At 31.4% G+C, this 230,686-nt stretch carries 246 protein-coding genes and 3 tRNA genes (1 of these 249 cut by a window edge); 124 read left to right on the plus strand and 125 right to left on the minus strand.

Features of this window, described 5'->3' with window-relative positions; genetic code table 11:
• The first annotated feature begins 143 nt into the window (after window positions 1–143).
• From dnaN to purF, 4 genes are read left to right on the plus strand one after another with little or no spacing between them, the layout of a single operon-like run.
• On the plus strand, window positions 144–1,301 hold the full coding sequence (gene dnaN / locus HA144_RS00005) for a DNA polymerase III subunit beta (protein WP_209042504.1): 1,158 nt from the start codon (window positions 144–146) through the stop codon (window positions 1,299–1,301).
• A gap of 1 nt (window position 1,302) precedes the next feature.
• Window positions 1,303–2,010, plus strand: a complete 708-nt coding sequence (locus HA144_RS00010; protein WP_209041280.1) for a PRC-barrel domain-containing protein — start codon at window positions 1,303–1,305, stop codon at window positions 2,008–2,010.
• Window positions 2,011–2,013: 3 nt separating this feature from the next.
• Window positions 2,014–4,353, plus strand: coding sequence for a phosphoribosylformylglycinamidine synthase subunit PurL (purL, locus tag HA144_RS00015; RefSeq protein ID WP_209041283.1), 2,340 nt, complete (start codon window positions 2,014–2,016; stop codon window positions 4,351–4,353).
• 46 nt (window positions 4,354–4,399) lie between these two features.
• Window positions 4,400–5,860 (plus strand): amidophosphoribosyltransferase, encoded by a 1,461-nt coding sequence (purF, locus tag HA144_RS00020; protein ID WP_209041286.1) that lies wholly within the window; start codon window positions 4,400–4,402, stop codon window positions 5,858–5,860.
• Here the strand turns inward: purF and HA144_RS00025 are convergent.
• From HA144_RS00025 to queG, 3 genes are all read right to left on the minus strand, one after another.
• Window positions 5,857–8,298 (minus strand): DNA gyrase/topoisomerase IV subunit A, encoded by a 2,442-nt coding sequence (locus tag HA144_RS00025; RefSeq protein ID WP_209041289.1) that lies wholly within the window; start codon window positions 8,296–8,298, stop codon window positions 5,857–5,859. The genes purF and HA144_RS00025 overlap by 4 nt on opposite strands.
• Window positions 8,299–8,375: 77 nt before the next feature.
• Window positions 8,376–9,239, minus strand: coding sequence for a tetratricopeptide repeat protein (locus HA144_RS00030; protein WP_209041293.1), 864 nt, complete (start codon window positions 9,237–9,239; stop codon window positions 8,376–8,378).
• Window positions 9,240–9,243: 4 nt separating this feature from the next.
• On the minus strand, window positions 9,244–10,188 hold the full coding sequence (gene queG, locus HA144_RS00035; RefSeq protein WP_209041295.1) for a tRNA epoxyqueuosine(34) reductase QueG: 945 nt from the start codon (window positions 10,186–10,188) through the stop codon (window positions 9,244–9,246).
• A gap of 147 nt (window positions 10,189–10,335) precedes the next feature.
• Between queG and HA144_RS00040 the strand changes: the two genes are divergently transcribed.
• The 6 genes from HA144_RS00040 (at window position 10,336) to HA144_RS00065 (ending at window position 16,657) form a co-directional block, all read left to right on the plus strand.
• Window positions 10,336–11,070, plus strand: coding sequence for a DUF502 domain-containing protein (locus HA144_RS00040; RefSeq protein WP_209041298.1), 735 nt, complete (start codon window positions 10,336–10,338; stop codon window positions 11,068–11,070).
• Between the two features lie 3 nt (window positions 11,071–11,073).
• Window positions 11,074–11,703: a transcription antitermination factor NusB gene (nusB, locus tag HA144_RS00045; RefSeq protein WP_209041300.1), complete on the plus strand. Its 630-nt coding sequence runs from the start codon at window positions 11,074–11,076 to the stop codon at window positions 11,701–11,703.
• Between the two features lie 58 nt (window positions 11,704–11,761).
• Window positions 11,762–13,051 carry a signal recognition particle-docking protein FtsY gene (ftsY, locus tag HA144_RS00050; RefSeq protein ID WP_209041303.1) on the plus strand — a complete coding sequence of 430 codons (1,290 nt, stop codon included), beginning with the start codon at window positions 11,762–11,764 and terminating at the stop codon, window positions 13,049–13,051.
• Window positions 13,052–13,118: 67 nt separating this feature from the next.
• The gene (locus HA144_RS00055) at window positions 13,119–14,462 is read left to right on the plus strand and encodes a PP2C family protein-serine/threonine phosphatase (RefSeq protein ID WP_209041305.1); all 1,344 of its coding nucleotides are present in this window, start codon (window positions 13,119–13,121) and stop codon (window positions 14,460–14,462) included.
• Window positions 14,463–14,523: 61 nt separating this feature from the next.
• Complete coding sequence (gene argH, locus HA144_RS00060) at window positions 14,524–15,903, plus strand: argininosuccinate lyase (protein ID WP_209041309.1); 1,380 nt, start codon at window positions 14,524–14,526, stop codon at window positions 15,901–15,903.
• Between the two features lie 115 nt (window positions 15,904–16,018).
• On the plus strand, window positions 16,019–16,657 hold the full coding sequence (locus tag HA144_RS00065; RefSeq protein ID WP_209041312.1) for an RNA recognition motif domain-containing protein: 639 nt from the start codon (window positions 16,019–16,021) through the stop codon (window positions 16,655–16,657).
• Here HA144_RS00065 and dusA read toward each other — a convergent pair.
• Window positions 16,654–17,658, minus strand: coding sequence for a tRNA dihydrouridine(20/20a) synthase DusA (gene dusA, locus HA144_RS00070; RefSeq protein WP_209041315.1), 1,005 nt, complete (start codon window positions 17,656–17,658; stop codon window positions 16,654–16,656). The two genes, HA144_RS00065 and dusA, sit on opposite strands and share 4 nt — an antisense overlap.
• Before the next feature lie 22 nt (window positions 17,659–17,680).
• Here dusA and msrB point away from each other — a divergent pair, with 22 nt between their 5' ends.
• The 5 genes from msrB (at window position 17,681) to rsgA (ending at window position 21,261) form a co-directional block, all read left to right on the plus strand.
• Complete coding sequence (gene msrB, locus HA144_RS00075; protein ID WP_209041318.1) at window positions 17,681–18,175, plus strand: peptide-methionine (R)-S-oxide reductase MsrB; 495 nt, start codon at window positions 17,681–17,683, stop codon at window positions 18,173–18,175.
• A 75-nt stretch (window positions 18,176–18,250) separates the two neighbouring features.
• Window positions 18,251–18,970: a nucleotide exchange factor GrpE gene (grpE, locus tag HA144_RS00080; protein WP_209041321.1), complete on the plus strand. Its 720-nt coding sequence runs from the start codon at window positions 18,251–18,253 to the stop codon at window positions 18,968–18,970.
• A 29-nt stretch (window positions 18,971–18,999) separates the two neighbouring features.
• Window positions 19,000–20,124 (plus strand): molecular chaperone DnaJ, encoded by a 1,125-nt coding sequence (gene dnaJ / locus HA144_RS00085; protein WP_209041324.1) that lies wholly within the window; start codon window positions 19,000–19,002, stop codon window positions 20,122–20,124.
• Entirely contained in the window at window positions 20,124–20,354 is a 231-nt protein-coding gene (locus HA144_RS00090; protein ID WP_209041327.1) for a sulfurtransferase TusA family protein, read from the plus strand. Before dnaJ ends, HA144_RS00090 begins: the two co-directional genes overlap by 1 nt.
• On the plus strand, window positions 20,344–21,261 hold the full coding sequence (gene rsgA / locus HA144_RS00095; protein ID WP_209041330.1) for a ribosome small subunit-dependent GTPase A: 918 nt from the start codon (window positions 20,344–20,346) through the stop codon (window positions 21,259–21,261). Before HA144_RS00090 ends, rsgA begins: the two co-directional genes overlap by 11 nt.
• Here the strand turns inward: rsgA and HA144_RS00100 are convergent.
• Genes HA144_RS00100 through murC form a run of 3 tightly spaced genes read right to left on the minus strand, consistent with a single transcriptional unit; the run spans window position 21,227 to window position 23,913 of the window.
• The gene (locus HA144_RS00100) at window positions 21,227–21,577 is read right to left on the minus strand and encodes a YbaB/EbfC family nucleoid-associated protein (protein ID WP_209042506.1); all 351 of its coding nucleotides are present in this window, start codon (window positions 21,575–21,577) and stop codon (window positions 21,227–21,229) included. The genes rsgA and HA144_RS00100 overlap by 35 nt on opposite strands.
• A 16-nt stretch (window positions 21,578–21,593) precedes the next feature.
• The gene (gene murB / locus HA144_RS00105) at window positions 21,594–22,487 is read right to left on the minus strand and encodes a UDP-N-acetylmuramate dehydrogenase (RefSeq protein WP_209041335.1); all 894 of its coding nucleotides are present in this window, start codon (window positions 22,485–22,487) and stop codon (window positions 21,594–21,596) included.
• 16 nt (window positions 22,488–22,503) lie between these two features.
• Window positions 22,504–23,913: a UDP-N-acetylmuramate--L-alanine ligase gene (murC, locus tag HA144_RS00110; protein WP_209041338.1), complete on the minus strand. Its 1,410-nt coding sequence runs from the start codon at window positions 23,911–23,913 to the stop codon at window positions 22,504–22,506.
• Window positions 23,914–24,106: 193 nt separating this feature from the next.
• Between murC and gap the strand changes: the two genes are divergently transcribed.
• Window positions 24,107–25,129, plus strand: a complete 1,023-nt coding sequence (gap, locus tag HA144_RS00115) for a type I glyceraldehyde-3-phosphate dehydrogenase (RefSeq protein ID WP_209041340.1) — start codon at window positions 24,107–24,109, stop codon at window positions 25,127–25,129.
• On the opposite strand, the gene thiL is transcribed toward gap, so the two are convergent.
• Entirely contained in the window at window positions 25,130–26,116 is a 987-nt protein-coding gene (thiL, locus tag HA144_RS00120) for a thiamine-phosphate kinase (protein WP_209041343.1), read from the minus strand.
• Complete coding sequence (locus tag HA144_RS00125) at window positions 26,109–27,200, minus strand: peptidylprolyl isomerase (protein ID WP_209041345.1); 1,092 nt, start codon at window positions 27,198–27,200, stop codon at window positions 26,109–26,111. Before HA144_RS00125 ends, thiL begins: the two co-directional genes overlap by 8 nt.
• Window positions 27,201–27,243: 43 nt before the next feature.
• Here HA144_RS00125 and efp point away from each other — a divergent pair, with 43 nt between their 5' ends.
• Both efp and accB read left to right on the plus strand, forming a co-directional pair.
• The gene (efp, locus tag HA144_RS00130) at window positions 27,244–27,804 is read left to right on the plus strand and encodes an elongation factor P (RefSeq protein WP_209041347.1); all 561 of its coding nucleotides are present in this window, start codon (window positions 27,244–27,246) and stop codon (window positions 27,802–27,804) included.
• Window positions 27,804–28,307 (plus strand): acetyl-CoA carboxylase biotin carboxyl carrier protein, encoded by a 504-nt coding sequence (gene accB, locus HA144_RS00135; protein ID WP_209041350.1) that lies wholly within the window; start codon window positions 27,804–27,806, stop codon window positions 28,305–28,307. The genes efp and accB overlap by 1 nt, the downstream gene beginning before the upstream one ends.
• Here the strand turns inward: accB and pdxA are convergent.
• The 5 genes from pdxA to HA144_RS00160 all read right to left on the minus strand — a co-directional run bounded on the left by pdxA (window position 28,284) and on the right by HA144_RS00160 (window position 32,066).
• Window positions 28,284–29,318: a 4-hydroxythreonine-4-phosphate dehydrogenase PdxA gene (gene pdxA / locus HA144_RS00140; protein ID WP_209041353.1), complete on the minus strand. Its 1,035-nt coding sequence runs from the start codon at window positions 29,316–29,318 to the stop codon at window positions 28,284–28,286. The two genes, accB and pdxA, sit on opposite strands and share 24 nt — an antisense overlap.
• Window positions 29,319–29,340: 22 nt before the next feature.
• Entirely contained in the window at window positions 29,341–30,219 is an 879-nt protein-coding gene (locus HA144_RS00145) for an NAD-dependent epimerase/dehydratase family protein (RefSeq protein ID WP_209041356.1), read from the minus strand.
• 263 nt (window positions 30,220–30,482) lie between these two features.
• Window positions 30,483–30,881: an HNH endonuclease gene (locus HA144_RS00150; RefSeq protein WP_209041358.1), complete on the minus strand. Its 399-nt coding sequence runs from the start codon at window positions 30,879–30,881 to the stop codon at window positions 30,483–30,485.
• Window positions 30,882–31,045: 164 nt separating this feature from the next.
• Entirely contained in the window at window positions 31,046–31,498 is a 453-nt protein-coding gene (locus HA144_RS00155) for a DUF6554 family protein (RefSeq protein WP_209041360.1), read from the minus strand.
• Between the two features lie 55 nt (window positions 31,499–31,553).
• Window positions 31,554–32,066: an AbrB family transcriptional regulator gene (locus HA144_RS00160; RefSeq protein ID WP_209041363.1), complete on the minus strand. Its 513-nt coding sequence runs from the start codon at window positions 32,064–32,066 to the stop codon at window positions 31,554–31,556.
• 133 nt (window positions 32,067–32,199) lie between these two features.
• On the opposite strand from HA144_RS00160, the gene HA144_RS00165 reads away from it, so the two are divergent.
• Window positions 32,200–32,397, plus strand: a complete 198-nt coding sequence (locus HA144_RS00165) for a hypothetical protein (RefSeq protein ID WP_209041365.1) — start codon at window positions 32,200–32,202, stop codon at window positions 32,395–32,397.
• 1 nt (window position 32,398) lies between these two features.
• Here the strand turns inward: HA144_RS00165 and HA144_RS00170 are convergent, their stop codons facing one another.
• Window positions 32,399–33,535: a pyridoxal-phosphate-dependent aminotransferase family protein gene (locus HA144_RS00170; protein WP_209042508.1), complete on the minus strand. Its 1,137-nt coding sequence runs from the start codon at window positions 33,533–33,535 to the stop codon at window positions 32,399–32,401.
• A gap of 87 nt (window positions 33,536–33,622) precedes the next feature.
• Here HA144_RS00170 and cbiD point away from each other — a divergent pair, with 87 nt between their 5' ends.
• Both cbiD and guaA read left to right on the plus strand, forming a co-directional pair.
• Entirely contained in the window at window positions 33,623–34,741 is a 1,119-nt protein-coding gene (cbiD, locus tag HA144_RS00175) for a cobalt-precorrin-5B (C(1))-methyltransferase CbiD (RefSeq protein WP_209041367.1), read from the plus strand.
• A 48-nt stretch (window positions 34,742–34,789) separates the two neighbouring features.
• The gene (gene guaA / locus HA144_RS00180) at window positions 34,790–36,376 is read left to right on the plus strand and encodes a glutamine-hydrolyzing GMP synthase (protein WP_209041370.1); all 1,587 of its coding nucleotides are present in this window, start codon (window positions 34,790–34,792) and stop codon (window positions 36,374–36,376) included.
• A gap of 112 nt (window positions 36,377–36,488) precedes the next feature.
• On the opposite strand, the gene HA144_RS00185 is transcribed toward guaA, so the two are convergent.
• Window positions 36,489–36,806, minus strand: coding sequence for a hypothetical protein (locus tag HA144_RS00185; RefSeq protein WP_209041373.1), 318 nt, complete (start codon window positions 36,804–36,806; stop codon window positions 36,489–36,491).
• A gap of 161 nt (window positions 36,807–36,967) precedes the next feature.
• On the opposite strand from HA144_RS00185, the gene HA144_RS00190 reads away from it, so the two are divergent.
• From HA144_RS00190 to mrdA, 5 genes are all read left to right on the plus strand, one after another.
• On the plus strand, window positions 36,968–37,150 hold the full coding sequence (locus tag HA144_RS00190) for a hypothetical protein (protein WP_162482323.1): 183 nt from the start codon (window positions 36,968–36,970) through the stop codon (window positions 37,148–37,150).
• A gap of 227 nt (window positions 37,151–37,377) precedes the next feature.
• Window positions 37,378–38,091 carry a PD-(D/E)XK nuclease family protein gene (locus tag HA144_RS00195; RefSeq protein WP_209041376.1) on the plus strand — a complete coding sequence of 238 codons (714 nt, stop codon included), beginning with the start codon at window positions 37,378–37,380 and terminating at the stop codon, window positions 38,089–38,091.
• An 80-nt stretch (window positions 38,092–38,171) separates the two neighbouring features.
• On the plus strand, window positions 38,172–38,780 hold the full coding sequence (locus tag HA144_RS00200; RefSeq protein WP_209041378.1) for a hypothetical protein: 609 nt from the start codon (window positions 38,172–38,174) through the stop codon (window positions 38,778–38,780).
• Between the two features lie 114 nt (window positions 38,781–38,894).
• A complete protein-coding gene (locus tag HA144_RS00205; RefSeq protein WP_209041381.1) occupies window positions 38,895–39,038 on the plus strand; it encodes a hypothetical protein in 144 nt (47 codons plus the stop codon).
• Between the two features lie 122 nt (window positions 39,039–39,160).
• The gene (gene mrdA, locus HA144_RS00210) at window positions 39,161–40,840 is read left to right on the plus strand and encodes a penicillin-binding protein 2 (RefSeq protein WP_373921930.1); all 1,680 of its coding nucleotides are present in this window, start codon (window positions 39,161–39,163) and stop codon (window positions 40,838–40,840) included.
• A gap of 22 nt (window positions 40,841–40,862) precedes the next feature.
• On the opposite strand, the gene HA144_RS00215 is transcribed toward mrdA, so the two are convergent.
• The 3 genes from HA144_RS00215 to HA144_RS00225 are packed head-to-tail and all read right to left on the minus strand — an operon-like array spanning window position 40,863 to window position 45,000.
• Window positions 40,863–41,387 carry an NAD(P)H-dependent oxidoreductase gene (locus HA144_RS00215; protein WP_209041386.1) on the minus strand — a complete coding sequence of 175 codons (525 nt, stop codon included), beginning with the start codon at window positions 41,385–41,387 and terminating at the stop codon, window positions 40,863–40,865.
• 17 nt (window positions 41,388–41,404) lie between these two features.
• The gene (locus HA144_RS00220; protein WP_209041388.1) at window positions 41,405–43,207 is read right to left on the minus strand and encodes a diflavin flavoprotein; all 1,803 of its coding nucleotides are present in this window, start codon (window positions 43,205–43,207) and stop codon (window positions 41,405–41,407) included.
• Window positions 43,208–43,224: 17 nt separating this feature from the next.
• On the minus strand, window positions 43,225–45,000 hold the full coding sequence (locus HA144_RS00225) for a diflavin flavoprotein (protein ID WP_209041390.1): 1,776 nt from the start codon (window positions 44,998–45,000) through the stop codon (window positions 43,225–43,227).
• Between the two features lie 120 nt (window positions 45,001–45,120).
• Here HA144_RS00225 and alaS point away from each other — a divergent pair, with 120 nt between their 5' ends.
• The gene (alaS, locus tag HA144_RS00230; RefSeq protein WP_209041392.1) at window positions 45,121–47,766 is read left to right on the plus strand and encodes an alanine--tRNA ligase; all 2,646 of its coding nucleotides are present in this window, start codon (window positions 45,121–45,123) and stop codon (window positions 47,764–47,766) included.
• On the opposite strand, the gene speA is transcribed toward alaS, so the two are convergent.
• Entirely contained in the window at window positions 47,767–49,713 is a 1,947-nt protein-coding gene (gene speA, locus HA144_RS00235) for a biosynthetic arginine decarboxylase (RefSeq protein WP_209041394.1), read from the minus strand.
• A gap of 122 nt (window positions 49,714–49,835) precedes the next feature.
• On the opposite strand from speA, the gene ndk reads away from it, so the two are divergent.
• Window positions 49,836–50,294 (plus strand): nucleoside-diphosphate kinase, encoded by a 459-nt coding sequence (gene ndk, locus HA144_RS00240; RefSeq protein ID WP_209041397.1) that lies wholly within the window; start codon window positions 49,836–49,838, stop codon window positions 50,292–50,294.
• 3 nt (window positions 50,295–50,297) lie between these two features.
• Here ndk and thiO read toward each other — a convergent pair whose 3' ends face one another.
• Window positions 50,298–51,407 carry a glycine oxidase ThiO gene (gene thiO / locus HA144_RS00245; protein ID WP_209041399.1) on the minus strand — a complete coding sequence of 370 codons (1,110 nt, stop codon included), beginning with the start codon at window positions 51,405–51,407 and terminating at the stop codon, window positions 50,298–50,300.
• A gap of 79 nt (window positions 51,408–51,486) precedes the next feature.
• Here thiO and gatB point away from each other — a divergent pair, with 79 nt between their 5' ends.
• Window positions 51,487–52,959 carry an Asp-tRNA(Asn)/Glu-tRNA(Gln) amidotransferase subunit GatB gene (gene gatB, locus HA144_RS00250; RefSeq protein ID WP_209041401.1) on the plus strand — a complete coding sequence of 491 codons (1,473 nt, stop codon included), beginning with the start codon at window positions 51,487–51,489 and terminating at the stop codon, window positions 52,957–52,959.
• Between the two features lie 3 nt (window positions 52,960–52,962).
• On the opposite strand, the gene coaE is transcribed toward gatB, so the two are convergent.
• Window positions 52,963–53,580, minus strand: coding sequence for a dephospho-CoA kinase (coaE, locus tag HA144_RS00255; RefSeq protein ID WP_209041404.1), 618 nt, complete (start codon window positions 53,578–53,580; stop codon window positions 52,963–52,965).
• A gap of 76 nt (window positions 53,581–53,656) precedes the next feature.
• Between coaE and argJ the strand changes: the two genes are divergently transcribed.
• Complete coding sequence (argJ, locus tag HA144_RS00260; protein ID WP_209041407.1) at window positions 53,657–54,895, plus strand: bifunctional glutamate N-acetyltransferase/amino-acid acetyltransferase ArgJ; 1,239 nt, start codon at window positions 53,657–53,659, stop codon at window positions 54,893–54,895.
• Window positions 54,896–55,063: 168 nt separating this feature from the next.
• On the opposite strand, the gene HA144_RS00265 is transcribed toward argJ, so the two are convergent.
• Window positions 55,064–55,735 carry a ParA family protein gene (locus HA144_RS00265; protein ID WP_209041410.1) on the minus strand — a complete coding sequence of 224 codons (672 nt, stop codon included), beginning with the start codon at window positions 55,733–55,735 and terminating at the stop codon, window positions 55,064–55,066.
• Between the two features lie 150 nt (window positions 55,736–55,885).
• Here HA144_RS00265 and HA144_RS00270 point away from each other — a divergent pair, with 150 nt between their 5' ends.
• Together HA144_RS00270 and HA144_RS00280 are read left to right on the plus strand one after the other, a co-directional pair.
• Window positions 55,886–56,848, plus strand: coding sequence for an aldo/keto reductase (locus HA144_RS00270; RefSeq protein WP_209041413.1), 963 nt, complete (start codon window positions 55,886–55,888; stop codon window positions 56,846–56,848).
• A 626-nt stretch (window positions 56,849–57,474) separates the two neighbouring features.
• On the plus strand, window positions 57,475–58,599 hold the full coding sequence (locus HA144_RS00280) for a THUMP domain-containing class I SAM-dependent RNA methyltransferase (RefSeq protein WP_209041415.1): 1,125 nt from the start codon (window positions 57,475–57,477) through the stop codon (window positions 58,597–58,599).
• 1 nt (window position 58,600) lies between these two features.
• Here the strand turns inward: HA144_RS00280 and HA144_RS00285 are convergent, their stop codons facing one another.
• Window positions 58,601–58,987: a phage holin family protein gene (locus HA144_RS00285; RefSeq protein WP_025932891.1), complete on the minus strand. Its 387-nt coding sequence runs from the start codon at window positions 58,985–58,987 to the stop codon at window positions 58,601–58,603.
• A gap of 1 nt (window position 58,988) precedes the next feature.
• Entirely contained in the window at window positions 58,989–59,450 is a 462-nt protein-coding gene (locus tag HA144_RS00290) for a DUF883 C-terminal domain-containing protein (RefSeq protein ID WP_209041418.1), read from the minus strand.
• 188 nt (window positions 59,451–59,638) lie between these two features.
• On the opposite strand from HA144_RS00290, the gene HA144_RS00295 reads away from it, so the two are divergent.
• The 4 genes from HA144_RS00295 (at window position 59,639) to HA144_RS00310 (ending at window position 64,989) form a co-directional block, all read left to right on the plus strand.
• Complete coding sequence (locus HA144_RS00295; RefSeq protein ID WP_002806908.1) at window positions 59,639–59,776, plus strand: hypothetical protein; 138 nt, start codon at window positions 59,639–59,641, stop codon at window positions 59,774–59,776.
• A gap of 82 nt (window positions 59,777–59,858) precedes the next feature.
• Window positions 59,859–60,221 (plus strand): hypothetical protein, encoded by a 363-nt coding sequence (locus HA144_RS00300; protein WP_209041421.1) that lies wholly within the window; start codon window positions 59,859–59,861, stop codon window positions 60,219–60,221.
• A 76-nt stretch (window positions 60,222–60,297) separates the two neighbouring features.
• Window positions 60,298–63,888, plus strand: a complete 3,591-nt coding sequence (smc, locus tag HA144_RS00305) for a chromosome segregation protein SMC (protein WP_209041423.1) — start codon at window positions 60,298–60,300, stop codon at window positions 63,886–63,888.
• A 45-nt stretch (window positions 63,889–63,933) separates the two neighbouring features.
• Window positions 63,934–64,989, plus strand: coding sequence for a PRC-barrel domain-containing protein (locus HA144_RS00310; protein ID WP_209041425.1), 1,056 nt, complete (start codon window positions 63,934–63,936; stop codon window positions 64,987–64,989).
• 3 nt (window positions 64,990–64,992) lie between these two features.
• On the opposite strand, the gene HA144_RS00315 is transcribed toward HA144_RS00310, so the two are convergent.
• Both HA144_RS00315 and HA144_RS00320 read right to left on the minus strand, forming a co-directional pair.
• Complete coding sequence (locus HA144_RS00315; protein WP_209041426.1) at window positions 64,993–66,258, minus strand: glycosyl transferase; 1,266 nt, start codon at window positions 66,256–66,258, stop codon at window positions 64,993–64,995.
• A gap of 25 nt (window positions 66,259–66,283) precedes the next feature.
• A tRNA-Leu gene (locus tag HA144_RS00320) sits at window positions 66,284–66,365 on the minus strand.
• A 261-nt stretch (window positions 66,366–66,626) separates the two neighbouring features.
• On the opposite strand from HA144_RS00320, the gene accC reads away from it, so the two are divergent.
• Window positions 66,627–67,976, plus strand: a complete 1,350-nt coding sequence (accC, locus tag HA144_RS00325; protein ID WP_209041427.1) for an acetyl-CoA carboxylase biotin carboxylase subunit — start codon at window positions 66,627–66,629, stop codon at window positions 67,974–67,976.
• Window positions 67,977–67,996: 20 nt separating this feature from the next.
• On the opposite strand, the gene HA144_RS00330 is transcribed toward accC, so the two are convergent.
• A complete protein-coding gene (locus HA144_RS00330; protein WP_209042510.1) occupies window positions 67,997–68,299 on the minus strand; it encodes a YggT family protein in 303 nt (100 codons plus the stop codon).
• Window positions 68,300–68,390: 91 nt separating this feature from the next.
• Here HA144_RS00330 and psbX point away from each other — a divergent pair, with 91 nt between their 5' ends.
• The gene (gene psbX, locus HA144_RS00335) at window positions 68,391–68,576 is read left to right on the plus strand and encodes a photosystem II reaction center protein PsbX (RefSeq protein ID WP_209041428.1); all 186 of its coding nucleotides are present in this window, start codon (window positions 68,391–68,393) and stop codon (window positions 68,574–68,576) included.
• A 79-nt stretch (window positions 68,577–68,655) separates the two neighbouring features.
• Entirely contained in the window at window positions 68,656–69,579 is a 924-nt protein-coding gene (locus tag HA144_RS00340; protein WP_209041429.1) for a Ycf66 family protein, read from the plus strand.
• Here HA144_RS00340 and HA144_RS00345 read toward each other — a convergent pair whose 3' ends face one another.
• The 5 genes from HA144_RS00345 to def are packed head-to-tail and all read right to left on the minus strand — an operon-like array spanning window position 69,580 to window position 73,164.
• A complete protein-coding gene (locus HA144_RS00345; protein ID WP_209041430.1) occupies window positions 69,580–69,855 on the minus strand; it encodes a chlorophyll a/b-binding protein in 276 nt (91 codons plus the stop codon).
• Between the two features lie 8 nt (window positions 69,856–69,863).
• Entirely contained in the window at window positions 69,864–71,846 is a 1,983-nt protein-coding gene (locus tag HA144_RS00350; RefSeq protein WP_209041431.1) for an ABC transporter ATP-binding protein/permease, read from the minus strand.
• 41 nt (window positions 71,847–71,887) lie between these two features.
• A complete protein-coding gene (locus HA144_RS00355) occupies window positions 71,888–72,166 on the minus strand; it encodes a hypothetical protein (RefSeq protein ID WP_209041432.1) in 279 nt (92 codons plus the stop codon).
• Window positions 72,167–72,212: 46 nt separating this feature from the next.
• A complete protein-coding gene (locus HA144_RS00360; RefSeq protein ID WP_209041433.1) occupies window positions 72,213–72,554 on the minus strand; it encodes a histidine triad nucleotide-binding protein in 342 nt (113 codons plus the stop codon).
• Between the two features lie 4 nt (window positions 72,555–72,558).
• On the minus strand, window positions 72,559–73,164 hold the full coding sequence (def, locus tag HA144_RS00365; protein WP_209041434.1) for a peptide deformylase: 606 nt from the start codon (window positions 73,162–73,164) through the stop codon (window positions 72,559–72,561).
• 77 nt (window positions 73,165–73,241) lie between these two features.
• Here def and HA144_RS00370 point away from each other — a divergent pair, with 77 nt between their 5' ends.
• Window positions 73,242–75,167, plus strand: a complete 1,926-nt coding sequence (locus tag HA144_RS00370; RefSeq protein ID WP_209041435.1) for an alpha/beta hydrolase family protein — start codon at window positions 73,242–73,244, stop codon at window positions 75,165–75,167.
• Here HA144_RS00370 and HA144_RS00375 read toward each other — a convergent pair.
• Genes HA144_RS00375 through sufB form a run of 4 tightly spaced genes read right to left on the minus strand, consistent with a single transcriptional unit; the run spans window position 75,164 to window position 79,888 of the window.
• Complete coding sequence (locus tag HA144_RS00375; RefSeq protein WP_209041436.1) at window positions 75,164–76,417, minus strand: aminotransferase class V-fold PLP-dependent enzyme; 1,254 nt, start codon at window positions 76,415–76,417, stop codon at window positions 75,164–75,166. The two genes, HA144_RS00370 and HA144_RS00375, sit on opposite strands and share 4 nt — an antisense overlap.
• The gene (locus tag HA144_RS00380; RefSeq protein ID WP_209041437.1) at window positions 76,417–77,634 is read right to left on the minus strand and encodes a SufD family Fe-S cluster assembly protein; all 1,218 of its coding nucleotides are present in this window, start codon (window positions 77,632–77,634) and stop codon (window positions 76,417–76,419) included. Before HA144_RS00380 ends, HA144_RS00375 begins: the two co-directional genes overlap by 1 nt.
• A 4-nt stretch (window positions 77,635–77,638) precedes the next feature.
• Entirely contained in the window at window positions 77,639–78,424 is a 786-nt protein-coding gene (sufC, locus tag HA144_RS00385) for a Fe-S cluster assembly ATPase SufC (protein ID WP_209041438.1), read from the minus strand.
• Between the two features lie 21 nt (window positions 78,425–78,445).
• Window positions 78,446–79,888 (minus strand): Fe-S cluster assembly protein SufB, encoded by a 1,443-nt coding sequence (gene sufB, locus HA144_RS00390; RefSeq protein WP_209041439.1) that lies wholly within the window; start codon window positions 79,886–79,888, stop codon window positions 78,446–78,448.
• Between the two features lie 96 nt (window positions 79,889–79,984).
• Here sufB and HA144_RS00395 point away from each other — a divergent pair, with 96 nt between their 5' ends.
• The 5 genes from HA144_RS00395 to HA144_RS00415 all read left to right on the plus strand — a co-directional run bounded on the left by HA144_RS00395 (window position 79,985) and on the right by HA144_RS00415 (window position 84,878).
• Window positions 79,985–80,338, plus strand: coding sequence for a hypothetical protein (locus HA144_RS00395; RefSeq protein WP_209041440.1), 354 nt, complete (start codon window positions 79,985–79,987; stop codon window positions 80,336–80,338).
• 268 nt (window positions 80,339–80,606) lie between these two features.
• The gene (locus HA144_RS00400) at window positions 80,607–81,707 is read left to right on the plus strand and encodes a DUF4912 domain-containing protein (RefSeq protein WP_209041441.1); all 1,101 of its coding nucleotides are present in this window, start codon (window positions 80,607–80,609) and stop codon (window positions 81,705–81,707) included.
• Window positions 81,708–81,714: 7 nt separating this feature from the next.
• Entirely contained in the window at window positions 81,715–81,885 is a 171-nt protein-coding gene (locus tag HA144_RS00405; protein WP_209041443.1) for a hypothetical protein, read from the plus strand.
• Between the two features lie 32 nt (window positions 81,886–81,917).
• Window positions 81,918–83,555: an alpha-D-glucose phosphate-specific phosphoglucomutase gene (locus HA144_RS00410; RefSeq protein ID WP_209041445.1), complete on the plus strand. Its 1,638-nt coding sequence runs from the start codon at window positions 81,918–81,920 to the stop codon at window positions 83,553–83,555.
• Between the two features lie 33 nt (window positions 83,556–83,588).
• Window positions 83,589–84,878, plus strand: a complete 1,290-nt coding sequence (locus HA144_RS00415) for a replication-associated recombination protein A (RefSeq protein ID WP_209041447.1) — start codon at window positions 83,589–83,591, stop codon at window positions 84,876–84,878.
• On the opposite strand, the gene HA144_RS00420 is transcribed toward HA144_RS00415, so the two are convergent.
• A complete protein-coding gene (locus HA144_RS00420) occupies window positions 84,875–85,531 on the minus strand; it encodes a 4'-phosphopantetheinyl transferase family protein (RefSeq protein ID WP_209041449.1) in 657 nt (218 codons plus the stop codon). The two genes, HA144_RS00415 and HA144_RS00420, sit on opposite strands and share 4 nt — an antisense overlap.
• On the opposite strand from HA144_RS00420, the gene bcp reads away from it, so the two are divergent.
• Window positions 85,531–85,998, plus strand: coding sequence for a thioredoxin-dependent thiol peroxidase (gene bcp / locus HA144_RS00425; RefSeq protein WP_209041451.1), 468 nt, complete (start codon window positions 85,531–85,533; stop codon window positions 85,996–85,998). The genes HA144_RS00420 and bcp overlap by 1 nt on opposite strands.
• On the opposite strand, the gene HA144_RS00430 is transcribed toward bcp, so the two are convergent.
• Both HA144_RS00430 and HA144_RS00435 read right to left on the minus strand, forming a co-directional pair.
• On the minus strand, window positions 85,990–86,685 hold the full coding sequence (locus tag HA144_RS00430) for a type III pantothenate kinase (RefSeq protein WP_209041453.1): 696 nt from the start codon (window positions 86,683–86,685) through the stop codon (window positions 85,990–85,992). The genes bcp and HA144_RS00430 overlap by 9 nt on opposite strands.
• Before the next feature lie 14 nt (window positions 86,686–86,699).
• Window positions 86,700–87,422 (minus strand): phosphoadenylyl-sulfate reductase, encoded by a 723-nt coding sequence (locus HA144_RS00435; protein WP_209041455.1) that lies wholly within the window; start codon window positions 87,420–87,422, stop codon window positions 86,700–86,702.
• A 96-nt stretch (window positions 87,423–87,518) separates the two neighbouring features.
• Here HA144_RS00435 and HA144_RS00440 point away from each other — a divergent pair, with 96 nt between their 5' ends.
• From HA144_RS00440 to HA144_RS00455, 4 genes are read left to right on the plus strand one after another with little or no spacing between them, the layout of a single operon-like run.
• Window positions 87,519–88,712, plus strand: a complete 1,194-nt coding sequence (locus tag HA144_RS00440) for an NAD(P)/FAD-dependent oxidoreductase (RefSeq protein WP_209041458.1) — start codon at window positions 87,519–87,521, stop codon at window positions 88,710–88,712.
• 49 nt (window positions 88,713–88,761) lie between these two features.
• A complete protein-coding gene (locus HA144_RS00445; RefSeq protein ID WP_209041460.1) occupies window positions 88,762–90,570 on the plus strand; it encodes an SLC13 family permease in 1,809 nt (602 codons plus the stop codon).
• Window positions 90,571–90,576: 6 nt separating this feature from the next.
• Complete coding sequence (locus HA144_RS00450) at window positions 90,577–91,980, plus strand: potassium transporter TrkG (protein WP_209041462.1); 1,404 nt, start codon at window positions 90,577–90,579, stop codon at window positions 91,978–91,980.
• Between the two features lie 18 nt (window positions 91,981–91,998).
• Entirely contained in the window at window positions 91,999–92,703 is a 705-nt protein-coding gene (locus HA144_RS00455) for a potassium channel family protein (protein WP_209041464.1), read from the plus strand.
• Between the two features lie 6 nt (window positions 92,704–92,709).
• On the opposite strand, the gene HA144_RS00460 is transcribed toward HA144_RS00455, so the two are convergent.
• Complete coding sequence (locus HA144_RS00460; protein WP_209041466.1) at window positions 92,710–93,012, minus strand: ribbon-helix-helix domain-containing protein; 303 nt, start codon at window positions 93,010–93,012, stop codon at window positions 92,710–92,712.
• A gap of 117 nt (window positions 93,013–93,129) precedes the next feature.
• Here HA144_RS00460 and HA144_RS00465 point away from each other — a divergent pair, with 117 nt between their 5' ends.
• Together HA144_RS00465 and HA144_RS00470 are read left to right on the plus strand one after the other, a co-directional pair.
• Complete coding sequence (locus HA144_RS00465) at window positions 93,130–93,468, plus strand: hypothetical protein (protein ID WP_209041468.1); 339 nt, start codon at window positions 93,130–93,132, stop codon at window positions 93,466–93,468.
• A 34-nt stretch (window positions 93,469–93,502) separates the two neighbouring features.
• Window positions 93,503–93,733 (plus strand): hypothetical protein, encoded by a 231-nt coding sequence (locus HA144_RS00470; protein ID WP_209041470.1) that lies wholly within the window; start codon window positions 93,503–93,505, stop codon window positions 93,731–93,733.
• Here the strand turns inward: HA144_RS00470 and HA144_RS00475 are convergent.
• A complete protein-coding gene (locus tag HA144_RS00475; protein ID WP_209041472.1) occupies window positions 93,711–93,887 on the minus strand; it encodes a hypothetical protein in 177 nt (58 codons plus the stop codon). The genes HA144_RS00470 and HA144_RS00475 overlap by 23 nt on opposite strands.
• Window positions 93,888–93,960: 73 nt before the next feature.
• Here HA144_RS00475 and HA144_RS00480 point away from each other — a divergent pair, with 73 nt between their 5' ends.
• Together HA144_RS00480 and HA144_RS00485 are read left to right on the plus strand one after the other, a co-directional pair.
• Complete coding sequence (locus tag HA144_RS00480; protein ID WP_209041474.1) at window positions 93,961–95,571, plus strand: ABC-F family ATP-binding cassette domain-containing protein; 1,611 nt, start codon at window positions 93,961–93,963, stop codon at window positions 95,569–95,571.
• A gap of 142 nt (window positions 95,572–95,713) precedes the next feature.
• Window positions 95,714–95,857 (plus strand): hypothetical protein, encoded by a 144-nt coding sequence (locus HA144_RS00485; RefSeq protein ID WP_209041475.1) that lies wholly within the window; start codon window positions 95,714–95,716, stop codon window positions 95,855–95,857.
• A gap of 5 nt (window positions 95,858–95,862) precedes the next feature.
• On the opposite strand, the gene HA144_RS00490 is transcribed toward HA144_RS00485, so the two are convergent.
• A complete protein-coding gene (locus tag HA144_RS00490) occupies window positions 95,863–97,017 on the minus strand; it encodes a trypsin-like peptidase domain-containing protein (protein ID WP_209042513.1) in 1,155 nt (384 codons plus the stop codon).
• 145 nt (window positions 97,018–97,162) lie between these two features.
• Between HA144_RS00490 and HA144_RS00495 the strand changes: the two genes are divergently transcribed.
• From HA144_RS00495 to HA144_RS00505, 3 genes are all read left to right on the plus strand, one after another.
• On the plus strand, window positions 97,163–97,426 hold the full coding sequence (locus tag HA144_RS00495) for a DUF2973 domain-containing protein (RefSeq protein ID WP_209041477.1): 264 nt from the start codon (window positions 97,163–97,165) through the stop codon (window positions 97,424–97,426).
• A 26-nt stretch (window positions 97,427–97,452) separates the two neighbouring features.
• Window positions 97,453–97,836 carry a hypothetical protein gene (locus HA144_RS00500; protein ID WP_209041479.1) on the plus strand — a complete coding sequence of 128 codons (384 nt, stop codon included), beginning with the start codon at window positions 97,453–97,455 and terminating at the stop codon, window positions 97,834–97,836.
• Between the two features lie 67 nt (window positions 97,837–97,903).
• Window positions 97,904–98,050 carry a high light inducible protein gene (locus tag HA144_RS00505; protein ID WP_209041481.1) on the plus strand — a complete coding sequence of 49 codons (147 nt, stop codon included), beginning with the start codon at window positions 97,904–97,906 and terminating at the stop codon, window positions 98,048–98,050.
• A 6-nt stretch (window positions 98,051–98,056) separates the two neighbouring features.
• Here HA144_RS00505 and HA144_RS00510 read toward each other — a convergent pair whose 3' ends face one another.
• From HA144_RS00510 to HA144_RS00530, 5 genes are all read right to left on the minus strand, one after another.
• Window positions 98,057–98,395 (minus strand): hypothetical protein, encoded by a 339-nt coding sequence (locus tag HA144_RS00510; RefSeq protein WP_209041483.1) that lies wholly within the window; start codon window positions 98,393–98,395, stop codon window positions 98,057–98,059.
• A 10-nt stretch (window positions 98,396–98,405) separates the two neighbouring features.
• Entirely contained in the window at window positions 98,406–99,320 is a 915-nt protein-coding gene (locus tag HA144_RS00515) for a YihY/virulence factor BrkB family protein (RefSeq protein WP_209042515.1), read from the minus strand.
• 87 nt (window positions 99,321–99,407) lie between these two features.
• Entirely contained in the window at window positions 99,408–100,208 is an 801-nt protein-coding gene (locus HA144_RS00520) for an inositol monophosphatase family protein (protein ID WP_209041485.1), read from the minus strand.
• Window positions 100,205–101,638: a TolC family protein gene (locus tag HA144_RS00525; RefSeq protein WP_209041486.1), complete on the minus strand. Its 1,434-nt coding sequence runs from the start codon at window positions 101,636–101,638 to the stop codon at window positions 100,205–100,207. Before HA144_RS00525 ends, HA144_RS00520 begins: the two co-directional genes overlap by 4 nt.
• The gene (locus HA144_RS00530; protein ID WP_209041488.1) at window positions 101,631–103,043 is read right to left on the minus strand and encodes a TIGR03279 family radical SAM protein; all 1,413 of its coding nucleotides are present in this window, start codon (window positions 103,041–103,043) and stop codon (window positions 101,631–101,633) included. Before HA144_RS00530 ends, HA144_RS00525 begins: the two co-directional genes overlap by 8 nt.
• Before the next feature lie 186 nt (window positions 103,044–103,229).
• Between HA144_RS00530 and HA144_RS00535 the strand changes: the two genes are divergently transcribed.
• Entirely contained in the window at window positions 103,230–103,997 is a 768-nt protein-coding gene (locus HA144_RS00535; protein ID WP_209041490.1) for a DUF3120 domain-containing protein, read from the plus strand.
• Entirely contained in the window at window positions 103,997–105,664 is a 1,668-nt protein-coding gene (nadB, locus tag HA144_RS00540) for an L-aspartate oxidase (RefSeq protein WP_209041492.1), read from the plus strand. The genes HA144_RS00535 and nadB overlap by 1 nt, the downstream gene beginning before the upstream one ends.
• On the opposite strand, the gene HA144_RS00545 is transcribed toward nadB, so the two are convergent.
• A complete protein-coding gene (locus HA144_RS00545) occupies window positions 105,654–106,589 on the minus strand; it encodes a vitamin K epoxide reductase family protein (RefSeq protein ID WP_209041494.1) in 936 nt (311 codons plus the stop codon). The genes nadB and HA144_RS00545 overlap by 11 nt on opposite strands.
• A 104-nt stretch (window positions 106,590–106,693) precedes the next feature.
• Between HA144_RS00545 and rimO the strand changes: the two genes are divergently transcribed.
• Complete coding sequence (gene rimO / locus HA144_RS00550) at window positions 106,694–108,058, plus strand: 30S ribosomal protein S12 methylthiotransferase RimO (RefSeq protein WP_209041496.1); 1,365 nt, start codon at window positions 106,694–106,696, stop codon at window positions 108,056–108,058.
• 5 nt (window positions 108,059–108,063) lie between these two features.
• Here rimO and petL read toward each other — a convergent pair whose 3' ends face one another.
• The 5 genes from petL to HA144_RS00575 all read right to left on the minus strand — a co-directional run bounded on the left by petL (window position 108,064) and on the right by HA144_RS00575 (window position 111,413).
• Complete coding sequence (gene petL, locus HA144_RS00555; RefSeq protein WP_011375671.1) at window positions 108,064–108,156, minus strand: cytochrome b6-f complex subunit PetL; 93 nt, start codon at window positions 108,154–108,156, stop codon at window positions 108,064–108,066.
• A gap of 64 nt (window positions 108,157–108,220) precedes the next feature.
• Window positions 108,221–108,607 carry a DUF4346 domain-containing protein gene (locus HA144_RS00560; RefSeq protein WP_209041499.1) on the minus strand — a complete coding sequence of 129 codons (387 nt, stop codon included), beginning with the start codon at window positions 108,605–108,607 and terminating at the stop codon, window positions 108,221–108,223.
• A 60-nt stretch (window positions 108,608–108,667) separates the two neighbouring features.
• Entirely contained in the window at window positions 108,668–109,822 is a 1,155-nt protein-coding gene (locus HA144_RS00565) for a peptidogalycan biosysnthesis protein (RefSeq protein WP_209041501.1), read from the minus strand.
• Window positions 109,823–109,839: 17 nt separating this feature from the next.
• Window positions 109,840–110,490 carry a dihydrofolate reductase family protein gene (locus tag HA144_RS00570; protein WP_209041503.1) on the minus strand — a complete coding sequence of 217 codons (651 nt, stop codon included), beginning with the start codon at window positions 110,488–110,490 and terminating at the stop codon, window positions 109,840–109,842.
• Entirely contained in the window at window positions 110,487–111,413 is a 927-nt protein-coding gene (locus HA144_RS00575; protein ID WP_209041505.1) for a 6-pyruvoyl trahydropterin synthase family protein, read from the minus strand. The genes HA144_RS00570 and HA144_RS00575 overlap by 4 nt, the downstream gene beginning before the upstream one ends.
• Window positions 111,414–111,463: 50 nt before the next feature.
• On the opposite strand from HA144_RS00575, the gene HA144_RS00580 reads away from it, so the two are divergent.
• Complete coding sequence (locus HA144_RS00580) at window positions 111,464–112,021, plus strand: shikimate kinase (protein ID WP_209041507.1); 558 nt, start codon at window positions 111,464–111,466, stop codon at window positions 112,019–112,021.
• Here the strand turns inward: HA144_RS00580 and HA144_RS00585 are convergent.
• Complete coding sequence (locus HA144_RS00585) at window positions 112,018–112,275, minus strand: chlororespiratory reduction protein 7 (RefSeq protein ID WP_209041509.1); 258 nt, start codon at window positions 112,273–112,275, stop codon at window positions 112,018–112,020. The two genes, HA144_RS00580 and HA144_RS00585, sit on opposite strands and share 4 nt — an antisense overlap.
• 1 nt (window position 112,276) lies before the next feature.
• Between HA144_RS00585 and HA144_RS00590 the strand changes: the two genes are divergently transcribed.
• Entirely contained in the window at window positions 112,277–112,984 is a 708-nt protein-coding gene (locus HA144_RS00590) for a DUF6816 family protein (RefSeq protein ID WP_209041511.1), read from the plus strand.
• Here HA144_RS00590 and HA144_RS00595 read toward each other — a convergent pair.
• A complete protein-coding gene (locus HA144_RS00595; RefSeq protein WP_209041513.1) occupies window positions 112,971–113,696 on the minus strand; it encodes a glutathione S-transferase family protein in 726 nt (241 codons plus the stop codon). The genes HA144_RS00590 and HA144_RS00595 overlap by 14 nt on opposite strands.
• A gap of 54 nt (window positions 113,697–113,750) precedes the next feature.
• Between HA144_RS00595 and HA144_RS00600 the strand changes: the two genes are divergently transcribed.
• From HA144_RS00600 to HA144_RS00610, 3 genes are read left to right on the plus strand one after another with little or no spacing between them, the layout of a single operon-like run.
• The gene (locus tag HA144_RS00600; RefSeq protein WP_032515879.1) at window positions 113,751–113,960 is read left to right on the plus strand and encodes a DUF751 family protein; all 210 of its coding nucleotides are present in this window, start codon (window positions 113,751–113,753) and stop codon (window positions 113,958–113,960) included.
• Window positions 113,960–114,352 (plus strand): 30S ribosome-binding factor RbfA, encoded by a 393-nt coding sequence (gene rbfA / locus HA144_RS00605; RefSeq protein ID WP_209041515.1) that lies wholly within the window; start codon window positions 113,960–113,962, stop codon window positions 114,350–114,352. The genes HA144_RS00600 and rbfA overlap by 1 nt, the downstream gene beginning before the upstream one ends.
• On the plus strand, window positions 114,339–115,136 hold the full coding sequence (locus HA144_RS00610; RefSeq protein ID WP_209041517.1) for a uroporphyrinogen-III synthase: 798 nt from the start codon (window positions 114,339–114,341) through the stop codon (window positions 115,134–115,136). Before rbfA ends, HA144_RS00610 begins: the two co-directional genes overlap by 14 nt.
• On the opposite strand, the gene HA144_RS00615 is transcribed toward HA144_RS00610, so the two are convergent.
• Both HA144_RS00615 and zds read right to left on the minus strand, forming a co-directional pair.
• Window positions 115,129–115,599, minus strand: a complete 471-nt coding sequence (locus HA144_RS00615) for an SRPBCC family protein (protein ID WP_209041519.1) — start codon at window positions 115,597–115,599, stop codon at window positions 115,129–115,131. The two genes, HA144_RS00610 and HA144_RS00615, sit on opposite strands and share 8 nt — an antisense overlap.
• Before the next feature lie 3 nt (window positions 115,600–115,602).
• The gene (gene zds / locus HA144_RS00620) at window positions 115,603–117,057 is read right to left on the minus strand and encodes a 9,9'-di-cis-zeta-carotene desaturase (protein WP_209041520.1); all 1,455 of its coding nucleotides are present in this window, start codon (window positions 117,055–117,057) and stop codon (window positions 115,603–115,605) included.
• 99 nt (window positions 117,058–117,156) lie between these two features.
• Here zds and HA144_RS00625 point away from each other — a divergent pair, with 99 nt between their 5' ends.
• From HA144_RS00625 to HA144_RS09485, 4 genes are read left to right on the plus strand one after another with little or no spacing between them, the layout of a single operon-like run.
• A complete protein-coding gene (locus tag HA144_RS00625) occupies window positions 117,157–117,549 on the plus strand; it encodes a HesB/IscA family protein (RefSeq protein WP_209041522.1) in 393 nt (130 codons plus the stop codon).
• A gap of 6 nt (window positions 117,550–117,555) precedes the next feature.
• Window positions 117,556–117,984 carry a tetratricopeptide repeat protein gene (locus HA144_RS00630; protein WP_025880236.1) on the plus strand — a complete coding sequence of 143 codons (429 nt, stop codon included), beginning with the start codon at window positions 117,556–117,558 and terminating at the stop codon, window positions 117,982–117,984.
• Window position 117,985: 1 nt separating this feature from the next.
• On the plus strand, window positions 117,986–119,185 hold the full coding sequence (locus HA144_RS00635) for a lipid-A-disaccharide synthase-related protein (protein WP_209041524.1): 1,200 nt from the start codon (window positions 117,986–117,988) through the stop codon (window positions 119,183–119,185).
• Window positions 119,182–119,451 carry a hypothetical protein gene (locus HA144_RS09485; RefSeq protein WP_025890277.1) on the plus strand — a complete coding sequence of 90 codons (270 nt, stop codon included), beginning with the start codon at window positions 119,182–119,184 and terminating at the stop codon, window positions 119,449–119,451. Before HA144_RS00635 ends, HA144_RS09485 begins: the two co-directional genes overlap by 4 nt.
• Here the strand turns inward: HA144_RS09485 and HA144_RS00640 are convergent.
• Window positions 119,402–120,328 (minus strand): TIGR01777 family oxidoreductase, encoded by a 927-nt coding sequence (locus tag HA144_RS00640; protein WP_209041526.1) that lies wholly within the window; start codon window positions 120,326–120,328, stop codon window positions 119,402–119,404. The genes HA144_RS09485 and HA144_RS00640 overlap by 50 nt on opposite strands.
• 136 nt (window positions 120,329–120,464) lie before the next feature.
• Here HA144_RS00640 and HA144_RS00645 point away from each other — a divergent pair, with 136 nt between their 5' ends.
• On the plus strand, window positions 120,465–120,701 hold the full coding sequence (locus tag HA144_RS00645) for an NAD(P)H-quinone oxidoreductase subunit O (protein WP_209041528.1): 237 nt from the start codon (window positions 120,465–120,467) through the stop codon (window positions 120,699–120,701).
• Between the two features lie 11 nt (window positions 120,702–120,712).
• Here the strand turns inward: HA144_RS00645 and HA144_RS00650 are convergent, their stop codons facing one another.
• Both HA144_RS00650 and cysK read right to left on the minus strand, forming a co-directional pair.
• Complete coding sequence (locus HA144_RS00650) at window positions 120,713–121,390, minus strand: J domain-containing protein (protein WP_209041530.1); 678 nt, start codon at window positions 121,388–121,390, stop codon at window positions 120,713–120,715.
• Window positions 121,391–121,406: 16 nt separating this feature from the next.
• Window positions 121,407–122,375 carry a cysteine synthase A gene (gene cysK, locus HA144_RS00655; RefSeq protein ID WP_209041532.1) on the minus strand — a complete coding sequence of 323 codons (969 nt, stop codon included), beginning with the start codon at window positions 122,373–122,375 and terminating at the stop codon, window positions 121,407–121,409.
• Between the two features lie 153 nt (window positions 122,376–122,528).
• Between cysK and HA144_RS00660 the strand changes: the two genes are divergently transcribed.
• From HA144_RS00660 to HA144_RS00670, 3 genes are all read left to right on the plus strand, one after another.
• A complete protein-coding gene (locus HA144_RS00660) occupies window positions 122,529–122,801 on the plus strand; it encodes a hypothetical protein (RefSeq protein WP_209041534.1) in 273 nt (90 codons plus the stop codon).
• Between the two features lie 8 nt (window positions 122,802–122,809).
• A complete protein-coding gene (locus tag HA144_RS00665) occupies window positions 122,810–123,484 on the plus strand; it encodes an ABC transporter ATP-binding protein (protein WP_209041536.1) in 675 nt (224 codons plus the stop codon).
• Window positions 123,485–123,531: 47 nt separating this feature from the next.
• Window positions 123,532–123,603 (plus strand) — tRNA-Asn (locus HA144_RS00670).
• 324 nt (window positions 123,604–123,927) lie between these two features.
• On the opposite strand, the gene HA144_RS00675 is transcribed toward HA144_RS00670, so the two are convergent.
• A complete protein-coding gene (locus HA144_RS00675) occupies window positions 123,928–124,287 on the minus strand; it encodes a DUF7326 family protein (RefSeq protein ID WP_209041538.1) in 360 nt (119 codons plus the stop codon).
• Window positions 124,288–124,669: 382 nt separating this feature from the next.
• Here HA144_RS00675 and HA144_RS00680 point away from each other — a divergent pair, with 382 nt between their 5' ends.
• Entirely contained in the window at window positions 124,670–125,452 is a 783-nt protein-coding gene (locus tag HA144_RS00680; protein WP_209041541.1) for a response regulator transcription factor, read from the plus strand.
• On the opposite strand, the gene HA144_RS00685 is transcribed toward HA144_RS00680, so the two are convergent.
• Genes HA144_RS00685 through HA144_RS00695 form a run of 3 tightly spaced genes read right to left on the minus strand, consistent with a single transcriptional unit; the run spans window position 125,449 to window position 129,350 of the window.
• The gene (locus HA144_RS00685; protein WP_209041543.1) at window positions 125,449–126,417 is read right to left on the minus strand and encodes a DNA polymerase III subunit delta'; all 969 of its coding nucleotides are present in this window, start codon (window positions 126,415–126,417) and stop codon (window positions 125,449–125,451) included. The genes HA144_RS00680 and HA144_RS00685 overlap by 4 nt on opposite strands.
• The gene (gene tmk, locus HA144_RS00690; protein ID WP_209041545.1) at window positions 126,414–127,052 is read right to left on the minus strand and encodes a dTMP kinase; all 639 of its coding nucleotides are present in this window, start codon (window positions 127,050–127,052) and stop codon (window positions 126,414–126,416) included. The genes HA144_RS00685 and tmk overlap by 4 nt, the downstream gene beginning before the upstream one ends.
• Window positions 127,053–129,350: a heavy metal translocating P-type ATPase gene (locus tag HA144_RS00695; RefSeq protein ID WP_209041547.1), complete on the minus strand. Its 2,298-nt coding sequence runs from the start codon at window positions 129,348–129,350 to the stop codon at window positions 127,053–127,055.
• Between the two features lie 120 nt (window positions 129,351–129,470).
• Between HA144_RS00695 and HA144_RS00700 the strand changes: the two genes are divergently transcribed.
• Window positions 129,471–129,992 (plus strand): photosystem I assembly protein Ycf3, encoded by a 522-nt coding sequence (locus HA144_RS00700; RefSeq protein WP_209041549.1) that lies wholly within the window; start codon window positions 129,471–129,473, stop codon window positions 129,990–129,992.
• Between the two features lie 6 nt (window positions 129,993–129,998).
• Here the strand turns inward: HA144_RS00700 and radA are convergent, their stop codons facing one another.
• Window positions 129,999–131,351 carry a DNA repair protein RadA gene (radA, locus tag HA144_RS00705; protein WP_209041551.1) on the minus strand — a complete coding sequence of 451 codons (1,353 nt, stop codon included), beginning with the start codon at window positions 131,349–131,351 and terminating at the stop codon, window positions 129,999–130,001.
• Window positions 131,352–131,459: 108 nt separating this feature from the next.
• Between radA and rpaB the strand changes: the two genes are divergently transcribed.
• Genes rpaB through HA144_RS00730 form a run of 5 tightly spaced genes read left to right on the plus strand, consistent with a single transcriptional unit; the run spans window position 131,460 to window position 136,227 of the window.
• Window positions 131,460–132,206: a response regulator transcription factor RpaB gene (gene rpaB, locus HA144_RS00710; protein WP_209041553.1), complete on the plus strand. Its 747-nt coding sequence runs from the start codon at window positions 131,460–131,462 to the stop codon at window positions 132,204–132,206.
• On the plus strand, window positions 132,207–133,625 hold the full coding sequence (plsX, locus tag HA144_RS00715; protein WP_209041555.1) for a phosphate acyltransferase PlsX: 1,419 nt from the start codon (window positions 132,207–132,209) through the stop codon (window positions 133,623–133,625).
• Between the two features lie 53 nt (window positions 133,626–133,678).
• Window positions 133,679–134,686: a beta-ketoacyl-ACP synthase III gene (locus HA144_RS00720; protein WP_209041557.1), complete on the plus strand. Its 1,008-nt coding sequence runs from the start codon at window positions 133,679–133,681 to the stop codon at window positions 134,684–134,686.
• An 18-nt stretch (window positions 134,687–134,704) separates the two neighbouring features.
• Window positions 134,705–135,601 carry an ACP S-malonyltransferase gene (gene fabD, locus HA144_RS00725; protein ID WP_209041559.1) on the plus strand — a complete coding sequence of 299 codons (897 nt, stop codon included), beginning with the start codon at window positions 134,705–134,707 and terminating at the stop codon, window positions 135,599–135,601.
• A gap of 5 nt (window positions 135,602–135,606) precedes the next feature.
• Complete coding sequence (locus tag HA144_RS00730) at window positions 135,607–136,227, plus strand: lysophospholipid acyltransferase family protein (protein WP_209041561.1); 621 nt, start codon at window positions 135,607–135,609, stop codon at window positions 136,225–136,227.
• A gap of 4 nt (window positions 136,228–136,231) precedes the next feature.
• Here the strand turns inward: HA144_RS00730 and HA144_RS00735 are convergent, their stop codons facing one another.
• On the minus strand, window positions 136,232–136,885 hold the full coding sequence (locus tag HA144_RS00735) for a molecular chaperone (protein ID WP_209041563.1): 654 nt from the start codon (window positions 136,883–136,885) through the stop codon (window positions 136,232–136,234).
• A gap of 9 nt (window positions 136,886–136,894) precedes the next feature.
• The gene (locus HA144_RS00740) at window positions 136,895–137,146 is read right to left on the minus strand and encodes a Ycf34 family protein (protein ID WP_209041565.1); all 252 of its coding nucleotides are present in this window, start codon (window positions 137,144–137,146) and stop codon (window positions 136,895–136,897) included.
• Between the two features lie 85 nt (window positions 137,147–137,231).
• On the opposite strand from HA144_RS00740, the gene HA144_RS00745 reads away from it, so the two are divergent.
• Both HA144_RS00745 and HA144_RS00750 read left to right on the plus strand, forming a co-directional pair.
• On the plus strand, window positions 137,232–138,377 hold the full coding sequence (locus tag HA144_RS00745) for a CCA tRNA nucleotidyltransferase (protein WP_245152784.1): 1,146 nt from the start codon (window positions 137,232–137,234) through the stop codon (window positions 138,375–138,377).
• A gap of 58 nt (window positions 138,378–138,435) precedes the next feature.
• Window positions 138,436–138,855: an RNA recognition motif domain-containing protein gene (locus tag HA144_RS00750; RefSeq protein WP_209041569.1), complete on the plus strand. Its 420-nt coding sequence runs from the start codon at window positions 138,436–138,438 to the stop codon at window positions 138,853–138,855.
• Here the strand turns inward: HA144_RS00750 and HA144_RS00755 are convergent, their stop codons facing one another.
• Together HA144_RS00755 and pds are read right to left on the minus strand one after the other, a co-directional pair.
• Window positions 138,856–139,764, minus strand: a complete 909-nt coding sequence (locus HA144_RS00755; protein ID WP_209041571.1) for a phytoene synthase — start codon at window positions 139,762–139,764, stop codon at window positions 138,856–138,858.
• A gap of 37 nt (window positions 139,765–139,801) precedes the next feature.
• On the minus strand, window positions 139,802–141,199 hold the full coding sequence (gene pds, locus HA144_RS00760; RefSeq protein WP_209041573.1) for a 15-cis-phytoene desaturase: 1,398 nt from the start codon (window positions 141,197–141,199) through the stop codon (window positions 139,802–139,804).
• A gap of 90 nt (window positions 141,200–141,289) precedes the next feature.
• Here pds and ndhM point away from each other — a divergent pair, with 90 nt between their 5' ends.
• Together ndhM and HA144_RS00770 are read left to right on the plus strand one after the other, a co-directional pair.
• Window positions 141,290–141,637 carry an NAD(P)H-quinone oxidoreductase subunit M gene (gene ndhM / locus HA144_RS00765; RefSeq protein WP_209041575.1) on the plus strand — a complete coding sequence of 116 codons (348 nt, stop codon included), beginning with the start codon at window positions 141,290–141,292 and terminating at the stop codon, window positions 141,635–141,637.
• Window positions 141,634–142,257 (plus strand): DUF3172 domain-containing protein, encoded by a 624-nt coding sequence (locus HA144_RS00770; protein WP_209041577.1) that lies wholly within the window; start codon window positions 141,634–141,636, stop codon window positions 142,255–142,257. The genes ndhM and HA144_RS00770 overlap by 4 nt, the downstream gene beginning before the upstream one ends.
• 5 nt (window positions 142,258–142,262) lie before the next feature.
• On the opposite strand, the gene HA144_RS00775 is transcribed toward HA144_RS00770, so the two are convergent.
• Entirely contained in the window at window positions 142,263–143,207 is a 945-nt protein-coding gene (locus HA144_RS00775; RefSeq protein WP_209041579.1) for a LysR family transcriptional regulator, read from the minus strand.
• 83 nt (window positions 143,208–143,290) lie between these two features.
• On the opposite strand from HA144_RS00775, the gene HA144_RS00780 reads away from it, so the two are divergent.
• From HA144_RS00780 to HA144_RS00800, 5 genes are all read left to right on the plus strand, one after another.
• Window positions 143,291–144,019, plus strand: coding sequence for an NnrU family protein (locus tag HA144_RS00780; RefSeq protein ID WP_209041582.1), 729 nt, complete (start codon window positions 143,291–143,293; stop codon window positions 144,017–144,019).
• A 34-nt stretch (window positions 144,020–144,053) separates the two neighbouring features.
• On the plus strand, window positions 144,054–146,075 hold the full coding sequence (locus HA144_RS00785) for an NAD(P)H-quinone oxidoreductase subunit 5 (protein ID WP_209041584.1): 2,022 nt from the start codon (window positions 144,054–144,056) through the stop codon (window positions 146,073–146,075).
• Between the two features lie 120 nt (window positions 146,076–146,195).
• On the plus strand, window positions 146,196–147,800 hold the full coding sequence (locus HA144_RS00790) for an NAD(P)H-quinone oxidoreductase subunit 4 (protein ID WP_209042516.1): 1,605 nt from the start codon (window positions 146,196–146,198) through the stop codon (window positions 147,798–147,800).
• Window positions 147,801–147,923: 123 nt separating this feature from the next.
• Window positions 147,924–148,745: a segregation/condensation protein A gene (locus HA144_RS00795; protein WP_209041586.1), complete on the plus strand. Its 822-nt coding sequence runs from the start codon at window positions 147,924–147,926 to the stop codon at window positions 148,743–148,745.
• Between the two features lie 48 nt (window positions 148,746–148,793).
• On the plus strand, window positions 148,794–149,972 hold the full coding sequence (locus HA144_RS00800) for a nucleotidyltransferase family protein (RefSeq protein ID WP_209041588.1): 1,179 nt from the start codon (window positions 148,794–148,796) through the stop codon (window positions 149,970–149,972).
• Here HA144_RS00800 and HA144_RS00805 read toward each other — a convergent pair.
• A complete protein-coding gene (locus tag HA144_RS00805) occupies window positions 149,956–150,846 on the minus strand; it encodes a methylenetetrahydrofolate reductase (RefSeq protein ID WP_209041590.1) in 891 nt (296 codons plus the stop codon). The two genes, HA144_RS00800 and HA144_RS00805, sit on opposite strands and share 17 nt — an antisense overlap.
• A 77-nt stretch (window positions 150,847–150,923) precedes the next feature.
• Between HA144_RS00805 and HA144_RS00810 the strand changes: the two genes are divergently transcribed.
• On the plus strand, window positions 150,924–151,202 hold the full coding sequence (locus HA144_RS00810; protein ID WP_025914016.1) for a helix-turn-helix domain-containing protein: 279 nt from the start codon (window positions 150,924–150,926) through the stop codon (window positions 151,200–151,202).
• Here the strand turns inward: HA144_RS00810 and HA144_RS00815 are convergent.
• From HA144_RS00815 to HA144_RS00855, 9 genes are all read right to left on the minus strand, one after another.
• Complete coding sequence (locus HA144_RS00815) at window positions 151,165–151,350, minus strand: hypothetical protein (RefSeq protein ID WP_209041591.1); 186 nt, start codon at window positions 151,348–151,350, stop codon at window positions 151,165–151,167. The two genes, HA144_RS00810 and HA144_RS00815, sit on opposite strands and share 38 nt — an antisense overlap.
• Window positions 151,351–151,449: 99 nt before the next feature.
• Window positions 151,450–151,914 (minus strand): CYTH domain-containing protein, encoded by a 465-nt coding sequence (locus HA144_RS00820; RefSeq protein ID WP_209041593.1) that lies wholly within the window; start codon window positions 151,912–151,914, stop codon window positions 151,450–151,452.
• Complete coding sequence (locus tag HA144_RS00825; protein ID WP_209041595.1) at window positions 151,915–152,826, minus strand: NAD(+) kinase; 912 nt, start codon at window positions 152,824–152,826, stop codon at window positions 151,915–151,917. It lies immediately after the preceding gene.
• Between the two features lie 9 nt (window positions 152,827–152,835).
• Window positions 152,836–153,156 (minus strand): NADH-quinone oxidoreductase subunit NuoK, encoded by a 321-nt coding sequence (gene nuoK / locus HA144_RS00830; protein ID WP_032526545.1) that lies wholly within the window; start codon window positions 153,154–153,156, stop codon window positions 152,836–152,838.
• An 18-nt stretch (window positions 153,157–153,174) separates the two neighbouring features.
• Window positions 153,175–153,774 carry an NADH-quinone oxidoreductase subunit J gene (locus HA144_RS00835; RefSeq protein ID WP_209041597.1) on the minus strand — a complete coding sequence of 200 codons (600 nt, stop codon included), beginning with the start codon at window positions 153,772–153,774 and terminating at the stop codon, window positions 153,175–153,177.
• A gap of 13 nt (window positions 153,775–153,787) precedes the next feature.
• Entirely contained in the window at window positions 153,788–154,414 is a 627-nt protein-coding gene (gene ndhI / locus HA144_RS00840; protein WP_209041599.1) for an NAD(P)H-quinone oxidoreductase subunit I, read from the minus strand.
• A gap of 68 nt (window positions 154,415–154,482) precedes the next feature.
• Complete coding sequence (nuoH, locus tag HA144_RS00845; protein ID WP_209041600.1) at window positions 154,483–155,601, minus strand: NADH-quinone oxidoreductase subunit NuoH; 1,119 nt, start codon at window positions 155,599–155,601, stop codon at window positions 154,483–154,485.
• 75 nt (window positions 155,602–155,676) lie between these two features.
• Window positions 155,677–156,822 carry a citrate synthase gene (locus tag HA144_RS00850; protein ID WP_209041602.1) on the minus strand — a complete coding sequence of 382 codons (1,146 nt, stop codon included), beginning with the start codon at window positions 156,820–156,822 and terminating at the stop codon, window positions 155,677–155,679.
• 124 nt (window positions 156,823–156,946) lie between these two features.
• Window positions 156,947–158,407 (minus strand): hypothetical protein, encoded by a 1,461-nt coding sequence (locus tag HA144_RS00855; protein ID WP_209041604.1) that lies wholly within the window; start codon window positions 158,405–158,407, stop codon window positions 156,947–156,949.
• Between the two features lie 89 nt (window positions 158,408–158,496).
• Here HA144_RS00855 and HA144_RS00860 point away from each other — a divergent pair, with 89 nt between their 5' ends.
• Complete coding sequence (locus HA144_RS00860; RefSeq protein WP_209041606.1) at window positions 158,497–158,847, plus strand: rhodanese-like domain-containing protein; 351 nt, start codon at window positions 158,497–158,499, stop codon at window positions 158,845–158,847.
• Here HA144_RS00860 and trpB read toward each other — a convergent pair whose 3' ends face one another.
• Window positions 158,848–160,092 carry a tryptophan synthase subunit beta gene (trpB, locus tag HA144_RS00865; RefSeq protein WP_209041608.1) on the minus strand — a complete coding sequence of 415 codons (1,245 nt, stop codon included), beginning with the start codon at window positions 160,090–160,092 and terminating at the stop codon, window positions 158,848–158,850.
• 47 nt (window positions 160,093–160,139) lie between these two features.
• Here trpB and HA144_RS00870 point away from each other — a divergent pair, with 47 nt between their 5' ends.
• The gene (locus HA144_RS00870; RefSeq protein ID WP_209041610.1) at window positions 160,140–160,451 is read left to right on the plus strand and encodes a translation initiation factor SUI1; all 312 of its coding nucleotides are present in this window, start codon (window positions 160,140–160,142) and stop codon (window positions 160,449–160,451) included.
• Between the two features lie 30 nt (window positions 160,452–160,481).
• Entirely contained in the window at window positions 160,482–161,117 is a 636-nt protein-coding gene (gene cysC / locus HA144_RS00875) for an adenylyl-sulfate kinase (RefSeq protein WP_245152786.1), read from the plus strand.
• A gap of 14 nt (window positions 161,118–161,131) precedes the next feature.
• Here the strand turns inward: cysC and purE are convergent, their stop codons facing one another.
• A complete protein-coding gene (purE, locus tag HA144_RS00880) occupies window positions 161,132–161,623 on the minus strand; it encodes a 5-(carboxyamino)imidazole ribonucleotide mutase (RefSeq protein ID WP_209042521.1) in 492 nt (163 codons plus the stop codon).
• A gap of 134 nt (window positions 161,624–161,757) precedes the next feature.
• On the opposite strand from purE, the gene bchM reads away from it, so the two are divergent.
• Window positions 161,758–162,456 carry a magnesium protoporphyrin IX methyltransferase gene (bchM, locus tag HA144_RS00885; protein WP_209041611.1) on the plus strand — a complete coding sequence of 233 codons (699 nt, stop codon included), beginning with the start codon at window positions 161,758–161,760 and terminating at the stop codon, window positions 162,454–162,456.
• A 4-nt stretch (window positions 162,457–162,460) separates the two neighbouring features.
• On the opposite strand, the gene HA144_RS00890 is transcribed toward bchM, so the two are convergent.
• Window positions 162,461–163,189 carry a response regulator transcription factor gene (locus HA144_RS00890; protein WP_209041613.1) on the minus strand — a complete coding sequence of 243 codons (729 nt, stop codon included), beginning with the start codon at window positions 163,187–163,189 and terminating at the stop codon, window positions 162,461–162,463.
• A 59-nt stretch (window positions 163,190–163,248) separates the two neighbouring features.
• On the opposite strand from HA144_RS00890, the gene HA144_RS00895 reads away from it, so the two are divergent.
• Window positions 163,249–164,394: a cysteine desulfurase family protein gene (locus HA144_RS00895; protein WP_209041615.1), complete on the plus strand. Its 1,146-nt coding sequence runs from the start codon at window positions 163,249–163,251 to the stop codon at window positions 164,392–164,394.
• Between the two features lie 14 nt (window positions 164,395–164,408).
• Here HA144_RS00895 and rsmH read toward each other — a convergent pair whose 3' ends face one another.
• The gene (gene rsmH / locus HA144_RS00900) at window positions 164,409–165,311 is read right to left on the minus strand and encodes a 16S rRNA (cytosine(1402)-N(4))-methyltransferase RsmH (protein ID WP_209041617.1); all 903 of its coding nucleotides are present in this window, start codon (window positions 165,309–165,311) and stop codon (window positions 164,409–164,411) included.
• Window positions 165,312–165,349: 38 nt separating this feature from the next.
• On the opposite strand from rsmH, the gene HA144_RS00905 reads away from it, so the two are divergent.
• Complete coding sequence (locus HA144_RS00905; protein WP_032519718.1) at window positions 165,350–166,537, plus strand: NAD(P)H-quinone oxidoreductase subunit H; 1,188 nt, start codon at window positions 165,350–165,352, stop codon at window positions 166,535–166,537.
• Between the two features lie 9 nt (window positions 166,538–166,546).
• Window positions 166,547–166,999, plus strand: a complete 453-nt coding sequence (locus HA144_RS00910; RefSeq protein ID WP_209041619.1) for an acyl-CoA thioesterase — start codon at window positions 166,547–166,549, stop codon at window positions 166,997–166,999.
• 1 nt (window position 167,000) lies between these two features.
• On the opposite strand, the gene HA144_RS00915 is transcribed toward HA144_RS00910, so the two are convergent.
• The 3 genes from HA144_RS00915 to menA are packed head-to-tail and all read right to left on the minus strand — an operon-like array spanning window position 167,001 to window position 170,079.
• Entirely contained in the window at window positions 167,001–168,203 is a 1,203-nt protein-coding gene (locus HA144_RS00915; RefSeq protein WP_245152787.1) for an AMP-binding protein, read from the minus strand.
• Window positions 168,200–169,165, minus strand: coding sequence for an o-succinylbenzoate synthase (locus HA144_RS00920; RefSeq protein ID WP_209041623.1), 966 nt, complete (start codon window positions 169,163–169,165; stop codon window positions 168,200–168,202). The genes HA144_RS00915 and HA144_RS00920 overlap by 4 nt, the downstream gene beginning before the upstream one ends.
• Window positions 169,162–170,079 carry a 2-carboxy-1,4-naphthoquinone phytyltransferase gene (gene menA / locus HA144_RS00925; protein WP_209041625.1) on the minus strand — a complete coding sequence of 306 codons (918 nt, stop codon included), beginning with the start codon at window positions 170,077–170,079 and terminating at the stop codon, window positions 169,162–169,164. The genes HA144_RS00920 and menA overlap by 4 nt, the downstream gene beginning before the upstream one ends.
• A gap of 101 nt (window positions 170,080–170,180) precedes the next feature.
• Here menA and HA144_RS00930 point away from each other — a divergent pair, with 101 nt between their 5' ends.
• Window positions 170,181–171,593, plus strand: a complete 1,413-nt coding sequence (locus HA144_RS00930) for a chorismate-binding protein (protein WP_209041627.1) — start codon at window positions 170,181–170,183, stop codon at window positions 171,591–171,593.
• On the opposite strand, the gene gshB is transcribed toward HA144_RS00930, so the two are convergent.
• Both gshB and grxC read right to left on the minus strand, forming a co-directional pair.
• Complete coding sequence (gshB, locus tag HA144_RS00935; RefSeq protein WP_209041629.1) at window positions 171,586–172,509, minus strand: glutathione synthase; 924 nt, start codon at window positions 172,507–172,509, stop codon at window positions 171,586–171,588. The genes HA144_RS00930 and gshB overlap by 8 nt on opposite strands.
• A gap of 5 nt (window positions 172,510–172,514) precedes the next feature.
• Window positions 172,515–172,769 (minus strand): glutaredoxin 3, encoded by a 255-nt coding sequence (grxC, locus tag HA144_RS00940; RefSeq protein ID WP_209041631.1) that lies wholly within the window; start codon window positions 172,767–172,769, stop codon window positions 172,515–172,517.
• A gap of 76 nt (window positions 172,770–172,845) precedes the next feature.
• On the opposite strand from grxC, the gene prfB reads away from it, so the two are divergent.
• The 6 genes from prfB (at window position 172,846) to HA144_RS00970 (ending at window position 176,475) form a co-directional block, all read left to right on the plus strand.
• Window positions 172,846–173,968, plus strand: a protein-coding gene (gene prfB, locus HA144_RS00945; protein ID WP_209041633.1) for a peptide chain release factor 2 whose coding sequence is annotated in 2 segments (ribosomal slippage) — window positions 172,846–172,920 and window positions 172,922–173,968 — 1,122 coding nt in all. Because the reading frame shifts where the segments join, the coding sequence is not laid out codon by codon here.
• Window positions 173,969–173,971: 3 nt separating this feature from the next.
• The gene (locus HA144_RS00950) at window positions 173,972–174,154 is read left to right on the plus strand and encodes a DUF3285 domain-containing protein (RefSeq protein ID WP_209041635.1); all 183 of its coding nucleotides are present in this window, start codon (window positions 173,972–173,974) and stop codon (window positions 174,152–174,154) included.
• Between the two features lie 6 nt (window positions 174,155–174,160).
• Window positions 174,161–174,700, plus strand: coding sequence for an rRNA maturation RNase YbeY (ybeY, locus tag HA144_RS00955; protein WP_209041637.1), 540 nt, complete (start codon window positions 174,161–174,163; stop codon window positions 174,698–174,700).
• Between the two features lie 6 nt (window positions 174,701–174,706).
• On the plus strand, window positions 174,707–175,126 hold the full coding sequence (locus tag HA144_RS00960) for a diacylglycerol kinase family protein (protein ID WP_209041639.1): 420 nt from the start codon (window positions 174,707–174,709) through the stop codon (window positions 175,124–175,126).
• 2 nt (window positions 175,127–175,128) lie between these two features.
• A complete protein-coding gene (locus tag HA144_RS00965) occupies window positions 175,129–175,725 on the plus strand; it encodes an anthranilate synthase component II (protein ID WP_209041641.1) in 597 nt (198 codons plus the stop codon).
• Between the two features lie 24 nt (window positions 175,726–175,749).
• The gene (locus HA144_RS00970; protein ID WP_209041642.1) at window positions 175,750–176,475 is read left to right on the plus strand and encodes an MBL fold metallo-hydrolase; all 726 of its coding nucleotides are present in this window, start codon (window positions 175,750–175,752) and stop codon (window positions 176,473–176,475) included.
• Here the strand turns inward: HA144_RS00970 and HA144_RS00975 are convergent.
• The 4 genes from HA144_RS00975 to mnmE all read right to left on the minus strand — a co-directional run bounded on the left by HA144_RS00975 (window position 176,472) and on the right by mnmE (window position 181,754).
• Complete coding sequence (locus HA144_RS00975; protein WP_209041644.1) at window positions 176,472–177,581, minus strand: pyridoxal phosphate-dependent aminotransferase; 1,110 nt, start codon at window positions 177,579–177,581, stop codon at window positions 176,472–176,474. The two genes, HA144_RS00970 and HA144_RS00975, sit on opposite strands and share 4 nt — an antisense overlap.
• Entirely contained in the window at window positions 177,581–179,395 is a 1,815-nt protein-coding gene (gene argS / locus HA144_RS00980) for an arginine--tRNA ligase (RefSeq protein ID WP_209041646.1), read from the minus strand. Before argS ends, HA144_RS00975 begins: the two co-directional genes overlap by 1 nt.
• Window positions 179,396–179,422: 27 nt before the next feature.
• Window positions 179,423–180,289: a carboxylating nicotinate-nucleotide diphosphorylase gene (nadC, locus tag HA144_RS00985; RefSeq protein WP_209041648.1), complete on the minus strand. Its 867-nt coding sequence runs from the start codon at window positions 180,287–180,289 to the stop codon at window positions 179,423–179,425.
• An 82-nt stretch (window positions 180,290–180,371) separates the two neighbouring features.
• A complete protein-coding gene (mnmE, locus tag HA144_RS00990; protein WP_209041650.1) occupies window positions 180,372–181,754 on the minus strand; it encodes a tRNA uridine-5-carboxymethylaminomethyl(34) synthesis GTPase MnmE in 1,383 nt (460 codons plus the stop codon).
• A 61-nt stretch (window positions 181,755–181,815) separates the two neighbouring features.
• On the opposite strand from mnmE, the gene HA144_RS00995 reads away from it, so the two are divergent.
• Window positions 181,816–182,259, plus strand: coding sequence for a DUF2062 domain-containing protein (locus tag HA144_RS00995; RefSeq protein WP_209041652.1), 444 nt, complete (start codon window positions 181,816–181,818; stop codon window positions 182,257–182,259).
• Between the two features lie 18 nt (window positions 182,260–182,277).
• Here HA144_RS00995 and HA144_RS01000 read toward each other — a convergent pair whose 3' ends face one another.
• Complete coding sequence (locus HA144_RS01000) at window positions 182,278–184,587, minus strand: RelA/SpoT family protein (RefSeq protein ID WP_209041654.1); 2,310 nt, start codon at window positions 184,585–184,587, stop codon at window positions 182,278–182,280.
• Between the two features lie 54 nt (window positions 184,588–184,641).
• Here HA144_RS01000 and HA144_RS01005 point away from each other — a divergent pair, with 54 nt between their 5' ends.
• Complete coding sequence (locus HA144_RS01005; protein ID WP_209041656.1) at window positions 184,642–186,240, plus strand: ABC transporter ATP-binding protein; 1,599 nt, start codon at window positions 184,642–184,644, stop codon at window positions 186,238–186,240.
• Here HA144_RS01005 and HA144_RS01010 read toward each other — a convergent pair.
• Both HA144_RS01010 and ylqF read right to left on the minus strand, forming a co-directional pair.
• Window positions 186,233–187,192 (minus strand): RluA family pseudouridine synthase, encoded by a 960-nt coding sequence (locus HA144_RS01010; RefSeq protein WP_209041658.1) that lies wholly within the window; start codon window positions 187,190–187,192, stop codon window positions 186,233–186,235. The genes HA144_RS01005 and HA144_RS01010 overlap by 8 nt on opposite strands.
• Window positions 187,183–188,055 (minus strand): ribosome biogenesis GTPase YlqF, encoded by an 873-nt coding sequence (gene ylqF, locus HA144_RS01015; protein ID WP_209041660.1) that lies wholly within the window; start codon window positions 188,053–188,055, stop codon window positions 187,183–187,185. Before ylqF ends, HA144_RS01010 begins: the two co-directional genes overlap by 10 nt.
• A 212-nt stretch (window positions 188,056–188,267) precedes the next feature.
• On the opposite strand from ylqF, the gene HA144_RS01020 reads away from it, so the two are divergent.
• A complete protein-coding gene (locus tag HA144_RS01020) occupies window positions 188,268–189,476 on the plus strand; it encodes a phosphoglycerate kinase (RefSeq protein ID WP_209041662.1) in 1,209 nt (402 codons plus the stop codon).
• Window position 189,477: 1 nt separating this feature from the next.
• On the opposite strand, the gene HA144_RS01025 is transcribed toward HA144_RS01020, so the two are convergent.
• A complete protein-coding gene (locus HA144_RS01025; RefSeq protein ID WP_209041664.1) occupies window positions 189,478–190,203 on the minus strand; it encodes a hypothetical protein in 726 nt (241 codons plus the stop codon).
• Window positions 190,204–190,244: 41 nt separating this feature from the next.
• On the opposite strand from HA144_RS01025, the gene murG reads away from it, so the two are divergent.
• Window positions 190,245–191,336 carry an undecaprenyldiphospho-muramoylpentapeptide beta-N-acetylglucosaminyltransferase gene (gene murG, locus HA144_RS01030; RefSeq protein ID WP_209041666.1) on the plus strand — a complete coding sequence of 364 codons (1,092 nt, stop codon included), beginning with the start codon at window positions 190,245–190,247 and terminating at the stop codon, window positions 191,334–191,336.
• On the opposite strand, the gene HA144_RS01035 is transcribed toward murG, so the two are convergent.
• From HA144_RS01035 to HA144_RS01080, 10 genes are all read right to left on the minus strand, one after another.
• Complete coding sequence (locus HA144_RS01035) at window positions 191,315–192,439, minus strand: pyridoxal phosphate-dependent aminotransferase (protein WP_209041668.1); 1,125 nt, start codon at window positions 192,437–192,439, stop codon at window positions 191,315–191,317. The genes murG and HA144_RS01035 overlap by 22 nt on opposite strands.
• A gap of 16 nt (window positions 192,440–192,455) precedes the next feature.
• Window positions 192,456–193,625, minus strand: coding sequence for a quinone-dependent dihydroorotate dehydrogenase (locus tag HA144_RS01040; RefSeq protein WP_209041670.1), 1,170 nt, complete (start codon window positions 193,623–193,625; stop codon window positions 192,456–192,458).
• 6 nt (window positions 193,626–193,631) lie between these two features.
• Window positions 193,632–194,351, minus strand: a complete 720-nt coding sequence (locus HA144_RS01045) for a ribonuclease H family protein (RefSeq protein ID WP_209041672.1) — start codon at window positions 194,349–194,351, stop codon at window positions 193,632–193,634.
• A 47-nt stretch (window positions 194,352–194,398) separates the two neighbouring features.
• Window positions 194,399–194,794, minus strand: a complete 396-nt coding sequence (rplL, locus tag HA144_RS01050; protein WP_209041674.1) for a 50S ribosomal protein L7/L12 — start codon at window positions 194,792–194,794, stop codon at window positions 194,399–194,401.
• A gap of 28 nt (window positions 194,795–194,822) precedes the next feature.
• Complete coding sequence (rplJ, locus tag HA144_RS01055) at window positions 194,823–195,350, minus strand: 50S ribosomal protein L10 (RefSeq protein ID WP_209041676.1); 528 nt, start codon at window positions 195,348–195,350, stop codon at window positions 194,823–194,825.
• A 191-nt stretch (window positions 195,351–195,541) separates the two neighbouring features.
• Window positions 195,542–196,249: a 50S ribosomal protein L1 gene (gene rplA / locus HA144_RS01060; RefSeq protein WP_209041678.1), complete on the minus strand. Its 708-nt coding sequence runs from the start codon at window positions 196,247–196,249 to the stop codon at window positions 195,542–195,544.
• 64 nt (window positions 196,250–196,313) lie between these two features.
• Window positions 196,314–196,739: a 50S ribosomal protein L11 gene (rplK, locus tag HA144_RS01065; protein ID WP_209041680.1), complete on the minus strand. Its 426-nt coding sequence runs from the start codon at window positions 196,737–196,739 to the stop codon at window positions 196,314–196,316.
• Between the two features lie 66 nt (window positions 196,740–196,805).
• On the minus strand, window positions 196,806–197,417 hold the full coding sequence (nusG, locus tag HA144_RS01070; RefSeq protein WP_011817697.1) for a transcription termination/antitermination protein NusG: 612 nt from the start codon (window positions 197,415–197,417) through the stop codon (window positions 196,806–196,808).
• Window positions 197,418–197,471: 54 nt separating this feature from the next.
• Window positions 197,472–197,714: a preprotein translocase subunit SecE gene (gene secE / locus HA144_RS01075; RefSeq protein ID WP_209041681.1), complete on the minus strand. Its 243-nt coding sequence runs from the start codon at window positions 197,712–197,714 to the stop codon at window positions 197,472–197,474.
• A 60-nt stretch (window positions 197,715–197,774) separates the two neighbouring features.
• Window positions 197,775–200,531: an ATP-dependent Clp protease ATP-binding subunit gene (locus HA144_RS01080; protein WP_209041683.1), complete on the minus strand. Its 2,757-nt coding sequence runs from the start codon at window positions 200,529–200,531 to the stop codon at window positions 197,775–197,777.
• Between the two features lie 260 nt (window positions 200,532–200,791).
• Here HA144_RS01080 and eno point away from each other — a divergent pair, with 260 nt between their 5' ends.
• Window positions 200,792–202,084, plus strand: coding sequence for a phosphopyruvate hydratase (eno, locus tag HA144_RS01085; protein ID WP_209041685.1), 1,293 nt, complete (start codon window positions 200,792–200,794; stop codon window positions 202,082–202,084).
• Between the two features lie 3 nt (window positions 202,085–202,087).
• Here eno and HA144_RS01090 read toward each other — a convergent pair whose 3' ends face one another.
• Together HA144_RS01090 and HA144_RS01095 are read right to left on the minus strand one after the other, a co-directional pair.
• Window positions 202,088–203,755 (minus strand): ABC1 kinase family protein, encoded by a 1,668-nt coding sequence (locus HA144_RS01090; protein WP_209041687.1) that lies wholly within the window; start codon window positions 203,753–203,755, stop codon window positions 202,088–202,090.
• Window positions 203,752–204,069, minus strand: coding sequence for a hypothetical protein (locus HA144_RS01095; RefSeq protein ID WP_209041689.1), 318 nt, complete (start codon window positions 204,067–204,069; stop codon window positions 203,752–203,754). The genes HA144_RS01090 and HA144_RS01095 overlap by 4 nt, the downstream gene beginning before the upstream one ends.
• Before the next feature lie 252 nt (window positions 204,070–204,321).
• Here HA144_RS01095 and HA144_RS01100 point away from each other — a divergent pair, with 252 nt between their 5' ends.
• Window positions 204,322–205,278, plus strand: coding sequence for an NAD(P)/FAD-dependent oxidoreductase (locus HA144_RS01100; RefSeq protein WP_209041691.1), 957 nt, complete (start codon window positions 204,322–204,324; stop codon window positions 205,276–205,278).
• Window positions 205,279–205,300: 22 nt separating this feature from the next.
• Here the strand turns inward: HA144_RS01100 and HA144_RS01105 are convergent, their stop codons facing one another.
• From HA144_RS01105 to HA144_RS01115, 3 genes are read right to left on the minus strand one after another with little or no spacing between them, the layout of a single operon-like run.
• Window positions 205,301–205,582, minus strand: a complete 282-nt coding sequence (locus tag HA144_RS01105; RefSeq protein ID WP_209041693.1) for a P-II family nitrogen regulator — start codon at window positions 205,580–205,582, stop codon at window positions 205,301–205,303.
• A 2-nt stretch (window positions 205,583–205,584) separates the two neighbouring features.
• Window positions 205,585–206,583, minus strand: coding sequence for a sodium-dependent bicarbonate transport family permease (locus HA144_RS01110; protein WP_209041695.1), 999 nt, complete (start codon window positions 206,581–206,583; stop codon window positions 205,585–205,587).
• 6 nt (window positions 206,584–206,589) lie between these two features.
• Window positions 206,590–208,242 carry a SulP family inorganic anion transporter gene (locus HA144_RS01115; RefSeq protein WP_209041697.1) on the minus strand — a complete coding sequence of 551 codons (1,653 nt, stop codon included), beginning with the start codon at window positions 208,240–208,242 and terminating at the stop codon, window positions 206,590–206,592.
• A gap of 223 nt (window positions 208,243–208,465) precedes the next feature.
• Between HA144_RS01115 and hemB the strand changes: the two genes are divergently transcribed.
• The 5 genes from hemB (at window position 208,466) to HA144_RS09490 (ending at window position 213,636) form a co-directional block, all read left to right on the plus strand.
• Entirely contained in the window at window positions 208,466–209,467 is a 1,002-nt protein-coding gene (hemB, locus tag HA144_RS01120; RefSeq protein WP_209041699.1) for a porphobilinogen synthase, read from the plus strand.
• A gap of 62 nt (window positions 209,468–209,529) precedes the next feature.
• A complete protein-coding gene (locus tag HA144_RS01125) occupies window positions 209,530–209,916 on the plus strand; it encodes a VOC family protein (protein WP_209041701.1) in 387 nt (128 codons plus the stop codon).
• Between the two features lie 14 nt (window positions 209,917–209,930).
• A complete protein-coding gene (locus HA144_RS01130; RefSeq protein WP_209041703.1) occupies window positions 209,931–212,342 on the plus strand; it encodes an endonuclease MutS2 in 2,412 nt (803 codons plus the stop codon).
• Between the two features lie 41 nt (window positions 212,343–212,383).
• Window positions 212,384–213,367: a GTPase ObgE gene (gene obgE / locus HA144_RS01135; RefSeq protein ID WP_077141841.1), complete on the plus strand. Its 984-nt coding sequence runs from the start codon at window positions 212,384–212,386 to the stop codon at window positions 213,365–213,367.
• Between the two features lie 86 nt (window positions 213,368–213,453).
• Window positions 213,454–213,636 carry a hypothetical protein gene (locus tag HA144_RS09490; protein WP_011862263.1) on the plus strand — a complete coding sequence of 61 codons (183 nt, stop codon included), beginning with the start codon at window positions 213,454–213,456 and terminating at the stop codon, window positions 213,634–213,636.
• Between the two features lie 70 nt (window positions 213,637–213,706).
• On the opposite strand, the gene HA144_RS01140 is transcribed toward HA144_RS09490, so the two are convergent.
• The gene (locus tag HA144_RS01140) at window positions 213,707–213,925 is read right to left on the minus strand and encodes a CP12 domain-containing protein (RefSeq protein ID WP_209041705.1); all 219 of its coding nucleotides are present in this window, start codon (window positions 213,923–213,925) and stop codon (window positions 213,707–213,709) included.
• A 119-nt stretch (window positions 213,926–214,044) separates the two neighbouring features.
• The gene (locus HA144_RS01145) at window positions 214,045–214,998 is read right to left on the minus strand and encodes a glutathione S-transferase family protein (RefSeq protein WP_209041707.1); all 954 of its coding nucleotides are present in this window, start codon (window positions 214,996–214,998) and stop codon (window positions 214,045–214,047) included.
• Window positions 214,999–215,021: 23 nt separating this feature from the next.
• On the opposite strand from HA144_RS01145, the gene HA144_RS01150 reads away from it, so the two are divergent.
• Window positions 215,022–215,927, plus strand: a complete 906-nt coding sequence (locus HA144_RS01150) for an aspartoacylase (protein ID WP_209041709.1) — start codon at window positions 215,022–215,024, stop codon at window positions 215,925–215,927.
• Window positions 215,928–216,044: 117 nt separating this feature from the next.
• On the opposite strand, the gene HA144_RS09540 is transcribed toward HA144_RS01150, so the two are convergent.
• The gene (locus HA144_RS09540; RefSeq protein WP_011817716.1) at window positions 216,045–216,173 is read right to left on the minus strand and encodes a hypothetical protein; all 129 of its coding nucleotides are present in this window, start codon (window positions 216,171–216,173) and stop codon (window positions 216,045–216,047) included.
• A gap of 188 nt (window positions 216,174–216,361) precedes the next feature.
• Here HA144_RS09540 and psbA point away from each other — a divergent pair, with 188 nt between their 5' ends.
• Window positions 216,362–217,444 (plus strand): photosystem II q(b) protein, encoded by a 1,083-nt coding sequence (gene psbA, locus HA144_RS01155; protein ID WP_002805533.1) that lies wholly within the window; start codon window positions 216,362–216,364, stop codon window positions 217,442–217,444.
• 108 nt (window positions 217,445–217,552) lie between these two features.
• Window positions 217,553–218,650 (plus strand): chorismate synthase, encoded by a 1,098-nt coding sequence (gene aroC / locus HA144_RS01160; protein ID WP_209041711.1) that lies wholly within the window; start codon window positions 217,553–217,555, stop codon window positions 218,648–218,650.
• Window positions 218,651–218,684: 34 nt separating this feature from the next.
• Here aroC and HA144_RS01165 read toward each other — a convergent pair whose 3' ends face one another.
• The 6 genes from HA144_RS01165 to HA144_RS01190 all read right to left on the minus strand — a co-directional run bounded on the left by HA144_RS01165 (window position 218,685) and on the right by HA144_RS01190 (window position 224,955).
• Window positions 218,685–219,311: a bifunctional 4-hydroxy-2-oxoglutarate aldolase/2-dehydro-3-deoxy-phosphogluconate aldolase gene (locus tag HA144_RS01165; protein ID WP_209041712.1), complete on the minus strand. Its 627-nt coding sequence runs from the start codon at window positions 219,309–219,311 to the stop codon at window positions 218,685–218,687.
• Between the two features lie 19 nt (window positions 219,312–219,330).
• Complete coding sequence (ftsH, locus tag HA144_RS01170) at window positions 219,331–221,184, minus strand: ATP-dependent zinc metalloprotease FtsH (protein WP_209041715.1); 1,854 nt, start codon at window positions 221,182–221,184, stop codon at window positions 219,331–219,333.
• 46 nt (window positions 221,185–221,230) lie between these two features.
• Window positions 221,231–222,406, minus strand: a complete 1,176-nt coding sequence (gene sat / locus HA144_RS01175) for a sulfate adenylyltransferase (protein ID WP_209041716.1) — start codon at window positions 222,404–222,406, stop codon at window positions 221,231–221,233.
• A gap of 71 nt (window positions 222,407–222,477) precedes the next feature.
• Window positions 222,478–223,272, minus strand: a complete 795-nt coding sequence (locus HA144_RS01180; RefSeq protein WP_209041718.1) for a photosystem II manganese-stabilizing polypeptide — start codon at window positions 223,270–223,272, stop codon at window positions 222,478–222,480.
• A gap of 215 nt (window positions 223,273–223,487) precedes the next feature.
• Window positions 223,488–224,744, minus strand: a complete 1,257-nt coding sequence (gene coaBC / locus HA144_RS01185) for a bifunctional phosphopantothenoylcysteine decarboxylase/phosphopantothenate--cysteine ligase CoaBC (RefSeq protein ID WP_209041720.1) — start codon at window positions 224,742–224,744, stop codon at window positions 223,488–223,490.
• The gene (locus tag HA144_RS01190) at window positions 224,734–224,955 is read right to left on the minus strand and encodes a DUF2555 domain-containing protein (RefSeq protein ID WP_209041722.1); all 222 of its coding nucleotides are present in this window, start codon (window positions 224,953–224,955) and stop codon (window positions 224,734–224,736) included. The genes coaBC and HA144_RS01190 overlap by 11 nt, the downstream gene beginning before the upstream one ends.
• Before the next feature lie 216 nt (window positions 224,956–225,171).
• On the opposite strand from HA144_RS01190, the gene HA144_RS01195 reads away from it, so the two are divergent.
• Window positions 225,172–225,372 (plus strand): hypothetical protein, encoded by a 201-nt coding sequence (locus tag HA144_RS01195; RefSeq protein ID WP_209041724.1) that lies wholly within the window; start codon window positions 225,172–225,174, stop codon window positions 225,370–225,372.
• A gap of 10 nt (window positions 225,373–225,382) precedes the next feature.
• Window positions 225,383–225,724: a DUF565 domain-containing protein gene (locus HA144_RS01200; RefSeq protein ID WP_209041726.1), complete on the plus strand. Its 342-nt coding sequence runs from the start codon at window positions 225,383–225,385 to the stop codon at window positions 225,722–225,724.
• A gap of 2 nt (window positions 225,725–225,726) precedes the next feature.
• Here the strand turns inward: HA144_RS01200 and HA144_RS01205 are convergent, their stop codons facing one another.
• Window positions 225,727–226,743 (minus strand): aspartate carbamoyltransferase catalytic subunit, encoded by a 1,017-nt coding sequence (locus tag HA144_RS01205; RefSeq protein ID WP_209041728.1) that lies wholly within the window; start codon window positions 226,741–226,743, stop codon window positions 225,727–225,729.
• Window positions 226,744–226,764: 21 nt separating this feature from the next.
• Window positions 226,765–227,412 carry a DNA-3-methyladenine glycosylase gene (locus tag HA144_RS01210; RefSeq protein WP_348535040.1) on the minus strand — a complete coding sequence of 216 codons (648 nt, stop codon included), beginning with the start codon at window positions 227,410–227,412 and terminating at the stop codon, window positions 226,765–226,767.
• A gap of 111 nt (window positions 227,413–227,523) precedes the next feature.
• Here HA144_RS01210 and gatC point away from each other — a divergent pair, with 111 nt between their 5' ends.
• Window positions 227,524–227,817, plus strand: coding sequence for an Asp-tRNA(Asn)/Glu-tRNA(Gln) amidotransferase subunit GatC (gene gatC / locus HA144_RS01215; RefSeq protein ID WP_209041729.1), 294 nt, complete (start codon window positions 227,524–227,526; stop codon window positions 227,815–227,817).
• A gap of 1 nt (window position 227,818) precedes the next feature.
• On the opposite strand, the gene HA144_RS01220 is transcribed toward gatC, so the two are convergent.
• Entirely contained in the window at window positions 227,819–228,736 is a 918-nt protein-coding gene (locus tag HA144_RS01220; RefSeq protein ID WP_245152788.1) for a fatty acid desaturase, read from the minus strand.
• 269 nt (window positions 228,737–229,005) lie between these two features.
• Here HA144_RS01220 and HA144_RS01225 point away from each other — a divergent pair.
• The 3 genes from HA144_RS01225 to ileS form a co-directional block, all read left to right on the plus strand.
• Window positions 229,006–229,087 (plus strand) — tRNA-Leu (locus HA144_RS01225).
• A gap of 69 nt (window positions 229,088–229,156) precedes the next feature.
• The gene (locus tag HA144_RS01230) at window positions 229,157–229,624 is read left to right on the plus strand and encodes a hypothetical protein (RefSeq protein WP_209041731.1); all 468 of its coding nucleotides are present in this window, start codon (window positions 229,157–229,159) and stop codon (window positions 229,622–229,624) included.
• A gap of 101 nt (window positions 229,625–229,725) precedes the next feature.
• Window positions 229,726–230,686, plus strand: partial view of an isoleucine--tRNA ligase gene (gene ileS, locus HA144_RS01235; RefSeq protein WP_209041733.1) — the 5' end (the start) only. 1,946 nt of this gene lie beyond the right edge of the window; 961 of the gene's 2,907 nt are visible here — the first part of the coding sequence; its start codon is at window positions 229,726–229,728; its stop codon lies beyond the right edge, outside the window.

Raw genomic sequence — 230,686 nt, forward strand, 5'->3', positions numbered from 1 at the left:
ATTCCACAGTTTCCACAAAAACTACTACTACTAATTTTTTTTAATTATTTAATTAATTATTTATATTAGAAGGTAAAAAAATAATTTATTGAATTTAATTAACGATAAAAGTATATTGAGTGTGTAAAGAAATCCGATTGAAGATGGAGATTATTTGTAATCAAAATGAGTTAAATAATGCTATTCAATTAGTAGGCAAAGCAGTTGCTTCAAGACCAACACATCCTATTCTGGCCAATATACTTCTAACTGCTGATCAAGGCATAAATAAAATTAGCTTGACAGGATTTGATCTGAATTTAGGTATTCAGTCTTCTTTTGATGGAACTGTCAACAAAAGTGGGGCTATTACCATACCTTCAAAACTTTTATCTGAAATAGTAAATAAGCTACCTAATGAAACTCCAGTCTCTATAGAAGTTGAAGAGAATTCGGATAATGTTTTAATAAAAAGTGATAGAGGTTCTTTTAATCTTAAGGGTATACCATCAGATGACTATCCTAATTTACCATTTGTAGAAAGTGGTACTTCTTTAAATATTGATCCTAGTTCTTTTTTAAAAGCTTTAAAGTCTACAATTTTCGCAAGTAGTAATGATGATTCAAAGCAATTACTTACGGGAGTCAATTTTACTTTTAAAAAAAATTACTTAGAGTCTGCTTCTACAGATGGCCATAGATTAGCTGTCGCGTTAATTGATAATGAAGAAATTGTAGAAAATAACGATAATTTATATTTGGATGAAAGTGATTTATCAGTAACTATTCCAACTAGATCATTAAGAGAAATTGAAAAACTAGTTACTTTAAAGAATTCAGAAAATTCAATAAAGCTTTTCTATGATAAAGGTCAAGTCGTTTTTATTTCTTCTAATCAAATTATTACAACAAGAACTCTTGAAGGTACTTATCCAAATTATTCACAATTAATCCCAGATAGTTTTTCAAAGATTTTTAATTTTAATACTAAAAAATTAATCGATGCTTTAGAAAGAATTGCTGTTTTAGCTGATCAGCAGAGTAGTGTGGTTAAAATTAAATTAGGAAATGATGATTTAGCTTCAATAAGTGCAGATGCACAAGATATCGGAAATGCAAATGAATCAATCCCAGTTTCTCATTCAGGAGAGGATTTTGATATTGCATTTAATGTTAGATATCTTTTAGAGGGTTTAAAAGTTATTGTGTCTGAAAATGTACTTTTAAAGTGTAATCTTTCAACTACTCCAGCCGTTTTAGTACCAGAAGATAATCTTAATTCTTTTACCTATTTAGTTATGCCTGTTCAGGTTCGTTCTTAATTTGAAATTACCTAAAGAAATTTTATTAAGTGAATTACTAAATTATACTGTTAAGGGTAATACGGCCCTTAATTATGGGAATGGTGAAAATGTTTGGATGCATCCCCCAGTCCATCGTATTTTAGGATGGTATTCTCGTCCTTCAAATTTTGATTTAAAAAGAAATGTTTGGAAATTAAATCAAATTAGTCAGATAATCGATAATGAAATCTATGTTAAAGGTGACCCTGCTATTTCTGATTTAGCAACTCTAAATAGATTTCCAACTTTAATAGAAGCAAATTTAATAAATATAAATGGTTCAAAAATAGGTGTCATAGCAGATTTTTTATTTGAAATGAAAACGGGTAAAATTAAATATTATTTAGTGTCTCGATCGAATCCTAAGATTCCTGGTTCTAGTAGATGGCAACTAAATATAGAAAACATTAATGATCAACAACCAGGTTTAGTATTTTGTGAAAGCGATTCTTTAGATGATTTATCTTTAGTAAAATCAAGTATTAAGAATGAATTTTTGCAAAAAGGAAAAAAAATTATAGATAGATTTGATGATATGAAAAATATAGCTTCAAATAGACTAGAGGATTGGCTTGAAGAAGATGAAGATATAAACCAAAACTTAGATTTTGAACAAAAAAGTTTTTATAATAACGGGAGAACACCGAAATCTTTCAGTGATAAAAGAGAAGATGACCCTTGGATCTAAATAATGATAAATTCAGAAAATAACGATTTTTATGATCTTAATGAAGTACTCAAAGTTGAAAATTTAAAAATTAATGATTACGAAGAAATTTGCAAAAGATTGAAGAGAAAACCAAATAGGACTGAATTAGGGATGTTTGGAGTTATGTGGTCTGAACATTGTTGTTATAGAAATTCAAAACCTTTACTATCTAAGTTTCCTACTAAAGGGAAAAACGTTTTGGTTGGTCCTGGAGAAAATGCCGGAGTTATTGATGTTGGAAATAATCAAAAACTTGTTTTTAAAATTGAAAGTCATAATCACCCTTCTGCTATTGAACCTTTTCAAGGGGCGGCAACAGGTGTGGGAGGAATATTAAGAGATATTTTCACAATGGGAGCAAGACCAATAGCTGTATTGAATTCATTGCGATTCGGAAATCTTGATAAATCATCAAATGTTGATTTGCTGCGGGGAGTGGTATCTGGTATTTCACATTATGGAAATTGTGTAGGTGTGCCTACCGTTGGAGGAGAAATTGACTTCGATGATAGTTATTCTGGAAATCCTTTGGTCAATGTGATGGCTTTAGGACTTTTAGAAACTAATGAGATCGTTTGTTCGGGAGCTAAAAATGTAGGATCACCAGTTTTATATGTTGGCAATACTACTGGCAGAGATGGAGTTGGTGGCGCAAGTTTCGCAAGTTCAGAATTAACTACCGCTTCATTAGATGATAGACCTGCAGTACAAGTAGGGGATCCGTTTATCGAGAAAAGTCTAATAGAAGCTTGTTTAGAAGCTTTTAAAACAGGAGATGTAATTGCAGCTCAAGATATGGGTGCAGCAGGTTTAACCTGTAGTAGTGCAGAAATGGCTGCAAATGGAAATTTAGGAATATCTATTAATTTAGATTTAGTACCCTCTAGAGAAGATAATATGTCTTCATATCAATATTTACTATCAGAATCGCAAGAGAGAATGTTGTTTGTTGTAAAAGAAGAAAAGATTAATGACCTAATTGAAAAATTTAAAAAATGGGGATTATATGCGAATGTAATTGGTGAAGTAATAGAGTCTAATGAGGTAATTATTTCGCAGAATAATAAAATTGTTGCTCAAATCCCTACTTCTGCTTTATCCGATGATACTCCTGTTAATTATCATACTGTGATTAAAAATCCACCTGATTATTTGTTAGAAAAATGGGAATGGAAAGAAAGTAATTTACCGGAAATTAAAGATCATAAAATATTGTCATTGAAGGATAATAAAATTTTTTCTTATTCACAAATCATTTTAAAACTGCTATCTAATCCTTCAATAGCTTCTAAAAGATGGATTTATAAACAATATGACTCTCAAGTGCAGTCAAATACAGTCTTTAAGCCTGGAGAATCAGATGCAGCTGTAATAAGATTAAGAGAACAAAATGAAAAAAATAAAAATAAAGTATTTTCTGGGGTTGCCGCTTCAGTTGACTGTAATAGCAGATGGGTTTCTCTTGATCCTTTTAGAGGAGCTGTAGCTGCAGTTGCAGAATCATCAAGAAACGTTAGTTGTGTTGGAGCTGAACCAGTAGCTATTACTAATAACTTAAATTTTTCTTCTCCTCACACTGAAATTGGGTATTGGCAACTTTCATCTTCATGTAATGGAATTTCTGAAGCTTGTAGAACTTTGGAAACTCCCGTTACAGGAGGAAATGTTTCCCTATACAATGAATCGAAAAATGAAGATAATAAAATAACTCCTATTAATCCTACTCCAGTTATTGGAATGGTTGGGACGATTGATAATGTTGAAAAAGCTATAAGCAGCGAATGGAAAAATATTGACGATCAAATCTGGTTAATTGGCTCTAATAAATCAGAAACAACAATTTCGGCCAGTTCTTATTTGGAATATTTTCATGGAGAAATTACAGGTCGACCCCCCCAAATAGATTTGTTAGATGAAAAGTTTTGCCAGAGTTTTTTAAGAAATGCGATCTTAAATAGCTTTGTAGTCTCTTCACACGATATTAGCGATGGTGGTTTAGCTATAGCCTTAGCAGAGTGCTGCATTTTGTCCTCAAAAGGTGCAACGATAGAATTAAACACAGATATTAATAGGTACGATAATTTATTGTTTGCAGAAGGAGGTTCTAGAATTATTTTTTCAATTGATAAAACGAAAGAAAATCAATGGCTCGATTATCTTAAAAAAATCAATATATATACCAAATCAAGTATATACGTAAAAAAAATTGGATATGTTTCTACTGAAACCTTTAAAATAAAAATTCAAGACAAAAATATATGCAATATTAGGGTTGAGGAATTAACTCAAAAATTTAATAATAGTATTTCAGATCGCTTTTAATATGAAAACCATTTCTCAATTATCAAAATTTTCAAGAAATTAAGTTATGTGTGGAATAGTTGGAATCGTTTCTTCAGATGATGTAAATCAACAAATTTATGATAGTCTTTTGCTTCTCCAGCATAGAGGTCAAGACTCAACTGGTATAGCTACAATGGAAAATAATTTTTTTCATATACATAAGGCTAAAGGTCAGGTTAATACTGCTTATAGAACTAGAGATATGAGGAATTTAATTGGAAAAGTTGGATTGGGTCATGTTAGGTACGCAACAAAAGGATCAGCAGAAAGTGTTGAGGAAGCACAGCCTTTTTATGTTAATGCTCCTTATGGGATTGTTTTAATACACAATGGCAATTTGACTAATACTAGAGATTTAGAAAAACAATTATTTAATATTGATAAGCGACATACGAATTCGTCAAGCGATACTGAAATGTTGTTAAATGTATTTGCGACAGAATTACAAGAACAAATTCATAATCAAGAATTGCAGCCTGATATTATTTTTGATGCTGTAAAATCTTTACATACAAGAATTCAGGGATCATATGCTTCAATTGCATTAATTTCAGGACATGGTTTATTAGCATTTAGAGATCCTTTCGGTATTCGACCTTTAGTTATAGGAAAAAGACTTTCACTAACTACAAAAAAAGATGAGTGGATGGTTGCTAGTGAATCTCTTGTGCTTGAGAATAATGATTATCAAATAGTTAGAGATGTAAATCCTGGAGAAGCTATTTTTATAAACCTTAATGGCGAATTTTTTTCTAAACAATGTTCTGAAAATCCCATTTTATTTCCATGTGCTTTTGAATACGTTTATCTAGCTAGGCCTGATTCAATTATGAATGGAATTTCCGTTTATAAAGCACGTTTAAAAATGGGAGATTATTTATCTGAAACAATAAAACAAACAATTGATTCTGGAGATATTGATGTTGTAATGCCTATTCCTGATTCTTCTCGACCAGCGGCTATGCAAGTTGCTAGACAATTAGGTATTGAGTATAGAGAAGGTTTTTTTAAAAATAGATATGTTGGTAGAACTTTCATAATGCCTGGTCAACAGAAACGTAAGAAATCTGTAAGACAAAAATTGAATGCTATGAGTGCAGAGTTTAAAAATAAAAATGTTTTAATAGTAGATGACTCTATAGTAAGAGGTACTACTTCAAAAGAAATTGTCCAAATGGCAAAAGATGCAGGAGCAAATAAAGTTTTTTTCACTTCAGCAGCACCTCCTGTTCGTTTCCCTCATGTTTATGGAATTAACATGCCTAATAGAGATGAATTAATAGCTCATGATAGAACAATTAGTCAAATTGCTGATAAACTTGAAATTGATAAATTGGTTTATCAAAATGTTGAAAATTTGCGAAAATCAATAATTAGTGATTCTCCAATAAAAGATTTGGAAATGAGTTGTTTTACTGGTTCATATGTAACAGGAACAGTAAATCAAGAGTATTTAGATTGGGTAGAAAATGAATATAAGTCTTAGTCAAGAAAACTTTCGAGTCTAAAACAATTTTCAAGATACTCGCCTTTATCTAATTTTAAAAAGTCAATTAAAAATGTTGTTTTATTAGACTTGAAATTTATTTTTTTAAAATCTAACCTAGCAGATTTATTTTTATTGGTTTCAATATCAAGGTAATAGTTACTAGGTAAAACTTTAAGAAAGTAATCGTTTTTTAGTTGGAATTTTTCATTTAGGTATCCCAAACTGTATTCATTTGCGTAATAAATTTCATCACTATTTATACAAAAGACTTTACCTTGCCTAGAAACTAAATAAATATTATCTCCATTTTGATACGGACAACAAGAAACAATTTTTTCAGTTGGTAAAAGTTTTGCAAGCAATAATCCTTGAGATTGTTTCGTGGTTGGCGTTAAAAATTTATTTGATAAATTGAATTTAAACATTCTTCCTATTGAGGTTAGGATAATTAAATTTTTTTCTTCGTTAGAAATAAATGAATCAATTGTTTTAATATTATTTTTTAATTTTGTTACCGAGAAAGATCTATTGCTTTTAATCATTTCACCATCAAATAAAACTTTTTTAAATCTTCCATCAGAATTCAAAATACATAAATAATTCTTTACTCCTTTTTTAATTGAATGAAAATTTATTATTTCATTTGGATTAATATTCCCAAGGTTTTTATTGTCCAATTTATAGTCATTATTAATATTAGTTTCCCAATCAATGTGAAAAACCTTTCCATTAACAGTTAGTCCAATTATTTTTATTTTTTTTTCGATATTACATATAAATTTTTGAATATTTTTATTATCAATGATTTTGTTTACATCTTCAAAGGATTTTTTGTAGTTATTTAAAATCATTTTTTTTAAATATAATCTATTGTCTATAAATAGTTTTGTTTTTTTATTGATAAGCTCTTCTAATATTTGATTATTGATAGTTTCTAATTCTTCATTTTGATCTATATTTTTAAGGATTTTTGTCCTTCTTTTAACATTAAATTTTTTCTTTAATATTATTAATTCTTCTGTTAGTAATTTAAGTAGTATTTTTCTATCAGTTAATAATTTTTGAAAATAATCCTTTTTTTCTTTTAATTTTTTTATATCAAGAATTATTTGATTTCTTTCTAGATTTGTTAGCCTTTTGAGGGGCATATCTAAAACTGAATTTGCCTGTTTTTCACTTAAAAAGAAATGATTAATTAATTTTGATTTAGCTTCTGCAGAATTTTCTGAGCCTTCAATAATCTCAATTACTTTTTTTATGTCTTTTGTCGCTTTTGATAAACCATTCAATATCTCAAGTTTTTCAAGAGTATTTATTAGAAAGTAATTAGTTCTTTTTCTAATTGTTTCTTCTCGAAATTCTAGAAAATAGCTAAGGTATTCTTTTAAGTTTAGTTGGACAGGTTTCCCTTTAATTAATGCTAAAAAAATGGCACCAAAGTTGGTTTGTAAAGTTGTTTTTTTATATAAATTAGAAATTACGAGTTCACTATTAGAATCTTTTTTTAACTCTATTACAATTCTCATTCCATCTCTGTCACTTTCATCCCTAATATCAGAGATCCCATTAATTTTGCCTGAATTAACAAGTTCTGCTAGTTTTTCAATCCAACCTGCTTTACTGATTTGAAAAGGAAGTTCTGTAATTATTAATGCATTTTTTTTATGTTTGCCCTTGCCTAAATTTATTTCTTCTGTATTTATAACTCCTCTTATTGTTACCGAACCTTTTCCTGTTTCATAAAGTTCTTCTATTGCTCGATTGAAAATTAATTCTCCTCCAGTTGGAAAATCAGGTCCCTTAATAATGTTAGAAAGTTTTTTATTAGTTAAATCTTTATTTTCTATTAAAGCAATTAAAGCATCCACTATTTCTTCAAGGTTATGAGGGGGAATGTTTGTTGCCATTCCAACAGCAATACCTGATGAGCCGTTTAACAATAAAAATGGAAGTTGGGCTGGTAGGACCTCTGGTTCTTTTTGTGAACCGTCAAAGTTATTTGAAAAATTTACTGTCTCTAATCCAATTTCTTCTAGAAAGCCTTTGTGTGCAATTGGTGCTAATCTTGTTTCGGTGTATCTCATTGCGGCTGGTGGATCATTATCCACAGATCCAAAATTTCCATGACCGTCAAGGGTAGGATATCTAGTAGAAAAATTTTGTACTAGTCTTACCAACGCATCATATACTGCTTGATCTCCATGAGGATGGTACTTCCCTAGTACATCTCCAACAACTCTTGCACATTTTCTAAATGGTTTATCGGGCGTTAAACCTAATTCATACATTGCAAAAAGTATTCTTCTCTGTACAGGTTTAAGACCGTCTCTTGCATCAGGAAGAGCTCGACCAACTATTACACTCATTGCATACTCTAGGTAAGAACGTTGCATTTCTTCTTGTAGAGAGATAGAAGTAAATTTTTTCTTATCCATCAGAGAGCAAAATTAAATATTTTTTGTTTAACTAAATTAAGACTAATAGGTAAATAAATATTTACCAGTATTGATAATTAAGAAGATGCATTTATTTTGGATTTCGCCAAGATAATATCTGTTTGAAGTTGATCATTCTGAAAAAGAATTTCTGTTGAGTTTTGTATTTTTTCACCCCACAATTGCTCTTTTCTATAGTCATAATTCACATATTTGGGATCTTTTGTTAAAGCTTTTTTTGCAAGTTGAAGCGCTAAGTTAATATCTTTCATTCTTAAACACGAAGCAAGTCCTAGTAATGGCTCCGCGTTTTCTTGAATTGAGATCGCTTTTTCAAAATGTTTTATGGATAGACTGATGTTGTTTTCCTCGAAATAAGCTAAACCTTGATTATTTATCGCTTGCCAGAAATTAGGTTTAATCTTTATAGATTTATCAAATACCTTGATTGCCTCCGAGTAATTTTTTTCCATTAATAAAATATTTCCTAATTGAAAAATAGCTTTATGGTTATTTGGTTCAAAGCTTAAACCTTCCTCTAAAGCAGTTTTTGCATATTCAAGTTGTGAGATCTTAAGATAAACATTACTTTTGGCAAAATATATTTCGCTATTGTTTGAACTGATTTTTTGGGCTTTATTTAGAGATATTAATGCTTTTTTATATAGTTTGTTAGCTACTTGTGCTTCAGCTAAAATTAACCATAGTTTTTCGTCTGTTTTATTAATTTTTATAGCTAATTTTGCTAGGTTTAGACTTTTTTTATATTGTCCAAAATATAAAAGTTGATATGCATCTTTCCCAATAGATAAGCTTTCTGATTCTAAATTTTTTTTTGTTGGTAAATAATAATATGGGACAACTGATTTAGCTTGATCTACTTCAAAAAAGTAAAAACAAATTAAAAAGATGCAAATTGTTTTGTTCAAGAATTTTTTCATATTTTTATCTATTATTAAGATTTGCCATTATGTTTCTTCTCCACATCCATGGCTTAATTCTTTTTAATGTAGTCCCTTTAAGATTTTTTTTCCAAGTATTGTCATCCCAATTTAATGACTTATTATCAAGATTTTTAATCCATTCTTTTGGAGTAGTTTCAAAAGTATTGTTGTATGGAACTGATCTATTCCAAGGACATATATCTTGGCAAATATCGCATCCTGCAACCCACCCATTTAAATTTTTTTCTATCTTTTTTGGAATAGTTTTTTCCCTACTTTCTATGGTGTGATATGCAATACATAGGTCTGATTGTATTACAAAGGGTTCAACTATCGCTTTTGTAGGGCAATGTTCTATACATTTATCACATTTTCCGCAAAGTGATTGATGAGGTTTATCTGGTGATAGATCTTTAGTAAGGATCATAAAACCTAAAGTAAGCCAAGAACCATTTTTTTTAGATATTAAATTACTATTTTTACCTATCCAACCAAGCCCTGATTCTTCAGCCCATGCTTTTTCAAGAAGTGGCGAGGTGTCAATACATATTTTCCATTTGCAATTTGGAATTTCTTGGTTAATCCACTTGCCGATATTCTTTAACTTTTTGTAGATTACTTTATGGTAATCTTCTCCTTGACCAAATTTACCTATTTTGAAGCTTTCTTCTTTATTGTTGAGGGAATTAATATAAACAAAACCAACGCTTAGAACACTTTTTGCTCCTTCAAGCAGTGAGCCTATGTTTTTTCTTCTTTCTGCTTCCATCCATTTCATTTCTCCATGATAGTTATTAGATAACCATCTGTTTAAAGCATTAGTTCGTAATTTTAGGCGCGAACTACCTGGTATTGATGCAATTCCAGATATTGCAAAACCTTCACTAATTGCTTTTTCTTTTAACTTTTTACTTATTTCTATTTTGTCTTTAACAGTATTAATCATTTCTTTATTATGTACATTATTTAGTTTGAAAGTTATTTTTAAGTACAGAAACTAATAAATAATTTAAATTAATTAAAAAAAAATATAACCTAACTAAGTAAAAACAGTTAAATTATTAGTAAAGTTAGTATAGTTAGAAACGTTATTTTGGTTGAATCTAATCAAAATCAAGATACAAACCTAGGATCTAGGCTCCAACAGGATCTGAAAAATGATCTTATAGCTGGATTGTTGGTTGTAATTCCTTTAGCAACAACTATTTGGTTATCATCATTAGTTAGTAAATTCGTTTTAACATTAGTCACTTCTGTTCCTAAGCAATTAAATCCTTTTATTAATTTAAATCCTTTATTACAAGACTTAATAAATCTTGCCTTGGGTTTAACAGTTCCTTTATTAGCTATTTTGCTCATAGGTTTAATGGCGAGAAATTTCGTAGGAAGATGGTTATTAGAATTTGGGGAAGGAACCTTATCAAAAATCCCAGTAGCAGGTGCAGTTTACAAAACTCTTAAACAGTTACTCGAAACTTTCCTTAGTAATAAATCAAATAGATTTAGAAGAGTTGTTTTAGTTGAATATCCACGTGAAGGATTATATAGCGTAGGCTTTGTTACAGGCGATGTGGGCCCTTCTCTACAACCAGAATTGGAAGAAAAGTTGCTAAGTATTTTTATACCTACTGCACCTAATCCAACCACTGGTTGGTATACTTTGGTCCCTGAGTCTTCTGTTAAGGATTTGGATATTTCTGTTGAAGATGCTTTTAGAACTATAATCTCCGCTGGGATAGTTAATCCTGATGAAAAAAATAATACAACAAACCCAACATTTTCCAAATTATTTTCTCAATTACGTGCTTCCACGAATCCCTCTTCTTAATTTATGTATAGTAATAGATCTCTCTCTAGGGAATTGTCCTTAATTTCTTTGGGCTTGATAAAAGACAAAGGCAACTTTAAATTAAATAATTTTCAGATAGAAGAGATTGTTGAGTCGGCTTTGGATTCATTAATAAATCATTGCAGAGATGAATTAGATAATTGTGAATTAGATTTAGAAGATGCATCACAAAAAATATTAGAAAGTGAATTACAAGAAGGGGTTGATTCCTCTTTTTCAAATGTTAGAGATCAATTAAAAAAGTCTTTAAAAAAAATTGAAACTGTAATGAATACACTTTCAGTATCTTTGGACTTTCCAAAATTAATAGTTTCTAGCGGACAAATTGATATTAGAGAGGATGTGAATCAGAGAATTAGTAATATTATCAATAATCTTAATAGTATTGATTCTAATATTGATGAAGCAATGGATGGCTGGAGATTGCAAAGGTTACCAAGAATTGATCGAGATATTTTGCGTTTAGCCTACGTGGATATTAATTATCTGAATACACCGATTGCTGTAGCTTGTGATGAGGCTGTTAATTTAGCCAACAAATATAGTGATACGCAAGGAAGAAAATTTATTAATGGAGTATTGAGGAGATTACAAACAGTAAAATTGCCATGATTATTTGATATAAATAAATAATATTTTAAAATTCATACAGTAAATATTATAAATATAAATGACTAATACTAATTCTGATAATTCTAAAGAGTGGGCGGCACAAGCTTATGCACTTTTAAAACAAAAACAAGAAAAACAAAAACAAGAATTACAGAAGGAAGAGGAACAAAAACAACAATTACAGAAGGAAGAGGAACAAAAACAACAATTACAGAAGGAAGAGGAACAAAAACAACAATTACAGAAGGAAGAGGAACAAAAACAAGAATTAATTGATAGTACTAATATAGAAAATCTTCCTAGATCTTTTAATACTTTAAATGAAACAACATTAGGAGAATTTGACGATAATTTTACTTGGTCAGCAATGGTATTAGCTGCTCAAGGAAAAAAAATAAATCAAATTTCTATAGATGAAATAGACTGGCTAACGAAATTAAAAAGAGGATTAGAAGAAACAAGAAAAGGATTTGTTACGGAATTATTGGATAAATTGGGAGATGATCCTCTTACACCTGAATCTCTTGATGACTTAGAGACGCTATTAATAAGGGCAGATGTTGGCATTAATTCAACTGATAAAGTTATAAATTCTCTAAGGAAAAAATTAAATGAAGAAGTAGTCGGAGGAGAAGCAGGAATAAAATTCTTAAAGGAGGAATTAAAATTAATTATCGATAAACCAATAAAAAATTCAGGCGTTGATCTTCTAGTTCCTAAAAAAGGTCATTTAAATGTTTGGTTATTAGTAGGAGTTAATGGTGTTGGCAAAACTACTACATTGGGAAAATTAGCATATTTATCATCAAGAAGTAATTATAAAACCTTGATAGCTGCTGCTGATACTTTTAGAGCTGCCGCAGTAGAACAATTAAAAGTATGGGGAGAGAGAAGTAATGTGGATGTAATATGTAATCAATCCAAAAATGCTGATCCAGCTGCTGTAGTGTTTGATGCAATAAATTGTGCAAAAAAAAGAAATGTTGAATTATTACTAGTTGATACAGCTGGTAGATTGCAAACTAAAAATAATTTGATGGATGAATTAGCAAAAATAAAAAAAATAATAGACAAAAAAGTGCCTGATGCAATTGTTGAATCATTACTAGTTTTAGATGCAAGCCAAGGTCAAAATGGCTTAAAGCAAGCCAAAAGTTTTGCTAAATCAGCTAATCTTAGTGGAGCAATTATTACTAAATTAGATGGCACTTCTAGAGGCGGTGTTTCTTTAGCCGTCTCTGCAGAAGTTAATTTGCCTATAAGATTTATTGGCGCTGGAGAGGGTATAAAAGATTTAAGACCTTTTAATAGTTATGAATTTGTGGAGGCTTTGCTTGCAGATAAATAAATATTTAATTAAATTTTTTTAAAAATTTAAATTTAGTGTTAAAACATATTTATCTATAAAGTTTGTTGTGAAAAATAATCAAAATGAAAAATTATTTTCAAACAAACTTATACAAAAATTCTTAGATAATGAATCTTCAGTAACTTTTGATAATAAATATAAATTTGCTGAACTAGCTCCTTCATTAACTTATTATTTAAAATCTTTTTCCAACATAAATAAATTGCTGGACTATATATCCTTAATTCTTAAACATCTTTTTCCTGAAAAAATAATATTAATAATGCCTTTAAATTACAAAGGAGAAATATGGCATGAAAATATAAAAATTTCCTCTAATAATCAATTTTCAGAAATTCAAGATGACATTAATGGTTTTTTTAATCAATTTAATTTTTCAAAAAATTTCAAAATAAAAGAAATGATAACTTTCGAAAATACTTTAAAAAATAAGTTTGAAAAATATAAAATTGAAAATAAAAAAATATTATCTAGAGGTAAATGTAGAGGATTTATTTATATTTTTAGCTTAGACTTATTAGGAGAATCTATTACTAACGATAGTAATTTTATTTTTATTCACAATTGTCTTGCTGTCGGATTAGAAAACTATTGCTTACTAAAAGAAAAGAAAAAGCATGAAAATGTAGATAGAGAAATTTCTACTGGCGCTGAAATTCAATCTCAACTATTACCAGACTATTGCCCAACTATTTATGGTGTAGATCTTGCTGCCCATTGTAGACCTGCTCTCCAGTTAGGCGGAGATTACTATGATTTTATGTGTTTAAAGACTAATATCTCAGAAAAAAGAAAAGAAAAGGCTAGATGGGCTTTAGTAGTAGGTGATGTTATGGGCAAAGGTATTCCAGCCGGTCTTTTAATGACGATGCTGAGAGGAATGCTACGTGCCGAGGTGCTTACAGGTTTGCCTCCAGATAGGATTTTGCATGACTTGAACCAACTAGCAATTAATGATCTAGATCAATCACATAGATTTGTGACGTTATTTTATTCAGATTATGACCCTAGAACTAGAAAATTGAGATTTGCCAATGCAGCACATAATCCTCCTTTGCTTTGGAAAAGTTCAGATCAGAAAATTATAAAATTAGATGCAGAAGGATTTGTACTTGGACTGCAAAAAGACGCTAAATATAATTGTTGTGAAATCAAGCTTAATGAGAATGATTTAGTCCTTTATTATACTGATGGAGTAATTGATACCTCTAATTCTTTAGGTCAAAGATTTGATGAGGAAAGGTTAATTAAAATATTAACAAAGTTGTGCAAGCAATCTTACACTTCCCAAGAAATTTTAAATAAAATATTTAAAAAATTAGATGATTTCACAGGACAAAATAGAGAACTTGAGGATGACGCATCTATTGTTGTATTTCAATTGAAATGAATATTTTTGTCACCTATTTAAAAAAATGCTTTATTAGAGATATCTTAAGTTACTAATCGATATGGCAAAAGTTTGGAGTAAAAGATTTGATAGTACACTTAATCCTTTTGTCGAAAAGTTTAATGCTTCAATTGGTTTTGATAGAAAACTTATTCTGGAAGATTTGCAATGCTCTATTGCACATGCAAAAATGCTTGGCAAAACTAAAGTTTTATCCACCTCTGAGACTTTGAAGATTATTAATGGTCTTGAGTCAATTAAAGATGAATATTTGGAGGGAAAGTTTTCTCCTGGTCCACCTTCCGAAGATATTCATTATTGTATCGAAGAAAAACTAATAAGTTTAATTGGTGAAACCGGAAAAAAATTACATACTGGTAGAAGCAGAAATGATCAAGTTGGTACGGATTTAAGATTGTGGCTAAGAAAAGAGATTGACAATCTTGAAATTTTATTAACTGACTTGCAAAAATCTTTATTGCATCTTGCGAAATCTAATATTCATACTTTGATTCCTGGATATACACATATGCAAAGAGCGCAACCATTATCTTTGGCTCATCATTTATTGGCTTATTTAGAAATGTTTCAAAGAGATCGCGAAAGATTTAAAGAAGTCAGATCAAGAGTCAATATTTCCCCTTTAGGTGCTGCAGCTTTAGCTGGTACAAAAATAAAAATTGACAGGAACTTTACTGCTACGGAATTGGGTTTTGAAAAGATTTATAAAAATAGTATTGATGCTGTCAGCGATAGAGATTTTTGTATAGAGTTTGTTTCTGCATCCGCATTAGCAATGTCTCATTTGAGCAAAATTTCGGAGGAAATAATTTTATGGGTAACTGATGAGTTTTCTTTCGCAAAATTAACAGATAAGTGTGCAACTGGCAGTAGCTTGATGCCCCAGAAAAAAAATCCAGATGTACCAGAATTGATAAGAGGTAAAACAGGAAGAGTTTATGGTCACCTTCAATCATTATTAACGATGGTCAAAGGGACACCACTTGCCTACAATAAGGATTTTCAAGAGGATAAAGAGCCAATATTTGATAGTGCTGAGACTATATCTTCTTGTATTAAAGCAATGACAATATTAATTAATGAGGGTATAGAATTTAATATTAAAAATTTATCTGATTCGGTAGAAAATGATTTCTCTAATGCTACTGATTTGGCAGATTACTTAGTGGGCAAAAATGTTCCATTTAGGACTGCTTATCAAGTTGTGGGTGAAATTGTTAAATATTGCTTAGAGAGAAAAATGTTATTTAAAAATATCAAGATTGATGAATTTAAAAAATTTCATCCGGAATTCGATGAGGATGTTTATGCGGATCTTGTACCTTTTAATGTAGTTAAATCAAGAATTAGTGAAGGTGGAACAGGTTTTACGCAAGTAGAAAAGGAGTTAAATAACTGGCAAAAAAAATTGTTACTTTAAATCCAAATTATTTTTCTACAACAAGGGTATCTTTTGAAGTAGAATAGTAGAGTAGTGTTATCAAACTATTTTTGTAGTTTTTTTAATTAAGTAATTTTTCCTGGTTTAGTCTAAAGTGAGTATTTTTGTTGGCAACTTGCCTTTCCGTGCAGAGCGCGAAGATGTTTTACAACTGTTTGCCCCTTTTGGTGAAGTTTTAAATTGTTCCCTTCCTCTTGAAAGAGATACAGGAAGAAAAAGAGGGTTTGCATTTGTTGAAATGGCAGATGAAGCAACAGAGTCAACGGCAATTGATGGTTTACAAGGCACAGAACTTATGGGTAGGCCATTAAGAATTAACAAAGCAGAGCCAAGGGGTTCAGGTGGATCCCGTAGAGGAGGAAGAGGTGGCTACGGCGGCAATAATGGCGGTGGCTACGGCGGCAATAATGGCGGTGGCTACGGCGGCAATAATGGCGGTGGCTACGGCGGTAATAATGGTGGTGGCTACGGCGGCAATAATGGCGGTGGCTACGGCGGTAATAATGGTGGTGGCTATGGCGGTGGCTACGGTGGTAATAATGGCGGTGGCTACGGTGGTGGTGCTGCAAATTCTGAATCTAATGTTTCTTACACTAATAAATCTTCAGGTGCAGAAGGTTGGGAAGATAGAAGTTATGGAAACACTTCTGAAAACTCTGAATATGAAAGTGGTAGAAGCAGGAGAAAAAGAGGAGTATCCAATGAGGGTAACATCTCAAATGAAGAAAATTAGTAACCCATTTCTTTAAGCTTAGAGGTTAAGTTAAAAAGGTACTCGATATCTAATTCCTTATTAATAGATTTAATTGAAATTTGATTCCTCCAAATTTTTGCTTTTGGAATACCCTCTACTAAATTGATGAGATGTTTACAAATATCCCAAGATTTTCCTCCATTAATTAAGTGCTTTTCTATGTATGGAACTAATGAGAAGATAATTTCTGATGCTGATTTGGGTTTTGTATGAATCCCATAAATTTTTTGATCAATTTCAGACCATCTTAAGGGATGTTTATAAATTGATCTTCCGATCATTACGCCATCAAAATCACTAAGTGCGTCTAATGATTCATCAATATTTTTAAAACCACCATTTATTTCTATTAATAATTCTGGATTTAATTTTTTCAATTTTTTTACAATGTCGTACTTAAGTGGAGGTATTGTTCTGTTCTGTTTTGGATTTAGACCTTTTAATATTGCTTTCCTTGCATGAACTGTAAATCTATCTGCACCAGCCTTTGCAATATGCCTTACGAAATTATTCAAATAAATGAAGCTATCATCGTTGTCTACACCAATTCTGTGTTTTATTGTAACCGGTAAATTGCAGTTATTTTTTAAAGACTCTATACATTTTGCTACTTTTTTAGGATCTTTCATAAGTGAAGCCCCAAAATTTCCAGAACAGACTCTTGGACTTGGACAACCAACATTAAAGTTTATTTCGTCATAGCCCCAATCCTCCGCCATTTTCGCAGCCTCTTTAAGGATTTCAGGATCGTCTCCACCAAATTGAACTGATATTGGGTGTTCTTCATTATTAAAATCTAAAAATTTTTCTTTTTTATCCGTATGAAATAAACTTTGAGCCACAATCATTTCCGTATACAAGAGAGCTTCAGAACTTATTTTTCTCATTATCATTCTGAAATGTTTATCAGTACAATCCATCATTGGAGCAATACTTAATTTATGAATATTTTTAATAGAATCAGGATGTATGGAACTCATTACTTTTTATGTGAGTAAATATATGAATCAATTTTTATCAAGAAGAACTTTTATTCTAATTCCTACTATGTCAATACTAAAAACATTTTTTAAGCCTATGCAAGTTTTAGCTTCTTCGATTGCTTCTAAAGAGGAGTGGAATTTATCAAAAGAAGAATGGAAATCCAGACTAAGTCCAGAATCCTATTATATTTTGAGGGAGGAAGGCACTGAAAGAGCTTTCAGTAGCGAATTAAATAATGAGAAAAGAAAAGGGACTTTTCACTGCGCAGGATGTGATTTACCACTTTTTCTCTCAGATAAAAAGTTTGATAGTGGCACTGGATGGCCAAGCTTTTGGGATCCAATTCAAGGATCAGTTGCAACAAAAGTTGATTTTAAGTTGATTGTTCCAAGAACCGAATATCACTGCTCTAGATGCGGAGGTCATCAAGGACACGTTTTTAATGATGGGCCACTTCCTACAGGCAAAAGATACTGTAATAACGGATTAGCATTAAGGTTTGTTCCTGAGTAAAAATTTGTGCGGCCTTCCGCAACTTGTTTTGTGCATCACTTTATTGGAAAATAGTTTTATTAAATTTTTAGAAAAATGATTGAAAATCAATCAGACAATATTGATACTAAAGAAAATGATGTTTCTAATCAGGATAATGCCCCTGAGGATACTTCTTCTGCTGAAGATAAAATAATCGAAAATGATGAATTATCAACAGAAAAAAAAGAAGAATTAAATACCGAAGAATTAAAAAATACTATCTCCAATAATGATGCAAGGTTAGAACAGTTAGAAAAAGAGCACGAAACATTAAAAAATCAATATGTAAGAATTTCAGCAGACTTTGATAATTTTAGAAAAAGGCAGTCTAGAGATCAGGATGATTTAAAAGTCCAACTTGTTTCTAAAACTTTAACTGCAATACTCCCAATCGTTGATAATTTTGAAAGAGCAAGACAACAATTAAAACCAGAAAGTGAAGAAGCTCAAGCCCTTCATAGAAGTTATCAAGGATTGTATAAACAATTGGTAGAAGTTTTAAAACAACAAGGAGTTGCCCCCATGAGAGTTGTTGGCCAGCAATTTGATCCAAATTTGCATGAAGCTGTATTAAGAGAGCCTAGTGAAGAGTTTAAAGAAGATTTTATTGTGGAAGAATTACAGCGAGGATATCATTTAGAGGGAAAGGTTTTGAGACATGCTTTGGTTAAAGTTTCCATGGGGCCAGGTAAACAAAATTCACAAGATGAAGTAGAAAAGGATACAGTTGAAGAGAGTATTGATTCAGAGGAAAATACTTCTGAAGATGTATAAATTCCAAATTTTTACTTGAGCGTTGTTTAATGGCTGATTTTTATCAAATACTTGGAGTTTCACGAGATGCTGATGCTGATACCTTAAAAAGGGCTTATAGAAAATTAGCAAGACAATATCATCCTGACGTTAATAAAGAACCTGGTGCTGAAGATAAATTCAAAGAAATTGGTAAGGCTTATGAAGCATTAGCTGATCCTGAAACTAGAGCAAGATATGATCAGTTTGGAGAGGCTGGTCTTGGAGGTGCGGCTGGAATGCCTGATATGGGCGATATGGGTGGGTTTGCAGATTTATTTGAAACCTTTTTTAATGGCTTTGGAGGGCAAACTCCACAGGGAGGAAGAACTCAAAGAAGAGGTCCTCAACAAGGAGATGATTTAAGATATGACCTTAATGTTGATTTTAAAGATGCAATATTTGGCCAACAAAGAGAAATTACAATTCCTCATCTTGAGACATGTGAAGTATGTAGGGGAACAGGTGCCAAACCAGGAACCGGACCAAAAACTTGCACAACTTGTGGAGGAAGTGGACAAGTTAGAAGAGCCACGAGAACACCTTTTGGGAATTTCACACAAGTAGCTGAATGTCCTTCATGTAATGGAACTGGTCAAATAATCTCAGATCCATGTACAAGTTGCGGTGGTAATGGAGTAAAGCAAGTCAGGAAAAAATTACGAATTAATATTCCTGCAGGAGTTGATACTGGTACTAAATTAAGAGTTTCCGGAGAGGGAAATGTTGGTTTGAAAGGAGGCCCACCTGGGGATCTTTATGTTTTTATCAAGGTGAAGAATGATTCGAAATTAAAAAGAGATGGTGTGACTATTTATTCAGAAATTGTTGTGAGTTATTTACAGGCAATTTTAGGAGATACTGTTGAAATTACTACAGTTGATGGCAAAGTTAATTTAAAAATTCCAAGTGGTACGCAACCAAATACAACTCTTTCACTTGAGAATAAAGGGGTACCTAGACTTGGTAATCCAGTTGCCAGAGGAAATCATGAAGTTCTAGTAAAGGTAAAATTGCCAACTCGTATAACTGATGAAGAGCGAAATCTTTTAGAGGATTTAGCTTCTCAGTATTCAGATAAAAATATCAATTCTAATAGTGGACTATTTAGTAAATTATTTGGTAAAGAATCTTAATGACTTTTTTAAAGTATTTGGATCTGAAATCTGTTCCATGTCCTTTAAATGTCGTCAAGATTAAATTGGCTTTAGAGAAGTTATCCAAAAATGAACAACTTATTGTTGAATTAGATAAAGGTGAACCAGAAGAAATGGTATTAAAAAATTTAAAAGAGATGGGATGTTTCTATGAACAAATCAATGAATATGAAAAATTCTTAAAAATAAAAATACTGAATGAAAACTAATAGTAAACATTTAGGTTTAGTTACGAAAAAATTTAATGAATTTTTCTTTGTTGACCTAAAAAATAAAGAAAACTTTGGAAATAGCGAAAGATTTTTATGTAAGGTAAGAAAGTCTATAAATTTCAAAGATCAATTTATTTATGTTGGAGATGAAGTAGAAATTGATAATATTGATTTAACAAGCAAACGGGCAGTAATATCAAGTCTAAAAAAAAGACAAAATTTATTAAAAAGACCATCAGTTGCAAATATTTCTAACATTTATATTACTTTTTCAGTTGAAGAGCCAAAGTTAAATTTATCTCAAGTTAATAGGTTTTTGATATCAGCAGAATCTATGGGGGTAGAAGTGTCATTAGTTTTGACAAAGTGTGATTTAATATCAGACAAAAAACAGATTTTTTTACTTGATAAATTCAAGAAATGGGGTTATCAAGCAATTATTTTAAATTTATATAAATCTGATCACTTTGAAGATTTATTTGCTCAGTTAAAGAAAAAAAAGTGTTCGATTTTTATGGGCCCATCAGGTGTTGGTAAAACTACTTTGCTTAACAAGATAATTCCAGGTCTTCAAAATAGTACTGCTCCAGTTTCCAATAAAATTAAGAGAGGGAAAAACACTACTCGAAATGTTGAGTTATTTTCCATATCTAATCAAAGTTATATTGTTGATACACCAGGTTTTAATATGCAACCTCTAGAGGTTGATATTAAGATGATACCAAATCTTTATTCGGAAATATATAAACAAGTAATCGATGAAGGAATTAGGTGTAAATTTCGGGACTGCTTACATTTGAATGATGAGGGCTGTAATTTAAATAAATCTTTTGAAAGATATTCTTTTTATAAAGAAATGATCGAGTCTTCTAAGAGTCACTATTATCAAAACCTGGAAGATTAAGATTTAATCCACCAGTTAAATCATTCATTCTTTCTTTCATAGTGGTAGTAGATAATTCATGAGCTTTTTGAATGGCTTGTAATATGTTTTGCTCAATTTTTTCTTTATTTGAATTTAAAATATTTTCTTGCACTTCCACCTTTAAAGGAACTTGGTTCCCACTTATCCAGACTTTTACCATTTCATCATCACTTTCCCCTTCAATCTCCATATTTTCAAGTTCATCTTGTAATTTTTGAGCATCTTGTTGTATTTGTTTAGCTTTTTTAAAAGCTTCTGTAAGTTGTCCAAAGTTAGGAAGTCCAAAACCCGCCATTTTAAAAAAAGTTTCTTTAATTAGGATAGTCAAAACCAATCATTCTTACTTCCGGTTGTAGATAAATTCCTTTTTTTTGTAGTACTTTTTGTTGAATTACAGTTATTAATTCATAAATATCTCTTGAACTTGCTGAAGAATTGTTAATTATAAAATTTGAATGCATTGTAGAAATTTCTGCTCCCCCAATTTTAAATCCCCTCAAACCCATATCATCAATTAATTTCGCTGCATAATTATTTTCAGGATTTTTAAAAACACTACCAAAACTTGGTAGATGATATGGTTGCGTTTCCGTTTTTAATTTAAGGTTATTTTTGGTTGTTTGAATTAATTGTTCTAGATTCCCATTAGGTTCAAAATGTAGCTTTGCACTAATAATTGTCAAATCATTATTTTGAAAAGAGCTAAATCTATACTCAAAAGTGATATCTTTTTTTTCAATTTGAAGTTCTTCATTAGTTTTATTATTTATAACTTTTACGGAAATAAGATTTTTTGCTAGAGATATATTACCTGTACCAGCATTCATATAAATTGCCCCTCCTAATGTTCCTGGAATTCCGACAGCCCATTCACCTCCTTGCAATCCATTTTTAGCAAGAGCATTAGATAATGTTGGAAGCATAACTCCTGCTTCTGCCTCAACAATTCCTGAAGATGGCTCTATCTTTAATGACTTCATTTTTTTTGTACAGATAACTAACCCTTTTATGAAAATATTATTTATTAAAAGATTTGAACCCGCCCCAATTATTTGACATCTTTGTTTGTTGAAATTAGCCCATTTTATTAGATATGAAAATTCTTCTAAATTTCTTGGCTCAGCAAAATATTCAGCAACTCCTCCTACTTTGATAGTTGTATAACAACTTAGATTACAGTTCTCAGAAAAAATTTTTTTATTCATAAATTATTTTAGTATTTTAATTGTTTTCCCCATTTAAAATTGACCAGAAATTATGACAGTCACCAGCTCCCATATTCAAAATTAAATCTCCTTTTTGAGTTAAGTCATAAAAATTCTTTGTAATTTCATAGTAATTATTTATGTAACTAACATTCTTGTTTTGTTTAAAAATCAGATCAGTGATAATTTTTGAATTTATTTGATCTTCGTTTACTTCTCCTGCTCCATAAATACTAGTTATATAAATAACATCTGCTTTTGATAATTCTTCTGCGAATTCTTTAGTAAATTGCTTTACTCGAGAGTATCTATGAGGCTGGAATATAACTATTAATCTACTTTTATAAAAGTCATTATTATTTTTTCCCTTTATAAATAATCTTCCCAATTTAATCGTCTCTTTTATTTCGTTGGGATGATGTGCATAGTCATCATATAAATGTCTTCCATCTATTTGGCCTCTGAATTCAAATCTTTTTTTTGGTAGTTTGAGGTATTTTATATTTTTCTTAATTTCTAAAAAATCTACACCTATCATTCTTGAAGCCGCTATGGCAGCTGTGATATTGGATAAGTTGTGTAAGCCTGCAACGGGAATATTTAAACAACTAATGAAATGTCCATTTTCATAATATTTTCCAATCGTATGACTTTTATATATTTCAGTCGGAATTATTGCATAAGCTACGTTTTTAGCTGTATTGTTTGACCACTTAAAATTAGAATAAAAATTATTTCTTGAGGTTTCACAATCAAAATTAAGTAGTAATTTTTTAGAGTTTCTAGCGAAACTTTTAAAAGAAGATATGACTTCACTTAAATTAGAAAAATGATCACAATGATCAAAATCAATGTTATTGATTATTCCGATATCAGAATTATATTTGTTAATTGACCCATCAGATTCATCAACTTCAGCTACTAAGTATTTTGTATTTTCTAAATGACAATTAGAGTCGTAAATAGGAATTATTCCTCCGGTTATTGAAGAAGAATTACGTGTACATAACTCAAGTATTGTAGATAGAAATGTACTGGTTGACGTTTTTCCGTGGCTGCCGGCTACCGCCAATGTAGTATAAGTGCGCATTAGCATTGCAAGTATCTCGGAACGATGTTTTATTGATAAATTTTTTTCTCTGCAGTACGAAAATTCTTCATTTTCGGGCTTGATTGCAGAGCTTACAACAAAATTAATCAATTTGTTGGAAAATTTTGAAATAACAAATTCAATATTTTGTCGAATTTGAGAAGGAAAGATTACTGCACCTAATTCCTCTAATTTTTTAGTTTCATCGTTTTTAACTAAATCAGATCCTGAAACTGAACAACCTTTTTTAAGTAAACCTATTGCCAATGCTGACATTCCAATACCTCCAATTCCAATAAAATGAAAATGACTTTTCAACAGTAATTTTTTATCCAATGTTTATCTTTTACTTAAATCAAAATAACTTCTAGGTGAAATTTTGCTATTTTTTCTTAAAAAAAAAATGTTTTTTTTCTTGAATTAATACAAAACAAGACTTATTTGCTTAATAAATCAAAAAAACCTTACGTTATTGCACAAAATTCAGTATGATCAGCAACTTAGGTTAATCATTTAGAAATTATTAATTATGACTTTGCGTGTTGCAATTAACGGCTTTGGTAGAATTGGTCGAAACTTTATGCGTTGTTGGCTTAGTAGAGGAGCTTATACCAATATCGAAGTAGTTGGAATTAATGTTACCTCAGATCCTAAGACTAATGCTCATCTATTAAAGTATGACTCAGTCCTTGGTCAACTTGATGGTGTTGATATTAAATACACTGATGATACTTTTGTAATTAATAACAAGACAATTAAATGTTTCTCTGATAGAAACCCAATGAATCTACCTTGGAAAGACTGGGGTGTAGATTTGGTTATTGAATCTACTGGAGTATTTAATACAGACGTAGGTGCAAGTAAGCACTTAGATGTAGGGGCAAAAAAAGTCATCTTAACTGCTCCTGGTAAAGGCGATGGTGTTGGTACTTATGTAGTGGGAGTTAATGCTGATACATATAAACACAAAGATTATGATATTTTGAGTAATGCTAGTTGTACAACGAACTGTTTAGCGCCAGTTGTTAAAGTTTTAGACCAAACTTTTGGGATTAATAAAGGTTTGATGACTACAATTCATAGTTATACAGGGGATCAAAGAATTTTAGATAATAGTCATAGAGATCTAAGAAGGGCTAGAGCCGCTGCTACTAATATTGTTCCTACTTCTACAGGAGCTGCAAAAGCAGTAGCTCTGGTATACCCAGAAATGAAAGGCAAATTAACAGGAATTGCAATGAGAGTTCCAACTCCTAACGTTTCAGCAGTAGATTTTGTTTTTGAATCTTCTCGATCTGTCACAGCTGAAGAAGTCAACAACGCTCTCAAGGAAGCATCTCTAAGCTCAATGAAGGGCATTATTAAGTATGGAGATGAACCACTAGTGTCAAGCGATTATGCAGGTACTAATGAATCATCAATTGTGGATAGTGACCTTACTATGTGTATCGGAGATAACCTTGTAAAGGTGCTTGCATGGTATGACAATGAATGGGGTTATAGTCAGAGAGTTGTAGATCTAGCAGAGATTGTTGCTAAAAATTGGGAGTAATTAAAAGTGTTTGTAAGGTGTGTTATTAAATAATTTGTTTTTTTTATTATCTTTAAATTCTATTGATGGTTCACCATCAGCAAAAAAACCAATCTCGTTAATATTTTTATCAAGTTTAGATAAATTATTTGCCCATTTTTTTGGCAATGAAAAAATTAATTCATAATCTTCACCTCCAAAGAAATAATATTCGTCCCATTTATCTCCTTTAGGCCAATCCTTATCTTTAGGCATTTTTTCATAATTAATAATTGCTTTACATTTGCTTGCTATTGCTAAATCTTGTAAGGCTTGAAATAGACCATCACTGCTATCAGTACATCCTATTCTCCTTATATTTTTATTGGAGCGAGTTTTGAGGAGATTATTTAGAAAATTTGGGTAAACTCTAGGGCGACAAAAATGTTCAATAGATTTAATGATTAATCTTTTATTAAGAGAAAATTCATTATCGAAATTAATTTTATTTTGTATCAAAAATCCTAGTTTACTGAGACCATGAATTCCTGTAGTTAATATTATATCTCCAGGTTTACAAGCGTTTCTTCGTAATTCAAGTTCACCTTGAACTCCAAAGGCCGTAATTGAAATGATTTTTTCATCCCCTCTTGAGCAATCTCCTCCTAGAATCACCCCGCCATATTCTTTCAATGCTTTATTTATTCCTTTGTATAATTTTTCAACCCAATTCCACTCAGTTCTAGCAGGTAGAACTAGGCTTATTGTAATACCTATAGTTTTCTTGCTTCCACTGGATAATAAGTCAGAGATGTTGCTTACAACTGCTTTCCACCCAATGTCCCCTGGGCAAATAGTAAAGTCATTGAAATGAACATTTTCCACCAAAGAATCAGTATTAACAAGTAAATTTTCATTTTTAGTTTTGATTAAAGCGCAATCATCTGAAATTTGGTTCTTAGGCATAAATTTTCCTAGCCTATTGATGAGCTCTTTTTCCCCTATATCTTCTAATAATTCTTTAGGCATTTAATTTTAGGTTTTCAATCCCTTCCAGAACATCAATTGAGATGATTGTGTCATCTTTGGATAGCTGTTCTAATACATCAAAACCATCAACAACATAGCCAAAGGCAGCATTTCTACCGTCGATTAAATTACGACCTGCTGGATTCAATTCTGCTTCATACAAAAAGAAGAAAAATTGAGACGACCCATCATCAACTGCTGTATTTGAGTGAGACCATCCCAGTGTGCCCAGTGTTGCAAAAGGTAATGTTGGTGTCTCTGTATACATTCCTAAATCTTCAAATGTTTGATTATAAAAAGTATCATTTTCATTAGGAATCCTTATTTCGAGGGGAACGTGACGTTCTTCATTCGTCTCAGGATCTAAATAACCAATTGCTTCACCAATTGGATCACCTGTTTGTAGAACAAAAAATTCTTCTGCTCTGTTAATGGGTAAATCTTTATAAAAATTTTTTGTAGATAAATCTATAAATGCTCCTGCTGTTAGAGGGGCATTAAATCCATCCACAATAGCTTTCATATCACCTTTTGAGGTTTTTATATTAACTTTTGCTCTACCTAGTAATCTTGGTAGATTGTCAAATTCATCAGGAATTGCATAGGGAAATTGATTTGGTAGAAAATATTCTTCTAATCCACCTATTTTGTCTAAGGCTTCTTTTCGGGTCGCTACAAATGAGAATTTATCCTTTAATTTGGCATGATCTAGAAGGCTATTCAAATCTTCTTTGAGCTCTAAAAATGTTTCTCCAGCAATATTTTGTTTATCATTTGGTAAATCTTTAATAATTCGACTTTGATATTTTTTGAGCAAAGATTGACATTTTGTAACAGTTTTCGTAAGAGCAGGCCATCTCCCTCCCCTTACAAGGTCACTAGTGTCTTCCAATTTGTGTTGAAGTTCTTGTAACTCAACTTGCTTGATGGGGAGTGCGTTTCTGAGGATTGCGCTAGGGTCTTTCACTGCATTTCCAGTAGGTAAATCAGCTAGAACTTCAATTGGTTTTGATAGAAAAACCTGAAAAATTATTATTAATAGACTTAGGAAAAGTTTGTTCTGATTTGATAAGAATTTTTGCATAGCACTCTTGCAGGTTTATGATCCTTGGGGATGTAATACAGGAATGATTTCCAGTAACGATTTTCGCACAGGAACCACTATCGAATTAGATGGACAAGTTTGGCGCGTTGTAGAATTTCTACATGTCAAGCCTGGTAAGGGTTCTGCCTTCGTGCGAACAAAATTAAAATCAGTTCAAAGCGGCAACGTAGTTGAAAAAACTTTTCGAGCCGGAGAATCAGTACAGCAGGCTATCCTTGAGAAGTCTAACCTGCAACACACTTATGTGGAGCAAGGAGATTATGTTTTTATGGATATGACAAGTTTTGAAGAGACAAGACTTTCTGTTGAACAAATAGGTAAAGGTGCAAAGTATTTGAAAGAAGGAATGGAAGTTAATGTTATTTTTCATAATGGTAAGGTTTTAGAAGTTGAACTTCCTATATCAATTACCTTAAAAGTTACAGAGACTGATCCTGGAGTAAAAGGTGATACTGCTAGTGGGGGCACAAAACCAGCTATTCTGGAAACAGGTGCTCAAGTTATGGTTCCTTTATTTATTTCTGTGGGAGAAATGATTAAGGTTGATACTCGTAACGATAGTTATCTTGGACGTGAAAATTAATGGCTATGAAATTAGATCATGAAGACTTAAATCACTTAATAGAGAAAATCTCAAAAAGTGATATTCAAGAATTTTCTCTAGAGGGAGAAGACTTTAAACTTGAAATAAAGAGAAACTTGTTTGACCAAAATCAATCTAACAATAATCTACTTTCAAATAATTCATTTGATAGGCAAACAATTACTAATCAAAAACCTATTAACGATACACCGATAGTTAATGAGCCTGACGCGCCTCAGGTAGCCCCTCCTGGGCGTACAGATCTCACTGAAATTACTTCTCCTATGGTTGGGACGTTTTATAGGGCTGCAGCGCCTGGGGAGGATCCATTCGTCGAAGTAGGAAATAATATTAAGGTTGGTCAAACTATTTGTATTTTGGAAGCTATGAAGTTGATGAATGAAATTGAGTCTGAATTTAATGCTGAAATAGTAGAGATTCTTGTTGAAAATGGAACGCCAGTTGAATTTGGTCAAGTTTTAATGCGTGTTAAGCAGTCTTGAATTTTTAGTAATTTCTACAGCTGCTTTTATAGCCTCAACCATGCTTTGAGATTGAGCTATACCTTTGCCGGCAATATCAAATCCCGTTCCATGATCTGGAGATGTTCTTATAAAAGGTAAACCTATTGTGGTATTTACTGAGTAATTGAGAGCGATAACTTTCATTGGTATTAAACCTTGATCATGATACATAGCAAGAATGCCGTCATGTCGTTCAGCATTTTTGTTTCTCCAAGCTTTTGCGGAAGAATTCCAGCAACTATCTGGAGATAAAGGCCCTAATAATTTAATATTTTTATTCTTAGCATTCCAATCTATTAGTGCATGATTGAGCCAGTCTTTTTCTTCATTACCCAAGATCCCTTCTTCGCCAGCATGAGGGTTTAATCCGGCAACTTTAAAAGTAGGTTGATCAACGTAGGTATTACAAAAATCTTTTAAAAGATCAAGTTTAGAATAAATTAATTCTGTATTTAATTTCTTGGGAACCTCAGAAAGAGCAATGTGCGTTGTAGCTAATAAAGTATTGAATCTCCAACCTGTAATTGGTGACTTTGCGGTGAACAACATTCCAACATTTTTTATTCCGCACGCTTTTGCTAATACTTCAGTTTGCCCAGAGAAGTAATGACCTGCTAAGCACCATGATTTTTTACAAATTGGTCCAGTTACAAGTGCTGAATTAGGATATCGTTTTACAATTTCAATTGCCTTTGTTAAATAATAGAAACTTGAATTTCCATAACTTGATTTAGATTCATTCGTAGATGAAGAAATTTCGAGATCGTGAATCTTTAAATTTTTGGGATTTGCGAGGTTTTCTAAACCTAAAGATCTGAGGTGTTTATATGTATTTTGTAGATTATTTTTTGAACCTACTAATATAAAGTCAATATTTTTAGGCAACTCATTAGAGCAAAGAGCTTTTAAGATTATTTCAGGTCCAATTCCAGACTCATCTCCAACACTTAATATTATTTTAAATTTATTATTTATATTTTGGAAATTCATAAAAAGTTTTTAAATTGATTTTTTAAATGTTCAAAAAGCAATTTTTTAAGCCTAATTTATAGTTTTTATAAATTAGTTTATACCCAAGGGTTTCGCATAAAAGTTTATTAGAAACTCTTCTATTTTCCATCCAAAAAGATTGAGCGATTGGTGATAATTCCTCTTTTGCATCCTCAAATGATATTGGTTGTGGCATTTTTAAACTAAGTAAATCGTAGCAATATTGAATAACCTCTATTTGAGAACAAGGTTCATCATCTGCAATATTAATAATTTGATGAAACTTTAAGGTATTTTTGTTATCTAACAGATAGATAATTGCATTTGCAATATCAGCAACATGAATTCTTGAAAATACTTGATTTTTTTTGGAGATAACCCGAATTTTTTTATTTCTTATTGCTTCAAAAGTGGATCTTCCAGGTCCATAAATACCTGGTAAGCGAAAAATTTGTACTGGTAATCCAGATTCAATCCATTCTTTCTCGCAACTTAACCTTTTGTGACTTCTATATTGAAAAGGGTTTGGTTGATCAGTCTCGGAAACCCAATCACCTTTGGTGTTCCCATATACTCCTGTTGTAGACAAATATCCAACCCATTCAAGGGATAAACTTTTTAGCTTTTTTTTGAGACTTCCCAGTACTGGATCGTTGCCATTTTTGTCGGGAGGTATGCAGCTAAGAATATGTGTGACTCCATCAAAAATCTTTTCATCTGGGATAATGTTATTTTCACTATTAAAGACAAAACTATTTGGATTTTTGTCTCTAGATCTTGAACTTGTTAAAGCAGTACAACCTAATTGCCTTATGGCCTTGGCAAAAAAAGTACCGCTAAAACCACATCCTAAGATTAGAAATTTATTTTTATCACTCAGAGAACTTGCGATGTTATTCATTCGACGTTAAGGTAGTACATATGTATTAATTAATGATGAAAACAGCTTTTAAATCTGATTTAAAATCAAAAACTTTCTCAATTAACGAAGGTTGTATTCATCTTAAAGAAAAAGAAATCAGTTTATTTAATTCTAAATTCTATCAAAAAATATTTGTTCTTCTCACTGTATTTTCGACATTTTTAATATTTCCAGAGACCCCAAAAGAGCTGGAAAACATATGCGAAAGTTATAACTCTAAAAAAACATGTAATGTTTGGTAGTCAAGCTGCTTTATATTCTGATTCATCTTTCTCGTAGTTTTTGATTATATTAAAATTGGGATTAGCCCATTGTAGTAATCTTATGGCTAATCGTAAATCTCCTTCTAACCATGCTCTAATGGCCATTGCTCTTCGCGGATCATAAAATTTTTGTCGTCTATACCAATATAAAGCATTTTCATCTGATTTATCTCCATTACAGGAAAGACATGCTGGTACACAGTTTTCTGTTGTACTTAAGCCACCTTGACTACGTGGTAAAACATGGTCAATAGATTCGGATGGTTTTCCACAATATATACAACTTTTACCAGTAAATCTATGAATAGATTTTCGCCATTGCCTCAATCTGAACTTAGGACATAAATCCTCTAGAAACACCGCATCATTAATATGCATTCAGATTATTTAATTAAATAAATAATGGCTTGTATATATTAAAAGTCAATATTTTTTATAATTTTTTAGTGGAATTTCACCTTCAAAAATATAATTTAGTGCTGATAGATACAAAAAAAATTACAAAATTTTATTTAAAAGGTATTCTCTTTATGAAAACCTTTTTAGTAACTATATCTATCAATGCTTTCTTGAGTAAAATCTTCATTAGTTTCTTCTAATTCTTTTTCTAATCTTTTTCTTTTATCAACTCTTTCTTTTTCCTCTTTTTCTTTTGCCTCTTTTTCTTTTTCTAAATTTCTTAATAGTTTTCTATTTGGATGAAGATTATCTAGATATTCAATGCAATATCCGAACTTTTCTCTTTCTCTAATAACTGTTTCTGTGATTTGCGCTGCTGCATTTTTGGGTGAAACTTTAAATAATCCTCCTCGTTGTTTTTTTATATATGTATATGCTGCATCCCAGCTACTTTCATGGTCATTTCCACCATCTCTCATAGTACAAAATATTTCTGCTCCAAATGTACTTGCATTTACTTTGGATGTTATAAAAGTCCAAGGAGTAAATATTCCTAAAGTTAAAAGTATTAGTTTTTTCTGCTTGAATCTTTGCATTTAACTTTTTCCTCTATTTAAAAATATCTTTTTTTAGGCATATGTCTATATAAATTTAAGATTTAATTACTCCAAACAAATTTAAGCATTTCACAACTAGTGGAAGGATTAACAGTACTGTAATCAGTCTTACTGCATGCAGAGTTGCTACTGCAGCTCCTACTCCATATTCTGAACCTACCAGACTCATGCCGCTAATACCTCCAGGAGCAGCCCCTAGAATTGTTGTTATTACATCTATTTTAAGTAATCTGCTTGTCCATAATCCAACTGTCAATCCCGTTATAACTAAAGTAAAAGTTATTAAAATAGCAGGTTTCCACAAGATTTGAAGATCAACTATTGAGTCTTTAGTTAAGGATGTACCAATAACTGTTCCAATTCCAATTTCTAATAAAGTTCTCGTACCAATTGGCCATTCTGCTACATCGATTTTGCCACTGATACTAAGTATGCTTGCGCCTATCAAAGCGCCTGCAAGTGGAGCCGCAGGTATACCTGTTTTTAGGGCTAAAGCTCCAAAGACCCCACCTGCAATTAAATAAAAAATAAGATTTATGTTTGGCATAGATTTGAGAGATGTTTGGACATAATAATTAGAAAGAATTTTTTTTGCTTGGGTATATAGTCAAATTATATTTTTGTTTTTCTCTCATAATGTCCCTTTTTGTTGGCATAATATTATAAAAGCATTAACTTTTATGTCTTCTCAAATTTCATATAAAGCTAATAGAACCCACATAAAGAAAAAATTATCTTTTATTGAGGGTGGACATCAGCTTGAAAAATTAGAGTTTGCTCTAGCTATAGCTCAAACTAATGGAGATGAAAAAAAATCAATTCTTCTAAGAAAGAAGATTGTTGAATTAGGCGGAAACGTTGAAGAGCCAGGCACTTAACTCATTTTGAATCAAGATATTTAGATGCCATTACTAATGCTGCACCAGCTTCTTGAGCTGATATTTTTCCTAGATCAAGGAGAACTTTACTAATAGCCGAAATTATTGTCATGATATCTCTATCATTTATATAACCTAAGTGACCGATTCTAAATATTTTTCCTTTCAAGTGATCTTGACCACCAGCCAGTAAAATATCAAATTTATTTTTTATTATCTTTCTAAATTCTTCTGCATCTATTTCTCCTGTGTTTATTGCAGTAATTGAAGGGCTTAAATATTTTTCATCAGCGAATAATTTTAGATTTAATGTCTTTATTGCATTGCTAATAGCTAATTTATGTTTATTATGTCTGCGAAAAATGTTTTCTAAGCCTTCATCTCGCATCATCTTTAAAGCTTCATCTAAAGCAAAAACCAAATTAACTGCTGGTGTATAAGGATTACTGTTACTTAAAAGACTTTTTCTGTAGGCTTTTAAATTCAAATAAAATTTTGGTAAATTAGATTTTTCAGCAGCTTCCCATGCTTTCTCGCTCATTGCGATAAAACTAAGACCCGGAGGTATCATATAACCCTTTTGTGATCCAGAAGCAACAATATCTAATTGCCATTCATCTGTTGGTACATTACAGGCTCCAAGACTTGTTACGCAGTCAACAATAGATAACGCTGTGTTATGTTCTCGAATATATGAGCTTATAGTTTCTAGATCATTAATTACTCCTGTGGAGGTTTCAGAATGAGTTAAAATGACAGCCTTTATTTCTTTGTGTTTATCTTCTTCTAATACTTTTTTGAATTCTTCTGGATTAAGTGGAGTGCCCCACTCAGACTCAATTTTTATTACTTCCAATCCAAATTCCTGAGCAACTTTTACCCATCTTTCGCCAAATTTTCCATTTTCTCCACAAATTACTTTGTCACCTTTACTTAAGGTATTTATTATTCCAGCTTCCATTGCGGCAGTTCCACTCCCAGTAATTGTTAGAACATCATTTTGAGTTTGATGAAGCCACTTTAAATTTTTAGTGGTACTTTCTATGAGCGTTTGGAATTCTTTACTGCGATGGCCTATTGGATGCTTGCATAATGCGTGTAAAACTTTTTCTGGAACTGGTGTAGGTCCAGGAATCATCAATGATAATTTTTGTTGTATGGCCACTTTTTATTAAATAGGTCATTCTTAGATTAGTTCTCATTATGTATTTTTCAATTACTTGATTTGAAAAAAGGATTTTCTTTACCTTTGTGGGTCGCAGGAGCTGCTAGATCAGCATTAAAGAAACTCTTGGGGTTTCCATTTGATAATTATGAACTAATAAAAATTCCTAATGAAAAAAAAGAAATAAAAATCGAGATACATTCTGTTGGTTTAATAAAAGATAATTCGTATGCATTAGGAATTTCTTTTGCAAAATCTGGTTTAGATCTTGACGTTACACAAAACTTAGAAATATGGACAATTGTTTCTTTAGAAAAAATCTTTTTTGATAATCCTACTCAAACAAATTCAATAAATATTATTGCAGGATCTGGTGTGGGTATTAATCAAAATACACATGAGATAAGCATTTCTGATTTTGCTAAAGAAGTTTTATATGCAAATTTATTGGATACTATTCCAGATGGTTTTAATTTGAATTTAGAAATTATTTTCCCAAATGGGAAGTTTTTAGCGGAAAGAACTAGTAACAAGTCATTTGGTATTGTAGATGGATTATCAATTATCGGAACTTCTGCTGAGACTTATTCGAGCGCTTCTCCTGATCAGTTAGAAGAGGCAAAAAATAAGCTGTCAAAGTTAATTAAAAATGATTTCAAAGGGAAAGTCGTTTTTGTTATTGGTGAAAATGGCTTAAATTTGGCAAAAACTTGTAAAATAAACTTGCCAACTATAAAAGTTGGTAACTGGATAGGACCATTAATAGTTGATGCTGCAATAAAAAATGTTCAAACAGTAATTCTTTTTGGTTATCACGGAAAATTAATTAAATTAGCAGGCGGTATATTTCATACACATAATCATTTAGCTGATGGAAGAATTGAGGTTCTTGTTTATTTAGCAGTTAAAGAAAAAATACCACCTGAAATAATAGTCAAATTATCTCACTTTAATACTGTTGAAGATGCTTTATTATTTCTTGAAGGATTTGATAAATCTACAGCTGAAAAATTATTCCAAAAATTATCAAATACAATTGAAACGCGTTCTTTTGAATATGTTAATAGGTATGTAAAAACAGATATGAAAATTGCATCAATTATTTTTGATAGAAAAAGGAAAATAAGGTGGTCGGGAACCAATGGAAATGAATATATTTCTTATTTTCAAAAAGATTAATGTTTAATTGATTATGCTTTTGTAAATAAATTAAGCTAACTTTTATACATGAGTCAAAAATTTTTAAACAAAGAAAGAGATCCTTCAATATTAATTTTAGATTTCGGATCTCAATATTCTGAATTAATTGCAAGAAGAATCAGGGAAGCTAATGTTTTTTCTCTTGTAGTAAGTAACTATATTTCAATAAAGGATATTCTTGACATTAATCCTAAAGGTATAATTTTGAGTGGAGGACCAAATTCGGTATATGAGGAAGATGCGCCTAAGTGTAGTGAACAAATTTTTGATCTAGGTATTCCCATTCTTGGTATTTGCTATGGAATGCAATTAATGGTTAAAGAACTTGGAGGATCTGTAACTTCCGCAACTAAAAAAGCTGAGTACGGGAGAGCTCCAATAAATATAGATTTAGAAAGTGATCTCTTTTCTAACGTAAAAGATAAATCGACAATGTGGATGAGTCATGGCGATTCAATAAATTGTTTGCCTGATGGATTTAATAAAATTGCGCATACCGAGAATACACTTCATGCAGCTATCTCAGATGATAGAAAAAAATTATATGGAGTACAATTTCATCCTGAAGTTATTCATTCAGATTATGGAATGACAGTAATTAAAAATTTTGTCTACAAAATTTCTGGTTGTATAGATGATTGGACAACAGAAACCTTTTTAGAGGAGACAATTCCGACAATCAGAGAGCAAGTTGGCAATAAGAAAGTTTTGCTTGCCTTGTCAGGAGGCGTTGATTCTTCAACTCTTGCTTTTTTGCTTAATAAAGCGGTTGGGAAACAGCTTACATGCATGTTTATAGACCAAGGTTTCATGAGAAAAGGTGAACCTGAATTTTTAATGAATTTTTTTGATAAGAAATTTCATATTAAGGTTGAATATATCAATGCTAGGGAAAGGTTTATCGCTAAATTAAAAGGGATAACCGATCCCGAGCAAAAAAGGAAAATTATTGGTGAAGAATTTATAAGAGTATTTGAAGAAGAAAGTAATAGATTGGGACCTTTTCAGTACCTAGCACAAGGTACTCTTTATCCTGATGTTATTGAAAGTGCCGGTACTAACATTGATCCTAAGACAGGTGAGAGAATAGCTGTAAAAATAAAGAGTCATCACAATGTGGGGGGATTACCAAAAGATTTACAGTTTAAATTAGTAGAGCCATTACGAAAACTTTTTAAGGATGAAGTAAGAAAATTGGGAGCTGCTTTAGGCTTGCCGGATGAAATTATAAAAAGGCATCCATTCCCAGGGCCAGGGTTAGCTATAAGAATTTTAGGAGAAGTGACTAATGAAAAACTTGATTGTTTAAGAGATGCAGACTGGATAGTAAGAGACGAAATTAAAAAAGCGGAACTTTACAATGATATTTGGCAAGCTTTTGCAGTATTGTTACCGGTTAAAACTGTAGGAGTTATGGGAGATAAAAGGACTTATGCATGGCCAATAGTTCTACGTTGTGTATCTAGTGAAGATGGTATGACCGCAGACTGGTCAAAAATTCCTTTTCAAATCTTAGAAAGAATTTCGAATAGAATCGTTAATGAAGTAGATTCAGTCAATAGAGTTGTTTATGATATTACAAGCAAACCTCCAGGAACTATTGAGTGGGAATAGTCAATAGGGTCAATATCCAGTTATAGAAACAAAAAGGAGGTTTCCCTCAGACTAAAAATTTTGTCACTATAAAGAAATCGTAGAGTTTTGAATTTTTCTACACCTTAGTAAATTAGTTTTTTATTTTTTTAATTTTTTCTAAATTCCATTTATCAAATATTAATTTCATTTCTCTTTCGTAGTATCTTACTTTCTTTGAGAAAGGTAGTTGTTGAATAATTATCCCAAAGGGAAATTTAAAAAAAGAAGAAACATAAACAATATAAAACTCAATAAAGGAAGGTTTTTTAGGAAGAGGTAAATTTTTTAAATATGCCCAATCAATGCACGGTTTGAGTTGCTTATCACTAGCAGCAATATTTTGTCGACATCTCCAGTAAGAGAATAGATAAATGCTAATAAAAATCGGTAAAGGAAGAAGTCGCAACATTAAATATCAAGGATAATTTTTCTTCTCATTAATTCTATAAATGATAGTTTGGTTTTATGAAAATTCTTGATGATACCCCAAAGCATTTCTACTCGGGTAATAATACTCTATGAATTTCAAGTTAATAGGAGGACAATATAGATATAGATCTAGGAGGTCTTATGAAACTATTCAATCAATTCAATGTCCTTCCAAGATACCTAACAGCATTTAATTATGCAGGGTTAAACTTGAATGAGACTCCACAAGAACTTGAGAAATGTACCCCTGAGTTTCAAAACTTTTGGGATAAAGAATGTAGAGAACATCCAACAAATCAAAATTGTTTAATTTACTGTGACTGAGTAATTAATTTTGAGTTTTTATTAAATACAATCTGCCTAAAAAGAGGTTTCCCTCAGGTTTCCCTCAGGAAAATGTGTGTTATTATGGGTTCAAACATGTTGGTATCACTACGTTTATGACTGCCTTATTTCTTGGTACTATAGAGTGGGAGTAAGTTATAAAAATTTTAAAAATATTTATGACTCTTATATAAAAATGAAATTCTATAAATGACATTTAAAACGTAATGAGTGAGATTATTAAATTAAGTCGATCTACTGTAGAAAAATATCTTAGCTGTCCTAGATGTTGTGTGCTTGATAAAAAATATAAAATAAATCCACCCTCATTACCTTTCACATTAAATATTGCTGTGGATAATTTATGTAAGAATGAATTTGATTATTATAGAGGCATTCAGGAGCCACATCCTTTGTTGATTGAACATGGTATTGATGCTGTCCCTTTTAAACACAAAAGTCTAGAATATTGGAGAAGTAATTTTCGAGGGATAAGGTATAAGTCAAAGGAACATCATTATGATTTCGGCGGAGCTGTAGATGATATTTGGCAGAAAAAAAATGGTGATCTTATTATTGTTGATGTAAAAGCAACATCAAGAAATCATTTTGATTGGTCAGAGACTTTTAATAAATACGAATATGCAAAAGCTTATAAGAGACAATTGGAAATGTATCAGTGGTTATTTAAAAAAAACGGTTTTAACGTTGCCAAAGAAGCTTATCTTTTATACTTTAATGGCAAGAAAAATGAAAAGCTGTTTAATAATCAATTAAATTTTGATGTACATCTAATTAGATTAGATTGTGATACAACATGGGTAGAACAAAAGATAATTGATACAGTCAATTTATTACGTTCGGATACATTCCCTAAACCATCAGTAAATTGTGAATATTGTAATTATTTGAAAAGGCGTTGGCAGTTATCGATAACTTGACACTCAATGAATTTTTTTTTAATTTCTGGAAAAATAGTGAATAAAAGATAATCTTTAATTAGAATATAAAAATTAGACTTTTGATAAAATCTAAAAATTCTGAAAGAAAGATAACTAATCATCTTCAACAAGATGTAGTTAAAGTTGCTGGTAAAACAATTTTTATTAATCCATTTTTATATTGGCGGAGGTTCGACGAAAATACCAATAGATGGCTTCGCGAACCTGGGCAAATGTCAGAGGAGCAAATTCAGCCTAATAGAAATCGTTTTTATCCAGAAATAGAGTGGGTTGATTTAAGTCTTGAGCAAAAGCTTATAAAAGATGCAACTGTTGAGATGTTTTTAAAAACTCTTGAATTGATAAGTACATTTCATCCTTCTCTTAGTTCAGGTCAGTTACTAGAGATTGAGAGAAAAATGGCGGTCATAAAAAAAATTCCTTTTGAAAAGTGGGTTACAAAATCTTTCGCTAAAAAAGCGAGATTATTAGAAAATGAAAAAAGAAAATTTCAAAGAGAAAGGTTTTTTAGTAGTTGGAGGGAATGGTTTAGTCTTGAAAATACTCAAAAGGCTGTTTTGCCATTAATAGTTACTATATTTATCTCATCATTCATTGGATGGTCATTAGGAATATCAAAAAATAGTTGTAATCCTTATTTTGAACAAAACATAAATCAATCAAATTAATTTGGTTATGGTATTTTTCAGTATCAAAATAAATTATTTATATTATTTTGAAAAAATAAATTTTTTATTTAAAATTGAATTAAATGAAATAATGAATTTAAACATCATAAGTTTATGAGTGAAAATTTGACTTCAAATAATACTGAAAATAATAACTTTCATCGAAATACTGAAGAGAGTGATTATAACAATTTATCAACTAGACTTAAAGAAATTAAAACAACCATAGCTTTATTGGAAAAAATAATATTTAAATAAAATTTATATTTTTGGTAAAAACTAGTCCTAATAAAAAACTTATTTCATTAAAAAGACAACCTTTAGTCTTACTCATTTTTTCTTCTATTTCATTTTTATTGATTTTATTTAGGTTAATCTTTTTGCAACTTTTAAATTATGAATCTTTTAAAGAAATGTCAGATGAGAATAGGATTAGACTAATTGCTTCGCAACCAATACGTGGTCGAATACTCGATAAAAGTGGTCATGTTTTAGCAGATAGTAGAGTTAAATATTCCTTAATAATAAAGCCTCAATCTATTAATAAAAGCAATTGGGAAAAGCATAAATTAAAAATTTCTGAATTTTTAAATATTGATAGCAACTTAATTCAAAAAAAATATCTTGATGGCCTAAATAATCAAAAACTTTCAGTAACTATTCTTGATGATTTAAATATAGATCAATTAATTAAATTTAAGGAAAATGAAGATGATTTACTAAGTTTTCACATAGCTACGAGATTAATTAGAAATTATCCTTATCGATCAGTTGCTGCTCATGTAATTGGTTATACTCAGCCAATTACTGAATCAGAATATAAGTTTTTATCTAAAAAGGGTTATAAATTAAATGATCTGATAGGGAGAACTGGAATCGAACATGTTTACGAAGATTTTATAAGAGGTGAATGGGGTGGAGAAATGGTTGAAGTAAATTCTTTAGGTAAATTTCAAAGATCCTTGGGTATAAAACCTCCAAAACAAGGAAAAGATATTGAATTGACCATTGATATTAATTTGCAATTAGTTGCCGAGGAAGTTCTTAAAGATAAAAAAGCTGGAGCGATAATAGTTATGGATCCAAGAGATGGTGCAATAAGAGCAATGGCAAGTAGTCCAACTTTTGATTTGAATTTTTTTTCAAAGGATTTTAAGCCTGCAAAAGAATATAATAAGTTATTTAATTCTCCTGAAAAACCTCTTTTTAATAGAGCATTAAATGCTTATGATCCAGGAAGTGTTTGGAAAATCGTAACTGCTTTAGCTGGCTTGGAAAGTGGTAAATTTCCGCGTGAGATTTTGCTTGAGACAAAACCATGTATCACTTATGGGAGCCAATGTTTTAGAGAGCATAATGATTTAGGATTTGGAGTGATAGGTTATGAAGATGCTTTGAGAGTTTCAAGTAATACATTTTTTTATCAGGTCGGATATGGTGTAGGCGTTGATGAAATTAATAAGGTCTCAAAAAAGCTTGGTTTTAGTTCTTTATCTGGAATTGAAATTTCTGAACAAGAGAATATAGGATTAGTAGCTAGTAGTCAATGGGCTAAAAATGGTAGGGGATGGGGAGAGCCAGGCAGAACTCCTTGGGTTCCTGAAGATATTGCGAGTATGTCTATTGGTCAATTTGTAGTTCAAGTTACTCCTATCCAAATAGCTAGAGCATATGCTGCGGTTGCAAATGGAGGTTATTTAGTTAAACCTCATTTAGCTAAAAAAGATGGAGATGATTTTTCTGATAAAACACCTATTAAAATTGATATTGATCCTAAAAATATTCAATTGATAAAAAGTGGTCTCAGGAAAGTAGTAGAATCAGGTACAGGCGTATCAATGAATTACGGAGTATCAAATTTACCTCCAGTTTCAGGTAAAACTGGAACTGCCGAAGATGGTGAAGGTGGTTTGGATCATGCTTGGTTTGTTTGCTTTACTCCTTCTGAAAATAGTGAATTGCTTGTAGTTGCATTTGCACAAAATACTCCTGGTGGAGGCTCCGTTCATGCACTTCCTATGGCAAGAGAAATATTAAAAGTTTGGAATGAAAAAAAATGATATTAATTTTAAGTTTTAAAGTTTATGTTCTTAATCTTTTCATTTGTAACAGTCTTTGAATAATATCTTCAATAGTTTTGGTATCTATCGGTTTACTATATGAAGATAAAAGTTGTCTCCCTAATACCTGGCTTCCTAAATGCACTAGTTGAATGCGTAATGAAGTAAGTAATTCTAAGCCTATGCCGCCAGAAAATGTTGCGATTGCAATTGGTTGACCATTAAATAAATTTCTAAAGTCATCTCCCGAAATAGAGAGCCACGCTATGAAGTTAGAGAGAATAGGAGGTATAGATCCATTATATTCAGGAGCACAAATCACCCATTTTTTAATCGCGAAAAGCTTTTTTTTAATTTCTTTTATTTCAGCTGGAATATTTTCTTTACTGTGAATTCGTGGATTAAATAGTGGAATGTCAAGAGTGGTAAGATCCAAAATTTCAGAACTTACTTTCATTTCAATACTTTTTTCTAGAAATTTTTCAGAAAGTTCTAGATTTTTACCGCAACTAGCCGAAATGATTATTAGATCTTTTGATTCAGTCATAAATTAAATAAATAAATTTAATAGTTAGCACCAGTTTTACGGTGATGCACTGCTGTTAAACTATCGGATTTTAATATATTACCGTGAAGGACTTCGGCGTATATCACCCAATGATCTCCACATTCCATTCTCTCTTTTACAGAAGCATCTAACCATGCTAGAGAATCTGGAATAATTATCTGTTCATTAGGCGTTAATTTAATATTTAATCCTTCAAATCTATCTTCTCCTGGAGAAAAGGGTTTAGTGAATCTTTTCAAAGGTTCTTTAAAATCTTTTTCACTTAAAATATTTAAAGCAAAAGAATCTCCAATTTGAAGGAGAGACTCTACCGATCTATCTTTTGCTACTGCAATACTTAATCCAGGCGGGGAAAAACTTGCTTGACTAACCCAAGATGCAAGCATAGCCCCTCTGATATTGTTCTCATCTTTTCCTTTGGATGCAGTTAGAACGCAAAGTGAGCCAATTACCCTTCCAAGAGCTTGTAACTTTGGATCCGTTTTGCTTGTTATCATTCCTGTATCTGACTTTCTGGGTTTTTTCTTTGCCTTTTTTATAATTTTTCTCCCAAAGTGAGTTCCTATTTCTTCTAACTCTTTAATCTTGGGTTTATTTGGACTGAATTTAATTCTTATAGGGTCAAAACTAAACTTAAAACCACCGTCTTTTAGTTTTGATTCAAGTAAATCAATTGCTTCCCCGCTCCAGCCAAAACTACCAAAAATCCCTACCGGTTTATCTCTATTACCCTCTGATAACAATGTTCCAAGTGCGCTGACTATAGGAGTTGGGGCGTGACCACCTAGTGTGGGAGATCCTATTAAATATCCATCGGCATTTTGGATAGATTTTATAAGTTCATCATTAGGCGTGAATTCACAATTAATACTTTCGACTTCAACTGAAGTTCTATTTATACCTTTAGCTAATGCATCACCTATTGAGGCTGTATTTCCATATGCACTTGCATATATCAGAGCGATTTTAGGATTATTTGTTGTGAGATTTTCGCCCCATCTAATGTAGTCATTTAAAAAGCTCTTTAAGCTATATTCGATAGCGGGACCGTGTAACGGTGCAATAGTTTTAATGTCGTAATCTGCAATTTTTTCAGTTATTGATACTACTTGATTAGACATAGGTGCCATTAAGCAATCATAAAAATGTTTCCTATCAATTTCTGTACTAACTCGATTTGTTTCAGACCAATCTTCAGATGCAATATGAGCCGAGAAAATTTTTTCACTTATAAGTATTTCTTGATTACGTTCATAAATTATCAAACCCCCAGGCCAACGTGCTGTTGGAATAGGAACCAACTCCAATGAAATGTTATCTAATTCTAAATTAAGTTCTTTTTTGATTATGTTTATTTCAGGTAATTTAATTTCAACAAAGTTTTTTAAGGTAGGATTTCTTTGATTCCAAAGTTCGCTAATAAGTTTATAACCTGGATTAGAGCAAGTAATAGTAGTGTTTTGAAATTGGGTACTTATATTTTTTATAGTTTCAATAATTTGTGGATTGATATGTCCAGATATGACGTTAATTTTTTTTAATTTATATTGATTAAAAACGTTAAAGATTATCTCATTAAATGAATTTAAATATTGCTTTTCAGGTGGATGAATAATAAAAAGTTCTTCATTATTTCTTATTAAAAAAGTGTTAAAAGAGGTTCCTTTTTCGAGATTAAATTCAAGTTCAAATTTTTCTTTATTGTGGTCTAAAAATCGGATACAAGTAAAATTGTCGGTAATTTCAAATTTTGATAAGTTTTGATTTTTTAATAGTAAGCTTGTATGAATTTCGATCATTTTTAAAAATTATTTTTCTAATAGTGATTGGCAACTTTCCTGTGATGAACAGCTGTTTTGCATGACAAATCTGAGACATTGCCATCTTCGACAATTCCGTAAATTATCCAATGATCTGGAGTTTCTAATCTGGAGCTCACTTTACAATCTAAAAAGGCAAGTGAATCTGAGAGGACTGGTCCTCCCTCTGCGATGTTGCTAATTATATCTACATCAGCAAATCTATCAGCTCCTGGAGCAAATCTTTTTAAAAAATGTCTGAACATTTTTTGATAGTTATCTTCTCTCAAGATATTCACAACAAAACCTTTGCCAACTTGCATATATGATTCAATGGCTCTATCTTTTGCTACAGCAACTGTAATACCTGGTGGAGAAAAACTTGCTTGACTAACCCAACTAGCTACCATCGCACTTTGTCTAAATGTTGAACCTTCTCCTTGGCTCGATGTAACTACATATAATCCTCCACTTAACCTACCTAAAGCTTTATCTAAATTTGAATCAAGGCTTTTCATAGAGGCAATATTTTTCTTTTTGTTGATCAATTGACCCAAGTCAGTTCCAGCTTCTTCGAATTGTTGATAAACAATAGGATCTGGAATGTTTTTAACTCTTAAAGGAGAGAAAGCTTCTTTTTGTCCAAGTTCTCTTAATTTATTTGCTAAAGAATCTATTGGTTCATCATTTCCACCAAATGCATCATAGATAGCTGTAAATTGTTTTGGTTTTAGCGCTGCAAATAAAGTACCAAGAGATTCTTTTAATTCATTATCTGAATTTACTGGCCATGTGGGTATGACTACTGCTTTTGATTCCGAAATTAAGCTTGTTAATTCTTGGGGGTCAGATGATCTTAAATCAATTAATTGGACCTGTGCATCTGCTTTACTTATTCCATGAGATATTGATTGACTTAGTCGATCACAATAACCATAGTCGCTTATATAGCAGACCGATACAAAATCATTACCTTTGCTTTTATTGCTACTCCATTCTAGATATTTCCCTTTCCAAAAATTAACTTGATTATGAAGCAATGGCCCATGACCTACGGCTATAGTTTTTAATTCAGGTAGCTTATCTATTCTTTTAATTGCCTGCAGAACGCTTCTAGCGTTTGGACCCATTAGGCAATCGTAATAAAAACGAAAATCATCATATATTTCTTTTTGATCAGTGTCAAAAAATTCTTCAGAACAATAATGGAGTCCAAATGCATCGCATGTGTAGAGAACATGAGTGCTGTGGTCATATGAAAAAATTGTATCTGGCCAATGTAAATTTGGTGCGCTTATAAATTCAATATTATGTTCTAAACCGCTATTAGGATTAGTTCCGAGATTTAAAAATTCTCCACTTTTGACTTCTAGACGCTTAAAGGGAATATGTATTTGGTCTTCAATAAATTTAAGAGCTAATTTTGATCCAACGATTATGATATTTTGGTTTAATTCTAAAAGATTACCTATTAAACCAGAATGATCAGGTTCTGTATGGCTTGTAATTAGATAATCTACTTCTTGTGGATTTACCTTTTTGAGTAATTCTTCAAACCATAATTCCTCGAACTTTGCATGACTAGTATCAATAATTGCTAGTTTTTCGCCTTTAATTATAAAACTATTGTAAGTTGTTCCATTTCTTAAGCCAAATTCAATATCAAATCTACTGCGATCCCAATCCAAAGATCTTATGGCACAAGAATCATCAGTAAAGTTTTGAGATTGAACGGTCAACTTGTTATTTATTTGTGCCAATTTAGAATTACTTGTCTGGGCAGAGGCTAGCATAGGACAAATCGCGTTATAGAATAACTTTAGTTATGTAGAATATAAATTCGCGTGATTATTCTTGCGAAATAACCGAAATTACGCTTTTCTTTAATTTTTTGTTCTTTTTATTCTGGATAAATGACATCTCAACTAATAAAAAAAATAGTTACTGGAGATGAAATAAGAAGTGCTTTTTTAAAATTTTACAGTGAAAAATTACATAAAATCATTCCAAGTGCATCTTTAATTCCAGATGATCCTACGGTTATGCTCACAATTGCTGGAATGCTACCTTTTAAACCAGTTTTTTTAGGTTTAAAAGAAAGACCATCTAAAAGGGCTACATCTAGCCAAAAGTGTATTAGAACAAACGATATAGAAAACGTTGGAGTTACAGCCAGACATCACACTTTTTTTGAAATGCTTGGTAATTTCTCTTTTGGAGATTATTTTAAACTAGAGGCAATTCAGTGGGCTTGGGAATTAGTTACTAATATTTATCAACTTTCAGCTGAAAATATAATTGTGAGTGTCTTTCACGAAGATGGAGAGTCTGTAAAAATTTGGAGAGATGAAATTGGTATTCATCCAGAAAGGATAGTAAAACTAGGCGAGAAAGATAATTTTTGGTCTTCTGGGAAAACAGGCCCATGTGGCCCTTGTTCAGAACTTTATTATGATTTTTATCCTGAAAAAGGTCTGCAGAATATCGATTTAGAAGATGGAGATCGTTTTATTGAATTTTATAATCTTGTTTTTATGCAATATAATCGCGATCCTAATGGAAAATTGACAGATTTAAAATTTAAAAATATTGATACAGGAATGGGCCTTGAAAGGATGGCTCAAATTTTGCAAGAAAAGCAAAATAATTATGAGACAGATTTAATTTTTCCTATCATTCAAAAAACGTGTGAGATTGCAAATATTGATTATTTTTCTTCACATGATAAAAACAAAATTTCTTTAAAAATCATTGGAGATCATACAAGAGCTGTTATTCATTTAATTTCTGATGGAGTAGCAGCAAGTAATCTCGGCAGGGGGTATATATTAAGAAGGCTTATTAGAAGAATGGTTAGACATGGGAGATTATTAGGCATAACAAATGAATTTTTACCCCATATTGCTACTGTCGGGATCAATTTAATGCAAAATAATTATCCTGATTTAAAAAATAATATTGATTTAATTTTGAATGAGATAAAAATTGAAGAAGTAAGGTTTAGGGAAACTCTTGAAAGGGGAGAGAAATTGCTAGAGGAGTTAATTTCTTCAGGAAAAAAATTAATTTCTGGTTTTAAAGCTTTTGAACTTTATGATACTTATGGATTTCCTCTAGAACTTACTGTAGAAATTGCTGAAGAAAATAGTATCAGTGTAGATGTAAAGGGTTTTGAAGAAGAAATGAATGCACAAAAAGAGAGGGCGAAAGCTGCTTCAAGTAATATTGATTTGACATTGGAGGGATCATTAGAGCGAGAAATAGATCTTTTTAACAAAACTGTTTTTAATGGTTATGATTCACTTCTTTCGGAAGCTGAAATAAAAGGTATATTCTTGGATTCAACATTAGTTAATCAAGCAAGTGAAGGTCAGAAAGTTTTAATTGTTCTTGATCAGACAACTTTTTATGGAGAATCTGGCGGTCAAGTTGGTGATATTGGAACGATATTTTCAAAAGATGTAGAGGTTTTAGTTGATAATGTTATTCGAAAGAAAAATGTTTTTTTACATTATGGAACTATCAAAAAAGGAATATTAACTATTGGACAAAAAGTTAAGACTAATGTCAAATCCTCACATAGAGCTAAGGCTGCTGCAAATCATACAGCTACGCATTTATTGCAATCTGCTCTCAAATCAATTGTTGATGAAAGTGTTGGACAAAAAGGTTCATTAGTAGCCTTTAATAAATTAAGATTTGACTTTAATTCTTCTAATCCTATTTCTAAAGATCAAATTTCTAAAATTGAGAGTCTAATTAACTCTTGGATTATGGAAAATCATATCCTAGAAATAAAAAATATGTCTAAGAGTGAGGCTCTTGAAAAGGGGGCAATGGCCATGTTTGGAGAAAAATATGATGACGAAGTACGCGTTGTTAATGTGCCAGGAGTTTCAATGGAACTTTGTGGTGGCACACATGTTAAAACTACATCCGAATTAGGCTCTTTCAAAATAATTAGTGAGGAAGGCATCTCAGCCGGAGTAAGAAGGATCGAAGCATTATCAGGCCAATCAGCATTCGACTATTTCAGTGATAGAAATGCTTTAGTAAATCAACTAAGTGATTTGTTAAAAGCAAATCCTAATCAACTTTTTGAAAGGGTTAATAATTTGCAAGCAGAGCTTATTAATAAGAATAAAGAGATACAAAAAATGAAAGATGAAATTGCATATTTTAAATACTCTTCCATAAAATCATCCGCAGAAATAGTAAATTCTTTTTCAATTTTAGTAAATCAGATTGATGGCTTAGATGGGAATTCTTTGCAATCTGCAGCACTTAATTTAACTTCTCATTTGGGAAATAAAGCAATAGTGATTCTTGGGGGAATACCAAATCCAGAAAATAGAAAGTTGTTATTTGTGGTTTCTTTAGGTGATGATGCAGTAAAAATAGGATTGCATGCAGGTAAATTAATTAATGAGATTGCAAGAATTTGTTCGGGAGGTGGAGGAGGAAAGCCTAACTTTGCTCAAGCAGGTGCTAAAGATATTGATAAGTTAAGTGATGCTTTAGATTATGCTAAAAATTATTTGCATAAAAACATTAGATAGTCATTCTGATAAATAACTACTTTTTCTGAGACTAATTTCGATTTGATCCATTAATTTCCTTGCTTCTTCAATAGTTAATTTTTTTTGATCAATTGCTGATTCAGTATTAATTCTTATAGATTCGACCAAAGAAGCTGAACTGTAATCTAATAATTGTAAAATTTCAGATTTACTGTCCTCTTTAATAATATTTTTGACCTTATATGAATCATCTTGATTTATATCTATATGAACAACGTTTGTACTGCCAAATAAATTGTGCAAGTTTCCTAGTGCTTCTTGATAGGCTCCAGTCATAAAAATTCCAATTAGATAATCTTTATCTTCCTCTGGCTTATGTAAATTTAGTAATGATTTAATTTCTCCATCATCAATAAAATTATTTAGTTTCCCATCTGAATCACAAGTTAAATCTGCAAAGTTGCCTTTGCAGAACGGCTCCTCTAAGTGCCTATGTATTGGTACTATTGGAAAAATCTGATTTATTGCCCAGCTATCGGGAATAGATTTAAAGATAGATAAATTTGCATAATAAGTTGATGCTAAAGTTTCTGTAATTTCAGATAAATCAGGGTGATTGATTTCATCATTATTCAGGTTATTGGAAATTTCTTTTGCGCAAGCCCAAGTAAGTTCTTCGGCATAAGCTCTTTCTGCTAAACTTAAAAATCCTAATCTAAAAGCGACTAAGCAATCTTCTTTAAACTTTTTTGCATCATTCCATAGTTCAATGATTTGAGATAAATTTATTTTTTTATTTTTAAGTTTTTTTAATTCGTAGAAAGTTTCAAGTAAATTTGAAATTATTAATTGTTGATTTTTTTTATCAACAATTTGTAGTTTGGAACTGACATGGCTTGTTCCTAAGACATTAAAAATCAAAACTGAACAATGACTAATTATTGCTCTTCCACTTTCTGAGATTATGGTTGGATGCTTGATATTATTTATTTCACATGAATCCTTAATAGTTGCAATTACATCGTTAGCATAATTTTGAAGAGAATAATTAGTAGAGGTGTTGGAGGAGGTTTTAGTTCCATCAAAATCTATTCCTAATCCTCCTCCAACGTCGATATATTGCATTGGGGCTCCTAGCTTACACAGTTCAACATATATTTGACTCGCTTCTTGTAATGCGTCTTTGATCACAGCAATATCACTTATTTGACTGCCTATATGAAAATGGAGCAATTTCATTTCGTTGATAAGATCTGCTTCTTTTAGTTCTTTTATTGTCAACATAATTTCTGGGATTGATAATCCAAATTTGGAATTATCTCCAATAGATTTACCCCACCTCCCACTACTTTTACTTGATAACTTTGCTCTAATTCCTATCAATGGAGTCGCGTTAAGTTCTTGAACTGCTTGAATAATTCTTTTTACTTCATCTCGTTGTTCAATAACTATTATTGGATTTTTGCCGAGTTTTCTGGCCAAAGTAGCAATCTCAATATATTTTTTATCTTTATATCCATTGCATATTAATAATGAATTTTGGTTTTCAAGAAGTGCAAGGCCAATTAATAGTTCTGATTTACTTCCTACTTCTAAACCAAAATTCCATTGGCTACCAAACTCTATTATCTTTTCTAGTACATTTTTCTGTTGATTACATTTGACAGGAAAAACGCCTTGATAAATGTTCTTATATTTATAGGTTTTTATTGCTTTTAAAAAAGAGTCATGTAATGCATTTAAGCGATCTTTCAAGATATCATTAAATCTTATGATTAATGGAGGATTTATTTCTCTACTCTTAAGCTCTTTGACAAGTTTAAAAAGATCTATCTTATTTTCAGATTTTATATCTTTAGTTACTGATATATTTCCTTTGGAATTTATAGAAAAATATTTATCTCCCCATTTGTCTATGTTATAAGTCGAAATACTATCTTCAATAGTCCAAATATTCTTTAATTTTTTCGGTTCAAAATTGGTCAATTTATGTCTTAGTGATTAATAAATGTTTTTGAAAATAACTCAAAACAATATCTTTTATTTTAATGATTACTTGCCAAGTTACCACCTAAAAGTTGAATATACATAGAGTGATTACTAACTAAATGACCAAAGAGAGAACCTTTATTGCAATTAAACCAGATGGCGTTCAAAGAGGATATGTTTCTGAGATTATTGGCAGATTTGAAAAAAAAGGATTTAAATTGGTTGGATTAAAGCAATTAATTCCTTCAAAAGAACTTGCTCAAAATCATTATGGAGTACATAGACAAAGACCCTTTTTTGGTGATTTAGTAGACTTTATTTCAAGTGGCCCTGTTGTGGCAATGGTGTGGGAAGGCGAAGGAGTTATTTTGAGTGCTAGAAAACTAATAGGCGCAACAAAACCTCTGGAAGCAGAGCCTGGAACAATTAGAGGTGATTTAGCTATTGATATTGGGAGGAATATTATTCATGGGTCTGATGGAGAAGATACAGCAAAATTTGAAATTGATCTATGGTTCAACAAAGAGGAATTATGTGAATGGGAAACCTCTGATTCGAAATGGCGATCTGAAAATTAAAATTTAAATCGCAAATCTATCTAAACTAAATTTTTCTAAAAAGCTTTTTTCTATTTCTTTGAGATTTTTATTTTGAACTAATTTTAACAGAAGATCACTTGTTATTGCAGAAAATAAAACTCCATTTCTGTAATGTCCTGTAGCTATAAAAAGATTTTCAATTTTTGATTTTCCAATTATTGGTTTTAGATCTGGTGTGCAAGGTCTAAATCCCCACCAATGTTCCATTTGTGGCCAATTAATAGCTTCTGGCAATAAGGAGCGAATGCCTTCTTGCAGTTGTTTTATTCCATTAGGAGTATTACCTTGATTAAATTTTGAATCTTTTTCAACTGTCGCTCCAACTACAATAAGTCCATCATCACGGGGAACTAGATAAGTTTTTGGACCAAAAATAACTCTTTTCAAAAAATTTGTTGGACCTTGTATTGATAGCATTTGTCCCTTTACAGGAAAGACTGGAATCTTATTAAAAATTTTTTTACTCCAAGCACCGCTGCATATAATTGCTTTTTCGCAGTTAATTTTTTTTATTTCCCCAGTGGCACACAAAACTGTTGCACCTGTAATTTTGTTTTTTTCGAATGTCAAATCCTTTACTTCTGATCCCTCATGAAATTCGACTCCATGCAAGGAGCATGCTCTCTCAAGAGCACGCATTAGTCTTCTTCGGTTATCTATTTGACCATCTTGTTCAAAAAGTAAACCATATTTCCAAATAGAATTCATTCCATTAATTTCTGTTTGAAGATCTTTGTGATTTAAATATTTTCCATATTCATAAGTTGGAAACTCTTCAAGATCTTCTTTGTTTTTAAAAGGAACTACTATGCCACATTTTTTTAAACCGCATTTAATATTACTATCTTGTTCAATACTTTTTATCCACTTTGGAATTAGATTTTGACTTTCTTGGCCAAATTTTAGTAATTCATCTTCGAGCCCTTCGGCATGAGTAGCTAACATTCCTGCAGCAACAAATCCAGCTGATTCATTTCTGTTTTTGCTTAAAACTAAAACTTTGAAGTTATTTCTAGAAAATTCATAAGCAATAGATAAACCTAAAAGTCCACCGCCAATGATTAATATTGAATTTTTGGTTTCTTGTGCCATTTAAAAATTAATATTTTTATTTGTGTTTTGGTCCTCTTTTCCTTTATATCCAATAATATTAATAAAGAGACTTTTGATAATGAACAATTTGGAATCTTGGGAAGCTGTGATTGGTTTGGAAACTCATGTACAGCTTAATACGAAAAGTAAAATATTCACATCTGCCTCAACAGCTTTTGGTGATGCACCAAATACGCATATAGATCCTGTAGTTTGTGGGTTACCGGGAACTCTTCCAGTTTTGAATGAGACTGTTCTTGAGTATGCTGTAAAAACTTCGTTAGCACTAAATTTAAAAGTTTCAGAACATTGTAAATTTGACAGAAAACAATATTTTTATCCTGATCTGCCAAAAAATTATCAAATTTCACAATTTGATGAGCCACTAGCTGAAAATGGCTGGTTAGAGGTTGAAATAATTGAAAAGGACAAAGAACCTTATATCAAAAAAATTGGTATTGAAAGGCTACATATGGAAGAAGACGCTGGAAAACTAGTCCATTCAGGAAGTGATAGATTAGCTGGCTCTAAGTATTCTTTAGTTGATTACAATCGTGCCGGAATAGCACTTTGTGAGATTGTAAGTAAACCAGATATTAGATCAGGTAAAGAGGCATCTGAATATGCTTCAGAGATTAGAAGAACAGTTAGATATCTAGGAGTATCAGACGGAAATATGCAAGAGGGTTCATTACGCTGTGATGTGAATATTTCAGTTAGAAAAGGACCTAATGCTCCTTTTGGTACCAAAGTGGAAATAAAAAATATGAATTCATTTTCTGCAATTCAAAAGGCTTGCGATTATGAAATAGCCAGACAAATAGAAGTTTATGAAAATGGAGGAAAAATTTTCCAAGAAACAAGGTTATGGGATGAAGCTAAGCAATTAACGAAAAGTATGAGAATGAAGGAAGGTAGCAGTGACTATAGATATTTTCCTGATCCTGACTTAGGTCCAATTGAAATAACAAAAGCCCAACAAGAAATATGGTTTAAAGAACTACCAGAATTACCACCAAAGAAAAGAAATAAATATGTAAGTCAATTTGGGTTGTCTGCATATGATGCAAGGGTAATTTCTGATGAAATAAGCATGGCAAACTTTTTTGAAGAAACAGTAGCAAATGGTGCCGAGGCCAAACTAGCTTCGAATTGGGTAACAAGCGATATTGTGGGTTATTTAAAATCAAACAAACTAAGTTTTAGTGAATTAAAGCTTAGTCCTGAAAATCTTGCTGAAATGATTAGCATGATTTCAAAAAATATAATTAGTGGAAAAATTGCAAAAGAAATTTTACCTGAACTTATTCAAAAAAATATTTCTCCGAAAAAATTAGTTGAAGAAAAAGGGTTGGCAATGATATCTGATTCTTCAAGTATTTTACCAATAATTGATGAACTTATAAATGCACATCCAAATGAAGTTCAAGCATTTAAAAATGGCAAAACTAAGTTACTTGGTTTTTTTGTTGGTCAACTTATGAAAAAAACAAAAGGTAAAGCTGACCCTAAACTTGCAAATAAACTTCTTATGGAAAAATTGAATAGCTAAAGCTTAAAGAAGCTCTTTTATAGCATTGATCCATTTATTTTGATCATCCGAATTATCTAAAATGATATCTGAAAATTTTCTTTTTTCTTCAAAACTTAATTGAAAATTTATCAATTCATATGCTTCTTTTTCGCTAATTTTATCTCTTGTGATAAGTCTGTTTTTTTGTAGCTCTTTAGGACATTTAACTAACCATATTTCAGTGCAAATATCTTCAAATTTTGCTTCAAACAATAATGGAATAACCAATACTATTGTTTGATTATTTCTGTATTGACTGCATTCTTCTATCATTCTTTCTTTAATTAAAGGGTGAAGTAGTTTTTCAATCCATTCCTTGCTTGCTGAATGTTTAAAAATAATTTTCCTTAAAAGTTTTCTGTTTATTTCTCTTTCTGAATTGCTCTTATTATCAATAATTTTATTTCCAAAATAATCTAAAATTTTCTTATATCCATATGTGTTTGGTTTGATTAATTCTCTTGAAAAATGATCTGCATCTAATATTGGTATGTTTTTATGTTTTCTAATGTAATTAGTTATGGTTGTTTTCCCACTTGCAATACCTCCTGTTAAACCAATCCTTCTTTGGTTGTTTTTTGATTTTTGAAGAATACCCATATAATTAATAATAATCTAATTACTTAGTTTCTTTAGTATTAAAGAGTAGTTAGTATAAATTAAAATACCAAAAAGTTTGAGCCAGTTAGATTCCAATTGGTCGTTTGTTGATGACAGTAAGGTTACACCCAAGGGGTTTCTTTTTGCTGGGATATCTGCTGGTTTAAAAGCTTCTAATAAAAAAGATTTAGCACTAATACTCGCTCCAGAAGGAAGTATTTTTAGTGGGATGTTTACCCAATCAATAGTTCGAGCTTCTTGTGTGGATATTTGTGAGGAAAGGATTAAAACAACTTCAGGTTTTGCAAGAGCAATACTAATTAATTCTGGTCAAGCAAATGCATGTACAGGAAATCTTGGCATTCAACATTTTCAAATTGCTACAGGAAAGATTGCGGAACTTTTAGGAATAAAAGAAGAAGAAGTTTTAATGTGTTCAACTGGAGTAATTGGTGTTCCAATACAGATAAATGATTTAGTAAAAAATTTACCGAATTTAGTTAGTGATTTAAAGGGTAATAATTTTCAAAATGCAGCAGAAGCAATTTTAACTACTGATTTGACTTTGAAAAAAGTGTCTATAGAGACGATTATTCAAGGTAGAAAAATAAAAATAGCAGGATTTGCAAAAGGTTCAGGAATGATTTACCCTAACATGGCTACAATGCTTGCTTTTCTAACCTGTGATGCGGGTATTCAAAAAGAAGAATGGGACAAAATGATTGCTATCGCGGTTAAAAAATCTTTTAATGCAATTTCAGTTGATGGAGAGACAAGCACAAATGATTCTTTTGTTGGAATAAATGCAGGAGAGAAAATTGAAAAAAGGTTTTTCCCAATTATCCAACAAGGGATTGATATTGTATGTCAGAACTTGGCAAAAAATATTGCAAGGGATGGAGAGGGAGCAAATTGTTTATTAGAAGTTTTGGTTCAAGGAGCAAAAAATATAGATGATGCAATTATGCTCGCGAAATCTATTTGTAATTCTGCCTTGGTAAAAACTGCGATACATGGTTGTGATCCGAATTGGGGACGAATCATTTCTGCTGCAGGTAATTCTGGAGTTAAATTTAATTTAAATGACGTTGACTTGTTTATAGGAAACGCTCAGATTTTGGAAAACGGCAAGTTAAATAAATATGATCCACAAAAAGTCACAGACTATATTAAGTCCAGAATGAAAGGTAGATATTTAGTTGATGATATTGTAAAAATTATGATTAATCTAAATTCTGGCGAATCGAAAGGCACAGCTTGGGGGTGCGATCTTTCTAAAAAATATGTTGAAATAAATAGCGAATATACTACTTAAGTTTTAGTAAATCTAATGGTAGATATTCATTCATATAAAGAAACAGTATTGTTAAAGTTCCAATTACAGAGCCTATAAAACCTCCAAAAAAATTAACTAATAATCCAGATTGTCTAATTATTGCTTCTTCGTTTTTTTCTTCTTCAAAATTAGGCGAATCAACTACTTTTAAGCGCTGATTGGTTGTTGGTTGTTTAAGTTGTTGGTGTCGGATGAGGGCTTCGAAATCAGGCATGGAATTTGTGAGGCAATTGAACAATAAGCAGACCAGCCCGTCATTCGACGAGGGTCTGATCTACCTAAATCGTCTACAGCTTCAAATACAGCATTGCCCGAGGCTTCTGCTTTATCAAATGCTGAAAGTAAAGGTACAAATGTATCAAAAACATATAAACCAAAATTTTCTAGAGCTGCTTTGGCTTGTTGTGCTGCTTTTTGCTGTCTAAGATCAACTTTTACTATTACTACAGCATGGTTAACTTTTAAGTTGCCTAATAAATTAGCTAGTTCAACAGTTAATTCTACTGATCTTGCTTTTGCAGTTGTAGGTAAGATAACTAAATCTGAACCATACGCTAAGTGTTTAAGTTCTTCTTGATCACTGCTAGCCTGGCCATCAGTTATTACAATTTCTGATGATCTTGATGCTTTAGCAGCTGAACTGACGGGGAAAACTGGAAATGGAAGCTTGCCTCTTGATGCGTATGCCAAAGCAGATCTATTCTTGTCGGCATCAACTATGCAAACTTTTTTACCTTCAGAATGCCAAACACTTGCAAGATGAATACTTGTACAGGTCTTAGCTACCCCACCTTTTTGTCCGCAAACGGTAATGAACAATTTTTTATTTTTATTTCTCTTACTTTGGAGAAGAATTTCTTAATGTCAAGAGAAATTGATTTTTAATGCTTTAAAACTTATTTTTTGAAATATTTTAAACAAGTTAATATTTTTAGATAACCTTATAAGGTTCCTTATTTAAATTGGCTAGTGAAGAAAAGAATTGGATTAGGTACGTGGTCTTGGGGGAATAAGCTTTTCTGGAATTACCAATCTACAAATGACGATGATTTACGTGAGACATATAATGAAGCGTTACGAAGAGGTTTCGATCTAATTGATACTGCAGATTCTTACGGTACTGGGAATCTTCAGGGTAGAAGTGAATTGTTGATAGGAAAATTTTTACTAAATACTCCTTCAGCAAAGAAAAAAAGAATTCAAGTAGCAACCAAACTTGCACCTTATCCCTGGAGAATAGGCAACAGAGGTTTTAATAAACCTTTTTTGAAAAGTTTAGAAAGACTTAATAATAAATTAGATATAGTGCAATTACATTGGTCAACTGCAAAATACAATCCTTGGCAGGAATTAGGGCTCTTGAATAATCTTTGCGATTTAAAAGATGAAGGCTTTGATTTTCAAATAGGCTTATCAAATATAGGCCCTAAAAGATTGATAAAATTAATTAATTTCTTAGCAAAAAGAGATCAGAGCCTAAAGAGTGTTCAAATACAGTTTTCTTTGCTTGCTCCCGATTTAGGAAAACAATATCAGGTAAAAAAAATTTGCGATGAAAATAATATTGATTTCTTTGCTTATAGTCCTTTGTCCTTTGGAATACTTTGTATTGATCCAGATAAAGAACAGAACAAAGAAAAAAGTTTTATTCGCAATGCATTATTTGAAAACTATAAAAAACCAACATATGAATTGCGAAGGTGTTTAAAAAGAATTGCAAATCAAAGATCAGTTTCCCAAGCGCAAGTAGCAATTAATTGGTGTTGTTATCAAGGAGCTATTCCGCTCGTTGGAATGCGAAAAAAATCTCAAGTTATAGATGTATCGAATGTATTCAAGTGGAATTTAAATAAAAGTGAATTTAAAGTACTTCAGGAATTTTCAAAAAAATGTTTAAAAAAAATGCCTAAAAATCCTTTTTCAAGTATTTAGTTAAATTTTTAGCTAGAAATCTTTTTATTTTTTTTAATTTGACAACTACTATTCCATAGTTCATTGGGAAATTTTTCGCCAGTGAATCTAATAACTTTAGGTTTCAGATTTATTATCAAGTCATCTAGGTTTTTATTAGGTTCCATTGTGTAGGATTTGGGTTTCTAATAAGATAAATTAATTTACAATCAATCTTCTCAGTATTTATACTCATAAAATTAAAAAATTTTTTTTTAATACAAGCAACTGCAGCAATATTTACACAATCATAAATTATCTATTACAACTTCTTAGTTATTTTAAAAAAGTGGAGTCCTTCCAGACTCCCCGTATCATTTGGTTGATAAGGCTGATATGACCCCATCTCCTTAAGGATCAAGCAGCAACTGGTGCTGTTTGACGGGAGAAACTAACGATTTTGTTAGCATTTGTGTTTTTGCTCTAACCGAGCCGGCTTCAGTCACCTTCCTTATGCCCCGTCGAAACCATTACAACCCCAAATAGTGGAGTTGAGCGGAATCGAACCGCTGTCCGAAACATCGGTTGAGATCACCTAGTCCAATTGGACATTTATATTCTGACAGGCAAAATGGTTATTGAATAGTTTTTTTTAAGTTTTATCGTATATGAATGTAGTTGCATCAGCTCCAGAGGGACTAGAGAAATCTTTAGCTGAGGAAATTTCAAATTTAGGCGGCTTTAATATTAATACCTATAAAAGATTTATTAATTTTGAATGTGATTTTGAAACTTTTTATAGAGTTCATTTCTATTCCAGATTAGCTTTTCGTTTTTATAGAGAAATTGCAAGTTTTAATTGCTATGACAAGCAATCTTTATATGCGGGGGTTAGAGATTCATTTGATTGGTTAAACTGGTTGCACTTTGATAAAACGTTTAATGTTCAAGTAACTGGGAGAACATCTTCTTTAAGTCATACTCATTTCACAGCTCTTGAAGTAAAAAATTCTATAACTGATTTGCAACAGGCAGTTTGGAATAAAAGATCAAATATTTCTCTAGATAATCCTGATTTTATAATTCATCTGCATTTAAATAATAATAAAGCAATTCTCAGTCTTCAAAGCAGCTTAGAAAGCTTACACAAAAGAGGCTATAGACCCGCAATTGGGTATGCTCCATTAAAAGAAAATTTAGCTTCTGGATTGATAAATATGACTCAATGGAATGGCAAAGTTCCATTAATAGATTTTATGTGTGGTTCGGGTACTTTTTTAATTGAGGCAGTCAACCAATTCCTTGGAGTTCCCATAAATATTGATCAGGCATATCTTTTTGAAAATTGGTTAGACTTTAGGCAAGATATTTATCTTAATGAAAAAAATAAGGCAAAAAAGAAAATCATAAATTATGAAAAATTACCAACAATAATAGGGTGTGAAATTAATAAAAATGTCTTTGAGCAGGCGAATCTAAACATATCATTAGCTGGACTCGAGAATTATATTGAGCTTATAAATAATGATTTTTTAGAACTCCAATTAAGTTGCACACCTGGGATCATCATATGTAATCCTCCATACGGCAAAAAATTAGGCGATGAAAATGAATTGATTAGTTTATATGAACAAATGGGAATCTTTCTAAAGAACAATTTTTCAGCTTGGGAATTTTGGCTCCTAAGTGGAAATCCAAAACTAACAAAATATTTGAAAATGAAATCTTCATTGAAAATTCCTGTTAGTAATGGGGGGATAGATTGTAGATGGATAAAGTATTTAATTAGGTAAATTATTTTTTGCCTAAAACGGCCTTTGTTGTCTTGCCTAAACCTTCTAATGTTTGAGGAAGATATGGTCCTTTGGCTAATTTTCCTCCAAGCTTCAAACTTAGGCCTGCAAGAAATAAATCGATAAATATTATGAGTAATAAATTATATTCAATATTCCAGTTATTATATTTCGCTAGAAAAAGATAAAAAATAATATGGATGCAAATTAGTACTAATAATAATAATGTACTGCCAATTGCTAAAAATATTCCACCACTAATTAATCTTCTTTTTTCTCTATCTACTTCTTGAAGAGCTATTCTGACATGCAAATCCATCACTGAACTTGCGATGGCTGAAATTCTGGAGGCCGTATTTGCAAAGTTTTTATTTTTTGGTTTTTCCATATTATTTTCTGCCACTGTTTAGGAGACTTCCTATTAGTAAACCAATACCAGCTGCAATAGCAATAGATAATAGTGGTTTTTTTCTTATTGGACTTTCTATTTTTGGTCTAAGTGTATTGTTAAGCTCTTCTAATAATTCTTCTAATTGACTTTCAATAGGCTCAATTTTTTCTGATATTTCCCAATTGTTTTCTCTTATTGAATCAATGATTTCAAATAGTTGGCTTTTTATTCCAATTGCTGAGGTTCCACTATGGCTAGCTATTACTTCAACTAAATCATCAATACTCCCTTTTGTGGCTTCAAGGGTTTGTTGTGCAATGTTAGGCCATTTTTCTTTTATTAAAGGTATTAAACTGTCAATTTTTTCAAGTAACCATTTTTCCAAGATAACTTCTTTTTCAGGAAGATCAGATTTATCTTCTTTTTCTTCTACTTCTTTGGGAGTATGGTAAGTCTCCATTATTCAAACTTATTTATTTTAAGATTAGACCCTATTTTCTTAATTTGGAACCCTTATTTAAAGAATTGTGCGATTTATATAGAATAAAAACATATAAAAGTTTATTTACATTTTATTCATCTACTCTGTTCTGTAAGAAGGTTTTGTTAAGCTATTACTGAATTTATTAAATGAGTTTAAATTTCATCATGGATATTACATTTGCATCATTAATTTTTGCATCTCGCACAATCCCTACAGATTTTGGATTAGTAGCTGCAGCTATCGCTGGAGCTGGAAGTTTGCTATTTATTGCTTTAAGATTTGTTCCTGATGCAAGTAATTAAATAACAGGAAACATCTCTTAGAAAATAAATCTTTACTCAACTTTGTTTTGAAAATAGATTCGATTTATTTATCAACTAGATAATGAATAAATGGGTTTTGCTTGAACATAAAGTTTATTCTGCTGAAGCTTTAGATATTCATTATGATTTTCTTGTTGAAAATGGGATAGATTGTTTAACTTGGAAATTTTTAAAACTACCTTTATTAAATCAAGCTTCTATAGAAATTTCTAAGCAGCCAAATCATAGACTTTTATGGCTGTCCAGGATAGAACATGAACTTTCTGATAATAGAGGGTTTGTAAAAAGAATTGATCATGGAATATTTAAAAATGTTTCTGATAAATTGGACTCTGAATATTATCGATTCATTTTGGATGGTGAACTTCTTTCTGGTTTGTTTGAAATTTCGGGTAATTCTTGTAGATTGAGCAAAAATTATTAATATTCATTTATAAATAAACGTAATATTTCTATTGAGAATTTTTGCAAATTAGTTATTCTTATTTAGCTATTGAGACTTGAGATTGGTACATATCAATCAGGTCGAGTTTGAAAATTTTAAATCTTTTGGGGGAAATGTAAAAATTCCTCTTGAAGAAGGTTTCACAGTGGTTACAGGCCCTAACGGTTCTGGGAAAAGTAATATTTTAGATGGAATTTTATTCTGTTTAGGTCTAGCTAATAGTAGAGGGATGAGGGCTGAAAGATTACCAGATCTAATAAATAACTCCAAAGTTAAAGAGGGTAAGTCATCAGAAACATCTGTATCAGTAAAATTTAATATTCAAGATTGGTCTCCCAGAGAGGATCTTCCGCCTTTGGAACTAGAAGAAGATGAAATTTCCCTTAATAAAGGTCAAAAAGAATGGGTAGTTTCTAGAAAATTAAGGCTTATGCCAGGTGGTTCTTATGCTTCTACTTATACTTCTGATGGCAAACAATGTACCTTGCAACAAATACAGAGAATATTAAGAGATATTAGTGTTGATCCTGAGGGCAGCAATGTTGTTATGCAGGGTGATGTAACAAGAATAGTATCAATGAATAATAAGGAGAGGAGAAATCTTATTGATGAATTAGCAGGAGTCGCACTTTTTGATACAAGAATAGAACAAACTAATGCAAAATTAAATGACGTTTTCGAAAGACAAGAAAGATGTGAAATTTTAGAAAATGAATTGCAATCTAGTAAAAATAAGCTTGAAAAAGAATGTGAAAAAGCAAAGCGATATAAAGAGTTAAAGGCAAAACTATTAAAAATAAGGGAATTAGAGAAAGTTCTTATTTTTGAAAAACAAGTTAAACATGTTGAATCTATAGAAAGAAAAGAAAGTGAAATTGAAAAAAAGAAAATTTTATTTAATAAACAAAAAGAATCTATTAGTAAAGAAATATTAGTCTTAGAAGATGCTTTGAAAATACTTGTTGATGAGCTTAAGGAGAAAGGCGAGGATAAATTGATTAAAGTGAATTCTGATATTGGAAGTATTAATTCTAGCTTGAGAGAACTTGATAGGATATCAAGTCTGAATAAAGAAGAAGGTATTAAATTACAAAAGCAGAGAGATGAAATTGCAATTTCTAAAAGAAATATTGAGTCAGAAAAGATGAGAAAAGAAAATTTCGATGATAATTTTTTAAATCAATTGAACTTGCAAATTGATGATCTCACTTCAAAACACAAACTATCCAGAAAAAAACTTTCTGATGCTGCTGGAGAATCTGGAGAATTCTCAAAACAAAGTATCAAATTAAATACTGAGCTTGAAAGTATAAAAAATCAAATTAATCCTTTGGAAATAAAAAAAAGGAAAATTGAAGAAGAAACTATCCAAAATAATATACAAAAAGATGAGATATTGTCACAGATCGAATGCTTAGACTTAGAAAAGCAGAAACTTTTGCAGGGAAATCAAAGTAAAAAAGAGACATCCGATACACAGAATAAAAACTTGGCAAGTAACAGCGCAGAAATTAATTCTTTAGAAAATGAAATCGATTTATTAATTAAAACTAAATCAAGGCTAAATAACGAGCAATTAAGGCTTGAAAAGGATTTATCTAGATTGGAAAGCAGGAAGGAAGCTTTAAACGAATCTAGAGGTTCATATGCCCTCAGAATTCTCTTAGAGGCAGGGTTAGAGGGTATACATGGTTATGTAGCTCAACTTGGAGAGGTCAGTGAGAAAAATAGATATGCATTAGAAATTGCTGCTGGAAATAGGTTAGGACAAATTGTTGTTGATAATGATCATATTGCTGCTAAAGCAATAGAAATTCTTAAAAAGAAGAAAGCGGGAAGATTAACTTTTTTACCTTTAAATAGAATTAAAAGTCAAAAAAAGAATTATGCAATTTCAAGATTTGAAAATAACAGGGAGAATGGATTTATTGATAAAGCTATTAATCTAATTACTTTTGATGAAGTCTATTCAGATGTTTTTCGATATGTTTTTGGAGATACTTTGGTTTTTTCAGACTTATCCTCAGCTAGGTTATCTACACAAAAAAATAGGTTGGTCACCTTAAGTGGTGAATTACTAGAAGCAAGTGGTGCTATTACAGGAGGTAGCAAGTTAAATAAAGATTTGGCTTATAGGTTTGGAATTAATAATGATATTGATGATTCTAGTCCTCTAAAAGAAAGATTATTAATTATCGAAGAAGCTTTAAAAGAGTCAAATAATGATTTGATAATAAAAAATAATAGACTTAGTAAATTAAATTCTAACCGCAGTCAAATTATTGAGGATTGTGCCTCATTTAATAAAGAAATTGAAGTAAATCAAGATTCCCTTAAAGTTGTCTCGCAAAGAATTGAGGATTGTAAATCGAGATTAAATAAACTTGATACTGCTAATAATTTATTAGTTAACGAGTTAGATCATTTAAAAAATGAATTGAAGCCTTATCACGATAAGTTTAATCAACTACAAACCATTCAAAAGGCAAATTATGAAAAAAATCAAAAATCATCATTAATAGCTTTTAATGACGATTTTAATAATCTTGATAAAAAACTTGAATTACTTATTAAGGAGAGAAATACATTACTAGATAAAAAGAATCAATTTGCTTTAGATAAAGAGCGTATCAATAATTCATTAAAAATTACTTTACTACAAGAAAAAAACTTGCAGGAATCTATTAAACAACTCGCAATTGCTCATAGTGAATGGATAGAAAAAAGAGATGAATTTAAAAAAGAGCTTTTAGATCTCGATAATCAAAAAAATTCTCTAGAAAGGGATTTAGGTTTATTGAGAAGGAAAAGAGATGAATTAAACTCTTCAATTTCAAATAAAAGGCAAGAATATAATAACTATCTGTTGAAGCTTGAATATCTTGAAAGGGATATGCATTCTCTTAAAGAAGAGATGAGGAGCGAGAAAATAAAATTAGAAAATTATAAAAAAGATCTACCTAATCCTTCGCCGCATTTTGGAGAATATGAAGGAAAAACTCTTGATTTTTTGCAATCAGAAATCTCGATCATAAATGGAAAACTACAAAGCTTAGAACCTGTGAATATGTTGGCTCTTGATGAATTAGAAGAATTAATTGAGAGATTAAATGGTTTGCGAGAAAAATTGGAAATTTTATCTAATGAAAGATCTGAATTATTGCTGAGAATAGAAACTGTATCGACGATGCGTCAAGAGGCTTTTATGCAAGCATTTAAAGAAGTTGATAAACACTTTAGAGAAATTTTTGCCAATTTATCTGACGGAGATGGTTTTCTTCAACTTGAAAATCCTAATTCTCCTTTAGAAGGAGGATTAACTTTAGTGGCTCATCCTAAGGGAAAAAATGTCAGAAGATTAGCCTCTATGTCAGGTGGTGAAAAATCATTAACTGCTTTAAGTTTTTTATTTGCTTTGCAGAAGTATAAACCTTCACCTTTTTATGCATTAGATGAGGTTGATAGTTTCTTAGATGGCATAAATGTTGAAAGGTTGTCAAAATTAATATCTAATCAGTCATCAAATGCTCAATTTATAGTCGTAAGTCATAGAAGGCCTATGATTAGTGCGTCTGAACGCACAATTGGTGTTGCGCAAGCAAGAGGTGCTAATACTCAAGTTCTTGGGTTACCAAATGCTGCATAAACACACTTTTTTAAATTTATACGTCAGAATGATAAAAAGCTATTTATGAGTTTGTCTAACACATCTGCTAATAAGAATAGCCCTAACTCGGTTCCTAGTGAACGTTTATGGTTAAGGTCAGAATTAATGGGAACGCAAGTTATAACTACTGATACTGGTAGGCGTTTAGGCGTAGTTGGGGAAGTTGTTGTTGATATCGATAGAAGAGAAGTGGTCGCTTTGGGACTAAGAGATAATCCACTCACAAGATTTTTACCAGGGTTGCCAAAATGGATGCCTTTAGAAAGTATAAAGCAAGTTGGAGATGTCATATTAGTTGACTCCCTAGATTCTTTGAGTGAAAGTTTTTCTCCAGAAAGATATGGGAAAGTAATTAATTGTCAGGTTATTACAGAATCTGGACAACTTTTAGGGAGAGTTCTTGGCTTTTCTTTTGATATTGAGACTGGGGATTTGATTTCTCTTGTTATGGGTGCTGTTGGTGTTCCACTTTTAGGTGAGGGAGTTTTAAGTACTTGGGAAATTCCTGTTGAGGAAATCGTAAGTAGTGGTACTGATAGGATTATTGTTTATGAAGGCGCTGAAGATAAATTGAAGCAACTTAGTAGTGGTTTACTTGAGAAACTTGGAGTAGGGGGTTCTTCATGGGATGAAAGGGAAGCAAATGGATACTCAGCAAATCTTGTACCTGTAGAGAATCAGTTACTTTCAGGTTCGGAATCAGAACAGCAAAACACTTTGGTAGAGGAATATGAAGAAGTTGTTAAACAAGATGATTATGAAGATGATTATGAAGATGATTATGAAGATGAACTTGAATATGTTGAAATAAAGGACCCTTCAGAGGAAATGAATAACAGAAAAAAGCTTTATATGGATAATGATTATTCTGATCAGATTGAGAATCAAAATAGTATTAATCCAATAGAAGAAAACAACAATATTGATTTAAAGCAAAAGAAACAATCAAGTACTAATTTAGCTTCGAAAAGACCAATTCAAAATTCAACTGAAACTTTAGATATTGAACCACTAGATGAAAAAAATTTAGTTCAAGATAATAAAAAATCAAAAAAGTTTGAAATTGATGATCCTTGGTAATTGCTAAAGTTTTTTTATTGAACTAAAAATTATAGAAGCAAGTTTTTTTGCAGCACCTATATCGCCTCTTTCTTTGTGTAGATTATCCCTAATACTTTTTAATTGATCTTTATTTTTAATAAGAAATAATGCTTCTCTTGCAACTTTTCTAGGGGAAATATTACCTATCCTTTCAGGGACAATCAATTTTTTAGCTTTAATATTTGGCCAAGCAAAAAACTTCTTTTTTTTAAGATAAAAATTTTTAATTATAAAAGTTAGGCATCTATTTATAAATGAAATTTTTCCAATTACTCCAAAAATTCCATCCCATGCATTCATCACATTTAAATGTTGAGTTGGTAGAACAACTAACATTGGAAGAGTAATTGCTGCTAATTCTGCAGTATTTGCTCCTACAGTTGTAATTGCAAGATCACATTCTTTTAATATTTCATAGCAAGGGTGTTTCTTGATTAGATAAATTTTTGTATTTTTTGATGTTTCAATTACATAATCAAAACGAGAGTCTTTGAAGTTTTGAATTGTTTTGATTTTTGATGAGTAATATTTAGTAATTGGATTTTTGTTGCTTTGAAAAAATAAATATTCACTTTTATCAGTAGTTGGGGCAATGGGGATTATAAAATTTATATTTTGATTTTTTTCAGCAATATGATCTGCAACTTCTAAGAAGAAAGGAATTCCAATAGAAAGTTTTGCTTTTTTAGAACCAGGAAACAATGCAATATAGTGTTTTTCTTTATTTCTTAATGATATTTCACTATCAATTTTGATATCTGCCATCAAATCGCCAATGACTTTACATTTATATTTATATCTTTTAGGTATTAACTCTTTTACTTTTACATTCATAGCAGCAATTTCGTTGGTCCATTGCGGCCAACGCGAAACCCATTCAGCATATGTGATATTTAAATAACCCAATCTTTTAGATAATAAAATGCTCCAAAATTGATCCCCACCAAGGAAAATAACTACCCCTTTTTTTGGCCAATTCGCAAAAGAATGTGGCTTGATTAATAATTTCCAAAAACTTTTGGCTTTTGTAATTAATTCGAATTTATTCCATGAATTTGCAACTAAAAATTCTTTACCAGTTGCATTTGGGCAAGGAACTAGGACTAACCTCAGAGTGAAATTAAGTTTATCGTTACCACATAGTGATTTATTTATTTTGTTAAGCTCATCCACTACAGGATTTACCCATGTAGTTAATTCACCAGGACCATTGGAAACTATAACAACTGCAACTGGATTTTTTTTCATTGCAGTTTAGCAAGAATACATTAAATGCGGACGGCGAGACTTGAACTCGCAAGGCCGAAGCCACACGCTCCTTAGACGTGCGCGTCTACCAATTCCGCCACGTCCGCAAAGGGTTCTTAGCAACCGGGGGATACCTAAACCTTAGAAATATCATACATTATTGGCTGAAATAAGCATGTAGTTCTAAAAGAGTATTTTTGAATATGATGAATAATTTTTCTATTGCATAAAACAAATATTTATACATATATAACGTTCTAGGTTGTATTGTAAAAAATGTCCTCTGATCACTAAAAAATTTTGTTAAATACTTTGGCAAATAATTTTTTATTTTAAGTCATTTTCATTTCTTCAATTTAATTTTCATAATGGTTGAAAAAGTTTTAATTGCTAATCGTGGAGAAATAGCTTTGCGAATTGTCAGAAGTTGTAGAGAACTAGGTATTGCAACCGTAGCAGTTTTTAGCACTGTAGATAAAAAAGCATTGCATGTTCAGCTTGCTGATGAAGCGGTTTGCGTTGGAGATTCGTTAAGTAATAAGAGTTATTTAAATATTCCCAATATACTTGCTGCTGCTACATCGAGAGGAGTTGATGCTATTCATCCTGGTTATGGATTTCTTGCTGAAAATGATAAATTTGCTGAGATGTGTAACGATCACGGCATAGTTTTTATTGGTCCATCTCCTAAAGCTATTAGATCTATGGGAGATAAATCTACAGCTAAAGAAACTATGGAAGCAGTTGGAGTTCCAACAGTACCTGGTAGTAAAGGTTTGTTATCAAATATAGATGAGGCTTATCAATTGGCAGATGATATTGGCTATCCGGTAATTATTAAAGCCACTGCTGGAGGAGGTGGAAGAGGTATGAGATTGGTCGAAAATTCCGATAATCTCGAAAAAATGTTTAAAGCAGCACAAGGTGAAGCAGAAGCAGCTTTTGGTAATGCTGGTTTATATATGGAGAAATTTATAAAGAAGCCAAGACATGTAGAAATTCAGATTTTGGCGGATAGATCAGGCAATGTTGTTCATTTAGGAGAGCGAGATTGTTCAGTTCAAAGAAGACATCAGAAGTTACTGGAAGAATCTCCTAGTCCTGCGATTAACGCTGAACTAAGAAAAAAAATGGGGAACGCAGCTATTGCTGCTGCAAAAAGTATTGGCTACGAAGGAGCTGGTACAGTTGAATTTTTAGTCGATGATGATGATAATTTTTATTTTATGGAAATGAATACTAGGATTCAAGTTGAACATCCTGTTACTGAAATGGTTACGGGAGTTGATTTAATAGCTGAGCAAATTAAAATTGCAAGCGGAGTAAGCTTGGAATTTAGTCAGAATGATATCCATTTAAACGGTCATGCCATTGAATGTAGAATAAATGCTGAAGATCCGTCTCATAATTTCCGACCATCACCTGGAAAAATAACTGGGTGGCTTCCTCCTGGTGGGCCTGGTGTAAGGGTGGATAGTCATGTTTATACCGGCTATGAAATACCTCCTTTCTATGACTCTTTAATTGGTAAATTAATAGTTTGGGGAAAAGATCGTAATACTGCAATTAAACGTATGAATAGGGCTTTAAATGAATGCGCAGTAACTGGTATTCCTACAACAATTAACTTTCATCTGACCTTACTGAATAAATCTAAATTTAAGGAAGGAAAAATACATACTAAATATGTAGAAGAAGAATTATTGCCAAATTACTGAGAAAAGTTAAATGATTTCTATTAAATATGTGTATGAATTGCAAGTTTTATGAGTCCTTGTTGACCAACTAAAATCTCTCTTAAAAAGCTTATCACTCCAATCCATATTACCGGTCCAACGTCAACTCCTCCAATAGGAGGAATGAATTTTCTTGTTAAATTAAGAATAGAGTTTGATGGTATTGAAATTAATAACCATAAACCTTTACTTAAATCAATTTTTGGGTACCAACTAAGAATTAATCTTATTAGAAAAACGATAGTTAGATATGAAAGAGAAATCCCTAAACTAACATCTAAAATTTGAAGAGAGTTAACAAGCAAGGAAATCACAATTATTTAATTCATCTTAATAAATAACCCACTGAAACGTATTTAATTCGTATTATAAATTGAGAATTTAATATTTAAAAAAGTGTTTCAAATCTCAAATTTATCTCTAGTCGCAGATTTTTCTGCTGAAGTTGCAAATAATTCTGCAGTTGGAATGATAGGTAGTTTTATTGCTGCTGCTTTACTTATCGTTATTCCAGCCAGTGCATTTTTGATTTTTGTCAGTCAGAAAGATTCCCTCGATCGTACTTCTACAGGAAGACGCTAGTTTTTGTAAAAGTTTTAAGTACACTATATATATAGGGAATTTAAGAAACCCTTTTAAAAATAAATTTTGGAGAAAGAATGTGGTCAATGCTAGTCTCAATTGGGCCAGTATTGTTGGTATTGTCCTCGCTGTTTGTGGAGGAGGCCTTTATTTTCTGAGGTCTTTTAAACCTGCATTAGCAAGAGATTATGATGTTTTCTTCGCAGCCATAGGACTTTTGTGCGGGGGAATATTATTTTTCCAAGGCTGGAGGCTAGATCCCATCCTTCAGTTTGGTCAGTTTTTGTTAGCAGGAACCACAGTTTTTTTTGCATATGAAAGTGTGCGATTGAGGGGAGTTGCTACTGATCAAGCAAGAAGGTCATCTTATTTTGATGATGATCCTATTTCTGATGTTCCTAGAAATTCTAGGGGTAGATTTAATGAAGATTACGATAGGTTTCAGCAGCCTGAAAGACCATCAAGAAGATTTAAACCTCAAGAAGATGAATTTGAAGAAGACTATATGGAGGGGAGATCTCGTAGGAGGAATGTTTCAAGAGCTATACCTTCTGCCGCTGCAAGCAGAAGCAGGCCATCTACAAGAGAAGCAGATCAGTTTGACAATGATGAACCTATAAGGAGAAGAAGAAGACAGACTAGTGCAAGTAATCAATCAGAAGGAAATAACTTTGGTGAGAGACGCAACTTATCTCGCAATGAAGTTAAAACAGGATCAAGACCTAGAATGAATCGGACAGTTTCTAGACAAGATGATATTTCTTCGCCTGCTGATTCTTCTCCATCAAGCAAGAAACCTACAAGATCTCCTATCAGGCAGCAGACTTCAACAGCTCAAGTTGAAGATGCTTCATTCAAAGATACTAAGCAAGTTAAAAAAAATCGTGAGACTCGTAGAGTAAGCTCTTCAGATAGATCAAGTTCAAAAAATCAAAATGGTAGATATACCGTTGGAACAAACAAAAAGAAACCAAGAGATAACAGCTCTAGATTTGATGATTAATTATAAGATTCCTGCCCATTTTAAAAACGATTGTTGACTAAATAATTCAATTAGTATTATCGCTAGGAATCCGATCATTGCAAATCTACCATTAGTTATTTCAGAATAACTACTCCACCCAAATTTGTATTCATCTTCAATATGAATTGATTTTTCATCTAATTCATTGTCTTTAGTTTGTTCATTAATGTAATTTACATCTTCTTGATGTTCTATAAAACTCTCATTACCTAAATTAGTAACTTCTGAGTTAGTTTGTTCTTCTTTAGAATTCATCTTTTTTGCTAATCATTAAAATTATACTTATCAGAAGTCAATAATTTCCAGTCTCCTTGTCCATTTAATTCTAAAATATTTTCATGAAAATCTTTTAAACTAGGTCTATGTCCAACACTAATAAGAGAAAGTTCTCGTTCCTTTAGTAAGCTATATAGTTTTTTTTCAGTGTCAATATCTAAAGCACTTGTTGCTTCATCAAGTACCGCAAATCTTGGAGAATTTAGTAAGAGTCTTGCAAAAGCCAATCTTTGTTGCTCTCCTAGAGAAAGAATTCGTGGCCAATCTTGTTTGATATCAAGATTAGGATACCGATCAACTAAGGTTTTTAAGTTTACTTCATAAAGTACAGAAGTAAGATGTTCATCACTAAATTTCTTAACTTCAGTGGGATAACATAATTGCTCCCTTAAAGAACCAAGTAACATATAAGGTTTTTGAGGTATGAATAATAATTCCCCAATTTTAGGTTTTTTTATGACTCCATGGTCTGGTTCCCATAATCCACTAATCATCCTTAGTAAAGATGTTTTTCCACATCCAGAAGGTCCTACAACCAAAAGTGATTGATTATTTTCGATACTTAAATTTAAATTCTTGATAATTGTTTTATTTGATCCTGGTGGGCAAAGGTCAGCATTGTTAATCAAGATTGAGGGATAATCTGAAACAACGTTTTGATTGCTTGTAGGGCTAATTTGACTAATAGATTCGACTTTTGATTGGAATCCCTCTAATCTGCCTATCCCAGCAGTAAATTTTGCAAGTTCTTCTATTTGATTGACAATGAAAAATAACGAACCTTCGACCATTCCAAATGCAAAGCTTGCCTGAATGAAGCGCCCATAATCAATATCACCTTTAAAGTAAGGAATTGCCATTATTAAATATGGAAAAAAGTTTCCTGCATAATTAATGGATCTTCTCATGACATCAATTATTACTCTCCATATAATGAGTAAATTAAAGTTTCTCACCACTTCTCCTAATCGCCTTTCAGTTTCACTTCGCTCAGGGTTCTCTCCAGAGTAAAAGGCTATTGATTCAGCATTATCCCTAATATGTACCAAGCCATATCGAAAATCTGCTTCGTATCTAAGTTGATCGAAGTCTATTTTTACAAGATTTTTACCGGCTATTAAAAGGATAGAAGTTGCAAATGCAGCGTAACCAAATAAAGAAAAAGTAAGTGTTGTACTTATACTCCATAAAATTAGAATATTAAGTGAAAATGTCAGTAGTGCGTCAAAAATACCTAATGTAAAAGAAAGACTTTGCCCTGTAAATGCTCGGGTATCATCTGTTATTCTTTGATCAGGATTATCGACATCAGTTTGATCTTCATCATTGGGATTTAGTTGGTAATAAGCTTTATTAGTCATATAATCTTTGACTAAACTTTTTGAAAGCCATTCTCTCCAAATTATTCCCAATTTATATGTGAAAAATATTTGAGAAACACGTATTGGTAGAGCAACAGCAAAACAACAAGCGTAAATCCCCAAAATTCGATAAAATCCATCTTCTTGTTTCTCTACCAAAGCATTTGTTAAATCTCTTGCTATAAATCCTATTCCAGCGTTTATTCCGTTTACTGCTAACAGCATTAATACAATTATCGCGAGGAATAACCAGTGTAACCATCTACGGTTTTTTAATTGCCGTCTTAAGCTGAAAAAGCTTCCTGATCCAATTAAAAATAAGCCAGAGAACAGCAATCCCCAGCTACCAGCCCAAATTGAATTGATAGTATCTACTACACCGCCGAAATACTTTTCAAGAAAAACTGGTTGAAAGCTTTCAAAAAAACTGATTATTCCTGTAAGACCAACAAGTACTACTCCGCCAACACAAAATAAAAGAGAGATCAAAAGCCATATGAATTGAAATCCATTACATTGGTCTATTGGGAGAAAAAATGGCTGTGATAACTTCCTTAATTTTTGTAGTTGGTAAAATATTCTGGATTTATTTTTAACGGCTTTATTCATTACTCGACAAGTTTATAAAATAAATTATATCTTTTAGAAGTCTATTGACCAAAGCCAATAAATGAAAGTGCCCAGTCAGGTAAATTTAAGTAACTCAAGATTGTTACGTCAAATTCATGAACTTTTGGAAAAGATTTATCTAATGCCCACCATAGTAGAAAGGGTAGATTAAATAAAATTTGTAATTGCCATTTATAAGTTAAAACCCTCCAAACTTTTATTAACTTAGTTTTGAGTGAATCATCTAACTCTTCCCAATTTTTTGAAATTAAACTCAATAAATTTTTGGATTCTGAATTTAATGAATCTGGTGTATTCATTTTGTTTTTACCTATTTATAACCCATAAACATTTATTTCGAGAGTTTTAACCTGGGGGCCAATTCATTTTTCTTCCAGATAAAAAATGAATATGTAGATGAAACACTGTTTGCCCCGATTCTGCTCCAGTATTAATTACTGTTCTCCAATTAGTTAAATTTTTTAATTTAGCTATTTTGCTACCAACAAAAAGTAAATGCCCCAATAAATTTGCATCTTCTTCAATACACTCTAATAAACTGATAATTGGCTTTTTAGGAATAACTAAAAAATGTATTGGAGCTTGCGCCTGGATATCATTAAAGGCGATACAAAACTCATCTTCATAAAGCTTTTCGCAGGGTATTTCTTCATTAATTATTTTTTGAAAAATTGTAGTTTCAGTCATTAAATTAATTAATAGAAATAACGTCTTTTTCTTTAAACCCTTCTTTTCTAAGTTCTTTGTTTAAATCATCTTTAGATGTAACTCTATCAACAAATAATATTCCATTTAAATGATCCATTTCGTGTTGAATACACCTAGCTAGCAGTCCATCTGCTTTCATTTTACGTGGTCGCCCCATTTCATCTCTGAATTTTAATTTTATAGTTGATGGTCTAACTACATTCAAATAGACACCTGGTATACTCAAGCAGCCTTCTTCATATGAATTAAGGGTTGTTCCATAGTCTGTGATTTCTGGATTAATTAATATTAAAGGTTCTGCTGCTGAATCTTCAAAATTTACATCTATGACAAGAAGCTCTTTGTTAATGCCAATTTGAGGCGCAGCAAGTCCAATTCCTTTAGCAGCATACATGCTTTGAAGCATTTCTTTAGCAAGTTTTCTAATTGATTCATCAACTTTAGTTATTCTTTTTGAATTTTGTCTTAATACATCATCTCCAAGTTTATAAATGTCTAGGGATGGCTTACCTGTTTGTTCTTTTGGAATTTTTTCTGCGTTTCCATTTGTTCTTGACTTTTTTGCAAGTTGTGAAAAATGGTTTGCCACGTTAAAAAAAGTTTTTAGTAAAGAGTTTAGCTATAAAAATACTAGCACTTTAATTTACTTTCTTTATAGTTTTTTAAATGAGTAATGATGATAAGTTAAAAGTTAGGCAAAATTTTTCTAAAAAGAAAGCTTTTAAGGAATTAACAATTATTAGGGATACCATTTTTTGGATTGATATCGTAGCTGAAGGTCAAAATGAAAATGCCATTTTTGCAAGACCATTTAATATCAAAGATGCATTGCCTCAAAAATTAACTAGTAAAAAATATAAAATTAAAAATAATTTTCACGGATATGGTGGAAAATCTTATAAGTGTATAGATTTTAAAAATAATTTTTATTTGATATGGATTGACCAGTTGACAAAGGCAGTATGGTTTCAAATTTTTAAAGAGGTGGCACCAAATGATAGAGCTCAAAATAAGTATCTTGATTCAGTTCAAGAATCTAGACAACTATCTAAATCAATTGAAGGAAATTTCGATTCTTCATTTGTTATTTCTGAAAATTTTTTTTTGTATGGTATTTGCGAAATAAATAATAGAGATTATTTATTTTCTTTAAACCTAAAAAAAACTAAACAAGATATTTATCGAATAAAAAAATTTAAAAATTTCGCTGGAGAATTATCTTCTAATACTTCTGCTAAGTTACTTTCTTGGATTGAATGGGATTCTCCTTATATGCCTTGGGAGAAAAATGATCTGTTTTTTGCTCAAATAGACTTAGATGGAAAGATACAAAAATTAAAAAAATTCAAAAATAAGCTGATCAATGCTAAAAAAAACGTTTCTTTTTTTCAACCCTATTGGATAAGTGAAACAATTTTAGTATGCTCTGAAGATAGCTCTGGATGGTGGAACTTATTGTTTTTAGATGTTAGTGATATCGAGAATATTTATATTAAGAAAAGATTAGAGAGGAATTTGATTGAATATGGAGTACCACAATGGGTCTCGGGAAGAACATTCTTTTCAGGGACTATAAAAAATTTATTTTGTTTAGCAAAAAAAGAAAATAGTTTAATAGTCGAACAATATAAAGATCTTGTATTAATTAAAGAATTTTCTACCCCTTTTACCTCAATAAGTGATTTCAGTGTTTTTCAGAATAAAGTTCTTTTAAAAGGATATGGATCTGATTTTTTTGGAATTGTTCTTGAAATTGATTTTGCAAAAAAAGTTTTATCAAATTTTTCTGAGCAAACATATATTGATCATATAAAAGAATCTTCCAAACCTGAAACATTTTGGTTTAAAGGTTTTGAAGATAAAATCACTCATTCATTTCTTTATAGACCGCTTGTTGATAATTTCAGAAAACCACCACTCCTTGTTAGAGCTCATAGTGGACCAACTTCATTTTTTGATGGATCTTATAATTCTGAAGTTCAATATTGGGCGTCGAAGGGATTTTTTGTTGCTGAAGTCAATTATGGAGGATCATCAGGATTTGGTAAAGCATACAGAGATAGATTGAATCATAAGTGGGGTATTGTTGATTCTTATGATTGCAAAGCACTAGTTCTTGAATTAATAAAATTAGATCTAGTGGATAGTGAGAAAGTGGTAATTTTTGGTAATAGTGCTGGTGGTTTAACTGCCCTTAATTGTTTATTATATGGCTCTATATTTACAGCTGCAATTTGTAAATATCCTGTTATTGATTTGAAGGATATGCATTACAACACGCATAGGTTTGAAAAAGATTATTTAAATTCTTTGGTAGGAAATTATGAAAAAAATCATCATGAATATATAAATAGATCGCCAATAAATCACATTAACAAAATAAAACAACCTATCTTATTGTTCCATGGAAAAAAAGATACAGTTATTTCGTATAAACAAACTTTAAAAATTCAAGAAATTTTGATTCAGAATAATAAATATTCAGAAGTTATGTTTTTTGAAAATGAAGGCCATGGGTTTAAAAATATTGAAAATAAAGAAGTAGTAATGCAAAAATCTCAGGAATTTTTAAAAAAAGCTTTGAATATTTAAGAATTGATTTTTAGAAAATCAATAGTATCTTTTAATTTTTCTATAAATATATCAATTTCTTCCTTATTTGTTGTGAAATTCATGCTAATTCTAGCCGTTGATTTAATTCCAATATATCTGTGAAGAGGTTGACAGCAATGATGCCCACTCCTGATGCAAATTCCTTTTGAATCAAGAATTTCAGCAATATCGTTTGAATGTATATTTTTTATATAAAAGGTGGCAAGTGATGCTCGTTCTGGATCTATCTCTGGGGATGGACCTATAATTTCAACATTTTCTATTTGATTTAATTTTTCAAATAAATATTTAGTAATAGTCTTTTCATATTCATGAATTTCATTCAATCCAATAGCGTTTATATAATTAATAGCTTCCGCTAGACCTATTGCTTCTGCAATGGCTGGAGTTCCAGCTTCGAATTTATGTGGTAGCTCTGCCCAAGTACTTGTCTCTTCAAAAACATCTTGAATCATTTCGCCACCTCCAAAGAGAGGAGGAATTTTTTCTAGGATTTCTTTTCTTGACCAAAGGAATCCAATGCCTGTGGGACCGCAAAGTTTGTGTCCTGATCCGGCTAAAAAATCTATATCAAGATCACTTACATCCAGTTTTTGATGCGCCAAACTTTGACAAGCGTCTATTAATACTAGAGCCCCTTTTTGTTTAGCTAATTTAGTTATCTCTTTAATTGGATTACAGCAACCTAGAGTATTACTAACATGTACGAGGCTCACAAGCTTAGTTCTAGTTGTTAACTTTGATTTAAAATCGTTTATATCTAATTTTCCATTTTTATCTATACCTATGAATTTTAATTTGCATTTATTTTTTGCTGCGACCATTTGCCATGGAACAATATTGCTATGATGCTCCATTATTGATAAGAGAATTTCATCGTTTTCTCTTAATGAAGATTCGCCCCATGATCTAGCGGCGAGATTGATTGCCTCAGTAGCATTTCTTGTGAAAATAATTTCTTTTGCTGAATTCGCTTTTATATATTTGCTGATTAAATATCTTGCATTTTCAAATTCTTCTGTTGCTTTAGCACTTAATTGATGCGCGCCTCTATGTACATTGGCATTAAAGTTTCTATAATATTCATCAATTTTTTTTAAGACTTGTATTGGTTTTTGAGTAGTTGCAGCATGGTCTAAATAAATGATGTGCTCATTACTTTTTAAGTTCTTATTTAAAAGAGGAAAGTCTTTCTTAGTTATTTCAGGAAAATTTTGAATCGTTTCCATTAATTCTCAGTTAAAAGTTTATCAAGCAAATCCCATCTATCTTTTGAAATGGGAATAAATGAAATTACTTCTTGAAAGTAAGAACTTAATTGTAGTTTACTTGCTTCTGGTAATGTGATCCCTCTTGTTCGCATATAAAAAAGTTCTTCTTCATTAAGTTGCGAGACTGTAGCGCCATGTTTGCATTTGACATCATCAGCAATTATTTCTAATTGAGGTTTAGTATCTATTTGTGCGAGATTTGATAAAAGTAAATTTCTACTTAATTGAGAAGCATCAGTTCTCTGGGCAATTTTCGGTACTATTATTGAACCTTCAAATATTGCATGTGATTTATCGTCAGCAAGTGATTTGTTGATTTGATCTAGAAATCCATTTGGACCATTAAAGTCTATTTTTGTATATGTAGAAATTTGTTCATCTTTCTTGGTTATTTGCATACCTTTGATATTGGTTTTAGCGTTTCCTGCAGATTGTTTAATACTAATTTCAAATCTTGCATAATTGAATTTGAAATGTAAGGAACCTAAGTTGTATTCACTATTTTTTTGTTGAATAACATTGAGAGAATTTAATAAATTTGATCTGTTTTCACCGTAAGAAACAACACCATGATTTACGGAACTATTTTCTTCTAATAAAAAAAAAGTTGACTGAGATAATGAAGAGTTTTCTTTCCCAAGATTTACCTGTAATAATTCAATATCGCAATTCTTTTCCAAAAATATTACTAGGGTTTTTGCGTTTAAAGAATGACTTGATGCATGACTAAAAATTTCAATAGGAGGGATTTTTGATCCATTTATTTTTAATCCCAATAAATTCTTTGTAGAACTTAAAGACAGATTTAGTAGGTCACTCCAATTTTCGTTTTGATCAAAACTAGCTATCTGTTCTTTTATATATTTATTTAATTCATACTCACTTAATTGCTGTATTGAATAATTTTCTTTTATTAATTTAATTTGGCAATTCTCACCAATTATTAATCTAATAGTACCTTGAGAATTTTCTGGATAGGGTATATCGAATTTTGGATTTTTTTCATTAACAGAGTAGTTTAAAAAGTTTGAAAATTTTGATTTATTTGAAAGTCTCCATAATTCACTTTTAGGATTAGGGAGGGGATTTGATTGTAATTTATGAAGACAGATTTTTTGTATTTCTGTTTGATTGTCAATTAATTTATTCGTTTTTATTTTTTCAATAATTTCCATTTATTTAAGTATCTTTTACAAAGTTATCAGTCCATTCATAACCTTTTTTTTCAAGCTCTAAAGCAAGATCACTCCCACCAGTTTTTATGATTTGTCCGTCTGCCATAACGTGGACATAAGTTGGTTCAATTTCATCAAGTAATCTTTGGTAGTGAGTAATTAATATAATTCCAGACTGTGCATTAGATATTTTTTTAATTCCTGATGCGACTATTCTAAGAGCATCAATATCTAGTCCAGAATCGGTCTCATCTAATATTGCTATCTTGGGCTCAAGTAAAGCCATTTGCAGGATTTCATTTCTTTTCTTTTCACCTCCGGAAAATCCTTGATTAACACTCCTTGATAGGAATGCATGATCCATTTTCACAAGTTCTAACTTTTCTTTAACTAATTCCTCAAAATCAAAAGTATCCAATTCCTCTTTCTTTAGGAATTTTCTTCTAGCATTCGTTGAAACTCTAAGAAACTCAAGATTACTAACGCCTGGAATTTCTATTGGATATTGGAAACCAAGGAAAATTCCTGATTGAGATCTTTCTTCAGGTTCTAAAGAGTTGATATTTTCACCAGAAAATTTTATATCTCCTTTTGTAATATTATAAGAGGGATGTCCTGCAATGATTTTCGAAAGAGTACTTTTGCCACATCCATTTCTTCCCATGATTGCATGGATTTCTCCAGGATAAACAGTTAGTGAAACCCCCTTCAAAATTGGAAGATTTTCAGTAGATGCAAAGAGATTTTCAACTTCTAATATTGGATCTGACTCTTTCATTTTAGTTTGCATATCAGTTTAGAAATTGATTAATTAACCTACTGATCCCTCTAGTTTAAGTGCCAGTAACTTATCAGCTTCGGCAGCAAATTCCATAGGTAATTGATTAAATACATCTCTGCAAAAACCACTGACCATCATAGATACCGCCTCCTCAAATTCTATACCTCTGCTTTGGAGATAAAAAAGTTGATCTTCAGAGATTCTACATGTGCTTGCTTCATGCTCAATTTCAGAGTTGGGTTGTTGAGATTTGATATAAGGGAATGTATTTGCAGAAGCTTGATCCCCTATTAACATTGAATCACATTGACTGTAATTTCTTGATCCTGCAGCTTTTGTTCCCATTTTGACAAGCCCTCTATAGCTATTGATTGAATTACCTGCACTAATACCTTTGCTAACAATAGTTGATTTGGTTTTGGGGCCAATATGGATCATTTTTGTGCCGGTATCTGCTTGCTGAAGATTATTGGTGAGTGCTACTGAATAAAATTCCCCTACAGATTCTTCCCCTAAAAGGAGACAGCTAGGATATTTCCATGTAATAGCAGACCCTGTTTCAACTTGAGACCAGCTAATTTTACTTCTCTTGCCTAAACATTTTCCTCTCTTGGTGACAAAATTGAAAATTCCGCCAACACCTTCTTCATCACCAGCATACCAATTTTGCACTGTTGAATATTTTATTGAGGCATCGTCTAGGGCTATGAGTTCCACAACTGCGGCATGTAGGGTATTTGTATCAAACATTGGTGCTGTACAGCCTTCTAGATAACTTACAGAACTAGATTCTTCGGCAATTATGAGTGTTCTCTCGAATTGTCCAGAATCTCCACTATTAATTCTGAAGTAAGAAGATAGGTCCATAGGACATGTAACACCTTTTGGGATATAAACAAAAGAACCATCACTAAAAACAGCAGAATTTAGTGCTGCAAAATAATTATCACTGGCTGGGACTACTGTACCTAAATATTTCTCAATTAAATCAGAGTGATTTTTTACTGCTTCACTGATTGAGCAAAATATAACTCCATGTTCAGCCAGTTCCTCTCTAAATGTTGTAGCTATAGAAACACTATCAAAGACAGCATCTACCGCTACATTTGTGAGTTTTTTCTGCTCAGTAAGAGGTATCCCCAATTTGTCGAAAGTCTCAAGAAGTTTGGGATCAACTTCATCTAAACTAGAAATCTTCTCTTTTTGTTTGGGAGCAGAATAATAAATAATATCTTGATAATCGATTTGTTTGTATCCCAATCCTGCCCAATCTGGTTCATCCATCTTTTCCCATTTTTTAAAGGCTTTTAATCTAAAATCAAGGAGATATTTTGGCTCTCCTTTTTTCTGTGAAATTAATTTTATGATGTCTTCATTTAGTCCTTTTGCTATTTTTTCAGTTTCAATATCCGTAACGAAACCATATTTATAAGGCTCTTTTACAACATCTTTAACTAAATTTTCGTTGACCATGTTATCCAAAAATTACCTATTACAATTAGCTTTATATACTTTAACGAAGGATACCCCCAATATTGAGTTTTTTTCCTTTATTAAAACTAAAAATTAATGTCTAATCATCTTGATTCGTTGTCAAACCCCTTAAATATTCAAACAATTAAGGAAATAGATAATCTTGATCTACCTATAATGAAGAAACATCATGTAAGAATACTCGCTCATTGCCTCCAGATTCTAAAAATAATAAATGCAGATGATAGTTTTGAATATCAAAATAAAAATCCCCTGAGGGAATGGTGTGATAATCAATCCAAAAGATTTAATGATAAAAGATTTAGTGATCTTTTGTATGAACAATTAGAATCTACTTCAAAAAAATTAAGTACTTTTTCAAAACAAATAGGTAAAAATATTGAGGATATAGAGATTGATGATCTAGTACTTTTAGTTGAACAATGCTAGTTTATATTCAAATTGATCCCGAAGAAAAAATATAATTTTGTTGAGTCGTTAACAAATTCAGGTAATAAAATTTAAACAAAAAGAAAATTAATTTACATTTTAAAAAACATGGAAATTAATTAAAGTCATTGATACCAATTGTTTTGACGATAAATATTTATTTCGAGATATCTCGAGTAGTCAGAGGATCCTGACGACAGGCAAAAAAGACACACAATTTCCTAAAAAAAAGAACATACTGATCCCAAACAAAAACGGAGATTTTAAAGTGCCTGAAGGGATCATGTATAAAGATCAATTACTCTCACTTACCCTCAGACAATTACGTCAAGAAGCAAGTAAATTATCAGTTCCGCTTTACAGCCGTAAAACAAAGGCTGTCTTAGTTGACTTAATACTTAAATACCAGGAAAAATCTTTAAAGAAAATAAATATCAGTTCACCAGAACCAGAATCTGAAAAAACTTTTGAGTCCAATACTTTTAATAGTACTGAAGAAGTTAAAACAAATGTTGTATTTCTACCTCGAGATCCAGATTGGGCTTATGTTTTTTGGCAAATTTCTGATGCAGATAGAGAAAAAGCACAATCTTTGGGAGCCAATAAATTATGTATACGTTTATTTGATGCATCTGGTTCTGAAGGAAGCAACTTGAATCAAGGAACATTAAGGGAGATAGCAGTTGATAGTTACAGTACTGAGTGGTACTTGCCAATTCCACTTGCAGATAGAGACTACAAAGTTGAATTAGGTTATAAATATGGTTTTAACTGGATGTCATTGGCATTTTCTTCTATAAGCCACGTTCCTGGCTCTCATCCCTCTGAGCAAATTCTTGATAAATTTGTACCTTTTAATTTGGATTCTACTTTTGAGTCTATCCCTGATATTTCAAATCCTGTTATTTCAGAACAAAATGGTATGCATGAAAGGTTATACCAGGCAGCAACTAACATTCCTCTCAGAAGAAATGTTGGTTCTGAAGAGTTTATGGAAAATGTAAATTCAACAAACCTTAATGATAATCTTACAGACTCAGGAGCCGGTAAATGGTCATCAGGTTTAAATGATTCTGGAAGCGGAATTGTTAAAAATAGATCTTTTTGGCTCGTTGCTGATGCTGAATTAATTGTTTATGGAGCTACAGAGCCTTCTGCAAAACTGACAATAGGTGGAGAAGATGTACCCCTAGCTGCCGATGGTACTTTTAGAATCCAAGTGCCATTTAGAGACGGGACTCAAAAATATGATATTAAAGCTTTTGATGTATCTGGTGAGCAAGAAAAAAGTATATCAATGAAATTTGATAGAACTACACCACTTGACGATACTAATGAAAAAGATAATGCTGAGACTGAATGGTTTTAATAAATAAATGCTGAAAAAAATTGTAGCTTTTACTCCGTTGTTTGGAGCATTAACGTTTCCATTAATAGTTCCAATTACAATTTCTAAATTTGGTATTAACTATGGAATTCTTATTGCATTATTAATTTCTTCATTATGGTTTATCGCTATGTTAAGAACCTCCGAAATGCCTCATTAATTTAGTTAGATTTTTGGAAGTTTCTTAAAAAAATGACTCAAGTTAATGTAATTAATATCAATTCTCCTTTTCTAGATCAAAAACCAGGAACTTCTGGTTTAAGAAAAAGTACTTTAAAGTTTCAGGAAGAACATTATCTAGAAATTTTTATTGAAGCAATCTTACAATCATTGGAACTTTTAAAAGGTTCAACATTAGTAGTTGGTGGTGATGGCAGATATGGGAATATTGAAGCAATAGAAAAAATTGTCCAAATATGTATTGCTCATAAAGTTCAAAAGATTATTGTTCCAAAATACGGTTTACTATCTACTCCTGCGACATCACATTTAATTAGAAAAGAAAACGCTATTGGTGGAATTATTCTTTCTGCAAGCCATAATCCTGGTGGGATTGATGGCGACTTTGGAGTTAAATTGAATATCTCTAATGGTGGTCCAGCACCTGAAATAATTACTAATAAGATTTTCAAGGCTTCACAATTACTAACTAGTTATAAAATTTGTAAAATTCAATTACCTGATTTTAGTAAATATGGAACTTATTCTTACGATGAAACTACCTTAGAAATTATTGATGGATTAAAAGACTATTCTAATTTGATGGAGAAAATTTTTGATTTTGATCAAATTAGTGATTTCTTAAAAAAAGATTTTTCGTTAATCTTTGATGCAATGAATGCGGTTACAGGCCCATATGCAAAAAATATTTTTGTTGAAAAAATGGGTCTTGCGCATGATTGTGTCATGAATGGTAACCCGTTAAAAGATTTTGGGGGTTTACATCCTGATCCTAATCTTACTTACGCATCCCATTTGGCTGATTTGTTATTAAATAAAAAATCTTATAGTTTTGGTGCTGCATGCGATGGTGATGGAGATAGGAATATGATTTTAGGAAGTGGATGTTTTGTAAACCCTAGTGATAGTCTTGCAGTTATCACTGCTAACACAAAATGTGTCCCTGGTTATAAAAATGGTATTACAGGCGTGGCACGATCCATGCCAACCAGCTCAGCGGTTGATAATGTTGCTCGAGCATTAAATATACCTTGTTTCGAGACACCTACTGGCTGGAAGTTTTTTGGAAATCTTTTAGATTCTAATTTAATTACTTTATGTGGAGAAGAAAGTTTCGGAACAGGTAGCAATCATGTGAGAGAGAAAGATGGACTATGGGCAGTTTTGTATTGGTTACAAGTTTTAGCTGAGAAAAAATGTTCGGTAAGTGATTTGATGCAGAATCATTGGAAACAATTTGGAAGGAATTATTATTCAAGACATGATTATGAGGCAATTCCCTCAAATATTGCTAATCAAATCTTTGGGAATCTAACTTCTATGCTCGAAAATTTAAATGGAAATAGTTTTGCTGGCCATTTAGTTAAAGTTGCAGATAACTTTTCATATTTAGATCCCGTTGATAATTCCATAAGTGAAAATCAAGGTTTAAGATTGGTGCTTGATGATAATTCTCGAGTAATTGTTCGCCTTTCTGGAACTGGAACAAAAGGTGCAACATTAAGACTTTACTTTGAGAAATTTTTCAATTCTCAACAGAATCTTTCGTTAAATCCACAGATCGCTTTGAAACCTCTAATAAATGATTTAGATGCTTTATTAAATATTTCAAAACTTACTCAAATGGAAACTCCTACAGTAATTACATAGACTTGAAAGTAATGATTTTTTGATTTTTTTTATATGCATTCAGAAAATTTATTTACTAATTATTCTCAAATAGAAAATAATGCACCTTTGGCAGATAAATTAAGACCAAAGAATTTGGAAGATTTTTTTGGTCAACAACCAATCCTGAATGAGAATTCGCTTCTAAGAAGTGCAATATTAAACGATAAGATTAGTAATTTTATTTTTTCTGGCCCTCCTGGTGTTGGAAAAACTACTCTAATTGAAATTATTTCCTTTAATACGCGTTCAAAATTAATTAAGTTAAATGCAGTATTATCAAGTGTTAAAGAATTAAGAAATGAAATCGCTAATGCAAAAGATAGATTAATAAATTCAAAAAGAAAAACAATTTTATTTATAGATGAGGTTCATAGATTTACATCAGTTCAGCAAGATGCTTTATTACCTTCAATAGAAAATGGAACTATAACTTTTATTGGTGCTACAACTGAAAACCCTTTCTTTGCTGTTAATAAAGCGCTTGTTAGTAGGTCTCGTATTTTTACATTACTTCCTTTGGTAAAAAGTGATTTGCAGAAAATAATACAAAAAGTCATAACTCACTATTCTAAACAAAAAGATTCAAAGAAGGTTTATGTAACTCAAGATGCTATAAGTCATTTAATTAAATTTTCTGGCGGTGATGCAAGAACATTAATCAATGCGCTAGAGATGGCCATAGAAACAACTTCTGAAAATGATGCTAAAGAAATCAACATTAATCTCTCAATAGCAGAGGATGCAATTCAAAAGAAAAATATTGTTTACGATAAAAATGGTCAAAACCATTACGATGTAATAAGTGCCTTTATCAAGTCCATAAGAGGTTCTGATCCAGATGCAACTTTATTATGGCTTGCGAATATGCTGGAGGCTGGTGAAGATCCTAATTTTATTTTTAGAAGACTACTTATATCTGCCAGCGAAGATATTGGAATAGCTGATCCTAATGCCATAGTAATTGTACAATCCTGTTGTGATGCTTTTGATAGAGTTGGTTTTCCAGAAGGATTATATTTTTTAACGCAGGCTTCTTTATATTTAGCTTTGTCTCCAAAAAGTAATAGTACGAAAAGTATTTTCAAAGCAATTGAAACAATCAAATCTACCAATACTTTTGAAGTCCCACATCATTTAAAAAATAATTCTAATACTTATGTCAATCCTCATAATTATCCAGGTAATTTGGTTGGACAAGAATATCTTCCTGAATCTGTAAAAGGTTTAAAAATATGGGAACCAAATAATAATGGGTGGGAGAAAATTAAATATGAAGAACTACTTAGAAGAAAAGAAAACTAAAAACTTTTTGAACAACAAATCATCTCAGGACTCAAGGAATTTTTTTCTTCGTAAGCTAAAGCAATAGTCCATTTATGGAAATTAATTATTGAATAATTTAAATGTATGTTTCTCCTCTGATGTATTAACTCTTTTGACTTTTCGAAATATTCCCAATGTTTTATGTCTTTTGATATTTTTCCGTGATCCCATTTAATTGCTGCTTCAACTGCACACCATTGATTTAATATCATTGTCTTTGTCAATTTGTTTATATAAGATGATTTATTTGTATAAAGAAAATATTTTTCTGCAATCTTTATATGGTTAAAGTTTCTATCTGTTCTTTCAATATCAATCCCTATTTTTTCTTTATGCCAGACTATTAATACAGCATCCTTGCAATGACTTAAACTTATATTCCCCATGCCTGGAGGCAAGCTTGGAGGTTCTCCAGGCTGAGCATTTAAAGGAATTTTTATAGGATCTAAATCAAAAAGTGTTGATAGTGATTGTCTTAAATAAGCTCTTGTTTCTAAAAAAACCTTTGATCTTAAATCTGATAGTTTTTTAGCAGTTTTAATTTCTTCTTCCGTTACGACATCTTGTACACCTTTAATCTCATAAAACCAAATTTTTGGTATTTTATATTTATACTCATTTAATAATTTCAATGGATCTTAAGGTCGGCGACAAAGCACCAGAATTTAAATTAAAAGATTCTTTTGAGAAAGAAGTTTCTCTTAATGATTTTAAAGGTAAAAGAATAATACTATATTTTTATCCAAAAGATAACACTCCAGGGTGTACTAAAGAAGCTTGCAATTTTAAGGAAAACTGGGATTTACTTCAGAAAAATAACATTGTTGTTCTTGGTATCAGTAAAGATAATGCAGCATCTCATCAGAAGTTTATAGAAAAATTTAAGTTACCTTTTATTCTTCTAACTGATCCTGAACCTTTTAAAGTGTCTTCTGACTACGAAAGCTATGGACTGAAGAAATTTATGGGAAAAGAATATATGGGAATGATGAGAAATACATTTTTAATTGATGCAGATGGCAACATAGAAAAAATTTACTTAAAGGTAAAAGCAGCAATAATGGCTGATCATATAATTGCAGATCTTGGATTAAAGTAATTGCTTTAGAGATAGGTAGTGTATGATCATTCCTTCCAAAACTAAATTAGGGGCGTAGATAATATTTTTTTTCTGAGTATTTATGAATTTTGTAAGTAATTGAGAGTCTCCTCCACAGGTTATCAAGATATCTTTTGATGGATTAAATGTACTATTGATGACTCCAGTGAGAGAGTTGATCACTCCTTTTAAAATTGCTTCTTCAGTATTAATTAAAAAATCTTTGGTTGGAATTTCATATTTCTGGGGAACTTTTAGATCTTTGGTATTTTGCTCCATTGATTTCAATTGTGTTAGAAAACCGGGAATAAGTTGACCCCCGATAATAGATCCATTTGAATTTAATTTTGTTATTGATAATATCGTTCCAAAATCTGCAATTAGCAAATCTTTTTTCAAAGGGTTTGATGTATTATTAAAAGCTGCGAGACAGGCAAAAGCCCTATCAACTCCAAAATAATCAGGGAGATTTGATAACTGAATATCTTTGGTTTTTATTTCATTTTTACCCTTTAGTAAAAAATTAGGGGGTTTACCTACAGAAGCCCAAATTAACTTTTCAAGATCTATATTTTCTGGAATTTTTTGGTCTTTCTTAGTATGGAAGAACTTAGATTGATTATGAGAATAATTAGCCCAATGAAGCCTACTATTGCCTACTAATAAAAAGTTTAAATCTGAGATCATTTTTTATGATCAACTCAATTATTAGAGTGTATTCCACATTCTTGCTTAATCCCCCCAAATCTTGTAGCTCTGCCTTTTTTTTCATTATCATCGGGACTGCTGGAGTGCCAATCACCTACAGTAGAATAACCTTTGTAAAAAAGTGGGTGGGCTGGTAAATTATTTTCTTCCATATAATAAAAAATATCTTTATTTGTCCAATTTAATAAAGGTCTTAAAGAAAGTCTTTGACGAATTACGTCAATGAATTTCATTTTTTTTCTATTTTCTGTTTGTCTCGATCTTACCCCGCTTGCCCAGCAGTAAATATTGTATTTTTCTAGACCTTTTTCTAAAGGTTTTATCTTTCTTAATTCATGATACTTATCTAAATCATTGGCTTTAGATGTTTCCCAAAGTTTTCCGTATATTGCCTCCATTCTCGCTGGCGATACTTCACTTTGCAGAACTTTTATTTCTAAGGATAAGTTTTCAATAAGTTTTTCAGCGTAATGATATGTTTCCTGGGGAAGGTAACCTGTATCTATCCAAAATATTTTGATTTTTTTTTGCAGACCCAACTTACTCACCATATGTAAAAGTACTGATGACTGTATCCCAAAGCTTGTTGTAATTGCAAATTGATTATTAAACTCTTTATAACCCCATAGAAGCATTTCTTGAGCTTTCATATCTAATAGCTCTTGATTATATTGCTTTAAGTTAGGTTCTATATTTTTGTGGATGTTTTCAATCATTCTTCAAGTTGGTTATGAGATTAATGTTTATTTCGCTCAATTTATAAATTATTCGTATAGTTTAATAATACATTTACAGATAACAATATTCCGCTGATGGAATCAATACAAAAACCAATAGTAATAGTTGGGGCAGGTTTTGCAGGTATGACTGTTGCTTTGAACTTAAAGAACCTTAATCCTTCGTTACCGATTCTTGTTGTTGATTCTGTATCTAATTTCATATTCAAACCTTTAATGTATGAAGTTTTAAGCAAAGAAATAAGAATATGGGAGGCCGCACCAAAATTTGCAAATATTTTTTCTGATGCAGGTATAACTTTTTTAAAAAATTGTTTAATAAAGATTTCTTTTGAAGATAATATTCTTGAATTTAGTGACCAATTAAAATTAAGTTACCAATATCTTGTAATTTGTACAGGATCTATTCCAAATAGTTTTTCAATAAAAGGTATAGAAGAAAATTGTTATTTTTTTAATGATCTTAATGATTTGAATAAATTAAAAATTTTTTTAAAAAATTACCAAAAAAATCCTTCTCAGCAAAAGTTATTTATAGTTGGTGGTGGCCCCTCTGGCATAGAGTTGGCATGTAAAATAAAAGATATATATATAGATCAATTCGAAATTACTATAGTAGAAAAATCTAACGAAATTCTACATAGAAATAAAATTTTCAATAGAGAAGAATCAGAGAGGGCATTAGAAAAAAGAAAAATTACAGTCCTTTTAAATTCCAAAGTTGAGGAAGTCTCAGTAAATAAAATCAGTATTTCTAGTCAGGATAGAATAAACTCTTTTGATAAAGATATTGTAATTTGGACTGCTGGGGTTAAACCTAATTTGTCTTATTTGGAAACTAATCAAATTACAAAAAAATATGAAAGAATTTTAGTAAATAATAAATTGCAAATTGAAAACTATAACAATTGTTTTGCTATTGGCGATATTTCAATCATTGAAGGGATGGAGGATTTACCCATAACCGCCCAAGTAGCTATGCAGGAAGGAAATCATCTCGCCAAAAATATAGAACTATTAATTCGAGGTAAAAATCCTTTGCCTTTTGAATTCCAAGATAATGGTGAAATGATTAGCTTGGGCATAGGGGAAGCTTCAATCTCTGCCCTTGGGCTTACTTTATCTGGGAAATTGGCTTTTGAGGTAAGAAGACTTATATATGCTTCCAAGTTGCCTGATATTACTGAAAGTTTAAAATCCGCATCTTCATGGTTATTCCAAAAAAAAACTATTTTTAAGAAATTTCTAAAAAAAAATAATTTTAATTAAACTTTTTTGCAATATTGTTTTTGGGTATATTGAGTTAAATAAGTTTCATATGAATTTAATTACATTTATTAGTAATAATTTTGATGCGTTTATAACGGTAGTAGTTTTAATAATGTCAATAATTTTATTTATCAAGAATTCCATTGCGCCAGAATTAACTGGTTTGTTGTGTGTTGGAATATTTATAGCGACAGGTGTACTTTCCCCTGAAAAAGCTTTAGCTGGATTTGGCAGCCCATCTTTAATTACCCTTATGGGTTTATTTGCAGTCTCCTCTGCATTATTTAAAAGTGGGGCTTTAGACAGAGTAAGAGAATTAATTTCTTCTGAAAGTATTAGAACGCCAAGGAAATTAATTTCATTAATAGCTTTTTTGATTGCTCCAATTTCTGGAATTGTACCTAACACACCTGTAGTAGCATCCTTGTTACCTTTAATTGAAGGTTGGTGCGTGCGTAGAAATATATCACCATCTAAAGTTTTATTACCTCTTTCTTTTGCTACATTACTTGGCGGAACTCTGACATTATTAGGAAGCTCAGTAAATCTTCTTGTAAGTGATATTAGTCAGCAATTAGGTTATGGAGCTTTGGAATTATTTAGTTTGACCTCAATTGGAATCCCAGTGTGGCTGATAGGAACAACTTATATGATTTTAGTTTCTGATATGCTTTTACCAGATAGAGGGAGAGATAAGGATTTTATTAAAAATGGGGATATGAATATTTATTTTACTGAAGTTACTATACCCTCTACATCGGAATTAGTTGGTCAATCTGTAAGAAATAGTAGGTTACAAAGGCGATTTGACGTTGATGTATTGGAATTACAACGTAATGGGAAAGTGATTCTTCCTCCCTTGGCAGATCGAAAGATTGAACCTGATGATAGATTAATAATCCGTGTTACAAGAGCAGATTTATTTAGATTACAACAGGAACACACTATTTTATTAGGAGAGAATAAAAGATCTTTTGGAGGAGCTAATTTTTTCTCAGACGATGAAGGGACTAAAACCTTTGAAGCTTTATTGCCAGCAGGTTCAACACTAGCTGGCGCTAGTCTGAGAGAATTAAGATTCAGGCAGCGGCATAATGCAACAGTTATAGCATTGAGAAGAGGCCAACAAACTGTACAGGAGAGATTAGGTCAAGCTGTTTTGAGAGCTGGCGATGTTTTATTACTGCAAGCCCCTTTAGATTCAATAAGAGGTTTGCAGGCCAGTAATGATTTGCTTATTTTAGATCAATTTGAAGATGATTTACCTGTCTTGATAAAGAAACCTGTATCGATCGCAATTGCAATAGGCATGGTGGTTTTACCTTCTATTACTAATATTCCATTAGTGGGCTCAGTTCTATTGGCAGTGATTGCAATGGTTGCTTTTGGATGTTTAAGACCTGCAGAAATACAAAAATCAATTAGGTTAGACGTTATTTTATTGTTGGGATCACTATCATGTTTTAGTGTTGCTATGCAAGTATCAGGATTAGCAGATTTAATAGCAGTCAATCTCAACTTCGCTCTTAATGGAATGCCTCTTTATTTAGCACTTGTTGTAATTTTTTTATCGACAGTCATCCTTACTCAATTTATTAGTAATGCCGCTTCGGTTGCTTTAATTTTACCTGTTGCTATTGGATTTTCAAATGTTTTAAGCATTTCACCTAGCGCTTTAATAATGCTCGTTTTATTCGGAGCTAGTCAATCTTTCTTGACTCCAATGGGTTATCAAACAAATTTGATGGTTTACGGTCCTGGAAGATATAGATTTTTTGATATTGCAAAATACGGGGCTGGGTTAACACTTATAATGACTTTTACAGTGCCAGCATTGATAATTTTAAATTTCAGATAAATAAAAGTGAAATTCAAAAGTAATGTGTTTAAGTTAAAAGATGCTTACAGAAAACTATCTGTACCACAATTTACTATTGTTACAGGATTATTTATTATTTTCTTTGGAACTTTAATTTTGAGTTCCCCTTTATGTTCATCTTCTCAGGTTGGCTTGTGGGAGGCATTTTTTACATCTACCTCTGCTATCACTGTTACTGGCCTAACAATAATAGATATTGGTGTTGATTTAAATTTCTTTGGCCAAGTTTTTTTGGCTTTAATGCTTTTATCAGGCGGACTAGGTTTGATGGCTATTACGATATTTTTACAAGGCTTCGTGGTAAAGGGGACAAAGCTTAGAACTAGATTAGATAAAGGTAAGACTCTAGATGAATTTGGAGTTGGAGGAATTGGCAGAACTTTTCAAAGCATTGCTATTACTGCAACTTGTATTATATCTTTTGGAGCAATTGTTTTATATTCTTTTGGATTTGTAGATATTCAGAATAATTGGGAAAGACTTTGGTCTTCAATTTTTCATAGTATATCTGCATATAACAATGCAGGTTTTTCTTTATTTTCAAATAGCCTTCAAGACTATAGAACAAATTTTTTGGTTAATAGTGTTTTTGTTTTTCTAATTGTTATGGGTGGACTAGGGTGGAGAGTTATTGATGATATTTGGAGTAATAAAGAAAATCTTTCATATAGAAAATTGAGTCTTCATTCAAGATTAGTTATTAGGACCAGTTTATCTCTTATATTATTCGGATCATTAGGATTCTTTATAACTGAATCATTGCTAAATAGTCAATTTTTCAATGATTTGAATTTGTTTCAAAGGTTGTTATCATCAATCTTTGAAACAGTGAGTGCAAGAACCGCAGGCTTTACAAATTACCCTATCTCCCTGAAATCTATTTCAGATACTGGCCTCTTGTTATTAATGACACTTATGTTTATTGGAGCTAGCACCGGAGGTACTGGTGGAGGCATAAAAACGACTACATTTATTGCTTTAATGGCTGCAACTAGGTCAACTTTAAGAGGCGAGAAAGATGTAATTATTAGTAATAGATTAATTTCAGATAAAGTTATTCTTAAGGCAGTTGGAATCACAGTAGGCTCATTGCTTTTCGTTCTTTTAATGGCAATGCTGCTAAGTACAACTAATACATTTGTTAAGAAAGAATCTTTTACATTCCTAGAAATTCTTTTTACCTGTATATCTGCATTCGCAACAGTTGGTTTTGATATTGGTTTAACTGCAAAATTAAATCATTTTGGTCAATTTATTCTTATTGTCGGTATGTTTGTGGGTAGACTTGGTATTTTATTGTTGTTAAGTGCACTTTGGCAGGCTCTTTATAAGAGTAGAATAGATAGACAAAAGAGAATTGGCTATCCTAGGGCTGATCTTTATGTTTAGGATTGACTGAGTTTTATTATGGCTGATTGGTGGCAGTGGTCTCAAAAGAAAGAAAGTGAAGCACTAACCTTTGGAGTCGTTGGGGTTGGAAGATTTGGAACAGCAGTTTGCAGAGAACTTATAAGTAATGGTGCAGATGTTTTAGCGGCAGATTATTCTGAAAAAGCTATTGATGATTTGAGGCAATTGGAACCTTCGATAGAAGCTAGAGTAGTTGATTGTACTGATGAAGAGTCTATGAGGGAATCTGGAATACTTGAAATGAATACTGTTGTAGTTGGTATAAGTGAACCTATTGAAGCAAGTATAACTACAACACTAATTGCTAAGGATAGTGAAGGAAGTAAAGTGCAAAGAGTAATAGCGAGAGCTACAAGTGACTTGCACGAAAAAATGTTAAAAAGGGTAGGTGCAGATAAAGTTGTCTTCCCTTCCAGAATGCAAGGAGAAAGATTAGGTTTAGAACTAGTTAGACCAAATCTAATAGAAAGATTAGAGCTTGATAACCAAACTGGTATAGATGAAATAACAGTCCCTGAGCAATTTATTGGAAGATCTTTGAGAGATTTAAATTTAAGGAAAAATTATTTAGTCAATGTTCTTGCAGCTGGACCTGCGGAAGAGTTAACAGTTAATCCTCCTGCAAAATATATTTTAGAAAGAGGAAATATTTTGGTAGTAATGGGAAAAACTGTAGATTTACAGAAATTACCGCAAAATTAATTATTTTTAATCAGATTTTTTATAATAACTAATCCTCTGAGGGGCTCTTTTTAATTTTCTAACGCCTTGTTTTTCCAGTTCATCTCTAATTTTATTTGTATTTAAATTATGTTCTGAAATAAGTGTTTTGCCCTCTTTCTCAAAGTATTTTTTTATCCCTTCTTGTATTAACACTTTTGCCATATTGCTTACTGTCCTAGATTCGTTAGTGGCTAAAATAGTCAATTGCTCGCAAATTGATTCAGGAAGAACAACCTGAATTCTAGGGGATTTAGGCTTCCCATTTGTTGAATTTTGACGGGTAGCCATGAGTCAAAGTGGATAACTGTTACTTATTAGTATACACAGTTAGTCAAGGATACTATCTTTGTGTATATTATTAGTAAGGAAATACATGTCCGTATCAATCAACTGTTTTATTGCACCATGAAAAATTCAAGAAAACTTGATTCACCTAAAAGGTCAGTAATTGATAAGAAGAAAAAAAGATTAGTTAATTATGATTCTAATGAGACTGAAAATAGTGATGTTTTGGTATCAGCAGTAATCAGTCCATATTTGCTGACTCATCTTCACCACATTCTTCAACAGTCTGAATATTATGCACAAAAAGATGGTAGAAAATCTCATGCAGCTAACTTTGCGAAACTTAGAAAAGTCTTATGTTTAGATGCAAGAAGTATGGCAGATGCCTCAGCAAAAGAAATAAAAGATACAGATAATGATTTATCTTTTAATAAATATAATGAACGAAATGTAGCTTGAAGTAATAATCTAGTAATAAGTAGATTTTAAAAACATGTCTAGTAATGCTGAAAAGCTTTATAAGTTAATAGCAAGTGACTCTAAAAAGAAACAAAGTTTGTTTATGACAGCCTTGACTAATCCCAAAAAAGCTTTAGATAAAATATGTGAAATTGGCAAGGAGTTAGATGTTTCTGTGACTAAAGAGGAGGTTATTGAATATTTGAGTACTATTGACGATGAGGCAACTAAAATGTGGTTAGTTAAGGCTCGAGGAGGTCTTTAGTTAAAGGTTTTGAAGAATTATTGTTTTGATTATTCATAGGTTGAATTCTTTTATTATAGCCGCCCCCGCCAGCTAAAGTCCAAAAAAACCAGTAACTTGGAATTGCAAGGGCTGCAGCTATGAAAATTACTACAATTTGTTCTATTCTTTTCATAATTAAATTTTATTCTACAAAATAATTTTTAGTAATTAAGCCTTAAATTTTGTAAATTCTTTTTTTTAAAACAGTGATTAGATTTGAAGATGTAAGCAAAATTTATTCTACAGATATTGTCTTAAAAAAAATTAATTGGGAGATTAAGAAAGGAGAAAAGGTTGGCTTAGTTGGTTCAAATGGTGCAGGTAAATCAACTCAATTTAAGATTTTAGTTGGAGAGGAAGATCAAACAAGCGGAAAAATTTTTAAAGAGGGTAACCCTAAAATTGCTCATTTAAAACAGGAGTTAGATTGTAACTTCAATCGTTCAGTGAGGGAGGAACTAGAAAGTTCTTTCAAAGATATACAAATTGTTTCTATTAAACTTTTAGAAATTGAGAATAAAATGAAATCATTGGATATAAAAAAAAATTCCGATGAACTTGCAATATTAGTAAATCAACTTGCAAAATATCAATCAAGATTTGAAGAGTTAGGTGGTTATAAAATGAAATCTGATGTAGATAAGATATTACCAAAACTTGGCTTTACCATTGAAGATGCTGACAAATTAGTTGGAAATTTCTCCGGTGGCTGGCAGATGAAAATTGCACTTGGAAAAATAATCTTGCAGAAACCAGATTTACTTTTACTTGATGAACCAACTAATCATTTAGATTTAAATACTATTTTTTGGTTAGAAGAATATCTTTTTTCTCTTAAGATTTCTACTATTATCATAAGCCATGATAGATATTTTTTAGATAAATTATGTAAAAAAATAATTTTTATAGATAGAGGAATATCAGAAACATATAACGGGAATTATTCTTTTTTTATTGAACAGAAATCTTTAAATGAAGAAGCACAAAATAAAGCATATCAATTACAACAAAAAGAAATTGAGATCCAAAAAAAGTATATAGATAGATTTAGAGCTAGTGCAAACAGAAGTTCTCAGGCTAAGAGTAGGGAAAAACAATTAAAAAAGATTTCTAAAATTGAGGCTCCCAAAGCAAAATCAAATAGTCCTTATTTTAATTTCCCAGATTGTCCTCGTTCAGGAAAATTAGTTATGCATATTAAAAATTTATCTCATAGTTATGATGATAAGATTCTTTTTTTAGATGTCAATTTAAAAATTTCTTCTGGTGAGAAAATTGCAATTTTAGGACCTAATGGCTGCGGCAAATCTACATTGCTTAAAATCATTATGAAAAGAATAATTCCTGAAATTGGAGAAATTAATCTTGGCAAACATAATATCATTACCAGCTATTACGAACAAAACCAGGCTGAGGCACTTTCTCTTAAGGAAAAAGTTATTGATTTAATATGTTATCAATCTCCAGAATGGTCACAAAAAAAAGTAAGGACATTTTTAGCAGGTTTTGGTTTTCAAGATGAGACTGTTTTTAAATTTGTTAAACAACTTAGTGGAGGTGAAAAGGCAAAATTAGCATTAGCTCTTATGATTATGAATCCAAGTAATTTTTTACTATTAGATGAACCGACCAATCATTTGGATCTGCAATCAAAAGAAAATTTAGAATTAGCAATTAAGAACTATAAAGGTTCAGCATTAATGATTTCTCATGATCGATATTTTATTTCTAAAGTTGCTAATAGAATTATTGAAATTAAAGATTCTAAGTTATTTTCATATGATGGCAATTACGAATATTTTTTAGAAAAAAAATAAAAAGGACAAAAAATTAGTAATTAAAAAATTTTTTATTTTTTAAAAAGTTTACATTTTGCTAGGCAAGATCACTCATTTATCTTTACATACTTTACTGTTCTTGCTTAATCTTAAATATACAAAATAAGTTTTAAAAATTCTCGTGAAAAACTACGATTTAAAAGAAAAAAAGTTTCAAATTTATGATCCAATTGAAAGTTATTTTGAATGCATTTCAAGCTGTGATATGAAGGACGGAACTTGTATTTCTAAGTGTGTTGAAATACTTAAACAGTATGATGATTGAAACTTTTACTTATTTCGTATATTGGTAATATCAGTTGGTATTACATTTAAACTAATAAATTTATTTTTTCGCTTTAGCAATATATTTATTCGTTTATTTATACCATTTTCATTTATTTGGTTTATTACGTCAGATGCGTTTTCAATATATTTATTATCCACTTTTATGATTATGTCATTCACCATAATCCCACTTTTTTGAGCTGGACTATTTGGTACAACATAGCCAACTTTCACTGAATTATTATTTCTTTCGAAATTACTATCTTCTATTAAACTTATCCCAATCATAGGATGTATTACTTTTCCATTATTTATAAGTTGAAATGCAATTTTCTTAGCTTTATTTATTGGGATTGCGAAACTTAAACCAGCTCCTGGACCTGATCTAATCAAGGTATTAATACCAATTACTTCTCCTTTGCTATTTAATAGAGGCCCACCAGAATTTCCAGGGTTAATAGCTGCATCTGTTTGAATAAGTTCAAATTTTTTATCGTATATCCCTAATTGAGTGACATTTCTTTTTAAATTACTAATAATTCCAAGTGTAACTGTGTTTTCTAGTCCGAATGGATTTCCAACTGCAATTGCCCAATCACCAACTTTAATTTTAGACGAATCCCCTAATTTTGCTTTTGGCCAAGGTCCTTCACCTTCAATTTTTAGTACAGCTAAATCGGTAAAAATGTCTTGCCCTATGACTTTTCCTTTTATTTTCTTCCCATTGGTTAAACCAACAAACACCTTATCTGATCCATTTACAACATGAGCATTTGTCATTACAAGTCCATCTTGGAATATAAATCCACTTCCTTGGCTTTGTTCTATTCTTTGCTGAGTGTTTTTAGGTAAATCTAATCCAAAAAATTTTTCAAAAAATGGGTCTGAAAATATTTGTGAATCTTGTGGAACTTTTCTTTTTTTAACAATTTTTTGAGTTTCAATTGTTACTACAGAAGGACCAGTCTTTTCAACAGCTGCAGTAATGAAAGATTTTTTTGAATATGTATTAGTATTACTAAATTTTGGATTTATTATTAATGGTTGGGGTACTACATTAGAAGGCAATAATAGACCTAAGGTTATTACTGAAGAAAATAAGATCTTCTTTTGACTGTAGACTTTTAATTTTGTTTTTTTTATTTTCTTCAAATACATTTGAATCACAATATTTGTGTAATTTCACTATAACCACTATAAAAATTTAATTTAGTTTAAAGAATAATTTAGTGACTTAAAATAGCTAATTTTCTTTTTTTCGGGCTATCATAGTTATCATAGTTCTAATTAAAAGATAAATTTAATGACTATTCTGTTTTCAATTATATATTCTGCGGCCTTAACCTATCTTGTATGGAAAGCTTTCAAAGTAATGTCCACTGGTTGGGGTATTTCTAGTACAGAAAAAAAAGATTTTTACAAATCAAATTTAAAACAAAAAAAATACACAATACATCCTGAACTGCTTGATAAATCAGGCAATATAACAGAAGAAGAATTATTAACAGTAAGATTTTCAAATGATAATGACTCCTCACTGGAAGAAAAGGGTTCAACAACTGATTAATCGATTTAAAAATTTAGGAAAAAAAATTGGAATTAAGAACAAAAATTGTCTCGTCAGTCCTAAGATCTCTAAAGTTACCACCAAGGTTTCGTTTGAAAATGGTTAAAGAAGATCCAGTGAGGCTTGAATTAAGTCTTACTCCTTCTTATGGAAAAAATCCAATTATTGTTGGTATTGTAGAATCTTTGGATTTAGTAGCTCGAAGAGATAGAGAGGGTAGAATACCTAGAGATCTTCAAGGAACTTGGGATTGGACGGTAAGACACGGGAAAGTAAGTACTGGAGGGTGGAATCCTATGCTCAAAGAGGCTTTGCAAACAATGTTCGATACGGGTTTGCCAGCAATTATTTACGAGGAATTAACTGGAGATGAATACCGACCAGTTGATGGTATAAGACATGTTAAATAATTAATTTGTTATTTTTCATGAATTCTTCCTTAAAACGTTAAAATTAAATTAAATAAATTTATTAATCATGAACGACGAAAATCAGCAGAGATTCGGTTTCGTAAATTTTGCAGAAACTTGGAATGGTCGTATGGCAATGATGGGTATTTTGATTGGTTTGGGAACTGAATTAATTACTGGCCAAAGTATACTTAGACAAATTGGAATAGGTTAAATTTTATTATATTTCTTCTGCTTTTACTTCGATAGTTGCTTCACTCGGTTTTTTATTTATTAGATTTGTGTTATTCATATCTTCTAAGTTTGTTCCACAATTCATGCATGTTTCGCTGAGACCTAATGATATTGCGCCACAATTACTACATTTTTTGATCTTTGATTTATAAGAATTAAAAGCTATAAATGCTAGAAGAAGTAAAAAAATTGGAATTAGAAATATGAGTAGAAGGATATTACCGAGAAAGCTTATAAAAAAGTTAAGCCCAATAAAAGGGACAATTATTAATAATATAAATGAAAAAGCAAGTAAATTTTTATTGGATTTAAGAAGAAAATTCATTGCAGTTTTTTTATCTATTGTTTCTTTTTTTGTTTACTAGAGACATGCTAGCAATAACCACACTCCAACATTGTCCAAAATATAAAATTACTCCTAGTAGCCAGACCCATAAAGTAAGTACGAGAAAACCTCCAATAAAACCATATGCTTGAAATCTTACCCCAAGCGAAAGAATACTTTTACTTACCGCTAAATTTAAAGTAGTAAGGCCAATTCCAATAAGAAAAGATCCTGGTAAAAGTGGCTTCAAAGGAACTTTTCTACTTGGTAAGAGCGCTTGCAATAAAAGAGCCATTAAGGAAAAGCCAATTAGTGGTATTGCAAATTTACCAACTTGTAATAACGGTAGCTTTATTAATAAGTCAGAAATTAAATTATTAGATTTTGAAAGATTTTCCAAAACGTTACTTGGTATCATTCTAAGATTCGCACTAATCTGATCTAGTACCATCAAGAAACCTATAAAGAATACTATTAAAAAAGCTTCAATTCTGTTTCGTAGAAATCTTGAAGCTTGATCTCTCCAAGCAGAATTAATTTTTCTCGAAGGAAGTTGGTCCTCCCATAGTCTATCTGCACCTCTTTGAAGAGATAAATATGCATTTCCCGCAGTAAAAAGCAAAAACATAGCTCCTAGAATACCTGCTCCAAAACCTTGATCAATTAATTTAAACAATGTAGTTTCTACTAATTCAACTACTGATGGAGGTAAAATTTGGGCTGCAATAGATATTATTTCTTGATCTAATCCTTCTTGTTTTCCCAAGAACCATGATGCGATTGAAAGAGAAATTAAAAGAATAGGAAAAAATGATTGTAATGTGTAGTAGGCAAATGCAGCACTTAGATCTATGCAATCTGATTTGCTCCATCTCTCACACGCGCCCCATAAACTTTTCAGTATCCAAGTTGAACTGCGCTGCAAATTAATTGTCTTCAAATATTTATCTTATTTATTTTTTATTGTATCTAATTAATAAATTTTTCAAGCCATTATTTATTAATGATGCAACTACTTTTTCAATAATAAATTACCCCATGGCTTTAAGATTTCAATTTTTTCTATTGATTTACAAGCAATCAAAGGAAAATTAATATCGCTTAAGTCTTGTCCTGGACTTAAATTCAAAGGATCTGTTTCTAACCATTTTATGGAGCAATTTAGTTCTTCTAATAAAAGCCAGGCCGCTGCAATATCCCATATTTTTGGGGTTGATTCTATAGCCCCGAAAGTTTGACCCATTGCTACACTCGTTAGATTTAAACTCGATACACCTAAGAGTCTGATTTTCCCTGGAAATACTGAGTTTGGTTTTTTTTGTAAAATTTTTATAGATCTACTACATAAGGAAATGCATTCGCTTTCGTGATTATTTTGATTAGGGTCTATTTTTTGGTTATTTAACCAAACACCTTTACTATGAATGGATACAAACTTTTTTTTCAATGTGGGAATTATTAAAAAAGAAGATTGAGGTCTACCATCAACGAACCTCGCTACTGAAATAGACCAGTATGGAATACCTGCAGCAAAATTGGTTGTCCCATCAAGTGGATCGACCACCCAATAAGCTTTTGTATTTGGAATGGACTTTCCTCCTTCTTCACTCAAGACGCCTTCACCTGGGGCTATTGAGGCAAGACCATCTACGATAGTTTTGTCACTCCATAAATCACAACTTGTTATTAATGATCCGTCTGCTTTGTTGCTAGCACTGATATTCCCAAAATCTTTTATTTGACGTTGACTAACTAATTCAAATAAAGAATCTAATTCACTAAGTTGATGATTAGTTAAATTTAGCTGATTCATATTGGAATATTGCAAATAGATTCTGTTTGTTTAATCGTATTATCGTTTCCTACACAGTCATTACTGATTTCAAGAAAAGTTAATCTTTTCAATTCATCTAGATTCAAGTTGTAATTATAAATTGCATTGATATTCTTTGATTTTGCATCACTTAATTCTTTTTGTCTGACTAGTACGTCCTTTAAAGTTGATATTCCTACATCATATCTCAATCTAGATAGTCTCAAGGATTCTTTGGTAGATGATATCTCTTTTGAAGTGGATAATATTTTTTCTTCATTTAATTTTAAATTTAGGTAAGCTTTGGTGATATTAGTTTTTAGAACATTTTTAAGATTGTAATACGAATATTCTTCACCCCTTGCTTGAGCTTTACTTGATTTGTATGATTTGTTGTTTTGACCACCATTAAAAATATTCCATGAAAAGTTTAAGCTTACTGTATTCGTATAAGAAGATCCATATTCGCTAGGGTCTATTTCAACTGCTAAAGAATCTCCTTTGGTAAATGTACTTGATAATGAGTTACTGATATATATACTAGGCTGATTTGAATTTAAGAAACTTTTTGCCTCATTATCTTTGATTGATTGCTGAAGAGAAATATTTTTTAAGGAAAGGTTTTTTTCAAGGCCATTATTTATATTTTTATTTAATTTATGATTCCAGAAACCTAATAATTTTTGTTCTTTTTCTATTTCGAAATCCTCTTTGAGGTTAAGAATCTCTTTAAGTGATATTTTGTTTATTTGATGTTCAATTTTTCTTTCGTTAAGTTCTTGCTTGTCTCTCGAAAGTTGAGCCTCTGCTTCAAGTACTTCAAATTTTGTTCCGATACCAGCATCTAATTTAGCTTGTGCATTTTCTAGACTTGTAATTGATAAATCAAGTGCGAATTTCTTATTGATAATATCTTGAGATGACTTCTGGTATTGATGAAATCTTGTTCTAGCTTCTAGGATTAGATCTTTTTTCTTAATTTCATAATTATTTTTTGCAATTTTAAAGTTTTCTTTGGCAATTTTAATTTCTGGACCTCGAAGCGGATCGATTAAATCCAATCTGATATTGAGTGAGGGATTAGCAGAAAATTGGGAAGTTTTTCTAGTGCCTGAGTTATTATTATAATTTTCACCAAAAACATATTGAGGTAATCCATTCCCTTGCAAATCGATTGATGGGTACCTCTTAGCAATTTTGCTTGAAAGATTAAAACTCGATGCATCAATTAATTCCTTTAAAGCTTTCAGTTCATTATTATTTCTCAGAATAATATTCTTTATTTCTTGATGATCTATGAATATTTTATCTTCATTTTCTTCTATAACTTCATCGATAAAACTTTTGTTTTCGCTTAGTATTGACTGATGAAAACTAATAAAGAAACTAAGTGGTATAAATAAAATGGTATTTATTATTTTTCTAAGCATAATTTAGAATCTTTTTACTATTGGATATTCCAATTAGATTATTAATAATATCATCCGCATCATCAAGAATGTGAATATTAGTATTTAGATGTTCTTCTACTTGACTCACATTTTTATCATCCAAGAATAAATCAGTATTAAGTTTTAACATTATAGATGGTATAAAAATACCCTCTCCAAGATCTTTATCTTCAAGTCCAGTAATTAAATCTTCTCCAGTTAAAAGCCCAGTAACTACTTGTTCTTGTCCCCAATAAACACTTGGTAATCCATATAAATTAATTGTTAATCCATCAATATCATTTAATTTTTTAACAGTCGGAATAAGTGCCTCATAAACTAATTTGCCTACTATCCAACAAACTTTTCTTTGTTTTTTTATTCTTTTAGGAAGATGTTTCGTCTTAGAAGTTAATTTTTTTAGAAAGCTTCGAATTGAACCTACTCCATTAGATTCTTGAGGCATATTTTCGTAGGTTTTGTAACTAGGCAAATTTTTACCAGCAATTAAATACCATTCATCTGCTAACCAACAAAAACGAGTCCCAAGACTAATTTGTAGAGAGGTTTGGATATTCTCTACCTGTTTAATCGTTTTTATTGCATATTCTGAGCTAATTGATTTCAATCCATCATTTTCAGGTCTAAATTTTGTAAGTCCTACTGGAACTATTGCAACTGATAATACTGTTTGAGAAGTTTTTTTGTAGAATTCAGCTAAATCATATATTGATTTCTCAAGAATCTTTCCGTCATTTATATCAGGACATACAACAATTTGAGCATGTATTTGAATAGAGTTTTTTTCAAACCAAGAAATTTGATCAAGAATTAATCCTGCTTTTTTATTTTTTAATAATTTTTCTCGAGTGCCAGGATCAGTAGCATGAACAGAAACAAAAAGTGGAGATAGTTTTTGCGTAGAAATTCTTTTCCAGTCCTCTTTTTTTAAATTCGTGAGAGTTAAATAAGAGCCATATAGGAAACTTAATCTATAATCATCATCTTTTAGATAAAGGCTTTTTCTTTTACCTATTGGCTGTTGATCTATAAAACAAAATGGACATTTATTATTGCATTGCTTAATTGAATCAAATAATGCATCTTTGAAATTTATGCCTAAATTGACATCTTGATCTTTTTCAATACTTATATTATGAATTTTATGATTTTTATCTAAAACTGATATATCTAAAATTTCTTCACTAATGAGTATCTGATAGTCAATTAAGTCTCTTGGTTTTTTTCCATTTATACTAATTATTGAATCACCTGATTCAAATCCTATTTCTTGAGCAATTGAATTAACTTCAATACTTTCAATTTCTGCAGGATTTATTTTATAAGTAATATTGGGAACCAAAAGATCTTTCGAATCTTCTTTGTAATTAATTTCTTGCCACACAATTAAATTCTAAAAATTGTCTATATTCTTATTCTAAACTCATCTAAGGCTCAAAGTGTATTAAATACTTTTAAAATAGTGAATACAATTTTTAAATTTATGGCCTTTAATTTATTAAAATATGGCATTCGCAGTTTTCAAAAACACGATTTAAATTAATTAAGATAACTATAAAGAACTAATTCATTGAAAGAATTAATTACAAAAAACTTAGAAGTGAAAGATGAATTTAACTATGGATTGGATAAAGCAAGTAATTCATACGAAAGTACTCTTTTATCAAGACCAATTTCTTTAAGATTGTGGTCTTCTTTTTTTGTAATTTTACCCATATTTGTTCAAGCCCCTTGGGTGAGATTAGAACCGATTAGTGCTCTTTGCTTTACTTTTGTCATCCTTTTAGGAGCCTATGTTTTGAACAAAAAACAATCAAATAAATGGTTTATTGTCAGTTCATTATTATATGGTGTATCAGGGAGTTGGCTTGGTGGATGTTTATTTTGGGGATGGTTAAGTCCATATCCTATCCTTCACATTCCTGTTGAAGCTGTGGTGCTCCCGTTAGCTTTAATTGGCCTAGGCACGAATTGGAAAATTGGTTCTAGTTTTTATATATCTTCTTTGTTTGGAACTGCAGTTACTGACATTACAATATTTTTGATAGGAATAATGGATCAATGGAAGCAGGTCATAATAGCAGATTCTGAGAGTGCACCGTTAATTCTTCAGAAAACCTCATCGAATCTTATTCAGATAAAATCTTTATCTATTATTTTTCTTGTTGCATTTATACTTTGGTTTATTTCAAAAGAAATTTTTGATTCTGCGACTATTAATACCACTTATGGTAAAGCACTATTGGTTTCTAGTTATGTAATTCAAACGACATTAATCGTTGATGGTATTTTTATTTTTCTGGCAATTCTGCAACCAACATTTAGTGGATTGGTTTAATGCTTAGGCCTCCATTTTCGCAAGAACAGATTCCGATAAATAATTGGGATGTAATTGTTATAGGTGCTGGAGCTGCAGGACTTATGACTTGCCTTGAATTGCCGGCACATTTAAAAGTGCTTCTTTTAAATAGAAACACTAGCAAGGTATCTTCTAGTAGATGGGCACAAGGAGGGATAGCATCTGTTATTAGGGAAGATGATTCATTCGAACTTCATGCTGATGATACTTTAAAAGCAGGGGATGGACTATGTGATTTACAAGCTGTAGAAATGCTAGTTAAAGAAGCCCCAGGTTGTGTTGATAGGTTGCAGAATTTAGGCATGATTTTTGATCAAAGTTTTGATCAACTAGCTACTACTTTAGAAGCAGCTCATTCTCGAAGAAGAGTCTTGCATGTAAAAGATCGTACTGGAAGAGCACTAGTGGAAGTTTTAGAAGATCATGTTGAAAATAAAAAAAATATTCTTCACTGTAGGGGTGTAAGAGTAACTGAACTTCTTATTGAAAATGAGGAATGTAAAGGAGTTCAGGTTCTTGATGGAGCGAATTTATATTGGATTCAATCGAGAGCTGTTGTTTTGGCCACAGGTGGAGGTGGGCATTTATTTACTAATACAACTAATCCTGCTCAATCCTCTGGAGAAGGGATTGCTCTTGCATGGAAAGCGGGTGCTGCAATTGAAGATTTAGAGTTTGTTCAATTTCATCCAACCGCTTTAAAATTTTATGGCGCTCCTTGTTTCTTGATATCTGAGGCACTTAGAGGAGAAGGAGCGATTTTAGTGGATAAAAATGGTGAAAGCCCAGTTAAAAATCTTAAAAATCGTGATTTAGCTACTAGAGATCAAGTAAGTAGAGCAATTATGAAGAATATGCATGACAATAATGTAGATCATGTTGGTTTAGATCTTCGGTATATTGATCCAGAAAAAATTGTCGAGCGATTCCCCACAATTTTAAGTCGATGTCAGGAATATGGAGTTAATCCATTAAATGAGGTTATTCCTGTAGCTCCAGCAGCTCACTATTGGATGGGAGGTGTCAAAACTGATTTGAATGCTTCTTCTACAAGAAAAGGATTATATGCAGTAGGAGAAGTTGCTTCCACAGGCGTTCACGGTGCGAATAGACTTGCAAGTAATTCACTGATGGAATGCCTTGTCTTTGCGAGAAAAATGTCTTCAATTGTTCTTAATTATCCTCCTAAATTCGAAAAATTAGATAGATCAATCCAAGATTTAGATATTGAAGATCCGAAAGAAGATCAAATTTCTAAAATTGCAGAAAAAATTGATGAATTAAGAAAACTATGTTGGTCAAATCTAGGTGTATCTCGAAATAAGGTAAATATGAGTAAATTTCTTGATACTATTAAAAATGATATGGCTCATTTACAAAAAAATTACTTATTAAATAGTCTTGAAAAAATAAGATTTGATCAAAGAATTAAACTTAGTGAACCGAATAGGAGATCATTGAATCTTTTACTTGATTTAAAGAATAGACAAATAACAACTATAACTTTATTAAAAGCTTGTCTGTTTAGAGAAGAGAGCAGAGGAGGGCATTATAGAGATGATTTTCCAGATAAAGATAAAAATTGGGAATGCCATACTACACAACAGTTAGATCAAAAAATTAAAAAAAGATTTATTAAAAATTAGAATCTCCTTGATAGCCTGTCTTTATGGCTAATTCATTCAAGTCGCGTGTACCACTAATTATTTCTCCATTTATTTCCCAAGAAGGAAATCCGCTGATCCCTTTCGTTTGGCATAGCTCATACTCATTATCTTTACCATCTTTAGCACATTCAACTACTTTTAATTCTTTAACTGCTTCTTTACCAAATAATTGTTTCTGATCGTGACAATGCGGGCACCAGTATGCACTATACATAACAATATTATTATCACTTAAAAATTTTGCAAATTTTACCTTCTTTGGAGAGCTTGAAGTGGTAATTATTGGTGATACATTTTCAGTAGGGATTGCAACGTCAATAGCATTAGAGGGGTCTACATTTGTAGACCAAATTAGCCCCCCTAGAAGGACACTAATGGCTACAATGAAACCTCTAAAAATCATAGGTTCTCTACTTTCAAACTTTGCTCCAATCATAGAAATTATAAAGATAGAAAACGATAAAATTGCAGAAAGTATACAAAAAAAGCAATATGCTTGAATTTTTAAAAACATTATATTTATCAATAAAAAGCTAAATGTTGATGACGCACAAGATATAAGGAATACTAACCACCATAAAAACTTATTTAGTTTTTCTTTTGGGGAAATTAAATTTAGCGAAAGTATTATCGTAATCAATAATATTGATAAATACGTTATAAATCCTGCTAATGAAAGAGGTATATTAACGTGATTATTTTCAAATAACGTGCCCCAAGGACTATTTAAAACTGTTTCACAACCATTTTGTATCCCCGGGCATGAAAGCGAAGTAAATAATCCCCATTCTTTTAGAGTAATCGAACCTGTGTCAACTATGCCTATAGTGCTAAGAATTGCAATTATGATTTTTGGCCATTTCAAATCTTTTTTACTTCTTCTGTTTAAAGTCTTAAGGGCCATAAAAATGAAAATTTGTTATTTACACTATCTATCCTAATATTATCTTGGCATGAGAGTTATGTACGAAATGCTTTTTAAATCTTTTAATTCTTATTTTTCAAGTTGTGAAACAAAATAGTCTCAATATAAAAGAAAAAAAACTATCTAAGATTGCATTTAGTCATGTTGGTTGCGAGAAAAATCTTGTTGATACTGAACATATGCAAGGCTTATTAGATAAAGAGGGTTATGAAGTTGACAGCAATATAAATGATGCAAATGTTGTTGTTGTAAATACTTGCAGTTTTATTGAAACAGCTAGAGAAGAATCTATTAGAAAAATTCTAGAATATACAAATCAAGGAAAGGAAGTAATAGTTGCAGGCTGTATGGCTCAGCATTTTAAAGATGAACTTCTAAAAGAAATACCTGAAATAAAAGGTTTGGTTGGAACAGGAGATTATCAAAAGATTGCAAAGGTTTTAGACAGAGTAGAAAAAGGAGAAATCGTTAATGAAGTTTCAAAAATACCTGAATTTATTGCAGATGAGAAAATACCTCGTTTTGTAGATAAAAACAAAATTGTTGCTTATCTTCGTATTGCTGAAGGCTGCAACTATAATTGTGCTTTTTGTATTATTCCTAAGTTGAGAGGTCCTCAAAGAAGTAGAACAATAGAATCTATAGTTTCAGAAGCCAAAAGTCTTTCAAAGCAGGGTATTCAAGAAATCATATTAATTAGTCAAATAACAACTAATTATGGTCAAGATATTTATGGAAAGCCATCATTAGCCAAACTTTTGAATGAGCTTTCTACAGTGCCAATTCCTTGGATAAGGATACATTATGCTTATCCCACGGGTTTAACTGATGAAGTTATTAGAGCTTTCAAAAATTCGAAAAATATAGTACCTTACTTTGATTTACCACTTCAGCATAGTCATCCAGATGTGTTGAAGAGTATGAATAGACCTTGGCAAGCTTCTTTGAATGAATCAATTTTGGAGAAAATTAGAGAAGAAATTCCATCTGCTGTATTAAGAACTAGTCTCATTGTTGGTTTCCCAGGAGAAAAAAAAGAACATTTTAAGCATCTTCTCAAATTTTTGGATAGGCACAAATTTGATCATGTAGGAGTGTTTATTTTTTCTCCTGAGGAAGGAACTCCAGCTTTTCATTTGCCAAATAAAGTATCTCCAGAGGTTGCAGAGGCAAGAAAAGATAACGTTATTTCAGTTCAACAAAATATATCTAAAGATAAAAATCAGACATATGTTGGTTCAAAAATGAAGATTTTGGTAGAAAAAATATCAGACAATAACGAATTAATAGGTAGGTCGTACAATTTCGCTCCTGAAATAGACGGAACTGTAATTTTATCTGTTAAAGATAAAATTGATTTGAAAAATTACATTGGTAAATTTGTTGAAGCAAATATTTCTTTTGCGGATGAATATGATTTGTATGGAGAGACTATTAAAATTTTGTAGTTTTTTTAAATTAATTTAACTGCTCTTAAGAGCTTATCTAGTGCGAAAGCAGCTCCAAAACCAAAACCAATAAATGCAAAATAGAAAATGATGTTCATTAATTTTTTTATTTTCATTTAATTTAACATCAGATGAAAAGATTAGATTTTTTCGTTTAATTTCTTAATCTTGGATATAGGGTAATTTTTTGCATAAACATTCTTCTGCTTTTTGTAGTTCCCGGCCTAAGTATAGGGCATGATCGAATCTGGTTATTAAGTCATTTCTTTCTTCAGTGATCAATATTCCAAGTTGTTTCGCACTTATACCTTCAAAAACTTCATTACTAACTCTTTTATTTTGAGAGTCGCATTTAATTGGTTCATTTGTTTCTGGGTCAAGCGCATATCCATCATCATTAATATTATTTAGAAAGTGCTCTAAAATTATTTTATTTTCTTCTAAATCTACTTTTATAATAAAATAACCGTTTGGATCTAAGTTTATATGTCGGTTAGATAGATTATTATCAATCTTTATTTTTTTATCGAAACTTTTACCAGAATCCATTATTAGAAGTTAATAAAGACTATAATACTAATATAATCTTTGGTAAAGTTAAATAATTTTTTATTTAAAGGGTATAGATTTATTTTCAAAATCAATTTCCATCTCGGTTTGTTTATTAACTTCATTTAGCCAAGGATAAATGATATTATCCATATTTTTGTCAAACCACTTATGCATACTAACGGTGCTTTTTGCAAAAAACCCCCTCCTCCTTTTATGTTTACCACCTGCTCCAGGATCAAAAAAATCTATACTATTTTTTATTGCCCATTCAATTGGCTGATAGTAACATAATTCAAAATGTAAATTAGAAATTTCTTCTTGACTACCCCAATATCTACCCCATAAGTTGTTTTTATTTTTAACGCACATCGACATAGCAAAAATATCATTTGAATCATTTTTTGATGCGCTAAAAAGTAAAAGATTTTTTTTATTTTCAATAATTTTTTCGAAAAATGAAGATGTTAGATATTTACTTCCCCAAACTCCCCATCTAGAACAATGCTGTTCATAAAAATTGTGCATTCTTTTGAGGATTTCTTGGTTGATATCATCTTCATTAAAAATTTCAACTTTAATATCTTGTTTAATAATTGATTTCCTCTCTTTTTTTATATTTTTTCTCTGATTAGAGTTAAATCTTGAAAGAAAATCATCAAACGTTTTTTCTCCATTACTCCTCCATTCACTGCTGGAATTTATCCATTCATGGTATCCCAAAGATATAAGATGGTTGCCCCAGCTTTCATCAATATATAAAAAATTACAACTTAAAATTTTGTTTGTAATCGCAAAGCTTTCGATATGGTTTAAGAGTAAATTTGTAATTTCTTTCTTATCGTTATTTTTTTTATAAAGAAATTGATATCCATTTACAGGACTATAAGGACTCATTCCAATTAATTTAGGGTAATAATTTAAATTAAGCTCTTGAGCTAATCTTGCAAATGATTGATCAAAAATAAATTCTCCATAGCTATGATTTTTTAAAAAAAGTGGAGCAATTCCTAATATTTCTTCATTTTTATAAGCAACAAAATATAGAGGCTGCCAACCAGTTTCTCTCGAAACACTTTTTGATATTTCAAGGTTTTTAAGCCAGTTCCATTCATAAAATGGATTATTGATTTCATTTGCTAATTCATTCCATATCTCCTTGGAGATTTCCTTAATTGACAATTTGACTTCAACTTTATGTACTTTTTGGTTCATTTATTATTGAATCTATTTCAAATCTTTTTGTAATGAACGTGGATTTCATTATTCATTAAATTCTTAATTGATTTTATTTCCCATAGTCTATTGAGATTAAAAATCTCATTGGTTTGTTCCGGAGGTATCCATGTATATCTCCCTCCAATAATTCGTGGAATTATTGTAATTTTTATATCTGTTATTAGATCCTCTTTTATAAATGAATTTATAAGTTTTGCACCTCCTAAAAGAGCAAGATCATTTATCCCTTGTTTTTTGAGTGAAATTAATGTTTTTCCCCATGAATCTTCGAAAAAGAGTTGTTTCTCGAAGTCATTATTAGAAGAATTATCAACTTTACTTGAGCTTATTAGCCATCTTCTAATTGGTTGTCGAAAGTATTTCCAATTACTGTTAAATTTTTTACTATTTGAAGCAATTATAGAAATTGGCTGGCTTTTTGATATCTTTACTTCGTTATTATCATTGAGATTTTTAATTAGGTAAGTTGATTGATGAGCTATTAAAGTACCTAAACCAAAAATAGTGGCATCAACCGTTGATAAGTTTTCATTTAACATTTTTTTATCATCTTCGCTTCCAAGATGTGATTCTCCGCCTCTAGGAAATGCAATTCTCCCATCAAGACTAGATGCTATAACAATTATTACTTTTGGGATACTCAAGTTTGTGAGACTAAACTATTTTCAAATGTCAACTTTAATGAATTAGTTAACTTTTGATCAACATAAATTTCTGCAGCATTATTTGGACTCTCTTGGAGTCTTATTTTGTGTAATGTTGCACCAAGTTTATTTATTGGTTTTTTAAGAATATCAGAAATATACAAAGCTATATTTTCAGCAGTTGGAACACAATTATGGAAAAATTCGATGTCTTTATTTAGAAAAGTATGATCTAGTTGTTCAACAACCAAATCATTAATTATCTCTTGGAGGGAAGATAAGTCGCAAACCATTCCTGTTCTTTTATCAATTTCTCCTTTTACAGTTATGTCGACAAGATAGTTATGACCATGTCCATTAACTCTGGCACATTTCCCATAGATTTTTTTATTTTCATCAAAGGATATCTCTTCTTTTGCAAGTCTGTGAGCGGCTGCAAAATGAGTTTGAACTGTTAAAAATGCTTCCATGTTTTTTCCAAAATAATCTGCCCATAAATTTGGGTTTTCATAAAGCCTTAGACTTGTAAGAGGTAAATCATCCTTTAGACGACTCCAAATGACCTTTACTAATGCTTCAGTTGTGGGAAGTATGCCCTCTTGATCATTAACATTAAATTCAGGCCAGACATCATTTAAAAAACGAAAATCTAATTGTCCAGTAACCTTATCTTTAATAGAGTGTTTTACATCAGAGAGATTAAGTACCATTCCATCAGAGTCTAGTTCTCCACCCATTGAAACAATAAGTTCATAGTTATGACCATGACCTGGAGCAATACTGCACTTTCCAAAAAGAGATAAATTTTCTTCTGGGCTTTTTTCAGGAAGCCAATAACGGTGACTAGAACTAAAGCAGGCACGTCTAGTTATGACGCATTCACGTCCTTTTCCATGTGATGGTTTGGATTGTGTAGAAGTCATACCTATCTGCGATAATACTATCTTAAGGTTTTAAATACGCTTTTGTCTTTATGGAACAATCCATTATCGAAAAAACAGTTCATACTATCAAGGGCAGAAGCATATTTTTAATAGGAATGATGGGTTCTGGTAAGTCAAAAACTGGTTTGAAGCTGGCTGAATTATTGAAGTATAAATATATTGATTTGGATTCATTAATAGAGAAGTTGGCGAAAAAATCTATCTATCAAATTTTTAAAGATGAAGGAGAAGATAATTTCCGTGAATTAGAAGCAAACTGCCTTAAAGAAACTATCAAAATTCCTTCATTAGTAATCTCAACTGGAGGAGGAATAGTTACCAAATCAGAAAACTGGGGAATCTTGAGACAGGGAATTATTGTTTGGATAGATCTCGACAAAGATATAGCAATTGAAAGATTGAAAAATGAAATTGAAAAAAGGCCACTACTTCAGGGAAGGAATCTTAGTGATTTATATATGAGCATTTTTCAATCTAGAAAAAATTTGTATTCTCAAGCAGATTTAAGAATTCAGGTAAAAGGGGAAAATATTGAAGAAGTTGCTATGAAAATAATCAATAAAATTCATAAAGAAATAATTAGTTAATCTGGTTCAATCCTTACTGCAAACCATTTGATAACATATCCAAATTTTATTTCTAATTCATAAGTGCTTTCCAATAATTCTTCAAAAAATTCCTGATCAAGATCTTCTATATTTTGATATATTGTTTGTGTTTCTGTCTTACTAAGCCAATTCTTTAACCATAAAATTGCTTCTTGCTTTGATACAATTTTTTCTTTTGAATCTGGCTCTAATAATACATAATGATCTGATGCTCTTATTAGTGGATTTGACATAATGAAAATTCTTCTTGGATTAATTCTTTGCTTTACTTTTCAAGTAATTTTTTTAGAAAGTTCCTTAGCTTTAGTAAATTCTAACGTACGAGAGTTTTTAGAAAATCGTGTAAATCAATGGCCAGAATTATATTTACCAAATTTTAAATTATCTGATACATCTAAAGATTTAATTTATCCTAAGTGGTTCGAGGGGAATTGGATTGTTACTTCTCAAGATATAATTAATGATTCAGAAGAGCCAGTTATTTATAAAGTAAATTTCTTTAAGAATGATTCAGATTTAATTGTTGGTAATCGTGCAAAAAATTCTGAATCTATTGGAAAAGCAATATTTGGTGACACCTTAATCAAGGTTGTAAATGATCCTCAATCAATTAGTAATCAAATTACTTATTTAAAAGATGATTTTTATATTGATTCAAGAATTACGGGGAGAAATCAGATCCAAGATGATGATATTTTTTTCGCAGATGAGCTAGTTATACAAACAGCGCATAAGCCAGGTGCTTCAAGGATCAATCAGGTAGAGACAATTAGTAAATTTCAAAAATGTTCTGAAGAAATATTGGAAGTTAATAATTCAATCAAACCATCAATTTGTGGAGTGCAATATGTTGCTTCATATGGTTCAAAAGTTGGTGATCCTTCTATTCATGCTATTAAAACAAATAAATATAAATTGACTTTTGAATTTATTGAGAATTAGCACTGAAAAGATATTCTTCTAAGTTGTTCCTCCACATGAAAAGATTTTCTAGATAAGGGTTATTTATGTATTCTTGACTCCCCTCTCCAGAAAGAATTGGCCCTGCAGACTTTGGAAATTTAAGAAGGGATAATTGAGCTGCAATTGAAATATCTGCAATAGATATACTATCTCCAACTAAATATTTTTTGTTGATCAAAGATTTTGATAAAGCTTCTAGTAACTTTTGGAGTTCTAAATTATCTTTAGAAGACAACACTACATTAGAGATTTTACTAAGATTTCCAAAAGGTAATTTATCAACAATACTTTTAACTGAAGAGGGTATTTCATCCGGAATTAATGCAGTTCTCAGCTTTGGATTTTCTATTGCAGATTTTATTAAAGCTTTTCTACAAGTTGTTGCCATTGCAGTATCTGCCCAGTCTTCAATTAATTTGCATTGCGCAAATAACATTGGGTCTTCAGGAAAGAGTGGATTGTTATCATTTTTTTTATCTAAATATTCGCAAATAGTTGAAGAGTCACTAATAATTTGATCATTACTATCTACAATTACAGGGACTTGTTTCTGACCTGATAATTTGAAGATTTCAAATTGACCTATTCCAGGTGTTACTTCTTCAACTCGATATTGTAGTTTTTTTGCATGAAGAGCCATTCTTGTTTTTAAACAAAAAGCACTATGCCTAAATTGATATAATGTAATCATGCTGTTTAAGGTTTGTTAAAACTTAGCTAAAAAAGTAATCTATTTGTGGAGCTGATGGGCGAATTTTTCTCTAATGTTGCAAGATATCCAAAGTATTTGATATCTATCATTGTTGGGGGACTTGTTGCTTTGCTTGAACCTTTATTTAAGAATAGATCAAATCCACTCACAATAGTAGGTTTGATATCTTCTGTCTTAAGTGCTTTCATAACTGTTTATTTTGTCTTGCAAGCGATGACAAACCCAATAAATTTACAATCATAATGCCAAATAATTACCGTCTTGCAAAAGTTTCTTCTCTTTTGAAGAAAGAAATTACTCTTATTTTGCAGAATGATTTAGAAAATGATCTTATTAGAGATCATTTCGTCAATATTTCTAAGATTGATTTATCAGGTGATTTGCAACACTGTAAAATTTATATAACTTCAACTGCTCAAGAGAAAGTGAGGAAAGAGATTGTTGAAAACTTGAATACTGCTAAAAGCTCTATAAGGCATAGTTTAGGAAAAAGAATTGAGATGAGAAGAGTTCCAGAGATAATTTTTAAAGACGATGTTGTTCTTGATAAAGGATTATCAGTCTTGAAACTTCTCGATGAATTAAAAAATAAAAATCAAAATCATAATGTTGAGGACAAAGATGCCAAAAGTTGATCTACCCCTTGATCAAAGAAATATAATTATTACTCGATCAAAAGAAGGGATATTGGATATAAAAAAGATATTCATAAGCAAGGGCGCCAATGTATTTGATTTACCTGCAATAAGTATTGCTGATCCTGATGATTTGAAACCTCTTGATGAAGCATTAAATCAAATAAATGATTTTCATTGGATTATTTTTTCCAGTAGTAATGGGATCAAATTTGTTGATAAAAGACTTAGACATTTTAATAGTTCATTAAAAGAATGTTCTAAAAAAACAAAAATCGCAGTAGTCGGAGAAAAAACCTCAAAAACTCTTGATGATTTTGGGATTAAGGCTGATTTCATACCTCCAGAATTTGTTGCTGAAAGTTTAATTGATAATTTCCCAGTATCTGGTTATGGACTTCGAGTTTTTGTACCAAGAGTTCAAACAGGTGGTAGGGATTTAATTGCAGATCAATTTAGAAAGGCTGGTTCTCGTGTATTTGAGGTTGCTGCATATGAAACTAGATGTCCTGAATCAATTCCGGAAGAAACAATTGAGATTATTTCTAATCGAAAAGTCGATGCAATTATTTTCTCAAGCGGTAAAACCGTAGTAAATGCTGCCTTTTTACTAGAAAAAAAACTTGGTAAACAATGGTTAGAATATTTTGATCAAATTAAGTTATTAACTATTGGACCTCAGACAACAAAAATATGTAACAAGATTTTTGGAAGAGTTGATAGTCAGGCACAAAAATATACTTTTGAAGGACTACTAGATGTAGCAATTAATATCTTTAATTAGAAAAATTTTTTTTATAGTTCTTTTCAACTAAATCTTTGAACCTATCAATATTGGCCTGTAATTCGTTTGTAACCATTTTCCCTAAAATATTTTCTTCCATAAACCGAGCAATCATTTTTGGTAGTTCATAAGTTATTGCTAAATTTACCGTAGTGATTTGATCAGTTTTACTCTCGAAAACTACTGATCCCTCAGTTGGTAAACCTCCTATTGATTTCCATTTAAGTTTGCTTTTTTCAACCCTTTCTGTAATTTGAGCTTTCCATTTAAACCTAAAGCCATTTGCAGCTAAAGTCCATTCTGTTAAATCTGGTAACGTATTAGTTTCTTCGTCAACTGTTTTTACAGATTCAATCCAGCTCATCCAAAGTGACATTGAGTCTAAATCGCTCCATGTGTCCCATACATTTTCAAGAGGCGCATTAACAACTGTTATTACGTCATGTTTTAGCCAAGTACCCATTAGTTAACTTACTGCAAGATTTTTTGCTAATTCGGCTTTCTTCTCTAAAATTGCGGCGGCAGCTAAATGACCACTCATTGTAGCTCCCTCCATAGAGTCTATATAATCTTGTTTTGTATAACTACCAGCCATGAAGAAATTAGATATAGATGTTTTTTGATCGGGTCTGAAAGGTTCCATACCGGGAGCTTCTCTATAGAGTGATTGTGGAATTTGTACTACGTTGCTCCAAAGCAATTTAAGGTTTTTTGAGGATGGGAATAGACGGCGAACTTCTTTATCAATTTCTTTTGTAATTCTTTCCGTGGATCTTCCCATCCATCTATCGCCAGGAGTTAAAACACATTGGAGAAGCGATCCCATATCTTTTTTTCTATAGTCTGCTGGACTTGCTAGTGCTAAATCAGCAAAACAACTGAAAGAGGCATCAGCAGAATAAAGAAGGTTATCTAGTCCAATTGGTTCGTTTCCAGTATTGTCTTTTTGTAATTCAGTAACCCAACCGTCATATCTTAATTGGATTGTGGCAACAGCTACAGCTCTAAGTTTTTTTAAACCTTCAAATTCTTTAAATTGATACCATTCTTTTGGAATTATTTTTTTTATTCCAGGAACATCACAGGCAGCTAGAAATTTATCCGCAAACACTGCCTTAATTCCTTCAGGAGAAGATATTTTTAATTGATTTACTGAATAAGAGGAAGATTCCTTTTTATAAATGATTTCTTCTACCTTATGGTTAAGATGTATTTTTGCTCCTTTGTTTGTGATGTAGTCGACGATAGGTTGCGTTAACCACTTATGTGGGGAACCTTTTAAAAGATTAAGTTTTGAGGCTTCTGTTTTTGAAGCAAACATCATGAATATAGTTAGCATGCATCTTGCTGAAATATCTTTGCAATTAATAAACCCTAATGCATATGCGATAGGATCCCACATTCTTTCTAAACTTTTTTCACTTCCACCATGGTTTAAAAACCATTCTTTAAAACTAATTCTATCTAGATCTCTAATTATTTTCATTGCGCCTTCATAGTCTATCAATCCTCTAACGATTGGACTTGTCCCTAAAGCTAAGGCATTTCTGAACTTATCTACCCAAGTAAGTTGTTCGGTGGTAAAAAAAGCTTTTAGTCCATTAAATGGAGCACCTAAAGGAAATCTGAAATCTAAAGATTTTAAATTACCACCATTATTGATAAATAGATGAGTATGATCTTTCGGGAGTAAATTGTCTAAAGCTCCCACTTTTTTCATTAATTTAAAAAGATTTGCATAATTATAAAAAAATACATGTAAACCCATTTCTATGTGGTTGCCATCCTTATCTTCCCAACTTCCTACTTTACCTCCCCAAAATGACCTGCTCTCGTAAATTTCTACTTCGTGGCCTTCATCAACTAAATTGACTGCTGCTGTTAGACCAGCTAATCCAGAACCAACTATTGCAATTTTCACTTTTTCTTAGAATTATAACAAATCAAGTTTGGATAACGTTTGTTCTATGCATCCTATCGATTAAGTTTTTATATTATAAATAGTAGAAATCCCTTGTTTATGGAAAATGTAGAAGTTGAACAGGAAATTAAAAATTCTGATGATGGCAAAGGTATCTTAATTACGAATGATGCTATAGAACAAATTTCAAATTTATTGAAGGGCCAAAGTGATAAAAAAGCACTAAGGGTAGGAGTAAGATCTGGCGGCTGTAGTGGGATGAGTTATACGATGGATTTTATAGGAACTGATGAAATAAATCCTGATGATAAAGTTTATGATTATTCATTAAAAGCTGATCAAAGCTTTCAAGTTGTTTGTGATCCTAAAAGTCTTTTATATATTTATGGAATGCAGTTAGATTTTAGTAAGGAATTAATTGGAGGTGGCTTTAATTTTGTAAATCCCAATGCCTCTCAAACTTGCGGTTGCGGAAGCTCTTTTGCAGTTTAATAAATAATGAATAACGAAATTAATCCCATCGAAGAGGATTTTAATGCAGCTTTATCAAGATATAAAGCAGGGCAAGATTTAATTCCAATCGTTCAAGATTTTCAAAAAATTATACAGCAAATTCCAAATCATTTTGCTGCTTGGACTTGTTTATCATGGCTTCAATTACTTTTGAAAAATAATGAAGAAGCTTTGTCAGCTGCCAGACAAGCTGTTCGATTAAATCAGCAAGATCCACAAGCAAGAATGAATTTGTCTTTAGCTCTTTTGGCTACCAATAATAAAGGTGTTAGAGATCATATTGAGTTAATAAAAAAAATGTCTATGATGATGCCTGATGTGAAAAGTGAGTTGAAAGAATCTGTTGAAGACGGATTAAGTAGATATCCAGATTGGCCTGAGTTAACCAAAGTAAAAAAATGGTTGGAATTTTAAATTGTTTAAGATTTTAATTTTAAGTAATGGGCATGGAGAAGATCTATCTGGCAGTCTAATAGCTAAACAATTCGTAAAAAGTGGTTATTCTGTTCATGCTTTGCCAATTGTTGGTATGGGAAACCATTACGAAAAAGAAAAAATTAAGATTATCGGTAAAACTAAGGAATTTAGAACTGGAGGAATTGGTTATAATTCTTTTAAGGGAAGACTTACTGAGATATTAGGAGGCGAAATATTTTATCTTCTAAAAAAATTATATTTAACTTTTAAAATAAGAAAAAAATATGATTATTTTTTTGTAGTTGGAGATATTGTGCCAGTTTTTTTTGCATGGGTTTGTAAGAAAGATTTTTTTACATATCTAGTTGCTTATTCCAGCCATTATGAAGGAAGGTTGAAATTACCATGGCCTTCTAAATTTTTCTTGCTTTCACAAAAAGCAAAAAAAATATATACGAGAGATTCCCTTACAGCTAATGATTTAACATTGCAATTAAAAAAGAAAGTATCTTTTTTAGGTAACCCATTTATGGATAAGTTTTTACCTAGAAAAAAAGAATTAAATAAAGATGAATTTAGTATTGGATTATTTCCAGGAAGTAGATTCCCTGAGGTTTTCGATAATTTTGTTTTGATTTTAGAGGTATTAGAGTCATTGTCAGATTTAAGATATTTTCAAAAAATTCAGTTTAATTTTGCAATAGTTAATGCTCTATCTTCATCAAAAATAAAGGAGATATTTCAAAAAAGAGGATGGTTAAAAATAGAAAATATAAATGATAATAATCTCTTGAAATTCCAATATAAATTTTTTGAAGTGAATATATATTGGAATAGTTTTGACAAAATATTATTGAAAAGTAGATGCTGTATTAGCATGGCAGGAACAGCAGCAGAGCAAGCGATTGGATTAGGAAAACCGGTTATTCAGATTGAAGGTAAAGGTCCACAATTTACAAAAACTTTTGCAGAAGCGCAAAGACGTTTGCTTGGAAAATATGTTTTTTGTGCCAGTAATTATAAAGACAAAAATGATCAAATTAATCAGACAATTAAATTGATCATAAAAATAATATACCTCATACAGCTAAATAAGAAGTTTATGATCTCATGTAATGAAAATGCTAAAAAAAGACTGGGTGAAAACAAAGCTTGTCTTAAAATGGTTGATGATATGAATATTGTTATAAAAAAATGACTAAGGAGAATAATCAAAATAAGTTAAAACAAATTATCGATAATTTGTTATTAATAAATTTATTTACAGTCATTTTTTTTGCAATATTTTTTATTTTTGCAATCATCATGCAATTTAATGGGATATTTATTTTTATTAATTTTATTCAGATAGTTTGGAATCCTCTTGTAGTTCCATTGATAACAATTCTTATTATTGGTGCTTTAGTAAACGGTATTAATTCTTGGTGGAGGCGTAAATTGCTTTCTCAAGAAGAGGATATTTAAAATTATAATTTTTGATTTTACTGCTAATTACTTTTTGTCCTTCTAAAACAACTTTCGCTCCATCTCCTAACAATATTTTTAAAACCGCTCCAGGCACTGGAAGTAAATTAGGTCTATTCAGACATTTGCCTAAAGTTTGAGAAAATTCTCTCATTAAGACTGGATTTGGTGCAACAGCATTAAATACTCCCGAATACTTTTTATCAACTAATGCTTTAATAATTAATGCACATAAATCAGTTCTATGAATCCAACTCATCCATTGCTTACCATCTCCAATTGGTCCACCTAATCCAACTTTAAATACAGGAAGCATTTTTCCTAATGCACCTCCGTCTTTCTCTAGAACAATTCCAATTCTAAAAATAACTAACCTTGAGAAAAATGGTTTTTCAGCGGCAACCGCTTCCCATTTTTTGCAAAGATTAGATAAAAAGTCTTTTCCTCCAGGACTATTTTCAGTGAATTCACTAGACAAACTTGTACCGTAATAACCTATAGCTGATCCATTAATAATGACTTTCGGGTTTATTTTTAAATTTTTAAGGGTCTTCATCATAAATTTCGTGGTGTTAATACGACTATTTTCAATCTCCTGTTTTTGTTCAGAAGTCCATTTTTTTTCTGCTATGGGTTCTCCCATCAAGTTAATAATTCCATCTGTCTCTCTTAAAATATTAAGAAGATTTTCGTTGTTCCAGTTTTTTTCTTTTGATAGATCTATTTGAAAAAATTTAAACTTATTGAAATCTAAATCAAGCTTTAATTTACTAATGGGTTTTCTACTTACAATGTATATTTCGTGTTTTTTATTGAGTAGTGTTGGTACTAATTCTTTACCAACGAATCCAGTGCAGCCAAGTAGTAAAAGACGCATATCTTATAGATGTTTATCATTTAAGACTATTAAATTTTTTAGACGTTTGTAATTATTATTCCGGTATAAATTTTTTTCAATTGTTTTCAAACAAGTTTTTGTATAATAGGCTTCAAATAACTTTCTTGAATTTATTATGACAGATTCTATTCCCAAAAAACCTCTCAAGAAAGGAAGCTTAGTTTTTGTCGATAGAGAAAATTATATAAAAAGTATCGAAGCGCTGGCCAGTGATGATGATCTACCTAATTATGTCTATCAAGGTCCTGGAGAGATTCTTTCAGTCAAAGACGAATATGCTCAGGTTCGATGGCGCAGACCTGTTCCAGATGTTTGGTTGAAATTAGATCAACTTAAAGAATATACTCAATAAAATTTCTATATCTAAAAGTTTTTATTTTTTTTCTCTATAGACATCTTTGATTGTATTCTTTTTGCTTCTTTGATCATTTCTTTGCCATCAAATAAGTAATTATCTACGTATCCTTGTGTATATCTATCAAATTCTGATAGCGCATCTTTAACTTGTGAAAAACAATGATAAAGATCGAGGCCTAAAGCTGAAATAGACTTTGGAACTATTTTTTTGTTATAAATTTTTTCAACTTTTTCTATTTTTTTTTGTGAAAGACTTATGTAACTGCAAAAATTTTCCATTAGTTGGTCATCATATGGATCCGCAGATAGTTCTTTTATTTCGTTTTTCAAAGGTTTAATTATTTGACTAATTAATCTATTGATCGGAGTGTAAATTTCTTTAATCCATATTTCAACTTCTTTGTCTTTAATTGACGAATTATGTTTTTTTGAATTAAATTTTTCTTCCCAATTTTCATTTGATGAATCAAATGATGAACTGGAAGAGATAAGACTTCTATCATATTGTTCTTTTTTGATAGGGTCATTGAGAGTCTCCCAGGCATTTTGTATGGCAAGAAATCGTTCTTTTTTTCCGCCTGTATCTGGATGATGTTGCTTAACTAAATAACGATATGAAGATTTAATTTCACTTCTGGTTGCATTTTTTTTGAGGCCTAATTCTTCATATAGGTTTTTTAACATTTTTATAAATTATAGATTAAAGATAACCATCTTTTCTGGCTTGAATTGAGGTATTTGATTCAAACATTGCTGTTGATAAATATCTTTCACCAAAACTTGGAAGAATAACTATTAACCGTTTATTAATTAGTTCTTTCCTTTCACCGATTTTTAAAGTTGCCGCTAAAGCTGCACCGCTGCTGATGCCAGATAAAAGACCTTCCAATCGAGCTAATAAACGTCCATAATAAAATGCTTCATCATCATCTATTTTTATAACTTCGTCAATTAATTTAGTATTAAGTACTTTCGGTACGAAACCTGCGCCTATTCCTTGAATAGAATGAGGCCCAGCATTCTCACCGGAAATCACAGCACTTTTTTTGGGCTCTACAGCATAAATTTTGCAATTTGGATTAACTTTTTTCAAAAAACGTGCGCAACCAGTAATTGTTCCTCCTGTGCCCACTCCTGTAACTAGCCCATCTAAATTGTTATTGGATTGGGACCATATTTCTTGAGCCGTTGTTCTCTCATGAATATCTGGATTAGCAAAGTTTTCAAATTGATTAAATTGATAGCTATTTGCAATGCTTAAAGACAATTCATTAGCCAAATCTAAAGCTCCTTTCATTCCTTCTTTCCCAGGCGTTAGCTGTAATTCAGCTCCATATGCTCTCAACATTGCCCTTCTCTCAATACTCATCGTATCCGGCATAGTTAAAATTAATTTATAGCCTTTTGCTGCAGCAACCATTGCTAATGCGATGCCAGTATTCCCACTTGTTGCTTCAATCAACGTTGTTTTATCTGGTGTTATCAATCCTTCATCTTCAGCTTTACATAACATTGAATAAGCTATGCGATCCTTGACGGACGCTGATGGATTGAAACTTTCTAGTTTGGCTATTATTTCTGGATAACAATTAAAATACTTTCTGATTCGATTTAATTTGACTAACGGAGTATTTCCAACTAGAGAAGTTATATCATTTGCTATTTCCATGAAATGATTTTTAAATTGTAAAATAAAATCTCCTACACACATAATAATTGTATTTAAAGATCTTTATATATAATTTTCTCAAACGAATTTAATTTAAAATAACTTTCTGCGTAAAAATATTTACTATTATAAAAAGTAGCTTTAATATTGTTTATGTATTCTTTGGAACTAAGTCTTAGATATTCACCTTTTCCACTTTCAATTCAGAAGAAAGAATTTGATGATATTAAACGAATTTATGATGAAATAAAAAATTCTATGAATGAAAATTTAGAGTCCTCAAACTTGATCGAATTAAGTTGTGATAAAGTGCAAGATAAATTAATTACTGTCAGAGCTAAAGAAATCATTTCTGTTCAGATATATGAAAAATCGTCAGTAGCAGGAGGAGCTAAAAGACCAGGATTTTCTCTCAACATAGATTGATAGGATTAATGCGAGATTCTTTTGGAAATGAAACACCTTATATTAAATTCAAAGATGTTTCTTTTTCATATCCTGGGAAAAAAGAAAATTTAATTTTTAAATGTAACTTTTCAATAAAAAAACCTGGATTTTGGATGGTTGTAGGTAAAAACGGTAGCGGAAAAAGTACTCTTTTAAAATTAATTAATGGAATTATTAAACCCAAAAGTGGTTTTATTAACTCTAAAGCAAATATTGGCATGGTGTTTCAAAACCCTGATCATCAAATATTGATGCCAAATTGTAGGAGTGAACTTTTGATTAATGTTAATCAAAATATAAGTCAAAATGAAATTAATAAAAGAATTGTATATGTGCTTGATCAAGTGGGATTGGCTGGTTTTGAAAAAAGGCCATTACATACTTTAAGTGGTGGGCAAAAACAACGCTTAACTATTGCATGCGCTCTTATTAGTAATAGAAATTTTATTCTTTTGGATGAGCCTACAGCTTTACTTGATCAAACCAGCCAATTAAAAGTTTTAAAAACTATTAAAAATCTTACAAGTGACCATAAAAAACCTCTATCCGCTTTATGGATTACGCATCGTTATGAAGAATTAATTTACGCTGATTCAGTAGCAGAGTTAAAAAATGGTTTTTTATCTAGTTGGCAAGAACCATCAAAATTTGAATATAATTAATTTTTTACTTGTCATAAGGCACTTTAAAGAGCTAAATTCATTTATATTCCTCGGTAGCTCAGCGGTAGAGCGATCGACTGTTAATCGATTGGTCGCAGGTTCGAATCCCGCCCGGGGAGTTTACACATCTCAAACAGTCATGCAAAGTCACCTCAATAAAGGTTACTTGTTGCTATGCAATTTTTTTAAGATTGTACTTTGGAGGAATTCATCATAGTAAATTTATATGTTTAAAGAACAGTAATCAGAACAATAAGAGTTATTAATTAATCAACAAATTAAATATGTCAAAAAAGTTAAATTTATATGTTTAAAGAACAGTAATCAGAACATTCGTCAAATTCTCGATTTAAGCCAAAAAAAGTTATTTAATTGATTTTAAGTTCTATATAATTAAGATATATTTTTGATTGTATTGTACGAATTACACCTTTCAGGAAATTCTAGTCATCCCACATATCCTTTTTCTCTTGACCTGAATTATTCTTTTCAAGCAATTCTATTCTTAGTTTCTGAGAATCTATTTCTTTTTCAAGAACGTTTTTCTCGTCATTGTATTTTGTTTGTATGTCTAGGATAACTATCTCAAATTGCTCTCCAAAAAAATCTGACATTTCTCTCCATGCTTCCATTTCTTCTTCTTTATCAATAGTATCGTTTACCTGATGAGAAATAACTTCTTGTACATATTGTTTCAGTTCTTGATGACTCATAGACTCAACTTTTTTTTGAACATAAAATTCTTTAAGTTTTTCTAATTGTTTTTTTGATAAATCAGCATAGATAAATGACTTCTTTTTCATAAATACTTAAATTTTTTTTAATATAGACAAAATTTCTAGTTTAAACACTTAGAAGAAATCAAAAACTTTAAACTCATGAAAATCTTCTTTGAAAACTGAGAATAACTGAATATTTCATTTTCAGATAACTTGATTTGACAATTAGAATAAGATATTTTTTTTCTAATATTCCTCTGATTATTAAGAAAAAATAAATAGAATCGAAAGAAATTGTAAAATTTAAATTTTCTAAAAATTTGTAATTTCTTTGTAAAACACTGCCAGTATTGAGATGTTCGAGAAATCTAATTGATAAAATTGTTTACACAAATTAAGCAATCTTTATAAATTCTTGAGAGAATCATAGTACTAAAACTTAATCTTGATTTAATAGTTCATAAATATGAAAATTTCAATCCTTTTAATTGAAGATGATCGTGATATGCGTGATTTGGTTGCTAGGCATTTAGAACATTCTGGTTTTGATGTACAAAGAGCCGAAGATGGTATTAAAGGACAAGCACTAGCTCTTCAATACTCACCAGATTTAATACTCTTAGATTTAATGTTGCCAAGCGTTGACGGATTAACTTTATGCCAGAGACTTAGAAGAGATGAAAGAACGTCAAATATCCCAATTTTGATGATTACCGCATTAGGTGGCCTTAAAGATAAAGTGACTGGATTTAATTCTGGAGCAGACGATTACATTACAAAGCCATTCGATCTAGAAGAATTACATGTACGCATAAAAGCATTATTAAGAAGAACAAATAGAGCACAATTGAATTCTAGTAACCAGCAAGAAATATTAAATTACGGTCCTTTAACTCTTGTGCCGGAAAGATTTGAAGCTATTTGGTTTGAATCTCCTGTTAGATTAACGCATCTTGAATTTGAATTGCTTCACTGTCTTTTGCAGAGGCATGGTCAAACTGTATCGCCAGCATTAATTCTTAAAGAAGTATGGGGATACGAACCTGATGATGACATTGAGACAATAAGAGTGCATATCAGACATTTACGCACTAAATTAGAACCTGATCCACGTAAGCCCATATATATAAAAACTGTATATGGTGCAGGATACTGTCTTGAGTTACCAATTGGTTCTCAAGTTGAAACTGCTAGGCAAGAGTTTCTTCAAGCAAGAAATTCAGATTTGATAAATTCTACAGTAGATTAGTCTTGTATATCTTTCATTGCAATTTTTAAAAAAGTCATTTCCCATGACAACCTCGGTTGAATGTTTTTATTTAAGTTAAATTTTAAATTTTCAAGTTTTTTAACTAAACCAATATCTTTTGTCTTTCTCCACCAGATAATTTGAATTAAATTGACCAAACAAATCTGTTGATAAATTTCTAATTTTTCGGATATTAATTTAGATACTTCAAATATCTCCAAACTACTTTTTATTGGTTTATCTAATTTAGATATAATTTCATCTGAAAAATTATTCAAAATTTCAATATTTTTCAATAATTGATTTGGAGATCCATTTGCAGAAATTATTAAATCTTCATATTTTAATTTTGTATTAATTTTTGATTTAGAAGTATCTAAATAATCTTCCAAAATAAACTTTATTTGTTTACTAGAAAATGATCGAAATCTGACTATTTGACATCTTGAAATAATAGTATCTAAGAGAAGGTTTAATTTAGATGTTAGTAAAATAAAAATTCCATTACTGGGTTCTTCTAAGGTTTTTAAAAGGCAATTAGAGGCTGCTTCGTTTAAAAGATGTGCATCAATAATTAATACAATTTTTTTTTCTGAGTTTATTGATTTCTGGCCAAGAAAAGTTTTAATATTACGTATTTGAGCAATTTTTATAATCTCAGATCCACTTTTTATTGTTTTTTCGAGATTGGAATTTCTTGAACTTTTTGTTGCCAAAAGAGAATCAGGCTCGATAATTAGAAAATCAGGATGGTTATAGTTGGTAATTTTCTCTTCAACATTTTCGCTTGGAGAAGATTTTTTAAAAATTTCTTTTATAAATCTAAGAGCAGTTTGCTTTTTTCCTACACCTTTAGCACCATAAAATATATAACCATTAGCAAATGATTTATTTTTAATTATGCTGTTAAGATAAGTATCGACTTCTTCATTAAATAAAATATTTTTTTTTTGAATCTCAGTCATTTGTTTTTAGAAAAATTATTTAGTAAAGTCTCTTTAATTTGATTAGAAATAGTTTTAATATTTTGTGAGGCAGATATTACTTTCCAGTTTTTTTCTTTGGCAATTAGTTTGAAGCCTTCATTTACTTTTTCTAAAAATCTAATACCTTCTGATTCTATTCTATCTGGAATTTTATTTTTTCTTCTGAGTATACTTTCTTCTGGAGAAATTTCTAAAAAGAAAGTCAGATCAGGATATTCTCCTTGACAAACAATAGATTCAATATTTTTAATTATTTCTAAATTTATATTTCTTCCATAACCTTGGTAAGCCAGGGTGGAATCTGAAAATCTATCACTTATTACCCAATCATTCTTATTCAAAGCAGGTGAAATAATTTTTGAAACGTGTTCAGATCTATCAGCTGAATAAAGTAATAATTCCGTGAGCGATGAAGGCTTGTTATTTTCATTATTATCAAGGATTAATCCTCTAAGTTTTTTCCCTAAAAGACTCCCTCCAGGCTCTCTTGTTGTGATTAATTTAGACCCTTTCTTTATTAAACCACTATTAGGTAGCCATTTAGATAGTTCATCTATTTGGGTAGTCTTACCACATCCATCAATACCCTCAATAACAATAAATTTTCCTTTCATTTACTCTAAAGATAAAGCATTAATAACAACTGTAATAGAGCTAGTAGCCATCAATAATGCTGCTATTGAGGGAGTGAGAAGAATACCGTATTGAGGGAATAAAATGCCGGCTGCTAGTGGTATAGCTATTAAGTTGTAACCAAAAGCCCATATTAGATTTTGCTTTATTTTTCTGATAGTTTTTTTTGCAAGATTTAATGCGTAGGGTAATCCATTTAGTTGATCCCCCATCAATACTACATCTGCATTTGCCTTGGCTATTTGAGTCCCAGATCCCACTGCAATTCCTAAGTCAGAGGATGCTAAGGCTGGGACATCATTAATGCCATCACCAATCATTGCTACTTTATTATTTATTTTAAAACTTTCTATAGTTTTCAATTTCATTTGAGGAAGAAGATCCCATTTTACTTCTGATTCTTTACAACCAATTTTTTTTGCTAAAGCTAAAACTGTATGTTTTCTATCTCCACTTAATATATTAATTTTAAATTTGTTTTCTCTCAAATTTTGAACTGTTTTTATTGCATCATCTCTGAGTAAATCTCCTAACAATATAAATCCTAATAACTTATCTTTGATACTTACACCAATGACTGTGTTAGTTTTTGTGTCTTCATTTTCAATGACTTCTTTGGCATCTCCATCAATTATTGTTCCTTTGCTTAGTAGCCATTCAATATTTCCAATATTAATAAGTCCATCAATTGAATCAAGTTCTCCTGAAACACCTCTACCAGAATGGGTGAAAATTTTTTTGATTGGAAATAAACTTAAATTTTGTTTCTTTGCCTCTTGAATTAAGGCATTTGCGATTGGATGTCTGCTTTCCTTTTCTAAACTGGCAGCTATTCTTAATAAAAATGAATGATCATTATTATTTTTATAATCAACTATGAAAGGCTCACCTTTTGTTAAGGTACCTGTTTTATCAAAAATAATGTGATTAATTTTTGAAGCGATCTCTATTTTGTCACCGCCTTTAAATAAAACCCCTTTTTTTGCTGCTTTACCCGATGCGACAGTTATTACAGTTGGTGTGGCTAAACCTAATGCACAAGGACAAGCTATCACTAAAACAGCAATTGACAATTGTATCGCTAAACTAAGGAAATTATCAGCGTTACTTCCAAGCGAATTATGAAGTGTGTGGCTAGATTTTGAGATGAATTCATGATGATTATGACTTAATAACTCAGGCCAAATATTTCTTGCCCCTTTCCACCAAAAGAAGAAGGTTCCAGTAGCAAAAATAAGTACGAAGTAAGTAAATTTGCCTGCAATTTCATCAGCAATTCTTTGAATCCGAGGCTTTTTAGCGTTTACAGACTCTATAAGACTTACTAGTTTTGCAAGAGATGAATCCCCTCCAACCTTCTTTACTTTGAGCCTAAGAGTAGAATTAAGATTTAAAGATCCGCTTGATAAATATTCTCCTTCTTTTACTTCGATAGGTTTGGATTCTCCAGTAATATGTGAAACATCAACATATGAAGTACCTAGCGTAACAATGCAGTCAGCAGGTACCCTATCTCCTGCTAAAACTTGAATTTCTTGCTCAGGTTTTAAAGCATTTATTCTTATTGACTTTATTTGGTTATTTTCTTTATAAATATTTGCCATTTCTGGTTGAAGATCTAATAAATCTACAACTGAAGAACCAGTTTGAAATCTAGCTCTTTCTTCTAAAAAACGCCCAATCATTATAAATCCAAGTAGCATTACCGGTTCATTAAAAAAACAAGGAAAACCAGTGGCAGGAAATATTAAGGATAGAAGACTTGTTATGTATGCACTAGTTACTCCGAGAGCTACTAAAGAATCCATATCTGGACGATTCTTTATAAATGATTTAAATCCATTAATAATTATTCCTCTTCCAGGAAATAATAAAGCTAATGTTGCTAATAAAGCGTGAAAAAATATATTACCCAATATTGGCAAATTTATATAGCTTCCTTCTGCAAGATGACCTAAGCCTGAAAATAATAAAAGTAATAGAGCAAAAGTTAGTTTATTCCATTGATTATTCCATTTCTTTTTTTTTTCAAGTTCTGCTTTATTTATTTTTTTTGAAAAATCATTTATGTAAATCTTTGATGGGAAACCATTATCTTTTAGGTTTTCGAGAATTGTTTCTATTTCTATGTGTTTCTTGTTAATTTCAAAATATGCACTTTCAGTGAGCAAATTAACAGAAACATTTTCAATACCATTGGTATTATTCAATATTTTCTCCACTGTACTAACGCAACCTCCACACTTCATTCCTTTAATGCTTAATTGAATGCTCTCCATATTTTTACGATATAAACAAATTAATGATTGGCTTTATTTTTAACTATAATAATAAATGTATTAGATTTTTTAAATAGTTATTTTTTAAATTACTATATTATTCTTATTAGATTAAAAGCAGTGCCTAGTAATCAAAACAGAGACAATTTTATTGATAAAGCTTTTACTGTAATTGCTGAATCTATAGTAAAAATAATGCCTATCGCAGAGAAGGAAAAAAAGGCTTATATCTATTATAGAGATGGATTAGCTGCTCAAAATAACGGGGATTATTCAGAAGCATTAGAGTATTATAAAGAGAGTTTATTGCTTGAAGAAAATAAAATTGATAGAGGAGAGACTCTTAAAAATATGGCAATAATCTATATGAGCAACGGTGAAGAGGATTTGTCTATTGAAACTTATGAAAAAGCATTAGTTGAAAATCCTAAACAGCCATCATGCCTGAAAAATATAGGTTTAATTTATGAAAAAAGAGGAAGATACGCAGAACAATCTGGTGATTTAGATCAAAGAGATATTTGGTTTGATAAGGCTGCTGAAGTCTGGTCTAAAGCAGTGAGATTATATCCAGGTGGGTACCTCGATATTGAGAATTGGTTGAAAAATTCAGGAAGAAGTTCAATCGATATGTACCTCTAATATTTTTTAATCTGACAAAGAATAGTTAACTGCTTCTTTAATATTGGAAATCTCTTTAATATTGATTGAATTTTGAAAATTAATATTCAGATCCTCCTCTAATTTTGGCACTATTATATTTTTGATTCCTAGTCTTGAAGCCTCTTCTATCTTGGTTCGAAGGTTGTTCGATTTTCTAACTTGACCGCTCAAACCTAATTCACCAATAAATGAGCTACTAGCTAAAGCAGGTATATTCTTTAAGCTTGATAAAATTGATATTGCTACTGCTAGGTCAGATGAAGGATCACTTATCTCAAAACCACCACCAGTAGCTACGTAACAATCAAATTCAGATAATTTTATCCCTACGTGTTTTTCAATAACAGCTAGAATTTGGTGTAATCTGTTAACGCCAATTCCAGTTGTAGTACGCCTAGGGTTGCTATAAAAAGTTTTATTTACAAGTGCTTGTATATCTACTGCGAATGGTCTAGTTCCTTCATTGGTTATGGTGGTAGTAACACCTGAAATGTTTTCTTTATTGGTAAAGATTGAGCTTGGGTTTTTTATTTCTCTTAAGCCTTCTTCGAGCATTTCAAAAATTCCGATTTCAAATGTCGATCCAAATCGATTTTTTATACCTCTAAGTAATCTATGTGAAGAAATATTATCTCCTTCAAAGTTTATTACTACATCAACTAAATGCTCTAAAGTTTTTGGACCAGCTAAAGCCCCATCTTTAGTGACATGACCAATGATTAAAATTGCAATATTATTGTCTTTTGCGAGACTTTGTAACTCAGATGAACATGCTCTAACTTGAGAAACTGAACCTGGCGAACTTTCCATCTCATGATCATAGATAGCTTGAATACTATCAATAATTGCAAAACTTGGATTTACATGTTTTATCTCATCAATAATTAAGGATAAATTAGTTTCTGCAAAAATTTTTAAATCAATACTGTTTTGATTTAATCTATCCCATCTTATTTTGACTTGTTCTAAAGATTCTTCTGCAGTAACGTATAAAACTCTCTCATTGAGCGATATTTTACCTGCTGATTGAAGAACTATTGTGCTTTTACCTATACCTGGCTCTCCTCCAAGCAAAACAACTGATCCAGGGACTATTCCACCGCCAAGCACTCGATCAAATTCCTCAAATCCACTTGTAAACCTTGATATTTTTTTAGATGAAATTTCATTAAAGGGTAGAGCTCTCTTGTTGGTTTTTATTTCTTGATATTTAGATCTCTTGCTTTTGATTTCCTCAACAATAGAATTCCATGAATTGCAATTAAGGCATTTCCCAAAGTATTGAGAAGTTTCTGTTCCGCAATTTTGACAAATAAAAGTCGATAATTTGCTGGACATTTAGTTTTTTGAATAAAGAAATGGAACTAGAATGTTTGGGATTTTGCCCCTCTACAAGTTAGATTAGGATAATAGTAAATTCTCTTTCTGATTAGCTAATAGAAACATATGACTCTTTCTAGTCAAACTAAAGAAACAATTCTAGTCGCAGATGATGAGGCCAGTATTAGAAGAATTTTAGAGACGCGTCTATCCATGATTGGCTACAAAGTTGTAACTGCAAGTGATGGTAAAGAAGCACTAAAGTTATTTAAAGATTATGAGCCTGATTTGGTAGTACTTGACGTCATGATGCCAAAGTTAGATGGTTATGGAGTTTGTCAAGAATTAAGGAAAGATTCTGATGTTCCAATTGTCATGTTAACTGCATTAGGAGATGTTGCCGATAGGATAACAGGTTTAGAATTAGGGGCTGACGATTATGTTGTTAAACCATTTAGTCCTAAGGAATTAGAAGCCAGAATCAGGTGCGTTTTAAGAAGAATTGACAAAGAACAAATTCCTGGCATGCCTAATTCAGGATTAATTTTAGTTACTGATATAAAAATTGATACAAATCGAAGACAAGTTTTTAAAAGCGATGAGAGAATTAGATTAACTGGTATGGAATTTAGTCTCTTAGAGCTTTTGGTAAGTAGGTCAGGAGAGCCATTTAGTAGAGGAGAGATTTTAAAAGAGGTTTGGGGATATACACCCGAGAGACATGTAGATACAAGAGTAGTCGATGTTCATATTTCAAGATTAAGATCAAAATTGGAGGCTGATCCTGCAAATCCTGAATTGATATTAACAGCAAGAGGCACCGGATATCTGTTTCAAAGGATTGTCGATATTAATCCTTTTGAAGGTAAATAAATGGCAAAAGATAATGTACATAAAATCAACAAGTCTAGAGCTATCCGAAGACTAGTTATTTGGTATAAGAGAAACTCGGCTGTAACTTCAATAGTTGATACTGCTGCTAGTTCTGCGGTAACGGCTAGTAATATGGCGGGTAATGTAGTTTCAGGTGCTGGATCTGTCGTAAGTACAGCTGGTAATGTTGCCAGTAATGTTGCAGGTAATGTTGCAGGTAATGTAGTTTCAAGCGCTGAATCTGTTGTGAATACAGCAAGTAATGTAGTTTCAAATGCTAGTTCACTGGCAAAAAATACATTACAGCCATTAGTGTTTGATCCATTAAAAAGATTACAAAATAGCGATAATGTTTTAGATAAGGTTGAAGACGCGCAATCTAAAAGAATTTGGATAGCAGTTGATGGTATGGGGGGAGATTATGCTCCTGGGCCAATTCTCCAAGGCTGTCTTGAGGCTATAAGCAGATTCCCTATAAATATAAAGTTTGTTGGTAAAATTGAAAAAGTTCAAAATGAAGCAGAAAGAATTGGTTTAACAGAATTACTTGATAAAGAAATACAAAATAATCGTCTTGAATTAATTGATAGTGGAGATCCTATAGGAATGAATGAAGAAGCTACTGCAGTTAGAAAAAGGAAGAATTCAAGTATTAATGTTGCAATGGATCTAGTAAGAAGTAATAAAGCGCAAGCTGTTTACTCAGCTGGTAATTCAGGAGCAATGATGGCTTCAGCCATATTCAGAATTGGTAGATTAAAAGGTATTGATAGACCCGCTATAGGAGCATTATTCCCTACAAGGGATCAAACTCGTCCTGTGTTGGTTTTAGATGTTGGTGCAAATACAGATTGTAAACCTTCTTATCTGCATCAGTTCGCTCTTCTAGGAAATATTTATGCAAAAGATGTCTTGCAAGTAAAAAAACCCAAAATTGGCCTTTTAAATATTGGAGAAGAAGAATGCAAAGGTAATGATTTATCCCTAAAAACATTTGAATTACTTTCTAGCGAGAAAAGTTTTGATTTTGGAGGTAATTGTGAAGGACGAGATGTATTATCAGGCAGTTTTGATGTAGTAGTATGTGATGGGTTTACCGGAAATATATTATTAAAATTTCTTGAGTCTGTGGGAGGCGTTTTATTAGATATTTTAAGATCTGAGCTACCAAGAGGGAGGAGGGGAAAAGTTGGTTCAGCTTTTTTAAAAAGTAATCTACTCAGAATCAAGAAAAGGTTGGATCATGCTGAACATGGAGGTGCTTTATTACTTGGAGTAAACGGTATCTGTGTGATCGGCCATGGTAGTAGTAAGTCTTTATCAGTTGTTAGTGCTCTTCGACTGGCTCACTCGGCAGTTAATCATAATGTGATGGAAAATTTAAATCAACTTCAAAAGCTTCAAGTTTTAAATTCATAAAACATATTGCGTCAAATTTATGTTTGACTTATATAAGTAACTCAAAAACTCTTTTGGAAGGAACAAAATTTAATCAGATTGGAGTCTCATTTAAAGGAAGTGGAAGTTATGTACCCGATCAAATACTAACCAATCAAAAAATTAGTGAAAAAGTAGATACGAGTGATGAATGGATAAAATCTAGAACTGGGATTTCTGAGAGAAGAATTTCTAGCTTAGGAGATAATGTCACTGAGATGGGTTATGAGGCAGCACTAACTGCAATTGAAATGGCTAATTGGGATATTAAAACTATTGATTTAATTGTCTTAGCTACTTCTACACCACATGATTTATTTGGTTCAGCCCCATCTATTCAAGCAAAATTGGGAGCTCATAATGCTGTAGCTTTTGATTTAACTGCAGCATGCAGTGGTTTTTTATTTGCCTTAATAACAGCTTCACAATTTTTAAAAGGGGGTGGTTTTAAAAGGGCTATTGTTATAGGGGCAGATCAATTATCAAGCTTTGTTGACTGGAATGATAGAAGAAGTTGTATTCTCTTTGGTGATGGCGCAGGGGCATTAGCAATTGAAGCTACAAATGAATTTGATAATTTCATTGGCTTTGATATGAAAACTGATGGAGAAAGAGGTTCTTTTCTAAATCTTCCATCAAAAAATAATAAGGATTCTATAGTTGATAATATTGATTTTTTAAGTGGAGGTTTTTCTCCAATTCAGATGAATGGTCAGGAAGTTTATAAATTTGCAGTTAGAGAAGTTCCGATAATTATTGAAAAGTTGTTTAAAAGAGCTAACTATAGTTCTGAACAAGTTGATTGGCTGGTGTTGCATCAAGCTAATCAAAGAATATTAGATTCTGTAGGCGATAGGTTAAAAATTCCTAGAAAAAAAATACTTAGCAATTTAGAAAAATATGGCAATACTTCAGCAGCAACAATTCCATTAATGATGGATGAGGCTATTAGAAATAATAGAATTAAACAAAATGATATTATTGCTACGAGTGGTTTTGGTGCTGGACTAAGTTGGGGTGCAGCCCTTATTAAATGGGGTTAAAAACAAAACAGGTACATTATGACAGTTGCGTGGGTATTCCCTGGACAGGGTTCACAAAAAATTGGAATGGCAAAACAAATTGAAAATTTGCCCAATTCAAAGGAGAGGTTTAATTATGCTTCTGAGATATTTGAAAGAAATTTATTTGAAATTTGTGAGTTCAGTTCTGAGCCAACAAATCCTCTCAATGACTTGAATAATACAATAAATACTCAAATTTGTCTTTTTTTAGTTGAATCGGTTTTATTAGATGCCTTAAAAGACAATGGTTTTAAGCCAGCTTATGTTGCTGGGCATAGTCTTGGAGAAATTACAGCACTCTATTGTGCTGATGTTTTTTCTTTCCAAGATTGTGTATCACTAATAAAAGTAAGATCTCAATTAATGGTAAATGCTGGTAACGGATCTATGGCAGCAGTAATTGGTTTTGATAGAAATCAACTTAATTCGTTAGTAAAAAAAATTGATGATATTGTAATTGCTAATGATAACAGCTCATCCCAGGTGGTCTTGTCAGGATCTAATGAAGCGTTAGATAATTTATCTACAGAAATTTCTTGTAAAAGATTCTTGAAGTTAAATGTCTCGGGTGCATTTCATTCACCATTTATGAATGAGCCTTCAGCAAAATTTTCTGATTATTTGAAACAGATTGAATTTAAGAATCCTTCTTTCCCAGTCATAAGCAATTATAATCCAACACTTTGTCGCGATCCAAATGAGCTTAAAATTAGATTAGAAAATCAAATGTGTCATGGCGTGAGGTGGCGAGAAACTATGGATTTGATGGCAAAAGATTCTGATCTCCATATTGTAGAGATTGGCCCCTCAAATGTACTTAGCGGTTTAGGTAAAAGACATCTGAAGGATGTAAAAATTTCTCAAGTTTCATCTTCTGATCAAATCACTTATTAATTTGTATGAAAAATGATATTTTTCAAAAATTAATCTATCAAGTAGTTAGCAAACTTTTTGTATTACCTATTTATAAATTTGTTTTTAAAGGTCAGTTAATAGGTAGAGAAAATATTCCGCAAGATGATTGTTTTATAATGGTTTCTAATCATGGATCTTTACTTGATCCTCCTTTGTTAGGACATGCTCTTGGACGAAACATTGCGTTTATGGCTAAGGCAGAGCTTTTTAAAATTCCTTTTCTTGGATTTGTTATCAAGGCTTGTGGAGCTTATCCTGTAAAGAGAGGAATCGCCGATAAAAATACCATCAAAGTAGCTTGTAAAAAATTATCAAATAACAATTGTATTGGAATTTTTATTGACGGCACTCGTCAAAAAAATGGGCGAGTTAACAAACCAAAACAAGGGGCTGCATTATTAGCTTTTAAAAATCAAAAACTATTATTGCCTGTAGCAATAGTGAATTCACATAAACTAATAAGATTTAAATTTTGCATACCTTTCTTTTCAAAAATAGTTATCAAAGTGGGAAAACCTGTTCAACCTCCGGAAAGCTCAACTAGAGATGATCTATATTCTTTAACTACGCACCTTCAAGATATTATTAATAATTTGATTGAATGAATATTTAGTTAATTGGAGATATAGGATAAAGTGGTGTAACTTTTTGCCATGATTTTACATTGGCATTTAATAGATTTTTATTTGATAAATCTAATAATTCTGATAAATCTTCTTTATCCTCATAATTAGCCTCAAAAAAAAGTTCTTTACTCTGCATTTGTTTAATAACTTTTGGTAGTATTAATTCTCGAACTACTAGATCTGAATTTGTTTCTTTGTTTTGACAAATCTCATATTTACCTGCGACATATCCCCTGCGTTTTAATTTTTTGTAAATCCAGAATGATTGTTTGTTTGTGAAAATATTGTTTTTTGATGCAATTCTTTTTGCCATTATTTCAAATGAGCTAAAACTGTCCAGAGGACAATTTATTTGTTGTGAGATAGTTCTTGCTAAAACCACAATTAGTCTTGAAGCATTAAAATTTGCTGGACCTATACTGACAGAAATCTTATTAACTTTTTTTAAATTTTCTTTAGAAATAAATTTGTTAAAATCAACTATCAAATTGTTACATAAGTCTTTATCGAATTCTTTTATAAACAATTCATCAGATACAGGATTATTGTTTTTTCTATATCCAAAGCCAAAAGAATTTTCCGTGCTATGAATTACTAATGTAAGAAAATCTTGTCTTCGTTTGAGATTATTTGTCATTTATTAGCCTTAAACAGGCAATTCTAAACCTGGATTACATTTAGACCATTTACCAAATTCATTCGTAAAGCTTTCACAAGATTGAACATCCCAATCAGTTTTGCAAGCACCATTATTATCTTTAACTATACTGACATGAATAAATGGTTTTTTTGGTTTAAAATCAGGCACATCACAAATATTATCAACACCATGATTATTTTCAACGTCATGATAAGTGATACATCTATCAACCCATTTACAGTTGATGCAAATGCACATAGTTAATTAAATGAAAAGAAAAAATATTTTAACCAATCATACTCTAATAATTGATGAAATAGAAAGAAGTATAAAATTTTATAATTTGAGTCCTATATTATCTCTGTTACCTAAAGGATCATATTTAGTTGGTGGTTATATAAGGGATATTATTTTGGGCAGAGTAACTGAAGAGGTAGATATTGATATTGTCGTACCTTTGAATGCTATTGAAATTGGGAAAAAGATTACAAATAATATTGAATCTAAATTTATAATTTTAGATAAGAAAAGGGAAGTAGTAAGAATTATTTTTAATCATATTTCAATTGATATTGCTAATCAGATTTCTTCCTCGATTGAGAGTGATTTGGTCAGCAGGGACTTTTCTATTAATTCAATTGCTTTTATATTCGATAAGAAGTGTTTGTTTGATCCATTTAATGGCCTAAAAGATTTAGAATTCTCATTGATAAGAACGTTTTCTGAAACTAATTTACTTAATGATCCTTTAAGGATACTAAGATGTTTTAGATTCGTTTCAGAATTAAATTTTAGAATTGATGATAAGTTAATAACTTATATTAAAAGAAATAAAGAGCAATTATATCTAGTTGCTAAAGAGAGGATTAATAATGAAGTTCAGAAAATAGTAAATGGGGGAAATGCTCTCGATGCTGTAATTTTGGTAAAAAGATTTAATTTATTTGGTTCTAATAATTTATATGAAGATTCTTTTTTTTTGGATTTAAACAAAATTAATTATCCAGAACTTAATCAGGAAGAAAAAAATAAATTCTTACCCTTATTTTTAATTTCCCAAATTTTAGATGATGCATCTTTAAAGAAACTTAAATTTAGTAGATCTGAAATTGCAAAAATTAAGTTATTACGAAAATGGCACTCTCTTTTGAAAAACAAAAATATCTCTCAATTGAATGAATTAGAAAGATTTAAATTACATCAAGAACTAGAAATGTTTCTTCCATCATTTATTTTTTATTTACCTCAAAATTTACGCTTAGATTGGCTAAAAAGATGGCGCGATATGGAAGACAAATTATTTCATCCCACAAATTTGCTTAATGGTGATGTAATCAAAAAAAATTTGGAATTAAATGATGGTCCTATCTTAGGAGAGCTTTTACAGTATCTTTCAAAGGAGCTTGCATATAAAAGATTGAATAATTTTGATGAAGCTATTTATAAAGCAAAGCAATGGATTGAACAAAATGCGCCAAAATGTGATTAAATACACATAGCTTAGTTTTGTTTAGAAGTTCAGACTTCAAAATCATTTTTAAAAATTTATGAGCATTCGTATTTACATTGGCAACTTACCACAAGGATTTAATCCAAAAGAATTTGATACACTTTTAAAATCATTTTCTGATTCGATTAGATTTAAAGCAGTTTTAGATAAGGAAACTAAAGAATGCAGAGGGTTTGGTTTCGCAACAACAAATAATGAAGAAAATGCTAATTTATTAATTCAAAAATTAAATGGTTTTGAGTTTAATGGTTCCAAATTAAGAGTAGAATTATCAGAAAAGAAAGATTCTGCTTCAAATAAAAAAAATAGCGGAAATTTAAACAGAAACAAGAAGAGAAAAGATTTCAAGAAAATTGTTCATAGTGACGCTCCTAATCTTGAGGCCCCCGATCCAAGATGGGCTGGAGAGCTATCCAAATTAAAAGATTTGTTGGCTAACCAGAAAACACCAGCTTAACTATTTAATTCGAGAAATTAGAAAAGATATAGGAATCTCAAAAGCTTTTACTGAATTCTTTACATAAGCTCTGTTATTAAAAACGTCATAGTCAAGCCTTTCAATAGAATCTAAAATTCCTCTATAGAGACGTAAAGATGTCCAAACAGGCCACCTCGCGTCAGAGGATAACCATTTAATCCCATCTTCAGACTTTTCGAACCAATGACGGGCTCTTTTTAATTGAAAGTTCATCAGCTCCTTCCACTGATTGTTGATTTCTCCTTTTAAAAGTTCTTCTTCAGAATAATTAAATTTTTCAATATCTTCTTGTGGAAGATAAATTCTTCCTCTATGTCTGTCTTCCCCTACATCTCTCAATATATTTGTTAATTGATTTGCAATTCCTAGAGCTATAGCTGCTTCGGACGGGTCAGGCTGCGCACTCCATGGCGCTGAAGTATAGGCGCTATCAATTCCCATGACATTCTGAGTCATTAAACCAACAGTACCTGCAACTCTATAACAATATAGTTTTAATTCTTCAAAATCTTTGTATCTAAATTTGTTCAGATCCATTCTCTGACCATCTATCATATCTAGATAAGGTTGAATACTTTGTGGATATTTTTCGATGGTATCTAAGAGAACTGAATCTAATTTTGATTTGATATTTCCTTTAAAAACATTTTTTGTATTTTCTTCCCATGCATCTAAGCTGTCTGAAAGCTCCTCTTGTGATTTAGTTGAGGCTTCTATACTATCCATTATTTCATCTGTTCTTCTACACCATACATAAATAGCCCAAATAGCTTTTCTCTTTTCAAGTGGTAGTAAAAGAGTACCCAAGTAAAAAGTTTTAGCCCATTTTTGAGTTTCTTTACGGCATATCTCGTATGCTTGATCTAGTTGAGAAATTGAATTTTTCAAAAAGTTTTAGCTGAATTTAGAAATTTTTTAGATGTTATTAAGAAACATTCTGAGAGGTTTTGGAATACTCCTTATTTATTGATTCCGCGCATAATTTACCGCTCAAAACAGCCCCTTCCATAGATGCTAAATATTTTTGCATTGTATAATCACCTGCTAAGAAAAAGTTTTTTATGGGAGATTTTTGACTAGGTCTAAACTCTTGGCATCCAGGAACTGCCTTGTAGACAGATCTAGGAGTTTTTACAACTTTGTATTTTCTTAATTTTGTTTTATCATCACCCATGAAATGTGTTGGGAATAATTTTTTCAGTTCTTCCATTGTTGCATCAATGATATCTTGATCACTCTTATTAATCCAATCTTTTGCTGGCGCAAAAACTAATTCGAGCATTGATCTGTTTGGATCTTCATATTCTTTACATGTAATACTCATATCTGCATAAACACTCAAAAGTGGAGATCTACTAAATAGTAAATGATCAATATCCGTTAGTTTTTTGTCAAACCATAAGTGAATATTTATAACTGGCACACCATTTAAACCATCTAATTTAGAAAAAGCATCTAGCCCTTTCCATTGTTTAGGAATCATTAATTTAAAGAGATCTACAGGCATTGCACTAACGTAAGCATCTGCAATTAGCTCTTTCTTTTCGTTTTCATTTAAAGAGGCAACTGTAAAACTTTTAACAGTGCTGTCTTCATAAAGGTTGATTTGCCTCAATGGGCTATTCATGTGAACTTCACCACCACGTGAAGTAATATAATCAACCATAGGTTGGCAAAGCCTTTCTGGAGGAGCCCCATCAAGGAATGCCATTTTCGAACCATTTTTTTCTTGCAAAAATCTGTTGAGTGCAGTTAATAAAACAGTAGATGATATTTCATCGGGTCCAATGAAATTTAAAGCTTTGCTCATAGCTATAAAAACTTCATCATTAACTCTTTCAGGAATATTGTGTTCTTTGAGCCAATCTGTCCATGATTTGGTATCACATTTATCTAGGTACTTTTGACCTCTTAACATTGCAGGTACTAAACCTAAACCAAAAAGAATTTTTTCATTCCAAGAAAGCATATCATTATTGCTTAGTATGGCCGAGACTCCATTTACTGGAGCTGGGATGTCTGGAAAGTCAAATCTACTGTAAGTTCCGGGCTCGGATGGCTGATTAAAAATCATTGAATGACTTTTCCATTGCAATCTATCTTCTATTTCTAACTCCTTAAAAAGTTGCAACATGTTAGGGTATGCACCAAAAAATATATGCAAACCGGTTTCATACCAGTCTCCATCCTCATCTTTCCATGCAGCAACTTTACCACCAAGTACATCTCGGGCTTCTAACACTATTGGAATGTGACCATTATCAACGAGATATTTAGCACAAGATAAACCTGCTAAACCTGCTCCAGCAATTACAACACGCATTATTAAATCAAAAAATAAATTAACACTTACTAATAAGTTACATTAAAGTTAGAACATTATAGTTTTTTTCGTTGATTATTTCTGAAAATTATGGAAAAAATGCTTTTAAAATCAACTACTCGACATGTAAGGATTTTTACTGCTGAAGTTGTTGATGAAGAATTAAAGTTTCACCCCAACAAACTGACCCTTGACTTAGATCCTGATAACGAATTTATTTGGAATAAAGATTCTTTGAACAAAATAAATGAGAAATTTAATGAACTAGTCAAAGAGAGATCAGGGAAGGATTTAGATGATTATGAACTCAGAAAAATAGGATCAGAAATCGAAGGTATGATAAAATTTTTGCTTCAAAATGGTCAATTATGTTACAACCCCGATTGTAGAGTTATGAATTATTCAATGGGTTTACCAAAGACAACTGAAGAACTGTGAATAGACCACCCTCAAATAGAAAGCCTAGAAGAGGCTCCAATAGAGGTTATTACTCTTCAAATCCAAGGGATATTAATCCTTATGGACAAAAAAATAGTAGATTGCCTGCTTCTTCTGAAGAAAAGATTACCTTTAATACAGGCACTATTGCTGTTCTTGCTGGTGTATTAATTTTAGGAGTTGGTATTGGAAGCGCAATTACTAGTACAACAGATGGTGGACAGGGTAATATTGCTAGTCAACAACAATTAGATATGGCTGTTCCTGATCCTGAGTTTTGTAGACAATGGGGTGCCAGTGCCTTTGTTATTGATGTTGAAATGTATACAACTCTGAATCCATCCACTAGTTTTGTGACGCAACCCGCTCTTCAGCCAGGGTGTGTAATTAGGAGAGAAAATTGGACGGTTTTACAAAAACAGGGAGCAATTAGTAATGAAGATGTAAGAGAATGTAAGCAAAGAATGAATACTTTTGCTTATATTGGATCTATAAGAGATAAACCTATTGTTAAGTGTGTTTATCAGACTGATGTAAATGAAAATAAATTTATAATTAAGGGTGACGGACAAGCCGAAGATGGAGGAGTAGGTATTAACAAAGAAGCCATCCAATTTTGATAGATCTATTTGTTCCTCAATGGGCTTTCTAAACTAGCAAATTGCGGCAGGACATTTTTCTTAAAAACCTCTGATGCTCTTGAAGTATATCTTGATGGATTAGTAATTAGTTTAAGTTCTCTTTTAACCTCTAAGTCAGCGACGAAAACTTTGTGGAGTGTTCCTGCTGCTAATTCTCTTTCAATTGAGACAACAGGTAAAAATGAAGCTCCTAGTCCTGATTGAACTGCATTTTTGATTGCTTCAAGAGAATTTAGTTCCATCTCAATTTTTAATCTTTGAATTTCAAGTCCAGAATCCTGCAGAAGTTTATCCACAACTTTTCTTGTTGTTGATTGAGAATCTAATGTCACAAAATTTAATTTGTATAAGTCTTCTTTTAAAAGCTCTTTTTTGTTAGAAAGTGGATGCTTAGATGGTAGAACTAGTGCTAATTCATCTGTTGCATATGGAATTACTTGTAATAAATTTTCTAATTCTCCAGGTAATTGCCCTCCAATAATCGCTAAATCAATTTGTCCATTGGCAACGCTCCAGCCAGTTCTTCTAGTACTATGAACCTGAAGTTGAACAGATACTTCAGGGTATTTTTGTCTGAATAGTCCTATCATTCTTGGCATTAAATAGGTTCCCGTAGTTTGACTAGCTCCAATTACAAGGGTTCCACCTTTTAAACTATTTAAATCTTCGATAGCTTTGCATGCTTCGTCGCACTGATTCAAAATTCGTTCGCAATATTCAAGAAGTAGTCTTCCTGCTTCAGTTAAAAGAGCTTTTCTACCTCCCCTATCGAAAATTGTGATTTCAAGTTGTTTCTCTAGGTTTTGTATTTGTAAACTCACAGCAGGTTGTGTTACATATAATAAATCAGCAGCTTTTTTAAAACTTCCTTGAGCCGCAATGGCTTTCAATATTCTTAATTGGTCGAGAGTAAATGGTAATTCGGGCATCCATTGTCCCTACAATATATTTATAATTCTAATACTAATAAGTATTCTTGTTAAGAATAAAATTTTTTAAATAATCACAATTTATGGAGACACATAAAACTTCTCTAATAGTTTTAATTTTGATTTTTGCTTTTGCAGTAATTCATAGCGGTGGAGCTGCTTTAAGAATTAAAGCAGAATCTATTATGGGACCAAGACTATGGAGATTGTGTTTTGTTTTTTTAAGTTTGCCATCTGCAACAATATTGATTAGTTATTTTTTGGCTCACAGATATGATGGAATCAGATTATGGAATTTCCAAGGTAATAATCTGGTGTTTATAGTAGTTTGGTTTTTAACTGCAATAAGTTTTTTATTTTTATATCCAGCCACTTACAATTTGCTTGAAATTCCTTCGGTTTTACAACCTAAAGTGAGGATTTATGGTACTGGGATCATGAGAATTACAAGACATCCTCAAGCTTTTGGTCAGATAATTTGGTGTTTTGCACATACTTTATGGATTGGCACGTCATTTACATTAATAACTTCTATTGGGTTGATAATGCATCATCTTTTTGCTATTTGGCATGGAGATAAAAGATTGGCTAATAGATTTGGAAAAGAATTTGAAAAGTTTAAACAAAATACTTCCATAATCCCATTTGTGGCAATACTTGAAGGAAGGAATCAACTGAAAATTAAAGAATTTTTTAAGTTATCTCAACTTGGTATAGTAATTGCGATTGGAGTATTGTGGTGGTCCCATCAGTATATAAATGTTGCTGTTAAAACATTTAATTCATCATTTTTGTCGGAATTTTTCAATTGAACGTTTAAAATCAAAACTATAAGTTTTATATAAGATGCCTCAAGCCTCAGAAATTGCCTGGTTAATCCCTGTTTTCCCCCTTATTGGATCAGTTATTTCCGGCTTAGGACTGATAAGTATTAATAAGAAAATTAATAATTCTAGAGAAATAGTTTCTATAGGTCTCATTTCTTTCGTTGGAATTTCTGCAGTAATTAGTTATAAAGCTCTGATAGAACAAATAAATGGTTATCAAGCTGTAGAAAAACTTTTTATATGGGCTAATGCTGGGGATTTCACAATTCCGATGGGCTTTGTTCTTGATCCTTTGGGTAGTGTCATGCTTGCTTTAGTAACCACAATAACTTTGTTAGTGATGATTTACTCTCATGGTTATATGGCGCATGACAAGGGTTATGTAAGGTTTTTTACATATTTAGCTCTATTTAGTAGCTCAATGATGGGATTAATAATTAGCCCAAATTTGTTGGAAATTTACGTTTTTTGGGAATTAGTTGGTATGTGCTCCTACTTATTGGTTGGTTTTTGGTACGACAGAGATGGTGCTGCTCATGCTGCACAAAAAGCATTTGTTGTTAACAGAGTAGGTGATTTTGGATTATTACTTGGCATTCTTGGGCTATTTTGGGCAACGAATAGTTTTGATTTTAATGAAATAGCTATTGGAATTTCTCAATCAGTTTCTGAAAATTCAATACCTTTGTGGGCTGCTTTGCTTCTTTGTTTTTTAGTTTTTTTAGGCCCAATGGCAAAATCTGCTCAGTTTCCTCTTCATGTATGGTTACCTGATGCTATGGAGGGCCCAACACCTATATCTGCTCTTATTCACGCAGCTACAATGGTTGCCGCAGGAATATTCTTAGTAGCTAGGCTCCAACCTTTATATTCAATATTCCCCTCAATTCAGTTCATTATTGCTTTAGTTGGTACCATTACATGTTTTTTAGGTGCTTCTATAGCTTTGACACAAATGGATTTAAAAAAGGGTTTAGCGTACAGTACTGTTTCTCAGCTCGGTTATATGATGCTTGCGATGGGTTGTGGAGCTCCAGTAGCAGGAATTTTTCATTTAGTTACTCATGCTTGCTTTAAAGCGATGCTATTTTTGGGATCCGGTTCTGTCATACATGCAATGGAAGAAGTAGTAGGTCATCAGCCTATATTGGCACAAGATATGAGATTAATGGGCGGTTTAAGAAAAAAAATGCCATATACTTCTGCAACATTTTTGATAGGTTGTGTAGCAATAAGTGGTATTCCTCCATTGGCAGGTTTTTGGAGTAAAGACGAGATATTAGGAAATGCATTTATATCCTTTCCAGCTTTTTGGTTTGTTGGATTGTTAACAGCTGGCATGACTGCCTTTTATATGTTTAGGCTTTATTTCTTAACATTTGAAGGAGATTTCAGAGGCGAGAATAAAGAATTACAGAAAGAGCTGCTAATAGCTTCTAAATCAAATTTAGATGAAGAAAACGAGGAAGATCATGAAGAACATGGCACTATTCATGAGTCTCCCTGGTCCATGACATTCCCCTTAGTGTTTCTAGCTGTGCCATCAGTAATTATCGGCTTCATGGGACTTCCATGGGATAGTAAATTTGCAAATTTACTTGATCCTAAGGAAGCAGAGGCAGCTGCAAAAGCCTTTGAATTAGCAGAATTTTTGCCTTTAGCGATAGCGTCAGTTCTTATTGCTTCAGCTGGAATAATTATTGCTTATCAGGCATATTTTGTGAAAAAGATTAATTTGCCAGTTTTATTTGCTGAAAAGTTTCCTACTATTAATAAATTTTTATCTAATAAATGGTACCTAGACGATATTAATGAAAAACTTTTTGTAAAGGGTAGTAGAAAACTTGCTAAAGAAGTTTTAGAAGTTGATTCTAAGGTTGTTGATGGCGTTGTAAATCTTACTGGACTTGTAACTTTAGGTAGTGGAGAAGGTTTAAAATATTTTGAGACTGGTAGAGCTCAATTTTACGCTCTAATTGTTTTTGGAGGAGTTATTTTATTAGTCGCGATATTTGGGTTTCAATCTCCACAAGTAACTTAATTACAATTGTGTGTCTTCACTGTCCATTGGGGTGAAAAAATACAGATAATTTCTAGAATTTATTTAAGATAAATTTCTATTAAATTGAGTACTTATTTTTTTACACATTTTGCGACAGAAATTTTGGGAACTTTAGGGGCTGGATTGTCTAATTTACCTTGGTTATCCGCCTCAATTTTGTTCCCAATTGGTAGTGCATTTGTGATCCCTTTTTTCCCAGATAAAGGGGATGGGAAAGAAGTTAGATGGTATGCATTGTCTATTGCATTAATAACTTTTTTAATAACTGTAGGTTCTTATATAAATGGCTTTGATATTAATAATGAAAAGGTTCAACTGAAAGAAAATATTAGTTGGCTTCCTGATTTAGGCCTTACTTGGTCAGTTGGCGCCGATGGCATTTCAATGCCGTTAATATTGTTAACTAGTTTTATAACTGCTTTAGCAGTTCTAGCTGCATGGCCTGTAAAGTTCAAGCCTAAGTTATTTTTCTTTTTGATATTGGTGATGGATGGTGGCCAAATCGCTGTATTTGCAGTTCAAGATATGCTTTTATTCTTTCTAACTTGGGAACTTGAGTTAATTCCGGTATATTTATTGTTGGCTATATGGGGTGGCAAAAATAGACAATATGCAGCAACAAAATTCATTATTTATACAGCTGGCAGTTCTATTTTTATTCTCCTTGCTGCGTTGGCAATGGGATTCTACGGCACAGAGATCCCTAACTTTGAGTTTTCTCACTTAGCAGCTCAAGATTTTAGTCAGAAATTCCAAATTTTATGTTATGTCGGGCTTTTAATTGCATTTGGAGTAAAACTCCCAATAGTACCCCTTCATACTTGGCTCCCAGATGCTCATGGAGAGGCTACAGCTCCTGTTCATATGCTTCTAGCTGGAATTCTATTGAAAATGGGAGGATATGCTCTTTTAAGATTTAATGCTCAATTATTACCTGTTGCTCATGCTCAATTTGCCCCATTGTTAATAGTTTTAGGAGTAGTAAATATAATTTATGCTGCATTAACTTCTTTTGCTCAAAGAAATCTCAAAAGAAAAATTGCATACAGTTCTATAAGTCATATGGGTTTTGTTCTTATTGGAATAGGTAGTTTTAGCAGCCTTGGAACTAGTGGAGCAATGCTACAAATGGTTAGTCATGGATTAATTGGAGCCAGTTTATTTTTTCTTGTTGGAGCAACTTACGATAGAACAAAGACTCTTAAACTTGATGAAATGAGTGGTGTAGGACAAAAAATGAGAATCATGTTTGCCCTATGGACTGCATGTTCTCTTGCTTCACTTGCTTTGCCAGGAATGAGTGGATTTGTGTCTGAATTAATGGTATTTACAGGATTTGTTACCGATGAAGTTTATACACTACCGTTTAGAGTAGTTATGGCCTCTTTAGCTGCTATAGGCGTAATACTTACTCCTATCTATCTACTATCAATGTTACGAGAAATTTTCTTTGGTAAAGAAAATCCTAAATTAACCGAAGAACGAAAACTTATCGATGCAGAGCCTAGAGAAGTTTATATTATTGCTTGTTTACTTTTGCCGATAATTGGAATAGGTTTATATCCAAGATTAGTTACAGAAAGTTATCTTGCATCTATTAATAATTTAGTTGATAGAGATCTAACTGCAGTTAAAAGTGCTGTTAAGACAAATATTTTCTCTGGAACTCAAAAAAATGATATCCTTAAAGCGCCAACAATATAATTTCTTAAATTAATGCAATATTATTTGGCATTAAATAATTAAGAAGATATCTTATGGGTAGATATTTTCTATTTTAAGATACCTTATTTTAATTCCATTGATAGGCAACAATTAGGACCTAGATTGTTGATTAAGTTTCTTCAAGATGCCGCTGGAAAAGGTGATCTTGATCCATGGGATATTGATGTAATAAGTGTAATAGACAGTTTTTTAGAGCAATACTCCCAAACTTTAGGAAGAAAATCAAATAGTCAAATGTCATATCAGAAGGATTTGTCTGAGACGAGCGAGGCTTTTTTTGCAGCTTCCGTACTAGTTAATTTAAAGGCTCAGGTTTTGGAATCTGATGTTTTTAAAGAAAATTCTTCTGATTTTGAAGATAATTTCGACTTAGATGATCAAGATTGGATAGATCAAGAATTTGATATTCCAAAATACCCTGAAAAATACCTAAGAAGAAGATCAATAGCGCAACCAATTCTTAAACGTACTACAACCTTAGGAGAACTTGTAAGTCAGTTAGAGTCTATTGCTGAAGTTATAGAAACACAAGATCTTCTGCTAATGAAGAGAAAAAGAAATAAAAAATATTCTGATAAGGCTTTAATTTCTCAAGTCAAATCATTAGCGCATCGTGAGAAACTGCCGGAAACTACTAAAGCACTTGGTAAATTTATTGATGGATGGGAAAAGGCATTACAATGGATAGATTTTGAATATTTAGTTGAGCAATGGCAAATAGTTGTAAAAAATGATTTAGATAAAGATCGTCTTGGGGTATTTTGGGCTTTATTATTTTTATCATCTGAAAATAAAATTGAAATTAAACAAATTAATTCTTTATATGGCCCAATTCAAATTAAAAGAATAATTCCTGATGGAGGTCTAGCTCAATTACCTATAGAGAATCTTGAAGTAACCAATACCTATCCATCTGCTATTTAGAAGCTTAATAGTAATAACGTATAATCTTTAAAAAGAGGTTTTGAATTCATGAAGGCAATGATACTTGCAGCAGGTAAAGGTACACGTGTTCAGCCCATAACTCATATTATTCCAAAACCTATGATACCGATTTTACAAAAACCTGTAATGGAGTTTCTTTTAGAACTTTTAAAAGAGCATGGCTTTAAAGAAATAATGGTTAATGTTTCACATCTCGCTGAAGAAATTGAAAATTACTTTCGGGATGGTCAAAGATTTGGTGTGGAGATAGCATATAGTTTCGAGGGTAGAATTGAAGATGGAGAATTAATTGGAGATGCTTTAGGTTCAGCAGGCGGATTAAAAAAAATTCAAGATTTTCAAAATTTTTTTGATGAAACTTTTGTTGTACTCTGTGGAGATGCTTTAGTTGATTTAGATTTGACAGAAGCGGTTAAGAAACATAAGGAAAAGGGTGCAATTGCGAGTTTAGTAACAAAAACAGTAACTAGAGATCAAGTATCAAGTTATGGCGTAGTTGTCTCGGATAGCAATGGGAGAATAAAGGCTTTTCAAGAAAAGCCATCTGTAGATAAAGCTTTAGGTGACTCTATAAATACAGGTATTTACCTTTTTGAACCTGAAATTTTTAATTACATACCATCTGGTGAAAAATTTGATATTGGTGCTGATCTTTTTCCTAAACTTGTTGAAATGGATTTACCATTTTTTGCGCTTCCAATGGACTTCGAATGGGTAGATATTGGAAAAGTTCCTGATTATTGGAGTGCTATTCGTAATGTATTACTAGGTAAGGTAAGACAAGTTGAGATACCTGGTAAAGAAATCAAACCTGGAGTTTTTACGGGATTAAATGTTGCTGCTAATTGGGATTCAGTTGATATTACTGGGCCAGTATACATAGGTGGAATGACAAGAATAGAAGATGGGGCAACAATTATTGGACCTGCAATGATTGGCCCCAGTTGTTGCATTTCAGAAGGTGCAACAATTGATAATTCAATTATTTTCGATTATTCCAAAATCGGTAAGGGTGTCCGACTTGTAGATAAGTTAGTATTTGGCCGTTACTGCGTGGGAAAAAATGGAGATCACTTTGACTTGCAAGATGCATCTTTAGATTGGTTGATAACAGATTCTAGAAGATCTGATATGACCGAGCCATCTCCTCAGCAGAAGGCAATGGCAGAATTATTAGGTACTGATTTGATTAATATTCCAGACTAAGATCAGCTTTTGTAAGAATCTCAGGGATTAAGTGCTCGGACTTAACTGCCATTAAATGAATCCCATTCGCTATTTTAAAAAAGTCTTGAGCTTGTTCAGCTGCAATTTGAATACCCTCTTCTAAGGGGTTTTTGGCATTTTTGAGACGATTTAATATATTTTCAGGAATGTTTGCACCAGGGACGTATTTGTTTATAAAAAGAGCATTTTTGTAAGACTTTAATAAAAATACACCTGCAATTACAGGAATCTCTAAGGGTTCTGCTATTTTTTCGCAAAAATCTATTAAGTTTTCTTTTTCCATAACCATTTGAGTTTGTATAAATTGAGCTCCAGCCTCTTTCTTCTTTCTTATTCTATTTTCTAAACTTCTTTGATTGTTGCAACTTGGATCTGCTGCAGCTCCCGCATATATAAATGTTTTTTTATCGGGAAGTTCCCCAAAAGTAGGATCAATTCCTTTATTGAAGGCCTGAATTTGTTGTAGCAATCTTACTGACTCAAATTGGTGTACTGCTTTTGCATCTTTTTGATCCCCAGCTTTTACTGAATCACCGGTAATACATAAGATGTTTTTAATTCCTAAAGCATTTGCTCCTAGAATGTCTGATTGTAAAGCAATTTTATTACGATCTCTGCAAGATATTTGCATTACTGGTTCTATCCCATTTTCCAGTAATAGTTTGGACATTGCCAAGCTGCACATTCTCATTACAGCCCTGCTTCCGTCTGTAATGTTAACAGCATGTACCTTATCTTTCAAAAGTTGTGCTATCTTAAGAGATCTTATGGGGTCTCCACCTCTAGGGGGCATTAACTCTGCCGTAATTACCTTGGATTTTTTTTCTAAAGTCTTCTGAAGTTTTGATTTCAATTGCTTTTGTTTCCTAATTGGTTAACAAGTGTAGTGAGATTGCTAAACTTAATTAATATAAAAAAGGAACTGTTTAAATGCAAATGGTTGAAGAAGAAGTAAACAACATTGACATGATGGGCCTCTCAACAAGAGAGATGGAAATCATTGATCTCGTGGCTGATGGGCTTACAAATCAAGAAATTGCTGTAAAATTAACTATTAGTAAAAGAACTGTTGATAATCATGTAAGTAATATGTTTACAAAAACGGGTTCAAAAAATAGAGTAGCACTCTTAAATTGGGCAATGGATAATGGAAAGATTTGCAGAGATGGATTTAATTGTTGTTCTCTACCAGATTCTGATCAGGATTAGTACTGTTTAAATTTTTCTTATCGTTAGCTAAATTCATCAAACAATAATTTGTAGAACCTAATTCGAAGAGTTCAGCATATGCAATACATGCATCTTTGTCTGAATCAACAAATCTCAATATTCCTTCTTTGTCGTAAAGACCATACATTTGAAGAAGATAAGATTACTATATTAAACATAAAGAAAATATAAAGGATGAGTGGCTCGTTTGACTAGTTACTTTTGAAATTTGTCAAAAATAATCTTCTTACCATTCTGAAAAAGGTTTGTTAGAAAGACTAAAATTGGAATAATGAGTTAGCCCAGTAATTTCTTTTGATATGAAAGATGGAAGAATTAAATTTTCCTCTTCATTGGAAAGTTCAGTTTCTGCAATTTCAAGTGGATAATTATTTTCTTTAAAGCAATCTATTATCCAAGATTTATTCTCAACTTCTAAAAAGAATCTTTCTTTTTTAATAGTATTTGAAAGATTTGCCATTATGGTTTCACCATCTTTTGGTGGAATGGAGTATTCAAATTCAAAGTTAGTAAAGCTTTCGATATATTTTTTGAGTGCAAGTTTATAGTCTTTGCCTGTGAACCTTATTCTTATAATCCAATCATTTAAACTTTTTGATAAGTATCCTTGTTCAATAAAGATTTTTTTTGTGATAAATTTTTTCCAGTTATCATTTTTTATCAGAAATCTTCTTTCTATTTCTAAGGCCATTTAATTTTTTGAATTTTTTAAAGATAAATCGCCTTTCCAATCTAATTTTTTTATTAAAGTATTGTAATAGTTAGCGCTTCTTTTAAACTTTATTATTTTGCAGGGTGATCCCCCTTTTTTGATTTCGCAATAATAATTTTCCTTTATAGTCATACATTTTGAACCGTCTCTCCATAATTTAATTTCCCCTTTACTTTTTTTTACTGGTTTAATGATTACCTTACTTGTATTAGGTATGACTATTGGTCTACTAGCTAAACTCATTGGGCATATAGGGTTAATTATCATCGCATCTATACTGGGATGAACTATAGGACCACCCGCAGCCATTGAGTATGCAGTTGAACCGGTAGATGTAGATATAATCAATCCATCTCCTTTATATTCATTGACCTTCTCATTATCGATTTCAATTTGTATTTGGTTGGTAGGAGAGATATCCTCTTCAACTGATTTAAAATAAAAATCATTTAATGCGTCATATCTTTTTATAATTTTTTTTTCAGTACTTTTTCCACTAATACAAACATCACAATTTAATCTATTCCGAAATTCAATAATATATTCTTCGTTTTCAAGAATTTTAATAAAAGATTTGTCAAATAAAAAATCTTTTTCTTGCGTAAGAAAGCCCAAATTACCACCAATATTAATGCTCAATAAAGGAATATCATGAGCCGTTAATGCATTTGCACATTTTAAGAAGGTTCCATCACCACCAAGGACGATTCCAATGTTTGGTTGAAATTCTAAATTACACAGATATTGTTCAATTTGACCTTTATTAAAATCGCTTTCAATTCTTATCGATTTAATATTTTTGGCTTTGAGGACTTTTTCACAGAATTTAGATGCTTCTAAAGCTGAAGAACTATTTGAACGATATATGATGAGCACTAATGAAAGTTTCATTTAATGCTTTTACCATTTTAATAAATTAAAGCTTTCCATATCTACAGTAACCCTATTCCTGTAAAGCGATAATAATATCGCTAATCCAACGGCTGCTTCTGCTGCAGCAACAGTAATCACAAAAATTGTAAAAACTTGTCCTTGAATTAAATTATTATCGATATAGGAAGAAAAAGTCATCAAGTTTATATTCACAGCATTAAGCATTAATTCAATGCTCATAAGAACTCTGACTGCATTTCTGCTATTTAATAATCCCCAAATACCAATGCAAAATAGTACTGAAGAGACTATCAAAAAAGCTTGAATGGGAATTGATTCTAAATTCATAAGAAGAAAGGTGAAAGGTTAATTTTTATTTGTAAGTAATGGTTCTGATGATTTTTCAATTAATTCTTGATCTACAGGTAATCCTGTCGAAATGTCTTTGCTCATTACATCTCTTCTGGCTAAAACAATAGCCCCAATCATTGCCATTAAAAGTAAAACTGAAGCTACTTCAAATGGGAGTAAATAATCACTAAAAAGATGCTCACCAATTCTAATAGTTGATTCTTCCCCTATAGAGTTTAGAGGACTTGATAATCTCCATACATTGGTTAAGTCAACTCGTATTAAAAGACTTAGTAAGGTTAGACATATCGATGTTGATATGATTCTTCTTGATTTAATGTCATTGATGGGCTTTAAATCTTCTTTTTTATTGACTAACATTATTGCAAAAATTATTAATACATTTACTGCACCCACATAAACTAAAACTTGAGCTGCAGCAACAAAACTTGCATTTAAAAGAAGATATAATCCTGCCACACTCATGAAAACTCCCCCAAGAAGAAAAGCTGAATAGACAATACTTTCGAGCAGTACAACACCAAGTGCGCCAATAAGGATGACTAAAGATAGAAGTGCAAAACAAATAAATTGTGTTGTTATCGCAATGGACATATATTAATGGAAATTAATTAGTTGGATTAGAAATTTTATCTTTATTTTCATTGAATTCAGGTTTCATCCAATCATAGACTTCTTCAGGCAATTTACCAACTCTAGTATCTGAAGCGGGGATATCGTGAGGGTCCATGACACCTTTGGGAAGATAGGCAAGTTCTCTAAGAGTTTTAACTGATGGATCTGTTGTGACGTTTGTAGGTAATCTACCAAGTGCGACATTATCAAAATTTAAATTGTGTCTATCGAAAGTAGCTAATTCATATTCTTCTGTCATTGATAGACAATTAGTTGGGCAATATTCAACACAATTTCCACAAAATATGCAAACTCCGAAATCTATTGAATAATTTCTTAGTTCCTTTTTTTTGGTTTCTTTATTCATTACCCAATCAACTACTGGTAGATTGATGGGACATACTCTCACACAAACTTCACAAGCAATACATTTATCGAATTCATAATGTATCCTTCCTCTATATCTTTCAGAAGGTATCAATTTCTCATATGGATATTGGACAGTAACAGGTCTTCTTCTTAGGTGATCAAAAGTTACTGAAAAGCCATTGTATAGATATTTGCCAGCATTAAATGCTTCTTTTATATAGCTATTTATTTGTTGAAGGAAATTTTTCATTTTGAAGAATTTACTTTGTTATTTTATTTTAGTGGATAAATTTTAAATTTAAGTATTTTTACTTAAATTTAACCACCAAAGAACTGCGGAAAAGCAAGTTTCAATCCTGCAGTTATCAAAAGGTTAGCAAGAGAAATTGGAAGAAGAAACTTCCATCCTAGATCTAAAAGTTGATCTATTCTTACTCTAGGAGTTGTCCAACGTAATAATATTGCAATGAAAACTAAAAGATATGCTTTTAATACAGTCATTACAATCCCTATTGATGCAGTAAAAACCTGTATTAATGGAGCATTAATGGGCAAATTAAGAAATTTAGCTATTAATTCAACTGGAATAGGAAAACCCCATCCTCCCAAATAAAGTATTGATACCAATAATGCTGAAAGTATTAAATTAATGTAACTACCAAGGTAGAACAATGCGAATTTCATTCCTGCATATTCAGTTTGATATCCTGCAACTAATTCTTCTTCAGCTTCAGGTAAGTCAAATGGAAGTCTTTCACATTCGGCGAGAGCACAAATCCAAAAAACTATGAAGCCAACTGGTTGTCTCCAAATATTCCAACTTAGGATTCCAGTACTACTTTGTTGGTTAACAATGTCTATCGTACTTAGCGAATTTGTCATTAGTACGATAGCCAGTACAGACAAAGCTAAAGGGATTTCATAACTTATTGATTGAGCGGCTGCTCTTAATCCTCCTAATAATGAATATTTATTATTTGAGGCATATCCGCTCATAAGAAGTCCAATTGGCTGGATACTGCTTAAAGCGATCCATAGGAAAATTCCAATACCAACGTTACTTATTAAAAGATTTTGTCCAAAAGGAACAATTAACCAAGAGAGAATTACTGGGACAAGAACTAATATAGGTCCTGCAGTAAAGAGAATTCCATCAGCTTTAGCAGGAATAATATCCTCTTTAACAAGTAACTTAAGACCATCTGCAATTGGTTGGAGGACGCCTAGCGCTCCTGCATATTCGGGCCCTATTCTTTGTTGAGCAGCAGCAGATATTTTTCTTTCAAGCCAAACTGTTACTAAAACTCCAACAACTGCTGATACTAAAACCAAAAGCATAGGTAGAGGTAGCCAAATAATATGAGCGATTTCACTAGAAAGGCCAAAACCTTTTAAGAATTCATTAAAGCTATATTCGAGATCTAATCCGTATTCCAAAATTTTTATGTTATTTACTTAATACATTAACTCTTCACAAACAATATGTGTGTTTTTTATGAAAAGCTGCAAATATTATTCTCTATTTTCAAGGCTGATCCATTCTCTTGGCGCTGAACCAGTATATATTTGTGATGGTCTAAAAATTCTATTTGCTCCAAGTTGCTCTCTCCAATGAGCCAACCAACCAGCAACTCTGGAGATGGCAAAAATCGGAGTAAATAAATCACGAGGAATACCAAGTTTCCGATAAACAAGACCAGAATAAAAGTCGACATTAGGGAATATACCCTTGGGGCCAAGTCTTGGTATTGCTTCTGATTCCAATGATTTAGCAACTTCATACATTTCATCTGCTCCAAATCTTATAAAAAGTTCTTCTGCCAGTTTTTGAAGAATAATTGCTCTTGGATCTTTGACTTTGTATTCTCTATGACCGAAGCCCATGATCTTACTTTTATTTTTTATCGCGTTATCCAAAAAAGAACCCGCATTTTCTGGATTTTTGATTTCTTCTAACATTGCAATTACATCTTCATTAGCTCCTCCATGAAGCGGGCCAGCTAATGTTCCTACTGCAGATGCGATGACAGCATATGGGTCTGTAAGAGTGCTTGCAGTCACTCTAGCGCTAAATGTACTGGCGTTTAAACTATGTTCTGCATGCAGAATTAAACACCTATCAAAAACTTTTGCAGCTATAGGATCTTGTTCTTTTTCAGTAAGCATGTAAAGAAAATTTGATGAGTACGTTAAATCATCTCGAGGTTGAATAGGATCTTGTCCCTTTCTAATAAGTTGAAAGGCAGCAATCATAGTTGGTATTTTTGCTATTAGTCTTATTACTGCGTTGTAGATGTAATTAGGATCATCTATTGCTCTACGTGAATAGAAAAGTCCCAAAGAAGCTGCACTAGATTGAAGAGCATCCATAGGATGACCTGTAGCTGGGAAACATTTCATCATATCTCTGACTCTAAAACTTAATCTTCGATGCATCTGAACTTCTTGTTCAAAATCTCTTAGTTGAATGGCTGTGGGCAATTCACCCCAAATCAATAGGTAAGCAGTTTCTAAAAAACTGCTTTTTTTGGATAGTTCCTCAATGGAGTAGCCTCTGTACAATAATTTACCTTTGTTGCCGTCAATATCACAGATAGATGAATTAGTTACTGGGACACCTTCTAATCCTGGTTTTAAAATTAGTTTGTTGCTATCCAATTGCTTAATTCAATATCAAATACTTATAGATTAAAGATAGTCAAATAATTTTTAATTAACCACAACTTATTAACTTCACGAAAATCTAAATTGATTGTCTTTGAAGCTTGTTTTGATAACCATATTAAAGTACTTTGAATCTTCTTTCTGTATAAAGAATTGGATTTTTTTCAGGAATAGATTGCTTTATGATTTCTAGAGATTCTTCATTTGATATTTTTAAAAAATTTCTAACAAGAAAATTAAGATCTTCCAAATCGGAAAAATATTCAATTTTGTTGGAATTTCCATCTTTGATATGAACTGTTGCATAAAGGAAAGCGGATTTATCTTTATTATTTTTTAGGTTAAAAAATTTTTTTGAGATTGTTTCTAGTTTTTTACTATCAATTAAATGATTACTTATGATTTGTAAACCTCCTGATTCTATTGAAAAAATATTTTCATAAGTTAATTTTTTTATAACATCGTCTTTTTCCTCAAGAATATCTTTGGAATATATTGAGTAAATATCTTCATTTTGTTTCAAAGTATATTCGTTGAAATCTTTTAGTTTTTGAAAAACACTTAAATCAAATTGATCTTCAGTATTTTTTTCAAATGTAATAAGCCAATCTTTTTTAGAATTGAGAATTAAAATGTTTTGATTTGCATTTTGATTAAACTCTCCAAAAAAACTTTGTTCAAAATCATTTATTAAAGGTTTTAGATATTTGTCAAAATTTTTTATATCACTAAAAATTAAAACTTCAGGATTATTTTCATTTGTGCTATCTTCATTTATTAGCTTTTTGTAAGCAAGAATATCAAGGTTTTTTTTATTATTGAGTAGATATGATTTTAAGATTATATATTTATTTTTTAAGTCAAATGTTGTAGCTACAACATCCTCATTTTTCTGAGTAAAAATTTCTTTATTAAAAAATATACTTTCTCCAAAATTTTTTGTAAAAAGTATATTTTTTTGGTGTTTTAGTCCAGAAAGCTCACTCTCATATTCAAATTTTTTTTCTTTGAAATCATTACTTTGGTTAATACTATTTTTGATTAATTTTTTATCTGATGAAGCAATAATATAGTTATCCTTGGTCCGATATATAAAGTTAATTAAATTTAGTTTATTTTCTCTATTCACTGAAATTATCTGATCAATCTGATCAATTTTATTAGGTAAATTTAATAAATCATCTATTGTTTTTTCTGGCTTAATTTTAAAAACAATCAAAATATCATCTTTAAGGTTTTTATTATTCTCAAAAGTTGAGATTATAATTTCATTATTATAGATATCTTCTAATTTATTGTTGCCTAGATCTATACCTAAGTAATTTAATATAGAATCTTTTATTAAAAAAAAGTTATCTTGATTTCTTTGATTTTTATCTTTTTCATTATTGTTAACAATATTAAAACTATCTAAATTTGAAATAAATAATAATTTATTGTTTTCAGGTATATATTTTAAGATATTGAGTTTCTCAATATTTATACTTTGCTCTTTATTTTTATTAGCAGAAACTTTTTTAAAACCAAAAAAAAGTAATAAAGATAATAATATTATTATTGCTACTAATCTAAGTTTCATTATCAATGTTTATTTTTATTTTTAACAATAAATTTCTTACTGCAACTTAATTTATTAAATTGTAAATAACATATAATTTATCCTCTCAATTGGAAAATTATCCAAAATCTATAAATGCCTCCAGTCTCAGTGATTGGTTTAATTCTAAGAAAGAAGATCCAGTTTTGATTGATGTAAGAGAACAGTCAGAACTGGAAATAGCTCGTTTCTCAAAAGAATTTTTACATTTACCAATTAGTAAAGTCACATCGGAATACGTTGAAGAAATATTTTCTGGTTTATTAGACAGAGAAATTGTTGTTACCTGTCATGCAGGAATAAGAAGTTATAATTTTTGTCAATGGTGCTTAGATAATAATATTGTGAGCGAAATATGGAATTTGGAGGAGGGTATTGATGGATGGAGTAGATATATTGATCCATCAATTCCAAGGTATTGATTAAATATCTAATGAAGATGCAACAGTATTAACATCTTTGTCACCTCTTCCAGAGCAGTTGATAACTATATGAGTATCTTTTTCAAGAGTAGGACATAATTTATCCAACCAAGCAAAAGCATGGGAAGTTTCGAGTGCCGGAATTATTCCTTCAAGTTCACTAACAAGTCTTAAAGCATCTAAAGCCTCTTGATCTGTGACTGATCCATATTCTGCTCTCCCTATATCTTTTAAATGGCTATGTTCAGGTCCTACTCCTGGGTAATCTAAACCTGCACTTATTGAGTGAGCCTCTTGAACTTGACCATTATCATCTTGCAAAAGAAGACTCATTGATCCATGCAAAATTCCAATTGACCCTTTAGTGATAGTAGCAGCATGTTTGTCAGTATCAACTCCGCTTCCTGCGGCTTCAACTCCAATAAGTCGTACAGAATTTTCTTTAACGAAAGGGTGGAAAAGACCCATTGCATTTGATCCCCCACCTACACAAGCAAGTAAAATATCGGGTAAAGATCCAAATGATTCCAGACATTGTTTTTTAGTTTCTTCTCCTATAACTGCATGAAAATCTCTCACAATCTTTGGGAAAGGGTGTGGACCTGCAACAGATCCTAAAATGTAGTGTGTGGTTTCGACATTAGAAACCCAATCTCTAATTGCTTCACTAGTAGCATCCTTAAGTGTTGCAGTTCCTGAATTTACAATTTTAACTTCAGCTCCTAGAAGTTTCATTCTGAAGACGTTGAGGGATTGCCTTTTTATGTCTTCAGCACCCATATAAATAATACATTTTAAGCCAAATCTCGCACAAACAGTAGCCGTAGCAACTCCATGCTGACCTGCTCCGGTTTCTGCAATTATTCTTTTTTTGCCCATTCTTATTGCTAATAAAGCTTGTCCAAGGGCATTATTAATTTTGTGAGCACCTGTATGATTTAAATCTTCTCTTTTAAGCCAGATTCTTGGAATTGCTTTTTTAGTTTTGTAATGTTCAGTAAGTCTTTTGGCTTCATAAAGTGGTGTTTCTCTGCCTACATAAGTCTTAAGAAGATGATTTAATTCTTTTACAAAAAGTTTATCTTTCCATGCATTTGATGCGGCTGTTTCAAGCTCAAAAAGAGCAGGCATTAGCGTTTCAGGAACATATTGACCACCATATTTTCCAAATCTCCCCTCTTTGGAGGGTTGATTTAAATCGTCATTTCTATAATTTTGATCTTTGCGAGAAAATGTACTTACCACTTTTTTATAGAATAAGTATTAACTAACTATAGATTATATTTAAAATAATGGGAAAAAAGAATTGGATAGAATTTGACAATCAAGAAAAAAAATCTGAAGAAACAGCTAAATTAGATACTTTTAACAAAAGATCAAAAATAAATATTTCAAAACAAAAAAAAGGTAAAAAGGGTAAGACTATCACTTTAATTAGAGGGTTAGGAACTGAGGATGAGATCTTATTAAAAGAATTACTAAAAAAAATTAAAGTTTTTTGTGGTACTGGAGGAACATTGATTGATAGTAATATCCAGTTACAGGGTGATATGGTATTGAAATCAATTGAGTTTCTTCGTAAAGAGGGATTTCATAATTTATGAAGCAAGGGTTAGGATAGGTTTTTAATTTTGATGATTCAAACAATGAAAGAGCAAGATCAAACAAAGTCAACCAATATAAAATGGCACAATTTAACTATTGATAGAGAAAAGTTAGAGAAAATGAGAGGTCATAAAGGTATGGTTATCTGGTTTACAGGTTTATCTGGCTCTGGTAAAAGTACTTTAGCCAATGCTTTAAATGAATTTTTACACTTAGATGGGTTTTCGACTTACGTGTTGGATGGAGATAATATTAGACATGGTTTATGTAAAGATCTTGGTTTTTCGGATGAAGATAGAGAAGAAAATATAAGAAGAATTGGGGAAGTTGCCAATTTATTTATGAATGCTGGAATAATAACTATTACAGCATTCGTTTCACCATTTATTAGCGATAGAGATAAGGTGAGACAAATTATTGGATCTAAGGATTTTATTGAAGTTTATTGTGCTGCAGATATCACAGTTTGCGAAAATAGGGATACTAAAGGTCTTTATAAGAAAGCTCGTTTGGGTGAAATTTTGGAATTTACAGGGATTTCTAGTCCATATGAAGCTCCTAATAATCCAGAAATTGTTGTTGATACAGGTTCTTTAGATTTAAATGATTCCGTTGAAAAAGTTATTAACTACCTTAAAAAAGAAAACTTTCTTAAAAAGGCCTAATAGAAAATATTAGTTCATTTATTTTGAAGATAATTGTCAGCTCCAAGGGTTGATAACTTACTATTTTTAGTTCTTACCTGTGTATGAAGATTTTCTCTGAATTCTTTTAAATTTTTCTTTATTGATTCATCAAATAAACTAATAATCTCTATTGCCAATAATCCAGCATTCTTACTTCCATTAATTGCAACTGTTGCAACTGGAATCCCAGCGGGCATTTGAACAATTGATAAAAGAGAGTCAATCCCCTTGAGTGTCTTACTCTCTACTGGTACTCCAATTACAGGAATGCAAGTGATGGATGCCAGCATTCCTGGAAGATGAGCAGCACCACCAGCACCGGCAATTATTACCTTTATGTTTTCTGATTCTGCATTTTTTGCAAATTCCATCATTTCAATAGGGGTTCGATGGGCAGAAAGTATACAAACTTCAGTTTTTATTCCAAATTCTCTTAAAATGTCAATGGCAGGCTTCAATGTTTTTAAATCTGAATCACTACCCATTACGACAGCAATTCTATAAATATCTTTAGAATTCAATTCAGACAAAATAACAAATCAATTCTTTCCTATAATGGCGTGCAATTAATTTGGCGCCAGTTAGTTAGTATAAAAAGAATAAATTTTCATAGAATATTATGAAGTCAAATAGGATTATAGAAAAAAGTGAAGTTAGGGAGTATTTTAATGGTACTGGCTTTGAAAGATGGAATAAAATTTATAGCAAATCTGATGAAATTAATACAGTTCAGAAAAATATTAGGAAAGGTCATCAAAAAACTGTAGATGATGTGGTTTCATACATCAAAAATTATCCTGAACTAACAAAAAAAAGTTTTTGTGATGCAGGATGTGGTGTAGGAAGTCTTTCCATACCTTTACTAAGACTTGGTATAAAAGAACTACAGATGAGCGATATTTCTTCTGAAATGATTAAAGAAACAAAAAAACGCATTAATGCATTAGGTTTGAATCAAGGTAAAATCAAATATGAAGTCTGTGATCTGGAAAAATTAAAAGGATTATTTGATGTTGTAGTTTGTTTGGATGTATTTATTCATTATCCTCAACCAGTCGCAGAAGAAATGGTCCAACATTTATGCGATTTAAGCAAAGAAAAACTAATCGTTAGCTTTGCTCCTTATACTCCAGTGCTTGCTGTTTTAAAAAATATTGGGAAATTATTTCCTGGGCCAAGCAAAACTACAAGAGCATATACATTGAAAGAAAAGGGCATTATTAATGCTGCTAAAGAAAGAGGATTTAAAGTAGTTAAAAAGAAATTAAATCAAGCTCCTTTTTATTTTTCAAAACTAATTGAATTTGAAAAAATTTAATAATTTATTTTACTAAATGATTTTCAAGCGCATAACGAACTAATTCGGTTCGACTAGATGTACCTGTCTTTATAAAAAGTCTACTTACATATTTCTCAACATTTCTAATAGATGTTTCAAGTTGTCTTGCAATTTCCTTATTCATCAGCCCCTCTGCTACTAGTTGAAGTACACTTGCTTCTCTTGGAGTAAAACTAGGAAGATTAATTTTATTTTCTTGATTAGTCTGGTTTTGGCCTGTGAGCATAGATTTTATTTCAGTGATTTGTTTCGCCATTTTGCTTACATCAATATCTGCGAATCGTGCCGCTTCTTTTAGTAAACGATCTTGTCTGTTGATTACATTTTTAACTCTTGCAGCTAATTCATCGGGATCGAAAGGTTTGGAAATATAATCATCAACTCCTGCAAGATAACCTTCCGTTCTGTCTAGGGTCATTCCTTTCGCAGTTAGAAAAATAACTGGAGTTCCTCCTAATTTTTCATCCTCTCTAATTTTTTCTAATAAAGCATAACCGTTAGATCGGGGCATCATAACATCGCTTATTATCAAATCCGGAAAAACTGTTTGAGCTTTTTCCCAACCATCCTCTCCATCAACTGCAATAAATATTTCAAAGCCTTCATCCTCTAGAAATGTTTTAACAGCTGTTCTTAAACCAGGCTCATCATCAACTAATAAAATTCTTGATTTTCGTACTGGTTCATTATTTATTTGATTAATTTCATTCATTTTTTAAATTCTTTAATTTGATTTTCTAGTAATAAACAGAATTTTATATACTAAACATAATGCTATCAACTCCTATACTACTAGACTATCAATCTTCGACTCCTTGCTCTAAAGATGTTGTTGATTCTATGCAACCTTTTTGGAGTGAGATATTTTCTAACCCTGCAAGCAAATCTAATTTGGCCGGGATTAATGCAAGCGCTATATTGGAAGCCTCAAGAGAAAAAATAGAACAAAGTTTATTTCTTAAGAATAAAAAAGTTATTTTTACAAGCGGAGCAACAGAATCTAACAACTTAGCCTTATTAGGTTTTGCTAGAAATTACTATAAAAAAACAGGAAATTACGGACATATTATTACCTTAAAAACAGAGCATAAAGCTGTTTTGGAGCCCCTAAACCAACTAAAAAAAGAGGGATTTATGGTTACAGAAATTAATCCTCAGAAAGATGGCTTAATTTCAGAAGAACTGTTTAAAAAGAATATAAGAAAAGAGACATTTCTGGTTAGTGTCATGTTGGCAAATAACGAAATAGGAGTTATTCAGCCTTTAGAGAATATTTCAAAGATATGTAAATCGAGAGGAATAACTTTTCACTCTGATTTCGCACAATGTTTAGGTTATATCGAGTTAGACAATCTTTTATCAGATGTAAATATGATTACGATGAGTTCTCATAAAATATATGGTCCTAAAGGGATAGGACTTCTTTTGATTGATGGAGAAATTAATCTTGAACCTTTAATTGTTGGTGGAGGTCAGGAATATGGTCTCAGGTCTGGTACATTACCTCTTCCTTTAGTAGTTGGCTTTGCTAAAGCAATAGAGATAGCAGTTTTTAATCAAAAAAATAATGCTGAGAAATTACTTTTATACAGAAATAATCTTTTAGAGGGTTTGTTAGAAAATAATTCTGGTTTATTAATTAATGGCTCCATAGAAAAGAGATTACCTCACAATCTAAATTTGACTGTATTGGATTTAAACGGAGCAAAGTTTCATAAACTTTTAAAATCTAAAATAATTTGTTCTAGTGGATCTGCATGTAGTAATGGTGAACCATCTCATGTTTTATTAGCATTAGGTAGATCTTTTAAAGAAGCAGAATCTTCAATTAGGTTAAGTATTGGACTAAGCACTAATTCAGATGATATAAAACGAGCAATTTATATTCTTACAAATACGATCAAATCATTACGATAGAAATTCTTGGCTCTTTAATTTAATTGAGCAATTCTTAATTTTCCACTTCTAGCTCTTTTATTTAGTCCGACTTCTTCTTCGGAAGGAGTTATTGGCTTTTTTGTTAGGTTTTTTAGTCTTTGATCATTTTTAAAATAACTTTTAACTAACCTATCCTCCAAGGAATGAAAACTAATAATAGAAATAATTCCGCCCGGCAAAAGCCATTCAGGGACAACTTGCAAAAATTTTTCTAATACTTCAATTTCTTTATTAACTGCAATCCTTAGTGCTTGAAATGTTCTTGTTGCTGGGTGTATTTTTTTATATCTTTGTTTTGGTGGGAAGCATCCGGCAATAGAATAAGCTAACTCTTTTGTCCCAGAATATTTCCCATTTTCCTTCAAATCCATTTTTATTTTCCTGGCAATCTTTCTTGATAATCTCTCATCTCCATATTTGTAAATTAGGTTAGCTAGATCTTTTTCATTTAAAGCCTCAATTAATTTCCCTGCATCAAACTCAAGCAAAGGATTCATGCGCATATCAAGTGGACCATCTTTTTGAAAACTAAATCCTCTTTTAGGGTCATCAATTTGGTTACTATTTACTCCAAGATCTGCGATCACAAAAGAAACTTTTTCTTTTGGTACAAAATCTGCAAAATTTGAAGCCTTTATATCAATCCTATTTTTAAATTCATCAAGTTTTTTTGAAGCTGATTTTCTTGCGAATGGATCTTGGTCAAGTCCAATTATATTTAAATCCGGATATTTTCTCAACAAATGATAAGAGTGCCCGCCTCCTCCTAGAGTTGCGTCTATTCCTTTAAGTTGATTGTTATATATTAATGGGTAATGCTCTAATGAGGCCATAATCTCATCTGTCATAACTGATTTATGGTTGAAAAAAGATGAATCAGATAGGTCAGTTTGCATAACTTTCGACTAAGATTTATTTAGAAGTTAAATTTCGAATGGCTCAGCTAGAGACTAGAACAGAACCAATGGTGGTCAATTTTGGCCCTCACCATCCCTCAATGCATGGGGTTTTAAGGTTAGTTGTAACTCTTGATGGTGAGAATGTCATTGATTGTGAGCCAGTAATTGGATATTTACATAGAGGCATGGAAAAGATAGCTGAAAATAGGACAAATGTAATGTATGTCCCTTATGTAAGCAGAATGGATTATGCCGCAGGAATGTTTTATGAAGCTATTGTAGTAAATGCTCCTGAAAGATTAGCTAATATTCCAGTGCCTAAAAGAGCTAGTTACATCAGAGTACTAATGCTAGAACTTAATCGTATTGCTAATCATCTTTTATGGCTTGGCCCCTTTTTAGCAGATGTAGGAGCTCAAACTCCATTTTTCTACATTTTTAGAGAAAGAGAAATGATTTATGATCTCTGGGAAGCTGCTACTGGACAGAGGCTGATAAATAATAATTTCTTTAGGATAGGCGGTGTCGCATGTGATCTTCCATACGGATGGTTAGAAAAATGTATAGACTTTTGTGATTGGTTTGGACCTAAGATTGATGAATATGAAAAATTAATCACAAATAATCCAATTTTTAGAAAAAGAATTGAAGGTCTGGGAACAATACAAAGAGACCAGGCAATTAATTGGTCTTTGTCTGGGCCAATGCTTAGAGCTTCTGGAGTCTCCTGGGATTTAAGGAAAGTCGATAGTTATGAATGTTATGACGATTTTGATTGGCAGATTGCTTCAGAAAAAGAAGGAGATTGTTATGCGAGATATCGAGTGAGAGTCGAAGAGATGAGACAATCACTAAGCATCATTCGCCAAGCCTGTAAAATGATTCCAGGAGGTCCAACAGAAAATTTGGAAGCTCAAAGAATGGCGACTGAAGATAAGAAAAGTGAAATATTTGGTATGGACTATCAATATGTAGCTAAGAAGGTTGCTCCAACTTTTAAAATTCCTAACGGGGAATTGTATACAAGATTAGAGTCCGGTAAAGGAGAAATAGGTGTATTCATTCAAGGAAATAATGAAGTTACCCCATGGAGATTTAAAATCAGAGCTGCTGATTTAAATAATCTGCAAATATTGCCTCATATTCTTAAAGGTGCCAAAATCGCCGATATTATGGCAATTCTTGGCTCAATAGATGTCATTATGGGATCTGTTGATAGATAAGTTCTTTAAATGAAACCCGCTGACTGGTTGATATTGCAGAAGAAGGTAAGATTCGGTGATTGTGATTCTGCAGGTGTAATTCATTTTCATAACTTATTAAAATGGTCGCATGAAGCTTGGGAAGAGAGTATCGAAATTTATGGGATTCCATATCAAGATATTTTTCCAGATTTTTCTATACGTAAAAGTCAAATTATTTTTCCCATAGTAAACTGCGAAGCAAACTTTCTTGCGCCTATAAAAATTGGAGATTTCTTAAAAGTAAAAATTGCCCCTCATAAAATTAATACACATTTGTTCCAAGTAAATAGCTTTTTTATAAAAAATGGAAATAAAGTAGCAGAAGGAAAAATAATACATTGTTCTTTAGATGTTGATTCAAGAAATAAAATAGAACTTCCCGATCAGTTAGAAAGATGGATAGAGGCTTCAAATGTAAGCATAAATTTAAAAGAATGCTAAATTATTCTTTTTTAAATTTATAGTTTATTTTTTCTGCACTGGTATTTTTTTTAACAATCCACTTTTCAGGTTTTTCATGTTTAGGCCAACTTTGAGAAAATTTTTTTAATAAATTTAATGAATTTTCAATATTTTTATGATTTGTATGTTCTTTATATTCCACAATTATTTTAATTTTATTTCCCCATAATTTGTCGGACACTTTTGAAATATTGAATTTATTAATTGGGATATTTTCTTTCATAATGAAATCATTTAATCGAGATTCAATTACTTTTGGAAAAACGATTTCTCCTCCTGAATTAAAAGCGTTATCACTTCTTCCAAGAAAGTTTAAATATAAAGAATTATTTATTTGATTAATTTCACCTAAATCACCGGTTTGCCACCACCCATTTTTATTTTTGAAATTTTCAGTTTTTGAAGAGTCTTTTATTTCGATTCCAATTCTCGCTGATTTTATCTCGATTAATCCTTGTGCGTTAATTCTGATTTTTGTATCAGGTAGTATTTCTCCAACATTTTTAAAACCCATTAAGAATTCTTTTGGTTTTAAACTCGTAACCATTGCTGCTGTTTCAGTTGAGCCGTAACAAGGTGCTAATTTTATCTTTTCTTCTATACATTGTTCTGCAGTTTCCCTTGAAATTGAAGCTCCACCAACCCAAATCAGATCAAAAATTTTTAGCCAACTAATTCCATCTTTTTGAGCTAAAAGTCTTTTTAATTGGGTAGGTACTAATGATGTAATCAAGTTATTTTTGTTTTTTTTAGATTTAATTGTAAAAAGTAAAAGTTCTCGAGTTTTTTTTATTAAATTCGGAGAAATATTAATACAATCACATCCCCAAGTTTGACTTCTAAAGATTGGCATTAATCCACTTATATGGTTCAGGGGTAAAGTATTTAAAATTAAGCAGTTTTGCAGTTCAAATCCTTGCTCTATTAGCCATTGACCTGATGTAGCTGCAGATAATTTAATATTATCCAAATGGTGAAAACATTGTCTCGGTTTTCCAGAACTTCCACTACTGTTTAAGATAATTGCTGGACCATTTTCAGTAATTGAATCTAATACATCTTCGTCTTCATAAAATTTGTTTTTTACATAAATAATTTTATTCTCTTTAATTTTTTCAAGAATTTTCTCTACAGATCGAGTTTCGTTATTTTCAACTTCAATAGTATGAATTTTATTTTTCATATGAGATCCCATATCTTTTTTGCTTCATTTAAAAATAGAAACGAATTAGGGAAATTATTCATAGCTAAACCAGGAACTTTTGGAGTTGGTCCTTGTAATTGTAGAGACGATAAATGATAAAGCCATCTCTTCCCTATACCAGTTTCAAATGAGGTACTTATAGATATTAAAGCTTTTTTATTTTCTAATTCTCTTAAAAGCTTAACTGGATTTTTTTCTTGAGAAGGCCTTCGAATTTGCCAACCTTTCCAATCATCAATCAAAGTTGGAAATTTTAAAAGTGATTCGTCTAAGGCTATAGGGATTTTTTTGTTGAGTTCTGTCAGCCCATCAATATCATCAACACAGAGAGGTTGTTCTAACCAATCTATATTTTTGATATCCTTCAAAATATCAGCCCATCTATTAGCTATCTCTCTTCCCCAAGAACCATTAGCATCTATTCTTAACTTAATATTATTCCCTATTTGGCTTAAAATTTCTTCTAAAGTTGCTTCTTCCTCATGGTTATTTTTTAATGCTACTTTCCATTTTATGGTTACTGACTTTTCAATATTAGATTGTCTTTTTTTAATTTCATTTAGATCTGAAATTACATTTTCAGGATTTAACAGTATGGCTGTTTTATCAATTTCATCAAAGTAATAGTTTTCTTTAAAAATTATTCTTTCATTTATCTCAGCTAATGCAGAATTTATTGCAGATTGAATGCATGGGTGAAAAATATTTATTTGCTCAGATAAACTATTTACTTCTACATACTCAGGGATCATATCTAGTTGTTTCGCACACTTTTTTAAGTCTTCTTCTGGAAGTGGTGATACTTCTCCAAACCCAATTTTTTTATCATTGCTTGTCAATTTAATTATCCAACCCGATTTTGTAAGATAAGTGGTTTTAGAATTTTTTAATTTGGCGGGCAACTTGAATTTATAAGATTTTTTTTTAAATATTAAGTTCATTTATTAAGCAAGTAATTAAATATTAATCCTGTGATTAAGCCAACTCCATTAAGAGTTTGAAATTTTATTGCGACGAATTTAGAATTTTTTGTTGCAGAAGGTTTTCTATATGAAGATTTTAATAAATTTATAAGTCTTATTGCTTGAGGAAAACTAATCAAATAAAGGATACAAAACACTGGAATAAATCCAGTAAATATAGTTAAAAGTTGAAAAATATATATTGTAAAAATTATCCAAGGCACAAATTGAGAACCTTTTTTTGCTCCTAGGCGAACTAAAGGTGAATTTTTCCCATGCTTTTTATCTTCAGAAATTTGATGAAAATGAGAACAAAATAATACAAGAGTTGTTGCCAATGAAGGTCCTGAACCAAGTAATAAAGAAACTTTCCATGGAATATCTTCGAAGTAAATATTAGAAGGATTTAACGCAATTAAGACTGCAGAGAAGGCAAAAGGTCCAAATGCAAGCCAGCATAATGGTTCTCCTAAACCTTGATAGCCAAATCTAAAAGGAGGTCCTTGATATAAATATCCTAAGAAGCAGCAAGATGCCACCAAAATCAAAATGTTTATACTTGTTGATACTGAAATAATTGAAATTATTAATAAACCAATAACTAAAGATGTATATGCAATAAATAAAATTATTTTTTTATTTTTTACAAGATTTACAATTGAATGGAATTTAAATTCATCGATTCCTGTTTCTGCGTCGAATAAATCATTAGTTAGGTTTTCCCAAAGTAATATAAAAATTGCAGCTAAAGTAAATGCAATCAAATTATAAATTTTTACCTTTTCATATTCATTGAGTATATAAGCCCCTGTTATTAAAACCGGAAGTATGGCAACTGAATAAAGAGGCCATTTTATCGCTTGTTTCCATAATTTTTTTTTATCTTCGTCCATTTTTATTTAACTCACAAAATTTGATCATTATTAAATGTAGTTTATAAATTGAGTTACATTTTTTACTTTATTGCATGATTTTTAGTTATTTTCAATAAGTAATGAAAAATGATTTAAACTTAACAGATTTTTTAAAAGATGTATTTTCTTCTTTCGATAAGAAAGTGGAGAATTCTGGATTAGTAAGTATTTGTGTTGAGATTCCTTTTATTGATTTATTACAAGTATATAAATTGTTTATAAATAAATATCCGTTTTCGTCATTTTGGGAGGAATCTAATGGTATTTCATATATTGCTTTTGAGAAATGTAAATATGTCACTTTGGATGGTCCAAAAAGATTTGAGTTGGCAAAAGAGTTTAATTCTGAGAATTTTAAAAATTTAATTAACTTAACTAATGAATCACATAATTCTGCACTTTCAAAAATAATTTATTTATTTTCTTTTTCTGAAAACTTGAATAATAAGAATTTATCTTCTGATGTCCCTAGTATGGAAGCTATCTTACCAAAAATATTAATTATTAAAAGTAATAAGAATTGCTGGTTAAGAATCAATGGTCATGTTGAGGGTAAATCATCATTAAGAACATTAATTGAAGAAATATGGACAATTAGAAATCAAGTTATTAATTCTGGCTCAGAATTAATAAAATCATCTGGCTTAAATACTAGTTTTGATTTACCTATCATAGATGATTTCTTGCACTCCTTAGAAACTTCTAATACAAGTTTGAAAAAAGTAGTAAATAGAGGAATTCAATTAGTAGAAAAAGGTATTCTCGAAAAGATAGTTTTAGCAAATAGGATTAAAATAAAATTTAAAAATAAATTAGATTTAATAGAAATTTTAAAAAGATTAAAAAAGAATCATCCAAATACATGCAGATACGTTTGGAAAAGAAATAGTAAGGATATTTTGTTTGGAGCATCTCCAGAAAAATTATTTTCTTTTACTAAACCTAGTTTAACTTTAGAGGCTCTCGCTGGAACTATCTCTACTAATTCAAATTTTAAGAAACTCCTAAAAAGTACTAAAGACTTAAAGGAACATAATTACGTAACACAGTATTTGATTAAATGTTTAGAAGTTTCAAAAATAAAAAACTTTAAAAAAAGTGATATCAAGGTAAATTCATTTGGAGATATTTCTCATTTGCAAACACTCATTTTCTCTAAAGTTGAAAATATATGTCCTTTTGAATTGCTTAAAAACTTACATCCATCTCCGGCTGTTTGTGGTTACCCAAAAAATGCAGCATTGGATTGGATAAATACTCTTGAGTCTTTTCCTAGAGGAAATTATGCTTCTCCAATGGGTTGGGTTGATTCATCAGGAAATGCTTCATTTCTTTTAGCAATAAGAGGAGCTAGGTATGTTGAAGAAAATATTGAATTTACAGCTGGTTCAGGTATAGTTTCAGGCTCCGTTTTAGAGAAAGAAATAGATGAGATTAAATTAAAATTTGAATCTATAGTAAAACAAATATTTTTCGCTAAAAGTCCTAGATAATTTCCAATAATTTTTCAATAACTTCCTCTGAAACATTCTTATTGGATAAATTTTCTATTTCTCTTAAACCTGTTGGACTGGTTACATTAATCTCGCTAAGCATTCCATTTATTACATCAATACCTACAAAAAATAAACCCTCATCTTTGAAGTGTTGAGATAATTCTGAGCAGATACTTTTTTCTTTTTCTGTTAATAATGTTGGTTCAGCCTTTCCTCCCATCGCTAAATTACTCCTAAAATCGCCTCCTTGAGGAATCCTATTTATTGATCCAATTGCTTCACCGTTTACGATAATTATTCTTTTATCACCCTCTATGACTTCAGGAATAAATTTTTGCATCATAACGGGTAATTCTTCTTGAGAAGTGATTAATTCAATGATTGATTTAATGCCTGGATAATTTTTATTTATCCTTATAACACCTTGACCACCTTTTCCTCCAAGAGGTTTTATGACTACTTCATTATTTATATTTGCAAAATTAATAAGATCTTTTACCTTACTCGCAACTATTGTAGGTGCCATTAAGTGGCTGTATCTCAAAGCACCTAGCTTTTCATTCCATGCTCTTAACGATGAGGGTTTGTTGATTACTTTTACTCCTTTTCTTTCGGCAACTTCTAAAAGATGGGTTGCATATAAATAAGCCTCATTTACAGGAGGATCTTTTCTCATCCAAATGCAATTAAATTCGGCGACAGGTATGCAATCATTATCTTTGAAAGAAATCCACGGATTTACTTCAACTTTTACGGAAGATGCCCATACTTCATCACCTCTAGCTTCAAGGTCCTGAGGAGTACAAATCCAGATTTCAATATTTTTTTTTGATGATGCTTGCATTAAAGCAGCAGTTGAATCTTTTAAGGGATTTATATTTTTTATTGGATCTATTACAAATAGAAATTTCATAAGATCTAGTTTATTAATGCGTCCAATTTATTTTCATTTTCTAATGTGTAGAGATCATCGCAGCCTCCGATACCCTCATTATCTATAAATATTTGTGGTAATGTTCTTCTCCCATCAGCTCTTTCAATCATCAAAGATCTGGCATCTTCGTCGCCATCTATTTTATATTCTGTAAAATTTATATTTTTTTTCTTGAGTAGTGATTTTGCTCGAATACAGAATGGGCAATATTGCCAAGTATAAATTTCAACTTTGGACATTTTTTTAAAATAATACTTAGTTTATACTATTAAACAAAAGTGCCTGTTAGATTATAAATAACGATTAAATTCTATTTTGATAGATATTACAGATTTCAAAAAAGATCTTTCGGAACTAACAGAGCGCCTGGGTAATGCTCAGGATTGTCTTTGACGTTCCAAGATTAAAAGCGAAAAGGAGAGAGTTAGAGCAAATTTCTGCTCAGCCTGAATTTTGGGAGAATCAAGAAGAAGCGAAAAAACAAATGTTAATCCTCGATGATGTTAAGGCACAACTTGAATTGTTGGATAAATGGAAAACTTTTATTTCTGATGCTCATGCCTCTCTTGAGCTTTATTCTTTAGAACCAGAAGAGGAAATGATTTTGGAATCCAAGCAGGGTTTAAAGAAATTAAGAGAGAATTTGGATAAATGGGAATTTGAAAGATTGTTATGTGGTGAATACGATAAGGAAGGAGCAGTAGTTTCTATTAACGCAGGTGCTGGTGGAACAGATGCTCAGGATTGGGTAGAGATCTTATTGAGAATGTATTCAAGATGGGCCGATAATAATCAAATGAGTTTAATTATCAATGAATTATCTCAAGGAGAAGAAGCAGGTATCAAAAGTGTAACTTTTGAAATTGATGGAAAATATGCATACGGATATTTACAACATGAAAAAGGAACTCATAGATTAGTAAGAATTTCTCCTTTCAATGCTAATGGTAAAAGACAAACCAGCTTTGCTGGGGTCGAGGTCATGCCAAAATTAGATGACAATATTTCACTTGATATACCTGAAAAAGATTTAGAAATTACAACAAGTAGATCCGGTGGGGCTGGAGGACAAAATGTTAATAAAGTAGAAACAGCGGTGAGAATTGTGCATTTGCCTTCAAGGATTTCAGTAAGATGTACACAAGAAAGATCTCAATTACAAAATAAAGAAAAAGCTATGTTACTTCTTAAGTCTAAACTACTAGTGGTTGCTAAAGAACAACGAGCTGCAGAAGTCGCTGATATTAAAGGTGATATTGTGGAAGCTGCATGGGGCAATCAAATAAGAAATTATGTTTTCCATCCTTATCAAATGGTAAAAGATCTCAGGACTATGAAAGAGACTAACGACTTAGATAGTGTTTTAGATGGTGGACTTGAACCATTTATTCATGAATTATTACGCATGAATATTTCTTCTAAAGAATCTATTGAATAACTAATGAAAAATAAAAACGAAAATATAGAAAAAAAAGTTGCTCCTCCAAGCTTTATAAAGCTTGCTATGCGAAATATGGTAAGGAAGGGTTCAAAAAGTATTTCTCATTTTTCAATAACCTTTCTAGTTTTAATTGGGATATTAATAATTGTAGCCACAATAGGTAAGCCTAATATTCCTGTATAAGAATGTATGAAAGAAAAAATTATTTCTGAAATAAATTTAGATTTGGTTTTTAAATGTAATGAATTTTCTCAATTTTCAAATAAGTTAAAAGATTCTAAAAATAAGCTTATTTTTGAATCTAATTTTTGGGAGAAAGTTTTCTTATCTTGGATAAAAATAATATTAAAAAAAGACGATTATAAATTGCCAAATTTCATTTTTGCAAAAAAATCTTTTTCATTAGGCTTACAGATAATATCTAATCAAGAAATTGCTTTTATGAACCAGAAGTGGATGCAAAAAAATGGACCAACTGATGTTCTATCTTTTCCAATCATTTCTGATGAATCTCTAAATAATTTAGATCATATAGAGTTGGGAGATATATTTATATCATTAGAGATCGCACTTGAGCAATCTCATGAATACAAACATTCAGTCTATAAAGAAATGCTCTGGTTGGCTAGTCATGGATTTTTACATCTTTTGGGATGGGAACATAATAATGATCTTGATTTAGAAAATATGTTAAATTTTCAGGAATATTTAATTAAAAAATTAGATTAAAAATCTATGGACAAAAAAATAAACTCTCTAAAAAATAGAATAGAATCATATAAAACTTCTAGTAATGTATTAAAAAGTTTTAAGTATGCTTTTAGTGGAATTAGTTACGTATTAAAAACTTCAAGAAATTTTAAAATTCAATTAATTTTTGCAGTTACAAGCTTAATGATCGGTTTTTTACTGCAAATTAGTCAAAGTAATTATGTAATTTTGATTGCCACAATTATGTCTGTTTTAATATTAGAAATATTAAACACATCTATTGAATCAATAGTTGATTTAGTAGTGAAAAAAGAATTTAGTAGTTTGGCTAAAATTTCAAAAGATACTTCTGCAGGAGCAGTGTTATTAGCTTCCATTAATTCTGTTATTATTGCTGTATATATTTTTGTTCCAAAAATTAAGTTTTTATTTGAATCTATATAAATATGTTTCTTGTTATTGATAATTACGATAGTTTTACATATAACCTTGTTCAATATTTAGGAGAACTTTCTGTTGAGCATGAAATAACTAGAGAATTAATAGTTAAAAGAAATGATGAAATTACTTTAGATGAAATTATCAAACTAAATCCTAGTGGCATACTGTTATCTCCAGGTCCTGGTAATCCAGATCAATCTGGAATTTGTCTGCCAATACTAAAAAAATTATCTAAAAATATTCCGATATTAGGAGTTTGTTTAGGGCATCAAGCTTTGGCCCAAGCTTTTGGAGGAAAGGTTATAGTTGGGAAAGAACTTATGCATGGTAAGACATCCAAAATATTCCATAATCAAAAAGGTTTGTTTGAAGATATCGAGACTCCATTTGTGGCGACTAGATATCATAGTCTTATAGTTGATTCAACTTCATTACCATCTTGTTTCGATATAACTGCGACTTTAGAAGACTCAACTATTATGGCTATTTCTCACAAAGAATATAAGCATTTACATGGAGTACAGTTTCATCCTGAAAGTGTCTTGACACAATTTGGTCATAAATTAATTAGTAATTTTTTAAAAATGTCTGAACAAAAGTAAAGTAAAATAAAAAAAAATAATATTATGATTTCTCAATTTAAAAACATTTTCCTTTTTATATTATTTAGCTTCTTTTTCCCTACTTCAGTATTGGCAAGGAATTTAGCAATAAAAAGTTTGGGACATAGCAGTTTTTTAATTAAAAGCCAAGAAAAATCGATTCTTATCAATCCCTTTAAAGCAATAGATTGTGCAAGTAATTTAAAGGAGCCAAAAGAAGACAATGTTGATTTTATTTTGGCTAGTTCTAGGCTGCTAGATGAAGGATATAACCCTAAAGATAAATTAATGTTTGTTGATCCTGGAACCTATCAATTTGAGGATATCTTATTAAATGGAATTTCTGTTCCACATGACAGAGTAGATGGAAGAAGATTTGGGATGGCAACTGTTTGGACTTGGGAGCAGAATAATCTTAAGATTGTTCACATGGGAGGAGCTGCTGGTGATATTGATATCAATAGTCAAATTATTTTGTCTCGCCCAGATATCCTATTTATTTCAATTGGAGGAGGGAAAAAATCTTACGATGGAGAAGAAGCCTCAAAAATAGTTAAAATCTTAAATCCTAATGTGGTTATTCCTGTACACTTTGCACGTGGCAAACAAATTAAAAAAGAATGTGATTTCTCAAATGCTGATTTATTTATAGACAATATGAAAGATTTTAAAGTGAAATATGTAGGAAAGGATTTTCAAATCAAGCCTAAAAAAATCGATCAAAATGTAATTTATATTTTTAGTGATTAATTTATTAAATCTAATAACTTGTAATTATCCCAGAAAAAACTCATCTGTTCTTTGTTTCCAATACTAACTCTTATAGAACTACCAATATCTTTTTTATTTTCCATACTTCTAATTAAAATCCCTTTTTCTCTCATCTCTTCTATTAAGATTTTAGGATCTTTGTTTGGCCAAATTAAGAAATAATTACCTCCACTAAAGTGGGTTCTGATTTTTGTCGATTTAAATTTATTTAAAATCCATTCCCTTGCTTTTTTTACTTCCAAAACATAATTATCTATATATGATTTGTCATTGAGTGCTGCTAATGCTGCTGTTATAGCAAAGCTATTTACATCATATGGTCCTGTAACCTTATTAAGGTACTGTATTAAACTTTTATTACCAAAAGTAAAACCTATTCTTAAACCAGCTAAACCTGCTGTTTTTGACAGAGATTGAATTATTAGTATATTTTGATTCTTTTCAAAATCTATCGATTCAAGAAGACTATCTCCATTAAATTTTTCATATAGTTCATCAACTATTATCAATGATTCATGATTGATATTAGCAAAGTTAGTTATTTCTTGAGCGCTTAAAACCGTTCCAGTTGGATTATTTGGATTACAAATAAATATTAACTTTGGATTATGTTTTATAATTTTCTCTTTAAATTCTTCGATAGGGAATTGAAAATTTTCTCCTACGTAAGAACAAGTAATTTTCTTCATCCCTCTCATTTCTGAACAAGGAGAATAGTAACCAAAAGTTGGATTCGTGGTTAGAAATATTTGATCTTTTTCTCCAAAGCAATTGAAGATTGCATTTATTGCTGCGTCTGCTCCATTGAAAATTCCTATTTCATCATTATCAAATTTTCTTGAATCAAGATATTTATCACATAAAAATTTTTTTAATAAATTATATTCTGGATAAATTGAAATCTCATTTAATTTTATCGCTTGTAATGCCTCGAAAACTTTAGGACTTGGACCTAGAGTATTTTCATTAAAGTCTAAGCGGAGTAAATTTCTTCTATTTTCTAAAGGTGCAGAGTAAGACTGCATATTTATTATTTCCTCTCTTGGTCTTGGGAAAAGATTATTTAATTGATCAAAATCATTCATTACATTCTTTCTAAAGTTTCAATTCCTAGAAGCTCTAAGCTTAATTTTAGTGTTTTTGCAGTTAGATCACATAAATTCAGTCTAGAAATTTTTATATATTTTTCTTCTTTGAGTATTGGAACTTGATCATAGAATCTATTAAAAGTCTGACATAGCTCAAACAGATAATTGCATAATCTATTTGGCATTAAATCTTTTTCAATAGATATTATGACTTCATCAAACTTAAGTAATTTTCTGATAAGTTTCCACTCGGATTTATGTTCATAATTTGTATATTGAAAATCTTTAGAGTCATAAACAAAATCATTTTTTCTTTTAATTCCTGCAATTCTTACAAGTGTATATAACAAATAAGGAGCCGTATTACCATTTAGGGAAAGCATTTTATCAAAACTAAATTGATAATTTGTAATCCTATTTTGACTTAAATCTGCATACTTAACAGCTCCTAATCCAATTATTCTTGAAGTATTTGAAATAAAATCTTCTGTCTCATAACGATTTTCATCTTCTAATCTTTTCAATAAATCTTCTTTTGCTCTTCTAACTGCTTCTTTTAATAAATCTTTTAAACGTATTGTTTCTCCTTCCCTTGTCTTTAGTTTTTTACCATCAATTCCTTGAACTAAACCAAAAGGGACATGATCTACTTGGCAATTGTCTGGGATCCATTTTGCTTTTTTTGCAACTTGAAAAACTCCAGCAAAATGATTTGCTTGTCCATGATCAGTTACATAAATAATTCTCGAAGCATCATCCCCATTAGGAGGTTTATTGAATCTGTATCTTATAGCAGCTAGATCTGTTGTGGCATAGTTAAAACCTCCATCTTTTTTTTGAATAATTAGTGGTAAAGGTTTGCCTTCTTTATTAGTCATACCATCTAAAAATACACATTTTGCTCCTTGATCTTCTACTAATATTTTTTTTAAGTTCAAATCCTCAATAACTGATTTTAAGAAGGGATTATAAAAAGATTCACCTCTTTCTTCTATTTTTATTTTTAAATTTTTATAGATTTCATCAAATTCTTTTCTAGATTGATCACATAATAATTTCCAAGCTTTAATCGATTTAATATCTCCACTTTGTAACTTAACTACTTCCTCTCTAGATCTTTTTTGGAATTCATATTCATTATCAAATCTTTTTTTTGATTCTTTATAAAATTCAACTAAATCACTTATTTTAATTTTGCCTATCTCCTCTAAATCATTTGAATATAAATCTTTGAGCTGAGTAATAAGCATTCCAAATTGGGTTCCCCAATCGCCAACATGATTTAGTCTTAATACTTGATAACCTCTTAACTCGAAAATTCTGGATATTGAATCTCCTATTATTGTTGATCTTAAATGCCCTACATGCATTTCTTTAGCAATATTAGGACTAGAAAAATCTACAATGACTTTATTTGATAAGCCACTATCTAAATCTTTTTTAATTTGAGGTACTCCACCCCTTTGGCATTGAATATTTGATTTAATTTCATTTATTAGAACTTCATCTTTTAATTTTATATTTATAAATCCAGGTCCAGCTATTTCTAGGCTCTTACATAATTTTGCTATGATTTTATTTTTATTTAAAAGTTTAATAAAATCATTAGAAATATCTCTTGGGTTCTTTTTATATATTTTAGATAAACTTAAACAAACATTACATTGATAATCACCAAATTCCTCTTTTGATGATTGTGTAATTAAATTTTTTCTAAGAATTTCGAATTCTCTTTCTTTATTATTTTTTTTAAGACTATCTATAAGAGTTTGTTCGAAGTTATTTGTTAATTCTTTAAAAATGATTAGCATTACTTATTCAATTATTTATCTATATGATTAATTAATATAACGCATACTTAAATCAATCCAATCACTTTTGGTAATAGAAGAACTTGTTGAAATCAAATCAATACCTTTTATTAGATATTTACTAATTTCTTCAGGTTTTATTCCAGAAACTTCTATTATCAAATTTTTATTGACTTCTTTTTTTAGGCTATTTATTGATAAATCTCTTAATTCTTGAACGCTTTTTTTGATTGTTTCAGGACTAAGTTCATCTAATAAGACACTATCCGCTCCTGCTAATACTGCTTCTTTTGCCTGTTCGATATTCTCAGCTTCAATTATGATATGAGTTGTAAAAGGCGAATTTCGGCGAATTTTTTGTACTGCATTCTTAAGATTATCTGTCCATGCAATATGATTTTCTTTGATCATAGCAGCATCGTATAATCCCATTCTATGATTCACCCCACCTCCGCATTTGAATGCATATTTTTCAAATATTCTTAAGCCAGGAGTCGTTTTCCTAGTATCTGCTAATTTTATATTTGTGCCTTCTAATTTATCTATAAGATTCTTTGTATATGTTGATATTCCAGATAAATGCATTGCTATATTTAAGCTGATCCTTTCACTAGCGAGTAAACTTTTTGAAGGTCCATATATTTCTAAGAGTTTTTGATCTTTAACAAATTTATCTCCATCAGAGATATTAAATTTTGGACTGATTTTTAAATTAATTTTTCTAAAAATTTCTTTTATAATTTCAACCCCACAGAATATACCCTCCTCTTTTGCAATCCAATATGCATGACCATTCTCTTCTGTAATAGAGGGACTTGTAAGATCTCCCCTACCTATATCTTCATCGATCCAATTATCAATGATTTTACTTATTATTGGAGTATTTAAATCCACTAAACTAAAAAATAATTAATTAATAAAAATTCAAATGAAGTTAGAGAATCAACTATATATCACTATGTAATTTAACTCAAATTTATTTACCAATACAAAACTTAGAAAAAATATTATCTAGAAGTTCCTCTGTTAATTCTTGACCAGTTATTTTAGATAAGTTTTGGATTCCATCTCTCAGTTCAATTGATAACAAATCAAATGGCAATTTATTTTCAATTATTTCATCAGTATCATTTAGATTAGATAGGCAAGCAGACAAATTTGTTAGATGTCTTTCGTTTAAAAATATATTGATATTTTCTACTTGTTTTAATCCGCATTTTTTTATGATTGTGTCTATCAATAATCTTTCACCATCATTATTCTTAATACTCATAAGAATTGTGTTTTTTAAATCATTTGAATTAATATTTTTGCAATCAATTAAATCTTTTTTATTGCCCAAAATAGTAATTAATTTTTCTTTGGGAATTCCTTGTATTATTTTTTTGTCTTCTTCATTAAATCCTTCTTCAAGACTATAAATATAAATTATAAAATCTGACTCTTTTATTTTCCCAATACTTTTTTTAATTCCAATACTTTCAATTTGTTCATGAGTTTCTCTTATGCCAGCAGTATCAATTATTTTCATTGGAATATCATTAATATTTAAATTAACTTCAATAACATCTCTAGTTGTTCCAGGAATATTAGTTACGATTGCTTTATCTTTTTTTGCAAGTAAATTTAATAAAGAGCTTTTCCCAACATTTGTTTTACCTATAAGCGCAATGGATATTCCATTATGAATATATGAATTTCTTTTTGCATTTTCTATTAGTAATTCTATTTTTTCTTTTACTTTTTTAATGTTTTTTAGATATTTGGTGTAATCAAAATCTGTGAAGTCTTCTTCAAAGTCAACTCTCGCTTCTATTTCGCAAAGTTGATTTATAAGGTCATTTTTAATATCGTTAATTGTTTTCTTTATTTCTCCTTGAATCCCACTAAAAGCTAACTCTGCTGATCTTGTATTGCTTGCATTAATTAATTGATTAATCGACTCGGCTTGAGTAAGGTCTATTTTTCCATTAAGAAAAGCTCTTTGACTAAATTCTCCCGGGTTTGCAAGTCTAACTCTAGAATTACTAGATAATAATCTCTTTAGAACTTTATTCACTATGATAATTCCTCCATGGCAATGAAGTTCAACAACATCCTCTCCTGTGAAGCTATTTGGTGATTTCATTACTAAAATTAAAACCTCATCTATAAATTTATTTTGTTTATTTTCCTGAATAAAACCATGAAAAACTCTATGTGATTCCCATGCATATTTAGATTTTGTTTGAACAATCTTTTTGCAAGAATTTATTGAGTCTTTCCCTGATACTCTTATTATCGCAACTCCTCCTTTCCCTATACTTATAGCTGAAGCAATTGCGGCTATCGTATCTTCTGTAGTAACTATCGAATCCATCTCTCGCTTTGTTATGGATAATTAAGTAAGATTATCAAGAATTTTGAAATTTTCTTTCTGAATGAGATTTAAAAGAGATATTACCTATAAGAAAATTCTATCATTATTTAGGAATCAGAATGGAAGTCCTTTCTTTAATGCTAAAGGTTTAGCTATAGGGGTATTTAGTGGCTGCTTTCCTTTTTTTGGGTTTCAGACTTTAATAGGGGTATTTTTTGCAAAAATAGCCAAGGGAAATATTGTTCTAGCTGCAATTGGTACTTGGATAAGCAACCCTTTTACTTATATTCCACTTTATTATTTTAACTATAAAGTTGGTTCGATTTTTTTAAATAATTCTTCTAATAAAATTCTTGAAAAAAGTTTAGTTATTGATGACTTATGGAAACAAGGTAGGATTTTTTCCCTAAAATTACTCTTAGGTTCATCTTGTGTAGGTATTTTACTAGCTTTGATTTGTGGCAGTATTGTTTTCTTTATCTACAAAAAAAAAAATAAAAAATAGATTGCTCTGATTTTAAAATTAACTTTGTCCAACTCTGGCAATATCTAAAACATCTGCCATTGATTTAATTTGTTCAATTGTTTTGTGAAGTTGATTATAACTTTCAAGACCTACACACAGATTTATAATAGCTGGTTTACCATAAGCAGTTTTAACATTGGCGTCGCTAACGTTTATACCTTTGTCAGATAACTGCATAAGAATATCTTTAAGAACTCCAACTCTATCAATTACTTCTATTCGTAGCTGAATTGGAAACTTATTATCGCCAGTTTTATTATCTTGATTCCATCCTACAGGTAATCTTCTCTCTATTGGAATTGGTATTACATTCTCGCAATCTTCCCTATGTATAGTTATCCCATGGTTGCCGAGCGCCACAGTTCCGATAATATCCTCGCCTGGGAGTGGGGTACAGCATTTACCTATTCTGTAATCAAGACCTTCTATCCCGGAAATTGGCGATTTAGCTGCTGTATTAGATTGATGAGTGGATAAATTACTATTACTTTTAAGAGATTTTGCTATTTCAGAGTCAGAATCATTTTTTACATCTTCTGTCTGTAATTTTATTTCTTCTCTTAGTCTGTTTAATACTTGATGCAAAGTTAAACCACCAAAACCAAGAGATGCAAGAAGGTCTTCAGTAGTTTTTAAATTGCATCGATTTGCAACTTTTTTCATGGCTTCACTAGAAAGTAATGCTTCAAAACCGTTTCGACCTACTTCTTTTTCAAGTAAATCTCTACCTCTTTTAATCGTTTCATCACGATGGCTTTTCTTATACCATTGGCGAATTCTATTTTTAGCAGTTGGCGTAACTACAAAGTTCAGCCAATCCAAGCTTGGAGTAGCATTATTACTTGTCAAAATTTCTATGAAGTCACCATTTTGAAGTGCTGTAGATAATGGAGAAAGCTTTTCATTAATTCTTATTCCATTACAGTGATTTCCAACTTCAGAATGAATTCTGTAGGCGAAATCTATCGCGGTAGATCCTTTCCTTAAACCAACAACATCTCCTTTTGGAGTGATCACAAATACTTCTTCATCAAATAGATCTTCTTTAATTGAAGCTAAATAATCATTATGATCCCTTTCATTACCTTCTTGTTGCCATTCTACTAATTGTCTTAGCCAATTAAATCTCTCGGCATTACTTTTAGCAGGAGAACCACCCTCTTTGTATTGCCAATGAGCGGCAATACCATATTCAGCAATTTGATGCATCGAAGTAGTTCTAATTTGAACTTCAATAGGTCGATGTCTTCCAATCACAGAAGTGTGTAAGGACTGGTATCCATTGGGTTTTGGTAATCCTATATAGTCTTTAAATCTACCTGGAATTGGTTTGAAAGTATCATGAACGACTGCTAAAGCTCGATAACAACTATCTGAATTGTCCACGATAATTCTTAGGGCAGCAACATCATAAATCTCGTGAAAATGCTTTTGTTGTCTTTCCATTTTGCTCCAGATGCCATAAAGATGTTTTGGCCTTCCTGTTATTTCAAAATTTTTCAAACCTGCTGAAACCAAGTTTTCCTTCATAAGATTCAAAGTTACTTTTAATCTTTTTTCTCTATCACTTCTTTTAACAGCTATTTGATCTTTAAGATCTAGATATTCTTTAGGCTCTAGGAATTTAAAAGCTAAATCTTCTAATTCCCATTTAAATCTGTTTATTCCTAGTCGATTAGCTAATGGTGCATAAATCTCTCTTGTTTCTCTCGCTATTCTTAGTTTTTTCTCATCATTTAGCCATTCAATTGTTCTCATGTTATGAAGTCGATCTGCAAGTTTTACTAAGACAACTCTGATATCGCTGGCCATAGCCAAAAACATTTTCCTAAGATTTTCAGCTTGTGCTTCAGTTCTGTTGTTAAAGTGTATGCCGCCTAATTTTGTTACGCCCTCTACAAGTATTTTTACTTCTAATCCAAAATTTGTTTCTATTTCGGATAAATCAATGCCAGTATCTTCAACAACATCATGTAAAAGGCCTGCAGCAATAACAGATGAACTAGCACCTATTTCTTTGAGGAGATTTGCAACAGCAACCGGGTGGATAATGTATGGCTCGCCGCTCGCACGGAATTGTCCATCATGAGCTTTATAAGCAAGTTTAAAAGCCTTTGCTATAAGGTTTTGATTCTCATCATTTTTGTTACTTGATTTTTCAAAATTATGAATATCTTTAAGAAGCCAATCGGGAATGTTTATTTGATAATTCAAAGATTCACTTTCATATTTTTTATTTTCAGGCAAAATAGTTTTGGAAACTTTAATTTCGTTTTTTTCTTTTGAATTTGCAGCTGCCTCGGACATTTTATATTGCTTTAGATGTATTTTATTTAGGTCTAGAAAAATTTGCTATAAATCATGGAAAAAAATAAAGAAAAAATTATTGTAGTTAAAAATCTTACTGTTAAATATGGCCTAAAACAGCAACCTATTATCAAAAATTTTAATTTGGAAATAGATAGTGGAGATCATTTGGCCATAATAGGACCTTCTGGATGTGGAAAGACCACTTTTGCAAAAACATTAGTAAATATATTGCCTGAAAAGGCCACTTCTAAAGGGTATTTATCGATTTCTAGTGTAGATACTAGGAAAATAAATAACAAAGATGCACAATTATTTAGAAGAAAGAATTTTGGATTTATTTATCAAGACTCTATAAAGAAACTTAATCCGCTAATGAGAGTTGGGGATCATTTATATGAATTATTTAAAACACATGATCAAACTAAATCATCTACAGCTATTAAAAAATTAGTAAAAGAAGTTTTTCAAAAAGTAGGAATTGAAGAAAGTAGACTTGATTCTTTCCCACATCAATTTAGCGGTGGAATGAGACAGAGAGTTTCTATAGCAATGGCACTTGCTTTGAAACCTAAATTATTAATAGCTGATGAACCTACAACAAGCTTAGATACCAAAACAAGTTTTGAAATTATGCAAGAAATCATTCAGTTATGTAATGAATTTGATACTACTTTGATTTTAATTAGTCACGATATTAATCTTGCAGCAAAGTGGTGTAAAAAAGTTGCAATAATTGAAAAAGGATCGATTGTTGAAAAAGGAAATATATCAGATATTTTCCAATCACCAAAATCAGATATTGGGATAAAGTTAGTTAATGCCTCAAAAATAGTATTAGAATCAAATATTAAAAATAATGTTCGTGATGAGGTCGTTCTAGAGGTAAATAACTTAAGACATTGGTATAAATTAAATTCTTCAATTTTTATAAATAAATGGAATAAGGCTTTAAATGAAGTTAGTTTTAAATTATATAAGAATGAGACTCTTGGAATAGTTGGATCTTCAGGTAGCGGTAAAAGTACATTATGCAGGGCATTAATTGGACTTCTTAAAGTAAGAGGCGGTGAAATAAAAATTTATGACAAAAATCATGCATCGAAAAAAAATAAATCTTTTAAAAAGCACAAAAATTTGCAAATTATTTTTCAAGATCCTTTTTCAAGTTTGAATCCGAAAATGACAATTAAAAATATTTTGGAAGATATATTTTTTATTCAAAAAATTTCAGATAAAAGGAAAATTGAAAAAGAAATAAAATTCATGTTTAGCAATTTAAGTCTTCCTTTTAAGAGTGAATTTTTAAATTCTTATCCTAGCCAATTATCTGGTGGTCAATTGCAAAGAATTTCATTAGCCAGAGCGCTATTGTTGAAACCAAAAATTTTGATTTGTGATGAGAGCGTTAATATGTTAGATGCTGCAGTAAAAATAGAAATTCTTGAATTACTTAGAGTCTTGCAAAAAAAAATGGATTTAACCATTATCTTTATCACACATGATTTAGGTATTGCTAAAAGATTTTGTAATAGGTTGCTAGTAATGAATCACGGAAAGATAGTTGATGAAGGAGAAAGTTCTACAATATTCACTAAAACTAAAAACACCTATACAAAATCTCTTCTAAATTCTTCTTTAAATCTTATTTAGCTTTAAGAACTTTTAGTAATTTTTGAAAATCTAATGGTAATTCTGCTTCAAATATCATTTCTTTGCCATTGATTGGATGTATGAGGCCAAGCTTAAAAGCGTGTAATGCTTGACCCTCTATTTTACAAGGAAGTTTTTTGCATCTTCCATATAAAGGATCACCCACAATAGGATGATTAATGTGAGCGCAATGAACTCTTATTTGATGCGTTCGACCAGTATCTAATTTGAAATTCATTAATGAGTAATTACCTAATCTTTCTCTTAATTTCCAATAAGTGCAGGCATATCTTCCTGAAGTTTCTTCAACTACTTTATATTTCAACCTATTGAATTTATCTCTACCAATGTGCCCCACTATTTGGCCTTCTTCAGAATTAGGTGCTCCATGAATCACTGCAATATATTCGCGTGAAGCTATTTTTTCTTTTATTTGTTTCTGAAGATTTACTAATGCCTCTTGGCTTTTAGCTACCACCATACATCCAGAGGTATCTTTATCTAATCTATGAACAATTCCAGGTCTTAGTTTCCCATTAATTCCAGGTAGATCATTACAGTGAAAAAGTAATCCATTAACTAAAGTTCCTGATTTGTGTCCAGGGGCTGGATGAACTATCAATCCTGATTGCTTATTGATTACTATGATATGTTCGTCTTCAAAAAGGATTTTTAAATCCATTTTTTCGGGTTTTAAATATATAAGAGGTTCTGGAGGAGGCATCCAGATTTGAACATTATCGCCATTTTTTAATGGGGTCTTTGCTTTCGCAGTCTTATAGTTTACAAGTACTAAACCTGAATTTATAAAATGTTGAATTCTTGCTCTACTTTGTTCTGGCCTTTTACTTACCAACCATCTGTCTAGTCTCATAGGAAGAGGTAGCTCATAAATAATTTCTATAAGTTCACCTTCTCCAATGCCGAAAGAATTTTTATTATTTAATTCCATTTTGGGACTTCTAAAGCAATTTTACCAAGCATTTGATTTCTATAATCTTCCAATAATTTATGAGACATTCTTCTTTTATCGCCTGAGGTATGTTTTGAAGCTGCTTCATCGATCCAATCAGAAGGACTCTCAAAGCCTTTTGTAATATCAACTCCATATCTATTAGATATTAGTTTTACTGAGATATTCGCATTCTTATCTTTGCTTAGAGTGGATATAATTTTGATAAATCCAATTGCGACACTCTCTATTTCATAAGCAGCTTCTCCAATATCGTCACATAGTGCAAGATTAAGTGCCGATTTTTGATCTTCTAAATTTGGAGGTATAACACCAGGAGCATCTAGCAGATCTATACCACTTTCTAATTTTATCCATCTTAAATTACGAGTCACGCCTGCTTTCCTAGCACTATCAACTACTCTTTTTTTTGCGATTCTATTAATTAATGCTGACTTACCTACGTTTGGAAAACCAAGCGTAAGTGCTCTAATTGACCTAATTTTCATGCCTCTAGAAAGTCGTCTATCGTCAATTGAAGACCGAGATTCTTTGGCGGATTTACAAATCTCTTTAATACCTATTCCTCTTTTAGCGTCACACCAATGAGGATATTGATCTTTAGCATTAAACCATTTATTCCAACTTGTGATGGTACTAGGTGAGATCATGTCAGATCTATTAATAACAAGGATATGTTTTTTATTGTTGATCCATTTGTTTAAGTGTGGATGACCTGTTGACAAAGGAATTCGTGCATCTCTAACTTCTATAACTAAATCTACTTTGTTGATAACTTCAGATAATTTTTTTTCTGCTTTTGCGATATGGCCTGGGTACCATTGAATCTTGGGTATGTCCACTTCAATAATTCAAATAAAATTTTGTATTCCTTTTAATTTTTATAATTTCAAAAGTATTTACTTCTAAATTTTAGTATAAATTTAATAACTAAAAAATTTTTATAAGAGTTAATTCTTAAAATTTATTAAGGCATAGGTAACAGTTACTACTTTTTGACCCAATAAGGCCAAATTAACGTTAGGGTCTTGAAATTAAAAATATAACTTGTTTAATGTCAAAATTATCTCTTTCCAGTCTTGATAAGACTCATTTAGAAGGAAAAAAAGTTCTTGTCAGAGTAGATTTTAATGTTCCATTAAATGAAGATGGTCAAATAACCGACGATACGCGTATTAGAGCAGCTATCCCAACTATTGAATATCTTATTAATCACTCTGCAAAAGTTATCCTAGCTGCCCATTTTGGAAGACCAAAGGGCCAAGTAAACGAAAAAATGAGATTAAGTCCAGTAGCAGCAAGATTAAGTGAATTGTTGGGGAAAAATGTTGCTCTTACTAACAGTTGCATAGGTGATGAATCAGTTGCACAATCAAATAGCTTAAGTAACGGTGATGTTCTTTTGCTCGAAAATGTTCGTTTTTTTGGTGAAGAGGAAAAGAACGATTTGGATTTTGCTAAAAATTTAGCATCACATGCAGATATGTATGTAAATGATGCTTTTGGTGCTGCTCACAGAGCTCATGCTTCAACTCAGGGAGTTACTAATTATTTAAGTCCCTCAGTAGCTGGATTCCTTTTAGAAAAAGAATTGAAATACTTACAAGGAGCAATAGATTCACCGAAGCGTCCATTGGCAGCAATAGTTGGAGGATCAAAGGTTAGTAGTAAAATTGGAGTGCTTGATTCTTTACTAGATAAGTGTGACAAAATAATGATTGGTGGAGGTATGATTTTTACTTTTTATAAGGCTAGAGGTCTAGATGTTGGAAAGAGCCTTGTAGAAGAAGATAAACTGGAGCTTGCTAAAGATTTAGAAGCAAAAGCAAAAGCAAAAGGAGTTGAATTATTATTACCCACTGATGTTGTTTTAGCTAATGAATTTTCTCCTAACGCTGAAAGTAAAATATCTAAAATTGATTCAATTAGTGGGAATTGGATGGGTCTAGATATTGGTCCAAATTCCATTAAGATTTTTCAGAATGCTCTTGCAGAATGTAAGACAATTATTTGGAATGGTCCAATGGGAGTTTTTGAATTTGATAAATTTGCTGAAGGTACAAATTCAATAGCTACGACCCTTGCGGACTTAAGTGCTTTTTCTGAAGTTTGCACAATTATTGGTGGTGGAGATTCTGTTGCAGCAGTTGAGAAAGCGGGATTAGCTAAGAAAATGTCTCATATATCTACTGGAGGTGGCGCAAGCTTGGAACTTTTAGAAGGGAAAGCTTTACCTGGTGTAGCGGCTTTAAATGACGCCTAGGCTATATCTCATCAACAATATCAATACTCTTTGTGAAAGTGATCATTCCCTTAGGATGAGCTATAATTCCTGACCATATTTGTATCCCTGGTTTTGAAGGGGCTCTAGTCATCTTAAAAATTCCTCCAGAGGCAAGTGGCTCCAATAATATTTCTTGTTCAAAAAATGAATTTACTTGATGAGGTTTTATCGATCCAGCAATAATTACGTCTTCTAGAGGTTTATTTAGAATAATATCGATATCATATTTTGAACCAGTAAGAACTTTATCAGGAATTTTAAAACTTATATCTATTTTTTTGTCATCATTTCTTATTGTTGTAAATAGATTTTTGATAATGCCTTCATCTATTTTTCCATTTGCAATTGAAAATAAATAATCAAAATCGGATTCGAGGATATGAATTTCTCCGTTAATTATTTTTTTCCCTGAAACTTTTATTCGTAAAATATCTTTATTTGGAATATAAGATTTTAATCTTTTGATCTTCCATTTGCTGTCAGGGAAATCATTAATGATATTTGCAAATTGTTTTGATATATTTTTGTTTTTATCAATTGTAAAATTTTCTTTAATAAATTTTAAATCTCTTGCGTTTAAGGAGTTTTCTAGATTTCTTAGAAAGTCAACTTTCAAAGTTTGTGATCTTGCTGAATAGGGAAGAATAAGATAAATAAATAAGTAGAGAGGAACTCCTATATTTTTGATTAATTTTAAATTAAACATATTTGTTATTTGTTATTTTCATTCTACTATTTTAAGTTTTTATGTCTAAGAAAAATAACTTATTAGTTGCAGCTAGTGGTACAGGAGGTCATATTTTTCCAGCATTAGCAGTTTCTAAGGAGGTAGAGGATCAATGGAATATTCATTGGTTGGGGGTTCATCAAAGACTTGATACAAATTTTATTCCTAAAAAATACAATTTGACGACTTTGAATATAAAGACACCAAGAAAGAATATTTTTTTGTTTTATCAATATATAAAAGTTTTAATGTCAACTTTTCAAGTAATTCGGATTTTACAAGAAAAAAAAATTAACTTAGTGTTTACGACTGGAGGTTATATATCAGCACCCACTATTATTGCTTCAAAACTTCTAAGGATACCTGTCATTATTCATGAATCAAATTTAATACCTGGAATGGTCACTAAATATTTTGGTTTTTTATGTAACTATGTTCTATTAGGATTTAAGAAAACAAATTCCTATTTAAAAAATTGCAAAACTATTTTCACAGGGACGCCTTTAAGGGAGCAATTCTATAAATCTAATCTCTTGCCAAAATGGGCTCCAGCAGGCAAAGGGCCTCTATTGATTGTCATGGGAGGTAGTCAAGGTGCAAAAGCTATAAATCAAATTCTCTACGAATCCCTAGAATTTTTAATTGAAAAAAAGTTTCGGATAGTTCATATTATTGGAGAATGCAATCAGAAATCATGTTATGTAAAGAATTCAAAAAATTATGTTCAAAAGATATTTACTAATGAAATTGCGGCTTTAATTCAAAACTGTGATCTTGTTATATCGAGATCTGGTGCAGGAACAATAAATGAATTAATAGAGACTGAAAAACCTTCAATTTTAATTCCATATCCTTATTCAAAAAATAATCATCAGGAAAAAAATGCAATGATTCTTGCTGAAAATGGAGGCTCAGTTTTAATGAATCAAAATAAAATTTCTAAAGAACTTTTTGAAGAAACTATCGGAAGAATTTTTAGAAAAAATTTAAAAAGCGGAAAAAATCAATATGAAATACTAGAAATAATGAAGAAGAATATGAAAAGTAATAATAAAACTAAATCTAAAATTGAGATTAAAAAATTAATTAATTACTTTTTAAAGGAATTTTGAATTTCTTTACATAGAAGAATATTATTTTTTTTACTCTGCAAACTTATTCTTGCCCATTTTTCGTCAAGAAATCTAAATGAAGTGCATTCTCTAAGTAATATTCCTTTATTTTCTAAGTATTTTATATTTGGCAACAAAGATTTTTTACTTTCTATTAAAAAAAAGTTGGTTGAAGAGTTATGAACTTTAAGGTTTTTTATTGTTGATAGTTTTTTACATACTATCTCTCTTTCAATATTAATCCAGCTGTGAATCTGCCTTGTCCACTGTTCATAGAATTTCTTATTACTTAGTAAGTCAATTCCAGCTTTAATAGCAAAGGAATTTAATGGCCAAGGATCTCTATTAATTTTCCATTGTTTAATTTTTTTCGATGAGCCAATAATATAACCTAATCTAAGACCAGGAATATTGAAGATTTTGGTTAAACTTCTCAAGACTAATAAATTATCATATTTTTTGGTTAATGGTATTAACGATTCTTTTTCTCCATTAGGTGTTATTGATAAGAAAGCCTCATCACAGATAACTAATTTATATTTTTTTATAATTGTCTCTAATGAATTTCTCTCCCACAATTGGCCTGTAGGGTTATGTGGATTTGTTATCCAAATAACATCACCTTTAGGATGAAGTGGAAATGATTGAGGAAAAATATTATTCCAGCTTTTTGGTAATTCGCAGTGTATGAAATTGCTATTCCAACAATTTAACGATCTTTCATAATCAACAAAGCCTGGAGAAGGAATACAACTGATTCCAAATTTAGTTGCTTCATAACCTGCCCAGGTTATTAGCTCAGAAGCTCCATTCCCAGGTAAAATGTTCTCTGGATTTATTCCATGAAATTTGCCAATTGTTTCTTTTAAATCACTCAAATTTCTCTCTGGGTAATATCTAAATCCAAGTTTCTTAATTTCTTCATTTAATGAATCTATTAGTATTTTAGGTGGATCAAAGGGAACTAATGAGGCACTTGCGTCAATAATTTCAGAGGGTAATAAATTTAATTTTTTTGAATTTGCATATACATTTCCTCCATGCTTGAAGTTTAATATTTTCATGGCTTTTTTTGAGTATTCATCAGATTCCGATTTATTCATTATCCATTTTCTAATTTCATTCAACCCATTTTAAATCGGATCCAATGGCCTCTTTTATGTTAGATAATTGATAATTATTTAGTTGCTTTATGATTCCTTCAAGTATATCGGGGACTAATTGTGGACCCTTATATATCCACCCTGTATAAAGTTGAATTAATGATGCTCCAGAACAAATTCTTTCCCAAGCAGACTCTGGACTATCGATTCCACCAACGCCGATTAAAATAATCTTTTTATCAATTTTATGAATATGTTTTATTATCTTATTTGCTTTTCTTTGCAAAGGTCTTCCACTTAATCCTCCATTCTCTTCAGAAAGAAATAATCCTGTTTGTTCGATCTTTCTATTTTCTAGACCTAATCTATCAATGCTGGTGTTAGTAGCAATTATTCCATCGATTTTTTCCTCAATTATTAGTTGACAAATATCTTCAATATCTTTAAGGCTTAAATCGGGTGCAATTTTTACAAATAATGGTGGACAATTAGGTAAGCATTTAATTTCTTTAAGAAGTTCTTTAAGGAGAATTGGATCTTGCAACTTTCTTAGTCCTTCGGTATTTGGAGAACTTACGTTTATTGCTGCATAATCACAATATGGAATTAATAATTTTAGAGAAGTTAAGTAATCATCGTTTGCTTGAGATATACCTGTAATTTTAGATTTACCGAAATTTATTCCCAAACAAATATTCTTTCTGTTTTTTTTAAAATTAATACCTTGTTCAATAAAGTTCTTAACTAGATTTTCAGCACCATTGTTGTTGAAGCCCATTCTATTTAATGCTGCCTCTTCTTTTGCTAATCTAAATAACCTTGGTTTGGGATTTCCATTTTGGGCAAATTTAGTTACTGTACCAAGTTCTGCAAATCCAAAACCAAAATCTTTCCATATATTTGCAGCATTTCCATTTTTGTCAAAACCCGCAGCTAAACCAATTGGATTACAAAAATTTATTCCACATATGTTTTGATTTAACCTTTTATCAACTACAGAAAATTCTTCATTTAGATTTTTTAGTAATGATGAAACTACCGGCCAATTATGTTTCCTTGAACTGAATGATAGAAGGCTAAGGGATAAATTTGTTAGATATTCTGCATCTATTCCAGAGTCTTTTTTTAATATGGGGCTCATCAAGTTTTTATAAAGATTTTTAAATACTCCCTTCTGTTCATTCATGAAAAATTAGAATTCTTTTTTTTCTATTATCCAATATTTTTTATCTTTAGGAATGAATCTCCAATTACGCCATTCAAAAAGTAAATATTTTTTTATTTTCAATTCGTTTTCTTTACACAATAAATCACTTAGTTCTAGTGAACTTAACAAGTACTTTTTTTCTGCAAATTTTTGCATTAATTCGTTTCTTGACAATAATTTCTGAATATCTGCAGGTCCATTTGTTTCAAACAAGTCAACTGAGGATTCTTCTTCTTGCGATTTAATTACTATAGAAATACCTTTGCTGTAATTAGTTGCAATTTTATCAACCCTATCATTTTGTTTATCCCCGCTATGACCTTTAACAAATTCCATTATTAGGCCATCAATCCTTAATTGATCAATTTTCTGCCATAAATCAAGATTTTGAACTGATTTTCCTGTGCTTGTTTTCCATCCATTTCTTTTCCAATTAATGATCCATTTTGTATATCCCTCAATAACATATTTACTATCAGTTTTTAATTTAAAATTCTCTTTTAATTTATAGGTTTTTAATTTCTCAAGCGTTTTTATAGCTGCGGTAAGTTCCATCCTGTTATTAGTGGTATTTTGCTCGGAACCACCTATCTCTAATTCACTGTTATCGTCAAAAATTATTAAACCACCCCAACCACCTGGGCCTGGATTACCACTGCAGGCTCCATCAGTTGCAGCTTCAATTGCAATACTATCATTATTCATAATTTTTGAAGCCGATATTAAGTTTATCGGCTTGAAAAAATTTACTCTTACTTAAGTGTAACTTTACCGCCAGCTTCTTCAATCTCTTTCTTTAAAGATTCAGCGTCTGCTTTGGCAATTCCTTCTTTTACTGTTTTTGGTGCTGATTCAACAAGTGCTTTCGCATCACCAAGACCAAGACCAGTTGCATTTCTTACAACCTTAAGGACTTTGATTTTTGCAGCTGCATCAAAGCTTTCGAGTACCACATCAAATTCAGTTTTTTCTTCAGCAGCGCCTCCATCTGCATCAGCGCCAGCTGCTCCTGGAGCTGCCATTACTACCCCTGCAGAAGCTGCAGCAGATACGCCAAAAGCCTCTTCAATTTGCTTTACAAGCTCAGATGCTTCTAAAAGTGATAGAGACTTTAATGATTCAAGAATTTCTTCAGTTTTTGCGGACATTTTCTTAAAAGTTAATTAGGGTTTGAATTTAAGATTCTGATTTTTCAGAATGTTGTTTAAGTGATCTAGCAAGTCCAGAAGGCACTTCATTGATAGAGATTGCAATTTTTGTTGCTACTCCATTTAGAGCACCAGCAATTTTTGCCATCAATACTTCTTTAGATGGAAGACTCGCAATTTCTTTTATTTCAGAATTGCTAAGAAGTCTGCCTTCAAATAAAGCTCCTTTGGTTTCGGATTTTTTGGTGTCTTTTTGAAAAGATTGGATCGCTTTTACAGCACCTCCAACATCTTCTTTGATTAAGACAAAAGCATTTGTTCCGGTCAGTAAAGATTCAAGATCATTCCAATTACTATCTCCATCAATTGCTTTTCGCATTAATGAATTTTTAGTAACTTTGCAAATGCCTTTAGTTGTTTGCAATCTAGATCGCAAATCAGACATCTCTTTGATAGTTAAACCTTTATAGTCAAGAACCACAGCCATTTCCGAGTCGTTTAAGAGAGATTTAATCTCACTAACGATTTGTTGCTTATTCTCTAGTGTTCGGCCCATTGTTGTTTTTTTGGATCGTAATTTAGGGAGAGCAGGAAATGCGGCAAAGTCCTTTTAAAGAGGCCGCTTTTATTAGATCCAAAAAGAAATAATTTAAGACGAGTCCTCGGTAGGAATTAAAAATTTAGAATAACTAAATAAACCTACTTTCTTTGGCCGTATTATTGCATTATAAATTATACTACAGAGAGTTAACTTTCAGGTTGGTAATCTTGCACTGCACTGATATCAACTTGAACTGAAGGCCCCATAGTTGAAGTCACATAAAAACTTTTCCAATATTTTCCTTTGGCTCCACTTGGTTTGTTTTTATCAATTGATTCTTGTAAGGTTTTTAAGTTATCAAATAGGTCCTCTTTCGTAAAACTTGCTTTTCCGAAGCGAACATGAACGATGCCTGCTTTATCTGCTCTAAATTCGAGCTTACCAGCTTTGAATTCTTTTATTGCATTACTAATATCATTGGTCACTGTCCCAGCTTTTGGATTAGGCATTAAACCTCTAGGTCCTAAAACTCTTCCTAATTTTGCAACCTTTGGCATCATATCTGGAGTTGCAATAAGCAGATCAAATTCCATATTTCCTTTATTTATGCTTTCCACAAGATCTTCTTCACCAAATAAATCTGCACCAGCAGACTTAGCTTTCGATACATTCTCACCGCTTGTGATTACAGCGATCTTGATACTTTGGCCAGTACCATGTGGTAATGCAACTGTGGTCCTTAATTGTTGATCAGTATATTTTGGATCAATACCTAGACGTATATGCGCTTCAATAGTTTCATCAAATTTAGCGTTGGCATTTTCCTTGATAATACTAAGAGCTTCTAGTGGAGCGTAAATGCGATCTTCTATCTTTGTTGATAGAGCCGCCATTCTTTTTGATAGTTTTTTCATAGTAATTTTGGGTGCAAACGGTTATTAATAACCTCCCCTAAATAGTGAGTAAGTTTTTTTGAACTCAATCAGTAATAGAGACGCCCATATTACGAGCAGTACCCTCAATTACTTTCATAGCTGATTCAATATTAGAACAGTTTAGATCAGGAAGCTTAGTTTTGGCTATTTCTTCTAATTGAGATTTACTTATATTCCCAACAGAGCCTTTTGCAGATTCACCAGATCCTTTCTCTATCCCAGCCGCTTTTGTGATTAAAACTGAGGCTGGAGGTGTTTTTGTTATGAAAGTAAAGCTTCTATCTTCAAAAACAGAAATCTCAACTGGAATTACAAAACCTGCTTTATCTTGGGTCCTAGCATTGTATTCTTTACAAAATGCCATAATATTGACACCATGTTGTCCTAAAGCTGGGCCTACTGGAGGAGCAGGATTCGCTTTGCCTGCTTGTAGAGCAAGCTTGATAACTGCAACAATTTTTTTTGCCATTAGATTTGAGAATTTAAGCTGAGGTAGAAAATCATCATTTTACTAGATAAACAAAACTATTAGAAATTAATTTTGTTTATTGATTTGGGAGAACTCTAATTCTACAGGAGTCTCGCGCCCAAATATCGAAAGTAATGCTTTTAATTTATTTCTTTCCCCGGAAACTTCTATAACTTCTCCCTGGAAATCCTTAAATGGACCACTAGTTACTATGATCCTATCTTTTTCTTCAATATCTAATTTGATTACAGCCTTTTTCTCTGATGCGCGCTTAAAGATCCTATTAACTTCTTGTCTGGATAATGGTCGAGGTTTGATATGACCTCGTGATCTTCCGCTACCTCTACCATCTTCAGCACCAACAAAGTTAATTACATTTGGAGTACTTTTTACAGCCATCATTGTATCTTCGTCCAAAATCATTCTTACGAGGACATAACCTGGGAAAACTTTTTCTTCAGTAGTTTGTCTACTACCATCTTTCTTTAATTTAATTCCAGGAGTCTGGGGAATTTCAATTTCAATAATCCGATTATTAACACCCAAAGTTACTGATCTCTGCTCAAGGGTCGCTTTTACTTTTTTTTCACAGCTTGATGCTACTTGAACTGCATACCATCTCGCGATGCTAGTATTAGCTTTTGAAGAAGCAAGGTTTGTAGTCAATTCATTACTCATTTTTTTTTTTGAAGTTTATTAAGATCTTTATTTAAATGGATATTCAGGGGTAATTTAACCAAAAATTTGAGAGGCTGCCCATCCATAGAATCTGCTGACAGAGGCTATGGCTGCCGCAGAAAAAGATACCATAATTATAACCGCTACTGATTCACTAAAAAGTTGTTGTTTGTTTGGCCATACGACAAGTTTGAGCTCATTGTAGGTAGAACTAAAAAAATTATCCTTTTTTTTAGGCTCTTCTATTTCAGGGGAATCTTTTTTAAGAGGTTCTTTATTAGTAGTGGGACTTGTCACAAGATTTTTTGTAATTAAGCTTTATGCTTTATCTATTATTTTAGCTTATTGATTTACTCCTCAGCTAGGTTTAAAAAAAATCTCATTCTTTTTAGAAGGGTTAAGTTTTATTGTGATATTTTTTTTGTTTTTAAAGTTATCCTCTAAAAGTTTTGCAGCTAAGGGATTTTCTATCTGTCTTCTAAGCTCCCTGCTAAGTGGCCTAGCACCATATTCAGGTTCGTAAGAATCGGTTGCAATTTTATTAATAACTTTTTTATCTATATTGATATTGATTTTCTGTTCAAGAAGTAGGTTTTTTAAATCTTCTGTTTGTAAAATAATTATTTTTTGAAGTTCATCAATAGATAATGGATCAAACTTTACTACTTCATCAATTCTATTTAAAAATTCTGGTCTAAAAATTGAAGATAATGTATTACTAATAGAATCTTCAAGAGTTTGTTGATCCTTCTCTAACTTTCCCTCACTTTTAGAAATTTTTTGTGAATACTCAAGTATAGATTTACCAGCTAGGTTACTTGTCATAATGATTACTGTATTTTTGAAGTCCACAGTCCTTCCTTGAGAGTCCGTTAATCTTCCTTCATCTAAGACTTGTAAAAGGATATTAAATACTTCTGTATGTGCTTTTTCTATCTCATCAAGAAGTATTACTGAATAGGGTTTACGTCTTACAGCTTCAGTTAATTGACCACCCTCTTCATAACCAATATAACCTGGAGGAGCTCCCAAAAGTCTTGCTACGGCGTTTTTCTCCATATATTCACTCATATCTAATCTTAAAAGTGCGTCTTCTTCATCAAATAAAGCTGTAGCAAGAGATTTTGCTAATTCTGTTTTGCCAACACCTGTAGGACCCATAAATAAAAAAGATCCAATAGGTCTTTTAGGACTTTTCATGCCAACGCGAGCTCTTCTAATCGCAGCAGAGACAGTTTCAATAGCTTTTTCTTGTCCAATAACTTTTTCACTTAGTTCTGTTTCAAGATTGACTAATTTCTTACGTTCATTTGAAACTACTTTGGAAATTGGAATACCTGTGATTTTTGAGATAACATCAGCAATATCGTCAGGTTCAACTTGATATTTAAAAGGGAAATTTCTATTTTTCTTTATTTTACTAAAGTTCACTTCAACTTTTTGTATTTTATTCTCTATTTCACTTAAATCTTTTTCAAGCTTTTCTAAGTGATCTAAATCATTTTCAATTTCGCGATTTGATTTATCTTTAATTTGTTTGGTTAGCTTATCTTCTTCTTTCATCAAAATAGATAATTTCTCCATTTCTTCCCTCAAATTGTCCCAATTGTCCAAAAGAACGTTCAATTTCTCCTCTGATTGTTTTCTCATATCAGATAGTTTTTCTTGAGCTTCATTATTGTCTCCTTCCCAATTATTCAGTTTTTCATCAATAGTATGAAGTTTGTTTTCTAGTTGGAGAATTATTTGAGGCTTATTATTAAAATCGATTTTTAACTGTGCAGCTGCTTCATCAATTAAATCTATTGCTTTATCAGGAAGACATTTATCGCTGATGTATCTGTCGGCCAATTTTGCAGAATGTTTTACAGCCTCTTCAGAAATTTTTATGCCATGGTGTGATTCATATTTCTTTTTGATACCTTGCAGTATTGTTGCGCTTAATTCTACTGAAGGTTCATTAACTGCTATCTTTTGAAAGCAATTATTCAATGCCTGATCTTTTTCAATAGTTTCACGAAATTTCTCAGGTGTTGTTGTACCGATACATCTAAGTTCTCCTTCAGATAGTAAAGGTTTTAAAATATTACTAATGTCGGTAGAGGATCTGTCAGAACTCAATATTGAGTGAATTTCATCAATAAATAGAATCATTCCTTGGCTTGGATTGTTAAGTTCCTGCAATATTAGGCTTAGTCGTTCCTCTAGTTGGCCTCTAAATTTTGTTCCAGAAACTAAAGCACCTAAGTCAAGTGAAATAATTTTTAAGTCTTTTAAAGAATCAGGAACTTTTTTGTCTACAATTAATTGCGCAAGTAATTTTGCAATTGAGGTTTTACCAACTCCAGGATTGCCAATAAGTATAGGATTATTTTTGTTTCTTCTGCAGAGTACCCTCATTAAATTATTGATCTCATTTTCTCTTCCTAAAACAGGATCCAGTAAGCCTTTTTTGGCTGATTCTGTTAAATCTTTACCATAAATTGAAAGAGCATTCTCATCTTTTTCAACTTGTTTTTTGGTTTCAATTTGAAGTTCACTTTTGGGTAATGTAACAATAGCTTTTTCAAATTTTTCATCTTTAACTAAAGTCTCTTTGTTTGATTCAAAATTAGATTGATTATTAATCTCAATTACGTTCTCGTAATTAAAAGAATCTTTTGATTGATTAATATTTGGAAAAAACTTTAATTCTTCCTCTAATTTTTCCATTGAAAGATTGCCTTCTTCAAAAACATAATTTCCAATTCTTAAATCCCTTCCAAGAGCAATTAGTAAATGAGGGATTTCTATTAATTTCGATCCCCATTGAATTTTAATCTGATTCGCATTATCTAATAAAATTTCTAAATCTTCTCCGATAGTAAAAATATCTGACTCATTTGTTGGTGTCTCTTCTAAAAAATCTTCTGTTATGTCTAAAACTATATCTTGGTCGATTGATAATTTTTCAATGAAAGCAAAGAATTCACTTGATGAGAACAACGTATGAATTATGTGTTCAATATTAAATTCGCTATGATCCCATTTTTTTGCGGTTTCTTCCCCTAATAAAAGAAGATTCCAACTGATATCGCTAAAAAGTTCAGGACTGGATGTAAGTGTTTCTCTCATAAACTATAAAAACTATAGTTGATTATTAATTAATATTCTAAATAGGATATGCAATAATAATCATCCAATAATTTTAAATTGTAAGATGAATTTGAAAAATATGTTTATGACAAGGGTTGCTGGGACTTTTGAATTAATAAAAGCTTTAACTAATATCTAAGTTGTTCTGAAATTGAAATTATATTTGGTTAACATATATATTTCAGATGTTAGCCAAATAGTTCAGCTATTAATAGGATTTAAATAGTAATAATTAAATTGTGAAAGAAACTATTGATTTTCTTATTGATACTATTGAAGCAAGGCAAGTCCTTGATTCAAGAGGTAATCCAACTGTAGAGGCAGAAGTGTTTTTGGAATGTGGTGCAAGTGGTAGAGCAATTGTTCCAAGCGGAGCTAGCACTGGTGCTCATGAGGCACATGAATTAAGAGATGGTGGCTCAAAATATATGGGAAAAGGTGTTATGAATGCTGTTAATAAAATTCATGAAACAATATCCCCTGCGTTATGTGGTTTGTCAGCTTTAGATCAAACTGCAGTAGATAAATTAATGATTGAAATTGATGGAACTCCTAATAAGTCCAACCTTGGAGCAAATTCAATCCTTGCAGTAAGTCTCGCAACTGCCAGAGCATCAGCAAATGCTTTAGAAATTCCCCTATATAGGTATCTTGGAGATCCATTATCCAATCTTCTTCCAGTCCCATTGATGAATGTAATAAATGGTGGTGCTCATGCACCAAATAGTCTTGATTTTCAGGAATTTATGCTCGTCCCACATGGAGTTAATAATTTCAGTGAATCATTAAGAATGGGTACTGAAATTTTTCACTCATTAAAATCATTACTTGACCAAAAAGGTTTATCTACTGCGGTAGGCGATGAGGGTGGATTCGCGCCTAATTTGTCATCAAGCGAAGAAGCAGGAGACTTATTATTAGAAGCAATCCATAAAGCTGGATTTAAGCCTGGTGAGCAGGTATCTTTAGCTTTAGATGCAGCTAGTACTGAATTTTATAGTGATGGTATCTATAAATATGAAGGGAAAAGTTTAAATAGTTCTGAAATGATTTCATATCTTTCAAGATTAGTTTCTAATTATCCAATAGTTTCAATAGAGGATGGTTTAGCGGAGGATGATTGGGAGGGTTGGTCAGAATTAAATAAAGAACTAGGAAATAAAGTTCAGCTTGTAGGTGATGATTTATTCGTTACTAATACAGAAAGGTTAAGGAAAGGGATTATGGAAAAATCTGCCAACTCAATCCTAATAAAGGTAAATCAAATTGGAACATTAACTGAAACTTTGGAAGCTATTGATTTAGCTAAAATGTCTGGTTTCACGAGTGTTATAAGTCATAGAAGCGGTGAGACTGAAGATACAACAATTGCTGATTTATCTGTCGCCACAAGATCTGGTCAGATCAAGACAGGCTCTTTGAGTAGAAGTGAAAGGATTGCAAAATACAACAGGCTTTTAAAAATTGAAGAGGAATTAGGAAATCAAGCAAGATTTGCCGGAGCTTTAGGTTTAGGTCCAAAAAATATATAGTTTTTAGCGCTTAAGTTTTTCTAAACGTGAGCCTTTTCTCATACTTAGTTGGCATTTTATCCAATCAATACTTATTGGTAGTGCAAAAAAAAGTGGCAACAATGCAAAATTATTTTGTTTATTAGTTACAAGTAAAGCAGATGCAATTGATAAGCTTCCTATAAGAATTGAATGGCCTAAAGTTTTTTGAGCAGTAAACATTTTTTTGAATTGCCGATCAGACTCTCCCATTCTTATTTGCAATTGTAAATCGCCCTGCTCTAATCTTTCTAAACTTTCATCTATTCTTTTTGGAATTCCAACAGCTTTCGATCCTAGTTCACCTACTTGTTTTCCAAATTGGTTAATTAAATCGTTGGGAGTTTGATTATTTGAAGTCATAAGTTCTATTAAATAAGGCTTGGTCACTGATACAAGGTTAAACCCTGGGTCAAGCATTCTACCAACTCCTTCAAAAGTTGATAGAGCTCTCATCACAAAGATTAAATCTACTGGCAGTTGAAATGGTGTTTCATAAACAAGTTCGTATAAATCTCCAGATAATTTTTCAATAATATTTGGACTAAATGGTGGAGTTAAGGCTTCTTTAAGCATCAATCTAACTAATCTTCTGACTGGTCCTACATCAATATCTTTTGAAATTAGCCCAGCTTGTTGTAATTGACTAACAAGTGATGAGGCATCTCTTAAAGCAGCAGCCTTAACCATCCCCCCTAATCTTGTTTGAAGATTATTTGAGATATTGCCCATCATTCCAAAATCATAAAAAATCAATTTACCTTCATTTGAAACTGCTAGATTCCCTGGATGAGGGTCTGCATGAAAAAAACCGTAATTTACTAATTGTTTTAAATAGCTTATTGCACCTATTTCTGCAATTTTTGGTAAATCAATTTCTTGTGTTTGTAATTTTTCTAAGTCGCTTATTTTTGTTCCTTCTAGATAACTTAAACAAAGTACTTTTTCACTGCTCATATCCCAAATTACTTCAGGAACTACAATGTTTTCATCATCAAGAAATTGCTGTCTAAATCTTGCTGCATATTGTGCTTCACAATTAAAATCAAGTTCCTTAATGAGAACTTTCCTACACTCTTTAGCAATCTCAACCCAGTTTCTACCTCGACTCCAATTCTTATTTTTCTGCAACAAACCTGCTATTTGCTGCATTATGCCTAAATCGATAATAAACAATTCTTTTAAATTGGGTCTTTGGACTTTAAATGCTACTTTCTTACCATCTTTTAAAGTTGCCTTATGAACCTGAGCAAGTGAAGCTGATCCAACCGGATCAATTATTATTTCATCTATTTCATTAAACTTAGATCCAAGTTCTTCTCTAATAGTTTCTTCAACTTGGGCAAATGAAAAATTAGGAACTTGATCCTGCAATTTAGACAATTCCTGTATCCATGTATTAGGAATTAAATCAGGTCTCGCTGATAATAGTTGCCCAATTTTAATAAATGCTGAACCAAGCTTTATTAATTGATTAGTAAACCACCTAGCTCTTTTAATTTGGACCTTACTTTTTTCATTGCTCTTAGTTTGAAAAATTGTAAATCTAATATTATCTATCCATAAATTTATTAAAAGCAAAATCAGAGTTATCCAAATAAGAAAGGCCCTCTTCAATTTTTTTAAAAGATAACGAAGAATGTGATAACTCATTTAATTTGATTATTTATCTTTTTATTAATGAGATCAATTTGCTTATGGATACCTTCAATTTCATTTAAAGCTTTTTTTATTTTGGAATCTTTAGAAGAATTTGTGGACTCATTTTCTTGAATATTTTCGGCTTTCTCCATTCTTGAGGCTTCTTCGATTATGGATTCTTTCAAGCTATCAAATTCTTTTTTAAGAATTTCTGGAGCATCCTGAGCAATATTTGTTGCTTCTTCAATTTTTTCAAATAATATCTCGTTTAATTTTTCGGTTAATTTCTTAATAGCAGCTTTTAAAAGGTAATCAGAGTTGGTCATGAAAAATATAATGTTTCTACGGCAATTGATTTTTTCTATATGACCTAATAATAGATCAATACAGAACATTTCACGTAACTGATCATTTTGATAATTAATTTTTTATATTTTCCTATGTAAGTTTGTTTCTATATTATGCTTTTTTCTTTTTTTTCTTTTAACTTATATCTATATGAAGGTTAGGTATTTACATTAAAGATATCTTCTAACCAAGAACTCATCTAATTAGCTATTAAAAGGAGTTTTATTAAATTGGAAATCATTGAGTCAGATGTAGTTATTATCGGAGGAGGTCCTGCCGGATGTACTTGCGCACTTTATACATCTCGTTCAAACTTAAAGACAGTAATTTTAGATAAAAATCCATCTGTTGGCGCCTTAGCGATAACTCATCAAATAGCTAATTACCCCGGTGTTCCTGTTGATATAAGTGGGGATAAATTACTTACCCTAATGAGAGAACAGGCTGTGCAATACGGAACAGACTATAGAAGAGCACAAGTTTTTGGAATAGACGCTAGTGGAGAATGGAAAATGGTTTATACACCAGAAGGCACTTTCAAAGCTAAAGCACTTGTACTTGCAAGTGGAGCCATGGGTAGGCCTGCTTCATTTAAGGGTGAATCTGATTATCTTGGCAAAGGAGTAAGTTATTGCGCTACATGTGATGGGGCTTTTTATAAAAATAGAGAAGTCGCCGTTGTTGGAGTGAACAAGGAGGCAATTGAAGAGGCAACTGTTTTAACTAAATTTGCATCAACTGTGCATTGGATTACATCAAGTGATCCTAAATCAGACAATGAAGAAGCGATGGAATTGATGGATAATTCAAATATAAAACATTGGAGTAGAACAAGATTATTGGAAATATTAGGTGATGATATGGGCGTGAATGGGGTTGTTGTAAAAAATAAACAAGAAGAAAATCCTATCAACTTAAATTTAGATGGAGTCTTTGTCTATATGAGCGGTTCAAAGCCTATTACTGATTTTTTAGGGGATCAAATTGCTTTAAAAGAAGACGGAGGAGTTATTGTGGATGACTTTATGTCTACTAACTCTGATGGAGTATGGGCTATTGGAGATATAAGAAATACACCATTCAAGCAAGCCGTAGTTGCGGCTTCTGATGGATGTATAGCTGCAATGTCAATTGATAGATATCTAAATAGTAGAAAAAATATAAGAGTCGATTGGATTCATTCTTAAAAATAAATATTTCTTCCTTAATTTAAAGGGGTGTTGCTTCAGAAATATAAGCGACTCCTCCGTAGTAGCTTAAATCGTCCCTGATGTTATCTCTCATTTTATCTATTATTTCTTGCTCACAAAAAACAATTACATGAGCATTTGCTCCTAATCCTGTAAATTCCATATCTTCAGTAACAACTCTTTCAGGCCCTCTGCCTGTGGCGTGTTTCATAACTGTATATCCGGGAACATTTGCTTTTTCTAAAGTTTTAATGATTGCATCAAGTTCTCTTTCACTAAAAATTAGGTCTAATCTTTTCATTTTTATAAAGGGGAAAGTGGGATAATGGTATTTACTAAACTCATGTATATGGGAATGCCAAGAACTATATTGAATGGAAAAGTTAGACCTAGTGTTGTTGAAATATAATAACTAGATTTAGCTTCTGGAACTGTCATCCTCATAGCTGCAGGAACTGCTAAATAAGAGGCGCTTGCACATAAAACCACAAATAAAAGTGCGTTGCCAGGTCCTAATGATAAAAATCTTGCAACAAAAACACCTATAAATGCATTAAATAGAGGCATGAAAATTGCAAAGCCAATCAAGAACGAACCTGCATTTTTCAGCCTAGGTAATCTTTGAGCAGCGACTATTCCCATATCTAATAGGAAGAAGCATTCTGCTCCATAGAATAATTGACCAGTAAATGGCTCCATTTTTGTAATACCAGAGGGATTACTGGAAGCAGTCAGAAATCCCACAATTAAGCTTGAAAGTAATAAATAAACAGATCCATTCAAAAGGGATTCATGTAATATTGCGCTTAGATGCATTTTTCTTGATTTTGGTCTATTTTTTGGAGCTGCAAATTTTACTAGTAATAATCCAACAATTATTGCAGGTGATTCCATTAAAGCTAAGGCGCCAACCATAAACCCATCAAAAGCTATTTTTTGACTTTCTAAAAAACTTTCTGCAGAAATAAATGTAACTGCGCTTATTGAACCATATGCTGCTGCTATTGCTGCTGAATTAAAGACATCAAATTTAAATCTTAAAATTAAAAATCCAATCAGCGGGATTAAAAGTGACATTAGTATTGCAGCGCTTAAAGTCGGCAATACTTGATCAGTAAACCCACTTTTCTGTATCTCTATACCTCCTTTAAACCCAATAGCTAATAGCAGATACAAGGAGAAGAGTTTAGGCAATGGAGCTGGTATTTCTAAATCAGATTTAAAGATTACTGATATTGCTCCAATTAAAAAGAAAAGAACTGGCGGGGCTAATACATTTTGCAGAATTGGATTTATTTCCATAAATTATTAGGCTATTTCATTTAAAGCGGTTTCTAAAGCTTCTTTTCTTGTCTGAATGATGCCTTCAACTCCAAACTTAGCTAATCTATCCTTTACTTTTTCATTCGCACCAGCAACAAATGCTTTTCTAGAATTATTTTTTGCTTCTTGCATCATATCCTCAATTGCCAGAGTCGCCGTCACTCCAAGTCTTGGCACATCAGTGATATCTAATATCAAAACCTTATAGTTTCTTACTAGCATCATTCTCTCAGATATACCTTTTGCTGCTCCAAAACTAAGTGGTCCTTTAAGTCTGAATAACATTACTTCCCCTGAACATCTATCTAGGAGTGCTTTTTCATCATCAGGTAATGCATTTTTAGCTTGATCATCTTTTGATAAAGGATTATCCTCATCCATTCCTTCTAGTTGGGTTTCGGTTATTGAATCAATAGTGAGCATATTTGCTATGAATACACCGACTAAAACTGCCCAAATTAGATCCCAAAAAACAGTCATTAGAAGTACGCCGTACATTACTACTGAAGTTTTTAAAGATAATTTGTGAGCCCTCCTCAAGAATCCCCAATCAATAATGTCTAAACCTACTTTTATAAGGATACCTGCTAGCAAAGCAGTTGGTATTTGCTCAGCTAAAGGTCCAGCACCAACTAAGACTATTAATAATACGACAGAGTGAACCATACCAGAAATGGGAGTTGAGCCTCCAGATTTAACATTTATGACTGTTCTCATTGTTGCTCCTGCTCCAGGTAAACCTGAAAACAGACCTGCAATAGCATTACCTATCCCTTGACCAATAAGTTCTCTATCTGAATTATGTTTTGTTTGAGAGATATTGTCTGCTACTAGAGATGTCAGTAAAGAGTCAATAGCGCCAAGTACAGCGAGGACTAATCCTGCCTTGAAAATAATTGGAAAATATTGATTAAAACTTGGGAAATTTAAAGATGGTACGCCCCTTGGGATTTCTCCAATTCTATCAATAGCTCCGTCTCCAAAAATTAAAATTGATATTGGAGTTACTATTAATAAGGCCAATAGAGGAGAAGGCACCCATTGACTTATTTTTCTAGGAGTTAGAAATACTATTCCTAGTGTCATTATTGCTACTCCAATAGCAGCACCATTGGGCTGGAAATTTGAAAATACAGTAGTTAAAGATTCGACTACTCCCCCTCGAGTGCTAATTCCAAGTAATGGACCAATCTGAAGCGCAATGATTATTACTCCAATACCAGACATGAATCCTGAGACAACAGAATATGGAACTAACGTAATGTATTTCCCTAGTTTTAGAATCCCGAATAATATTTGTAGTATGCCGCCAATTACTACAGCTGCCATCACTAAAGGTAAAATTTGTCCTGCAGATAAATCTCTTGGAACTCCTACAGCTGCTAAGCCTGCTACTACACCAGCAACAGTTACACTCATGGGACCGGTAGGCCCACTAACTTGAGCTGGTGTCCCGCCGAATAATGCTGCTAAAAAACCAACTACTACTGCCCCATATAGTCCATAAATTGCTCCGCCAGGTCCTAACGCAGCGTTACCAAAAGCAAGAGCGAGAGGTAAAGCCACCACTGCAGCTGTGATCCCTCCAAGAATATCGCCTCTTACATTCTTCAGATGAAATCCATTAATTATTTTCAAAGATACTCTCCTTAAAATAAACACTTAACTAAAAGATATTATCTCTTTATGACGTAAATTTGTGAAAAATGAAGTTTGTGCAAAATATTTTTGTAACTTTTTTTGCTCTTACTAAATAAATTTTAGTTAATTTTCCTGAACAAAAGTAGTCTCTGATTGATTTATGTGCGAGGCGAGCGATTAATGTATTAGATAAATATTTTTCAATTTAAATAATATTCAAATGAATTCGATTATTCGTCCTAGAAGATTAAGAAGAACTGAAGCAATTAGAGAAATGGTAAGAGAAAACCATTTAAAGCCTTCGGACTTTATATATCCATTATTTATTCATGAAAAAGATTTTAAAGAGGAAATTTCAGCAATGCCCGGAACTTATAGATGGGATATTCATGGCTTAATAAAGGAGGTTGCTAGGGCATGGGAATTGGGGATAAGGTGTGTGGTTCTTTTCCCAAAAATTAACGATAGTTTAAAGACTGAAGATGGAGCAGAATGTTTTAATGAAGACGGTTTAATTCCTAAAGCTATTCGAATATTAAAAAAAGAGATTCCAGAAATGGCAATAATGACAGATGTTGCCTTGGACCCATACTCTTGTGATGGTCATGATGGATTAGTTGATGAAACTGGAAAAATATTGAACGACGAAACAATCGAAATTTTAAAAAAACAAGCTTTAACACAAGCAAGAGCTGGAGCAGATTTTATTGGCCCTAGTGACATGATGGATGGGAGAGTTGGAGCTATCAGAGCTGCTCTTGATAGTCAAGGATTTAGTGATGTAGGTATTATTAGTTACACAGCAAAATATTCATCTGCTTATTATGGACCATTTAGAACTGCTTTAGATTCGGCTCCTAGAGAAAATAGTAAGAAAATAATTCCAGATAATAAGTCTACATATCAAATGGACCCTGCCAATTCAAAAGAGGCTTTAATTGAATCTGCATTGGATCAGTATGAAGGAGCTGATATTTTGATGGTAAAACCAGGAATTTCATATTTGGATATTGTCTATAGATTAAGCACTTTTTCAAATAAACCTATAGCTGCATACAACGTTAGTGGGGAGTATTCCATGGTAAAGTCTGCTGCTATGAAGAACTGGATTAACGAAAAAGATATTGTTTTAGAAACATTGCTTAGTTTTAAAAGAGCAGGAGCAAAATTAATACTCACTTATCATGCTTGTGATGCATCTCAATGGTTGCAGGATAATTAAAAACTCATTATTAATAAAAATTTGGTTTATTCTTAGATAAGTAATAAATTAACTGCTTTGTTTTGAAGTTTTCACAAGGAGTAAATAGGATTGGTCACATTGCACTTAGAGTAGAGAATCTCGAAAGGGCGAAATCTTTTTATATTAAGCTTGGTATGAATTTAGTTTGGGACGATAAAGATTGGTCTTATTTAGAAGTTGGTAAAGGGAAAGATGGACTTGCGTTGTTAGGCCCTAGCTATAAAGCTGCAGGGCCGCACGTTGCTTTTCATTTTGAAAATAAAAAAGAAGTGGAAAATATTCAAAATGATTTAAAAAATTCTGGTGTAAAAGTTGGGCCTTTACATGAGCATAGAGATGGAACAGCATCTTTTTATATGAAGGATACTGAAGGAAACTGGCTTGAGATGCTTTATGTTCCTCCTGAAGGAATTCAATCGAATGTTTGATTCTTTTTTTTTGTATGCAAGAGAAAAGTTATTCTAAAAAATCATATTCAGATAACACTTTAGAAGAAGAATCTATAAGCCTTTTAGAGTGGGATTCATTAAAAACGCATTTATCTTCATTCGCCCTAACGGAAATGGGTAAACGAACAATTTTAAGTTTTGGTATTCCTTCAGAATACGAATCATCTAAAAGACTTTTGAATGAAACTGTTGAAATAACTGAGCTAGAAAATAATTTAGATAAATCAATTAGTTTTTCTGGTGTATTTGATATTAGTAGAAATATTGAAATTTGTTCCAAGGGAGGTGTAATTTCATCTTTTGAGTTGTTAGAAATAGCGAAAACAATTGCTGCAGCAAGAAATTTAAAAAAAATCTTATTAGATTTTGAACAAAGGCCTTATATTTCATCATTTACAAAAAATTTAATTGACCATCAGAATATCGAAACGATTTTTAAAAAAGGTATTGAATCTAATGGAAGGATTTCAGACAATGCGAGTAATGAACTATCTATTCTTAGAAAAGAATTATTATCTAAGAAACTTGAAAGAAAAATATTAGTTGAGACATTTATCCAAAAGAATTTAGCTTATTTGCAAGATACAACTATTGGGGATCGATATGGTAGGCCTGTTTTAGCAGTGAAAGTTAATTATGTAGATAAATTTAAAGGCATAATTCATGACTCTTCATCTTCAGGAAATACAGTATATTTTGAGCCTGATAGTGTAGTAAATAAAGGTAATAAGATTGCTTCTTTGGAGGCTAGAATCACCGCAGAAGAATTTAAATTACTTAAGAAATGGTCCCAAGTTGTTAGTGATAATTCAGAAAATCTTCTTGAAATGGCATCCATTTTATTGAGATTAGAAAATGCACTAACTCGTTCAAGATATTCGAAATGGATTGGAGGAAGAACTCCTAAGTTTGAGAAAAATCCTATTATTTCTTTAATTGGTTTTTCTCATCCGTTATTGATTTGGGAACATAAGAAAAAAGGAGCTCCTCCCCCAGTGGCTATCGATTTTCATATAAACAGAAATATTAAGGTTGTAGCTATTACAGGGCCAAATACTGGAGGTAAAACGGCAGCTTTAAAAGGATTAGGTTTGTCTTTACTTATGGCTAGAGCAGGATTATTGATACCCTCAACTCATAATCCTATTATCCCTTTTTGTCCAAAAATATATGTCGATATAGGAGATAATCAATCATTAGAAGAAAATTTATCTACCTTCAGTGGGCATATATCCCGCATAAAAGAGATATTAGATTCACTTGATAATAAGAAAGGATTATCAGTTGTTTTGTTAGATGAGATTGGATCAGGTACAGATCCTCTTGAAGGAAGTGCTCTTGCGATGGCTTTATTAAAAGAATTTGCAAATAAATCTGATATCACTTTAGCAACTACACATTATGGAGATATTAAGGCTCTAAAATATAATGACTCAAGATTTGAAAACGTATCAGTTGCCTTTGATGAGGATTCTTTGAAACCAAAATATATACTCAACTGGGGTATTCCTGGGAGAAGTAATGCCTTGTCAATTTCAAAAAGAATTGGTCTCGATGAAGGCATACTCAATGAAGCTGCAAATTATCTAAAGCCAAAAGAAGTTGATAATATTAACAGTATTATCAAAGGACTTGAGGAAGAGAGGATTAAACAACAAAATTCTGCAGAAGCCGCTGCAGAACTCATTGCAAGAACTGAAATATTACATGATGAACTGAAGAGAAATTATGAATATCAAAAAATAAATGCTGAAAAAATCCAGGAAATTGAAAGGTCTAAATTATCAAAACATATTGTATCCGCTAAAAAAGAGGTAATAGATTTGATTAAAAAATTAAGAGATAAAAATGTCAATGGAGAGGATACGAGAATTATTGGAAAAAGATTAAAGGAAATTGAGACGGAACATCTAACCCAAAAAAAATTTGAAAAGTCAATATCGTGGGATCCTCAGGTAGGCGATTTTGTAAAAATTAAAAGTCTAAATAGTACGGGACAAATTGTAGATTTAGATAAAAAAGGTGGTTTTTACGAAGTTAAATGTGGTTCATTCAGAAGCACATTATCTGTAAATGACTTTGAAGGTATTAATGGAGAAAAGCCTAACTTCAAAATGTCAAAAATTGAGATCAAGTCTACAAGAGAAGATTTTTCTTTTTCTAAAATTAGAACAAGTAAAAATACAATTGACGTAAGAGGACTAAGAGTTCATGAAGCCGAAATAATTATTGAGGAGAAAATTAGAAAATTTCATGGACCGCTATGGATTGTTCATGGAATTGGCACAGGGAAATTAAAAAAAGGACTAAGAAATTGGTTATCAGGTTTAAATTATGTTGATAAGATTGAAGATGCAGCCAACAACGAAGGCGGACCTGGTTGCAGTATTGCGTGGATAAAATAAAATTTAAAATACCTAGAAAACAATTTAATAAGCTTAATTAAGTGCAATTTATTGATCAAGCAAACATTATTCTTAAAGCTGGAAAAGGTGGAAATGGAATAGTTTCATTTAGAAGAGAAAAGTTCGTTCCTGCTGGAGGACCTTCGGGGGGAAATGGTGGCAGAGGGGGTTCAGTTATTTTGATGGCTGATAATAATCTTCAAACATTATTAGATTTCAAATTTAAACGTGAAATAATTGCTGAAGATGGATGCAAAGGAGGTCCTAATAAGAGATCAGGTGCTTCAGGTGAGGATAGAATCCTTAAAGTTCCCTGCGGTACAGAAATAAGGGATATTAAAACTGGTATTATTTTAGGAGACTTAACTAAAGATAAACAAAGTTTAACTATTGCCATTGGAGGAAGAGGTGGACATGGTAATGCTTACTATTTAAGTAATCAAAATAGAGCCCCAGAATCATTTACTGAAGGAAAAGATGGTGAGATATGGGAGGTTCAATTAGAACTAAAACTTCTTGCAGAGGTTGGGATTATAGGCCTTCCAAATGCTGGGAAAAGTACTTTGATTTCCGTTGTATCATCTGCCCGTCCAAAAATTGCAAATTATCCTTTCACGACTCTAATACCTAACTTAGGTGTAGTAAGAAAAATTGATGGGAATGGTTGCCTTTTTGCGGATATTCCAGGATTAATATCAGGTGCAGCTGATGGAGTAGGTTTAGGGCATGATTTTTTAAGGCACATCCAAAGAACGAAGATACTTGTTCACTTAATTGATGCAATTGCAGAAAATCCTTTACATGATTTTGAGATTATTGAGCAGGAATTAAAAAAATATGGGAAAGGTCTTTTAGATAAAGAGAGGATAATAGTGTTAAATAAAATGGAGCTGGTAGATGATGATTATTTGAAAATAATTACAAAAAAGTTAGAAGATTTATCAAAAAAGAAAGTTTTAGTTATTTCTTCATCTTTAAAAAAAGGTTTATCCTCACTGCTTTCTGAAGTGTGGAAAAGGATCTAACTTAAATTAAAAATTTTTTTGTAAATAAATACACTTGATTTAATAATGAAAATTAGCCATAAATAAGATAATTCTTTAAACATAATATGAATTTCTATAGTTGTTTTGATAAACAAGGAAAAATAATAGCTAGATGTCAAACCATTCAAGATATTGAGGTTCTTAAGAAAATGGGAAGACCGATTGTAGAAGTTAAGGAAATGAAAAATGAAGAGTCGGTGGTATGTTCTCTGACAGGTAGCCCATCAGATTTTAATATGGATTACTAAAAGAATTCAAGAACTAAAAAAGGGCTCAAAAAGCCCTTTTTTTTATGCATTATCTAATAATTAAGAAAACTTAATCATCATAAACAAGACATTCTGGTTCGTCTGGGTTGGCGTCACAAAATAATTCCAAAGCATTAGGGTCATGTTTATCTTCTGGATGATGACCCTTATATTCTTCGAGTTCTTTTAGCTCTTCAGTTAAATGTCTGACCTTTGGAAGATTGCCCTCTGCTTTTGCAGATTCGATTTCCGATTGATCTTTTTGGATGTGTTCGTCAATGGATTTCATTTTAAGCTTTTCGTACTTTAGTAGACATACATAACATAGTTAATTTCTACTGAAATTGCATTATCTATGAACTAAATAAGTGTTCATTACAACATTATTTTTTTTTTTGAAATTGATTTTTATATTTTTTCGGACTCTAACCTCATTATTTCCTCTAGCGATGGTAAAACTGGGATTAGTTGATTTGGGTTTAAAGGGAATAAAGCTTTGTAGTAATCTTTTTTCCATTCATTGTCGAAGCATGTCCTATTTACGTTAGATAATTTAAAGAATTTTAATCTCCATTCAATAATCTTTTCAAAACTTGATAGTTCTTGTTCAGTACATTTGAAAAGTTTGCTATATATCAATTCCCATCTTATAAGCGTTGGAAAAAGGTAAATATCTGCGTAGGTTAACTCTTCTCCAAATATCCAGTCCCCCTTATTTTTCTGTAGTAAATTCTCAATTTCATTTATAGCTGAGAAAAGATTTTGACTTGCTTTTTCATAAGCTGACTGGTTTCTGGCGAAACCACATTTATATACGCCATCATTAATGCTGTTATTAACTAAATCTAAAAATTTTTGATTACAGTCTTTAATAGTTAATATCTGATATTTTGATTGAATTTTTATTAAATTGAGTAGTCTTATAATCTGTGAACTTTCATTAGATAGAATATTTACTTCATCTTTTACAAAGCTAATTAAAACAGGTAATGTCGCTCTAAAAATAATCTTTTTATTAGCTTTTTTGTAAAGGTCTGAAAGTCTCATACATCCCTTAATCTTTGTATTGAAAATCCATTCGCCATGCTCAATATCTGCTTTTAAAAAAATAACTTTAACTTTTTTAGATAGATGTTTTATTTCGTGGACGAGTAAAGTTCTTTGACACCATGGACAAGAATTCCCTACCAATAAATAAATTTGTCCACTCGCATTATTAATATCGTATTCACTATCAATTGTTATACCTTTAGGTCTTTTATAATTACCATGTAAATCCGATGGTGCGAAGCCATTCATTAATTGGGTCCAAAACCAAATCCAGAATTTTCTGGAGGCCTTTATAAGGTATTTATTTTGCATGAGATTTTATTTTTAAAGAAAAAATGACTGTTCAAAGAATACTTATTGTTTCAGGCACCCATGGGAATGAAATTAATCCTGTGTGGGCGGTTAAGCAATTTAATAGAAAGGAAAATAGGCTAAATTATGGTATTGAGTATGAGTACATCATAGGTAATCCTTTTGCCTATGAAAAAGGGTACAGATATATAGATGTAGATTTAAATAGATCTTTTAAAGAAAGTGAAAATTTTGATCAACATAAGAATAGCTCTTATGAGACTAATAGAGCTAATTTTTTAGTAGATGAATTTGGAATTAACGGATCTAAACCCTGTCAAATTGCAATCGATTTGCATACTACTACTGCAAATATGGGAACAAGTATTGTTTTGTATGGGAGGAGATCCAAAGATTTTTGTTTAGCTGCATTACTGCAGAACAAATTTGGATTGCCTATTTATTTACATGAAAAAGATAAAGTCCAAACAGGCTTTCTTGTAGAAGCTTGGCCATGCGGTTTAGTTATTGAAATAGGGGCTGTCGCACAAAATTTTTATGATCCAAACATCGTGAATAGATTCTCTCTAATAATTAGCTCCCTTAGGGAAGAGATAGATAAATTAAAAAATAAACTTATAGAACTTCCAAAGGAATTGGTTGTTCACGTTCATCAAGGGAGTATAGATTATCTAAGAGATGAAAAAGGAGATATTGATGGCCTAATTCATCCTGAGAGAATAAACCAAGATTGGAAAATGATAAAAAAAGGAGATCCATTATTTATTGATAGCCAGGGAATAATTCACAAATATGACCGAGATCAATTGATTTGGCCTGTTTTTATTGGAGAAGCCGCTTATAAGGAAAAAAAAATTGCGATGAGCTACACAACAAAAGAAGTGATTTGTTCCAAAAAACAATGGGTTCAGGAGTTTGAAAGTCTTTAAATTAAGAAACCAGAACAATAAACGACTTTTATTAGATAAGGATTTTTTATTTAATAGATAAGTTTATTTAATATTTAATACTTAATGTTTTTTTTATCAACTTTAATCTTGTTAAACCTAAATCCTTTCGCTCCAATAAATAACAGCTCCAAAACCCTCTAATTGCAGTCTTCTAAACCTAGCCTCTTTTAAGGAAACTACCTCTTTCGATCTTTTTCCGTTAAGAAGCCATTCGATTATTACCAAGTTAAATCACCAATAACAAAGAAAATATTAAGACACGAAGTTTCTTTTCTTGTATTTCGCAAAAATAACTTTACCTACAAAAAAATAATTTACACATTTTTAGCGATTTTGGTCTAAAATCATCGGAGCGGAATTTATTTTCCGTTTTTATTTACACGTCTCACTTTAGAGACATACTTTACGAACTCATGACAACTATTCAGCAGCAGCGTTCTTCGCTGTTAAAAGGTTGGCCACAGTTTTGTGAGTGGGTAACATCAACTAACAACAGAATTTATGTTGGTTGGTTCGGCGTCTTAATGATTCCATGCCTTCTTACAGCAGCGGCTTGCTTCATCGTTGCATTCATCGCAGCACCACCAGTAGACATCGACGGAATTAGAGAGCCAGTTGCTGGTTCATTCCTATACGGAAACAACATCATCTCAGGTGCAGTTGTTCCTTCATCTAACGCTATTGGTCTACACTTCTACCCAATTTGGGAAGCAGCTACTGTAGATGAGTGGTTATACAACGGTGGTCCTTACCAGCTTGTAATTTTCCACTTCCTAATTGGTATCTCAGCATACATGGGAAGACAGTGGGAGCTTTCATACCGTTTAGGTATGCGTCCTTGGATCTGTGTTGCATACTCTGCACCAGTTTCAGCAGCTTTCGCAGTATTCCTTGTATACCCATTCGGTCAAGGTTCATTCTCTGACGGAATGCCTCTAGGTATCTCTGGAACATTCAACTTCATGTTTGTTTTCCAAGCAGAGCACAACATTCTTATGCACCCATTCCACATGGCTGGTGTTGCTGGTATGTTCGGAGGATCTTTATTCTCAGCTATGCACGGTTCACTTGTTACTTCATCTCTAATCAGAGAAACAACTGAGACAGAGTCTCAGAACTATGGTTACAAGTTCGGACAAGAAGAAGAAACATACAACATCGTTGCAGCTCATGGCTACTTCGGTCGTTTGATCTTCCAATATGCAAGTTTCAACAACAGCAGAAGTCTTCACTTCTTCCTAGCTGTATTCCCAGTTGTTTGTGTATGGTTAACTTCAATGGGTATCTGCACAATGGCATTTAACCTTAACGGTTTCAACTTCAACCAGTCAGTTGTTGATGCAAACGGTAAGATTGTTCCTACATGGGGTGACGTTCTTAACAGAGCAAACCTAGGTATGGAAGTAATGCACGAGCGTAACGCTCACAACTTCCCACTTGATCTAGCAGCAGCTGAGTCTACAACAGTAGCTCTTTCAGCTCCAGCTATAGGTTAAGCTTAAAGTTCTTAAACTTACAAGCCCCCTTTTTGGGGGCTTTTTTTTGTTTAATTTTCAATTGTTTTCATATAATGTTTATATATAGATAAAACATTTGATATTTCTATGAGTAGTAGTTTTGGAAAAATTTTTCGTGTCAGTACTTTTGGAGAATCACATGGGGGTGCAGTAGGAGTTATCCTCGACGGATGTCCACCTAAGTTAAAAATAGATATAAATCTGATACAAAATGAATTAGATAGGCGCAGACCTGGCCAAAGTGACATTACAACACCCAGAAATGAAGAAGATAAAATTGAAATATTAAGTGGGATAAAGGAAGGGTTAACACTTGGAACTCCAATAGCAATGTTGGTAAGAAATAAGGATCAAAGACCAGGAGATTATAATAATTTGGAGCAGGTATTTAGACCTTCTCATGCAGATGGTACATATCATCTGAAATATGGAATTCAGGCAAGTTCTGGCGGTGGAAGAGCCTCTGCTAGAGAAACAATTGGGAGAGTAGCTGCTGGTGCTGTAGCAAAACAATTATTAAAAACCTTCTGTAAAACTGAAATACTATCTTGGGTAAAGCGTATACATGATATTGATTCTGATATAAATAAAGAGAAGATTTCTCTCAAAAAAATAGATTCTAATATTGTCAGATGTCCTGATGAAAAGGTATCAGCAGAAATGATAGAGAGAATTAAGGAATTAAAGAGTCAAGGAGACTCTTGCGGTGGTGTTATTGAATGTCTAGTAAGAAATGTTCCCTCTGGTCTTGGAATGCCTGTTTTTGATAAATTAGAAGCTGATTTGGCGAAGGCTTTGATGTCTTTGCCTGCCACGAAAGGCTTTGAAATAGGTTCAGGTTTCTCTGGAACTTATTTAAAAGGAAGCGAACATAATGATGCCTTCATCAAGTCTGATGATATTAGTAAGTTAAGAACAATATCAAACAATTCAGGAGGTATACAGGGCGGAATAAGTAATGGTGAAAATATCGATATGAAGATAGCTTTTAAACCAACAGCAACCATCGGGAAAGAACAGAAAACAGTAAATGCTAAAGGTAAAGAAGTTTTGATGAAAGCAAAAGGGAGACATGATCCATGCGTTCTACCAAGAGCAGTTCCTATGGTTGATGCTATGGTAGCTTTAGTACTTGCTGATCATTTGCTTCTGAATCATGCTCAATGTGACTTAATAAATAAGTAGTAGTTTTGTTGAATAAATTATATTTATCCTTAACTTAATTATTTTTGAGCCATTCAAATATTTTTGGATCAAATTTTTTATTTTTGATTGCTTTATCTCCAATTACGACTGCTTTATACCCTAAAGATTTATAAGTTTTTAAATCATTGATTGATAGTCCTCCAGCAGCAATGAAATCAATATTTTTATAGTTGAGTATATCTATCGAACTATCTTTACTTTTTATTGGGTAAATTTTGATAATGTTGCAATTTAAATCTATCGCCTCCTTAAGATGTTTTAAATTATTAATACCAGGAATTAATAAATAATTTCTTGACCTCGCATAATTGAAAAGATCTTTATCCCAAAATTTCATCATCGAAAAATTTAATCCAATTTTTAAAGAATCCTCTATTGATTGCATATTTACTATGGAGGCAGAGCCTAAATTAATTCTTGGATATTTGATTTTGATATCAGATACAAAATTCAACCAATTTTCATTTTTAGACCAACTTATCTCAATATTCTTTAATCCTAATTTTACTAAGCTGTCTAATTCTTCGAAAAATAAATTTCTTATATAGTTATTTGAGTAAATACTATCTTCAGGTTTTATAAGTAAAAAAAAAGATTCTATTTTCAGTATCTCCGAAAAAGAATCTTCTTTATTATTCATTAAGATTTAAATTATTAGTTTAGATATAGTTTGCGACTTTAACCTCTGAACGATTAAGCAATTCTTGAATATCTTCAGTGTCTATTGTTTCTCTCTCGATAAGCATCTGGGCCATTTCATCAAGAACAGTTCTATTGTCTGATAAAACTTTTGTAGCTCTCTTATAAGCAACATCAACAAGCTCAGAAACCTCTACATCAATTGTTGCAGCAGTGTCTTCTGAAAAGTCTCTTGTAGAGCTCATATCTCTTCCTAAGAACATTCCACCTTGAGATTGACCTAAAGCAACTGGACCTATTTTGTCACTCATGCCAAATTTAGTGATCATTTGTCTGGCTACATTAGCAACTTGCTGTAAATCATTTGAAGCTCCAGTGGTGACCTCTTCTTCTCCATAGACTATTTCTTCAGCAACTCTTCCTCCTAGTGCTACAGCCATTTGATTTTGAAGGTAAGAACGAGAGTAGAGACCTGACTCCATTCTTTCTTCACTTGGGGTAAAAAATGTCAGACCTCCAGCTTGACCTCTAGGAATAATCGAGACTTTTGCAACAGGATCATAATCAGGCATCAATGCTCCTACAAGCGCATGACCAGCTTCATGATAAGCAACTAATTCTTTTTTCTTATCACTAATAACTCTATCTTTCTTTTCAGGTCCAGCCATAACTCTTTCAATAGCATCGCCGACTTCATCATTACTTACTTTATCAAGATCTTTTCTAGCTGCTAGTATTGCTGCCTCGTTGAGTAAATTAGCTAAATCAGCACCTGTAAAGCCTGGAGTTCTTCTCGCAACTTTATCTAAATCCACGTCTTTGGAAAGTGTTTTATCTTTTGCGTGAACATTTAGTATTTGTAATCTTCCGGCGTAATCAGGTCTATCTACAGTTACCTGTCTATCGAATCTTCCGGGACGCATTAAAGCTGAATCTAAAACGTCAGGTCTATTGGTCGCAGCAACTATTATTATTCCAGAATTACCTTCGAAACCATCCATTTCTGTAAGGAGTTGGTTTAAAGTTTGTTCTCTTTCATCATTTCCTCCACCCATACCAGCACCCCTTTGTCTTCCCACCGCATCTATTTCATCAATGAAAACTATGCAAGGTGCATTTTTCTTAGCTTGCTCAAAAAGATCTCTAACTCTGCTGGCACCAACACCAACAAACATCTCTACAAATTCTGAACCTGATATTGAGAAAAAGGGAACTGCTGCTTCTCCAGCAACAGCTTTAGCTAATAATGTTTTTCCTGTCCCTGGAGGGCCAACGAGAAGAACTCCTTTAGGAATTTTTGCTCCGACTGCTGTAAATCTATCTGGGCTTTTAAGAAAATCTACTACTTCGGTTAATTCTAACTTTGCGCCTTCAACACCTGCAACATCTGAAAAAGTCACTTGTGTAGATGGTTCCATTTGGAGTCTAGCTTTACTCTTGCCAAAACTCATTGCAGGATTACCTCCACCAGCGTTCCCACTTTGGGATCTTCTGAAAAGAAAAAATAGTCCTCCTATTAAAAGAACTGGAAAAATTAAACTACTTATAGCCTGTTGCCAAGGATTAGCTAATTTTGTGGGGGTTACTGCTATATCTACATTATTATCAGTTAGGATTTTCAGTAAATCTTTGTCAGGAGCTAAATTGACTTCAGATCTACTCCCATCATTTTCAACAACTTGAGCTGTGGCATTATCTGGAGAAATTAGAACTCTACTGATTTCTTTATCTTGAACCGCCTCTATAAAATCACTATATCTTAAGGTCTTAGTAGCATTTTCTGTACTAGGTTTATCAAAAACAGAAGTACCTATGAAAATAACTGTAATCACAGCTAGGACGTACAGCCCTACGTTTCTCCAACGTTTGTTCACAATAAAAAATCTTTAATGAATCTATAATACTAATAATAAAACAATATTAAGAGTTTCTTAGAACATCTACTACACTTTTGAATGCAAACCATTCGGGAATTGGTTCGCCACTCCTTAATTTCTTCCTGAATTCTGTCCCACTAAGTTTCATAATTTGATAATTGAATTTCTCAGCTTCTTCAGCTGTAATATATCCTTTTTCCTTTGTATAAACTAAATTTTTTGAAGGAACAGTTTGCATCATTAACTCGCCTGCACATTTATTCGCAAAATTCTGGGCGTCATATGGGCCATAAAAATCTTCTCCAGTTGATGATGACTTACAACCAGCCATATCTCTACCAATAATAAAATGTGTGCAGCCATAATTCCTTCTAATTATCATATGTTGAAGAGCCTCTCTTGGCCCGGCCATATGCATTGAATAAGGTAAAAAAGCCCATTTTATCCTTTCATCAGATATCTCTTCTTCCAATTCTTTATAGGTCAAATATCTTACTTTTCCAGGAATATCATCTTGTTGTGTTGGCCCACAAGTTGGATGTACTAAAACAACTGAATTAGGAGAGACATTATCTGAGAGTAAGGCATTAGTAAATAATTCATAATGTGCTCTATGAATTGGATTTCTACATTGAAATGCAACTACATCATGATCTGATGGCAGTGTAGCTCTAACTTCTTCAGGAGTTTTGCAGGGGAATTCTCTAACTGGCAGTTCTAAACCGTAAACTCTCCCTCCAATATAAAATCTTCCTCTCTCATTAAAGATCATTTTGACAGCAGGGTGATCTAAGGAATTTGTACCATAACAAAGTTCAGCCTCTAAGGATTTATCAGGTTCCCATATTGAGCTAACTTCTAATATTGCTATTTTTTGTTTTTTATATGTAAGCAATATTGTTTCTCCAGCTTTTACTTCTTCATTATTTGAATCAAATACAATAGGTAAGCCAAAAAGTAACCCATTTGTATCTCTATTATTTTTAATTACCGATTTGTAGTTATTTTCATCCATAAAACCTTCCAACGGAGAAAAAGCTCCAACCATTAAGAGTTCTACATCACATGCATTTCTCTCGCTGCATTCAAACGTATAAGTAACCTTTGAGATAAGTTCATTTTTAAGGATTTTATCTTTTATGATTAAGTTTTTTAGTTCTCCACCGTAGGGTGGTATTAGTCCATTAGGGTCAGTCTTTGTTTTTTGTTGTAATTCCATTTTTTGAATTGATAAAGAAAAATTTTGACAAAAAAAGGGGGTCTAACCCCCTTTTTTTTGTTAACCAGGATTTATGCCTTTCTTCCGTAAAGCTCTCCGATTATTTTTACATCAAGTGGATCTTTTGATCCCATATCTGTATCTGAGGGTTGGATAGCTTCAAAAGTACCTGCAAATTCATCTGTATCAGAATCTACATTATTGATTGATAGAGTAATAACTCCAGTCCCATTTACATCAACTTTAATATTTTCTTTGGCAAGTTCATCATCATCACCACCTAATGCAACTAACCCTTGAGCATATTCAACACCAGTATTTTTAGCTCTTGCTTTAGGATCTAAAAAATCACCAGTTCTATAGTTTGGTGTAAATGTTGAACCACTAACCTCAGTGCCTGGCTCAATAGATGAGGGCAAATCAGCTGTAAGGTCTTTTGCTGAGAATGCAAATGGAACCTCTAAACCACCAGGAGTTAAAACAGTAATAAGTTGAAAATCAATTCCACCTTTTTCTGTAAATGTTCCTGAGTCTATATCTCCATAAACTTCGGTCACTGTGGTGTTATTTCTGGGACTAATGATTTTTGTAGAAACAAATTCAGCGGCTTTTCTTTTCGTCCCTGGAACTTTTACATAAACTTCAGTTGGATGCATGCATATTCCTTTAAGACTATCTCCATTCCCTAATGATATTGATCCAATAAGAGATGAGTCTAATGTAGGACAATCATTAGCTTTTCCTGTGTTAACAACATCTGTGAATTTTGCATTTCCTCTTTCAGAAAAAGCAAATGATTTAACAGGTACGAAAGCAAAAGTTATACAGAGAGAAATAACCAAAGCTAAGAAAGAACGAATTCTCATAATTAAAGTAGCAGTAAAGTTCTGTGACGAATGATAAGTAGTCACCTAAAGTTCAGTACGGATATTACTAGGGAAAGGAGCATAAACGTTAGCACTTTTAAATCCTCGAAACAACCCGTAGCTTTTTAAATTTTTAAAAACTGGAATTATTGTAAGCTATCACATTATTTTTAATGATTAAGATTACAAAAAAATACAAATTAAAAATTTTTTTTTTATTTTTTTACCGCAATAATTTTAGTGATTAATTTATTTGCTAAATCAATTTTTGATGTTTTGCTAATGTAGTATTCCATATTTTTTGTATCGAACAGCCAGCCTTCATTTTTTGCCAAAGAGCCAAATCCTTGCCCTTCGAGATCAATTGGATTTGCAAATAGATAATCACAACCTTTTTTAGAAATCTTTTCTTTGACAATTATCCGTGCTTCTTCAATAGATCCTGTGTAAGCGCAAAAGCCCACAAAAACTTGATTATCTTTTTTAAATTCACTAATTTCTTTTAAAATATCTGGGACTAGTTCAAAGTTTTTATTCAAATGATCATTAATTTTATTTTTGGGAATTTTAGATGAAGTATCTGAGGCCATCTTGAAATCAGATACTGCTGCATTCATGAAAAAATAATCACAATTTGATATCTCGTTATTAAGTGCCCTAATTAAATCAAAACTAGTTTCAATTTCATATCTTTTTATTCCATCAGTAAGATTTTTATCGATTTTTAGAGGCCCATGGAGATATGTCACTCTTGCTCCTCTGAACCTTGCTACTTGAGAAAGAAGTAAGCCCAAAGCTCCAGAACTTTTGTTAGTGATATGTCTAGCGGCATCAATTTTCTCTGAGGTACAACCTCCAGTTATTAAAATATCTTTATTAAGTAAATCTTTTCGATAGGGATTCTCATTGTGTGAAGCTATAAATTCAAGAGCTAATTGAATCAGATCATTTGGAGGTAACTTACCTATGCCTATAGCATCACATGCTAAAAGGCCTTCACTTGGGTGCAAAGATAAAAGATTTTCATAAGTCTGTAAATTATCATAATTTTTTTGGACAGCTTTATTTAGCCACATTTGTGTATTCATTGCTGGTGCAACGATAATTGGCTTAATATTTGCAATTAAAATGCTTGGTATTAACCCCTCTGCATTTCCAGTTACCCATTTTGATAATGTTGTCGCTGTTAAAGGGGCAATTATTAAAATATCAGCCCAATTGCTTAGTTCTATATGAAGAGGAGATGATTGACTATTTAACCATTGATCATCTTCCAAAACGCAAGAGTTTCTACTTAAAATAGAAAGCGATAACGGTTTTATTATTTTTTCTGCATTTTTAGATAAAACGCATCTTATCTCATAATTTTCTTTTGCTAATTGGCTAACTAATAATGGAATTCTTACAGCTGCAATACTTCCTGTTATTAACAGAAGAACCTTTATTTTGGAGCCCGTATTTTTAATTTTCATCGAAGGGTTCTTGATCAAGTAGATGGATATAATCAGATGTTAATTCAGGTCTGTTTATTGCAAGGGCTCTCAGTAAGTGCCAGTCTTTTAAACCATCAAATGGTGTTATATAATTATCTTCTTCCAGTCTTTTAGCAAGCTCAAAGGTCATTTTTTCATCATAAGAATTTACTAGTTCTTCACTTATTTTATTTTCAGAAATAAATTCCATATTGAATTAAACCAATATATTCTAATAATAAAGCCTCAAGTAATTATTTAAAATTGAAAGAAGTAATTAATTAAAAATATTCAAGAATTATAAAAACTTTTATAATCATTATTTTTTAAGAGTTTTTAGTTATTTATCTTCATTCTCAATCATAAATATGCAAACTCTCTTTATCAAAAATATTATTGCTTAAGATAAAAGCACCAACATTACATCATGTCACAAACTAAGAGAGAGCAGGTTATTAGTCACTTACGTTATTTACGGCTAGAACTAAGAGAAATGCACATAGGTATAAGGGAAGATGGTCTATTCCCCGAACCGAGTGAAATGAGAGGATTAATGGCTCAGTTGGAGGCATTACTTGAATTAGTTGAGGGAAACACTAAAATTCATTCAAATTCTGAAGTCGCTTAGTTGAAATCAAATGGTTTTAAGACCTCAAAAGACAAATTTCCAACTAAAGATTGTAGAAAATATTCAAACACTAAATATTTGGGCTAATAATCCATGGAGAAGATATTCAATATCTTTAATTATTCTTTTAATAGGTTACTTTTTAGGAAGTTCTCTAGGTATGGTAAGCGCAGTTGTGGAACTAATGGATCCAGTGGCAGCTTTCTTATCTGTTGTTTTTATCGAAATTTTGATATCTCTTAGAAGAAATTTTCGATCTGAAAGAAAAAAAAAGTTTTTAGTGCTTTTATTAGATTCTTTAAGATTAGGATTATTTTATGGTTTCTTTACTGAAAGTCTTAAGTTACTCTAAATTTATTTGTTGTATTTCTGTAATAAATAAAGTAAGGCCATTCTTATAGGTATTCCATTCGCAACTTGATTATTGATTAAGCAATTTGGATAATTATCAACTATTTTACTGCTGATTTCAATACCTCTATTAATAGGTCCAGGATGAAGAATTGGAATCTCCTTACTATTCAATGATAATTTATCTTCGGTTAAGCCATAATCTAAACTATATGTATCAATGCTACTTAGTAAATTCTCTACCATTCTCTCTTTTTGAAGTCTTAAAACAATAATTGCATCTGCAATTTTTATTGAATCTTCTAATGATCTAGATATTGATATGGACCCTCTTGATTTGACAGGATCCTCCAATTGATATGGCGCAGGGGTTTTTAAAAAATTGATAAATTCATCAGGTATTAATGTTTTAGGACCGCATAAGATTATGTCTGCGCCAAATGCACTCAAAGCCCAAAGATTTGATCTCGCAACCCTTGAATGATTAACGTCTCCAATTATTAAAATCTTTTTGGAATTTAAAATCTCTGGACTTAGTGATTTTTTGGAAAAGAATTTTATTAACGTATATATGTCTAGCAACCCTTGACTAGGGTGACTGTGTAATCCATCTCCAGCATTTAGAACAGAGGTACTTGAATTTATTGCATCCAGTTTTTTAGCGATCTCAAAGGTTATGTAACTCGATGAGTGTCTAATAACTAAAGTATCTGCACCCATAGCAGAATAAGTAATCGCAGTATCAATGATTGTTTCACCTTTTGTTAAAGAACTAGAGGATGGCGCAAACGTTTGTACATCAGCTGATAGCCTTTTTGCTGCAAGTTCAAAGCTATTTTTTGTTCTTGTACTAGCTTCAAAAAATAAAGACGTTACTAAAGTCCCTTGTAAAGCTGGGATCTTTTTTGTTCCTGCATTCTTTAGTGCATCAAATCTACTAGCTAATTCAAATACTGATTTGTAATCTTGAATTGAAAAATTAGCGAGTGAGTGGATATGTTTATGAGGCCAAATTTGCATTACGCTTTCAAGGAAAATTGATTATTTGAATTTAGGTGTTCTGTCACCTTTTAATCTTTTACTTACACTCCTGCTATTTTTTAGATACCAACGCCATTTTATATTTTTTGCATTGGATATGCCAATTCTCGTAGTTTGAATAAGATCTTTTTGTTCTAGAGTTAACTCTCTTTGAGAAATCCATAAAGAATTTTTATTGAGAACTTCAAGTGAGTTAAATGATCTGTCTATGCCAAATGTCTTAGTAACCAGACCAGGACCAGAAGCTAATCTTTCATTTTTTGTAGGTATAAAAACGGCTCTAATTAATACACCACTCGCAAAATTTTCTTTATCAGTAACAATGTTTAAACAATGGTGAATTCCATATGATTTATAAATATAAAATGTTCCAGGCTTGCCAAATAATGATTTATTTGATTCAGTCATTTTGCGGTAGCCATGACAGGCCTCTTCTTCCTGAGAATAAGCTTCAGTTTCAACTATGATCCCCTTCACTTGATCTTTCTCATTATTTTTTTTTATGAGGTAACAGCCTATTAAATCAGGAGCTACAAGTTTGGAGTGCCTATAAAAAAAATTTTTTGGAAATACGTTTTCTTCTATTTTTCCATACTTATCTAATATTATGTTTAGCTGAGAAACATATTTGAGGCTATCAATTGAAATTGATTTTCAAGAAGATTTGCTTATAAGTTTTATAATTTATTTGAAAATCAAAGGATATATGATTGAAAATCTTCTAAATAAACTATAATTCTTGAATTAAGACTTTACGGTATGGCAAAAATAACTAATGAAGAAGTAAAAAAAGTTGCTCATTTAGCGAGATTGGAACTGAATGAGGATGAAATTAATAATCATGCAGAACAATTAGAAAAAATATTAGGATATATTAAACAATTAGAAGAAATTGATACTGAGTATGTGCCTTGTACAACAAGAGCAATAGAGGTCATTAATGTATTTAGAAAAGATGAAAAGAAAAGTTCTGATTGTATTGAAGAGCTTTTAGAATTGGGCCCTTCAAGAGAAGACAAATACTTTAAAGTGCCAAAAATTATAAATGAGTGAGTTAGCTACTTCCTATAAAAGTTTTATTGATTATCTTTAATAATAATTTTTTTATTTTATAGCCTGGATATAAATTAATTATTTTTCTAATTTTCCCTCTCTTCTTACTATGACTTCTTACACCTATTAATAAATCATAAATAAAGTTTAAAATGTCTTCTTTGGTTTCAAATATCCCAACTCTTTGAGGTGAACCTTTCATATCCAATAATGGTTTCGTTTTCTCGTAGGCTACTTTGTATTCAAACCAAGGGATTGAAGGCCAAAGATGATGAATGAGATGGTAATTTTGACCCATAATTAACAAATTCATGAATTTACTTGGATAAACACGAGAATTTATCCATTTGTTTCTAGATCTAAAAGGCCTGTGAGGTAGATAATCAAAAAATATTCCTAAAGTGACTCCTACCATTAATGCTGGCCCGAACCATAGATTATAGATTAGATTCATAAAGTCAAATTTTACCCCTGCTAAAATTATTGCTATAAATATTGATCTTTCTATACCCCATTGCAGTAGTTCATATTTTCTCCAAAGTTTTCTTTGAAAGAAAAATACTTCATGATAAAAAAATCTTGGGGCAATTAGCCAAATAGGACCAAAAGTACTAACAATATGATCTGGATCATTTTTAGGATGATTGACGTGAATATGATGTTGTAAATGTACTCTCGTAAAAACTGGAAAACTAAATCCTAAAAGAATTGCCGATCCATGTCCCATTGCTTGATTTATCCAAGGAACGGGATGAGCAGCTTTGTGACATGCATCATGAATTACAGTACCTTCGATGTGCAAAGCTAAAAAAGCAGTGGCAACAAGTAAAGGTAAAGGCCATACACCTCTATACCATTGCCAAATGCTTAGAAAAGCGAGAAAATAACCCGCAATAAAAAGTCCTAACGTTGGATTCAAAAAACTTGGCGGATCTACGTAATTTTTAATCTCCTTTTGCCAATTAAATGTTCTTGAACTGTTAGTAATGTTGGTTGTATTTTTATTGGATAGGTTTGAAATAGTTTCTTTTATTCTTTAAATAATATAACTAATATTTTTAGATGATTGTATGATCGAATAAAAAAAATTTATGGAGATAATTAAAAAAAATTTTTATGTGTCAAATTAATCATCATAAGTAAAAAATATTTTTAAAATAAGCCTCTTTCAATTATTATTTTATGTAAGCGGTCGTGGCGGAATTGGTAGACGCGCGAGTTTTAGGTACTCGTATCTTAGGGTGTGGGAGTTCAAGTCTCCCCGACCGCATTTAAGGAAATTCTAATACTGACTATATTTATTAAAACCTATTTCTTATAATTAAAAGTACGTAGATCAATGAAAAGTGTGCTAATTTATTTTGGATTTTTTTATATTTTAGTTGGTACTATATTTTTATTTGTACCTTTAATTTATCTTGAGCTTGGTAGACCAAAAGACCTAATAAAAGCATTTCTAAACTTATTAATAGGTTTAATATTAATTATTAAAAATAAAGCTATAGATGGGTCTTTATTTGTAATTTACCTAATATTAACAGTTCTTGTAGTGTTATATATTTTAGAAATTTCTTTTTCAAGATGGAATCAATTAACAGATAAGGAAAAGAATAAATTAATTACCTTTTTAGAACTCAAAAATAATCTTTTAAAAATATTTGAGGCTATTAAACTTGGGCTAAGAAGTTTTACAAAACCTTTGAGATATTTTAATTTTGATAGCAATAATCAAAAATTAACCCCAAAAAAGTGGGTAAGAAATGATAAAAATGATAATATAAAATCTGAAGTCAAATCAATTGATTAGTCAAAATATGCTAAAAAAACTAAAGCTCAATAAAGAGATCATAAAATAAGCTAGATTTATTAAATAATTCTTTTGATCACCAATATTTTCTATATCTTCGTATGAAATCTCAAAATAACAAAGAAAACAAATCAGACTTTTCTTACAAAGAGACATTAAATTTACTTAAAACCGATTTCTCAATGCGTGCTAATTCAGTTATCAGGGAACCTGAGATTCAGAATTTTTGGGCTAAAAATAATATTGATTTTGAATTAGGTTCAAACAACTTAGGCAAAAAATTTACACTACACGATGGCCCACCTTATGCAAATGGGGCGCTTCATATGGGTCATGCGCTTAATAAAGTTTTAAAAGACATTATTAATAAGTACAAAACCTTGAAAGGATTTAGGGTACATTACGTACCTGGTTGGGACTGTCATGGATTACCTATTGAATTAAAAGTATTACAGAATTTAAAATCTGATGAAAGAAAAAATTTAAACACTCTAAAACTTAGGGAAAAAGCGACCGATTATGCATATAAACAAATAAACAATCAAATGGAGGGTTTTAAAAGATGGGGTATCTGGGGAGATTGGGATAACCCTTACTTAACTCTAAAGAAGAGTTACGAATCTGCTCAGATTGGAGTATTTGGAAAAATGTTTTTAAATGGATACATATACCGAGGTCTCAAACCTGTACATTGGAGTCCAAGTTCACGTACTGCTCTCGCAGAAGCCGAATTAGAATATCCTGAAGAACATTTTTCAAAAAGTATTTATGTTTCTTTAAAAATAACTAAAATTTCTGACGAAATTCAACTGAAATTTTATAAAGAAAATACTGATATTAAAAAGGATCTTTTTTTAAAGAATTCATTCATAACTATTTGGACCACCACTCCTTGGACCATACCTGCAAATGAGGCAGTTGCAGTAAATCCAAAAATTAATTACGTTTTTGCTATTGATCAAGAGAAACGAATATACCTTTTTGCAAAAGAATTATTCTCTGGAATTAGAAATAAATTTAATAAAGATTTAAATATACTTTTAGAGGTAAGAGGGTCTACCT

The organism is Prochlorococcus marinus XMU1404 (assembly GCF_017696175.1).
GTDB lineage: Bacteria > Cyanobacteriota > Cyanobacteriia > PCC-6307 > Cyanobiaceae > Prochlorococcus_A > Prochlorococcus_A marinus_X.

Coding starts and splice junctions, on each gene's coding strand:
- HA144_RS00195 (WP_209041376.1), top strand. CDS start 37,378: ATGAGTGAGATTATTAAATTAAGTCGATCTACTGTAGAAAAATATCTT.
- HA144_RS01000 (WP_209041654.1), bottom strand. CDS start 184,587: ATGTCCGAGGCAGCTGCAAATTCAAAAGAAAAAAACGAAATTAAAGTT.
- sat (WP_209041716.1), bottom strand. CDS start 222,406: ATGGAATTACAACAAAAAACAAAGACTGACCCTAATGGACTAATACCA.
- HA144_RS09485 (WP_025890277.1), top strand. CDS start 119,182: ATGACTAAGGAGAATAATCAAAATAAGTTAAAACAAATTATCGATAAT.
- petL (WP_011375671.1), bottom strand. CDS start 108,156: ATGAACATCATTTTCTATTTTGCATTTATTGGTTTTGGTTTTGGAGCT.
- HA144_RS00870 (WP_209041610.1), top strand. CDS start 160,140: ATGGGAAAAAAGAATTGGATAGAATTTGACAATCAAGAAAAAAAATCT.
- HA144_RS00510 (WP_209041483.1), bottom strand. CDS start 98,395: ATGAATTTTCTTCTTAAATCCAATAAAAATTTACTTGCTTTTTCATTT.
- rplL (WP_209041674.1), bottom strand. CDS start 194,794: ATGTCCGCAAAAACTGAAGAAATTCTTGAATCATTAAAGTCTCTATCA.
- HA144_RS01165 (WP_209041712.1), bottom strand. CDS start 219,311: ATGAATAATAAAGAAGATTCTTTTTCGGAGATACTGAAAATAGAATCT.
- HA144_RS00165 (WP_209041365.1), top strand. CDS start 32,200: ATGTCTTCTCAAATTTCATATAAAGCTAATAGAACCCACATAAAGAAA.
- tmk (WP_209041545.1), bottom strand. CDS start 127,052: ATGAAAGGAAAATTTATTGTTATTGAGGGTATTGATGGATGTGGTAAG.
- efp (WP_209041347.1), top strand. CDS start 27,244: ATGATTTCCAGTAACGATTTTCGCACAGGAACCACTATCGAATTAGAT.
- nusG (WP_011817697.1), bottom strand. CDS start 197,417: ATGAGTAATGAATTGACTACAAACCTTGCTTCTTCAAAAGCTAATACT.
- HA144_RS00855 (WP_209041604.1), bottom strand. CDS start 158,407: ATGAAACTTAGATTAGTAGCAATAATAATATTATTATCTTTATTACTT.
- ybeY (WP_209041637.1), top strand. CDS start 174,161: ATGAAAGAAAAAATTATTTCTGAAATAAATTTAGATTTGGTTTTTAAA.
- HA144_RS00750 (WP_209041569.1), top strand. CDS start 138,436: ATGAGCATTCGTATTTACATTGGCAACTTACCACAAGGATTTAATCCA.
- HA144_RS00440 (WP_209041458.1), top strand. CDS start 87,519: ATGGAATCAATACAAAAACCAATAGTAATAGTTGGGGCAGGTTTTGCA.
- rplK (WP_209041680.1), bottom strand. CDS start 196,739: ATGGCAAAAAAAATTGTTGCAGTTATCAAGCTTGCTCTACAAGCAGGC.
- HA144_RS01145 (WP_209041707.1), bottom strand. CDS start 214,998: ATGCAAAATAAATACCTTATAAAGGCCTCCAGAAAATTCTGGATTTGG.
- ndk (WP_209041397.1), top strand. CDS start 49,836: ATGACCAAAGAGAGAACCTTTATTGCAATTAAACCAGATGGCGTTCAA.
- nusB (WP_209041300.1), top strand. CDS start 11,074: ATGTATAGTAATAGATCTCTCTCTAGGGAATTGTCCTTAATTTCTTTG.
- plsX (WP_209041555.1), top strand. CDS start 132,207: ATGGCAAAAGATAATGTACATAAAATCAACAAGTCTAGAGCTATCCGA.
- radA (WP_209041551.1), bottom strand. CDS start 131,351: ATGTCCAGCAAATTATCGACTTTTATTTGTCAAAATTGCGGAACAGAA.
- HA144_RS00735 (WP_209041563.1), bottom strand. CDS start 136,885: ATGACAAATAATCTCAAACGAAGACAAGATTTTCTTACATTAGTAATT.
- HA144_RS00150 (WP_209041358.1), bottom strand. CDS start 30,881: ATGCATATTAATGATGCGGTGTTTCTAGAGGATTTATGTCCTAAGTTC.
- HA144_RS01195 (WP_209041724.1), top strand. CDS start 225,172: ATGTCACAAACTAAGAGAGAGCAGGTTATTAGTCACTTACGTTATTTA.
- grxC (WP_209041631.1), bottom strand. CDS start 172,769: ATGTCCAAAGTTGAAATTTATACTTGGCAATATTGCCCATTCTGTATT.
- HA144_RS00405 (WP_209041443.1), top strand. CDS start 81,715: ATGCTGAAAAAAATTGTAGCTTTTACTCCGTTGTTTGGAGCATTAACG.
- bcp (WP_209041451.1), top strand. CDS start 85,531: ATGGATCTTAAGGTCGGCGACAAAGCACCAGAATTTAAATTAAAAGAT.
- HA144_RS00910 (WP_209041619.1), top strand. CDS start 166,547: ATGAAACCCGCTGACTGGTTGATATTGCAGAAGAAGGTAAGATTCGGT.
- HA144_RS00375 (WP_209041436.1), bottom strand. CDS start 76,417: ATGGAAACGATTCAAAATTTTCCTGAAATAACTAAGAAAGACTTTCCT.
- ndhM (WP_209041575.1), top strand. CDS start 141,290: ATGGAAAAAATGCTTTTAAAATCAACTACTCGACATGTAAGGATTTTT.
- dnaN (WP_209042504.1), top strand. CDS start 144: ATGGAGATTATTTGTAATCAAAATGAGTTAAATAATGCTATTCAATTA.
- argH (WP_209041309.1), top strand. CDS start 14,524: ATGGCAAAAGTTTGGAGTAAAAGATTTGATAGTACACTTAATCCTTTT.
- HA144_RS00460 (WP_209041466.1), bottom strand. CDS start 93,012: ATGGCTACCCGTCAAAATTCAACAAATGGGAAGCCTAAATCCCCTAGA.
- HA144_RS01020 (WP_209041662.1), top strand. CDS start 188,268: ATGTCAAAATTATCTCTTTCCAGTCTTGATAAGACTCATTTAGAAGGA.
- rpaB (WP_209041553.1), top strand. CDS start 131,460: ATGACTCTTTCTAGTCAAACTAAAGAAACAATTCTAGTCGCAGATGAT.
- HA144_RS00680 (WP_209041541.1), top strand. CDS start 124,670: ATGAAAATTTCAATCCTTTTAATTGAAGATGATCGTGATATGCGTGAT.
- sufC (WP_209041438.1), bottom strand. CDS start 78,424: ATGCAAACTAAAATGAAAGAGTCAGATCCAATATTAGAAGTTGAAAAT.
- HA144_RS00360 (WP_209041433.1), bottom strand. CDS start 72,554: ATGACTGAAACTACAATTTTTCAAAAAATAATTAATGAAGAAATACCC.
- HA144_RS00315 (WP_209041426.1), bottom strand. CDS start 66,258: ATGAAAAAAAATCCAGTTGCAGTTGTTATAGTTTCCAATGGTCCTGGT.
- HA144_RS00560 (WP_209041499.1), bottom strand. CDS start 108,607: ATGGATTCTGGTAAAAGTTTCGATAAAAAAATAAAGATTGATAATAAT.
- HA144_RS00125 (WP_209041345.1), bottom strand. CDS start 27,200: ATGCAAAAATTCTTATCAAATCAGAACAAACTTTTCCTAAGTCTATTA.
- HA144_RS01150 (WP_209041709.1), top strand. CDS start 215,022: ATGACTGTTCAAAGAATACTTATTGTTTCAGGCACCCATGGGAATGAA.
- coaBC (WP_209041720.1), bottom strand. CDS start 224,744: ATGAAAATTAAAAATACGGGCTCCAAAATAAAGGTTCTTCTGTTAATA.
- guaA (WP_209041370.1), top strand. CDS start 34,790: ATGAGTCAAAAATTTTTAAACAAAGAAAGAGATCCTTCAATATTAATT.
- HA144_RS00895 (WP_209041615.1), top strand. CDS start 163,249: ATGCTATCAACTCCTATACTACTAGACTATCAATCTTCGACTCCTTGC.
- HA144_RS00960 (WP_209041639.1), top strand. CDS start 174,707: ATGGACAAAAAAATAAACTCTCTAAAAAATAGAATAGAATCATATAAA.
- HA144_RS01090 (WP_209041687.1), bottom strand. CDS start 203,755: ATGAGTTATCACATTCTTCGTTATCTTTTAAAAAAATTGAAGAGGGCC.
- rbfA (WP_209041515.1), top strand. CDS start 113,960: ATGCCAAATAATTACCGTCTTGCAAAAGTTTCTTCTCTTTTGAAGAAA.
- HA144_RS00100 (WP_209042506.1), bottom strand. CDS start 21,577: ATGGCGGGTTTTGGACTTCCTAACTTTGGACAACTTACAGAAGCTTTT.
- HA144_RS00415 (WP_209041447.1), top strand. CDS start 83,589: ATGCATTCAGAAAATTTATTTACTAATTATTCTCAAATAGAAAATAAT.
- HA144_RS00675 (WP_209041538.1), bottom strand. CDS start 124,287: ATGAAAAAGAAGTCATTTATCTATGCTGATTTATCAAAAAAACAATTA.
- HA144_RS00545 (WP_209041494.1), bottom strand. CDS start 106,589: ATGGCCCTTAAGACTTTAAACAGAAGAAGTAAAAAAGATTTGAAATGG.
- HA144_RS00470 (WP_209041470.1), top strand. CDS start 93,503: ATGTCTAGTAATGCTGAAAAGCTTTATAAGTTAATAGCAAGTGACTCT.
- HA144_RS00410 (WP_209041445.1), top strand. CDS start 81,918: ATGACTCAAGTTAATGTAATTAATATCAATTCTCCTTTTCTAGATCAA.
- HA144_RS00810 (WP_025914016.1), top strand. CDS start 150,924: ATGCAAATGGTTGAAGAAGAAGTAAACAACATTGACATGATGGGCCTC.
- HA144_RS00575 (WP_209041505.1), bottom strand. CDS start 111,413: ATGACTTCTACACAATCCAAACCATCACATGGAAAAGGACGTGAATGC.
- HA144_RS01110 (WP_209041695.1), bottom strand. CDS start 206,583: ATGGAAATAAATCCAATTCTGCAAAATGTATTAGCCCCGCCAGTTCTT.
- murG (WP_209041666.1), top strand. CDS start 190,245: ATGTCTAAGAAAAATAACTTATTAGTTGCAGCTAGTGGTACAGGAGGT.
- HA144_RS00355 (WP_209041432.1), bottom strand. CDS start 72,166: ATGAATACACCAGATTCATTAAATTCAGAATCCAAAAATTTATTGAGT.
- aroC (WP_209041711.1), top strand. CDS start 217,553: ATGAGTAGTAGTTTTGGAAAAATTTTTCGTGTCAGTACTTTTGGAGAA.
- thiO (WP_209041399.1), bottom strand. CDS start 51,407: ATGGCACAAGAAACCAAAAATTCAATATTAATCATTGGCGGTGGACTT.
- HA144_RS00490 (WP_209042513.1), bottom strand. CDS start 97,017: ATGTATTTGAAGAAAATAAAAAAAACAAAATTAAAAGTCTACAGTCAA.
- accC (WP_209041427.1), top strand. CDS start 66,627: ATGGTTGAAAAAGTTTTAATTGCTAATCGTGGAGAAATAGCTTTGCGA.
- HA144_RS00915 (WP_245152787.1), bottom strand. CDS start 168,203: ATGAAAAATAAAATTCATACTATTGAAGTTGAAAATAACGAAACTCGA.
- HA144_RS00905 (WP_032519718.1), top strand. CDS start 165,350: ATGGCTCAGCTAGAGACTAGAACAGAACCAATGGTGGTCAATTTTGGC.
- HA144_RS00630 (WP_025880236.1), top strand. CDS start 117,556: ATGAATAACGAAATTAATCCCATCGAAGAGGATTTTAATGCAGCTTTA.
- rsmH (WP_209041617.1), bottom strand. CDS start 165,311: ATGCAAACTGACCTATCTGATTCATCTTTTTTCAACCATAAATCAGTT.
- grpE (WP_209041321.1), top strand. CDS start 18,251: ATGATTGAAAATCAATCAGACAATATTGATACTAAAGAAAATGATGTT.
- HA144_RS01045 (WP_209041672.1), bottom strand. CDS start 194,351: ATGAATAATGATAGTATTGCAATTGAAGCTGCAACTGATGGAGCCTGC.
- nadB (WP_209041492.1), top strand. CDS start 103,997: ATGCTTAGGCCTCCATTTTCGCAAGAACAGATTCCGATAAATAATTGG.
- HA144_RS00185 (WP_209041373.1), bottom strand. CDS start 36,806: ATGTTGCGACTTCTTCCTTTACCGATTTTTATTAGCATTTATCTATTC.
- gatB (WP_209041401.1), top strand. CDS start 51,487: ATGAACAATTTGGAATCTTGGGAAGCTGTGATTGGTTTGGAAACTCAT.
- HA144_RS01035 (WP_209041668.1), bottom strand. CDS start 192,439: ATGAATAAATCGGAATCTGATGAATACTCAAAAAAAGCCATGAAAATA.
- pdxA (WP_209041353.1), bottom strand. CDS start 29,318: ATGAATTTCCAAAATATAAATAATAAATTTAAAATAATATTAAGTGTT.
- HA144_RS00160 (WP_209041363.1), bottom strand. CDS start 32,066: ATGCCAAACATAAATCTTATTTTTTATTTAATTGCAGGTGGGGTCTTT.
- HA144_RS00205 (WP_209041381.1), top strand. CDS start 38,895: ATGAGTGAAAATTTGACTTCAAATAATACTGAAAATAATAACTTTCAT.
- HA144_RS00145 (WP_209041356.1), bottom strand. CDS start 30,219: ATGAATAACATCGCAAGTTCTCTGAGTGATAAAAATAAATTTCTAATC.
- HA144_RS00965 (WP_209041641.1), top strand. CDS start 175,129: ATGTTTCTTGTTATTGATAATTACGATAGTTTTACATATAACCTTGTT.
- HA144_RS00155 (WP_209041360.1), bottom strand. CDS start 31,498: ATGCAAAGATTCAAGCAGAAAAAACTAATACTTTTAACTTTAGGAATA.
- cysC (WP_245152786.1), top strand. CDS start 160,482: ATGATTCAAACAATGAAAGAGCAAGATCAAACAAAGTCAACCAATATA.
- HA144_RS00695 (WP_209041547.1), bottom strand. CDS start 129,350: ATGGAGAGCATTCAATTAAGCATTAAAGGAATGAAGTGTGGAGGTTGC.
- sufB (WP_209041439.1), bottom strand. CDS start 79,888: ATGGTCAACGAAAATTTAGTTAAAGATGTTGTAAAAGAGCCTTATAAA.
- HA144_RS00445 (WP_209041460.1), top strand. CDS start 88,762: ATGAATTTAATTACATTTATTAGTAATAATTTTGATGCGTTTATAACG.
- HA144_RS00600 (WP_032515879.1), top strand. CDS start 113,751: ATGGGCGAATTTTTCTCTAATGTTGCAAGATATCCAAAGTATTTGATA.
- HA144_RS00285 (WP_025932891.1), bottom strand. CDS start 58,987: ATGGAAAAACCAAAAAATAAAAACTTTGCAAATACGGCCTCCAGAATT.
- HA144_RS01080 (WP_209041683.1), bottom strand. CDS start 200,531: ATGAGAGAAACACTTACATCCAGTCCTGAACTTTTTAGCGATATCAGT.
- hemB (WP_209041699.1), top strand. CDS start 208,466: ATGAATTCGATTATTCGTCCTAGAAGATTAAGAAGAACTGAAGCAATT.
- HA144_RS01205 (WP_209041728.1), bottom strand. CDS start 226,743: ATGCAAATTTGGCCTCATAAACATATCCACTCACTCGCTAATTTTTCA.
- HA144_RS00225 (WP_209041390.1), bottom strand. CDS start 45,000: ATGCTAGCCTCTGCCCAGACAAGTAATTCTAAATTGGCACAAATAAAT.
- msrB (WP_209041318.1), top strand. CDS start 17,681: ATGAATCAATTTTTATCAAGAAGAACTTTTATTCTAATTCCTACTATG.
- HA144_RS00455 (WP_209041464.1), top strand. CDS start 91,999: ATGGCTGATTGGTGGCAGTGGTCTCAAAAGAAAGAAAGTGAAGCACTA.
- HA144_RS00585 (WP_209041509.1), bottom strand. CDS start 112,275: ATGTCAAATCCACTAATAAGAGCATCAGATCATTATGTATTATTAGAG.
- HA144_RS00730 (WP_209041561.1), top strand. CDS start 135,607: ATGAAAAATGATATTTTTCAAAAATTAATCTATCAAGTAGTTAGCAAA.
- HA144_RS00595 (WP_209041513.1), bottom strand. CDS start 113,696: ATGATTACATTATATCAATTTAGGCATAGTGCTTTTTGTTTAAAAACA.
- HA144_RS01025 (WP_209041664.1), bottom strand. CDS start 190,203: ATGTTTAATTTAAAATTAATCAAAAATATAGGAGTTCCTCTCTACTTA.
- HA144_RS00565 (WP_209041501.1), bottom strand. CDS start 109,822: ATGAACCAAAAAGTACATAAAGTTGAAGTCAAATTGTCAATTAAGGAA.
- HA144_RS00800 (WP_209041588.1), top strand. CDS start 148,794: ATGAAGGCAATGATACTTGCAGCAGGTAAAGGTACACGTGTTCAGCCC.
- HA144_RS00025 (WP_209041289.1), bottom strand. CDS start 8,298: ATGGATAAGAAAAAATTTACTTCTATCTCTCTACAAGAAGAAATGCAA.
- HA144_RS00920 (WP_209041623.1), bottom strand. CDS start 169,165: ATGAACTTAATATTTAAAAAAAAATCTTATAAATTCAAGTTGCCCGCC.
- coaE (WP_209041404.1), bottom strand. CDS start 53,580: ATGGGTATTCTTCAAAAATCAAAAAACAACCAAAGAAGGATTGGTTTA.
- HA144_RS00780 (WP_209041582.1), top strand. CDS start 143,291: ATGGAGACACATAAAACTTCTCTAATAGTTTTAATTTTGATTTTTGCT.
- HA144_RS00890 (WP_209041613.1), bottom strand. CDS start 163,189: ATGAATGAAATTAATCAAATAAATAATGAACCAGTACGAAAATCAAGA.
- HA144_RS00030 (WP_209041293.1), bottom strand. CDS start 9,239: ATGAAAAAATTCTTGAACAAAACAATTTGCATCTTTTTAATTTGTTTT.
- HA144_RS00625 (WP_209041522.1), top strand. CDS start 117,157: ATGGAAAATGTAGAAGTTGAACAGGAAATTAAAAATTCTGATGATGGC.
- HA144_RS09490 (WP_011862263.1), top strand. CDS start 213,454: ATGAATTTCTATAGTTGTTTTGATAAACAAGGAAAAATAATAGCTAGA.
- accB (WP_209041350.1), top strand. CDS start 27,804: ATGGCTATGAAATTAGATCATGAAGACTTAAATCACTTAATAGAGAAA.
- alaS (WP_209041392.1), top strand. CDS start 45,121: ATGACATCTCAACTAATAAAAAAAATAGTTACTGGAGATGAAATAAGA.
- HA144_RS00610 (WP_209041517.1), top strand. CDS start 114,339: ATGCCAAAAGTTGATCTACCCCTTGATCAAAGAAATATAATTATTACT.
- HA144_RS00310 (WP_209041425.1), top strand. CDS start 63,934: ATGAGTTTGTCTAACACATCTGCTAATAAGAATAGCCCTAACTCGGTT.
- HA144_RS01005 (WP_209041656.1), top strand. CDS start 184,642: ATGGAAAAAAATAAAGAAAAAATTATTGTAGTTAAAAATCTTACTGTT.
- HA144_RS00300 (WP_209041421.1), top strand. CDS start 59,859: ATGAATAAATGGGTTTTGCTTGAACATAAAGTTTATTCTGCTGAAGCT.
- HA144_RS00615 (WP_209041519.1), bottom strand. CDS start 115,599: ATGGGTACTTGGCTAAAACATGACGTAATAACAGTTGTTAATGCGCCT.
- HA144_RS00190 (WP_162482323.1), top strand. CDS start 36,968: ATGAAACTATTCAATCAATTCAATGTCCTTCCAAGATACCTAACAGCA.
- HA144_RS00345 (WP_209041430.1), bottom strand. CDS start 69,855: ATGAATTCTAAAGAAGAACAAACTAACTCAGAAGTTACTAATTTAGGT.
- purF (WP_209041286.1), top strand. CDS start 4,400: ATGTGTGGAATAGTTGGAATCGTTTCTTCAGATGATGTAAATCAACAA.
- HA144_RS00380 (WP_209041437.1), bottom strand. CDS start 77,634: ATGGAAATTATTGAAAAAATAAAAACGAATAAATTAATTGACAATCAA.
- HA144_RS01095 (WP_209041689.1), bottom strand. CDS start 204,069: ATGACCAACTCTGATTACCTTTTAAAAGCTGCTATTAAGAAATTAACC.
- HA144_RS01230 (WP_209041731.1), top strand. CDS start 229,157: ATGAAAAGTGTGCTAATTTATTTTGGATTTTTTTATATTTTAGTTGGT.
- HA144_RS00295 (WP_002806908.1), top strand. CDS start 59,639: ATGGATATTACATTTGCATCATTAATTTTTGCATCTCGCACAATCCCT.
- ftsY (WP_209041303.1), top strand. CDS start 11,762: ATGACTAATACTAATTCTGATAATTCTAAAGAGTGGGCGGCACAAGCT.
- rplA (WP_209041678.1), bottom strand. CDS start 196,249: ATGAAAAAACTATCAAAAAGAATGGCGGCTCTATCAACAAAGATAGAA.
- nuoK (WP_032526545.1), bottom strand. CDS start 153,156: ATGAATTTAGAATCAATTCCCATTCAAGCTTTTTTGATAGTCTCTTCA.
- HA144_RS00640 (WP_209041526.1), bottom strand. CDS start 120,328: ATGCGTCTTTTACTACTTGGCTGCACTGGATTCGTTGGTAAAGAATTA.
- HA144_RS01190 (WP_209041722.1), bottom strand. CDS start 224,955: ATGGAATTTATTTCTGAAAATAAAATAAGTGAAGAACTAGTAAATTCT.
- argS (WP_209041646.1), bottom strand. CDS start 179,395: ATGCTAATCATTTTTAAAGAATTAACAAATAACTTCGAACAAACTCTT.
- menA (WP_209041625.1), bottom strand. CDS start 170,079: ATGGACGAAGATAAAAAAAAATTATGGAAACAAGCGATAAAATGGCCT.
- dnaJ (WP_209041324.1), top strand. CDS start 19,000: ATGGCTGATTTTTATCAAATACTTGGAGTTTCACGAGATGCTGATGCT.
- HA144_RS00215 (WP_209041386.1), bottom strand. CDS start 41,387: ATGACTGAATCAAAAGATCTAATAATCATTTCGGCTAGTTGCGGTAAA.
- HA144_RS00505 (WP_209041481.1), top strand. CDS start 97,904: ATGAACGACGAAAATCAGCAGAGATTCGGTTTCGTAAATTTTGCAGAA.
- HA144_RS01105 (WP_209041693.1), bottom strand. CDS start 205,582: ATGAAAAGATTAGACCTAATTTTTAGTGAAAGAGAACTTGATGCAATC.
- HA144_RS00650 (WP_209041530.1), bottom strand. CDS start 121,390: ATGTTAAAAAACCTATATGAAGAATTAGGCCTCAAAAAAAATGCAACC.
- HA144_RS00975 (WP_209041644.1), bottom strand. CDS start 177,581: ATGAATGATTTTGATCAATTAAATAATCTTTTCCCAAGACCAAGAGAG.
- fabD (WP_209041559.1), top strand. CDS start 134,705: ATGACAGTTGCGTGGGTATTCCCTGGACAGGGTTCACAAAAAATTGGA.
- mnmE (WP_209041650.1), bottom strand. CDS start 181,754: ATGGATTCGATAGTTACTACAGAAGATACGATAGCCGCAATTGCTTCA.
- HA144_RS00170 (WP_209042508.1), bottom strand. CDS start 33,535: ATGATTCCTGGACCTACACCAGTTCCAGAAAAAGTTTTACACGCATTA.
- HA144_RS00665 (WP_209041536.1), top strand. CDS start 122,810: ATGCGAGATTCTTTTGGAAATGAAACACCTTATATTAAATTCAAAGAT.
- HA144_RS00645 (WP_209041528.1), top strand. CDS start 120,465: ATGACAGATTCTATTCCCAAAAAACCTCTCAAGAAAGGAAGCTTAGTT.
- HA144_RS00520 (WP_209041485.1), bottom strand. CDS start 100,208: ATGAATCAGCTAAATTTAACTAATCATCAACTTAGTGAATTAGATTCT.
- HA144_RS00590 (WP_209041511.1), top strand. CDS start 112,277: ATGAAAATTCTTCTTGGATTAATTCTTTGCTTTACTTTTCAAGTAATT.
- HA144_RS00475 (WP_209041472.1), bottom strand. CDS start 93,887: ATGAAAAGAATAGAACAAATTGTAGTAATTTTCATAGCTGCAGCCCTT.
- HA144_RS00820 (WP_209041593.1), bottom strand. CDS start 151,914: ATGGCCTTAGAAATAGAAAGAAGATTTCTGATAAAAAATGATAACTGG.
- HA144_RS00825 (WP_209041595.1), bottom strand. CDS start 152,826: ATGAAACTTTCATTAGTGCTCATCATATATCGTTCAAATAGTTCTTCA.
- rplJ (WP_209041676.1), bottom strand. CDS start 195,350: ATGGGCCGAACACTAGAGAATAAGCAACAAATCGTTAGTGAGATTAAA.
- queG (WP_209041295.1), bottom strand. CDS start 10,188: ATGATTAATACTGTTAAAGACAAAATAGAAATAAGTAAAAAGTTAAAA.
- HA144_RS01180 (WP_209041718.1), bottom strand. CDS start 223,272: ATGAGAATTCGTTCTTTCTTAGCTTTGGTTATTTCTCTCTGTATAACT.
- HA144_RS00580 (WP_209041507.1), top strand. CDS start 111,464: ATGGAACAATCCATTATCGAAAAAACAGTTCATACTATCAAGGGCAGA.
- HA144_RS00815 (WP_209041591.1), bottom strand. CDS start 151,350: ATGTATGGTCTTTACGACAAAGAAGGAATATTGAGATTTGTTGATTCA.
- HA144_RS00970 (WP_209041642.1), top strand. CDS start 175,750: ATGATTTCTCAATTTAAAAACATTTTCCTTTTTATATTATTTAGCTTC.
- HA144_RS00465 (WP_209041468.1), top strand. CDS start 93,130: ATGAAAAATTCAAGAAAACTTGATTCACCTAAAAGGTCAGTAATTGAT.
- HA144_RS00370 (WP_209041435.1), top strand. CDS start 73,242: ATGAGTAATGATGATAAGTTAAAAGTTAGGCAAAATTTTTCTAAAAAG.
- HA144_RS00685 (WP_209041543.1), bottom strand. CDS start 126,417: ATGACTGAGATTCAAAAAAAAAATATTTTATTTAATGAAGAAGTCGAT.
- HA144_RS00660 (WP_209041534.1), top strand. CDS start 122,529: ATGTATTCTTTGGAACTAAGTCTTAGATATTCACCTTTTCCACTTTCA.
- HA144_RS00930 (WP_209041627.1), top strand. CDS start 170,181: ATGAAAAATGATTTAAACTTAACAGATTTTTTAAAAGATGTATTTTCT.
- HA144_RS00785 (WP_209041584.1), top strand. CDS start 144,054: ATGCCTCAAGCCTCAGAAATTGCCTGGTTAATCCCTGTTTTCCCCCTT.
- psbA (WP_002805533.1), top strand. CDS start 216,362: ATGACAACTATTCAGCAGCAGCGTTCTTCGCTGTTAAAAGGTTGGCCA.
- HA144_RS00435 (WP_209041455.1), bottom strand. CDS start 87,422: ATGATTGAAAACATCCACAAAAATATAGAACCTAACTTAAAGCAATAT.
- gap (WP_209041340.1), top strand. CDS start 24,107: ATGACTTTGCGTGTTGCAATTAACGGCTTTGGTAGAATTGGTCGAAAC.
- HA144_RS00995 (WP_209041652.1), top strand. CDS start 181,816: ATGAGATTTAAAAGAGATATTACCTATAAGAAAATTCTATCATTATTT.
- cysK (WP_209041532.1), bottom strand. CDS start 122,375: ATGGAAATAGCAAATGATATAACTTCTCTAGTTGGAAATACTCCGTTA.
- murB (WP_209041335.1), bottom strand. CDS start 22,487: ATGAATAAAAAAATTTTTTCTGAGAACTGTAATCTAAGTTGTTATACA.
- HA144_RS00395 (WP_209041440.1), top strand. CDS start 79,985: ATGTCTAATCATCTTGATTCGTTGTCAAACCCCTTAAATATTCAAACA.
- gshB (WP_209041629.1), bottom strand. CDS start 172,509: ATGAAATTTCTATTTGTAATAGATCCAATAAAAAATATAAATCCCTTA.
- HA144_RS00220 (WP_209041388.1), bottom strand. CDS start 43,207: ATGATCGAAATTCATACAAGCTTACTATTAAAAAATCAAAACTTATCA.
- thiL (WP_209041343.1), bottom strand. CDS start 26,116: ATGCCTAAAGAATTATTAGAAGATATAGGGGAAAAAGAGCTCATCAAT.
- HA144_RS00290 (WP_209041418.1), bottom strand. CDS start 59,450: ATGGAGACTTACCATACTCCCAAAGAAGTAGAAGAAAAAGAAGATAAA.
- gatC (WP_209041729.1), top strand. CDS start 227,524: ATGGCAAAAATAACTAATGAAGAAGTAAAAAAAGTTGCTCATTTAGCG.
- HA144_RS00740 (WP_209041565.1), bottom strand. CDS start 137,146: ATGTGCATTTGCATCAACTGTAAATGGGTTGATAGATGTATCACTTAT.
- bchM (WP_209041611.1), top strand. CDS start 161,758: ATGAAGTCAAATAGGATTATAGAAAAAAGTGAAGTTAGGGAGTATTTT.
- HA144_RS00775 (WP_209041579.1), bottom strand. CDS start 143,207: ATGCCCGAATTACCATTTACTCTCGACCAATTAAGAATATTGAAAGCC.
- HA144_RS00090 (WP_209041327.1), top strand. CDS start 20,124: ATGACTTTTTTAAAGTATTTGGATCTGAAATCTGTTCCATGTCCTTTA.
- HA144_RS01010 (WP_209041658.1), bottom strand. CDS start 187,192: ATGGAATTAAATAATAAAAATTCTTTCGGCATTGGAGAAGGTGAACTT.
- HA144_RS01130 (WP_209041703.1), top strand. CDS start 209,931: ATGCAAGAGAAAAGTTATTCTAAAAAATCATATTCAGATAACACTTTA.
- HA144_RS00950 (WP_209041635.1), top strand. CDS start 173,972: ATGAAAAATAAAAACGAAAATATAGAAAAAAAAGTTGCTCCTCCAAGC.
- HA144_RS01200 (WP_209041726.1), top strand. CDS start 225,383: ATGGTTTTAAGACCTCAAAAGACAAATTTCCAACTAAAGATTGTAGAA.
- HA144_RS00430 (WP_209041453.1), bottom strand. CDS start 86,685: ATGATCTCAGATTTAAACTTTTTATTAGTAGGCAATAGTAGGCTTCAT.
- purE (WP_209042521.1), bottom strand. CDS start 161,623: ATGGGTAGTGATTCAGATTTAAAAACATTGAAGCCTGCCATTGACATT.
- ndhI (WP_209041599.1), bottom strand. CDS start 154,414: ATGAAAAATTTCCTTCAACAAATAAATAGCTATATAAAAGAAGCATTT.
- purL (WP_209041283.1), top strand. CDS start 2,014: ATGATAAATTCAGAAAATAACGATTTTTATGATCTTAATGAAGTACTC.
- HA144_RS00280 (WP_209041415.1), top strand. CDS start 57,475: ATGAATGTAGTTGCATCAGCTCCAGAGGGACTAGAGAAATCTTTAGCT.
- HA144_RS01040 (WP_209041670.1), bottom strand. CDS start 193,625: ATGAATGAACAGAAGGGAGTATTTAAAAATCTTTATAAAAACTTGATG.
- HA144_RS00495 (WP_209041477.1), top strand. CDS start 97,163: ATGACTATTCTGTTTTCAATTATATATTCTGCGGCCTTAACCTATCTT.
- HA144_RS00350 (WP_209041431.1), bottom strand. CDS start 71,846: ATGAATAAAGCCGTTAAAAATAAATCCAGAATATTTTACCAACTACAA.
- pds (WP_209041573.1), bottom strand. CDS start 141,199: ATGCGTGTTGTAATTGCTGGAGCAGGTTTAGCAGGTTTATCTTGTGCT.
- HA144_RS00835 (WP_209041597.1), bottom strand. CDS start 153,774: ATGTCCATTGCGATAACAACACAATTTATTTGTTTTGCACTTCTATCT.
- HA144_RS01140 (WP_209041705.1), bottom strand. CDS start 213,925: ATGAAATCCATTGACGAACACATCCAAAAAGATCAATCGGAAATCGAA.
- HA144_RS00525 (WP_209041486.1), bottom strand. CDS start 101,638: ATGCTTAGAAAAATAATAAATACCATTTTATTTATACCACTTAGTTTC.
- dusA (WP_209041315.1), bottom strand. CDS start 17,658: ATGAGTTCCATACATCCTGATTCTATTAAAAATATTCATAAATTAAGT.
- rsgA (WP_209041330.1), top strand. CDS start 20,344: ATGAAAACTAATAGTAAACATTTAGGTTTAGTTACGAAAAAATTTAAT.